Source organism: Hydrocarboniphaga sp. FW305-C-57 (assembly GCF_058783045.1).
Window position 1 is genome coordinate 227,518 of the sequence record NZ_JBYSYG010000004.1, and the last position, 222,879, is coordinate 450,396.

At 66.7% G+C, this 222,879-nt stretch carries 190 protein-coding genes, 1 pseudogene and 1 CRISPR repeat array (1 of these 192 only partly in view); of the genes and pseudogenes, 108 read left to right on the forward strand and 83 right to left on the reverse strand.

What is annotated here, in order from left to right:
• A protein-coding gene (locus tag AC3WUM_RS10465) for a CE1 family esterase (RefSeq protein WP_492410225.1) crosses the window boundary here: on the forward strand, positions 1-797 show its 3' portion. The gene continues 379 nt to the left of window position 1, outside the view; the window shows 797 of its 1,176 coding nt (coding positions 380-1,176); the start codon falls outside the window, past its left edge; the stop codon is at positions 795-797.
• 132 nt (positions 798-929) lie between these two features.
• On the opposite strand, the gene ftsX is transcribed toward AC3WUM_RS10465, so the two are convergent.
• The 6 genes from ftsX to thiE all read right to left on the reverse strand — a co-directional run bounded on the left by ftsX (position 930) and on the right by thiE (position 7,733).
• Positions 930-1,880, reverse strand: a complete 951-nt coding sequence (gene ftsX, locus AC3WUM_RS10470) for a permease-like cell division protein FtsX (protein ID WP_492410226.1) — start codon at positions 1,878-1,880, stop codon at positions 930-932.
• Positions 1,880-2,629: a cell division ATP-binding protein FtsE gene (ftsE, locus tag AC3WUM_RS10475; RefSeq protein WP_492410227.1), complete on the reverse strand. Its 750-nt coding sequence runs from the start codon at positions 2,627-2,629 to the stop codon at positions 1,880-1,882. Before ftsE ends, ftsX begins: the two co-directional genes overlap by 1 nt.
• Positions 2,630-2,640: 11 nt before the next feature.
• A complete protein-coding gene (ftsY, locus tag AC3WUM_RS10480; RefSeq protein ID WP_492410228.1) occupies positions 2,641-3,573 on the reverse strand; it encodes a signal recognition particle-docking protein FtsY in 933 nt (310 codons plus the stop codon).
• Positions 3,566-5,662, reverse strand: a complete 2,097-nt coding sequence (locus AC3WUM_RS10485) for a VTT domain-containing protein (RefSeq protein WP_492410229.1) — start codon at positions 5,660-5,662, stop codon at positions 3,566-3,568. The genes ftsY and AC3WUM_RS10485 overlap by 8 nt, the downstream gene beginning before the upstream one ends.
• A gap of 34 nt (positions 5,663-5,696) precedes the next feature.
• Positions 5,697-6,986: a glutamate-1-semialdehyde 2,1-aminomutase gene (hemL, locus tag AC3WUM_RS10490; RefSeq protein WP_492410230.1), complete on the reverse strand. Its 1,290-nt coding sequence runs from the start codon at positions 6,984-6,986 to the stop codon at positions 5,697-5,699.
• Positions 6,987-7,088: 102 nt separating this feature from the next.
• Positions 7,089-7,733, reverse strand: a complete 645-nt coding sequence (thiE, locus tag AC3WUM_RS10495) for a thiamine phosphate synthase (protein WP_492410231.1) — start codon at positions 7,731-7,733, stop codon at positions 7,089-7,091.
• A 348-nt stretch (positions 7,734-8,081) separates the two neighbouring features.
• Between thiE and AC3WUM_RS10500 the strand changes: the two genes are divergently transcribed.
• Complete coding sequence (locus AC3WUM_RS10500) at positions 8,082-9,041, forward strand: hypothetical protein (RefSeq protein ID WP_492410232.1); 960 nt, start codon at positions 8,082-8,084, stop codon at positions 9,039-9,041.
• A gap of 300 nt (positions 9,042-9,341) precedes the next feature.
• Here AC3WUM_RS10500 and mtgA read toward each other — a convergent pair.
• The 5 genes and pseudogenes from mtgA to ahcY all read right to left on the reverse strand — a co-directional run.
• Positions 9,342-9,980 (reverse strand): annotated as a pseudogene (mtgA, locus tag AC3WUM_RS10505) (monofunctional biosynthetic peptidoglycan transglycosylase); the annotation flags it as partial.
• Between the two features lie 277 nt (positions 9,981-10,257).
• Entirely contained in the window at positions 10,258-10,887 is a 630-nt protein-coding gene (locus tag AC3WUM_RS10510; protein ID WP_492410233.1) for a trimeric intracellular cation channel family protein, read from the reverse strand.
• Between the two features lie 15 nt (positions 10,888-10,902).
• Positions 10,903-11,811, reverse strand: coding sequence for a methylenetetrahydrofolate reductase [NAD(P)H] (gene metF, locus AC3WUM_RS10515; protein WP_492410234.1), 909 nt, complete (start codon positions 11,809-11,811; stop codon positions 10,903-10,905).
• Positions 11,774-12,220: a GNAT family N-acetyltransferase gene (locus tag AC3WUM_RS10520; RefSeq protein ID WP_492410235.1), complete on the reverse strand. Its 447-nt coding sequence runs from the start codon at positions 12,218-12,220 to the stop codon at positions 11,774-11,776. Before AC3WUM_RS10520 ends, metF begins: the two co-directional genes overlap by 38 nt.
• Before the next feature lie 13 nt (positions 12,221-12,233).
• Positions 12,234-13,670, reverse strand: a complete 1,437-nt coding sequence (gene ahcY, locus AC3WUM_RS10525) for an adenosylhomocysteinase (RefSeq protein WP_492410236.1) — start codon at positions 13,668-13,670, stop codon at positions 12,234-12,236.
• Positions 13,671-13,822: 152 nt separating this feature from the next.
• Here ahcY and AC3WUM_RS10530 point away from each other — a divergent pair, with 152 nt between their 5' ends.
• From AC3WUM_RS10530 to AC3WUM_RS10555, 6 genes are all read left to right on the forward strand, one after another.
• Positions 13,823-14,782: an AraC family transcriptional regulator gene (locus AC3WUM_RS10530; RefSeq protein WP_492410237.1), complete on the forward strand. Its 960-nt coding sequence runs from the start codon at positions 13,823-13,825 to the stop codon at positions 14,780-14,782.
• A 164-nt stretch (positions 14,783-14,946) separates the two neighbouring features.
• A complete protein-coding gene (locus AC3WUM_RS10535) occupies positions 14,947-15,492 on the forward strand; it encodes a hypothetical protein (RefSeq protein WP_492410238.1) in 546 nt (181 codons plus the stop codon).
• A 42-nt stretch (positions 15,493-15,534) separates the two neighbouring features.
• On the forward strand, positions 15,535-16,875 hold the full coding sequence (locus AC3WUM_RS10540) for a hypothetical protein (protein ID WP_492410239.1): 1,341 nt from the start codon (positions 15,535-15,537) through the stop codon (positions 16,873-16,875).
• An 86-nt stretch (positions 16,876-16,961) separates the two neighbouring features.
• Positions 16,962-19,694 carry a phosphoenolpyruvate carboxylase gene (ppc, locus tag AC3WUM_RS10545; RefSeq protein WP_492410240.1) on the forward strand — a complete coding sequence of 911 codons (2,733 nt, stop codon included), beginning with the start codon at positions 16,962-16,964 and terminating at the stop codon, positions 19,692-19,694.
• 88 nt (positions 19,695-19,782) lie between these two features.
• Positions 19,783-20,130, forward strand: a complete 348-nt coding sequence (locus AC3WUM_RS10550; RefSeq protein ID WP_492410242.1) for a GFA family protein — start codon at positions 19,783-19,785, stop codon at positions 20,128-20,130.
• A 33-nt stretch (positions 20,131-20,163) separates the two neighbouring features.
• A complete protein-coding gene (locus tag AC3WUM_RS10555; RefSeq protein WP_492410243.1) occupies positions 20,164-21,051 on the forward strand; it encodes a DUF808 domain-containing protein in 888 nt (295 codons plus the stop codon).
• A gap of 43 nt (positions 21,052-21,094) precedes the next feature.
• Here the strand turns inward: AC3WUM_RS10555 and clsB are convergent, their stop codons facing one another.
• The 5 genes from clsB to ampD form a co-directional block, all read right to left on the reverse strand.
• Positions 21,095-22,372 (reverse strand): cardiolipin synthase ClsB, encoded by a 1,278-nt coding sequence (gene clsB, locus AC3WUM_RS10560; protein WP_492410244.1) that lies wholly within the window; start codon positions 22,370-22,372, stop codon positions 21,095-21,097.
• The gene (locus AC3WUM_RS10565) at positions 22,369-23,133 is read right to left on the reverse strand and encodes an endonuclease/exonuclease/phosphatase family protein (protein ID WP_492410245.1); all 765 of its coding nucleotides are present in this window, start codon (positions 23,131-23,133) and stop codon (positions 22,369-22,371) included. The genes clsB and AC3WUM_RS10565 overlap by 4 nt, the downstream gene beginning before the upstream one ends.
• Before the next feature lie 80 nt (positions 23,134-23,213).
• Positions 23,214-24,005 (reverse strand): cobalamin-binding protein, encoded by a 792-nt coding sequence (locus AC3WUM_RS10570; protein ID WP_492410246.1) that lies wholly within the window; start codon positions 24,003-24,005, stop codon positions 23,214-23,216.
• Positions 24,006-24,580: 575 nt separating this feature from the next.
• Complete coding sequence (gene ampE / locus AC3WUM_RS10575) at positions 24,581-25,471, reverse strand: regulatory signaling modulator protein AmpE (RefSeq protein WP_492410247.1); 891 nt, start codon at positions 25,469-25,471, stop codon at positions 24,581-24,583.
• A 4-nt stretch (positions 25,472-25,475) separates the two neighbouring features.
• Positions 25,476-26,030 (reverse strand): 1,6-anhydro-N-acetylmuramyl-L-alanine amidase AmpD, encoded by a 555-nt coding sequence (gene ampD / locus AC3WUM_RS10580; RefSeq protein ID WP_492410432.1) that lies wholly within the window; start codon positions 26,028-26,030, stop codon positions 25,476-25,478.
• Between the two features lie 117 nt (positions 26,031-26,147).
• Here ampD and AC3WUM_RS10585 point away from each other — a divergent pair, with 117 nt between their 5' ends.
• Positions 26,148-28,991 (forward strand): M16 family metallopeptidase, encoded by a 2,844-nt coding sequence (locus AC3WUM_RS10585; RefSeq protein ID WP_492410248.1) that lies wholly within the window; start codon positions 26,148-26,150, stop codon positions 28,989-28,991.
• A gap of 134 nt (positions 28,992-29,125) precedes the next feature.
• Here the strand turns inward: AC3WUM_RS10585 and AC3WUM_RS10590 are convergent, their stop codons facing one another.
• Positions 29,126-29,443, reverse strand: coding sequence for a hypothetical protein (locus AC3WUM_RS10590; protein WP_492410249.1), 318 nt, complete (start codon positions 29,441-29,443; stop codon positions 29,126-29,128).
• A 124-nt stretch (positions 29,444-29,567) separates the two neighbouring features.
• Here AC3WUM_RS10590 and AC3WUM_RS10595 point away from each other — a divergent pair, with 124 nt between their 5' ends.
• From AC3WUM_RS10595 to AC3WUM_RS10605, 3 genes are read left to right on the forward strand one after another with little or no spacing between them, the layout of a single operon-like run.
• Positions 29,568-29,882 (forward strand): putative signal transducing protein, encoded by a 315-nt coding sequence (locus AC3WUM_RS10595; protein ID WP_492410250.1) that lies wholly within the window; start codon positions 29,568-29,570, stop codon positions 29,880-29,882.
• Between the two features lie 8 nt (positions 29,883-29,890).
• Positions 29,891-30,355, forward strand: coding sequence for a tRNA (cytidine(34)-2'-O)-methyltransferase (locus tag AC3WUM_RS10600; protein ID WP_492410251.1), 465 nt, complete (start codon positions 29,891-29,893; stop codon positions 30,353-30,355).
• Positions 30,352-30,981: a hypothetical protein gene (locus tag AC3WUM_RS10605; RefSeq protein ID WP_492410252.1), complete on the forward strand. Its 630-nt coding sequence runs from the start codon at positions 30,352-30,354 to the stop codon at positions 30,979-30,981. The genes AC3WUM_RS10600 and AC3WUM_RS10605 overlap by 4 nt, the downstream gene beginning before the upstream one ends.
• 21 nt (positions 30,982-31,002) lie before the next feature.
• Here AC3WUM_RS10605 and AC3WUM_RS10610 read toward each other — a convergent pair whose 3' ends face one another.
• Entirely contained in the window at positions 31,003-32,844 is a 1,842-nt protein-coding gene (locus tag AC3WUM_RS10610; RefSeq protein WP_492410253.1) for an ABC transporter ATP-binding protein, read from the reverse strand.
• A 121-nt stretch (positions 32,845-32,965) separates the two neighbouring features.
• On the opposite strand from AC3WUM_RS10610, the gene AC3WUM_RS10615 reads away from it, so the two are divergent.
• Positions 32,966-33,664, forward strand: coding sequence for an extensin-like domain-containing protein (locus AC3WUM_RS10615; protein WP_492410255.1), 699 nt, complete (start codon positions 32,966-32,968; stop codon positions 33,662-33,664).
• Positions 33,665-33,692: 28 nt separating this feature from the next.
• On the opposite strand, the gene AC3WUM_RS10620 is transcribed toward AC3WUM_RS10615, so the two are convergent.
• The 4 genes from AC3WUM_RS10620 to AC3WUM_RS10635 all read right to left on the reverse strand — a co-directional run bounded on the left by AC3WUM_RS10620 (position 33,693) and on the right by AC3WUM_RS10635 (position 36,071).
• The gene (locus AC3WUM_RS10620; RefSeq protein WP_492410256.1) at positions 33,693-34,691 is read right to left on the reverse strand and encodes an NAD(P)H-dependent glycerol-3-phosphate dehydrogenase; all 999 of its coding nucleotides are present in this window, start codon (positions 34,689-34,691) and stop codon (positions 33,693-33,695) included.
• 19 nt (positions 34,692-34,710) lie between these two features.
• A complete protein-coding gene (secB, locus tag AC3WUM_RS10625) occupies positions 34,711-35,241 on the reverse strand; it encodes a protein-export chaperone SecB (RefSeq protein ID WP_492410257.1) in 531 nt (176 codons plus the stop codon).
• A gap of 129 nt (positions 35,242-35,370) precedes the next feature.
• Positions 35,371-35,625 carry a glutaredoxin 3 gene (gene grxC / locus AC3WUM_RS10630; RefSeq protein WP_411887525.1) on the reverse strand — a complete coding sequence of 85 codons (255 nt, stop codon included), beginning with the start codon at positions 35,623-35,625 and terminating at the stop codon, positions 35,371-35,373.
• 20 nt (positions 35,626-35,645) lie between these two features.
• Positions 35,646-36,071, reverse strand: coding sequence for a rhodanese-like domain-containing protein (locus AC3WUM_RS10635; RefSeq protein ID WP_492410258.1), 426 nt, complete (start codon positions 36,069-36,071; stop codon positions 35,646-35,648).
• A 50-nt stretch (positions 36,072-36,121) separates the two neighbouring features.
• Here AC3WUM_RS10635 and AC3WUM_RS10640 point away from each other — a divergent pair, with 50 nt between their 5' ends.
• On the forward strand, positions 36,122-37,333 hold the full coding sequence (locus tag AC3WUM_RS10640; RefSeq protein ID WP_492410260.1) for a murein hydrolase activator EnvC family protein: 1,212 nt from the start codon (positions 36,122-36,124) through the stop codon (positions 37,331-37,333).
• A gap of 18 nt (positions 37,334-37,351) precedes the next feature.
• Here AC3WUM_RS10640 and AC3WUM_RS10645 read toward each other — a convergent pair whose 3' ends face one another.
• From AC3WUM_RS10645 to plsB, 3 genes are all read right to left on the reverse strand, one after another.
• Positions 37,352-37,573 (reverse strand): hypothetical protein, encoded by a 222-nt coding sequence (locus AC3WUM_RS10645; RefSeq protein ID WP_492410262.1) that lies wholly within the window; start codon positions 37,571-37,573, stop codon positions 37,352-37,354.
• A gap of 153 nt (positions 37,574-37,726) precedes the next feature.
• On the reverse strand, positions 37,727-38,461 hold the full coding sequence (bamJ, locus tag AC3WUM_RS10650) for a BamJ family beta-barrel-assembly machinery protein (RefSeq protein WP_492410264.1): 735 nt from the start codon (positions 38,459-38,461) through the stop codon (positions 37,727-37,729).
• A gap of 127 nt (positions 38,462-38,588) precedes the next feature.
• Positions 38,589-41,078 carry a glycerol-3-phosphate 1-O-acyltransferase PlsB gene (plsB, locus tag AC3WUM_RS10655; protein ID WP_492410265.1) on the reverse strand — a complete coding sequence of 830 codons (2,490 nt, stop codon included), beginning with the start codon at positions 41,076-41,078 and terminating at the stop codon, positions 38,589-38,591.
• Positions 41,079-41,189: 111 nt separating this feature from the next.
• Here plsB and AC3WUM_RS10660 point away from each other — a divergent pair, with 111 nt between their 5' ends.
• From AC3WUM_RS10660 to AC3WUM_RS10675, 4 genes are all read left to right on the forward strand, one after another.
• Positions 41,190-41,690, forward strand: a complete 501-nt coding sequence (locus AC3WUM_RS10660; RefSeq protein ID WP_492410266.1) for a DUF4112 domain-containing protein — start codon at positions 41,190-41,192, stop codon at positions 41,688-41,690.
• A 105-nt stretch (positions 41,691-41,795) separates the two neighbouring features.
• Complete coding sequence (locus AC3WUM_RS10665) at positions 41,796-43,286, forward strand: peptide MFS transporter (protein WP_492410267.1); 1,491 nt, start codon at positions 41,796-41,798, stop codon at positions 43,284-43,286.
• Between the two features lie 35 nt (positions 43,287-43,321).
• Complete coding sequence (locus AC3WUM_RS10670; protein ID WP_492410268.1) at positions 43,322-45,292, forward strand: M2 family metallopeptidase; 1,971 nt, start codon at positions 43,322-43,324, stop codon at positions 45,290-45,292.
• A gap of 170 nt (positions 45,293-45,462) precedes the next feature.
• Entirely contained in the window at positions 45,463-47,313 is a 1,851-nt protein-coding gene (locus AC3WUM_RS10675; RefSeq protein ID WP_492410269.1) for a DUF885 domain-containing protein, read from the forward strand.
• Here the strand turns inward: AC3WUM_RS10675 and AC3WUM_RS10680 are convergent.
• Positions 47,276-48,256, reverse strand: coding sequence for a DUF3187 family protein (locus tag AC3WUM_RS10680; RefSeq protein ID WP_492410270.1), 981 nt, complete (start codon positions 48,254-48,256; stop codon positions 47,276-47,278). The two genes, AC3WUM_RS10675 and AC3WUM_RS10680, sit on opposite strands and share 38 nt — an antisense overlap.
• A gap of 164 nt (positions 48,257-48,420) precedes the next feature.
• On the opposite strand from AC3WUM_RS10680, the gene AC3WUM_RS10685 reads away from it, so the two are divergent.
• The 3 genes from AC3WUM_RS10685 to AC3WUM_RS10695 all read left to right on the forward strand — a co-directional run bounded on the left by AC3WUM_RS10685 (position 48,421) and on the right by AC3WUM_RS10695 (position 51,531).
• Complete coding sequence (locus tag AC3WUM_RS10685) at positions 48,421-49,494, forward strand: 3-deoxy-7-phosphoheptulonate synthase (protein ID WP_492410271.1); 1,074 nt, start codon at positions 48,421-48,423, stop codon at positions 49,492-49,494.
• Positions 49,495-49,715: 221 nt separating this feature from the next.
• Positions 49,716-50,882 (forward strand): cytochrome b/b6 domain-containing protein, encoded by a 1,167-nt coding sequence (locus AC3WUM_RS10690; RefSeq protein WP_492410272.1) that lies wholly within the window; start codon positions 49,716-49,718, stop codon positions 50,880-50,882.
• Positions 50,883-50,964: 82 nt separating this feature from the next.
• On the forward strand, positions 50,965-51,531 hold the full coding sequence (locus tag AC3WUM_RS10695; RefSeq protein WP_492410273.1) for a YceI family protein: 567 nt from the start codon (positions 50,965-50,967) through the stop codon (positions 51,529-51,531).
• A 63-nt stretch (positions 51,532-51,594) separates the two neighbouring features.
• On the opposite strand, the gene AC3WUM_RS10700 is transcribed toward AC3WUM_RS10695, so the two are convergent.
• From AC3WUM_RS10700 to AC3WUM_RS10710, 3 genes are all read right to left on the reverse strand, one after another.
• Positions 51,595-52,038 (reverse strand): NfeD family protein, encoded by a 444-nt coding sequence (locus tag AC3WUM_RS10700; protein WP_492410274.1) that lies wholly within the window; start codon positions 52,036-52,038, stop codon positions 51,595-51,597.
• Positions 52,035-52,979 carry an SPFH domain-containing protein gene (locus AC3WUM_RS10705; RefSeq protein WP_007184653.1) on the reverse strand — a complete coding sequence of 315 codons (945 nt, stop codon included), beginning with the start codon at positions 52,977-52,979 and terminating at the stop codon, positions 52,035-52,037. The genes AC3WUM_RS10700 and AC3WUM_RS10705 overlap by 4 nt, the downstream gene beginning before the upstream one ends.
• A gap of 101 nt (positions 52,980-53,080) precedes the next feature.
• Entirely contained in the window at positions 53,081-53,530 is a 450-nt protein-coding gene (locus AC3WUM_RS10710; RefSeq protein ID WP_492410275.1) for a SufE family protein, read from the reverse strand.
• 86 nt (positions 53,531-53,616) lie between these two features.
• On the opposite strand from AC3WUM_RS10710, the gene msrP reads away from it, so the two are divergent.
• The 8 genes from msrP (at position 53,617) to AC3WUM_RS10750 (ending at position 59,929) form a co-directional block, all read left to right on the forward strand.
• Complete coding sequence (gene msrP, locus AC3WUM_RS10715; RefSeq protein WP_492410276.1) at positions 53,617-54,573, forward strand: protein-methionine-sulfoxide reductase catalytic subunit MsrP; 957 nt, start codon at positions 53,617-53,619, stop codon at positions 54,571-54,573.
• Positions 54,573-55,196 (forward strand): protein-methionine-sulfoxide reductase heme-binding subunit MsrQ, encoded by a 624-nt coding sequence (gene msrQ / locus AC3WUM_RS10720; protein ID WP_492410277.1) that lies wholly within the window; start codon positions 54,573-54,575, stop codon positions 55,194-55,196. Before msrP ends, msrQ begins: the two co-directional genes overlap by 1 nt.
• 56 nt (positions 55,197-55,252) lie before the next feature.
• Entirely contained in the window at positions 55,253-55,972 is a 720-nt protein-coding gene (rph, locus tag AC3WUM_RS10725; RefSeq protein ID WP_492410278.1) for a ribonuclease PH, read from the forward strand.
• A gap of 8 nt (positions 55,973-55,980) precedes the next feature.
• Positions 55,981-56,577, forward strand: coding sequence for an RdgB/HAM1 family non-canonical purine NTP pyrophosphatase (gene rdgB, locus AC3WUM_RS10730; RefSeq protein WP_492410279.1), 597 nt, complete (start codon positions 55,981-55,983; stop codon positions 56,575-56,577).
• 178 nt (positions 56,578-56,755) lie between these two features.
• On the forward strand, positions 56,756-57,871 hold the full coding sequence (gene hemW, locus AC3WUM_RS10735; protein WP_492410280.1) for a radical SAM family heme chaperone HemW: 1,116 nt from the start codon (positions 56,756-56,758) through the stop codon (positions 57,869-57,871).
• Positions 57,872-57,892: 21 nt separating this feature from the next.
• Positions 57,893-58,078 (forward strand): CPXCG motif-containing cysteine-rich protein, encoded by a 186-nt coding sequence (locus AC3WUM_RS10740; protein WP_492410282.1) that lies wholly within the window; start codon positions 57,893-57,895, stop codon positions 58,076-58,078.
• Between the two features lie 86 nt (positions 58,079-58,164).
• A complete protein-coding gene (rpmE, locus tag AC3WUM_RS10745) occupies positions 58,165-58,368 on the forward strand; it encodes a 50S ribosomal protein L31 (RefSeq protein ID WP_492410284.1) in 204 nt (67 codons plus the stop codon).
• 265 nt (positions 58,369-58,633) lie between these two features.
• Positions 58,634-59,929 carry a citrate synthase gene (locus tag AC3WUM_RS10750; RefSeq protein ID WP_492410285.1) on the forward strand — a complete coding sequence of 432 codons (1,296 nt, stop codon included), beginning with the start codon at positions 58,634-58,636 and terminating at the stop codon, positions 59,927-59,929.
• A 110-nt stretch (positions 59,930-60,039) separates the two neighbouring features.
• On the opposite strand, the gene AC3WUM_RS10755 is transcribed toward AC3WUM_RS10750, so the two are convergent.
• Both AC3WUM_RS10755 and AC3WUM_RS10760 read right to left on the reverse strand, forming a co-directional pair.
• Complete coding sequence (locus AC3WUM_RS10755; RefSeq protein ID WP_492410286.1) at positions 60,040-60,618, reverse strand: hypothetical protein; 579 nt, start codon at positions 60,616-60,618, stop codon at positions 60,040-60,042.
• A gap of 139 nt (positions 60,619-60,757) precedes the next feature.
• Complete coding sequence (locus tag AC3WUM_RS10760; protein WP_492410287.1) at positions 60,758-63,139, reverse strand: penicillin-binding protein 1A; 2,382 nt, start codon at positions 63,137-63,139, stop codon at positions 60,758-60,760.
• A gap of 195 nt (positions 63,140-63,334) precedes the next feature.
• Between AC3WUM_RS10760 and AC3WUM_RS10765 the strand changes: the two genes are divergently transcribed.
• The 12 genes from AC3WUM_RS10765 (at position 63,335) to AC3WUM_RS10820 (ending at position 76,856) form a co-directional block, all read left to right on the forward strand.
• Positions 63,335-64,420: a pilus assembly protein PilM gene (locus tag AC3WUM_RS10765; RefSeq protein WP_492410288.1), complete on the forward strand. Its 1,086-nt coding sequence runs from the start codon at positions 63,335-63,337 to the stop codon at positions 64,418-64,420.
• Positions 64,421-64,424: 4 nt separating this feature from the next.
• Positions 64,425-65,117: a PilN domain-containing protein gene (locus tag AC3WUM_RS10770; RefSeq protein WP_492410289.1), complete on the forward strand. Its 693-nt coding sequence runs from the start codon at positions 64,425-64,427 to the stop codon at positions 65,115-65,117.
• Positions 65,114-65,767: a type IV pilus inner membrane component PilO gene (locus AC3WUM_RS10775; RefSeq protein ID WP_492410290.1), complete on the forward strand. Its 654-nt coding sequence runs from the start codon at positions 65,114-65,116 to the stop codon at positions 65,765-65,767. Before AC3WUM_RS10770 ends, AC3WUM_RS10775 begins: the two co-directional genes overlap by 4 nt.
• Positions 65,764-66,279 carry a pilus assembly protein PilP gene (locus AC3WUM_RS10780; RefSeq protein ID WP_492410291.1) on the forward strand — a complete coding sequence of 172 codons (516 nt, stop codon included), beginning with the start codon at positions 65,764-65,766 and terminating at the stop codon, positions 66,277-66,279. The genes AC3WUM_RS10775 and AC3WUM_RS10780 overlap by 4 nt, the downstream gene beginning before the upstream one ends.
• Positions 66,280-66,296: 17 nt before the next feature.
• The gene (locus tag AC3WUM_RS10785; protein WP_492410292.1) at positions 66,297-68,498 is read left to right on the forward strand and encodes a type IV pilus secretin PilQ; all 2,202 of its coding nucleotides are present in this window, start codon (positions 66,297-66,299) and stop codon (positions 68,496-68,498) included.
• Between the two features lie 149 nt (positions 68,499-68,647).
• Positions 68,648-70,717 (forward strand): hypothetical protein, encoded by a 2,070-nt coding sequence (locus AC3WUM_RS10790; protein WP_492410293.1) that lies wholly within the window; start codon positions 68,648-68,650, stop codon positions 70,715-70,717.
• Between the two features lie 10 nt (positions 70,718-70,727).
• Entirely contained in the window at positions 70,728-71,258 is a 531-nt protein-coding gene (gene aroK, locus AC3WUM_RS10795; protein ID WP_492410294.1) for a shikimate kinase AroK, read from the forward strand.
• 58 nt (positions 71,259-71,316) lie between these two features.
• Positions 71,317-72,417 carry a 3-dehydroquinate synthase gene (gene aroB, locus AC3WUM_RS10800; protein ID WP_492410295.1) on the forward strand — a complete coding sequence of 367 codons (1,101 nt, stop codon included), beginning with the start codon at positions 71,317-71,319 and terminating at the stop codon, positions 72,415-72,417.
• Positions 72,418-72,498: 81 nt separating this feature from the next.
• On the forward strand, positions 72,499-73,779 hold the full coding sequence (locus tag AC3WUM_RS10805) for an MFS transporter (RefSeq protein WP_492410297.1): 1,281 nt from the start codon (positions 72,499-72,501) through the stop codon (positions 73,777-73,779).
• 8 nt (positions 73,780-73,787) lie between these two features.
• Positions 73,788-74,936 carry a deoxyguanosinetriphosphate triphosphohydrolase gene (locus tag AC3WUM_RS10810; protein ID WP_492410298.1) on the forward strand — a complete coding sequence of 383 codons (1,149 nt, stop codon included), beginning with the start codon at positions 73,788-73,790 and terminating at the stop codon, positions 74,934-74,936.
• Between the two features lie 112 nt (positions 74,937-75,048).
• Complete coding sequence (locus AC3WUM_RS10815; protein ID WP_492410299.1) at positions 75,049-76,173, forward strand: hypothetical protein; 1,125 nt, start codon at positions 75,049-75,051, stop codon at positions 76,171-76,173.
• A 101-nt stretch (positions 76,174-76,274) separates the two neighbouring features.
• Entirely contained in the window at positions 76,275-76,856 is a 582-nt protein-coding gene (locus AC3WUM_RS10820) for a DUF1003 domain-containing protein (protein WP_492410300.1), read from the forward strand.
• Positions 76,857-76,862: 6 nt separating this feature from the next.
• Here the strand turns inward: AC3WUM_RS10820 and AC3WUM_RS10825 are convergent, their stop codons facing one another.
• The 3 genes from AC3WUM_RS10825 to AC3WUM_RS10835 all read right to left on the reverse strand — a co-directional run bounded on the left by AC3WUM_RS10825 (position 76,863) and on the right by AC3WUM_RS10835 (position 78,253).
• On the reverse strand, positions 76,863-77,477 hold the full coding sequence (locus tag AC3WUM_RS10825; RefSeq protein ID WP_492410301.1) for a cation efflux transmembrane domain-containing protein: 615 nt from the start codon (positions 77,475-77,477) through the stop codon (positions 76,863-76,865).
• Between the two features lie 83 nt (positions 77,478-77,560).
• The gene (locus tag AC3WUM_RS10830; protein WP_492410302.1) at positions 77,561-77,986 is read right to left on the reverse strand and encodes a PIN domain-containing protein; all 426 of its coding nucleotides are present in this window, start codon (positions 77,984-77,986) and stop codon (positions 77,561-77,563) included.
• A 9-nt stretch (positions 77,987-77,995) separates the two neighbouring features.
• Complete coding sequence (locus AC3WUM_RS10835) at positions 77,996-78,253, reverse strand: type II toxin-antitoxin system Phd/YefM family antitoxin (RefSeq protein WP_492410303.1); 258 nt, start codon at positions 78,251-78,253, stop codon at positions 77,996-77,998.
• A gap of 242 nt (positions 78,254-78,495) precedes the next feature.
• Here AC3WUM_RS10835 and gltB point away from each other — a divergent pair, with 242 nt between their 5' ends.
• A complete protein-coding gene (gene gltB, locus AC3WUM_RS10840) occupies positions 78,496-82,986 on the forward strand; it encodes a glutamate synthase large subunit (RefSeq protein ID WP_492410304.1) in 4,491 nt (1,496 codons plus the stop codon).
• A 162-nt stretch (positions 82,987-83,148) separates the two neighbouring features.
• A complete protein-coding gene (locus tag AC3WUM_RS10845) occupies positions 83,149-84,594 on the forward strand; it encodes an FAD-dependent oxidoreductase (protein ID WP_492410305.1) in 1,446 nt (481 codons plus the stop codon).
• Between the two features lie 65 nt (positions 84,595-84,659).
• Here the strand turns inward: AC3WUM_RS10845 and AC3WUM_RS10850 are convergent, their stop codons facing one another.
• The 7 genes from AC3WUM_RS10850 to AC3WUM_RS10880 all read right to left on the reverse strand — a co-directional run bounded on the left by AC3WUM_RS10850 (position 84,660) and on the right by AC3WUM_RS10880 (position 92,642).
• Positions 84,660-85,400, reverse strand: coding sequence for a tetratricopeptide repeat protein (locus AC3WUM_RS10850; RefSeq protein WP_492410307.1), 741 nt, complete (start codon positions 85,398-85,400; stop codon positions 84,660-84,662).
• 271 nt (positions 85,401-85,671) lie between these two features.
• Positions 85,672-88,293, reverse strand: a complete 2,622-nt coding sequence (locus AC3WUM_RS10855; protein ID WP_492410308.1) for a bifunctional diguanylate cyclase/phosphodiesterase — start codon at positions 88,291-88,293, stop codon at positions 85,672-85,674.
• 148 nt (positions 88,294-88,441) lie between these two features.
• The gene (locus AC3WUM_RS10860; RefSeq protein WP_492410310.1) at positions 88,442-90,652 is read right to left on the reverse strand and encodes an autotransporter outer membrane beta-barrel domain-containing protein; all 2,211 of its coding nucleotides are present in this window, start codon (positions 90,650-90,652) and stop codon (positions 88,442-88,444) included.
• Positions 90,649-91,320, reverse strand: a complete 672-nt coding sequence (locus tag AC3WUM_RS10865; RefSeq protein ID WP_492410312.1) for a PilW family protein — start codon at positions 91,318-91,320, stop codon at positions 90,649-90,651. Before AC3WUM_RS10865 ends, AC3WUM_RS10860 begins: the two co-directional genes overlap by 4 nt.
• The gene (locus tag AC3WUM_RS10870; RefSeq protein WP_492410314.1) at positions 91,313-91,732 is read right to left on the reverse strand and encodes a type IV pilus modification PilV family protein; all 420 of its coding nucleotides are present in this window, start codon (positions 91,730-91,732) and stop codon (positions 91,313-91,315) included. The genes AC3WUM_RS10865 and AC3WUM_RS10870 overlap by 8 nt, the downstream gene beginning before the upstream one ends.
• Positions 91,710-92,201: a pilus assembly FimT family protein gene (locus AC3WUM_RS10875; RefSeq protein ID WP_492410315.1), complete on the reverse strand. Its 492-nt coding sequence runs from the start codon at positions 92,199-92,201 to the stop codon at positions 91,710-91,712. Before AC3WUM_RS10875 ends, AC3WUM_RS10870 begins: the two co-directional genes overlap by 23 nt.
• A gap of 6 nt (positions 92,202-92,207) precedes the next feature.
• Positions 92,208-92,642: a type IV pilin protein gene (locus tag AC3WUM_RS10880; protein ID WP_492410316.1), complete on the reverse strand. Its 435-nt coding sequence runs from the start codon at positions 92,640-92,642 to the stop codon at positions 92,208-92,210.
• A gap of 183 nt (positions 92,643-92,825) precedes the next feature.
• Between AC3WUM_RS10880 and AC3WUM_RS10885 the strand changes: the two genes are divergently transcribed.
• Both AC3WUM_RS10885 and AC3WUM_RS10890 read left to right on the forward strand, forming a co-directional pair.
• Complete coding sequence (locus tag AC3WUM_RS10885) at positions 92,826-93,464, forward strand: YceH family protein (RefSeq protein ID WP_492410317.1); 639 nt, start codon at positions 92,826-92,828, stop codon at positions 93,462-93,464.
• Between the two features lie 111 nt (positions 93,465-93,575).
• Complete coding sequence (locus AC3WUM_RS10890; RefSeq protein WP_492410318.1) at positions 93,576-96,584, forward strand: parallel beta-helix domain-containing protein; 3,009 nt, start codon at positions 93,576-93,578, stop codon at positions 96,582-96,584.
• Positions 96,585-96,623: 39 nt separating this feature from the next.
• Here AC3WUM_RS10890 and AC3WUM_RS10895 read toward each other — a convergent pair whose 3' ends face one another.
• The 7 genes from AC3WUM_RS10895 to AC3WUM_RS10925 all read right to left on the reverse strand — a co-directional run bounded on the left by AC3WUM_RS10895 (position 96,624) and on the right by AC3WUM_RS10925 (position 104,802).
• Entirely contained in the window at positions 96,624-97,766 is a 1,143-nt protein-coding gene (locus AC3WUM_RS10895) for a hypothetical protein (protein ID WP_492410319.1), read from the reverse strand.
• Between the two features lie 21 nt (positions 97,767-97,787).
• Positions 97,788-98,795, reverse strand: coding sequence for a hypothetical protein (locus AC3WUM_RS10900; protein WP_492410320.1), 1,008 nt, complete (start codon positions 98,793-98,795; stop codon positions 97,788-97,790).
• Between the two features lie 111 nt (positions 98,796-98,906).
• The gene (locus AC3WUM_RS10905) at positions 98,907-99,977 is read right to left on the reverse strand and encodes a DUF5924 family protein (RefSeq protein WP_492410321.1); all 1,071 of its coding nucleotides are present in this window, start codon (positions 99,975-99,977) and stop codon (positions 98,907-98,909) included.
• 20 nt (positions 99,978-99,997) lie between these two features.
• On the reverse strand, positions 99,998-101,197 hold the full coding sequence (locus AC3WUM_RS10910; RefSeq protein ID WP_492410323.1) for an energy transducer TonB family protein: 1,200 nt from the start codon (positions 101,195-101,197) through the stop codon (positions 99,998-100,000).
• 133 nt (positions 101,198-101,330) lie between these two features.
• On the reverse strand, positions 101,331-103,316 hold the full coding sequence (locus tag AC3WUM_RS10915; RefSeq protein ID WP_492410324.1) for an SDR family oxidoreductase: 1,986 nt from the start codon (positions 103,314-103,316) through the stop codon (positions 101,331-101,333).
• Between the two features lie 88 nt (positions 103,317-103,404).
• A complete protein-coding gene (locus AC3WUM_RS10920) occupies positions 103,405-104,232 on the reverse strand; it encodes an SDR family oxidoreductase (protein ID WP_492410325.1) in 828 nt (275 codons plus the stop codon).
• A 144-nt stretch (positions 104,233-104,376) separates the two neighbouring features.
• Positions 104,377-104,802 (reverse strand): HIT domain-containing protein, encoded by a 426-nt coding sequence (locus tag AC3WUM_RS10925; RefSeq protein ID WP_492410326.1) that lies wholly within the window; start codon positions 104,800-104,802, stop codon positions 104,377-104,379.
• Positions 104,803-104,892: 90 nt separating this feature from the next.
• Here AC3WUM_RS10925 and AC3WUM_RS10930 point away from each other — a divergent pair, with 90 nt between their 5' ends.
• The gene (locus tag AC3WUM_RS10930; RefSeq protein WP_492410327.1) at positions 104,893-105,534 is read left to right on the forward strand and encodes an NAD(P)H-binding protein; all 642 of its coding nucleotides are present in this window, start codon (positions 104,893-104,895) and stop codon (positions 105,532-105,534) included.
• A 6-nt stretch (positions 105,535-105,540) separates the two neighbouring features.
• On the opposite strand, the gene AC3WUM_RS10935 is transcribed toward AC3WUM_RS10930, so the two are convergent.
• On the reverse strand, positions 105,541-106,926 hold the full coding sequence (locus tag AC3WUM_RS10935) for a hypothetical protein (RefSeq protein WP_492410328.1): 1,386 nt from the start codon (positions 106,924-106,926) through the stop codon (positions 105,541-105,543).
• Between the two features lie 97 nt (positions 106,927-107,023).
• Here AC3WUM_RS10935 and metH point away from each other — a divergent pair, with 97 nt between their 5' ends.
• Together metH and AC3WUM_RS10945 are read left to right on the forward strand one after the other, a co-directional pair.
• A complete protein-coding gene (gene metH, locus AC3WUM_RS10940; protein WP_492410329.1) occupies positions 107,024-110,857 on the forward strand; it encodes a methionine synthase in 3,834 nt (1,277 codons plus the stop codon).
• Positions 110,858-111,045: 188 nt separating this feature from the next.
• The gene (locus AC3WUM_RS10945; RefSeq protein ID WP_492410330.1) at positions 111,046-111,708 is read left to right on the forward strand and encodes a hypothetical protein; all 663 of its coding nucleotides are present in this window, start codon (positions 111,046-111,048) and stop codon (positions 111,706-111,708) included.
• A 40-nt stretch (positions 111,709-111,748) separates the two neighbouring features.
• On the opposite strand, the gene AC3WUM_RS10950 is transcribed toward AC3WUM_RS10945, so the two are convergent.
• Positions 111,749-112,624 carry a class I SAM-dependent methyltransferase gene (locus AC3WUM_RS10950; RefSeq protein ID WP_492410331.1) on the reverse strand — a complete coding sequence of 292 codons (876 nt, stop codon included), beginning with the start codon at positions 112,622-112,624 and terminating at the stop codon, positions 111,749-111,751.
• Between the two features lie 33 nt (positions 112,625-112,657).
• A complete protein-coding gene (locus AC3WUM_RS10955; RefSeq protein WP_007184602.1) occupies positions 112,658-113,140 on the reverse strand; it encodes an FKBP-type peptidyl-prolyl cis-trans isomerase in 483 nt (160 codons plus the stop codon).
• 338 nt (positions 113,141-113,478) lie between these two features.
• Here AC3WUM_RS10955 and AC3WUM_RS10960 point away from each other — a divergent pair, with 338 nt between their 5' ends.
• From AC3WUM_RS10960 to AC3WUM_RS10990, 7 genes are all read left to right on the forward strand, one after another.
• Entirely contained in the window at positions 113,479-114,579 is a 1,101-nt protein-coding gene (locus tag AC3WUM_RS10960; protein WP_492410333.1) for an efflux RND transporter periplasmic adaptor subunit, read from the forward strand.
• Positions 114,580-114,586: 7 nt separating this feature from the next.
• A complete protein-coding gene (locus AC3WUM_RS10965; protein WP_492410334.1) occupies positions 114,587-117,847 on the forward strand; it encodes an efflux RND transporter permease subunit in 3,261 nt (1,086 codons plus the stop codon).
• A complete protein-coding gene (locus AC3WUM_RS10970; RefSeq protein ID WP_492410335.1) occupies positions 117,844-118,473 on the forward strand; it encodes a phosphatase PAP2 family protein in 630 nt (209 codons plus the stop codon). The genes AC3WUM_RS10965 and AC3WUM_RS10970 overlap by 4 nt, the downstream gene beginning before the upstream one ends.
• Positions 118,470-121,535, forward strand: a complete 3,066-nt coding sequence (locus AC3WUM_RS10975) for an efflux RND transporter permease subunit (protein ID WP_492410336.1) — start codon at positions 118,470-118,472, stop codon at positions 121,533-121,535. Before AC3WUM_RS10970 ends, AC3WUM_RS10975 begins: the two co-directional genes overlap by 4 nt.
• Positions 121,536-121,599: 64 nt before the next feature.
• Positions 121,600-121,938, forward strand: coding sequence for a hypothetical protein (locus tag AC3WUM_RS10980; protein WP_492410337.1), 339 nt, complete (start codon positions 121,600-121,602; stop codon positions 121,936-121,938).
• A 66-nt stretch (positions 121,939-122,004) separates the two neighbouring features.
• A complete protein-coding gene (locus AC3WUM_RS10985) occupies positions 122,005-123,471 on the forward strand; it encodes a M20 family peptidase (protein WP_492410338.1) in 1,467 nt (488 codons plus the stop codon).
• Positions 123,468-123,740, forward strand: coding sequence for a DUF167 domain-containing protein (locus tag AC3WUM_RS10990; protein ID WP_492410339.1), 273 nt, complete (start codon positions 123,468-123,470; stop codon positions 123,738-123,740). The genes AC3WUM_RS10985 and AC3WUM_RS10990 overlap by 4 nt, the downstream gene beginning before the upstream one ends.
• Here the strand turns inward: AC3WUM_RS10990 and AC3WUM_RS10995 are convergent.
• Positions 123,737-124,516, reverse strand: coding sequence for a thiol:disulfide interchange protein DsbA/DsbL (locus tag AC3WUM_RS10995; RefSeq protein ID WP_492410340.1), 780 nt, complete (start codon positions 124,514-124,516; stop codon positions 123,737-123,739). The genes AC3WUM_RS10990 and AC3WUM_RS10995 overlap by 4 nt on opposite strands.
• 173 nt (positions 124,517-124,689) lie before the next feature.
• Between AC3WUM_RS10995 and AC3WUM_RS11000 the strand changes: the two genes are divergently transcribed.
• Positions 124,690-126,507 carry a POT-type proton-dependent oligopeptide transporter gene (locus tag AC3WUM_RS11000; RefSeq protein ID WP_492410341.1) on the forward strand — a complete coding sequence of 606 codons (1,818 nt, stop codon included), beginning with the start codon at positions 124,690-124,692 and terminating at the stop codon, positions 126,505-126,507.
• A 138-nt stretch (positions 126,508-126,645) separates the two neighbouring features.
• Here the strand turns inward: AC3WUM_RS11000 and AC3WUM_RS11005 are convergent, their stop codons facing one another.
• From AC3WUM_RS11005 to AC3WUM_RS11015, 3 genes are all read right to left on the reverse strand, one after another.
• On the reverse strand, positions 126,646-128,181 hold the full coding sequence (locus tag AC3WUM_RS11005) for a SulP family inorganic anion transporter (RefSeq protein ID WP_492410433.1): 1,536 nt from the start codon (positions 128,179-128,181) through the stop codon (positions 126,646-126,648).
• A gap of 17 nt (positions 128,182-128,198) precedes the next feature.
• The gene (locus tag AC3WUM_RS11010; RefSeq protein ID WP_492410343.1) at positions 128,199-128,909 is read right to left on the reverse strand and encodes a carbonic anhydrase; all 711 of its coding nucleotides are present in this window, start codon (positions 128,907-128,909) and stop codon (positions 128,199-128,201) included.
• Between the two features lie 134 nt (positions 128,910-129,043).
• Positions 129,044-129,409, reverse strand: coding sequence for a hypothetical protein (locus AC3WUM_RS11015; RefSeq protein WP_492410345.1), 366 nt, complete (start codon positions 129,407-129,409; stop codon positions 129,044-129,046).
• Between the two features lie 238 nt (positions 129,410-129,647).
• Between AC3WUM_RS11015 and ttcA the strand changes: the two genes are divergently transcribed.
• Positions 129,648-130,514 carry a tRNA 2-thiocytidine(32) synthetase TtcA gene (gene ttcA, locus AC3WUM_RS11020; protein ID WP_492410346.1) on the forward strand — a complete coding sequence of 289 codons (867 nt, stop codon included), beginning with the start codon at positions 129,648-129,650 and terminating at the stop codon, positions 130,512-130,514.
• Positions 130,504-131,460, forward strand: coding sequence for a TraB/GumN family protein (locus AC3WUM_RS11025; protein ID WP_492410347.1), 957 nt, complete (start codon positions 130,504-130,506; stop codon positions 131,458-131,460). Before ttcA ends, AC3WUM_RS11025 begins: the two co-directional genes overlap by 11 nt.
• Positions 131,461-131,479: 19 nt before the next feature.
• Here the strand turns inward: AC3WUM_RS11025 and tatC are convergent, their stop codons facing one another.
• From tatC to dtd, 9 genes are all read right to left on the reverse strand, one after another.
• Entirely contained in the window at positions 131,480-132,244 is a 765-nt protein-coding gene (gene tatC, locus AC3WUM_RS11030; protein WP_492410348.1) for a twin-arginine translocase subunit TatC, read from the reverse strand.
• A gap of 19 nt (positions 132,245-132,263) precedes the next feature.
• A complete protein-coding gene (tatB, locus tag AC3WUM_RS11035; protein ID WP_492410349.1) occupies positions 132,264-132,617 on the reverse strand; it encodes a Sec-independent protein translocase protein TatB in 354 nt (117 codons plus the stop codon).
• Positions 132,618-132,634: 17 nt separating this feature from the next.
• The gene (gene tatA, locus AC3WUM_RS11040) at positions 132,635-132,862 is read right to left on the reverse strand and encodes a Sec-independent protein translocase subunit TatA (protein ID WP_492410350.1); all 228 of its coding nucleotides are present in this window, start codon (positions 132,860-132,862) and stop codon (positions 132,635-132,637) included.
• Positions 132,863-132,989: 127 nt separating this feature from the next.
• On the reverse strand, positions 132,990-133,328 hold the full coding sequence (locus AC3WUM_RS11045) for a phosphoribosyl-ATP diphosphatase (RefSeq protein ID WP_492410351.1): 339 nt from the start codon (positions 133,326-133,328) through the stop codon (positions 132,990-132,992).
• 28 nt (positions 133,329-133,356) lie between these two features.
• The gene (gene hisF / locus AC3WUM_RS11050) at positions 133,357-134,151 is read right to left on the reverse strand and encodes an imidazole glycerol phosphate synthase subunit HisF (RefSeq protein WP_492410352.1); all 795 of its coding nucleotides are present in this window, start codon (positions 134,149-134,151) and stop codon (positions 133,357-133,359) included.
• A gap of 132 nt (positions 134,152-134,283) precedes the next feature.
• Positions 134,284-135,009 carry a 1-(5-phosphoribosyl)-5-[(5-phosphoribosylamino)methylideneamino]imidazole-4-carboxamide isomerase gene (hisA, locus tag AC3WUM_RS11055; RefSeq protein WP_492410353.1) on the reverse strand — a complete coding sequence of 242 codons (726 nt, stop codon included), beginning with the start codon at positions 135,007-135,009 and terminating at the stop codon, positions 134,284-134,286.
• 143 nt (positions 135,010-135,152) lie between these two features.
• Complete coding sequence (gene hisH / locus AC3WUM_RS11060) at positions 135,153-135,794, reverse strand: imidazole glycerol phosphate synthase subunit HisH (RefSeq protein ID WP_492410355.1); 642 nt, start codon at positions 135,792-135,794, stop codon at positions 135,153-135,155.
• A gap of 40 nt (positions 135,795-135,834) precedes the next feature.
• Entirely contained in the window at positions 135,835-136,428 is a 594-nt protein-coding gene (gene hisB, locus AC3WUM_RS11065; RefSeq protein ID WP_492410357.1) for an imidazoleglycerol-phosphate dehydratase HisB, read from the reverse strand.
• Positions 136,429-136,544: 116 nt separating this feature from the next.
• Entirely contained in the window at positions 136,545-136,982 is a 438-nt protein-coding gene (dtd, locus tag AC3WUM_RS11070; protein ID WP_492410358.1) for a D-aminoacyl-tRNA deacylase, read from the reverse strand.
• A 122-nt stretch (positions 136,983-137,104) separates the two neighbouring features.
• Here dtd and AC3WUM_RS11075 point away from each other — a divergent pair, with 122 nt between their 5' ends.
• From AC3WUM_RS11075 to AC3WUM_RS11085, 3 genes are all read left to right on the forward strand, one after another.
• Positions 137,105-137,986: a lysophospholipid acyltransferase family protein gene (locus AC3WUM_RS11075; protein ID WP_492410359.1), complete on the forward strand. Its 882-nt coding sequence runs from the start codon at positions 137,105-137,107 to the stop codon at positions 137,984-137,986.
• A 235-nt stretch (positions 137,987-138,221) separates the two neighbouring features.
• Positions 138,222-138,560, forward strand: a complete 339-nt coding sequence (gene glnK, locus AC3WUM_RS11080; RefSeq protein ID WP_007184577.1) for a P-II family nitrogen regulator — start codon at positions 138,222-138,224, stop codon at positions 138,558-138,560.
• Between the two features lie 19 nt (positions 138,561-138,579).
• A complete protein-coding gene (locus AC3WUM_RS11085; RefSeq protein ID WP_492410361.1) occupies positions 138,580-140,115 on the forward strand; it encodes an ammonium transporter in 1,536 nt (511 codons plus the stop codon).
• A 358-nt stretch (positions 140,116-140,473) separates the two neighbouring features.
• On the opposite strand, the gene AC3WUM_RS11090 is transcribed toward AC3WUM_RS11085, so the two are convergent.
• Both AC3WUM_RS11090 and AC3WUM_RS11095 read right to left on the reverse strand, forming a co-directional pair.
• On the reverse strand, positions 140,474-142,990 hold the full coding sequence (locus AC3WUM_RS11090; RefSeq protein ID WP_492410362.1) for an ABC transporter permease: 2,517 nt from the start codon (positions 142,988-142,990) through the stop codon (positions 140,474-140,476).
• On the reverse strand, positions 142,987-143,667 hold the full coding sequence (locus AC3WUM_RS11095; RefSeq protein ID WP_492410363.1) for an ABC transporter ATP-binding protein: 681 nt from the start codon (positions 143,665-143,667) through the stop codon (positions 142,987-142,989). The genes AC3WUM_RS11090 and AC3WUM_RS11095 overlap by 4 nt, the downstream gene beginning before the upstream one ends.
• A 100-nt stretch (positions 143,668-143,767) precedes the next feature.
• On the opposite strand from AC3WUM_RS11095, the gene AC3WUM_RS11100 reads away from it, so the two are divergent.
• The 23 genes from AC3WUM_RS11100 (at position 143,768) to AC3WUM_RS11210 (ending at position 168,299) form a co-directional block, all read left to right on the forward strand.
• A complete protein-coding gene (locus tag AC3WUM_RS11100) occupies positions 143,768-144,355 on the forward strand; it encodes an arylesterase (RefSeq protein ID WP_492410364.1) in 588 nt (195 codons plus the stop codon).
• A 141-nt stretch (positions 144,356-144,496) separates the two neighbouring features.
• Positions 144,497-145,774, forward strand: a complete 1,278-nt coding sequence (locus tag AC3WUM_RS11105; protein ID WP_492410365.1) for an NAD(P)/FAD-dependent oxidoreductase — start codon at positions 144,497-144,499, stop codon at positions 145,772-145,774.
• Positions 145,771-146,562, forward strand: coding sequence for a DUF1365 domain-containing protein (locus AC3WUM_RS11110; RefSeq protein ID WP_492410366.1), 792 nt, complete (start codon positions 145,771-145,773; stop codon positions 146,560-146,562). The genes AC3WUM_RS11105 and AC3WUM_RS11110 overlap by 4 nt, the downstream gene beginning before the upstream one ends.
• Positions 146,559-147,791: a class I SAM-dependent methyltransferase gene (locus AC3WUM_RS11115; RefSeq protein WP_492410367.1), complete on the forward strand. Its 1,233-nt coding sequence runs from the start codon at positions 146,559-146,561 to the stop codon at positions 147,789-147,791. Before AC3WUM_RS11110 ends, AC3WUM_RS11115 begins: the two co-directional genes overlap by 4 nt.
• Before the next feature lies 1 nt (position 147,792).
• On the forward strand, positions 147,793-148,290 hold the full coding sequence (locus AC3WUM_RS11120) for a DUF2062 domain-containing protein (protein ID WP_492410368.1): 498 nt from the start codon (positions 147,793-147,795) through the stop codon (positions 148,288-148,290).
• Between the two features lie 60 nt (positions 148,291-148,350).
• On the forward strand, positions 148,351-148,746 hold the full coding sequence (locus AC3WUM_RS11125; protein WP_492410369.1) for a hotdog fold thioesterase: 396 nt from the start codon (positions 148,351-148,353) through the stop codon (positions 148,744-148,746).
• Between the two features lie 251 nt (positions 148,747-148,997).
• The gene (locus AC3WUM_RS11130; protein WP_492410370.1) at positions 148,998-151,931 is read left to right on the forward strand and encodes an Ig-like domain-containing protein; all 2,934 of its coding nucleotides are present in this window, start codon (positions 148,998-149,000) and stop codon (positions 151,929-151,931) included.
• Between the two features lie 291 nt (positions 151,932-152,222).
• Positions 152,223-153,200 (forward strand): malate dehydrogenase, encoded by a 978-nt coding sequence (locus AC3WUM_RS11135; protein WP_492410371.1) that lies wholly within the window; start codon positions 152,223-152,225, stop codon positions 153,198-153,200.
• A gap of 243 nt (positions 153,201-153,443) precedes the next feature.
• Positions 153,444-153,902: a hypothetical protein gene (locus tag AC3WUM_RS11140; protein ID WP_492410372.1), complete on the forward strand. Its 459-nt coding sequence runs from the start codon at positions 153,444-153,446 to the stop codon at positions 153,900-153,902.
• A 65-nt stretch (positions 153,903-153,967) separates the two neighbouring features.
• Positions 153,968-154,810, forward strand: coding sequence for a bifunctional hydroxymethylpyrimidine kinase/phosphomethylpyrimidine kinase (gene thiD, locus AC3WUM_RS11145; RefSeq protein WP_492410373.1), 843 nt, complete (start codon positions 153,968-153,970; stop codon positions 154,808-154,810).
• 101 nt (positions 154,811-154,911) lie between these two features.
• A complete protein-coding gene (locus AC3WUM_RS11150; RefSeq protein WP_492410375.1) occupies positions 154,912-155,181 on the forward strand; it encodes a YcgL domain-containing protein in 270 nt (89 codons plus the stop codon).
• Positions 155,182-156,144 carry a magnesium transporter CorA family protein gene (locus AC3WUM_RS11155; protein ID WP_492410377.1) on the forward strand — a complete coding sequence of 321 codons (963 nt, stop codon included), beginning with the start codon at positions 155,182-155,184 and terminating at the stop codon, positions 156,142-156,144.
• 7 nt (positions 156,145-156,151) lie between these two features.
• Complete coding sequence (locus AC3WUM_RS11160) at positions 156,152-157,087, forward strand: chorismate transformation FkbO/Hyg5 family protein (protein WP_492410378.1); 936 nt, start codon at positions 156,152-156,154, stop codon at positions 157,085-157,087.
• Positions 157,084-158,334 (forward strand): lipoprotein-releasing ABC transporter permease subunit, encoded by a 1,251-nt coding sequence (locus tag AC3WUM_RS11165; RefSeq protein WP_492410379.1) that lies wholly within the window; start codon positions 157,084-157,086, stop codon positions 158,332-158,334. Before AC3WUM_RS11160 ends, AC3WUM_RS11165 begins: the two co-directional genes overlap by 4 nt.
• Before the next feature lie 42 nt (positions 158,335-158,376).
• Positions 158,377-159,351: a quinone oxidoreductase family protein gene (locus tag AC3WUM_RS11170; RefSeq protein ID WP_492410380.1), complete on the forward strand. Its 975-nt coding sequence runs from the start codon at positions 158,377-158,379 to the stop codon at positions 159,349-159,351.
• Between the two features lie 138 nt (positions 159,352-159,489).
• Positions 159,490-160,410, forward strand: coding sequence for a LysR family transcriptional regulator (locus tag AC3WUM_RS11175; protein WP_492410381.1), 921 nt, complete (start codon positions 159,490-159,492; stop codon positions 160,408-160,410).
• Positions 160,411-160,597: 187 nt separating this feature from the next.
• Positions 160,598-161,398 (forward strand): ABC transporter ATP-binding protein, encoded by an 801-nt coding sequence (locus tag AC3WUM_RS11180; RefSeq protein WP_492410382.1) that lies wholly within the window; start codon positions 160,598-160,600, stop codon positions 161,396-161,398.
• Positions 161,395-162,168 (forward strand): ABC transporter permease, encoded by a 774-nt coding sequence (locus AC3WUM_RS11185; RefSeq protein WP_492410383.1) that lies wholly within the window; start codon positions 161,395-161,397, stop codon positions 162,166-162,168. The genes AC3WUM_RS11180 and AC3WUM_RS11185 overlap by 4 nt, the downstream gene beginning before the upstream one ends.
• Positions 162,169-162,243: 75 nt before the next feature.
• Positions 162,244-163,134 carry a TauD/TfdA dioxygenase family protein gene (locus tag AC3WUM_RS11190; protein WP_492410384.1) on the forward strand — a complete coding sequence of 297 codons (891 nt, stop codon included), beginning with the start codon at positions 162,244-162,246 and terminating at the stop codon, positions 163,132-163,134.
• Between the two features lie 161 nt (positions 163,135-163,295).
• Complete coding sequence (locus AC3WUM_RS11195) at positions 163,296-165,830, forward strand: TonB-dependent receptor plug domain-containing protein (RefSeq protein WP_492410385.1); 2,535 nt, start codon at positions 163,296-163,298, stop codon at positions 165,828-165,830.
• A gap of 20 nt (positions 165,831-165,850) precedes the next feature.
• Positions 165,851-166,852 (forward strand): ABC transporter substrate-binding protein, encoded by a 1,002-nt coding sequence (locus AC3WUM_RS11200; RefSeq protein ID WP_492410386.1) that lies wholly within the window; start codon positions 165,851-165,853, stop codon positions 166,850-166,852.
• Entirely contained in the window at positions 166,849-167,457 is a 609-nt protein-coding gene (locus AC3WUM_RS11205) for a glutathione S-transferase family protein (RefSeq protein ID WP_492410387.1), read from the forward strand. Before AC3WUM_RS11200 ends, AC3WUM_RS11205 begins: the two co-directional genes overlap by 4 nt.
• Positions 167,454-168,299, forward strand: a complete 846-nt coding sequence (locus AC3WUM_RS11210) for a sulfurtransferase (protein ID WP_492410388.1) — start codon at positions 167,454-167,456, stop codon at positions 168,297-168,299. The genes AC3WUM_RS11205 and AC3WUM_RS11210 overlap by 4 nt, the downstream gene beginning before the upstream one ends.
• Before the next feature lie 45 nt (positions 168,300-168,344).
• Here AC3WUM_RS11210 and AC3WUM_RS11215 read toward each other — a convergent pair whose 3' ends face one another.
• A complete protein-coding gene (locus AC3WUM_RS11215) occupies positions 168,345-169,493 on the reverse strand; it encodes a hypothetical protein (protein ID WP_492410389.1) in 1,149 nt (382 codons plus the stop codon).
• Positions 169,494-169,747: 254 nt separating this feature from the next.
• Here AC3WUM_RS11215 and AC3WUM_RS11220 point away from each other — a divergent pair, with 254 nt between their 5' ends.
• Entirely contained in the window at positions 169,748-170,536 is a 789-nt protein-coding gene (locus tag AC3WUM_RS11220; protein WP_492410390.1) for a RibD family protein, read from the forward strand.
• Positions 170,537-170,679: 143 nt separating this feature from the next.
• On the opposite strand, the gene AC3WUM_RS11225 is transcribed toward AC3WUM_RS11220, so the two are convergent.
• From AC3WUM_RS11225 to AC3WUM_RS11235, 3 genes are read right to left on the reverse strand one after another with little or no spacing between them, the layout of a single operon-like run.
• Positions 170,680-171,561 carry a lysylphosphatidylglycerol synthase transmembrane domain-containing protein gene (locus AC3WUM_RS11225; RefSeq protein ID WP_492410391.1) on the reverse strand — a complete coding sequence of 294 codons (882 nt, stop codon included), beginning with the start codon at positions 171,559-171,561 and terminating at the stop codon, positions 170,680-170,682.
• A 7-nt stretch (positions 171,562-171,568) separates the two neighbouring features.
• A complete protein-coding gene (locus AC3WUM_RS11230) occupies positions 171,569-172,612 on the reverse strand; it encodes a glycosyltransferase family 4 protein (protein ID WP_492410392.1) in 1,044 nt (347 codons plus the stop codon).
• A gap of 10 nt (positions 172,613-172,622) precedes the next feature.
• Positions 172,623-173,030: a 6-pyruvoyl trahydropterin synthase family protein gene (locus tag AC3WUM_RS11235; protein WP_492410393.1), complete on the reverse strand. Its 408-nt coding sequence runs from the start codon at positions 173,028-173,030 to the stop codon at positions 172,623-172,625.
• A gap of 169 nt (positions 173,031-173,199) precedes the next feature.
• On the opposite strand from AC3WUM_RS11235, the gene AC3WUM_RS11240 reads away from it, so the two are divergent.
• Entirely contained in the window at positions 173,200-173,466 is a 267-nt protein-coding gene (locus AC3WUM_RS11240; protein WP_492410394.1) for a helix-turn-helix domain-containing protein, read from the forward strand.
• 42 nt (positions 173,467-173,508) lie between these two features.
• Entirely contained in the window at positions 173,509-174,786 is a 1,278-nt protein-coding gene (locus AC3WUM_RS11245; RefSeq protein WP_492410434.1) for a type II toxin-antitoxin system HipA family toxin, read from the forward strand.
• 4 nt (positions 174,787-174,790) lie between these two features.
• On the opposite strand, the gene AC3WUM_RS11250 is transcribed toward AC3WUM_RS11245, so the two are convergent.
• On the reverse strand, positions 174,791-175,768 hold the full coding sequence (locus tag AC3WUM_RS11250) for a zinc-dependent alcohol dehydrogenase (RefSeq protein WP_492410396.1): 978 nt from the start codon (positions 175,766-175,768) through the stop codon (positions 174,791-174,793).
• An 83-nt stretch (positions 175,769-175,851) separates the two neighbouring features.
• On the opposite strand from AC3WUM_RS11250, the gene AC3WUM_RS11255 reads away from it, so the two are divergent.
• The gene (locus AC3WUM_RS11255) at positions 175,852-176,586 is read left to right on the forward strand and encodes a CDP-alcohol phosphatidyltransferase family protein (RefSeq protein ID WP_492410397.1); all 735 of its coding nucleotides are present in this window, start codon (positions 175,852-175,854) and stop codon (positions 176,584-176,586) included.
• On the opposite strand, the gene AC3WUM_RS11260 is transcribed toward AC3WUM_RS11255, so the two are convergent.
• Together AC3WUM_RS11260 and AC3WUM_RS11265 are read right to left on the reverse strand one after the other, a co-directional pair.
• A complete protein-coding gene (locus AC3WUM_RS11260) occupies positions 176,515-178,125 on the reverse strand; it encodes an alkaline phosphatase family protein (protein WP_492410398.1) in 1,611 nt (536 codons plus the stop codon). The two genes, AC3WUM_RS11255 and AC3WUM_RS11260, sit on opposite strands and share 72 nt — an antisense overlap.
• Before the next feature lie 25 nt (positions 178,126-178,150).
• Positions 178,151-178,474, reverse strand: a complete 324-nt coding sequence (locus AC3WUM_RS11265; RefSeq protein ID WP_492410399.1) for a hypothetical protein — start codon at positions 178,472-178,474, stop codon at positions 178,151-178,153.
• 165 nt (positions 178,475-178,639) lie between these two features.
• Here AC3WUM_RS11265 and AC3WUM_RS11270 point away from each other — a divergent pair, with 165 nt between their 5' ends.
• Positions 178,640-179,074 (forward strand): acyl-CoA thioesterase, encoded by a 435-nt coding sequence (locus tag AC3WUM_RS11270; protein WP_492410400.1) that lies wholly within the window; start codon positions 178,640-178,642, stop codon positions 179,072-179,074.
• Here the strand turns inward: AC3WUM_RS11270 and glpK are convergent.
• Positions 179,071-180,561 (reverse strand): glycerol kinase GlpK, encoded by a 1,491-nt coding sequence (glpK, locus tag AC3WUM_RS11275; protein ID WP_492410401.1) that lies wholly within the window; start codon positions 180,559-180,561, stop codon positions 179,071-179,073. The two genes, AC3WUM_RS11270 and glpK, sit on opposite strands and share 4 nt — an antisense overlap.
• Positions 180,562-180,741: 180 nt before the next feature.
• Between glpK and AC3WUM_RS11280 the strand changes: the two genes are divergently transcribed.
• The 10 genes from AC3WUM_RS11280 (at position 180,742) to AC3WUM_RS11325 (ending at position 194,012) form a co-directional block, all read left to right on the forward strand.
• Entirely contained in the window at positions 180,742-181,683 is a 942-nt protein-coding gene (locus AC3WUM_RS11280; protein ID WP_492410402.1) for an alpha/beta fold hydrolase, read from the forward strand.
• 255 nt (positions 181,684-181,938) lie between these two features.
• Positions 181,939-182,934, forward strand: coding sequence for a porphobilinogen synthase (hemB, locus tag AC3WUM_RS11285; RefSeq protein ID WP_492410403.1), 996 nt, complete (start codon positions 181,939-181,941; stop codon positions 182,932-182,934).
• 106 nt (positions 182,935-183,040) lie between these two features.
• On the forward strand, positions 183,041-183,850 hold the full coding sequence (gene aroE, locus AC3WUM_RS11290) for a shikimate dehydrogenase (protein WP_492410404.1): 810 nt from the start codon (positions 183,041-183,043) through the stop codon (positions 183,848-183,850).
• A 186-nt stretch (positions 183,851-184,036) separates the two neighbouring features.
• A complete protein-coding gene (locus tag AC3WUM_RS11295) occupies positions 184,037-184,201 on the forward strand; it encodes a DUF1328 domain-containing protein (protein ID WP_007184525.1) in 165 nt (54 codons plus the stop codon).
• A 118-nt stretch (positions 184,202-184,319) separates the two neighbouring features.
• Positions 184,320-184,976 carry a BON domain-containing protein gene (locus AC3WUM_RS11300; protein ID WP_492410406.1) on the forward strand — a complete coding sequence of 219 codons (657 nt, stop codon included), beginning with the start codon at positions 184,320-184,322 and terminating at the stop codon, positions 184,974-184,976.
• A 122-nt stretch (positions 184,977-185,098) separates the two neighbouring features.
• Positions 185,099-185,290 carry a CsbD family protein gene (locus AC3WUM_RS11305; RefSeq protein WP_492410407.1) on the forward strand — a complete coding sequence of 64 codons (192 nt, stop codon included), beginning with the start codon at positions 185,099-185,101 and terminating at the stop codon, positions 185,288-185,290.
• A gap of 159 nt (positions 185,291-185,449) precedes the next feature.
• Positions 185,450-185,821 carry a BON domain-containing protein gene (locus tag AC3WUM_RS11310; protein ID WP_492410408.1) on the forward strand — a complete coding sequence of 124 codons (372 nt, stop codon included), beginning with the start codon at positions 185,450-185,452 and terminating at the stop codon, positions 185,819-185,821.
• A 206-nt stretch (positions 185,822-186,027) separates the two neighbouring features.
• Complete coding sequence (locus AC3WUM_RS11315) at positions 186,028-187,797, forward strand: autotransporter assembly complex protein TamA (RefSeq protein ID WP_492410409.1); 1,770 nt, start codon at positions 186,028-186,030, stop codon at positions 187,795-187,797.
• Entirely contained in the window at positions 187,794-191,537 is a 3,744-nt protein-coding gene (locus AC3WUM_RS11320) for a translocation/assembly module TamB domain-containing protein (protein WP_492410410.1), read from the forward strand. Before AC3WUM_RS11315 ends, AC3WUM_RS11320 begins: the two co-directional genes overlap by 4 nt.
• Before the next feature lie 270 nt (positions 191,538-191,807).
• The gene (locus AC3WUM_RS11325) at positions 191,808-194,012 is read left to right on the forward strand and encodes a primosomal protein N' (RefSeq protein WP_492410411.1); all 2,205 of its coding nucleotides are present in this window, start codon (positions 191,808-191,810) and stop codon (positions 194,010-194,012) included.
• Positions 194,013-194,060: 48 nt separating this feature from the next.
• On the opposite strand, the gene AC3WUM_RS11330 is transcribed toward AC3WUM_RS11325, so the two are convergent.
• Both AC3WUM_RS11330 and AC3WUM_RS11335 read right to left on the reverse strand, forming a co-directional pair.
• On the reverse strand, positions 194,061-195,170 hold the full coding sequence (locus AC3WUM_RS11330) for an anhydro-N-acetylmuramic acid kinase (protein ID WP_492410412.1): 1,110 nt from the start codon (positions 195,168-195,170) through the stop codon (positions 194,061-194,063).
• A 4-nt stretch (positions 195,171-195,174) separates the two neighbouring features.
• Positions 195,175-196,431 carry an OapA family protein gene (locus AC3WUM_RS11335; RefSeq protein ID WP_492410413.1) on the reverse strand — a complete coding sequence of 419 codons (1,257 nt, stop codon included), beginning with the start codon at positions 196,429-196,431 and terminating at the stop codon, positions 195,175-195,177.
• 375 nt (positions 196,432-196,806) lie between these two features.
• Between AC3WUM_RS11335 and tyrS the strand changes: the two genes are divergently transcribed.
• Positions 196,807-198,003 (forward strand): tyrosine--tRNA ligase, encoded by a 1,197-nt coding sequence (gene tyrS, locus AC3WUM_RS11340; RefSeq protein WP_492410414.1) that lies wholly within the window; start codon positions 196,807-196,809, stop codon positions 198,001-198,003.
• 134 nt (positions 198,004-198,137) lie between these two features.
• Positions 198,138-200,168 (forward strand): sigma-54-dependent Fis family transcriptional regulator, encoded by a 2,031-nt coding sequence (locus AC3WUM_RS11345; protein ID WP_492410415.1) that lies wholly within the window; start codon positions 198,138-198,140, stop codon positions 200,166-200,168.
• Between the two features lie 152 nt (positions 200,169-200,320).
• Here the strand turns inward: AC3WUM_RS11345 and AC3WUM_RS11350 are convergent, their stop codons facing one another.
• The 5 genes from AC3WUM_RS11350 to AC3WUM_RS11370 all read right to left on the reverse strand — a co-directional run bounded on the left by AC3WUM_RS11350 (position 200,321) and on the right by AC3WUM_RS11370 (position 205,666).
• Positions 200,321-202,081: a PQQ-dependent dehydrogenase, methanol/ethanol family gene (locus tag AC3WUM_RS11350; RefSeq protein WP_492410417.1), complete on the reverse strand. Its 1,761-nt coding sequence runs from the start codon at positions 202,079-202,081 to the stop codon at positions 200,321-200,323.
• A gap of 106 nt (positions 202,082-202,187) precedes the next feature.
• Positions 202,188-202,823, reverse strand: a complete 636-nt coding sequence (locus tag AC3WUM_RS11355) for a QcrA and Rieske domain-containing protein (RefSeq protein ID WP_492410418.1) — start codon at positions 202,821-202,823, stop codon at positions 202,188-202,190.
• 31 nt (positions 202,824-202,854) lie between these two features.
• The gene (aldA, locus tag AC3WUM_RS11360; RefSeq protein WP_492410419.1) at positions 202,855-204,288 is read right to left on the reverse strand and encodes an aldehyde dehydrogenase; all 1,434 of its coding nucleotides are present in this window, start codon (positions 204,286-204,288) and stop codon (positions 202,855-202,857) included.
• A gap of 41 nt (positions 204,289-204,329) precedes the next feature.
• The gene (locus AC3WUM_RS11365) at positions 204,330-204,809 is read right to left on the reverse strand and encodes a DUF1097 domain-containing protein (protein WP_492410420.1); all 480 of its coding nucleotides are present in this window, start codon (positions 204,807-204,809) and stop codon (positions 204,330-204,332) included.
• A 20-nt stretch (positions 204,810-204,829) separates the two neighbouring features.
• On the reverse strand, positions 204,830-205,666 hold the full coding sequence (locus AC3WUM_RS11370) for a transporter (protein WP_492410421.1): 837 nt from the start codon (positions 205,664-205,666) through the stop codon (positions 204,830-204,832).
• Between the two features lie 625 nt (positions 205,667-206,291).
• On the opposite strand from AC3WUM_RS11370, the gene AC3WUM_RS11375 reads away from it, so the two are divergent.
• The 5 genes from AC3WUM_RS11375 (at position 206,292) to AC3WUM_RS11395 (ending at position 214,044) form a co-directional block, all read left to right on the forward strand.
• Positions 206,292-208,334 carry a sigma-54-dependent Fis family transcriptional regulator gene (locus AC3WUM_RS11375; protein ID WP_492410422.1) on the forward strand — a complete coding sequence of 681 codons (2,043 nt, stop codon included), beginning with the start codon at positions 206,292-206,294 and terminating at the stop codon, positions 208,332-208,334.
• Positions 208,335-208,470: 136 nt separating this feature from the next.
• Positions 208,471-209,142, forward strand: a complete 672-nt coding sequence (locus tag AC3WUM_RS11380) for a response regulator (RefSeq protein WP_492410423.1) — start codon at positions 208,471-208,473, stop codon at positions 209,140-209,142.
• A gap of 89 nt (positions 209,143-209,231) precedes the next feature.
• Positions 209,232-211,625, forward strand: a complete 2,394-nt coding sequence (locus tag AC3WUM_RS11385) for a protein kinase domain-containing protein (RefSeq protein ID WP_492410424.1) — start codon at positions 209,232-209,234, stop codon at positions 211,623-211,625.
• Between the two features lie 9 nt (positions 211,626-211,634).
• Complete coding sequence (locus AC3WUM_RS11390) at positions 211,635-212,435, forward strand: sensor histidine kinase (RefSeq protein WP_492410425.1); 801 nt, start codon at positions 211,635-211,637, stop codon at positions 212,433-212,435.
• 319 nt (positions 212,436-212,754) lie between these two features.
• Entirely contained in the window at positions 212,755-214,044 is a 1,290-nt protein-coding gene (locus tag AC3WUM_RS11395; RefSeq protein WP_492410426.1) for an NAD(P)/FAD-dependent oxidoreductase, read from the forward strand.
• Here AC3WUM_RS11395 and AC3WUM_RS11400 read toward each other — a convergent pair.
• Positions 214,041-215,384: an MFS transporter gene (locus AC3WUM_RS11400; RefSeq protein WP_492410427.1), complete on the reverse strand. Its 1,344-nt coding sequence runs from the start codon at positions 215,382-215,384 to the stop codon at positions 214,041-214,043. The genes AC3WUM_RS11395 and AC3WUM_RS11400 overlap by 4 nt on opposite strands.
• A gap of 258 nt (positions 215,385-215,642) precedes the next feature.
• On the opposite strand from AC3WUM_RS11400, the gene AC3WUM_RS11405 reads away from it, so the two are divergent.
• Both AC3WUM_RS11405 and AC3WUM_RS11410 read left to right on the forward strand, forming a co-directional pair.
• Entirely contained in the window at positions 215,643-216,497 is an 855-nt protein-coding gene (locus AC3WUM_RS11405; RefSeq protein WP_492410428.1) for an alpha/beta fold hydrolase, read from the forward strand.
• Positions 216,498-216,651: 154 nt separating this feature from the next.
• A complete protein-coding gene (locus AC3WUM_RS11410) occupies positions 216,652-218,967 on the forward strand; it encodes an NADP-dependent malic enzyme (RefSeq protein WP_492410429.1) in 2,316 nt (771 codons plus the stop codon).
• Positions 218,968-219,024: 57 nt separating this feature from the next.
• Here the strand turns inward: AC3WUM_RS11410 and AC3WUM_RS11415 are convergent, their stop codons facing one another.
• Positions 219,025-219,549 carry a DUF2721 domain-containing protein gene (locus AC3WUM_RS11415; protein WP_492410430.1) on the reverse strand — a complete coding sequence of 175 codons (525 nt, stop codon included), beginning with the start codon at positions 219,547-219,549 and terminating at the stop codon, positions 219,025-219,027.
• Positions 219,550-219,667: 118 nt separating this feature from the next.
• A CRISPR array of direct repeats spans positions 219,668-222,743; the repeat unit is 36 nt; unit sequence GCTTCAAAGGAGCTGCGGCATGAAGCCGCAGATCAC.
• Positions 222,744-222,879 lie beyond the last annotated feature (136 nt).

A 222,879-nucleotide genomic window follows, 5' to 3' on the forward strand; every position in this document is an offset into this window, starting at 1 on the left:
CGAGCTACCTGTTGCTCAAGGGCTCGGAAGCCCCCGAGGCCGTCTATCTGGCGCTGCACTACCTCGGTTCGCGCACCGGCACCTTCACCAACGTAGTGCGCCTGCAGGAGCTCGCCAAGGCGCGTCGCGTCGCCATCATCGTGCCGCAGGCCCCCAATGGCCTGCTCGGCAGCAATATCGGGTCGAGCTGGCCGTTCCGGCCCGAGTGGGAACCGGTCGCCGACTACGTGCGCTTTCTCGACGGCGTGGTGGCCGATGCGCGGGGCCGGCTGGCGGCCCCCTCGCTGCCGCTCTATGTGGCCGGGCTCTCGAACGGGGCCTCGATGGCCTACAACTACGCCTGCACCGCGAGCCAGCCGGTCGCGGCTTTCATGGCGGTGGCGGGCTCGATGAGCTCCGGAACCCGCACGCTGTGCAGCGCCGCCCAGGTGCCCGGCTCGGTGATCGTGCACGGCACCAGCGACGCGCTGAATCCGTACCAGGGCCTGCTGTCGCTGACGATGTCGGTTCCGCAGATCCACGCGCTGTTCGAGGGCCTGTCGCGCTGCAGCGGCAGCGACGGCAGCGTGCAGCTCAGGCAGGCCAGTTCAGGCTTGCCGGTCACCGTGCGGTATTCGGCGAGCTGCTCGAGCGCCCGGCGGCACTACCTGGCGACCGTCACCGACGGCGGCCACAACTGGCCCGGACAGGCGGCCAGCACCAACGAACTCACGCTCGGCCTGTTCGGCTTCAAGACCCTGAACTTCGACGCCACGATCCAGGGCTACGACCTGATGGTCGAGGCCGCGGGGAATTGAGGGCAGGGCTTCGAACCTCTCTCCCTCCGGGAGAGGCAGCGGTGGGGACGTACCGGCAGGGCCATGCCTCGCTCATCTCGGATGATTCCTCACCCTTGCATCCCTCTCCCGGAGGAGAGGGATGCAAGGCGCTTACACCGGCTCGATCGCGCTCAAATGGCGCGATACCGTCCACCAGGCGCCGATCCAGCCGAGCAGCACGCCGCCCGCGACGATCGCGGCGACCACGGCGGCCGACGGGCCATCGATGCGGAAGTCGCTGCCGTAGAGCGCGGCGAGTTCACGCGCGGGCGGATCGAGCACAGCCAGGCCCAGCGTCAGCAGCAGCAGCGCCACCCAGCCGCCGAGCAGGCCGAGCCAGCAGCCGCCGTACAGGAACGGCCGGCGAATGAAGCTGTCGGGCGCGCCGAGCAGCTTCATGCAGACGATCTCCTCGCGCCTCGCCTCGATGTCGAGCCGCAGCGTGTTGCCGACGATCACGAGCACCGCCGCGCCGAGCAGGGCGGCGACGAGCAGGCCCAGGCGTTGGAGGATTTCAAGGATCGACTCGAGCCGCTCGAGCCAGTGCTGGTCCATTTGCGCGAGCTCGACTTCGGGCAGCTGGCCGAGCGTCTCGCCGAGCGCCTTGGTGTCGTCGGCGTTGCGGCCCGGCAGCGGCACCACCACGATCACGGCCGGTAGCGGATTGTGGTCGAGCAGGTCGAGCGCCTCGCCGAAGCCCGAATACTCGCGGAACTCGCTGGCCGACTGCTCGCGCGAGATGTATTGAGCGGCCTTGACGCCGTCGCGCTTGGCGAGCTCGCGGGCCAGGCTCTGGCCGCGCGCCTCGTCGACCTCGTCCTTGAGAAACAAGGACATCTGCAGCGAGCCCTGCCAGCTGTAGGTCAGCCGCTGGAAATTGCTGACCATCAGCGACAGGCTCGCCGGCAGCGCGAGCGCGATGCCGATCACGATCGCGGTGAACAGCGTGCTGCCCGGTGCGTTGACGAGCTTGCCGAGCGAGAAGAAGAACACCCGCGCGTGTTCCTGCAAGAAGCGCGTGAACGCGCCCGGACGCGGATCGTCACCCGTGGCCTTGGCCATCAGTGGCTCTCCCGAGTATCGGCGTCGGCGACCTTGGAAGCGGCGGTCGGCCGCTTGTCGACGATGCGCCCGCCTTCGAGGTGGATCACGCGCTTGCCGAGGCGGTCGACGAGGTCGATCGCATGCGTCGCCACGAGCACGCTGACGCCGACCTGGTTGAAGCGCTCGAACAGTTTCATGACGTCCCAGGCCATGACCGGATCGAGGTTGCCGGTCGGCTCGTCGGCCAGCAGCAGGCGCGGCTTGGTGACCACCGCGCGCGCGATGCCGACGCGTTGCTGCTCGCCGCCCGAGAGCGTCAGCGGCATCGAGCGTTCGCGGTTGAGCAGGCCGACGGTATCGAGCGCGGCGCGCACCTTGCGCCCGATGTCCTCGTGCGCATGCCCGCGGATCACCAGCGGCAGCGCCACGTTGTCGAACACGCTGCGGTCGTAGAGCAGGTTGAAGTTCTGGAAAATCAGGCCCATGTGCTGGCGGTAGGCGGGCACCTGGCGGCTGCGGATGTGCGAAAGATTGTTGCCGCCGACCACGATCTGCCCGCGGCTCGGCCGCGACAGCAGGGCGATCAGGCGCAGCAGCGTCGACTTGCCGGCGCCCGAGGCCCCGGTGATGAAGGCCATCTCGCCCGGGTTGATCGACAGGTTGATGTCCGACAGCACGTCGCGCCCGCCCGGATAGCGGTGGCTGACCTGCGAGAACTGGATCAGCGCCGGGCTGCCGGCTCCGCTGCTGGGCTTGGGCGCGCTCATGGAAGGCTTGCTCAGGTGGCCGTACCGATCAGGGATTCGACGTAGACCTCGGCGTCGAAGACTTCGAGGTCGTCGACCGCCTCGCCGAGGCCCACGTAGCGGATCGGCAGCGCCATGCGGCGGGCGATCGCGAGCAGGATGCCGCCCTTGGCAGTGCCGTCGAGCTTGGTCACCGCGATGCCGGTCAGGCCGATCGCCTCGTGGAACTGGATCGCCTGGTTCAGCGCGTTCTGGCCGGTGGTGGCGTCGACCACCAGCAGCACCTCGTGCGGGGCGTAGGCGTCGTGCTTCTGGATCACGCGCTTGATCTTGCGCAGCTCATCCATCAGGTGGTGCTGCGTGTGCAGGCGCCCGGCGGTGTCGGCGATCACCATGTCCAGGCCGCGCGCCTTGGCCGACTGCACGGCGTCGAAGATCACGCTGGCCGAGTCGGCGCCCTCGCCCTGGCTCAGGATCGGCACGCCGCTGCGTTCGGACCAGGTCGTGAGCTGCTGCACGGCCGCGGCGCGGAAGGTGTCGCCGGCCGCCAGCAGCACCGACAGCCCGTCCTTCTTGAAGCGCGAGGCGAGCTTGCCGATGGTGGTGGTCTTGCCGACGCCGTTCACGCCGACCACGAACAGGATGTACGGGCGGATGAAGGCCGGAATCTTGAGCGGCTTGGCGATCGGCTGCAGCAGTTCGAGCAGGGCGCGCTTGAGCTGCTCGCGCAGCTGCTTCTCGGTCTTGATGCGGCCGGCGTTGATCTCGGACTGCAGGCGCTCGATCAGCCACTGCGTGGCTTCGAGCCCGGCGTCGGCCATCAGCAGGCGCGTTTCGAGTTCTTCGAGCGCGTCGTCGCGCAGCTTCTCGCCCGCGAACAGCGTGCCGATGTCCTTGGTGAGCCAGCTGTCGCCGCCCAGGCTCTTGTTGAGGCTCGTGCGGAACTTGGAAAGCAGGTCAGCCATGCTCGGCGGGCGTCGTGGTCGTTTTGGGCGTCGCGGAAGGGGAAGGCAGCGGCACGGGCTTGGGGTCCGCCGCGTCGGCAGCCGGATCAGTGTAGGGCGCAGTGTAAAGGTTCAGGCCCTTGCCGATCAGCCAGAGCGTGCCGCTGCGCGAGCCGTTGTTGGCCGGGACCTGGCGCTGCTCGAACGGCGGCAGCACGCTGAAATCGACCAGCGCCCCGGTGTCGCTGACCGGATAGCGCAGCAGCCGGTAAAACGTGCGCGCGCGCTGCGCGGACAGCTGGCCGAGCCAGATCGGCTCGCCGCTCGCAAGCTGCCAGCCCGACAGCCACAGCCGCAGCAGCTGCTGATGGCCGTCGTCGACCTCGCGGCGCAGGGCCAGCTGCTGATGGCTGCCCGCATGCACCTGCGGCAGCAGCGGCAGCATCCCGATCGGGCTCGAGGTGGTGAGCCAGAGCAGCAGGTTGCCGGGCGTCAGCGGGGCCAGCGGCTTCCAGCCGGCGGCTTCGAGGTTCGCGGTGATCTCGGGCAGCTGGCCGGCCCATTGCAGCTCGAACGGGTCTTCGCTGCGGCCGCGCAGGTCGATGCGCTGCAAGGGCAGCTGGCGGTAGCCGCCGCTCGACCAGGTGCTCGGTTCGATGGTCTGCACGCGGTCGATCGCGAGCGGCCGGTCCGGCAGGCCGGCACCGATGCCCCAGCGGATCGCCGCGCTGGCGATGAAGACCGCGACGATCGGCAAGGTGAAGGTGCGCAGGAACAGCCGCTCGGGCCCGTGGCGCCGGTAGCCGAGGCCCAGCGCGCCGATCCAGACCAGCGAGATCACCGCCGAGAACAGCGAGAGGCTGAACCATTCGACGCCCAGGTAGAGCCGCGACAGCACGATCAGCGTCAGCAGCACCGTGCTCGCCACGTAGACGAAGCGCCGGCTGCGCGTGCGCCGGTGCGTCGCCAGCAGCACCGCGGCGAAGCCGTAGATCACGAAGACCATGACGAGGTCGCGCGGCAGCGCCGCGGCGCCGAGCCCGTGGTAGTAGGCGGCCGGGGCGAGCCGGATCGGCACCGCGTGCAGGCTCAGCGAGATCATCGTCGAGAAGCCCACTGCGGCCGCCCAGTGCGCGGCCGCACGCAGCCGGCGCCGGCTCACGAGCACCGCGAACACCGCGAGTGCGGTCGGGCCATAGACCCAGGGGCTGCCGAGCTGTGCTAGCGCATAGGCCAGCGCATTGCCCCAGGGCGTCTGCAGGTCGTGCAGGGTCTGGTAGATCAGCGCGTCGATCGGAGACGGATACGGATGCGCCCCGGCCTCGGCGAGCGCGAACAGCCAGAGCCCGCCGAGCAGCACCAGCGTCAGCGCGACGATCGCCAGCGCCGGGGTTTCGGGCTGCTCGGGGTCGGCCAGCGCGGCGCCGAAGCGGCCGAGGTGGCGATGGCGGCGGCTCCAGTCGAGCACCGGGCCGATCGCGCGCTCGGTCTGTCGCTGCAAGGCTCCCATCAGCAGCGGCACGAACCAGACGAAGAAGATCACCAGGCCGAAGATCAGCACGAGCAGGCCCGCGAGCCGCGCCGCGACTTCGGCCGCCAGGCCCATCGAGGCGCCGAACAGCACGCCCGGCAGGATGTAGATCAGCGCCCACAGATAGGCGGCGCTGTAATCGGCGAGGATGAAGACCCAGGTCGGCATGCCGGCCGCGCCCGCGAGCGCCGGCGTGATCGCACGCACCGGGCCCAGGAAGCGGGCCAGCCAGACGCCCTTGCCGCCGTGCTTGTCGAAGAAGCGCCGGCCGCCGTTGACGAAATCCGGATAGCGCTGCAGCAGCGGAATCTGGAACAGGCGCTCGCCGTAGCGCCGGCCGAGCCAGAACGACAGGCCGTCGCCGATCATCGCCCCGGCCGCGGCGACCGCGGCGGTCGGCCACAGCTCCAGCGAGCCCATCGCCACGAGCGCCCCGACCGCGAACAGCATGATCGAAGCCGGCACGAAGGCGCCGACGAGAAAGACCGCGTCGAGCAGCGAGACCAGGAATAGCAGGCCCAGGGCGAGCCCCGGATGGGCCGCAACCCAGTTCAGGAAATCCTGAGCCTGATCGAGCACGCTGGGATTCGCGGCCGGAGACGGGTGCTGCGGCTCAGGCGGCCTGGGCCAGGATGGCGAAGCTCGCGCGGGCGGCCTCGATGGTCTGGGCGAGTTCCTCGGGCCCGTGCGCGGCCGAGACGAAGCCGGCTTCGAAGGCCGACGGCGCCAGGTAGACCCCGCGATCGAGCATCAGGTGGAAGAAGCGCTTGAAGCGCTGGGCGTCGCAGGCCGAGACGTCGGCGAAACCGTGGATCGGCCCTTGGCCGAAGTACAGCCCGAACATGCTGCCGACCTGGGTCGTGGTGAACGCGACACCGGCCTCGTCGGCGGCCTTTTGCAGGCCGGCGAGCAGTTGCGCGGTGCTGGCTTCGAGGCGCTCGTAGAGCCCCGGTTCGGCCAGCGCGGTGAGGATCGCGAGGCCCGCGGCCATCGCCAGCGGATTGCCGGACAGGGTGCCGGCCTGGTAGATCGGGCCGAGCGGGGCGAGCTGGCCCATGACCGCGCGCGAGCCGCCGAAGGCGCCCACCGGCAGTCCGCCGCCGATGATCTTGCCGAGCGTGACGAGGTCCGCGCGTACGCCGTAGAGCCCCGTGGCGCAGCTCGGGCCGACGCGAAAGCCGGTCATCACCTCGTCGAAGATCAGCAGGGCGCCGTCGGCGTCGCAGAGCGAGCGCAGGCCTTCGAGGAAGCCCGGAACCGGCGGCACGCAATTCATGTTGCCGGCCACCGGCTCGACGATGATGGCCGCAATCATCTGTGAGTATTGCTTGAATAAAGCTTCAACTGACGACAAATCATTATAGGTCGCCGTGAGCGTGTACTTGGCCAGGTCGGCCGGAACGCCCGGCGAAGTCGGCACGCCGAAAGTCAGCAGGCCCGAGCCGGCCTTCACGAGCAGGGCGTCGCCGTGGCCGTGGTAACAGCCTTCGAACTTGAGGATGTAGTCGCGGTCGGTGACGCCGCGCGCGAGGCGCAGGGCGCTCATCGTCGCCTCGGTGCCGCTGTTGCACATGCGCACCATCTCAAGGCCCGGCACGCGCGCGCAGAGCAGCTCGGCCATCTCGATCTCGGCTTCGGTCGGGGCGCCGTAGGAGGTGCCGATCGCGGCCTGCTCGATGATCGCCTGCTGCACGGCCGGGAACTGGTGGCCGAGGATCATCGGGCCCCAGGAGCCCACGTAGTCGACGTAGCGCTTGCCGTCGGCGTCGGTGAGCCAGGCGCCGCTCGCCGAGGCGATGAAGCGCGGGGTTCCGCCGACCGATTTGAACGCGCGAACCGGCGAATTGACGCCGCCCGGAATGGTTTTCTGCGCGCGTTCGAAGAGGGTCTCGGACTGGGTCATGGCGTTGCCGGCTGGTCGGTACGGATGCGTTCTGCGGATCGAATCGCAGCCGGAAGCGCAGGGCTAAAGCGGCGGCGTGAAGTTCGATTGTAGTCGCGAGCGCTACGGCGCCGCACTGAACGGCCGACCGAACCGGGCGGCGTAGCGAGCGGCTTCGGCGCGAATGTCCGCCGCGCCGAAAATGCCTTCAACGGCCGCGATCATGTCGGCTCCGGCGGCGATCAGCGGTGCGGCGTTGTCGGCCGTGATGCCGCCGATCGCGCAGATCGGCAGGCTGACGCGCTCGCGGACCTGGCGCAGGGTTTCGATCTGCGCAGGCGGCGCGTCGGGCTTGGTCGACGACGGGTAGAAGCGCCCGAAGGCGACATAGCTGGCACCTTCGGCCTGAGCCTCGACGGCGCGCTCGATCGAGCTCGAGCAGCTCACGCCGATGATCGCGCGTGCGCCGAGCCGCTCGCGGGCCCGGCGCACGCTGCCGTCGGTCTTGCCGAGGTGGACGCCATCGGCCTCGACCGCGATCGCGAGCTCGACGTCGTCGTTGACGATGAACAGGCAGCCCTGCCGGCCGCAGAGTTCGCGCAGCCGGCGGGCCAGCAGTGGCCGGCGCTCGGGCGCCGACCATTTGTCGCGGTATTGCAGCAGACGGGCGCCACCCTTGATGGCCGCGGCCGCGCCGGCGATCAGCCGCGATTCGTCGGCGCACAGAGAGGCGGAGGTGATCGCGTACAGCCCGGACAGGGTGCTCATGGGGCCGAAGTGTAACGACGCCGGCCAAGTACCGCCGGTCCCGCTCGCAGGGCTCATGGCCCGGAGAAAATGGATTGCGGTGGAACCACTATGCACAGTTGCGGCGCAAGGGCCTCAAAAAGCCCGTTGCGAGCGACATATTTCTGTAGAAATGCCGTAACAAGAGCATAAATAATTGATTGTTAAAGACAATATGGCCGTGGGCACAAACTGGTCGGCGGGCAAAATTCCAAGTGAGGGCGTCGACTTAGCGGCTTTGGCCCCCGATTTCCCACAAACTTATCCACAAAAGCTGTTAGTTGAGTGAACTTTCTCAGTGTCGTTAATTAGTTATCGGAATTACTTAAAGTGAACAGGCACAGGTGGAACCTGAACGCGGCTGTGGCTGCGCTCACTGCGTTTCTGATCGTCTCGGGCCCGGCCGACGCGGCCGGGCCCGAGTCCGGGATACCCGCCTACTTCCGGCTCACGGGCCGCATCGACGACGCCGCGCTCAACGAGCTTTCGGGGCTGGCGGTTTCGCGCCGGGCACCGGGCCGCTGGTGGGGCCTCAACGACAGCGGCAACGCCCCGCTGCTGTACGCGCTCGGCGCCGACGGGCGCCCGCAGGGACAAGTCACCGTGTCCAACCTCAATACCGATTGGGAAGACCTCGCGAGCTACGAGCAGGACGGCCAGGCTTATCTGGCGATCGCCGACACCGGCGACAACTTCAGCTTTCGCAGCCAGGTCTCGATCTGGGTGCTGGCCGAGCCGACGCTGCCGGCGGACGGCATCGCGCAGACGCGCGAGATTCGCTTCCGCTACGAGGACGGCCCGCGCGACTGCGAATCGCTGGCCGCCGATCCGCAGCGCGGGCGCTTCCTGCTGATCGACAAGGGCCGCAAGCCGGCCGGGCTCTACGAACTGCCGATGAAGTTCACGGACGGTGGCGACCTCGCCGTGGCCCGGCGCATTGCCGACCTGCCGCTGATCTGGGAAGGCCCGGTATCGCCGGCGCTGCCGGCCGGCGTCGAGCGTTATCGCGGCACCCCGGCCGCCATCGACCTGTCGGCCGACGGCCGCAAGCTGCTGATCCTGACCTACAAGCACCTGGCCGAATTCGAGCGCCGCGCCGACGAGGACTGGCCGCAGGCGATCACGCGCGGGCCGATGCGCATCGTGCGCCTGCCGAGGCAGCGCATTCTCGAGGCCGCCGGCTACGACCGCGATGCGAACAGCGCGCTGATCGGCGGCGAGGACGATCACGCCGCCCTGTGGCGCTGGAACGGGCGCTTCCCGCCCGCCAAGGCCTCGGCGGCTCCGTAGGGCGGGTCGGCTCCACGGCGGGTTATGGCCCGCTGTACGACTTCAATCGTCGGGCGGCGTTTCGGCCGGGGGATTCGCCGGGGGCTCCATAGCCGGTTGCGGCTCCGGCTCCGACGCCGGCTCGGGCGGTGCGGACGCTTCCGCGGCGGCTGCGGGCTCCGGCGCGATGGCGGGCTGTTCCTGTTCCGGGGCGGCTGGCGGGGCCTGCGGTTCCGTTGCAGCCGGCTGCGCCGGCGCCTCGTCCTCGTCGAAGTGCTCGCCGGGCGGCAGATCGGGCTCGTCGTCGGGCGTCGCCGGGGCGCGCCCCGCGTAGCCCATCTGGCGCTGGATCCAGGCCGCGCGTGAGCGCACGTAGGGTCCCGGCGCATCGACCTTCCAGCGCCGCGGGCTCGGCAGCACCGCCGCGAGGCGGGCCGCCTCGCTGCTGCTGAGTTCGGCGGCTGGCTTGCGGAAGTAGCGCTGCGAGGCGGCTTCGACACCGTAGATTCCGGGGCCGAACTCGGCCGAATTCAGGTACACCTCGAGGATGCGCTCCTTCGACCACAGCGCCTCGATCACCACCGTGAAGCCGGCCTCGAGCCCCTTGCGGAAGTAGCCGCCGCCCGGCCACAGGAACAGGTTCTTGGCGGTCTGCTGGCTGATCGTCGAGCCCCCGCGCACGCGCCCGCCGCGCTTGTTGCGCTCGTAGGCCTTCTGCATCGCCTCGACGTCGAAGCCATGATGGTTCCAGAACTTCTGGTCCTCGGCCGCCACCACCGCGCGCCGCGCCGCATCGGCGATGCGCTCGCGCGGCACCCAATCGTGCTGCACCGGGCGCGTCGGGCTCTGCAGCATGTAGCTCGTGACCCAGACCGGCATGAAGCTGCCGAGCGCGATCAGCACGAACGGCGAAGCGACCAGCGCGGCGAGGGCGATCAGGGCGATGCGGGTGCGGCTCAGGTGGAGTTTCGGCGGTCTGGACGGTTGCCGGGGTTTGCCGGGAGGCGAGACGAAGCGACGCCGGGCATCGGGCGTCGCCCGTAGATCGAGCGTATCGCGCGGCGGAGGCGATGTCGGTTCCGAAGGCATCGAGGAAACGTCCCTTGCGACGATCGTCTGCGCGATCGAATCGGCCAAGTCTGCCGCAGGCTGCATGAACGGTGGAGTGGACGCCGAACCCGGGGCGGGTGATTGCAGCGCCTGCTCGCTAACTGGTGCCGCGCGCGGCGATTGAGGTTCAGTCCTCGCCGCGCCCCGGCTCCCGAACCCTCAAGGCCGGCAGCGAAATCTGGCGCGCGATCGCGACGAGCCTGAGCGTCGCGATCAGCAGCATGCCGGCCAGCGCCGCGATGTCGCGCGAGACGCCGAGCGATTGCAGCGCTACGTAGAGCGACGCGCCGGCGATGACGACGACGCCGTAGATAGTGCCGGGTCGCAGCAGCAGTGGAATCTCGTTGCAGAGCACGTCGCGCAGCAGGCCGCCGAAGGTGCCCGTGATCGTCGCGAGCACGACGACGATGAGCCCCGGCAAACCCGCGGCTTCGGCGATGCGCGCGCCCGAGATCGAAAACATCGCGACGCCGACGGCGTCGGCGATCTCGAGCAGGCGCTCGGATGGATGGCGCCAGCGCAGCATCAGTGCGGTGGTGCAGGCGACGATCAGGATCGTGACGAGATAGCCGGTGTCGGTGAACCAGAACGGCGTGCGGTTGAGCAGCAGGTCGCGCAGGGTTCCGCCGCCCGTCGACGTCACGAGCGCGATGATCACCGCGCCGAGCAGGTCGAGTTCCTTGCGCCCGGCGGCGAGCACGGCCGAGACCGCGAAGACCGCCGTGCCGGCGTAGTCGAAGGCGTGCGGAAGGATCACGGCTCGTTACCTGACCTAGGTGGACAAGCCCAGGTTGCGGCACAGGCGCAGCGTCGGCTCGGCCTGGTTGATGGTGTAAAAGTGCAGGCCCGGCGCGCCGCCCTTGAGCAGGGTTTCGCATAGGCGCGTGACCACTTCGGTGCCGAAGTCCTGCAGCGCGGCCTTGTCGTCCTGCAACTGCTCCAGCTGCAGCGTGATCCAGCGTGGCAGGTCGGCCCCGCAGTTGTTGCAGAAGCGCACGATGTTCGCGAAGCCGGTGATCGGCATGATGCCCGGCACCACCGGAATGCTGACGCCGGCCCTGGCGCAGCGATCCATGAAATAGAAATAGGCGTCGGCGTTGTAGAACAGCTGCGTCATCGCGCTATTGGCGCCGGCTTTCACCTTATCGACGAAGTAGCCGAAATCGTCGTCGAAGCGCTTGGCCTGCGGATGCATTTCCGGATAAGCCGCCACTTCGATCTCGAAGTGCTCGCCATGCGTCTGGCGGATGAACGACACCAGCTCGTTGGCATAATGAAACTCGCCTGGTGCGGAGGAGCTGTAGGCGGTCGCGGGCAGATCGCCGCGCAGAGCCACGATGCGTCGCACGCCGGCATCGCGATACTGCGCCAGCAGTTCCGCAACGCGAGCGCGCGTGCTGCCGATGCAGGTCAGGTGCGGTGCCACCGCGATGCCGGTTTCGCGCACCACGGTCATCAGCGTGTCGTAGGTGCCGTTCTGCTCCGAGCCTAGCGCGCCGTAGGTCACCGAAAAGAAGCCGGGTTTGGCCTCGGTGAGTTTCTTCAGCGTGGCCGGCAGCTTGGCGACGCCTTCGGGCGTGCGCGGCGGAAACAGTTCGAAGGAATGGCGGGCGGTGCTCACGGACTGGGAACCCTGCAGGAAATCAAAACCGCTTGAGATAGAAATATCGTGCCTGGCCATCGTGAAAATTCTCGATCGTGCCGAAGCGCGTGAAGCCCAGATGCTCGTAGAAATGGGGAGCCTGGAACGCGAAGGTATCGAGCCAGATGCCGTGGCAAGCGCGCTCGCGCGCGGCCGCTTCGGCCTGCTCGATCAAGGTTCGACCGACACCGCTGCCGCGCAGGTTCTTGTCGAGCACGAGAATGTCGACGTGCAGCCAGTGTGCGCGGAATTCGCCGAGCAGTCCGCCGACGATGCGGCGGTCTGCATCGAATACCGCGCGGCGAAAGCGCTGCACTCCGGGCCGCCCGATAAACGGGGCGTTGTGATCGATCAGCAGATCGACCACGGCTTGCGCCGCCTCGCGATCATCGTCCACGAGGGCTTCGATGATCCAGGTCGGCGAATTCGGAGTGAGCGCTTCGTCCATCGGTCGCGCCAAATCAGTAGCGGTAGTGATCGGGCTTGTACGGGCCGTCGATCGGCACGCCGAGGTATTCGGCCTGCGCGGGCGTGAGCTTGGTGAGCTTCACGCCGATCTGCTCCAGGTGCAGCGCGGCGACTTCCTCGTCGAGCTTCTTCGGCAGGCGGTAGACGGTCTTCTCGTACTGGTCCTTGTTCTTCCAGAGGTCGATCTGCGCGAGCGTCTGGTTCGAGAACGAGTTGCTCATGACGAAGGCCGGGTGGCCGTTCGCGCAGCCGAGGTTCACGAGACGGCCTTCGGCGAGGATGTAGAGGCTCTTGCCGTTGCTGAAGGTGTAGTGATCGACCTGCGGCTTGATGTTGAGCTTGGTTACACCTTCGGCCGCGTTGAGGCGATCCATCTGGATCTCGTTGTCGAAGTGACCGATGTTGCAGACGAGCGCGTTGTGCTTCATCGCCTGCATGTGCTCGAGGGTGATGATGTCCTTGTTGCCGGTGGTGGTGACGTAGATGTCGCCGAGGCCCAGCGTGTCTTCCACCGTGGTGACCTGGAAGCCCTCCATCGCCGCCTGCAGCGCATTGATGGGGTCGATCTCGGTGACGATCACACGCGCGCCGAGGCCGCGCAGGCTGTGCGCACTGCCCTTGCCGACGTCGCCGTAGCCGCAGACCACCGCCACCTTGCCCGCGATCATGAGGTCGGTGGCGCGCTTGATGCCGTCGGCGAGCGACTCGCGGCAGCCGTAGAGGTTGTCGAACTTGGACTTGGTGACCGAGTCGTTGACGTTGATGGCCGGCACCAGCAGCTTGCCGGCTTCCATCATCTGGTACAGGCGGTGCACGCCCGTGGTGGTTTCTTCCGACACGCCGCGCCAGTCCTTGACCACGCGGGTCCAGAAGCCCGGACGCTCGACCGCGACCTTCTTGAGCAGGTCCTTGATGACCTTCACTTCGTGGTTGTCGGAAGGCGTGTTGACCCAATCCGAACCGTTTTCGAGCTCGTAGCCCTTGTGGATCAGCAGCGTCACGTCGCCGCCGTCGTCGACCACGAGTTCCGGGCCGGTCAGGGTGCCGTCGGGCAGCGTGAAGGTGATCGCGTCGAGCGCGAGGTCCCAGTACTCCTCGAGCGTTTCGCCTTTCCAGGCGAACACCGGCGTGCCAGCCGCGGCGACCGCGGCGGCGGCGTCGTCGGAGGTCGAGAAGATGTTGCAGCTGGCCCAACGCACCGAGGCGCCAAGATGGCCGAGCGTCTCGAGCAGGACCGCGGTCTCCTTGGTCATGTGCAGCGAGCCGGTCAGGCGCACGCCGGCCAGCGGCTTCAGCGGCGCGTACTTGGCGCGGATGCTCATCAGGCCCGGCATTTCCTCTTCGGCCATGGTGATGCGCTTGCGGCCGAGTTCGGCGAGGGAAAGATCACGGACCTTGAAGTCCTGGGCGAGCATGGTGGGGGCGTTCATCGAAGAAGTCCGGGCGAGGTTTCGTAGGGGAGCCGAAAGGCGACGGGTGCGATTATATCCGCCTATGCGGATAAAGAGATATGAAGTAGGTATTCAGCGCTGGTCAGGTCCAGCTGGTCTCGCAGCAGGATTCAAGAGGTAGACTATTTCGCATGCAAAGGATCTCGACCGCCACGGTTCCCGAAGCCAAGCGCCTGGCGTTCGTCCACGACTTCGTCGCGCGCCATTGGGCGGGCATGCGCTTCCGGCCACTGTCCGAGGACGACCTGCGCATCGACATTGCGATTTTCGGCTTGCCGGACGCCGTCGGCATCGCCAAGGCCCGTTATCCGGCGATGGTCGGCAGCCGCCCGCGCGATCTGCTCAGTGACGGGCGCGACAACTACACGCTGGCGATGGTCTCGGACGATCACGAGGTCTGTGTCGAAGGCGGACGGGCTTTCACCGTCAATGCCGGTGACCTGATGCTCGTCAACGAAGGCACCTGCTTCGAAGTCCGGCATGGCCGCGCCTCGACGGTGGAACTGGTTTCCCTCGGACGCTCGGAAATTGCGGCACGCGTGCCTGGCCTGGATCTGGCCCCGTGCTATCACGTGTCGCGCAAGGCGCCTGGCGCGGCCTTGTTCGCCGGCTATGTGGATCTGTTGCGGCAGTCGCCTCCGCAAGGTGACAAGGCGCGCCAGACCGCGGCCAACCACGTTCACGACCTGGTCGCGCTCGTGCTCGACGGCGTCGTGCAGGGAGGCGCAGAGCGCGACGAGCAGGGCATTCGCGCGGCCAGGCTCGAGCTGATCAAGCAGGACGTGCTCAACCGGCTTCGCGATCCCGCGCTTGGCATCGGCGAGGTCGCCAAACGCCAGGGCGTGACGCCGCGCTACATCCAGCAGCTGTTCGAGCGCGAAGGCACGACGTTCACCGAATTCCTGCGTCGCAGCCGGCTCGCGCTCGCGTTTGCGCGACTCGACGAAGGCGCGGTCGAAACGGGCATTTCGGAGATCGCCTACGACTCCGGGTTCACGGACCTGTCGAACTTCAACCGGGCCTTTCGCCGCCGCTACGGCCTCACGCCATCGGACGTGCGCGCCCGCGGCATTTGCAAGCGCTTGCGCTGAATCAACGCACCGCCACACCGTTTTTTCCCGACTGACCAGGCTCGCCTTCGTTTCCGGCAGCATCCGTTCGCCTGAGGCCAAGACGCACAGGCCTCGCGCCCGCGATCCTGTTTCGAGTACGCGGCGACTGTAGCGCCGCGCTTGGACGAGCTGCGGGAGTCGGCGTGAAACGATTGCGTGTTTTCGGAGCGGTTGGTCGGTGGTGTTGCGATATCGCATGGCTAAAAGTGCTCGCCATCGCGCTGGGTCTCGGCGTCTTCGTGTCGCCGGGTGCCTTGGCGCTGTCGGAGAGCGAAGCATCCAGGGTCGTTGGCTTGCTCGAGGCTTTGCAGCCCGAGCTCGGCGACTTCGCTTATGACGCCGGGATCGCCGCCGACTGGTTCGAACAGGACGCGGAAAATCAGGGCCTGATAGAGGCGGCCGGATTCACCGAAAACAGCTGGAAAACAGCAGTGGACGAGACTTTTTGCGGCTTCCTCGCCACGGTTCCGGAGGCCGAAATCCTGCAGCCCTTCGCCGATGCGCGCCGCCGCGCGCAAGAAACGAAATCGCTGACGCCGAGCCAGAAGCAGGCGGCGCTGCAGATGGCCGATGAGCAGCAGACACGAGTCTTGAAGTGGCGTGCCGAGGGCAAGGCGTTCGCGCAGGCCGTGCGGCCCGTGGCGAGCCGCATGCGGACGATCAGCGGCGTTTTTCCGATCCGGGAATAGCGCGCTCGTCGGCGCCACCGATTCATCCCCAGAGCAAGCGCAATGCAGATGGCAGACAGCAGATCAGGTCGTCCCGAGAGGACGGCGCAAACGGATTCTTTTCCCGACGAAAACACGGCCCCCAAGCGTCGCCCGATCTGGGCTGCGGCGATTCTCGCGCTGCTCGCAGCCTGCGGATCCGGCTCCGACGGTGGCTCACCACAGGAGCCGCCGCCGGAAGAACCCGTAGAAGCGGTCGCCACCGCGGTGGGCACGGCGCTAGCCGAGCCGGTGACGCAGGCGATCGGGCCTGCGGGCGGCGCGATCGAATCGGCCGACGGTGCTTTGCGCATCGAAGTGCCGGCCGGTGCGCTTGCTGCGGAAGCCGTCGTGAGCATCCAGCCGATTTCCAATCACGCGCACGGGAAAGTCGGCGGCGCTTACCGGCTCGGACACGAAGGCATTTCGTTCTCGGTGCCGGTCAGGCTCAGGTTCAAGTTCATGCCCGAGCAGATTCTCGGCACCGCGCCGAAGTTGCTGCGCGTGGCGAGCCAGACCCGCGAAGGCTTCTGGGAACTGCACGAAGACCTGCAGCTCGATGCGGACGCGGAAACCGTGTCGGTCGAAACGAATCACTTCAGTGACTGGTCGCTGGTGACCGGCGCGCAGCTGTCGCCGCAATCCGCGACGGTCAAGCCGGGCGAGACGGTTTCGCTGTCGGTGGTGGTATGCGAGCGCGTGCAGTCGGACGATCTGCTCACGACGCTGCTTGCGCAGTGCCAGCCGAGCACGGTGATACGCAATCTCGTCAGGAACTGGTCGGTCAACGGAACGCCGGGCGGCGACGGCAACGTCGGCACCGTCTTGGTCCAGGAAGACCGCGCGGCGCTCTACACGGCGCCCGCCGTCGCGCCGCAGTCCAATCCGGTGGCGGTCTCCGCGGAATACACCGCGCTTGAAGGCGAACTCGTGACGCTCGTCGCCGACATCCGGGTGCAGTCCGGCCTGTGCACGCCCACGACGCCGGGTTCCCCCTGCTTCTTCGATCTCGCCGAGGTCAATGGCAAGCCGCTGCCTTATGAAGATCTTCCGCGCGAGAGCTGGGAGAACCCCGAAACCATCACTTCCGGTCGGCTATCGCTATCGGATTCGAATGGAGACGGAGCGGGAACCTGGTCGCTGCGGCATGTGTGGGTCGAGGCCAGGCAATCGGGCAATCTCGAACAGTTCGTGCAATCCGCAGGCGATTTCACGAGCGATTCGACCGGCAAGCTGAACTTCACCGCGCTGGGTGGCGGCGCCTTCACGGGCACCATCCAGCAAGGCACGGTCACGGTCGAGAGCTACCCGCTGACGACCCAGAACGCGAGCGTTTCGGCCCGGCTCGAGTTCCGGCAAGACTGAGACCGGCCGGCCGCAGGAGCAGGACGAGCGTTTTTTTGAGCGAGTAAGCATTGGCGAGGTACGGCGTTTGCGTGCACCGTACCGGTATGAACACCTCCGCCAACGCCAAACCCGCTCTCCCGCCCCGTGACGCCATCGACGCCCCGCTGCGCGAGGATGTCCGCCACCTCGGCGCCACCGTCGGCGAACTGCTCGTCGAGCAGGTCGGCCAGGCGCTGTTCGATCGCGTCGAGGCCACGCGCACGGCCTCGATCGAGCGGCGCGAGAACGCCAGGCCGCTCGCCGCGCTGTCGTCGACGCTGGCCGAGCTGCCGGTCGATGCAGCCGAGACGCTGATCCGGGCGTTCTCGACCTATTTCCAGATGGTCAACATCGCCGAGCGCGTGCACCGCATCCGGCGGCGCCGGCAATACCAGCGCGGCGTCGATGGCGCCCCGCCGAAGCCGCAGCCCGACGGCCTCGTCGATGCGCTGGCCAAGCTCAAGGACGCCGGCGTCTCGGCCGACGAGCTGCTCGCGGTGCTGAACCGGCTCGACGTCGAGCCGGTCTTCACCGCGCACCCGACCGAAGCGATGCGCAGCTCGCTGCTCAAGAAGGAGCAGGAGATCGTGCGCTGCCTCGTCAATGGCTTCGACGATGCGCGCACCCCGATCGAGCTGCGTGCCGATTGGGAGCGCCTGCGCATGGCGATGACGGCCGGCTGGCAGACCGCCGACACCTCGTCGGTGCGGCTCACGGTCGCCGACGAACTCGAACACGTCGGCTTCTATCTCGGCGGCCCGATCTATCTCGTGGTGCCGGTGTTCTACGAGCTGCTCGAGGACGCCCTGCGTGAGGTCTACGGCATCGAAGGCGAACTGCCGCGCCTGCTGCGCTTCGCGACCTGGGTCGGCGGCGACATGGACGGCAATCCGAACGTCGGCGCGCAGACCATCGCGGCCACGCTCGCGACGCAGCGCGCGCAGGTGCTCGATCGCTACGTGGCCGAACTCGGCGAACTCGCGAGCCTGCTGTCGCAGACCACCGGCCGCGCGCAGGTCGCGCAGGCCGTGCTCGACCGCGCCGAGCATTACCGCGAGCGCTTTCCGGCCGCGAGCAAGGCGATTCGCGCGCGCCATGCCGACATGCCGTACCGCGTGCTGCTCACGCTCATGCGCGCGCGCCTGCGCGCGACCCAGCGCGATCAGCCCGACGCCTACGCGAGCGCCGAGGAGTTCATCGCCGACATCGATCTGGTCGCCGACAGCCTCGCCGTGCATCGCGGCCTGCATGCGGGCTGGTTCCAGATCCGGCGCCTGCGCTGGCGCGTGCGCAGCTTCGGTTTTCATCTGGCCCGGCTCGATCTGCGCCAGGATTCGCGCCAGCACGCCCAGGCCGTCGGCGCCCTGCTCAACGACCCGGACTGGGCCGAGCGCTCCGCCATCGAGCAGGCCGAGACGCTCACGCCCTACGCGGCCGGCGAGGCGCGTTTCCCGCGTCCAGGCATCGCCGCCGCCGCGAGCACGCTGGCGGTGTTCGACGAGCTGCGGACTTCACGTGAACGTTATGGAAGCGAAGCCACCGGCCTCTACATCATCAGCATGGCGCAGCGGCCCGCCGACGTGCTCGCGGTGCTCGCGCTCGCGCGCCAGGGCGGCCTGTGCGAGCCCGGCGAAGACGTGCCGCTCGACATCGCGCCGCTGTTCGAAACCGTCGATGACCTCAAGGGCGGGCCCGACACGCTGCGCGCGCTGCTCGCGAATCCGGCCTATCGCCAGCACCTGAGCGCGCGCGGCGATCGCCAGTACGTGATGCTCGGCTATTCCGACAGCGGCAAGGATGGCGGCACGCTGGCTTCGCGCTGGGGCTTGCAACGCGCGCAGGTCGAGCTGCTCGAAGTCGCGGCCGAAGCGCACATCAAACTCTCGTTCTTCCACGGCCGCGGCGGCAGCGCGAGCCGCGGTGGTGGCCGCGTGATGCCGGCGCTCATGGCGAGCCCCCGCGGCTCGGTCGGCGGTGTGTTCCGCGTCACCGAGCAGGGCGAAGTCATCCACCGCAAATACGGCATTCGTGCGCTCGCGCTGCGCGAGCTCGAACAGTCCGTCGCCGCGACCTTGCGCGCGAGCCTGCGCCCGCGCCTGCACGAGCCGCGCGAAGACGCCTGGAAGCAGGCGATGGCCGCGATGGCGGCCGCGAGCCGCGAGGCCTATCGCGCCTTCGTGACCAAGGACGGCTTCGTCGACTACTTCCGCGCGGCGACGCCGATCGACGTGATCGAGCGCATGACGCTCGGTTCGCGGCCCTCGCGTCGCGGCAGCATGAAGGGCGTCGAATCGCTGCGCGCGATTCCGTGGGTGTTCGCCTGGACGCAGTGCCGCGCGGTGCTGACGGCCTGGTACGGCCTGGGCTCGGCGCTCGAACGCGGCGCGGCCGACTTCGGCGAAGAGCGCCTGCTCGAAATGGCGAAGGACTGGGCCTTCATGCGCACGATGCTCGCCGACGTCGACATGGTGCTTGCCAAGTGCGATCTCGACATCGCCGAAGCGTTTTCGAAGCTCGCGGGTCCGCTGCACGATCAGTTCTATCCGCTGATCCGCGCCGAGTTCGATCGCACCGTGCACTGGGTGCTCAAGCTGCGCGGCTCCGATCGCCTGCTCGCCTCGGACCCGCGACTCGCGCAATCGATCCGCCTGCGCAACCCATACGTCGATCCGATCAGCCTCATGCAGGTCGATCTGCTCGCGCGCTGGCGCGCGGGCGGCAGCGAGGACGAGCATCTGCTGCGCGCGCTCGTGGCGACCGTCAACGGCGTTTCGCAGGGTTTGCAGAACACCGGTTGACGCGGCTCAATGGAGGGTGGCGGCGGCGCGGCCGCAGCCACCCGACAAACCGATCCAGGAAGGATTCAAGGCAGAGGAGATCGTTCCCATGCTGTACCAAGGCAGCTGTCACTGCGGCAAGATCGCGTTCGAAGTCAGCGGCGAGATCGATCAGGCCATCGACTGCAATTGCTCGCATTGCAGCCGCAAGGGCTATCGGCTGTGGTTCGTGCCGCGTCAGCAGCTCACGCTCAAGACCATCGAAGGCGACTACGCGACCTATCAGTTCAACAAGCACGTCATCGAGCATCACTTCTGCAGCCGCTGCGGTTGCGCGCCGTTCGCCTCGGGACGTGATCGCGAAGGCAACAGCATGGCCGGCATTAATCTGCGCTGCATCGAGAATCTGGACCTGTCGACCGTCAAGACCATCCAGGTCGACGGCCGATCGTTTTAATCTCCTTCGACAAGACCCCACAAAGACGAATCCATGGCCAGCAGCCTGCTAGTTCTGCTCGACGACATCGCCGCCGTACTCGACGACGTCGCCGTGATGACCAAGACCGCGGCGAAGAAGACCGCCGGCGTGCTCGGCGACGATCTCGCGCTCAACGCCCAGCAGGTCACCGGCGTGAAGGCCGATCGCGAACTGCCGGTGGTCTGGGCGGTGGCCAAGGGCTCGTTCGTCAACAAGGCGATCCTGGTTCCGGCGGCGCTCGCGATCAGCTACTTCATTCCGTGGCTCATCACGCCGCTGCTGATGATCGGCGGCGCGTTCCTGTGCTTCGAAGGTTTCGAGAAGATCGTGCACAAGTTCATCGATCACGGTGACGGCGAGGCCGAACACAAGCAGGCGGTGGCCGATCCGGCGATCGATCTCGTCGACTTCGAAAAGGACAAGATCAAGGGCGCGATCCGCACCGACTTCATCCTGTCGGCCGAAATCATCGCGATCACGCTCGGTGCGGTCGCTGGCGCGAGTTTTGGCCAGCAGGTCGTGGTGGTCGCGGGCATCGCGCTGATCATGACGGCCGGTGTCTATGGATTCGTCGCCGGCATCGTCAAGATCGACGACGCGGGGCTCGCGCTGACGCAACGCGAGAGCTCGGCTGCGAAGGCGTTCGGCCGCAGTCTGCTCGCGTTCGCGCCCTGGCTCATGAAGGCGCTGTCGATCGCGGGCACCGCCGCGATGTTCCTCGTCGGCGGCGGCATCCTCGTGCACGGCGTGCCGGCGCTGCATCACGGCGTCGAGGCATTGGCGCATGGCGCGGGCGCGCTCGCGGCCGTGGTGTCGACCTTGCTCAACGCGCTGATCGGCGTCGTCGCAGGCGCGATCATCGTCGGCGTGGTGCAGCTGATCGCGCGGTTCCGACGCTGACGCTTGTTCGTCATCCCTCTCCCTCCGGGAGAGGGACTCACAATCAGTGCTTGGCGCTCTGCGCCTGCAAAGAGCCGGGTGTTTCGCGCTGATCGTCCGGCGGGCGCGAATCGGGCGCTGCGATGCCCTGCTTCTGCGCATGCGCCGGACGCCATCCGGCCCAGGACGGGAAGCGACGGCCCAGGTGGTAGGTGATGAACACGAACAGCTGCCGCCGGATGTCGCGATGCGGAATCGAATCCCACTGCACTTCGCGACAGCACTGCTGCATCAGATGACGCAGCCGTGAGGCGAGATGCGCGTTGAACGCCGCATCGCGGAACACGAGGTTCGATTCGAGGTTCAGGTAGAGGCTCAGCGGATCGAGGTTGCTCGATCCGACCGTCGCCCATTGATCGTCGATCACCGCGACCTTGGCGTGCAGCGGGCGCTCGCAGTATTCGTAGATGCGCACGCCGGCTTTCATGAGGTAGTGGTAGAGATTCTCGGCGACCCACTTCACGTACCACATGTCCGGCTTGCCCTGCAGGATCAGGGTGACGTCGACGCCGCGCCGCGCCGCATCGCGCAGGTTGCGCAGCAGTCGCCAGCCCGGGAAGAAATAGGCGTTCGCGATGACGATGCGGCTGCGCGCCGACTTGATCGCGAGTCGGTACTGGCGTTCGATGTCGTCGTGATGGCGCTCGTTGTCGCGCGTGACGAACATCGCCTGCACGCTGCCGACCGGTTCGTGCTCGGGCTCCGGAATCGCCTGCTTGCGCCGTTGCCACCAGCGCCTGAGCCGGTTCTGCTTGGCTTCGCTCTTGGCGACCGAGAGCTCCACGAAGCGATGGATGTCGCGCACGATCGGGCCTTCGACTTCGACCGCGTAGTCCTGCTTCGAGGTCGGGCCGAAATCGGCGACGTGATCGAACGCGATGTTGATGCCGCCGCAGAAGGCGATGCGCCCGTCGACGACGATGAGTTTGCGATGCAGGCGCCGGAACAGGTTCGTGCGCACGCCCATGATCTTCGGCTGTGGCCGGTAGACATGGAATTGAATGCCCACGCTGGTCATTTCGCCGATGAACTCCGGCGTCAGGTCGGCGGAGCCGTAGCCGTCGACCGTCAGCTCGACGCGGCAGCCGCGCTTGGCCGCCGCGATCAGCGCCTGCTGGAACGGCTTGCCGACCGGATCGTCGAACAGGATGAAGGTCTCGACGAAGATTTCGCTCGAAGCCGCGTTGATTACCTCGAGCACGCGCGGGTAGTAGGCCTCGCCGTTCTCGAGCAATTGCACGCGGTTGCCCGCGCGCCAGGGATGTCGACGATCGTGACTCATAAGGTGATCTCCAACGCGAGCGCCGCGTGATCCGACAGATGCGACCAGGGTTTCGATGCGAGCACCGCGGGCTGCGCCGTGCGCACGTTGCGCGTGTAGATGCGATCGAGCCGCAGGATCGGAAAGCGGGACGGAAAGCTGCGCGCAGCCGCGCCGTGGTGCGCGGCGAAGGCCTCGGTCAGCCCGCAGCCTTTCTCGAGCTGTTTGTGCGCACGCACGCGCCAGTCGTTGAAATCGCCCGCCACGATCAGTGGCGCATCGGGTGGAACGGCCTCGTGCACCAGCTTGCAGAGCAGTTCGAGCTGCTGGCGGCGATGATCTTCCATCAGGCCCAGGTGTGCGCAGATCGCATGCACCTCGATATCGCGATGCGGGATCCGCAGCGTGCAATGCAGCAGGCCGCGACGCTCGGGGCCGGCGATCGAGACGTCGTGGTTCTGCCAGGCCGAGATCGGGAATTTCGACAGCACCGCGTTGCCGTGATGGCCTTCGGGATAGATCGCGTTGCGGCCGTAGGAGTAATGGCCCCAGATGGTGTCGGCAAGGAATTCGTACTGCGGAGCCGTCGGCCATTCCTTTTGCCGGGTCGCATGCAGTTCATGGCTGCCGAGCACTTCCTGCAGGAACACCACGTCGGCGCCGACGCCGCGCACCGCATCGCGCAGGTCGTGCAGCATGAAACGCCGGTTGAAGGCGGTGAAGCCCTTGTGGGTGTTGAGCGTCAACACCTTGAAAGTCGTGAGCGGCAGCGTGCCTTCCATGCGCGGAATGAGGTCGGCTAGATGAACGTCGATGTTGCGCGAAGAGGCTGAACTAAGCCGGAACGTAGCTCTGCCCGCGATCAGCGCGGCGGCGTTTTCTGCCGTGCGCGGTCGAGCACCGCGCAGAGTTCGGCCGCGCCCTCGGCCATGCGCGGGGTGGCGCGCGCGAGCTTGTCGGAGCTCACGGCGTAGAGATTGCCGGCGCGCGTGGCCCTGGCCGCGGGCCAGCGCTTCCAGAAGCCCTCGATGCCGGCGACATCGTCCTTGTCGCCCCAGATCACCACGTCCGGGTCGCGCTGCAGCACGGCCTCGCGGCCGAGCGCACCGGCGAGCTGCGGCAGGTCGGCGAACACGTTGTCGCCGCCGCACAGCGCGAGCGCCTGGCTGATCGGGCTGTCGTGGTTGATCGTGAAGATCGGGTCGGCTTCGATCTGGTAGAAGACGCGCAGCCGGCGAGCGTGGGCGTAGCGGTTGCGCAGGGCTTCGATGCGGGCGTGGTAGTCGGCCGCGGCCTTGCGCGCCTGATCGCGCGTGCCGAGCTGCTCGCCGAGCGTGATCAGGGCGGCTTCGATGTCGTCGAGCCGGTTCACGCGCAGGCTCAGGGTCTTGAGGTTCAGGCGCTGGAGCTGGTCGAGCGTGGCGGCGGGCGTGCCGCCGTCCCAGGTGATGACGAGGTCGGGCTTCAGTGCGAGCAGGGCTTCGGCGTTGAGGGCGAAGGCGTCGCCGATGCTCGGCAGTTTCGTCACTTCGGCCGGGTAGTCGCTGTAGGCGACCCGGCCGACGAGCTGGTCGCAGGCGCCGGCGGCGCAGGTGAGTTCGGCGAGATGGGGTGCGATGGCGACGATGCGGGCTGCTTGAGCGGGTGCTGCCATTGTCAGCATTGCAGTTGCGATGGCGAGCGCTGCTCGGCGCTGAGAGCTTTGACCTTGCCGGTCGGGCCTTACTTCTTTTGCTCGTGCAAAAGAAGTAAGCAGGAAAAGCACGCCCCGAAGTCCGCGCCCGTTCGACGGCTGCGCCGACGAACGGGTCCCCGGCTGGAGCGACGTGCTCGGGGTCGCTTCGACGCGACGTCCGTGTCGCGACGAAGCTCTGGCGGCCGTCGTGGCCGCCAGCCCCACTGCGCGCGCCGCCCCAGCCGGCGCTGCCAGGGGTTGAACGTCAAACGCGACTGGCTCGCTACGCTTCGCCGCTGGTATTCGCGGCCGATATATCGGAGCGCGTGCTGCTCGTTGTTCCTCTCTCCCGCTTGCGGGAGAGAGTCCCGCCGGAGGCGGGGAGAGAGGGCTCGTCTGAAAAATGCGCGCCTTTTCCGGGCCGCCCCTCTCCCGGTCCTGCGGACCACCCTCTCCCACGAGTGGGAGAGGGGACGCCATACCCGCTGTCCGCCCTCTGATCCACCAGGTGAAAAGAGGAGCAGCCCAACATAAACACCCGCGACCCGCACCCATCAAAACCCGCTCACCCAGGCCCCCGTCGCGAAGAACGCGAAGAAGGCGAGCAGGATCAGCAGCGCGCGCGTCTGCAGGCTCTGCACTTCTGACAAGGTCGCCTCGAAGGTCGGCGGCAAGGCCGGGCCGCCGCCGTCTTCGCCGTCGGTCTCGAGCCCGCCGATGGCGGTCTCGGCGAGGATCGCCCAGGTCTGGCGGCTCCAGCCGGCCTGCCGGTTGAAGACCGGGTCGCTGCGCAGCCGCGCCCAGGCCTTGAGCGCGTCGTCGAGGCTGCCGGCGAGGCCGAACAGCAGGGCGGTGATGCGCGCCGGGATCCAGGCGAGCAGGCCGTGCAGGGTGTCGGCGAACTGCGCGCCGAGCGTTTCGCCCTCCTGATGCAGCAGCCGAGGCAGCCGGCTCGCGACGCGATACAGCACGGCGCCGACGGGCCCGAGCACGAAGAACCACAGCAGCACGCCGAACAGGCGCTCGTGCGACTGGATGAACAGGGCGCCGATCAGCGAGCGATGGCTCGCGTCGGGCTCGGGGCCGCGTTGCAGGGCGCGGGCGAGGCGGGTGGCGGTGGCGGTGTCGCCGGCCGCGCGCGCCGCGAGCAGGCTGTTGATGTCGTCGGCCAGATCGCGCGGGCCCAGGCACAGCAGCAGCACGAGCGCGGACCAGGCCAGCGAGACGAAGGGGTTTTCGATCTGGCTTTCGAGCGCGCTGACGAGCGCCATCGGCGGCAGCAGCAGCAGCGGCACGATGACCGGGCTGCGCCAGAGCAGCTGCCACGGCGTGAGCCTGCGGGCGCCGCGCAGCGTGGTCTGCTGCAGGAACGGCTGGCCCCACCAGGACAGCTGCCCGAGCAGGCGTTCGAGGCCCAGCGCCAACAGGATCGCGATCAGCTGCATGGGCTCATGATGCCAGCAGCGTGGCGAGCCGCGCGCGGTAGTGCGCCCAATCGAAGTGCGGCCCCGGGTCGGTCTTGCGGCCCGGGGCGATGTCCGAATGCCCCGCGATCGCCTCCGGCGACAGCGTCGGATACGTGGCCAGCAACGCGGCCGTCACGCGGGCGAGCGTCTCGTACTGTGCGGGCTCGAAGGCCTGGGTGTCGCTGCCTTCGAGCTCGATGCCGATCGAGAAATCGTTCGCGCGCGTGCGCCCTCGCCATTCGGAGGCGCCCGCATGCCACGCGCGGCGATCGAAATCGACGTACTGGGTGATCGAGCCGTCGCGGAAGATGCAGCAATGCGCCGACACGCGCAGGCCCTGGATGCTTGCGAAGTACGGATGCGCGGCCGCATCGAGCGTGCCGGCGAACAGCGCGTCGATCCACGGGCCGCCGAACTGCTCGGGCGGCAGCGAAATGGCGTGGATCACGAGCAGCTCGATCGCGCCGGTCGCTTCGGGACGCTCGTCGAAATGCGGCGATGGCCGCTGGCGCGCGCCGACCAGCCGATGCCGCGCGATGCGCCAGCACTTTGGATCGTCCGCGGAACTCGCGAAGCGCGTCACGATCTGAGCCCTGCCGCTGCGAGCGCGGCACAATGCGTCCTCAACCCGGAAAATTTTCCAACGGAATCGTCCATGCCTTCTCTGGATCGTCTCGCCGCGCGAGTCCTGCGCTCGCCGCTCTCGTGCATGTTGCTGTCGGGCGCGCTGGCCGCCTGCGCGGGCACCGCCGCCACCTCGCCGCAGACGCCGGCCGCCGCGCCGCTGGCCGATGCGGCCAAGCCGCCGAAGGCCTCGTCCGCGCGCTCGCAGGCCTTCGATATCCCTTACACCAAGCATATCCTCCCCAACGGGCTCACGCTGATCGTGCACGAGGACCACAAGGCGCCGATCGTCGCGGTCAACGTCTGGTATCACGTCGGCAGCAAGGACGAGCGTCCGGGCCGCACGGGCTTCGCGCATCTGTTCGAGCACCTGATGTTCAACGGCTCCGAGCATCTCGACGACGAATTCTTCCGTCCGCTCGAGGCCGTCGGCGCGAGCAAGATGAATGGCACCACCTGGTACGACCGCACCAATTATTTCGAGAACGTGCCGACCTCGGCGCTCGACATGACGCTGTGGATGGAATCGGATCGCATGGGCCATCTGGTCGGCGCCATCGACCAGAAGAAGCTCGACGAGCAGCGCGAGGTGGTGCTCAACGAAAAGCGCCAGGGCGAGAACGAGCCCTACGGCAAGGTCGATGACCTGATAGCGCGCGAAACCTATCCGGCGGGCCATCCGTATTCGTGGACCACGATCGGATCGGAAGCCGATCTCAACGCGGCCACGCTGAGCGACGTCAAGCAGTGGTTCGCCGACAACTACGGTGCGGCCAACGCGGTGCTCGTGCTCGCGGGCGACGTCGACACCGACGAGGTGATCAAGAAGGTCGAGCATTACTTCGGCGACATTCCGTCCGGTCCGGTGCGCGAGCGCCATGGCGACTGGGTCGCCAAGATGAGCGGCAACAAGCGCTCGGTCATCCAGGATCGCGTGCCGCAGGCGCGGCTTTATCAGACCTGGAACGTGCCGGGCTTCTGCGCCTACGACACCAACCTGCTGCAGGCCGCGAGCGAGATTCTCGCCAACGGCAAGAACAGCCGGCTCTATCAGCGCCTGGTCTATCGCGACCGCATCGCCACCGACGTCGGCGCGGGCATCGGCCCGTTCGAAATCGGCTCGCAGCTGCAGCTCATGACCACCGTCGCACCGGGCGTGGAGACCGCGAAAGTCGAGCAGGCGATTGAGGAAGAACTCACGCGCTTCTTGAAGGAAGGCCCGACCGAGCAGGAACTCGAGCGCGTGAAGATCGGCCTCGAATCGAGCTTCGTGCGCGGCCTCGAGCGCGTCGACGGCTTCACCGGCAAATCGTCGCAGCTCGCGCAGTACCAGGTCTATTGCGGCTCGCCGGACTACTACAAGAAGGAGCTGGACTGGGTGTTCGCGGCGACGCCCGAGAAAGTGAGGCAAACCGCGCGCGACTGGCTCTCGGACGGCCGCTTCACGCTGACCGTCGAACCGTTCCCCGAATACACGACGGCCAAGACCGGCGCCGATCGTTCGCGCCTGCCGACGCCCGGCGAAGCGCCCGCGCTGAAATTGCCGCCGCTGCAGCGCACGACTTTGAGCAACGGCCTGCGCGTGCTGCTCGCCGAGCGTCACGAAGTGCCGGTGGTGCAGGCCTCGCTGATCGTCGATGCGGGCTATTCGTCGGATCTGGGCATCGGCGCGGGCACCGCCAAGATGATGCTCGAGATGATCGACGAGGGCACCGACAGCAAGACCTCGCAGCAGATCGCGGCCGAATCCGAAGACCTCGGCGCGCACATCGCGGCCACCGCGAACCAGGATTCGCTGCTGATCGGCCTCAACGCGCTCAAGCGCCAGCTCAAGCCTTCGCTCGATCTGTTCACCGACGTGCTGCTGCATCCGAACTTCCCGGCCGACGAGCTCGAGCGCATGAAGCAGCAGCGCCTCGCCGCCATCGCGCAGGAGAAATCGCAGCCGGTGGGCCTGCTCACGCGCGTTTATCCGAGCCTGATCTACGGCCCCGACCACGCCTACTCGAACCCGCGTTCGGGCAACGGCAACGAGGCGACGGTCGCCGCGCTCACGCGCGACGATCTCGAAGCCTTCTACGCGCGCTGGGTGCGTCCGGACAATGCGCAGCTGCTGATCGTCGGCGACACCACGCTGGCCGAGATCAAGCCGCTGCTCGAATCGCGCCTCGGCAATTGGAAAGCACCGGCAGCGCCATTGCCGACGAAGAACCTCACGAGCGTCGCCGCGCCGGCGGCGCCGCGCGTGTTCCTGATCAACAAGACCGGCGCGGCGCAGACGCTGGTCGCCGCGGTGTCGGTGGCGCCGCCGAAGAACGATCCGGACGATCTGGCGATGACGCTCGCCAACAACGTGCTCGGTGGCATGTTCATGTCGCGCCTGAACCTCAACCTGCGCGAGGACAAGCACTGGAGCTACGGCGCGAGCTCCGTGCTCGGCGCGACCAAGGGCCCGCGTCCGTTCCTGGCCTATGCGCCCGTGCAGGCCGATAAGACGGTCGAATCGATCAGGGAAATGGATCGCGAACTGCGCGGCTTCGTCGGCAAGAAGGGCATCAGCAAGACCGAGCTGCAGCTGTCGTCCGACAACCTCGTGGTCGGCCTGCCGGGCGACAACGAAACCGCCGGCGAAGTGGCCGGCTCGTACTTGAACATCCTGCAGTTCGGCCTGCCCGACAGCTACTACAACGACCTCGTGCCGAAGGTCGAGGCGATGACGGCGCAGCAGGCCGATGCGGCGGCGAAGAAGTTTTTGAAGCCCGACCAGCTGACCTGGGTCATCGTCGGCGATCTGTCGAAGATCGAGGCGCCGGTGCGCGCGCTCAAGCTCGGCGAGGTGAAGGTGCTCGACGCCGACGGCAAGGTGCTGCGCTGAACGCTTGCGCTGCTAAGCCTTCTCCCTACGGTAGAAGCTGCCCGAAGGGCGGATGAGGGATTCTCAGCGGATAGCCGAACTAGGCTGTGCCGGGGAATCCCTCACCCCCGGCCCTGCCCGGGCTTGAAGCTTTCCTACTGTTCCATCACTCCGAGCGGACGATCGAAGGTGTAGCGCGCCGGTTCGACGACGAGCTTGTTCGCCGCCGCGACCGGGGCGTCGCGCTGCACGAGCACGAGCGGCAGGCTCAGGATGAACAGGCCCGAACCGAGCACCGTCGCGACGAGGCTGATCGGGCGCACGACGATCAGATCGAAAGCCATCGCGCCGGCCGACGGCGAGTTGTCGAGGCTGTCGTTGTACGGGCTGCTGGAATCGGACTGCGCGCTGGCGCTGCCGACGACGAGCGCCGCGGCGACCAGCGCGGAGGTGATCAGCGAGAAGGATTTCATGTCGGAAAGCCTGGGCGAAAAGTGGTCGAGCCTAGGCGCCGCCGTTTTACAGTGTCAATTGCAGTGTCAATCGCAAGCACGACCGCGGCTTGACGCTCCGTCGCGCCGTGTCGATGCTCCGCGCATGCCCGCGCTCTATCTCGCCGCCGATCCCGTCGAAGCCCAGCTCGTGGCCGACTACCTCGCCCAGCACGAGATCGCAGTGCGCATCGACGGTGCGTTCCTGTGGGCCGCGCGCGGCGAACTGCCACTCGAATATCCGCGCCTGTACCTGCTCGACCCGGCCGACGAAACGCGGGCGCGCGCCCTGCTGCGCGAATACGAACGCCGTGCGCTGATCCACTCGATCTGGCGCTGTGGCTGCGGCCAGGACGTACCGCAGCATTTCGAGCTGTGCTGGAACTGCGGTCTCGACCGCCCCGCTTCAACTTCTTCCTGAATCGCCGAATGATCGACGTCGCGCTGTACCAGCCCGAAATTCCGCCGAACACCGGCAACGTCATGCGCCTGTGCGCGAACTCGGGCGCGCGCCTGCACCTGATCCAGCCGCTCGGCTTCGCGCTCGACGATGCGCGCATGCGCCGCGCCGGGCTCGACTACCGCGACCAGGCGACCATCGTGCTGCATGCCGATTTCGCCGCGTTCCGCGCTGCCATCGGCGATGCGCGCCTGCTCGCGCTGTCGACGCGCGGCAGCCGCCGTCACGACCAGATGCCGTACCGCGACGGCGACGTGCTGCTGTTCGGCCCCGAAACGCGCGGCCTGCCGCAGGCGCTGCTCGACGAACTCGGCCCGGACCGCTGCATCCGCCTGCCGATGCGGCCCGGTTCGCGCAGCCTGAACCTGTCGAACAGCGTCGCGATCACGGTGTACGAAGCCTGGCGCCAGCGCGGTTTCGACGGCGGGGAATGAGCGATGAGCTTGCTGCGATGAGTTTTCTGCTCAAGGGCGCGGGCGGCTTCGTCTTCGGCTTTGCCGTCATCTACGCGCTGTGGCGCCTGCTGCTCGCTCGGCGGCCGCTCGCGCTCGATGCACAGACCATCTGGCTCTACATGGGCCTGGCGTTTCCGATCTGCATCGTCAGCGAAGTGCTGATCGGCCGGCTGCACTTCGAGCTGTTCGGCGCGCAGCTCTGGCAGTACCGCGTCGCGCCGACGCACGGCGGCTACACCTCGCTCTACAACTTCGCGATCTGGCCCTTGTACGGCTGGCACGTGTATCTCGGCGAGCAGGCGCTGGCGCGCTGGAACCCGAGCGCCGGCCTGCGCCGCGCCGTGCTGCTGCTCAAGCACGCGAGCGCCGGGCCGCTGCTCGAAATCATCGCCAATCTCGGCATGCTCGCGATCCTGGGCCGCTATTACTTCTATTACCTGCCCGGCGACCTCTGGCACCTGACCTCGATCCAGGTGGTGCCGTACTACTTCGTGCTGTCGCTGCTGTTCTCGGCCTTCATCGCGCGCGTGCGGGATACGCAGCACAAAGTCGCGATCGGCTGCGCGGGCTACCTGGCCGGGCTCGCTTATCTGTTCCTGGCCTGAGCGTGGCGCCTGCTGGAAACGCTACTCCGTCGCGGTCGGCATGAAGCCGCCGACCTGGCGCTTCCACAGCCGCGCGTAGAGCCCGCCCGCTTCGAGCAGTTCGGCGTGCGTGCCGGTTTCGACGATGCGTCCCTGTTCGAGAATCACGAGCCGGTCGAGCCGCGCGATGGTCGACAACCGATGCGCGATCGCGATCACCGTCTTGCCCTGCATGAGCTCGTCGAGGCTGGCCTGGATCGCGGCTTCGACTTCGGAGTCGAGTGCCGAGGTGGCTTCGTCGAGCAGCAGGATCGGCGCGTTCTTGAGCAGCACGCGGGCGAGGGCGATGCGCTGGCGCTGGCCGCCCGAGAGCTTCACGCCGCGTTCGCCGACGTGTGCATCGAGTCCGCGCCGCCCTTCGCCGTCGACGAGCGTGTGCACGAAGCCATCGGCCTGCGCGCGGCGCAGCGCCTCGGCGATCGCCGCCTCGCTGGCGTCGGGCCGGCCGTAGAGCAGGTTGTCGCGAATCGAGCGATGCAGCAGCGAAGAATCCTGCGTGACCACGCCGATCTGCCGGCGCAGGCTCTGCTGGGTGACCGCGGCGATGTCCTGGCCGTCGATCAGGATGCGGCCGCCTTCGAGGTCGTGCAGGCGCAGCAGCAGGTTGCCGAGCGTGGTCTTGCCGGCGCCCGAAGGCCCGACCAGGCCGATGCGCTCGCCCGCGCGCACGCTCAGCGACAGGTCTTCGATCACGCCGCCGCGGCGACCGTAGTGGAAGCGGATGTCGTCGAAGCGGATTTCGCCGTGCTCGGCGCGCAGCGGCACCGCGTCGACGCGGTCGGCCACCTGCCGTGGCTGCGAGATCGCGCGCATGCCGTCGTGCACGGTGCCGATATTTTCGAAGATGCCGGTCACCGTCCACAGGATCCAGTCCGACATGTTGACGATGCGGATCACCAGGCCGGTGGCGAGCGCGATGTCGCCGGTGCTGACCAGGCCGCGGCTCCAGAGCCACAGCGCGAGCGCCGGCGTGCCGACGATCAGCAGGCCGCTGTGCACGGTCATCGCGACGTCCATCGTCGTCACCGTGCGCGTCATGCGCCGGGTGTCGTCGCGGAACTCGGCGATCGCCTCGCGCGCGTAGGCCTGCTCGCGCTCGGTGTGCGCGAACAGCTTGAGCGTGAGCGCGTTGGAATAGCCGTCGACCACGCGGCCGCCGAGCTTCGATCGCGATTCCGACGCCGCCGCCGAGCGCGCTTCGAGCCGTGGCACGAACACGCGCAGCAACAGCAGATAGCCCGCGACCCACAGCAGCAGCGGCATCAGCAGCCAGCCGTTGGCCTGCACGAACAACAGGCCCGCGAGGCTCACGTAGACCAGGATGTACCAGATCGCATCGACGATCTGCACCGTCGATTCGCGCAGCGCCGGAGCCGTCTGCAGGATGCGCGTGGCGATGCGTCCGGCGAAATCGTTCTGGAAGAACGACAGGCTCTGCTGCAGCACGTAGCGGTGCTGCTGCCAGAGCATGCGCGCGGTCAAGCCGGGCTCGATGGCCTGATGCACGAGCAGGTCGTGCAGGGCGTTGAACAGCGGGCGCAGCAGCAGCGCGGTCACCGCCATCGCCGCGAGCGCGCCGGCGTGCTCGTCGAAGAAGGCCTGCGGCGAGGCCGCTGCCTGGGTCCAGTCGATCAGCGTCGACAGGAAATCGAACAGCAGCACTTCGATCAGCGCGACCAGCAGGCCGAGCACGAGCAGGGCCGCGAGGATCGGCGCGATCGGGCGCAGGTAGTGCGCGTAGAAGGCGGCCAGCGTCTGCGGCGGCATCTCGTCGGAGCCGTCCGCGAACGGATCGACGAGGCGTTCGAACCAGCGAAAGATCATGTACGCATGATCGCCCGGACGGCCCGGTGCTGTCGCGATGACTCAGCTCGATGACTCAGTTCGATGAACGCGGCGGCGCTGGCGGCGGTCGCAGCGATGATCCTTTTCGTGCGGACATGCGATGCGTAAGCGCCGATGGTTCGGGCTGGCGATGGCGGTCACCGCCGCGGGCGCGCTCGCCTGGGCCTCGGCGGCGGGCGGGCTGCGCATTCCCGATCGCCACAATCCGTTCGCTCCGCTGCGCGTGGACGAGGCGCCGAACTGGCTCACCGCGTTCAAGCTGCGCCGGCTCGACCGCGACGACGCGCAATGCCGCGCGGTGCTCGCGCAGACCGCGCTGCGCTACACGCCGGTCGAGGATCGCGACACCGGCGCAGGCTGCGGCTTTCGCAACGCGGTGCGCATCGGCGCCACAAGTGCGCGCGTCGAGGCGTTCACGCTGTCTTGCCGCAGCGCGGTGGCCTTGTCGCTGTGGGAGCGGCACCGCCTGCAGCCGGCGGCGCAGCGTTACTACGGCTCGGCGGTCGCGCGCATCGAGCACTTCGGCAGCTACGCCTGTCGCGATATCGCCGGCCGCCAGGGAAGGCGCAGCCGGCACGCCACCGCCGATGCCTTCGATTTCGCCGGCGTGGTGCTCGCCAACGGACATCGCGTCCGCATCGCGGCGGACTGGAACGGCGAGGCCGCGGACGCGGCTTTCCTGCACGAGATTCGCGACGGCGCCTGCGAGGGTTTCAGCACGGTGCTGAGCCCGGACTACAACGCCGCGCATCGCGATCACCTGCATCTGGATCGTGGCGGCTTCGGCCTGTGCCGCTGAGGCGGCGGCGCCCGACGACTGCGCGCGACTACTGGTTCTCGGCCTTCGACGGTCGCGTCGCCAGGCTGCGCACCGCTTCGACCGGCGAAATCTCGCCGAGCAGCACGCGGCAGATCACGTCGGTGATCGGCATGCTGACGCCGTGGCGCTCGGCCAGGCGGCGCACTTCGGGAGCCACGCGCACGCCTTCGACGACTTGCTGGATCTCGGCCGTCGCTTCCGCCACGGTTTTGCCCTGGGCCAGCAGCAAACCCATGCGGCGGTTGCGCGACTGGTTGTCGGTGCAGGTCAGTACCAGATCGCCGAGGCCCGACAGGCCCATCAGCGTCTCGGGACGGCCGCCCGCGGCCTGGCCCAGGCGCATGATCTCGGCGAGCCCGCGCGTGATCAGCGCCGCGCGCGTGTTCGCGCCGAGGCCGAGGCCGTCGGCGATGCCGACCGCGATCGCGAGCACGTTCTTGACCGAGCCGCCGATCTCGACGCCGACGACATCGCTGGCCGTGTAGGCGCGAAAGCCGTCGCCGTGCAGGGCGTTGGCGATGCGCTCGGCGTAGGCGGTGTCGGTCGAGGCCACGGTGACCGCGGTCGGCAGGCCCAGGCCGAGTTCCTTGGCGAAGGTCGGGCCCGAGATGATCGCGAGCGGACGGGTGTCGCCGAGCTCCTCGGCGACCACTTCGTGCACGAGCTTGCCGCTGCCGGCCTCGATGCCCTTCATCGCGCAGGCGATGCCCTGGCCGGATTTGAGCATCGGCTCGATCTTGCGCAGGGTCTCGCGCAGCGCCTGGCTCGGCACGACGATGAGCACTTCCTCGGCCGAGGCCAGCACCGCGCCGAGGTCGGAACTCGCGCTCAGGCCGACCGGGAAATGCGCCTCGGGCAGGTAGCGCTCGTTGAGGCGGCGGCTTTCCATCTCGGCCAGCGCCTTGGCATCGCGTCCCCACAGGCAGACCGGGGTGCCCCGGCGCGCCAGCTGGATCGCCAGCGCGGTGCCGTAGGAACCGGCGCCGAGGACGGCGATGCTTTTCATCTGGCGGCCCGTCGGCGGCCTAGTGGCTGACCTGGACGTTGACGTTGGCGTCCGCCCCGGCCTGGCCGGCGGCCGCGGCGGCGCGCTGGCGGTTCACGTGCTCGAGGAACAGCGCCTCGAAGTTGATCGGCTGCAGCAGCAGCTGCGGGAATCCCGCCTTCTGCACGAAATCGGAGACCGCTTCGCGCGCGAACGGGAACAGCAGGCTCGGGCAGTAGCCGGCGAGAATCGCGGCGCGCTCGTTCTCGTTGGTGAAGCCGCGGACCACGAAGATGCCGGCCTGCTGCACCTCGACCAGGAAGGCGACGTCTTCGCCGAGCTTGGCGGTCACGGTGACCGTCAGCGTGAGGTTGAACTGGTCGTCGCCGAGCGGCTGCACCGCGGTGCCGACGTTGACGTCGACCTGCGGCTGCCAGGGGCGCGTGAAGACCTGCGGAGCCAGCGGCACTTCGACGGACGCATCCTTGACGTAGAACTTCTGCAGCGCGACCTGGCGGGCATCGGCCTGCGGCGCGTTGGTGGGGATGGCGTTGGGGGCGTCTGCGGCCATGAGGCAAAACTCCGGATTTCTGAAAGGCGAAGCGGGAAGGAAGAAAGCTTTTTTGTTCGGTCGCGGCTTCGGGCGCGGGCCGCAGTTTAAAGCGGAATCGTGACCGGCCTCGGACGGGCCGGGTCCGGGCTAGGCCGCCAGCAGCGGGTCGAGGCCGCCGGCGCGATCGAGCGCGGACAGGTCGTCGAAGCCGCCGACGTGGGTTTCGCCGATGAAGATCTGCGGCACGGTGCGGCGGCCCGAGAGGCGCATCATCTCCTGGCGCAGGGCGTCGTCGTGGTCCACGCGAATCTCCTCGTAGACCGCGCCCTTGCGTTCGAGCAGGCGCTTGGCCATCACGCAGTACGGGCAGTAGTCGGTGGAGTAGACGCGAATGCGGGCCATGATGATCTTCCTGCGCGCGCCTACTTGGCGGTCACCGGCATGCTCGCGCCGAGCCAGCCGTTGAAGCCGCCACGCAGCGGATATGCCTCGGCGTGGCCGAGCTTCTTGAGCTTTTCGGCCGCCTCGCCGCCGCCGCCGCCCATCATGTCGTAGAGCAGCACCGGACGGCTCTTGTCCTTGCCGATCTCGCTGGCGCGCGAGTCGAACTTGGCGAGCGGGATGTTGATGGCGTTGAGCAGGTGCGAGCGCTTGAAATCCGGCGCCGGACGCACGTCGACGATGATCGGCTCGCGGTCGTTGATGAGCCGGATCGCGTCCGGGATCGACAGGCGCTTGCCGCCCTTGAGGCTGCCGTGCACTTCGTTGGCGATGAACAGCACGAACACCAGGCCGAGCGCGGAAAACAGCAGCGGGTGATGGGAGGCGAATTCGAGGTACTGCTGCATGATCGGAGCGCGAAAGTGGACGCAGGGCGTCTATGATGCGGGCCAGAATTATGTCATCCAAGTCCCTCGATCAAAAGGCAAGCCTCGCCGAGCCGCCCAGCCGCCGCGTGTGCGCGGCGCTGCTGCTGGCCGGAATCTGGCTCGCCGCACCGGTCTCGATGGCCGCCCCGCAGGGCGACAAATCGATCAAGCAGAGCGAGGAGGACCTGCAGCGCGTCAAGGGCCGCATCGAGGCGATCAACCGCAAGATCCAGCGCGATCGTGGCGAAAAGGACGAGCTGGCCAAGGATCTCGAGGCGTCCGAGCGCAAGCTGTCGGACAGCCAGGCCCAGCTGCGCCGGGTGAGGCAGGAGATCGACGCGCAGAACGCGCGCATCCTCGATACGCAGACGCGCCAGTCCGAGGCCCGTTATCGGCTCGGCGAGCAGAAGGAGAGCCTGTCGCGCCAGCTGCGCGCCGCCTTCGTCATGGGCAGCCGCAGCCGCACCCAGCTCTGGCTCAGCCAGGAAGAGGTCTCGCGCACGGGCCGGGTGCTGACCGATTACGACTACCTGAGCAAGGCGCGCGCGCAGCAGATCGACGCGGTGCGCAGCGAGGTCGAGCAGATCGCGGCCTTGCAAGCGCAATTGATCGACGAGCGCTCGCGGCTCGAGGCGCTCGAGCTCGAGCAGGCGCAGGCGCTCGAATCGCTGCAGTCGAGCCGCAAGCAGCGTCAGGCCTCGATCGCCGCGATCGAACAGCGCATCACGAGCTCGCAGGGCGAGCTCAAGCAGGCGCAGGCCGACGAGGCCGCGCTCGATAAGCTGCTCAAGTCGCTGCGCGATGCGCTGTCGGACATTCCGATCGACCTCGAAGCCAGCGGCAAGCCGTTCGCCCAGCAGAAGGGCAGGCTGCCGCCGCCGGTCAAGGGACCGATCCTGGCCGACTACGGTTCGGCCAAGGCCGATGCGCGGCTGACCTGGAGCGGCCGCTGGATCGGGGCGCGCGAGGGCACGCCGGTGCGCGCGATCGCGCGCGGGCGCGTGGCCTACACGGGCTGGCTGCAGCGCTACGGGCAGATCCTGATCCTTGAGCACGACGGCGGCTTCTTCACGCTCTACGGCCACTGCGCGTCGGTGAGCCCGGGTGCCGGCGAATGGGTCGAGGTCGGACAGGTCATCGGCACCGCCGGCAACAGTGGCGGGCACGACAAGTCCGGCGTCTATCTCGAAATCCGCAAGGGCGCGACGGCGCTCAATCCGCGCGACTGGCTCGCCAAGTAAAGGCCCGGGGCTTCCGACTTACCCCGGTCGCAGCGCCTCGGGCCGCTTGCGTTCGAGCAGGCGCTCGCCCTCGGGCGTCAGCTCGGCGTGCAGGCCCGGCGCCACCATGCCCTTGTGGATCAGCGATTGCAGGGCCTCGCGGTTGTGGCGCGTGCGCTTGTTTTCGACCCGGGACTTGCGGATGCGCACGAGTTCGGCAATCTCGGCGTAGCTCAGCTCGGGCAATGGAGGCTCTTCCATGAGAACTCCGGAGCAAGGGTGGTGGTGAACGCAATCCAGCTTCGGACGCCACTGTGGGCGCCGAGTTCCCGGCGCGCAACCAGGCGCCTGCGGGCGCCGCAGACGAAAACGGCGACGGGGTCGCCGTCGCCGTTGGTGGAGCGTGCCGCCGACTTACTTCGACGGCGCGTCGTCCTTGGCCACTTCGATCAGCTCGACTTCGAAGATCAGCGTCTGGTTCGGGCCGATCTTCACGCCGGCACCGCGCTCGCCGTAGGCGAGGTCGGACGGAATGTAGAACTTGTACTTGGCGCCCGGTTTCATGAGCTGCACGCCTTCGGTCCAGCCCGGGATCACGTTGGCGAGCGGGAAGGTCACCGGCTGGCCGCGCGAGTAGGAGCTGTCGAACTCTTCGCCGTTCAGCAGCGTGCCCTTGTAGTGCACGGTGACCTTGTCGGCGGCGGTCGGCGGGGTGCCGGAGCCTTCGGTGATCACTTCGTACTGCAGGCCCGAGGCGGTGGTCTTCACGCCTTCCTTCTTGCCGTTCTCGGCGAGGAACTTGGCGCCTTCTTCCTTGGCCTTGGTGGCGGCTTCCTCGCGCTGCTTGACCTGCTCTTCCTGCATCACCTTGGAGACCTTGTTCTTGATCTCCTCGCGGGCGGCGTCGTCGAGCTTGGGCGTGGCGCCGCTGGTGACGTCGTTGAGGCCGGCTTCGAGCGCCTTGATGTCGACGTGCGACTGCACGGGCTTGAGCGAGTTGCCGAGGTCCACGCCGATGGCGTAGCCGAACTTCTGGGCGTCGGTGGTCAGTTCGCCCGAAGAGGCGGCGGCGCCGTCTTCCTTCTTGGCGCAGGCGAAGAGCAGGCTGGCGCAGGCGGCGACGGCGAGCAGGCGAAATGAGGAGTGCATGGGTTCTCTTGTTGGAAGTTGACGAGGCAAGGGATGGCAGACGGGCTAAGCCCAAAAATCGGCCGCAGATTACACACAAAGCCGGCGAGCGGGCCACCGCCCGTCCGCAGGCGGTGGCTGGAGAGGCTCAGACCGGGGCGACGGCCGGCGGTTCCGCGGGAGCCGCCTGCGGCCGTCCCGACAGCAGCTGCAGCAAGGTCTGCCGGGTCTCGTCGGACAGCAGTTCGAGCGAGCGTTCGGCGATCTTGTCGATGCGCGCGTCGACCGCGAGCTTGCGATCGCCGGTCTCGCTGACGATGCCGACGTCGATCAGGGTGTCGAGGTAGCCGCGGAACAGGGCCTTGTCGAAGAACTCGGGCGAATCGCGGCCGGTCAGCACGGCCATGCGTTCGGCCAGGCGGCGGCAATCTTCCTCGAAGCGTTCGCGCTGCAGCGGCAGCCGGCTCTTGCTCTCGTCGGCGAGCAGCAGCGTGGTCATGCAGTAGCGCTCTAGCGTTTCGCCCATCACGCGGCCGAGCATCGACAGCGTCGAGTAGGAAGACGTGTTGACGTCCGGACGCGCGAGCCGGCCGTCCTCGTTGCGCAGCAGCAGGCCCTGGCCGAGCATCACGTCGATGGTGTCGCGCGCGACCTGCTCGGCTTCGGCCGGCTCCCAGCGCAGGTAGAACTCGGTGCGCAGGAACGGATACAGCGCGCGGCAGCCGGTGATGACCGCGTCTTCGCTGAGCACGCCGCGCGTGCGGAACAGGTTGGCGACCAGGCTCGGCAGCGCGAACAGGTGCTGGACATTGTTGCGCGCGTAGGTCAGCAGTACCGCGTCGCGGTCGGCGACGTCGAGCAGATCGCCCCAGGGATGCGGCACTTCGGCGATGCGCGCGATCGGCGCCGCCCATTCGACGATGGCCTCGGGCGAGCGCTCGGGCACCACCAGGTTCTCGCTGTACGGCCGCGCTTCGAGCAGCTGCACGAGGTGCTGCAGCTGCGACAGCATGTCGGCCTTGCCGACCGCGCCCTTCGGGCTCGCGAGGATGGTGACGGCGGCCAGGCTCACGGGACTCGCGATCGCGGCCGCGTTGACGCGCCGGTGGTTGGCCAGCGCCAGCCGCGAGACGAAGTCGCGCCAGCCGGGCGGCAGCTCGTCGCCGGGCTTGCGCAGCGAGTCGCGCCAGTTCGGCAGGTGCTTGTCGGCGTATTCGCCGAGCGGAATCGGCTCGCCGAAGTTCAGGTACACGCGGCCGTAGGACTTGGTCAGCAGCTTGGCGCTCTTGACGAGCTCGCCGGCCGATTCCTTCTGCTTCTGCGCCCCACGCAGTTCCTTGAAGTAGCTGTTGAGCTCCCAGACCTTGTCGTAGCCGACGTAGACCGGAACGATGGCCACCTTGCGCGCCGACTGGCGCAGCGCCGATTCGATCACCATCCCGAGCAGACCGGCCTTCGGCGACAGTAGGCGACCGGTGCGGCTGCGACCGCCTTCGGGATAGAAGCTGATCGAATAGCCGCGCCCGATCAGCGAGTCGACATAGGCGCGGAACACCGCCGCGTAGAGCCGGTCGCTGCCGAAGCTGCGGCGCATGTAGAACGCGCCGCCACGACGCAGGATCGGGCCGGCCGGCCAGAAATTGAGATTGATGCCGGCCGCGATGTGCGGCGGCACGATGCCCGCGCGATACAGCACGTAGCTCAGCAGCAGGTAGTCCGCGTGGCTGCGGTGCGAGGGCAGGTAGATGATTTCGTGGCCCTGCGCCCACTGGCGCAGACGCTCGAGCCCGAACACCTGCACGCCGCGGAAGATGCGGTTCCAGATCAGCTCGAGCAGGCGCTCGAGGAAGCGTACCGTGGTCGCCGAATAGTTGGCCGCGATCTCCTCGGCGTACTTGCGCGCCTTTTCGTTGGCCTGGGCCTCGGTGAGCTTGCCGCGCCGCGATTCGGCCAGGATCTCGCTGCGCACGCGCGGCGAATTGAGCAGCTGGTGCAGCACCACCTCGCGGTTCTGCAGCGTGGGCCCGAGCGCCGCGGTGCGCGCGTGCAGGAAGTAGATGTGGAACAGGCGGCCGAGCTTGCGGATCGCGAACTCGGGCGACTTCTCCTTGGACACGAACTCGCGAAAGCCCAGCGGCAGGCCGAAGTTCGCGTACACGTTGCGGCCGTTGACCATCATGATGATGAGCTTGCGGACCATGCCGGCCTGCACGCTGTCGGCGAAGATCAGCTTCCAGAGCGAGGTCTCCGAGCCCGGGTCGCGGCCCCAGAACACCGACACCGGGACCACCTGGCAGTCGAAGGCGGCATCGGCCGCGGCACGCTGCACGACATCGGTCAGCGCGGTATCGCGGATGCGCGTTTCGAGCAGCGCGGGCAGGTACAGCACGCCGGCCTGGTCGAGCGTCGGCAGCGCGGTGCCCGAGCGGCCCGGGCGCGGCAGGCCGTTGTCGCGGCAGATGCGTTCGAGCAGGAACAGGTCACCCCATGAGCGTGTCGGCAGCAGGTAGACCACCGGCCGGGTCCGGTCCAGCTTGAGCTGCTGGGCCAGTTCGGTAGGCGTGGTGCGATAGCGGATCAGCCGGTTCAAGGGCTGAAACAGCCACCAGGCGATCCAGTAGAAGACCAGTGTGAACACGTTCGGGAGGGGCGCGAGCCGGGCAGCGGAACGGCCAGTTTAAGGGCAATCGATGACAAAGGGCCCGCCGGACAGCCTCGGCTCATCGGCCGCGCGTGGATAATGCGGCGCATGAGCCCCGCCACCGACACCCGCTTCGACCACGATCACCAACGGCGCATCGCCAGCGCCCGGACGCGCGTCGGCCGCATCGCCAGGCTGCTCGATGGCCTGGTGAGCATCCCGGGCACGCGCATCCGCTTCGGTCTCGACGCGCTGCTCGGGCTGATCCCGGGCATCGGCGACATCGCGGGCCTGCTGCTCGGCAGCAGCATCCTGTTCGAAAGCGTACGCGTCGGCGCTCCGCGCGGGCTGATCGCCCGCATGCTCGGCAACATGGTCGTCGATACCGTGGGCGGCTCGGTGCCGCTGGTCGGTGATCTGTTCGACGTGGCGTTCCGCTCGCATGCGCGAAACGCCCGGCTGCTGCTCGACCACCTCGACGCGCAGTCCGGCGCGGCTGCGCCGAAGCGTCACGGCAAGCTCATGCTGGCCGGCCTGATGCTGGCCCTGCTGCTGATGCTGGGCCTCGTCTGCGTGGGCCTCTACGCCGTCATCACCCGCCTGTTCTGAGTCGCGGGAACGGATAGGCGCAAGCTTCGCCTGAGAAAGCCCCCGGATTGACGGGCTTCGCGCTTTGCGGGCAAGGTCGGGGCGCTCCCCCACCGTCCTTCTTCGATGACCCTAGCGCCTGCGGCCCGCCATCCTCGCGGCCTGACGACCCTGTTTCTGACCGAAATGTGGGAGCGCTTTTCGTACTACGGCATGCGCGCGATCCTCGTGCTCGCGATGGTCGCGGCGGTGGAAGGGCGCAATCCGGGGCTCGGGCTCAGCAAGGACGTCGCCGCCGCGGTCTACGGGCTCTACACGACGGGCGTCTACCTAGCCTCGCTGCCGGGCGGCTGGATCGCCGATCGCCTGCTCGGCCTGCGCGACGCGGTGTTCTACGGCGGCTGCCTGATCGCCTTCGGCCACTTCACGATGGCGCTGCCGGGCAACGCGAGCTTCTTCATCGGCCTGATCTTCATCGCGCTAGGCACCGGCCTGCTCAAACCGAACATCTCGGCGATGGTCGGCGAGCTCTACCCCGAAGGCGGCGCGCGGCGCGATGCGGGCTTCTCGATCTTCTACATGAGCATCAACATCGGCTCGTTCTTCGGCCAGATCCTCTGCGGCTATCTCGGCGAGAACGTGGGCTGGCATTACGGCTTCGGCGCGGCGGGCGTGTTCATGAGCTTGGGTCTGGTGCTCTACAAGCTCACCGGCGAGCGGCTCGGCGACATCGGCCTGCAGCCGTCGACGAGCGGTGATGCGGCGCTCGATGCGCGCCGCCGGCGCCAGGGCTGGGGCTTCGTCGCGGCCGGCCTCGGCGTGATCGCGGCGGTGGCGCTGGCCGCCATCGCCGGTGTGCTGCTGATCGACCCGATCGCCATCTCGACCGCCACCGGCGTGCTGATCGTGATCGTCGCCGCGATCTACTTCGGCTCGGTGCTGCTGTTCGGCGGGCTCGACGCCACCGAGCGCAAGCGTGTGCTCGCGATCATCGTGCTGTTCGCGGGCAACGCGGTGTTCTTCAGCGGCTTCGAGCAGGCGGGCTCGTCGTTCAACCTGTTCGCCAAGGACTACACCGATCGCGTGGTGCTGGGCTGGGAAGTGCCGGCCTCGTGGCTGCAGTCGATCAACCCGATGTTCGTGATCCTGCTCGCCCCGTTCTTCGCCGCGCTGTGGGTCAACCTCGGCCGGCGCAACCTGAACCCGTCGGTGCCGGTGAAGTTCGGCCTCGGCCTGGTGCAGGTGTCGCTCGGTTTCCTGGTGCTGTTCTTCGCCTCGCAGTACGTGGTCGCCGGCGAGAAAGTCGCGCCGACCTGGCTGCTGCTGACCTATCTGTTCCACACCACCGGCGAGCTCTGCCTGTCGCCGGTGGGCCTGTCCGCCGTGACCAAGCTCGCCCCGCGCCGCTACGTCGGCCAGATGATGGGCACCTGGTTCATGGCGACTTCGCTCGGTCACCTGATCGCAGGCCTGCTGGCCGGGCATCTCGCCGACGACAGCAATGTCGCCGCGGTGCCCGACCGCTTCCTGTTCGTCTTCATGACCACCGTCGGCGCCGGCCTGCTGATGCTGCTGGTGTCCAAGCCGGTCAGCCGCCTGATGGGTGACGTGCGCTGACGCCTCGACGACGCCCGACTCAAGGATTCCCCAACATGCCCGCAATCACGCCATCGAAGCTTTCCGCCCTGGCCCTGGCGACGTTCGCGCTGTCCGCCTGCAAGCCGAATCCGCAACCGGCCTCGCCGCCGGCGCCCGAAGTGCAGAAGGCGATCGGCGCGGCCGACGCCGACAAGTTCATCCTCGACATCAACGAGTGGCGCACCAAGAACAATCCGCGCCTGGGCGCCGCCTACTGGGTCGCCGCCACCTACATCACCGACGACTCGCAGATGCTGGCCGCGCAGGCCACCGAGGAGAATCTCGAGTACGTGACGCGCAAGGTTGACGAGGCCAAGCGCTACAACGGCCTGACCGGGCTTTCGCCGGCGACCGATCGCGCGCTCATGCTCGTCAAGCTCGGCTCGACCATGCCGGCGCCCAACGACGCGACCAAGCGCGAGGAACTCGCCAAGATCGCCGCCTCGATGGAAGCCAACTACGGCTCGGGGAAGTGGTGCCATCCGGGCGCCTCGGGCCAGCAGGAATGCCTGCGCCTGCAGGAGATCGAGAAGATCATCGACAACGTCGAGCTCAAGAACAGCCCGCAGCAGATGGCCGAGGCCTGGGCCGGCTGGCATGCGACCGCCAAGCCGATCCGCAAGGATTACCAGCGCTTCGTCGAGCTCATGAACGAAGGCTCCAAGGAAATCGGCTACGCCAACACCGGCGAGCTCTGGCGCGGCGGCTACGACATGAGCCCGGCCGATTTCGACCAGGACGTCGAGCGCCTGTGGGGCCAGGTCAAGCCGCTCTACGAGCAGCTGCACTGCGCGGTGCGCGGCAGGCTCAACGCGAAGTACGGCGATGCCGTGGTGCCCAAGGACGGCCTGATCCCGGCGCAGCTGCTCGGCAACATGTGGGCCCAGCAGTGGGCCAACCTCTATCCGCTCATGGAGCCGTACAAGGGCGTCAGCAGCCTCGACGTATCGGCCAGCCTGCGCAAGCTGCGCGACGCCGAGTTCGACAAGCTCAAGGCCGCGAACAAAGGCAAGCTCGACGAAAAGCAGGTCGCCGAGCTGCAGCACCAGGCCGACACCGCGATGGCGGTGAAGATGACCAAGATCGCCGAGGACTTCTACACCTCGCTCGGCATGCCCAAGCTGCCCGAGACCTTCTGGACCAAGTCGCTGCTCGTGCAGCCGCGTGACCGCGACGTGGTCTGCCACGCGAGCGCCTGGGATCTCGACCTGTCGCACGACGACGTGCGCATCAAGATGTGCATCGAGCCGACCGAGGAGATGCTCACGACGATCCATCACGAGCTCGGCCACATCTACTACTACCTCGCGTACAAGGACCAGCCTTCGCTGTTCCAGTCCGGCGCGCACGACGGCTTCCACGAGGCCATCGGCGACACCATCACGCTGTCGCTGACGCCCAAGCATTTGCAGACCATCGGCCTGATCACCGACGCCAAGACCGACGAGCGCGCGGTCATCAACAACCAGATGAAGCTCGCGCTCGACAAGATCACCTTCCTGCCCTGGGGCAAGCTGGTCGACCAGTGGCGCTGGAAGGTGTTCTCGGGCGAGATCGCGCCCGAGCAGTACAACGCCGGCTGGTGGAAGCTGCGCGCGGCCTACCAGGGCGTGGCGCCGCCGTTGGCCCGCACCGAGGAGGACTTCGACCCGGGCGCCAAGTATCACGTCGCCGGCAACACGCCGTACACGCGCTACTTCCTGGCCTTCGTTTTGCAGTTCCAGTTCCAGAAGGCCTTGTGCGATGCTTCGGGTTTCAAGGGACCGCTGTACGAGTGCGACATCTACGGCAATGCCGAGGCCGGCGCCCGCTTCACCGCGATGCTGAGCCAGGGCCAGAGTCATCCGTGGCAGGACACGCTCGAAAAGCTGACCGGCACGCGGCAGATGGATGCCTCGGCGCTCATCGAGTACTTCTCGCCGCTCATGAAGTACCTCGAAGAACAGAATCAGGGTAAGAGCTGCGGCTGGGCCGGCGAGGCCTGAGGCGCCGCCGCGGATCAGCCGGGATGTGCAGGAATTATTGGGGCAAGGGAGCCAACGGCTAGGGATGGCCATCAACGAGTGCCGCAGGGACGCGGCACAATCAGGGAGCTCGGGGCGGCGTCAGCCGCCCTCCTTTTTTGAGCTGCCCGATTCGGGAATCGCGGATAACGATGAAGAATTTGTTGAAGTGGACGGCGCTGGGCCTGCTGGCCCTGGTGGTCGTCGTCGGCGTGCTCGCGGCCCATAGCTGGTGGTTCAAGCCGCTGCGCTTCGGCTGGTTTCTCGATCGCACGCTGCTGCAGCACACGCTCGACGATCCCGAGCTGCTGACCCAGCTGCGCCTGTTCGAGCCGCTCGGCATCGACGGCCACAATGCCCGGCTCACCGACGTGTCGGTCAAGCATCTCGAAGCCGTCGCCCAGCAATGGCAGGCCGACCTCGACACCCTGCATCGCTACGACCGCAGCAAGCTGTCGCCGGCCGACCAGCTCGCCTACGACGTGATCGGCTGGTACATCGGCGATCAAGTCGAGCGCAGCCGCTGGCAGTACCACGATTTTCCGGTGAACCCGCTGTTCGGCGTGCAATCCGAGCTGCCGACGATGATGGCGACGCAGCAGTCGGTCGCCAGCGAGCACGAGGCCGTGCAGTATCTCGCGCGCCTTTCCCTGTTCGGCGAAAAGTTCGGCCAGGTGCTCGAAGGCCTGCGCCTGCGCGAGGAGCGCGGCATCCTGCCGCCGAGTTTCGTGGTCGAGAAATCGCTCGCGCAGATGCGCGGCTTCGTCGCCGTGCCGCCCGAGCAGAACCTGCTCTACACCGCGTTCGCGGACAAGCTCGGCAAGATCGAAAAGCTGTCGCAGCCGCAGCGTGACGAGCTGCTGGGCCAGGCGCGCGAGCGCATCGACAGCATCGTCTACCCGGCCTACGACCGGCTGATCGCCTATTTCGAACGCCTGCAGCCCAAGGCCACGCGCAACGATGGCGCCTGGTCGCTGCCCGACGGCGACGCCTATTACGCCTGGGCGGTGCGCTCGAACACCACCACCGACCTGTCGCCCGAAGACCTGCACAAGCTCGGCCTGGCCGAAGTGGCCCGCATCGAGGCCGAGATGGACGCGCTGCTGCGCAGCGAGGGCTACGTCGACGGCAGCGTCGGCGCACGCATGATCGCGCTAGGCAAGGAGCCGGGCTTCCTGTACGCCAACAGCGATCTGGGCCGCGAAGACTGCATCAAGGACTTCACGCGCATCATCGAGGAGATGCAGCAGGGCCTGCCGCAGATGTTCAACCGCGTGCCGAAGGCGCGCGTCGTCGTCCAGCGCGTGCCCGAGTTCAAGCAGGCCAGCAGCCCGCAGGCCTATTACGATCCGCCGCCGCTCGATGGCTCGCGCCCGGGCACCTTCTGGATCAACCTGCGCGATATCGCCGAGATCAAGAAGTTCTCGATGCGCACGCTCGCGTATCACGAGGCGGTGCCCGGGCATCACTACCAGCTCGCGGTCGCACGCGAACTCAAGGACGTGTCGCTGGTGCAGCGCGTGCTGCCGTTCACCGCGTATTCCGAAGGCTGGGCGCTCTACGCCGAGCGGCTCGCCAGGGAGATGGGCTACGAGAAGAATCCGTTCGACGATCTCGGCCGCCTGCGCGACGAGCAGTTCCGCGCCGTGCGCCTGGTCGTCGACACCGGCCTGCACTACAAGCACTGGTCCCGCGAGCAGGCGATCGCCTACATGATCGACAAGACCGGCATGCCCGAGAACGACGTGACCGCCGAGGTGGAGCGCTACCTCGTGATGCCGGGCCAGGCGCTGGCCTACAAGACCGGCATGCTCAAGATCCTGGAGCTGCGCTCACGTGCGGAAGCGGCGCTCGGCGAGCGCTTCGACCTCAAGGCCTTCCACGATCAGGTGCTGCTCGCCGGCGCGCTGCCGCTGCAGGTGCTCGATGCGCGCGTGCAGGCTTGGATCGATGCGCAGAAGGGGATCAGAACGAGCGCCAGTTCAGTGCCAGGTGGAAGCTGAAATCCGGCGATGAGCTCGTGATGAGGTCCTCCTGGAAACCGACGTCGATGCCGAAGTCGCGCGCGACGTCGTAGCGCAGGCCCAGGGTCAGCTGCAGGGCCTCGCGGAACGGGTCGAGGGCCGAATCGCCGTAGAGCTTGCCGTGGGCATAGAGCTGGCCGAGCAGCGACCAGTGCTCGGCGAAGCGCGCGGCGAGACCGGCGCCGCCGAAAGGCACGACGCTGTTCTGCTGATCGGCGATCACCTCGGACTCGTCGTTGATCGACACGCCGGCCGAAACCCAGCCGCTCAGGAAGAAACCCGGATCGAACGGCAGCGCCCAGTCGGCCCACAGCGCGCCGCCGGTATTGCCTCCGGCCAGGTGCGCATCGTCGCCGCTCGGCAGCTTGAACTCGGTGCGTACCGCGAGCGAGTCGAGCGCCTGCCAGCCGAAGCCCAGGCGCACATCGCCGAGGTCGGCTCCGCTGCGCGTGTTGCGGAACACGGGTTGGCCGTCGCGCGTGTACTCGTAGAGATAGCGATCCTTCGGCGCGAGTTCGCGGCCGCCGTTGGGCAGGCCGAAGAAGTCGTGCCAGTTCTCGATCGGGTCGTCCATGAAGCCGCCGCTCTGATAGAGCACCGGCACTTCGAGCGTGAGTTCGAGATTCCAGCCCAGGCCCTTGCGGAACGCGAAGGTCAGCAGATTGCTCTCGCCGTCGAGCACCACCGTCTCGTTGCCGTTGCCGCTCGCGTGGTACTCGGTGGTGAGGTCGTAGCGCAGCGAACCGCGGGTGTCGCCCAGCGGCAGCACGCCGGTCTCGCCGATCACGGGCAGTTCGAAGGCGCGGGCCAGCGCGCCCTGGTTGTAGACCGCGAGCGGACGTTCCGCAGCCCGGACCTGGCCGGCCGCAGCAGCCGAGGCGAGCAGGACCAGCAGGCCGATCTGTGATGAAAGATTATTCAATGGAATCCCTGTTAATCATTTATCAAAACACCGCATGGCGCCCTTGCTGTGGCATGCCGCATCGACATACGCCATTCCGCATCGGTGCTAGGGGCCATCGCCGGCCTCTGCTAGCATCCGTGCCCCCGATTCTCACGTCGCTCAAGCCCGATAGGCGTCAAGCCATGAAGTTCGTTACCGACAACACCCGCATCAGCTCGATCAGCGCGGTGTCCACGCCGGCCCAGGTCCAGGCCGAACTGCCGCTGTCCGAGCGCGCCGCGCAGACCACGTTCGAGACGCGCCGCGAGATCCAGGACATTCTCGCCGGCCAGGATGACCGCCTGCTCGTCGTCGTCGGCCCCTGCTCCATCCACGATACCGCAGCCGCGCTCGACTACGCACAGCGTCTGGCGCCGCTCAAGGAGCAGCTCAAGAAGAACCTGCTGATCGTCATGCGCGTGTACTTCGAAAAGCCGCGCACCACGGTCGGCTGGAAAGGCCTGATCAACGATCCGGATCTCAACGACACCTACGACATCGATCGCGGCCTGCGCATCGGCCGCAAGCTGCTGCTCGACCTCAACGGCCAGGGCATGCCGGCCGGCGTCGAATACCTCGACCTGCTGACACCGCAGTACCTGTCGGATCTCGTCAGCTGGGGCGCCATCGGTGCGCGCACCACCGAGTCGCAGCTGCATCGCGAAATGGCCTCGGGCCTGTCGTGCCCGGTCGGCTTCAAGAACGGCACCGACGGCAGCGTGAAGGTGGCGGTCGACGCCTGCCAGGCGACCAGCGCGCCGCATCGCTTCCTGTCGCTCACGCAGCAGGGGCAGATCTCGATCTTCGAGACCGCCGGCAACAAGGACTGCCACATCATCCTGCGCGGCGGCACGCTCGGTACCAACTACGATGCGCAGGCCGTCGACGCGGCCAGCGCGGCGATGAGCAAGGCCGGCCTCAAGCCGCAGATCATGATCGACTTCTCCCACGCCAATTCGTCGAAGCAGCACAAGCGCCAGATCAACGTGGCGCAGGACGTGGGCGGGCAGATCGCCGCGGGCGACTCGCGCATCATCGGCGTGATGATCGAGTCGCACATCGTCGAAGGCCGCCAGGAAATCGGCCCGCGCGAGACGATGTGCTACGGCCAGAGCGTCACCGATGCCTGCATCGGCTGGGAAGATACCGCCGAACTGCTGCGCGGCCTCGCCGCCAACGTCGCCCAGCGTCGCGAACGCCTGGCCCGCAGCGCGTAAGTTTTTCCCTGCTCTCCGGGAGCAGGGCGCGTAGCGCCGGATGAGGGATTCGCTGTGAAGGCAGCTTCGTTTGCCAGGCGAGTCCCTCTCCCAGACGGAGCGGGACGCGACGCCATCCGCGAAACATCAGTTTTTCTGAAGAAGAAACTCAAAAGCTTCCGCTTGGATGCAGCGCCTTCGCCTCCTATAGTCCATCGATCCTGGGGGATTCCATCCGCAACATGATCGACGCAAGCCCAAGCAAGCCAGCGCCCACGCGCTACCCGCCGCCCGCCATCACCCTGCACTGGCTCATCGCCGTGCTGATCTTCTCGGGTTACGCGCTGGGCCTGTTCATGGTGGCGCTGCCGGTTTCGGCCGAGAAGCTGCGCTATTTCAGCTTCCACAAGTGGATCGGCGTCTCCGTGTTCCTGCTCGCGCTGCTGCGCGTGCTCTGGCGCGCGACGCATCGGCCGCCGGCCCTGCCCGAAGGCGCGCGCTGGGAGCACGCGGCAGCGCACTTCACGCATTGGGCGCTCTACGCGCTGATGTTCGCGATTCCGCTGTCGGGCTGGCTGCACAGCTCGGCCGCGGGCTACACCACGGTGTACTTCGGCGTGCTGCCGCTGCCCGATCTGCTCGACAAGAACCTGCCGCTGTCCGAGCAGCTCGGCGCCGTGCACGGCTGGCTCAACTACGCGCTGATCGCCCTGCTGCTCGGCCATGCGGGCGCCGCGATCCTGCATCACGTGGTGCGCCGCGACGGCGTGCTCGCGCGCATGCTGCCGCGGTCAGGCGCGAAGACCTGGGCCATGCTGACGATGCTGCTGGCGATCGCCGCGTTCTCGCTGATCGCGGCGCTGTTCATCAGCGCCGAATCCGGCGAGGCGGCGTCCAAGCCCGCGCAGGACGCCGCCCAGACGCAGGCGCTTGCGTCGGCTTCGGGCGAGATCACCGCCGAATTCCGCCAGATGAACGTGCCCGTCACCGGCAGCTTCACGCGCTTCAAACCTGAGACCTTGAGTTTCGACGCCGATACCCCGGAAACCGCCAAGGCGATCATCGTCGTCGACACCGCGAGTTTCGATATCGGCGATGCCGACTACAACGCCGAAGTGCGCAAGGCCGAGTGGTTCGATACCGCGAAATTCCCCGAAGCGCGCTTCGAATCGAGCGCGGTGCGCAAGCTCGACGACACGCATTTCGAAGCCAGCGGCGAACTCACCGTCAAAGGCAAGCCGCTGCCCGTGACGGTGCCCTTCACGGTCGCGCAGGAAGGCGGTGCCACGGTCTACACGGGCGAGGCCACCGTTTCGCGCGCCGCCTACGGTATCGGCGACGACAGCTGGAACGATGTGCTCGACGACGCGGTCGTTGTGCGGTTCCGCATTTCCGTCGCGCAGCCTTGAAGCCACGCAGATCAACGGGTACGCGGCTCAAGGCCGCGTACCGCCTCTTCATCAACTCAAGCCTCACTGCCAAGGATTTCCAATGAAACTCAAAGCCGCTGTTTTCGCCGCCGCCGCCCTGGTCACCGGCATCGCATCCGCCGCTCCGGCCACCTACACGATCGAATCGAGCCACACCTATCCGAGCTTCGAAGCCCCGCACATGGGCATCTCGTGGTGGCGTGGCAAGTTCAACAAGAGCAGCGGCACCGTGGTGCTCGACGAAGCCGCCAAGACCGGCAGCGTCGACATCACCATCGACATCAACAGCATCGACTTCGGCCACGACAAGATGAACGAGCACGCCAAGGGCGAAGAGTTCTTCGATGCGGCCAAGTTCCCGACCGCGACCTACAAGGGCAAGATCGTCTACAAGGGCAGCACGCCTTCGGCGGTCGACGGCGAACTCACGCTGCACGGCGTGACCAAGCCGGTGAAGCTCACGATCGACAGCTTCAAGTGCATCATGCACCCGATGTTCAAGAAGGAAGATTGCGGTGCCGATGCTTTCGCCGAATTCAACCGCGGCGATTTCGGCATCAGCAAGTACGCCGATGGCGACGCCGGCAAGGTCAAGCTGCGCATCCAGGTCGAAGCGATCAAGAACTGAGATTGCCAGCCCGTAGTAAAAAAGCCCCGCAAATGCGGGGCTTTTTCGTTGCGCGCTGGCGCATCAATCGACGCGCTCGACGTGCAGCGTCGCCCCATCAGCATGCACCACGCGCACGGTCACGCCGGCCGGGGCGTCAATGCCGCTGATGCGCCATTGCGAGTCGTCGACGCGCAGCCGGCCGACGCCGTTGACGATCGGCTCGGCGAGCGTGAACTGGCGGCCGACGTACGAAGCGCCGCGACGATTCAGCGTCGGCGCATCCGATTGCAGGTCGCGCTCGGGGCGCAGCCGCCGGTACGCGAAGAAGCTCGCGAGCGACAGCAGGCCGAACAGCACGAGCTGCGTCGGCCAGCCGAGCGTGACGACGGCGGTGATGAGCCCGACGACGAGCGCCGAAATGCCCATCCACAAAAACACCGCGCCCGGCACGAAGGTTTCGAGCGCGATCAGCACGAGGCCGATGACCCACCAGTGCCAGTAGACCAGCACCAGGTTCTCGCTCATGACGATTTGACGCCGGCTTTCTTCGCGAGCTCGGCGATGCCGCCGATCGCGCCGATCACGCTGCTGGCCTCGAGCGGCATCAGCACGAGTTTTTCGTTCGGGCTCGTGGCGATGCGGGCCAGCGCTTCGACGTACTTCTGTGCGACGAAGTAGTTGATCGCCTGCACGTCGCCCTTCGCGATCGCCTCGCTGACCATCGCGGTGGCGCGCGCTTCGGCCTCGGCTTCGCGCTCGCGCGCTTCGGCGTCGCGGAAGGCCGCTTCGCGGCGGCCTTCGGCTTCGAGCACGGCGGCCGCCTTCTGCGCTTCGGCGCCGAGAATCTCGGCCTGGCGCTGGCCTTCGGCCTTGAGGATCGCGGCGGCGCGGGCGCCTTCGGCTTCGAGGATCTGCGCGCGCTTGAGGCGCTCGGCCTTCATCTGCTGGGCCATCGAATCGACGAGGTCGGTCGGCGGGCGGATGTCCTTGACCTCGATGCGCGTGACCTTGAGGCCCCAGGGCGTGGTCGCCTCGTCGATCACCGCGAGCAGGCGCGCGTTGATGTGGTCGCGCTGCGACAGCAGCTCGTCGAGATCCATCGAGCCCATCACCGTGCGCAGGTTGGTCATCGTCAGCTGCATGACCGCGAATTCGAGGTTCTGCACTTCGTACGCGGCCTTCGGCGCGTCGAGCACCTGGAAGAACACCACGCCGTCGACGCCGACCATCGCGTTGTCCTTGGTGATGACTTCCTGCGAGGGCACGTCGAGCACCTGCTCCATCATCGACAGCTTTTTGCCGATGCTGTCGACGTACGGAATCATCCAGTGCAGGCCCGGGTCGAAGGTCGCGCGGTACTTGCCGAAGCGCTCGATCGTGTATTCCTTGCCCTGCGGCACCGTGACGATGCCCTTCCAGAGCGTCACCAGTGCGAACGCGGCGACGGCGATGGCGAACCAGCTCATGTCTTGCTCCCGGAGCGAACCCGGTGTGGGTCGAGCCGAGTGTAAAGCAAGCTACCGCGCCTCAAGCCGGCATAGGCCGCACGGCCGGGGTGACGCTGGCCTCAGACCTGCGCGGCCGCGAGCTGCTTGATGCGCTCGACCATCGAGACGAAGCCGTTCCGCCGGTTGGGCGAAATCTGGTTCTCGATGCCGAGCTTCGCAAACGTGGCGCGCAGATCGACGGAGAGGATTTCCTGCGGGGTCCGGTTCGAGACGATCTTGAGCAGCAGCCCGATGAGGCCCTTGACGAGCGTCGAATCCGAGGTGCCGTTGAACTGCAATCGCGGGGGAGTATCCGGACTGAGCTGGTGGGTGAGCCAGACCTGCGAAATGCAGCCGCGGACCTTGTTCGCCTCGGTGATCTCGGCCTCGGGCATCGGCGGCAGCTTCTTGCCGAGGTCGATGATGTACTCGTACTTCGCGTCTTCGCCCATCTCGGCGAGCATGCCGAAGGTTTCGGCCAGTTCCTTGATTTCGTCCTCGATCTGCATTGCCGCGCGTCCGTCTCTCATGTTCAGTCGTACAGGATTATGGTATCCGCAGAACGCCAGGCAACCCCGCAAGGTCCAACTCGCATCACAGTGTCAGGAACGCCGCCATGCTGATCCGGATTCGCCCGTCGTCCGCTGTTCAATCCAGCGAAATCACGCCCGAAAGCACCTATCGCAACCGCCGTCGCTTCCTGGCCGAGATGGGCATCGGCGCGGTCGGGGCGCTCGCGCTGTCGTCCGCGCGGGCGGCCGAAGCGCCGAAGACCGGCGGCGAGCCGCTCAAGATCGGCAAGCAAAGCAAGCTGGCCGGCGACGAAACGGTCACGCCGTTCGAGACCGTGAGCAGCTACAACAACTACTACGAATTCGGCACCGACAAGGAGGATCCGTCGCGCAACGCGCACACGCTCAAGACGCGGCCGTGGACGCTCAGCGTCGAAGGCGAATGCGAGGCGCCCGCGCAGATCGCGCTCGACGATCTGCTCAAGCCGGCCGCGCTCGAGGAGCGCATCTACCGTCATCGCTGCGTCGAGGCCTGGAGCATCGTCGTGCCCTGGGTCGGCATTCCGCTCGGCGAAACGCTCAAGCGCTTCAAGCCGACGTCGAAGGCCAAGTACGTCGCCTTCGAGACGATCTACGACAAGCAGCAGATGCCCGAGGCGCGCTGGAGCGGCCTGCAGCTGCCGTACGTGGAAGGCCTGCGCATCGACGAGGCCATGCATCCGCTCGCCTTCCTGTCGGTGGGCATGTACGGCAAGACGCTGCCGAACCAGAACGGCGCGCCGCTGCGGCTGACCGTGCCGTGGAAATACGGCTTCAAGAGCATCAAGTCGATCGTGCGGATCCGCTTCGTCGAAACCATGCCGCCGACCACGTGGAACCGCCTGCAGGCCAGTGAGTATGGTTTTTACTCGAACGTGAATCCGCAGGTGCAGCATCCGCGCTGGTCGCAGAAATCCGAGCGCCGGCTCGGCGAGCTGTTCAAGCGCGACACGCTGATGTTCAACGGCTATCCCGAAGTGGCCTCGCTGTACGCGGGCATGGACCTCAAGAAGTTCTACTGATGGCCGAGGCCACATCCGCCTGGCGCAGGCCCTTGCTGTACTGGCGGCTCGCGGCCTGGGCGATCGCCCTGCTGCCGGCCGTGCATCTGGCCAAGTGGATCGCGCAGGCCAGGCTCGGGGCCAACCCGGTCGAAACCCTCGAGCACTACACCGGGCTCTGGGGGCTGCGCCTGCTGCTGCTGTGCCTGGCGATGACGCCGCTGCGCAAGCTGATCCAGCGTCCCGAGCCGATCCAGATTCGCCGGCTGCTGGGCCTGTGGGCCTTCGCCTGGCTCTGCGCGCACTTCGCCATCTACCTGACCTTCGATCTCGAATGGTCGCCCGTTCAACTCGCCGAAGACCTCGTCAAGCGCACCTACATCACGCTCGGCTTCGTCGGCTGGCTGCTGCTGCTGCCGCTGGCGATCACCTCGACGCGCGGCTGGCAGCGCCGGCTCAAGCGCGCCTGGAGCCGGCTGCATACGCTCGTCTACGCCGCCGCGCTGCTCGGCGGCCTGCACTTCTTCTGGCTCGTGAAATCGGATGTCCGCGAGCCGCTGCTGTACTTGACGCTGTACGGGCTGCTCATGGCGGCGCGAATCCCGGGCGCTATACTCCGCGCCCCCAAAAAGCCGGCGCAATGAGACAGCCCACGAAGGATGCTCATGCGATCGGCAGCGATATCGTCGAGGTTTGCAGCATGAGCATCTCCCGTCCCTCCGGCCGTGCGGCCGACCAGTTGCGCGCCGTCAGCATCGAGCGCGGATTCACCAAGCACGCCGAAGGCTCGGTGCTCGTCTCGTTCGGCGACACCCGCGTGCTCTGCACGGCCAGCCTCGAAGAGCGCGGCCCGGCCTGGAAGAAGGACGGCGGCTGGGTGACGGCCGAATACGGCATGCTGCCGCGCGCCACCCATACGCGCGGTCGCCGCGAGGCCGCGCAGGGCAAGCAGAGCGGCCGCACGCAGGAAATCCAGCGCCTGATCGGCCGTAGCCTGCGCGCCGCGGTGGATCTGTCGGCGCTCGGCAATTTCACCGTCACCATCGACTGCGACGTGCTGCAGGCCGACGGCGGCACGCGCACCGCCGCGATCACCGGCGGCTACGTCGCCATGGTCGACGCGATCAACGCGGCGCGCGCCAGAAAGCTCATCAAGGGCAACCCGATCCACGGCCAGATCGCCGCCGTGTCGGTCGGCATTCACGCGGGGCGCCCGGTGCTCGACCTCGACTACATCGAAGACTCCAACTGCGAGTGCGACATGAATCTGGTCATGAACGAGGCCGGCCATTTCATCGAAGTGCAGGGCACCGCCGAGGGCCATGCCTTCCGCCGCGAGGAGCTCAACGAGCTGCTCGACATCGGTGCCAAGGGCATCGCCGAGCTGCTCGAAGCGCAGCGCAAGGCGCTCGCGGGCTAGGGGCTCCGATGGACGTCGTCCTCGCGAGCCGCAACGCCAAGAAACTGCGCGAGATGCAGGCGCTGCTGGCCCCGCTGGGCTGGAACCTGCGCTTGGTCTCCGAATTCACCGACGAGGCCGCCGAGGAAACCGCGCCGACTTTCGTCGAGAACGCCTTGCTCAAGGCCCGCCACGCTTCGCTGGTCTCGGGTATGCCCGCGATCGCCGACGACTCGGGGCTCGAAGTCTCCGCCCTGCGCGGGGCGCCCGGCGTGTTGTCGGCCCGCTACGCCGGCGAGCCGAGCAGTGACGCCGCCAACAATGCCAAGCTGCTCGACGCGTTGCTCGGCCTGCCCGAGGACCAGCGCGCCGCGCGCTTCGTCTGCGTGCTGGCCTTCCTGCGCCATGCTTCGGACCCGATTCCGGTGCTCGCCGAAGGGCTCTGGAACGGCCGCGTGCTCGAAGCCCCGCGCGGCGCCAACGGCTTCGGCTACGACCCGCTGTTCTTCGTGCCCGGCCAGGGCTGCAGCTCGGCCGAGCTCGCGCCCGAACTCAAGAACCGCATTTCGCATCGCGCGCTGGCGGTGACGGCCTTGCTGGAACGGCTGCGGGAGCAGGCCCAGTGAGCGTTTCCCCTCTCCCGCAGGCGGGAGAGGGTGCCCCGCAGGGGCGGGTGAGGGAACTTCGCCGTCGAAGGGCGCAGCGGTGACGAACCGCGTTCCCTCACCCGGCGCAGACGCGCCACCCTCTCCCGCCTGCGGGAGAGGGGAAACAGGCCTCGTCGCCGACGCCATCCCGCTCGCTTTGTACCTGCACTTCCCGTGGTGCGTGCGCAAGTGCCCGTACTGCGATTTCAATTCGCACGCGCTGCGCGGCGAGGTTCCGGAAGATGACTACATCGCCGCGCTGCTGCGCGACCTCGATTTCGAATTGCGCGAGCCCGAATCGCGCGCGATCGGCAGCATCTTCATGGGCGGCGGAACTCCGAGCCTGTTCTCGGGACGCGCGCTCGGCCGTCTGCTCGAGCAGATCGCCCGGCGGCTGAATTTCGCGCCCGACATCGAGATCACACTCGAAGCCAATCCGGGCACGATCGACGAGGCGCATTTCTCCGATTACCGCTCGGCCGGCATCAACCGGCTCTCGATCGGCGTGCAGTCGATGGACGCGGCGCAGCTCAAGCGGCTCGGGCGCATCCACGATCCGCAGGCCGTGCGTTCGGCCGTCGAGACCGCGCGGCGCGCCGGCTTCGACAACCTCAATCTCGACCTCATGTTCGCGCTGCCGCAGCAGACGCCCGAGGAGGCCGATCGCGATCTGGTCGCCGCGCTCGCGCTCGCGCCCGAGCACTTTTCGTACTACCAGCTCACGCTCGAGCCGAACACCGAGTTCGCCGCGCGCCCGCCGCCACTGCCGGCCGACGACGAGGCCTGGGCGATCCAGGTCAAGGGCGTCGAGCGGCTCGCTGCCGCCGGCTATGCACGCTACGAAGTCTCGGCCTACGCGCAGCCCGGACGGCAGGCTCGCCACAACCTCAACTACTGGCGCTTCGGCGACTACCTCGGCCTCGGCGCGGGCGCCCACGGCAAGCGCAGCGGGGCCGATGGCATCGTGCGCCGCGCGCGCCACAAGCATCCCAGGCGCTATCTCGACAGCGCGGGTTCCGCCGAGGCCTTGCAGGAGCAGCGCGGCGTCGGACGCGACGAGCTGCCGTTCGAGTTCTGCATGAACGCGCTGCGCCTCGACGGCGGCTTCGGCTGGCCAGAGTTCGAGGCGCGCACCGGCCTGCAGCGCGATGCGCTGGAGCCGGCGCTGGGCCGGGCCCTGCGGCGCGGCCTGTTGCAGGTCGACGCCTCCGGCGTGCGCCCGACCGCGCTGGGCCTGCAGCATCTCAACGAGCTGCTGACCGGCTTTCTGTGAGCGCCGGCGTAGACTGGGGCCATGCTCGAAGACACCCGCGTCACCTGCCCGTACTGCTGGGAAACGATCCCGCTGGAACTCGACCTGTCCGCAGGCTCGCAGCGTTACATCGAGGACTGCTCGGTCTGCTGCCGGCCGATCGTCGTGCGGCTGACGGTCGACGACGAGGGCGGCTTCGAAGTCGACGTGCAGGGCGAGGACGATTGAGCCCAGCGGCCGGGCTTGCATCCGCACGGCGCGGCAACTAAACTTCGCGCCCCTTTTTGTCTGTGCGCCTTGCGCGAGCGTTTCCAATGAAAGCCGACATCCACCCGAACTATCACACCGTGAAGGTCGTTTGCAGCTGCGGCAACACCTTCGACACGCGCTCGACCGTCGCCAAGGACACGCTGGCCGTCGAAATCTGCTCCGCCTGCCACCCGTTCTACACGGGCAAGCAGAAGGTCATCGACACCGGCGGCCGCGTCGACAAGTTCAAGAAGCGCTACGCCGCTTAATCCGCTGGTTCCAGGCGAGTCTCTCGCCTTCAGACGGCCGCCCTCGAGGCGGCCGTTTTCGTTCCGATCGAAAACTCTGAACGCAATTGCGACTTTGGATGCGTTGTAAGCACTGGACGACAGAGCGATAATCGCGCTGCAGCATTTTCCGATTCGATTTCCGACCGACTGTATTGCCACTCGCGTTGTCCGGCGCCCGTTGCGGCTTGCGCGAGAGGACCAGCGTAAGGGCTTCGATCCATTCTTACGCGATTGGAGTATCAGGATGAGCAACGCGACGTACAGCCTCGTCAACAACGAAACCGGCGAGAAAACAGAGCTTCCCTTGATCACCGGCACCATCGGCACTCCTGGCGCCGACGTCGGCAAGGTGTACGACAAGCTTGGCATCTTCACGTACGACCCCGGCTTCACCTCGACCTGCTCGACCAAGAGCGCCATCACCTACATCGATGGTGACGAAGGCGTGCTGCTGTACCGTGGCTATCCGGTCGACCAGCTCGCCGAGAAGTCCAGCTTCATCGAAGTCTGCTATCTGATCCTGCACGGCGAACTGCCGACGGCGACCCAGCTCGCCCAGTTCGACCAGAGCATCCGCCGCCACACGATGCTCAACGAGTCGCTGCGCAACTTCTTCGCCGGCTTCAACTACGACGCGCATCCGATGGCGATGATGACCGGCGTCGTCGGCTCGCTGTCGGCGTTCTACCACGACACCACCAACAACAAGGATCCGAAGCATCGCGAGATCTTCGCGCATCGCATGATCGCGAAGATTCCGACGATCGCCGCCGCGGCCTACAAGAAGCTCGTCGGCCAGCCGTTCGTCTATCCGAAGAACGATCTGGACTACTGCAGCAACCTGCTGCGCATGATGTTCGCGGTGCCGGCCGAGGAGTACGAGATCAACCCGGTCGCCGCCAAGGCGCTCGACGTGCTGTTCATCCTGCACGCCGACCACGAGCAGAACGCCTCGACCTCGACGGTGCGCATGGCCGGCTCCACCGGCACCAATCCGTACGCCGCGATCTCTTCGGGTATCGCCGCGCTCTGGGGCCCCTCGCATGGCGGCGCCAACGAAGCGGTGCTGAACATGCTCGATGAGATCGGCGACGTGAAGCACGTCCCCGAGTTCATGAACAAGGTCAAGAACAAGGTCGAGGGCGTGCGCCTGATGGGCTTCGGCCATCGCGTGTACAAGAACTTCGATCCGCGCGCGAAGATCATCCGCGAGCAGTGCCACAAGGTGCTCAAGGCGCTCGGCAAGGAAAACGATCCGAAGATGGAGCTGGCCCTCAAGCTCGAGGAGATCGCGCTGTCCGACGATTACTTCAAGCAGCGCAAGCTCTACCCGAACGTCGACTTCTACTCCGGCATCATCTACGAAGCGCTCGGCATTCCGGTCAACATGTTCACGCCGATGTTCGCGGTCGGCCGCACCGTGGGCTGGTGCGCGCACTGGAACGAAATGACCGCCGACTCGACCACGCGCATCGCGCGTCCGCGTCAGGTCTACACCGGCGCCGCCGTGCGCGACTACAAGCCGGTCGCCCAGCGCTGAGCTGAACGCTTCTGGCGGTCACGAAAAAGCCGGCGAAAGCCGGCTTTTTCGTGGGTGCTTCGAAGGCCCGGTCGGTGCCCGGCTGAGTGATGCGCTTCGCGCCTACCGCCCTACACCGCGAGGTCGATCGGCTGTTCGGCGAGCGCTTCGGCCGCGGCGAGGTCGAGCCGCTTCATCGGCTGGCCGTCGTGCGGGGACAGTGGCGGCCGGCGCAATTCCTCGGGCGGGAACATCGCCATCTCGATGCCGACGTCGCCGGCCATGAATTCGCAGGTCGGAATCTCTTCGATGCGCCCGTCCGGGTAGCGATAACGCCGCTCGCCGGTTTCGTACGGAATCTTGCGGCCCTCGAGAAAGATGTCGAGCATCTCGGGCTTGTCGGCGAAGCCGTGCAGGCGCACGAGATGCGCTTCGGTGGTCGCGCCGCTGGCGACCGCGCCGACCAGGCGAGGCTCGAAAGTCGCGAGCAGTTTCATCGCGCGGACCGCGGTGCGGCGCAGCAGCTGCAGGCGCTCGGCATATTCGCTGCCGCCGAACAGCCGCTGGTATTCGATGACGGCTTCGTGGATGCGCGCGTTCTCGGGCATCTGCGTGCGGCCCGGCAGGCCGAGGCGTTCGGCCGCTTTCTGCTTGGCCAGGCGGTAATCGGTCAGCCTTTCCTCGCAGATGAGGCGTGCTGCCTCGGCCACGATTTCGCGTTGGAATCCTATCGCGCGCTTGCCCATGGTGTGATCCGACGAGCGGGAGCAACCGGTTCGCTCCCATGGCCCATGGATAACACGATTTCATGTCAGCGGGAAATGTCGCTGACGCTCGCGTGCAGCCCCGCTAGAACAGCTCGTCCTCGCCGACGCTCTTCTCTGCCGGAGCCTGCTGGGCCTCGGAGCGCGCGCGCTCGAGACGGTCGGACGGCAGCACCTCGACCATGCCGCCGCCCGATTCCTCGGACAGCAGGCGGCCGCTGCGCGGGTCGACGTGGACTTCGACGATGCTCGCCGGGCGCGGCAGGGTCTGCTCGGGCAGGCCCTTGAGCGCGGCGCGCATGAAGTCGATCCACATCGGCAGCGCGGCCTTGCCGCCGTACTCGCCGCGGCCGAGCGGCTTGGGCTGGTCGAAGCCGACCCAGCTGACGGCGACGAGCTGGGTGTTGAAGCCGTAGAACCAGGCATCGGTCTCGTCGTTGGTGGTGCCGGTCTTGCCGCGGATGTCCGAGCGGCGCAGCTCGCGGGCCTGGGCGCCGGTGCCGCGCGTGACCACTTCGCGCAGGATGTCGTCGACCATCCAGACCATGCCCGGATCGACCACCTGCGGCGCGAGCGTGTCGGCCGGCGGCGGGGTCTGCGGCCGGCCGTCGGTGCCGGCCGCGGTATCGACGATCAGCGCCGCGCATTCGGGGCAGGCGACCTTGGGCTTGGCCTTGAACACGAGGCCGCCGCGCGGATCGACGATCTGGTCGATGAAGAACGGGTCGATCAGGAAGCCGTCGTTGGCGAGCACCGCATACGCGCGCGCCATTTCCATCGGCGTGTAGCTGCCGCTGCCGAGCGCCATCGACAGATCGCGCGGCATGCGCTCCTTGGCGAGCCCGAAGCGGCTCACGTAATCGCGCACGTAGTCGATGCCGACGGCCTGCAGCAGGCGGATCGAGACGAGGTTGCGCGATTGCACGAGCGCCTCGCGCAGGCGCATCGGGCCCTTGAAGTCGCCGCTCGAATTTTCCGGGCGCCAGGCGCTCTCGAGATTGGCGTCTTCGAACACCACCGGCGCATCGAGCACGATCGAGGCCGGCGAGAAGCCGAACTGGAACGCCGCCGTGTACAGGAAGGGCTTGAAGCCCGAGCCCGGCTGGCGGCGGGCCTGCATCACGCGGTTGTACTTGTTGAGCAGGAAATCGTAGCCGCCGACGAGGGCGACCACCGAGCCGTCACGCGGGTCGAGCGCAATGAACGCGCCCTGCGCATTCGGCAGCTGGGCGAGCTTCCAGCGCTCGCCGTCGCGGCGGATGCGCACGACGTCGCCGCGCCTGACCGGCTTCTTCGCCGAAATGCCGGCCCATTTGAAATCGCCGGCCTCGAGCTCGACGAGGCCCTGGCTGCGCGTCAGCACCCGCAGCTTGGCGCCGTCGAAATCGACCACCGCCGCAGGCAGCAGGCCGGCCGCGGTCGGCAGCGCGTCGAGGAAATTGCCGATGCCCTTGCTGTCGGTGTTCTCGGCGAGCAGGGAGGCCGGCAGCTGCGTCTCGGGCCCGGCCCAGCCGTGACGCTCTTCGTAGGCGATCAAGGCGTCGCGCAGCGCGGCATTGGCGGCGGCCTGCTTGTTCGACTCGATCGTCGCGGTCACGCGGTAGCCGCCGGTGTAGGCGGCCTCGCCGAAGCGCGCGACCATTTCGGCACGGATCATCTCGGCGACGTAGTACGCATCGACCTCGACCGCCGGCAGCGAGAACTTGACTGTCACCGGCTCGGCCAGCGCGGCTTCGTAATCGAGCGCGGAAATCTTGTTGAGATCGCGCAGCCGGCGCAGCACGTAATCGCGTCGCTCCCTGGCGCGTTCGGGGCTCGCCACCGGGTTGTCGCGCGAGGGCGCCTTCGGCAGGCCGGCGAGCAGCGCCGTCTGCGACCAGCTCAAGTCCGACAGATCCTTGCCGAAATAGACCAGGGCGGCGGCGCCGACGCCGTAGGCGCGCTGACCGAGGAAGATCTTGTTGAGATAGGTTTCGAGGATCTCCTGCTTGCTGAGCTCGTCCTCGATGCGCATGGCGAGCAGGATCTCCTTGAACTTGCGCACGTAGCTGCGTTCCGGCGACAGGAACACGTTGCGCGCGAGCTGCATGGTGATGGTGCTGCCGCCCTGGCTCTTCTGGCCGGTGGTGGCGAGCACCACGCTCGCGCGGGCAAGACCGCGCCAGTCGACGCCGGGGTGCTCGAAGAAGCGATCGTCCTCGGCGGCCAGGAAGGCATCGACGACGCGTTGCGGGATTTGCTCGTAGCGCAACGGGGCGCGGCGTTCGGCGCCGTATTCGCCGATCAGCTTGCCGTCGCGCGTGTAGATCCGCAGCGGTACCTGCAGTTGCAGCTCGCGCAGCGAGGCCACCGAGGGCAGCTGGGCGCCGTAATGCCACTTGGCGGCGAAGAACACACCGAACAGCAGGCCAATACCCACAACCACCAGGCAGGCGAGTATCAACAGTATGCGGTTAGCCCATCTCACAACCGACTCCTAGTCCAACCGCTCACTCTAAAAAAGCCGCCCAATGCGAAGTGCAGCACAGCTCGACAACGCCTGCCCTGCTCATGCAAGCCTTTGTCGCTTCATGAAAATCAGGCGCTATATTACGATCGGGGAAGGGTGGCGTCATGTCGTTCAACGAGGGGCGTGCCGCGGTTCGCGGACGAGCTAGGGAGCATGTCGATCATGCAATCGCTGTTCGGTAGCAAGAGCCGCGAGCTGATCGGCCTCGATATCAGTTGCAGCGCCATCAAGCTCGTCGAACTCGCCAAGCGTGGCGATCGCTACGCGGTCGAGAGCTACGCCATCGAGCCGCTGCCCGCGAACGCGGTCGCCGACAAGCAGATCCTCGATCCGCAGGCCGTGGGCGAATGCATCGCGCGTGCCGTCAATCGCTCGGGCACGCGCACGCGGCAGGCCGCGCTCGCGGTGTCGGGCGCATCGGTCATCACCAAGATCATCCAGATGCCCGAGTCGCTCTCCGAGCTCGACCTCGAAGAGCAGATCAAGGTCGAGGCCGACCAATACATTCCGTACTCGATCGACGAAGTGGCGCTCGATTTCCAGGTGCTCGGTGCAAGCGCCGCAGGTTCCGGGCAGGTCGACGTGTTGCTCGCGGCTTGCCGAAAGGACCAGGTCGAGACGAGCTGTGCGGCGCTCGAGATCGCCGGACTGACGCCGAAGATCGTCGACATCGAAGCCAACGCGCTGCAGAACTCGGCGCTGCTGCTGCGCCACCAGATGCCCGATCGCGGGCGCAACCGCACGATCGCGCTGATCGACATGGGCGCGACCACGACCTCGGTGCTGGTGCTGCAGAACCTGCAGGCCGTGTACACGCGCGATCAGTCCTTCGGCGGCCGCCAGCTGCTCGAGGACATGATGCGCTACTACGGCATGACGCTCGAAGAGGCGAGCCAGGCACGGCGCTTCAACAACCTGCCCGACGGCTTCGAGCCCGAAGTGCTCGCGCCCTTCGTCGCCGACATGGGCCAGCAGATCGACCGCTCGCTGCAGTTCTTCTTCGCCTCGACTTCGCAGCACGGGCAGATCGATCAGGTCATCCTGGCCGGAGGCTGCGCGGGCATCGATCATGTCGATCGCCAGCTCGCCGATCAGCTGCAGCTTCCGGTGGTCATCGCGCAGCCGTTCGCGAATCTCAGCGTGGCGGCCCGCGCCAAGCCGACGCAGCTCGCGCGTGATGCGGCCTCGCTGCTGATCGCGGCGGGGCTCGCGATGCGCGCCTTCGATCCGGAGGGCTGAGACGATGCCCCTGCCGAAGCTCAACGAGCCGCTCAAGAATCCGTTCGCGGGCAGGTTCTCGCGCAAGCCCGTGCTCGGGACCGAGTCCGGCGTGCCGGCCGCGCCCGAGCCGATGGTCATGCGCATCAACCTGCTCGACTGGCGCCAGCAGCGCCGCGAGCTGCGCCAGCGCCAGTTCAAGAACATCATGGGCCTGGCTTTCGTGCTCGCGATCGGCCTGGTGCTGATCGGGCGTCTGTTCGTCAGCGGCAAGCTCGATCACCAGCAGAGCCGCAACGATTATCTGCGTCAGCAGATCGCCGAGGTCGATCAGAAGATCAGGGAGATCCAGGAACTCGAGAAGGTGAAGCGCAACCTGCTCGCGCGCATGCGCGTGATCGAGGAGTTGCAGGCTTCGCGCAGTGCCACCGTGCATCTGTTCGACGAGCTCGTGAACACCTTGCCCGAAGGCGTGAACCTGAGCTCGGTCAAGCAGACCGGCGGCAGCGTGATGGTCGAGGGCGCGGCCGAATCCAACGCGCGCGTGTCCACCTACATGAAGAATCTCGATGCCTCGCAGTGGTTCGACGACCCGCGCCTGATCGTCATCAAGACCAGCGAGAAGGGCAGCACGCGCACGAGCGAGTTCACGCTGCAGGTGAAGAACCTGACCAAGGCCAGCGCCGGCGATGACGAGGGTTCGGAGGTGATCGAATGAACCTCGCCAAAGCCTGGTCCGAGCTGCGGTCCATCGACGTGCAGAACCCGACGGGCTGGCCCGATTGGGTGCGCGTGGCCGCGGCGATTCTGCTCGGCATCGTCATTTCGGCCGCGGGCTACTGGTATTTCATCGTGCCGCTCAACGAGGACCTCGCGGCGCGCGAGCAGGAGGAGATCAGCCTGCGCAGCGAGTTCGAGCAGAAGCAGAAGAAGGTCGCGGCGCTCGACGCGTACAAGGAGCAGCTCAGGGAAATGGAGACCTCGTTCGGCGCGATGCTCAAGCAGCTGCCGAGCAAGACCGAGGTGGCCAATCTGCTCGCCGACATTTCGCAGGCGCGTGTCGAAAGCAACCTCGAAGAGGAGCTGTTCCAGCCGCAGCCCGAAGTGCCGAAGGATTTCTACGCCGAGATGCCCAACCGCATCGTCGTCACCGGCGATTACCACGACATGGGCCGCTTCGTCGGCGCGGTCGCCGCGTTGCCGCGCATCGTCACCATCGACGAAGTCGAGCTCAAGCCGGTCGGTGCGACCGCGCCGGGCGCCAGCGCTCCGCGCGGCGGCCTGCGCATGACCGCGCTCGCCAAGACCTATCGCTATCTCGACGCCGACGAGATCGCCGAGAACGAGAAGAAGGCAGGTCAGAAATGAGCGCCTCCATGCTTCGACTGCTCTGCGCTTTCGGCCTGCTGGCGACGCTCGCGGCCTGCGGTGGCGGCATGGGCGATCTCGAGCAATGGGTTTCCGAGGTCAAGGCTCGCAAGTCGACCCGCATCGAGCCGATTCCGCAGATCAAGCCTTACGAGGCCTACGCCTACGACGCCGGAACGCGGCGCGATCCATTCGTCGCCGAGCAGCCCAAACCCGCGGCCGGCAGCGGTCCGGGACCGCGTCCCGATCCGAAGCGGCCCAGGGAAGCGCTCGAGGAATACCCGCTCGATGCGCTGCGCATGCAGGGCATCATCCGCACGCCGCGTGCGACGTTCGGGCTCATCAAGTCGCCCGACAACATCATCCATCGCGTCAGCGTGGGCAATTACATGGGCCAGAACTTCGGCCAGGTGAAGAGCGTCACCGAAACCGAGATCACGCTCATGGAACTGGTGGCCGACGGCTTCGGCGGCTACGTCCAGCGCCCGGCCACGTTGGCGCTGTCGCAATGATTGGGAGTCACGCGCAGATGAAGCCTCGTACAAGAATCGCGTCCACCGAACGCGCATCGCGGACCCGCAATCCGACGATGATGATGAGCCTGCTGCTCGTCGTGCTCGCGCTGCTGCCGGGCATGGCGAACGCGCAGATGTCGCGCGGCCTGCAGTCGGCCGACGCGGCGGCCCTCGACGGTGGGCGCGTACTGGTGACCCTGACGCTGTCGAGCGCTGCGCCCGAGCCCATCGTGTTTCCGAACGAGTCGCCGGCCCGTGTCTCGATCGATCTGCCGCAGACGCGGCTGGCGATGGCCGAGCGCTATCGCAAGGTCAACCTCGCCAAGGTGCAGGCGCTGTCGGCCGCCGAGAACAAGGATCGCACGCGCCTGGTCATCGAGCTCACGCAGATGGTCGGCTACAAGGTCCGCGTCGACGGCAACCGCATCTTCGTGACGATCGATGCGCTGCCCTCCGCGACCGCGCCGCTGAGCTCGGGTGTTCCGCCGCAGAACTATTCGACGCTGTCGGGGCCGGTGTCCGCGCTGAGCGCCGCGCCGGTCATGCCGGCCGTGGCGTCGATCACGCACATCGATTTTCGCCGCGGCGAAAACGGCGAAGGCCGCATCATCGTGTCGCTCGACAACCCGCAGGCGGTCGTCAACGTCAGCGACGAGGGCAATCGCGTGGTCGCGCGCTTTCGCAACGTGAATCTGGCCGATGCGCAGGTGCGCCGACTCGACGTGCTCGACTTCGCCACGCCCGTGAAGTTCGTCGATGCGCTCAAGGCCGGAGCGGATGCGCAGATCGTCATCGTGCCGGTGACCGGCGGCGACTTCGAGCAGAAGACCACGCAGCTCGGCAACCAGACCATCATCGAGCTGCAGCCGCTGTCGCAGACGCAGCGCGACGAACGCAAGAAGACCGATCCGCAGTACACCGGCGAGAAGGTCTCGCTGTCGTTCCAGAGCATCGACATCCGCTCGCTGCTGCAGATCATCGCCGACGTCGCGGGCACCAACATGGTGGTATCGGATTCGGTGACCGGCGAGATCGCGATGCGCCTGCAGAACGTGCCCTGGGATCAGGCGCTCGACATCATCCTGCGCACCAAGGGCCTCGGCATGCGCCAGCAGGGCAATGTGATGATCGTCGCGCCCTTGGCCGAGCTCGCCGAGCGCGACAAGATCGAGGCCGAGGCCGAGAAGCAGAAAGTGGAACTCGCGCCGCTGCGCTCGGAGCTGATCCAGGTCAACTACGCGAAGGTGGCCGACGTCGCCGCGCTGCTGAAATCGGGCGAGAACTCGATCCTGTCCGAGCGCGGTCGCGTGTCGATCGACGATCGCACCAACACGCTGCTCGTGCTCGAGACGCGCGAGAAGATCAACGAGATTCGCACGCTGGTCGCCAGGCTCGACATTCCGGTGCGCCAGGTGCTCATCGAATCGCGCATCGTCATCGCCAACAACGACTACTCGAAGGAGCTCGGCACGCGCTTCGGCGTCAGCGCGGTTCGCCGCAACGGCAACAACGGCATCATCTCGACCTCGGGCAGCGCCGAGGCGAACGAGACCTCGGTTCGCGACTTTCTGAACAACGGCAACAGTTTTCCGGTCACGCCGGGCTCGCTCAACGATCGCTTCAACGTCAACCTGCCGGCCTCGAGCGACAACGCGGGCAAGATCGCGCTCGCCCTGCTCGGCAAGAACTATCTCGTCGACCTCGAGCTTTCGGCGCTGCAGGCCGAAGGCCGCGGCGAAATCATCTCGACGCCGCGCGTGATCACGAGCAACGCCAAGCAGGCCTCGATCGAGCAGGGCGTGGAGATTCCGTATCAGGAAGCGGCGAGCAGCGGCGCGACCTCGGTTTCGTTCAAGAAGGCGGTGCTCTCGCTCAACGTGACGCCGCAGATCACGCCGGACGATCGCATCATCATGGACCTGGCAGTCAACAACGACAGCGTCGGTGCGACCTTCACGGGCGCGGGCGGCTCGCAGATTCCGAGCATCGATACGCGCAAGGTCACCACGCAGGTGCTCGTCGAGAACGGCCAGACCGTGGTGCTCGGCGGCATCTACCAGCAGGAGAACCGCAACAGCGTGTCGAAGATTCCGCTGCTCGGCGACATCCCGATCCTCGGCGTCGCATTCCGCAACCGGCTCACGGTCAACAACCGCGACGAGCTGCTGGTTTTCGTGACGCCGCGCATCCTGCGCGAAGGCCTGCAGATCAATTGAAAGCCGGCGAGACCGCACGCCAGCCGAGCCCGGGCCACGTAGACAAAAGCTACCGAAGCCCCCTGTTTCCAGCGTTTTCAGGGGCTTCCGATGACTGAACGACCCGGCAGCTTGGCTATACTGGCGGCCAACTTTCCGCCCGGTCGGCTATGAAACTCGGTCACTTTCTCAGCGGCGCCTCCCTGGCTCTCGCGTCGCTGTTGGTCGGCTGTGGCAGCAGTTCGGACAGTGGCGGCGACCTGAGCGGCGGCGGCTCGGGCGGCGGCGGCACGGGCGGCCAGTACACCGTGGTACTCGACGGTCCGGACTGCACCGAGCCGGGTATCTCCACGAGCGGTTACACCGCCACCATCACGACGCGCAGCGGCGCGGCTGCGAGCGGCATTTACGTGGCGCTGAGTGCGCGCACCAATCCGACCGATGCGACGACGAGCGTCGGCATCATCCGCGCGGCCAAGCCTGACGGCAGCGGCACCACGCTCAATGGCGGCACCACCAACACGGCTGGCGTCTTGGCGTTTTCGTTCACGCCGCCGTCGAGCGCGATTCGCGAATCGGTGGCGATCTCGCTGATCGCCAAGACCAGCACCACCGATACCGCCACCAGCTGTTCCGCCACCGGCACCGCCTGCTATGGCGTGGAACTGCAGCCCACGGTGAAGCCTTCGGTCTCGGTCCAGGGTCCGCTCGTGGGCGGGGCTCGTGTGGCATCCAGGAGCCTCACGGTCGAATCCGGCGAGCTGGCCCCCGATTTCCTGGTGACCGTGACGCGCTCCTCGAGCTGCAGCTCCGGCGGCCGCACCAGCGGCGCGACGATCGCCGTCACCCCGACCCTGACCGGAGCTTCGGCACGCATCGTCCAGGGCACCACGGCGCTCGACGGCACCGCCTCGTTCGACTACCAGGCGCCGACGGTTTCGGCCAGCAGCGCCGAAAAGCTCAGCGTCGTGGCGACCTACAACGGCGTCGCCAGCGATGCCACGGTCTACGAACTCACGGTCGCCCCGCCGCCGCCGCCCGGCAGCACGGTGGTGACGATCACCGGCCCGACCACGGCGTCGGCCGGGGCTGCGCAGAGCGGCTATACGGCGCTGGTCGAGACGGTGGAGCGCACCACCAATTCCAGCGGCGCGGTGGTGGAAACCCGCTCCGCTCGCCCGAACACCCAGCTCAACCTCAGCGTGACCAACGGCACGGTGACCACGCAGGCCAACGCCAACGGCATCGGCGGCGTGACCGACGAATTCGGCAAGGTGGCGTTTTCGATCACCCCTTCGACCTCGAGCACGAGCAATCAGACGCTCACCGTCACGGGCGCCACCGTCAACACCAACGACACCGTGCTGACGAGCTCCTGTGCGCTCAGCGCGAGCCGTTGCTCGACGACGTTCCAGGTGCGCGTGCAGCCCGACAGCTTCCAGTTCACCGCGCCGGTGTTCGGTGCCAGCGGAACGGTCGGTGAGCTCAACGCGGTGCCGCTGAGCTTCCAGTGGGCGACCGCCGGCACGAGCTCGGCCACCGCGACCCCGGCCAAGGCCGGCGTGGCCGGTTGCGTGAACCTCAGCGCGACCTTCACGGGCAACGGCACCAGCCCCTACCTGCTCAAGATCAACGGCGACAACGTGCCGGCTTCGCAGACGCGCGTGGTCAAGCTCGATGCCAACGGCAACTTCCAGGTGCCGGTCGCGGTGCTGTCGGATCGCTCGGGCTTCGTGCAGGTGACGGCCGCCGAGAATCGCGGCTGCGTGACTTCGACGACGACCGCCAGCGGCACGCTCTCGGCCACCACCGGCGTGCAGTTCGTCGACGAGATCTGCGAAACCACCGCCGACGGCCGCAATTGCGTCGACCTGACCGCGCCGCTGCGCGTGCTGACCTCTCCCGATACGGCCGGCGCCCAGCGCACGGCCGACCTGTCGTTCCAGGTGCTCAACAGCGCCTACGCGCCGGTCGATGGTGCGCAGGTGCTGTTCCGCATCGTCACCAAGGGCAATGCGGGCGATCCGAACGAGCGCGTGTTCCCGGGCGGCGGCACCACCAACGCCAGCGGCGTCGCGACCTCGAAGTACTACATTCCGACCTTCAACCCGGCGCTCAGCACCACCGATACCTCGAAGTTCGTCGACGTGCAGGCCTGCGTGCGCCGCCAGACCGGCAGCAGCGAGAGCGCGGAGGTCTGCAGCACCCGTCGCATCCAGATCGTCGCTCCGAGCAGCTGATGGAACCGGCGTGAACAAGAGCAACATCTTCCTGATCGGTCCGATGGGCGCCGGCAAGACCACGGTCGGCAAGCGGCTGGCCGAGACGCGCGGGCTCGAATTCATCGACAGCGATACCGAGATCGAGGAGCGCACCGGCGTCGACATTCCGCTGATCTTCGAGAAGGAAGGCGAGTCCGGTTTCCGCAAGCGTGAGCGCCTGGTGATCGGCGACCTGACCCAGCGCAGCGGCATCGTGCTGGCTACCGGTGGTGGCGCGGTGCTCGATGCCGACAACCGCCAGTGGCTGTCGGCGCGCGGATTCGTGGTCTACCTGCACGCGAGCGTAGACCAGCAGCAGCACCGGACCTCGCGCAACGACAACCGGCCGTTGCTGCAGAACGTGCCCGACCGGCGCGAGGTGCTGCAGCGCCTGTTCGAGACCCGCGACCCGCTGTATCGCGAGATTGCCGACCTCGTCATCAGCACCGACGGTCGCAATGCCCGCCAGCTGGCCCGCGAAATAGAGGATCATATCGACCGTCCGGCGACCGCCGTCTGATCCCTGTGATCGGCGTCGGCTCGCCGCCCGATCCGTCCTTTCCAGCTTTCCGTCGCGCTTGAACAACACCCGCATCCTCAAAGTCGAGCTCGGTGCTCGCAGCTACCCCATCCGCATCGGGCGCGGCATCGCCGGCCTCGATACCGCGTTTCCCGAGAGCGCCGGCCGCAGCCTGCGCATCGTCACCGACAGCAACGTCGAGCCGCTCTACCTCGACGCCCTGCTCGGTGCGCTCGCGCTGAGCCGCGATCAGGTCTACGTGGTGCCGGCCGGCGAGGCCAGCAAGACCTGGGATACCGCCGGCAAGCTGCTCGACTGGCTGCTCGCGAGCCGCTTGTCGCGCGACGGCTGCCTGGTCGCGCTCGGCGGCGGCGTCATCGGCGACCTGACCGGCTTCGTCGCCTCGATCTACCAGCGCGGCATCGACTTCATCCAGATTCCGACCACGCTGCTGGCTCAGGTCGATTCCTCGGTCGGTGGCAAGACCGGCGTCAATCACGCGCGCGGCAAGAACCTGATCGGCGCCTTCCACCAGCCGATCTCGGTGGTCGCCGACACCGACACGCTGGCGACGCTGCCCAAGCGCGAGCTGCTCGCCGGGCTCGCCGAAGTCATCAAGTACGGCATGCTCGCCGACGGCCTGCTGTTCGAATGGCTCGAGAACAACCTCGACCGCATCCTGAGCCTCAATCCGAACTCGCTCGCCGAGATCATCGAGCGCTGCTGCGCGATCAAGGCGCGCATCGTCGGCCTCGACGAGCGTGAAACCGGCAGCGGCCCGCGCGCGCTGCTGAACCTCGGCCACACCTTCGGCCATGCGATCGAGACCTACACCGGCTACACCGAGTGGCTGCACGGCGAGGCGGTGGCGACCGGCCTGGTGCTCGCGGCCGACCTGTCGGCGCGCCACGGCTGGATCACCGAGGCCGTCGCCGCCCGCTGCACCGCGCTGATCGCCCGCGCCGGCCTGCCGGTGGCGCCGCCCAAGGGCATGACGGCCGAGCATTTCCGCGATCTCATGGGGCTCGACAAGAAGGTCAAGGCCGGCAAGCTGCGCCTGATCCTGCTGCGCGGCCTCGGCGACGCGGTGCTGTCGTCGGATTTCGAGCCCTCGCTGCTTGACGAGACGCTCGCCGAAGCCTGCGGGGCGACGAGCTGAGCGGCTGATTCAGGCTGCGCCGGCGGGTGCCGGTGCGGCGGCTTCAGCTGGGCGGCTGCGCCGCTCGCGCAGACTTGGGACATGCCCGGTTCTTCCGCCCTCAATCGCCGATCGCGCGCGCTCGCGATGCTCGCCTTGATCGTCGCGGGCGAAACCATGTTCGTGCTGCCGTTCGTGATCGCGCGCGTGTTCCGCACGACGTTTCTCGATGTCTTCGGGCTCAGCAACCTGCAGCTCGGCAGCGCGTTCTCGGTCTATGGCGCGGTCGCGATGGTCTCGTATTTCTTCGGCGGACCGCTGGCCGACCGCATCGCCCCGCGCCGGCTCATCGCCGTCGCACTCGCGATCACCGCGCTCGGCGGCGGGGTGTTCGCCAGCGTTCCCTCGATCGGCGTGCTCCGGCTGCTGTATGCGTTCTGGGGAATCAGTTCGATCCTGCTGTTCTGGGCGGCGCTGATCCGGGCCACGCGCGAATGGGGCGGCGACGAATCGCAGGGGCGCGCTTACGGCTTGCTCGATGGCGGACGCGGATTGCTCGCGGCCGTGCTCGCCTCGCTCGCGGTGAGCCTGTTCGCCTCGCTGTTGCCGGCTGATGTGCAGGCGGCGACGCACGAACAGCGCCGCGCCACGCTCGCGCAGCTGATCTCGGCCGGTGCCATCCTCACGCTGCTCGCGGCCGCGCTCGCCTGGTTCGTGCTGCCGCGCAGTTCGATCGAGGCGAATCGAGCGCCGCGAGCGACTTTCGACGGCGTGCGCGCCGCGGCCAAACTGCCGGGCGTCTGGCTGCAGGCCGTCGTCATCGTCTGCGCCTACTTCGCCTACAAGGCCACCGACAATTTCGGGCTCTACGCGCACGACGTGCTCGGTTACGACGACGTCGACGCCGCGCGCCTCGGCAGCCTGAGCTTCTGGATGCGGCCACTCGCCGCGCTCGGGGCGGGCCTGCTCGCCGATCGCACGCAGGGTTCGCGCATGCTGGCCGCAGGCTTCGCGCTGCTGATGGCGGGTGCGCTCGTGCTGGCAGGCGCCGGGCCATCGTTGATGCTGCTGCCGGCCGTGTTCATCACCACTGTCGTCGTCACGAGCCTCGCCATCTATTCGCTGCGCGGCCTCTACCACGCGGTCATGAACGAGGCGCGCGTGCCGCTGGCGGTCACCGGCAGCGCCGTCGGCCTGGTTTCGGTGATCGGTTATCTGCCCGATGTCTTCGCCGGGCCGCTGATCGGCTGGCTGCTCGATCGCCATCCGGGGGCGATCGGCCATCGCCAGGTGTTCCTGGTCGTCGCCGGCTTCGCGCTCGCGGGGCTGCTGGCGACGCTCGCGTTCCGCGCCGTCACGCGAACGCGTCGCGATCCGCCTTAGAATCGGGCATGGAACTCGCACCTTACGCAGCGCTCGAAATCCACACGCGCGGCCGGCGCCATGCCGAGCCCGGACCGAACAATCGCAGCGCCTACATGCGCGATCGCGATCGCATCATCCATTCGGCCGCGTTCCGCCGGCTCGAATACAAGACGCAGGTCTTCGTGAACCACGAGGGCGATCTGTTCCGCACGCGGCTCACGCATTCGCTCGAAGTGGCCCAGCTCGCGCGCACGATGTCGCGCAGCTTGCGGCTCAACGAAGATCTCTGCGAGGCGATCTCGCTCGCGCACGATCTCGGCCACACGCCGTTCGGCCACGCGGGCCAGGACGCCCTCAACGAGGTCACCAAGCCCTACGGCGGCTTCGAGCACAACGCGCAGTCGCTGCGCGTGGTCGACGAGCTCGAGGACAAGTACGCGAGCTTTCGCGGGCTCAACCTGAGCTTCGAAACGCGCGAAGGCATCCTCAAGCACTGCTCGCTCGCACGCGCCCGCAAGCTCGGCGACGTCGGGCAGCGTTTCATCGAACGCGGCCAGCCCAGCCTCGAAGCGCAGCTCGCGAATCTCGCCGACGAAATCGCCTACAACAATCACGACATCGACGATGGCCTGCGTGCGGGCCTGCTGACGGTTCCGCAACTGCGCGAAGTGCCGCTGTTCCGGCGGCATCACGACCTGGTGCTCGAGGCCTACGGCCCGCTGCCGCCCAAGCAGGAGCGCCACGAAACCATCCGCCGCGTCATGAGCACCTTCGTCGAAGACCTGACCTCGACGAGCGCCCGGCGTATTGCCGAATCGGGCGTTCGGCATATCGACGAAGTGCGCGCGCAGCCGGCGCCGCTGATGAGCTACAGCGAGGCGATGCGTGCCGAGATCATCGAGCTCAAGCGCTTCCTGCATGCGCAGCTGTATCGGCATCACCAGGTGTATCGCGTCATGAACAAGGCGCAGCGCGTGGTGCGCGACCTGTTCGCGGCCTTGTTCGAAGACCTGCGGCTGATGCCGCCCGAGTTTGCCGTCGCCGCCGCCAGGCTCGAAGCCGATGAAGGCGCCGAAGGCCGTGCGCGCGTGGTGGCGGATTACATCGCCGGCATGACCGACCGCTACGCCCTCGACGAGCACGAGCGTCTGTTCGATCCGCGGCGGCTGCGCTAGCAGGATCGCCGCGAGGCAGTGCGCACCCCCCATCCTGGGGGTCGTTTCATCACCGCTCCGACTCTAGCCTGCCGCGACTCGAAGTCGAGTTCACGCTCCAGGGGAGACCACGATGAAACGCAAACAATGGAACGCGCTGGCCGCTCGCTCGCTGCTGCTGTCTTCGGCCGCTGCGCTCACGCTGCTGCTCGGCGCCTGCGGTAACGACGACGGTGATGATGAAGGTAGCGGCGATGGCGGCGGCAGCGTGTCGCTCGGCAATGCCGATCTGAGTTCGCCGCAGGTGGTGCAGGCGCAGGTCGGCACGCTCGGCCAGTTGCTCAGCACGATCAGCACGCTCGATGCGGTCGCCACGCCGGTGCCGACGGCTAGCGCTCGCAGCATCGCCAAGGCCGGCGAAGCCTGTCCCGATGGCGGTGAATTCCAGGACGTCGCCGAAGCCAGCAAGAACGTCGGCTCGCCGTTCACCACGCAGGCGATGCCGGTGTCCGGCACGCGCGCGGTGAACTGCAGGTATGCGGACCGCCAGAGCCAGGGCGGACAGAACGTCGAATACACCGTGAAGCTCAACGGTCTGTCGGAAGGCGGCAGCATCGACGATGCGGGCTCGGTGCTCTACGCGAAGGTCGGCGAAAGCCCGAGCGAGCCATTCGAGTACGAATTCGACGTGAAGACCAGCGGCAGCGCGGGCAGCCAGAACTTCAGCAGCGAAACTGAACTCGATTTCGGCATCGGTTATCGGCTCGATTCCAGGTCGACCAATTCGGGCAGCGACAGCCGCTTCTCGCTGCTGCTCGATGGTGATTACGAAACCTCGGCCACGTCGGGCGGCCAGGGCGGCTCGGCCAGTGGTGATTTCACGAGCTTCATCGGCACCAGCGAAGCGCCGTTCAAGATCGTCAGCGCGAGCGACGGCGTGCGTATCGAAGGCAAGTACGGCTTCGGCATCTCGCCGGTTCCGGCTGGTGCCAACTGCACGAGTGCGAGCCTCGACGTGGAAACTACGCAGCCGCTGGTGCCCGATACGAGCGGCAACGGCAGCCCTTACGGCGCCGGCATCATCAAGCTCAGCAGCGGCTCGAGCTCGGCGACCGTGCAGTTCAACAACGACGGCACCGTGACGCTGACGCCGCAGGGCGGCTCGGCGACGACGATCTCGTATGCCGAAGCGGTGGCCGCGGCCGCGCCTTGCGCGGGCTTCGCGTTCGCCGGCGTCGCCTTCCTCGGCGCGCTGTAGGCGGCGCCATCGAACGGGCTCCGCACCGAGCCCGTTCGATGTTCCGTGCAGGGAGTGCGGTGGTCTAAGCTCGCGGCCGTACTTCGCAACGGACGCCCTCAATGCCGCGCATCAAGCCGCTCAACTATCTCGATTTTGCGGTTCGCTGGTTCGGCCGCAAGGCCGACGAACTCGGCAGCGCCGAGCGCCGCGCGCTCGCGCGGGCGTCGAAGGGCCAGGCGCTGACCGAAGATCCCAATCGCAAGCTCGACGAGCAGACCAGCTTCGGCGGCAGGCTGGCCGATCGCGTCGCCGAGATCGGCGGCTCATGGACCTTCGTGAGTTGCTTCGGCGCCTTCCTGCTGGCCTGGGCGGTGCTCAATACCGAGGTTCTCGGCAAGACCGCGTTCGATCCGTATCCCTACGTGTTCCTGAACCTGGTGCTGTCGATGCTCGCCGCGATCCAGGCGCCGATCATCATGATGAGCCAGAACCGGCAGTCGGCGAAGGACCGGCAGATGGCCTCGTACGACTACGAGGTCAACCTCAAGTCCGAGATCGAGATCATGGCCCTGCATGAAAAGATCGACGCGCTGCGCGCCGAGCAGCTCATGACCGTGATCGCGCAACAGCAATCGCAGATCGAAATGCTCTCGCGCCTGCTCGAACGCGCGGAGGCGCGCAACGACTCCAGTTCGCTTTAGTTTCGGCTACCGAGCGAGTTCGGCCCGCGCCTGGCGGATCACACTGGCCGACGCGCTGAGCCCGAGCACGGCCATGATCGTCGCGACGACCAGATCGGGCCAGCCCTGGCCGGTGCCGAACACGCCGAGCGCCGCGAGCATCACCGCGAGATTGCCGATCGCATCGTTGCGCGAGCACAGCCAGACCGAGCGCATGTTGGCGTCGCCGCTGCGCCAGCGATACAGCATCGCGGCGACGCCGAAGTTGGCGATCAGCGCAAGTACGCTGATCGCCCCCATCGTCGCCGCGTCCGGCACCACGCCGGCGCGCAGATTCCAGACCGCGTGCCCGAGTACGAACAAGCCGTAGCTGCCCATGCAGAGGCCTTTGACGAGCGCGGTGCGCGCGCGCCAGACCACGCCCAGCGAGAGCACCGCGAGCGACAGGCCGTAGTTCGCCGCGTCTCCGGCGAAATCGATCGCATCGGCGAGCAGCGCCACCGAGCCGGCGCCCCAGCCGGCACCGAGCTCGACGCAGAACATCAGCGCATTGACCCACAGCGCGATCCACAAGGCGCGCCGATACTGAGGAGGCGTTTGGTTGGTCGGCGGTGGGCAGGCAGCGCAGCAGTCGTTGGCCATGGATTCGCCGGGTCAGGCGCCGAGGTGGTGCCGCGGCCGATGGTAGCGCGACGAGGTATCGGCCCGAATGCCGAAGGTGATCATCAAGGCCGGAACCAGTCTTCGATCCGCAGGCCATCGGTGTTGGCGAGCGGATGCGGCAGCCGGCTCACGAACGCCATGTCCTGGGACGCGGCGATGGCGGCCTGTTCGCCGTCGAGGCGGCTCCAACGCCGTCCCGCGCGGTCCCAGCGACCGGCCTGGCGGGCGAGCCACAGCGCGGCCTCGCGATCGATCGGCAATACCGGCGGACCGCAGGCGAGCAGTTCGGCCGTGAAGGCGCTCAATTGCTGGCGGCGATGGCCTTCGGGCAGGCCGTCGAGCCCGCGCAGCCAGGTGATCAGCGCGGGCGCCGCGATCGCGCAGAGCGACTGGCGCTGCTGGAACAGGGTGAAGATGCGCCGGTTGCCGTCGGGCCTCGTGAGCTCGGCGAGCACCGGCAGGTCCAGCAGATAGAGCGGCTTGGCCATCGGCGCCCGCTAGAGCTCGGCCCAGCGATCGAGCTCGGAGGCGGTCACGCCCTCGAAGCCGGCCGGCAGGCGGCCGCGCCAGGCCTGCGCCCAGCCCGCGAAGTCGGCCGCCGAGGCCGATGACTTGAGCCGCTCGTACTCGGCCTCGGACAGCAGCACGGCCACCGCCTTGCCGCGCCGGGTGACCTGGACGGGATTGCCGTCTTCGGCTTCGTAGAGCAGCTCAGTGAGGCTGTCCTTGGCCTGGGCGATGGAGACGGATTTCATGGCGAGCGAGGGGTGTGCGGAAGATGGCCATCTGGATGGCCATCTTAGATCGGGCTAAGGCGCTGATTCAACGGGGAACTGTCGGGGGAACTACGCATTTCCGAGCGCGAAATTTGCTTGCGCCTTAACGGGCCATTAGCGTTGCGCTCCCCTCATGCCGGTACGGCATAGGGTATTCGTGGAATTTCACGGGAGCGACCGCCGAAAAGACAGCGTCGGCCGCGCCCAGCCAGGAGTCTTCAATGTCCCAGCGCCCTGAATCGCCTCTCGAAGGCCATGCCGCCCACGGCCTCTATCGCCCCGAGTTCGAGAAGGACTCCTGCGGTTTCGGCCTGATCGCGCACATGGACGATCAGCCGAGCCACAAGCTGATCCAGACGGCGGTCACGGCGCTCGATCGCATGACCCATCGTGGTGCGGTGGCCGCCGACGGCAAGACCGGCGACGGCTGCGGCCTGCTCATGAAGAAGCCCGACGCCTTCCTGCGCCGCGAAGCCGAGAAGCTCGGCTTCGCGCTCGGCGACAACTATGCGGTCGGCAACATCTTCTTCTCCAACGACGAGAAGCGCCGCGCTCGCGCCAAGCAGGTCATCAAGGAGAGCGTCGAGCACCACGGCCTCAAGCTGCTGGGCTTTCGCGTGGTGCCGACCGACGCCGCCGCGCTCGGCGAGGAAGCGCTCAAGACCGTGCCGCACATCGAGCAGGCCTACATCGCGCCGCCCAAGGACTGCCACAAGTTCAGCTTCGAGTTAAAACTCTTTAAGGCCCGCCGCCGCGCCGAGAAGCTGCTCGAGGCCGAGGGCGACGACGATTTCTACGTCACCGCGCTGTCCTGCCGCGTGCTCGTCTACAAGGGCCTGGTGATGCCGGAGCTGCTGCCGCAGTTCTACCCGGACCTCGCCGATCCGACGCTCGAATCGTCGATGTGCGTGTTCCACCAGCGCTTCTCGACCAACACGCTGCCCAAGTGGCGCCTGTGCCATCCGTTCCGCTACCTCGCGCACAACGGCGAGATCAACACGATCTCGGGCAACCGCATGTGGGCCAAGGCGCGCGCCAAGAAGTTCCAGTGCGCCGATCTTCCCGACATCGAGGAGATCTCCCCGCTCGTGACGATGAAGGGCAGCGACTCGCAGAGCATGGACAACATGCTCGAAGTGCTGCTCGCCGGCGGCATGGACGTGTTCCAGGCCATGCGCGCGCTGATTCCGCCGGCCTGGCAGAACATCGACGACCTCGACCCGGACGTGCGTGCGTTCTACGAGTACAACTCGGTGAACATGGAATCCTGGGACGGCCCGGCCGGCGTCGTCATCATGGACGGCCGCTACGCCGCCTGCGCGCTCGATCGCAACGGCCTGCGTCCGGCCCGCTACGTGATCACCAGCGACCGCCACATCGTGCTCGCTTCGGAGATCGGCGTGAACGATTTCCGCGCGCAGGACGTGGTCGAAAAGGGCCGCCTGCGGCCGGGCGAAATCCTGGCCGTCGATACCGAGACCGGCTCGCTGCTGCGCCCCGAGGACATCGACAGGATGCTGGCCTCGCGCAAGCCGTACAAGCAGTGGCTCAAGTCGAACATGAAGCGGCTCGAAGCCAGCCTCACGGATGACCCGAACTCGCTCGACGTGATGCCGCCGGACACCGTCGCGATCTACCACAAGATGTTCCAGCTCACGTTCGAAGAGCGTGACCAGGTGCTGCGCGTGCTCGCCGAAGCCGGCCAGGAAGCGGTCGGCTCGATGGGCGACGACACCCCGTTCGCGGTGCTCAGCCAGCAGGCGCGCAGCGTCTACGACTACTTCCGCCAGATGTTCGCGCAGGTCACCAACCCGCCGATCGATCCGCTGCGCGAGCAGATCGTGATGTCGCTCGAGTGCCATCTCGGTGCCGAGATCAGCATGTTCGACGAGACGCCCGAGCGCGCCGCGCGCCTGCTGATCGATTCGCCGGTGCTGTCCGAAGCCAAGTTCAAGGCGCTGCTCGCGATCGGCAACGACGATCCCAAGTACAAGCACCAGATCATCGACCTCAACTACGAGCCGAGCGTCGGCCTCAAGGCGGCGATCGAGCACGTCTGCGAAGAGGCGATCTCGGCCGTGCGCAACGGCAAGGTCGTGATCGTGCTGTCCGATCGCGCGATCGAGCGCGGCAAGCTGCCGATCCACGCGCTGCTCGCGGTCGGAGCGGTCAACAGCGCGCTGGTCGATTCGGGCATGCGCCTGGACTGCAACATCGTCGTCGAGACCGCCACCGCGCGCGATCCGCATCACTTCGCCTGCCTGGTCGGCTACGGCGCGAGCGTGATCTATCCGTATCTCGCCTACGCCTCGCTGTACGAAATGGCGCGCAGCGGCCAGGTCAAGAACAAGGCGCCCGAGACGATGGCGCAGAGCTATCGCAAGGGCATCAACAAGGGCCTCTACAAGATCATCTCGAAGATGGGCATCAGCACCATCTCCTCGTATCGCGGCGCGCAGCTGTTCGAAGCCGTCGGCCTGCACGACGAAGTGACCGAGATGTGCTTCAACGCCACGGTCTCGCGCATCCAGGGCGCCAAGTTCGTCGATCTGCAGGACGAGCAGGAAGCGGTCGCCGAGACCGCCTGGAGCGCGCGCAAGCCGATCGAGCAGGGCGGCCTCTACAAGTACGTGCACGGCGGCGAATACCACGCCTACAACCCCGACGTCGTCACCATGCTCCAGCGCGCGGTGAAGTCGGGCAAGTACGAGGACTATCAGCTCTATTCGGAGGTCGTGAACACGCGTCCGGCGTCGATGATCCGCGACCTGTTCGTGTTCAAGGATGCGCAGCCGATTCCGATCGACGAAGTCGAGCCGCTCGAGGCCATTCTCAAGCGCTTCGACTCGGCCGGCATGTCGCTCGGCGCGCTGTCGCCCGAGGCGCACGAATCGCTCGCGATCGCCATGAACCGCCTCGGCGGCCGCAGCAATTCCGGCGAAGGCGGCGAAGACCCGGCGCGCTACGGCACCGAGAAGATGTCGAAGATCAAGCAGGTCGCGTCGGGACGCTTCGGCGTCACGCCGGCCTACCTGGTCAACGCCGAGGTGCTGCAGATCAAGGTCGCCCAGGGCGCCAAGCCCGGCGAAGGCGGCCAGCTGCCTGGCGACAAGGTCAACGATCAGATCGCCTCGCTGCGCTACTCGCGCCCGGGCGTCGCGCTGATCAGCCCGCCGCCGCATCACGACATCTACTCGATCGAAGACTTGGCGCAGCTGATCTTCGATCTCAAGCAGGTGAACCCGCAGGCGCTCGTTTCGGTGAAGCTCGTCAGCGGACCCGGCGTCGGCACGATCGCGGCCGGCGTCGCCAAGGCGTATGCCGACCTCATCACGATCTCGGGCTACGACGGCGGAACCGGTGCTTCGCCGCTGACGTCCGTGAAGTACGCGGGTACGCCGTGGGAGCTGGGTCTTTCGGAAACGCATCAGACGCTGCGCATGAACAACCTGCGCGACAAGGTGCGTGTGCAGACCGACGGTGGCCTCAAGACCGGCCTCGACGTCATCAAGGCCGCGATTCTTGGTGCCGAGAGCTTCGGCTTCGGCACTGCGCCGATGGTCGCGCTGGGCTGCAAGTTCCTGCGCATCTGCCACTTGAACAACTGCGCCACCGGCGTCGCCACGCAGAACGCGGTGCTGCGCCAGAACTACTTCATCGGCCTGCCCGAAATGGTCATGAACTACTTCCGGTTCGTGGCCCAGGAGACGCGCGAGCTGATGGCCTCGCTCGGCATTCGCACGATCAAGGAGCTGATCGGCCGCACCGACCTGCTGCAGATCGCCGAAGGCACCACCGGCAAGGCCAAGAACCTCGATCTGTCGCCGATTCTCGACTCGGCCGGCATGACCTTGCCGAGCGCGCAGTACTGCATGTTCAACAACGAGCCGTTCGACAAGGGCGAACTCGCCGAAGCGATGCTGGCCGATTGCCTGCCCGCGATCGAGCACAAGACCGGCGGCATCTTCCACTACACGGTCAACAACCGGCATCGCAGCATCGGTGCGCGCCTGTCGGGCGAGATCGCGCGTCGCTGGGGCAACCTCGGCATGAGCGATCGTCCGATCACGATCAAGCTCAAGGGCGCCGCGGGCCAGTCGCTCGGCGTCTGGAACGCGGGCGGCCTGCACCTGGAGATCGAAGGCGACGCCAACGACTACGTCGGCAAGGGCATGGCCGGCGGCCGCATCGTGGTGAAGCCGCCCAAGAGCGCGCGCTACGAATCGCGCGATGCCGCGATCATCGGCAACACCTGCCTGTACGGCGCGACCGGCGGCACGCTGTACGCGGCCGGCATGGCGGGCGAGCGCTTCGCGGTGCGCAACTCGGGCGCGCACGCGGTCGTCGAAGGCGTGGGCGACCACGGCTGCGAATACATGACCGGCGGCGTCGTCGTGGTGCTCGGCCACACTGGCGTGAACTTCGGTGCGGGCATGACCGGCGGCTTTGCGTACGTGCTCGACGAGAAGCGCAACTTCGTCGATCGCTACAACCACGAGCTGATCGACATTCATCGCGTCGTTTCCGAATCGATGGAGGCGCACGAGAACTACCTGCGCAAGATCATCGCCGACTACGCCAAGGTCACCGGCTCGGTATGGGCTCAGCAGATCATCAGCGACTGGGCCGACTACGTCGGCAAGTTCTGGCTCGTGAAGCCCAAGGCCGCCGAGATCGGCACGCTGATCGACTCGGTCCGCGCTGCGGCTTAAACGTTGGAACCCCTCTCCCGCGGGAGAGGGGCAGGGGTGAGGGACTCTTCGTCGTAGCGAAGGGTAGCCAAAGCGGATAGTCCCTCACCCGGCGCTTCGCGCCGACCTCTCCCGGTGGAGAGGCAAGCGGTTCCACCAGCAAGTTCGTTGTGAGATAGCCAGATGGGCCACAAAAACGCCAACCAGTTCCTCGACGTTCCGCGCCAAGATCCCAAGAAGGCGCCGGTCGAAGTGCGCGTGCACGACTTCCGCGAGATCTACGGCCAGTTCCCCGAGAACCAGGCCAAGTCGCAGGCCGGCCGCTGCCTGTCCTGCGGCAACCCGTACTGCGAGTGGAAGTGCCCGGTGCACAACTACATTCCGAACTGGCTCAAGCTGGTCGAGGAAGGCAACCTGTTCGCCGCCGCCGAACTCTCCCATCGCACCAATTCGCTGCCCGAAGTCTGCGGTCGCGTCTGCCCGCAGGATCGCCTCTGCGAAGGTGCCTGCACGCTCGCCGACGGCTTCGGCGCCGTGACCATCGGCAACATCGAGAAGTACATCTCCGACGAGGCCTTCAAGAAGGGCTGGCGTCCGGACATGAGCAAGGTCAAGTGGACCAAGAAGCGCGTCGCCATCATCGGCTCGGGCCCGGCGGGCCTGGGCTGCGCCGACGTGCTCGTGCGCAACGGCGTCAAGCCGGTGGTGTTCGACAAGTACGCGCAGATCGGCGGCCTGCTGACCTACGGCATTCCGGCGTTCAAGCTTGAGAAGGAAGTGATCGCGCAGCGTCGCGAGATTCTCGAAGGCATGGGCGTGGAATTCCGCCTCAACACCGAGATCGGCGTCGACATCGAGTTCGAAACCCTGCTCTCCGAATACGACGCCGTGTTCCTCGGCATGGGCACCTACAACTACATGAAGGGCGGCTTCCCGGGCGAGGACCTGCCCGGTGTGTTCGAAGCGCTGCCGTTTTTGATCGCCAACATCAACCGCGTGATCCACACGCCGACCGAAGCCGACCTGGCCTTCGACGTGAAGGATCAGCGCGTCGTCGTGCTCGGCGGTGGTGACACCGCGATGGACTGCAACCGCACGAGCATCCGCCAGGGCGCCGAGAGCGTGGTCTGCGCGTATCGCCGCGACGAAGCCAACATGCCGGGCTCGCGCCGCGAAGTCGCCAACGCTAAGGAAGAGGGCGTGGAGTTCCTGTGGAATCGCCAGCCGGTCGAGATCGTCGGCAACGGCAAGGTGGAGGGCATCAAGCTCGTCACCACCAAGCTCGGCGCGCCGGACGCCAAGGGTCGCCGCAGGCCCGAAGTGATCGAAGGCTCCGAAGAGATCGTGCCCTGCGATCGCGTCGTCATCGCCTTCGGCTTCCGTCCGAGTCCGTCGTCGTGGTTCGAGCAGCACACGATCGCCACGCACGAAGACGGCCGCGTGAAAGTTCACGGCGCCGGTCTCGCCAAGTTCCAGCCGGGCCTGCCGAAGGGGCAGTACAAGTTCCAGACCGAGAACGCGAAGGTCTTCGCGGGCGGCGACATGGTGCGCGGCTCCGACCTGGTGGTGACCGCGGTGTATGAAGGACGCGAAGCGGCCGAGGGGATTCTCGACTATCTCGGTGTTTGATAGCGGCGTCTGATTTTTCGTCGTATGCGAAAAGGCCGGCGTGAAGCCGGTCTTTTCGTTTCAGCTCAGCTTGCCGAAGTCTCGCGCTTCGCCAACGCCACCCACTCGCGATGCACGGTGTTGTAGTGCTTTCCCGCGACCTGGCTCTCGTCGACGATGCGCTGGAACAGCTCTCGCGCCTGCGTTTGTTCGCCTCGCTTCTGCAGCAGCAGCGCAAGCCGACACGTCGGTTCCGGGCCTGGGAAATAGCGGCGCAGCGCGTCGTATTCGTGGATCGCCGCGTCGATGCGGCCGAGCTCTTCCTGCGTGCGCGCGTAGAGCAGGTGGCCTTCGGGCGAGCGGAAGTCCGGGTTCTTCTGCTTGAAGGTATCGAGCGATTGCTCGGCCGCTTCGAACTTGCCGAGCGCGAACTGGGCTTTGGCGATGCCGAGCAGCAGCAAGGGATCGCTTGCGTTGATGCCCTTGAGATAGCGTGCGTAGAGCGCTTCGGCTTCCTCATAGCGCTGCTTTTCCATGTACTGCGCGGCGAGCGTCATCGCGTTCTGCACGGTGTCGGCGACCGCGAGCTGCTGCGTGGCCCGGCGCAGATCGCCATCCGGATTCACCGATTTCGAAATGCCGCGCTTGAGCTTGTGGGCGCCGCGGCTGTTGGTCCATTCGGGCAGCAGCTCGACGATCAGGTACGCGAGCGTGCCGACGAGCGGGAAGAACAGCAGGATGAAGATCCAGGTCATGTTGCGGCCGGTCTTGAGCACGTGCACGACGAGTCCGACCTGGATGATCAGGGAGAGGATGAAAAGAGGCATGCGATTCAGGGCTGGCAAGCGAGGCCGCTATGCAAGCAAACACGCCTGTTTGACGCAAGCCTGTTCGACGCCTTGTTCGAAGCGCCAGCTCAGTCCTGCGCGCAGGCCGCTGAGCGTGGCGTCGAGCGAGTCAGGTTCGGTATTGGAGGCATCGCTCGCCGCAGGCCCCCGGGCAAAATAGAGGGTCTCGCAGGCCCGGTCGTTACCGAGGCCGCATCCGGCCCCAGACTGCGGCCGGGGCGCACCATCAAGCCCGTGCCGCGAGCTTCGATCAACTCGCTGCACGCTCGGCGAAAGGATCGCGCGTTTCACACTGCACGCGGTTGCGGCCGAGGCTCTTGGCCTTGTACAGCGCGGTGTCGGCCTCGTGGACGAGCTGCGAGGGCGTGCGATCGCCGGCGCGCGCATACGCCACGCCGAGCGACGCCGTGGTGCCGACGCGCGGGCCACCGGGCGGCGATTCGATCGACAGCTCCGAGAAGCGCGCGCGCAAGGTATTGGCGCGCTCGCAGGCGAGTTCGGGCGGACAGCGCGGCATGATGATCGCGAATTCCTCGCCGCCGTAGCGGCACAGGATGTCGGTACCGCGCATGCACTCCCGCATGAGATCGGCCCAGGCGCGCAGTACCGCGTCTCCGGTCTGATGTCCGTAGCGGTCGTTGAGCACCTTGAAGTGATCGAGATCGGCGAGGATCAGCGCGACCTCGTAGCCGCCGAGTTGCGATTGATCGAGTTCCGCCCGCAGGCATTCGTCGAAGTGGCGGCGGTTGTAGAGGCCCGTGAGCTCGTCGCGGATCGCCCGCGCCTGCAGCATTTCCTGCAGCTCGAGCACTTCGGCGATGCGCCGCTCGAGTCGCTGATTGGCCTCGCTGAGTTGGGCCTGCGTTTGCGTCAATGCGGTGACGTCGCTGAACACGGCCAATGCGCTGCCTGCTTGCGGACCTTCGGTGATCGGCATGTAGACGCCTTGCAGATGCATCACGCGACCGTCTTCGACATGGCGGTAGCTTGCCGCGACGGTCTCCCCGCGCAAGGCCCGCTCCCATGAAGAGGCGATCTCCCGATGCCACTCGGGCGAGAGTACCTCGGCGTAGTCGTGGCCCTCGATCTGCTCGACCGGCAAGCCGATGGTCTTCGCGTTGAGCCGGTTGGTGATCACGTAGCGCCCCTGCGCGTCGATCATCGAAACCCATACCGGCAACTTGTCGATCAGGCTGCGCAGCAGTGCGCGGCTTTCATCCATGCGCTTGGCCGAAAGATGGCGCTCGGTGACGTCGAGCGTCGCCCCGGCGACGCGCACGACATTCTGATGCGCGTCGAGCACGGGCGCGAAGCTCGCCTCGACGTAGCGCGTGCCGAACTGTGGATGGCGCGTGCGAAAGCTCATCGACTGCGTGCTTTTTTCCTCGATCGCTTGCCGCAGCCTGGCCTCGGCCTCGGGCAGGTCGTCCGGATGCACGCCGCTGCGCCAGATGTCGTAAGTCCACTCGCCCGGCGTGATGCCGAAAATGCGCGCGGTGCCTTGGTCGAGATCGATGACGCCGCTGTCGACATGCCAGTCCCAGACGCCGATGCCCGACACCTGCAGCGCGAGCGCGAGCCGCTGCGTGAGCTGCTGCTGCTGCGCTTCGAGGCGGCGCCGTTCGGTGATGTCCTGGATCTGCGAAACGAAGTAGAGCGGAGCTCCTGAGGCATCGCGAATCAGCGTGACGTCGAGCTGCGCGTCGACGATGTGGCCGTCGGCGTGGAAGTAGCGCTTGTACATGCTGTAGCGATCGCGCTCGCCGGACAGCAGGCCGTGCATGTGCTCCAGATCGGTATCGAGATCGTCCGGATGCGTGAGCTCTCCGAAACCCTTGCTGCGCAACTCGGCGTCGGCATACCCGAGCATCTCGCAGAATGCGTCGTTGACTTCGAGCAGCCTGCCGTCGAGGCCGACGATCGCTTTGCCGATCGGCGCGTTCTTCATTGCCGCGCGTACCAGGGCTTCGCTCTGTGCGAGCGCGGCGCGGTTGCGCCGGTCCTCGGTCACGTCGCGGCCTTCGGGAATCAACAGCACGATCTTGCCGCTGGCGTCGAATACCGGCTTGAGCGAGAAGTCGATCGTCATCGTCCGGCCGTCGGCGCCGATCTGCTCGAAGTCGTAGCGCACGAATTCGCCGCGCTTGGCGCGCTCGACCGCCTCGCGGAACATCGTCTGCTGCTCGGGCGTGCTGCCCCACCACGGTAGATCCCACACCGGCTTGCCGATCACGTCCTCGAGCTTGGCGCCGGTGAAATCGAGCGCGGTCTGGTTGACCGCGACGAGGCGTCCGTCGGGCTCGAACAGGCCGATGAACTGGAACGTGGAATTGAAGATGGCCTTGAAGCGCTGCTCGCTTTCCCGCAAGTCCTGCTCGGCGCGGCGTCGACCGGTGATGTCGTGGACGATGCCATGCAGCGCGATGACCTTGCCGTGGGCATCGCGCACCGGTTCGCCGCGCGCCATCATCCAGCGCGGTTCCCCCGAGGTGTGCGTGAGCTCGATTTCGACTTCGTAGGCGGTGCCGTGCTCGATCGCGTCGTGGATGACCTGATCGAGCCGCGCCTGACTTTCGGCGCTGTAGAACGCCTTCTGCTCGGCGTAGCTCGGAGCCGGGTCGCGCGGATCGAGCCCATAGAGATCGTAGAGCGTCTCGGACCAGTCGACGCTGTCCGAGCCGATTTGCCAGCGCCAGCTGCCGAAGCGGGCCAGCCGCTGGGCTTGCGTGTGCGCGAATTCGTTGTCGCGTGGCTGCGGCGCCGACGCTTGCGCATCGGAGCCGAGCAGCACACGCACCGCCAGCACGCAGCGCCGCCAAAAACCGGGCCGCTTCGTCGCCGGCGCCTCTGGATCGATACCGCTCTGTGGCATCCGCTTCCTCCTCCGGCCGCCAGCTGGCTGACGGCAGGCCGCTAGTATGCGGGGGCTCGCGGCGGGTGGCGGACGAGTGGCGACGGACGGTTGCCACGGATTCTTCGAGTAAATCCGAATACCGACGCTGGGGTCGCGGGATCGTGTTTCAGAGATAGCGCGTCCACATCACCGCCGCATCGCCGGTGACCGATGGCGTCGGCGCGCACTGGCCCGTACAGGGCAGGACATCGGGAGTGTAGGTGCTCGGCAGCGCGGTCAGGTCGAGCGTGGTGCTGCCGCCGACCGCGTTGCCGTTGCCGCTCAGCGTGGCTTGTCCGGCCGCGGCGATGTAGCCGTAGACCGTGGTGCTGCCGCCGCTGTTGAACAGGTTGCCCGCGACGACGGTGCCGTAGGTCTTGGTGCTCGCCCCGAGCGTGATGTTGCCGCCCGAGAACACACCGTCGCGAAACGCGCCCGACAGGAACGCGATGTTGCCGAGGCTGTCCTGCGTCAGTGCGCTGGTGGCGCCGTTGCAGAAGTTGGTCGGAACCAGGCCGGCGAAGAACGCGGTCTGCGCCACGCCATCGCTCGGCGAATTCGCGCACACCGGCCCGTAACCCGCGTTGTTCGGCGACTTGGTGACGTGCTGGCCGCTCGTGGCGATATGGCCGGTGGCGATGAAGGTGTTGAAGTAGATGCCGGTCGAGACTTCGAGATCGCCGTCGAACCAGTACGCGCCGGGCGCGAGGCTGATGCCCGCGATCGTCCATTTGCCGGCCCCCGCGCTCGCGTATGTGAAGCAGGCGTTCTGCGTCGAATAGCCCTCGCAGATCGTTTTCTGCGTACTGCCGCTCAGCGAGCAGGTCTTGCTGCCCGAATTGAACGACGCGATCGGGCACAGGAAATCCTTGCGCGCGCCGTCGCTGACGAGCGCGTAGCTGCCGGTGACGATGCCCGCGACGTTGCGCACGCTCACGCGCGTGTAGCCGGCCGCCTGATACTCGAACACGTAATTCGCCGCGCCCTTGAGCGCGAAGGCGTCGACCACCGGGCGCGACAGCTCGTAAGGCTGCAGGGCCGCGATCGGCGTCAGCGCGACGGTGGTGACGTTCGGCGGCAGAAAGCCCGCGAGCAGGGTCACGAGCACGTTGCCGTTCCACTGCTGCAGCTTGGTCAGCGTGCCGCCGATGGTGCCGGCGACGGCCGCGTACTGATCGACCTGCAGATTGCCCTTGCCCTGCAGCAGGCCGATGCCGCCGTAGCCGCGCACGTAGGTGTTGCCCATCGTGCGCACGCTCGTCGCGCCGCCGCCGGTCAGGCTGACGTCGCCGAGCGCCGATATCGCGCCGCCCGCCGCCGCATAGCTCACCGAGCCGTTCGCGTTGATCGCGATCGCGCCGGTTCCGGTGCTCGACCAGTTCACCGATCCCATCGTGTTGGTGGTCTTGATCGTGCCGCCGCTCAGCGTGACGTTGCCGATGGCGTTCGCGGTGTTGACCACGCCGTTGCTCACGTTGAGCGTCGAGTTGGTGTTGAGCGTGCCGTGGCTGCCGCCGCTGCTCGCCGTGATCGCGCCCATCGCATTGACGCTGTTCGCCACGCCGTTGCTGATCGTCACGCTGCCGTTGCTGTTGATGACACCTTGCGTGCCGCTGCTGCCGGCGATGACACTGCCGAGCGCGGACACCGACAGGATCGCCGACGAGCCCGTCAGCGTGACGTTGCCGTTGACGTAGATCTGGTTGACCTTGATGCCGCTGCCGATCACCGCGTTGCCGGTCGCGTGAATCGCGTTGACGCCGGTGATCGAGGCATTGTCGAGCTTCACGTTGCCCATCACGTTGAAGTTGGCGTTGTTGTCGCCCTTGATCGTGATGCCGCCGCTCATGTCGAGGTCGTAATAGAAATCGGCGACGTCGATGGCCGGGCCCTGGTTGCCGCCGCCGCTGCTCACCGCGGCCCGTGTGACGTTGTAGATGGCGCGCAGCGTGGTGGTCGCGCCGGCGCCGGCGCCGGTGATGTCGGCGGTGACGACATAGCGGCCCGCGCTGTCGGGCCCGGTCACCGACACCAGCTGCGCGGACAGCGTCGACGCATCGACGCCGGTCATCGGCACGGCCCAGGGCAGCGAACTCCACGGCGGACTCGCCATGTTCTCGGAGCGCAGGTACTGGCGCAGCAGCTCGACGCCCGACCAGCTGCGCATCTGCGCGAGCGTGGCCGCGTGCATCGTCAGCGTCTTGTCCTGCGCGCCGCGCACGCCGTGCGCGACCCCGAGCGCGGTCGCGGTCAGCGCGAGCCCGACGAGCAGCACGAGGAGGATCGTCGCGAGCCCGCGCTGCCTGTCCGCGCTGCGATGAGGGATCGGGCGCCTCATGTCGAAGGCGCCTGCACGTTCGGCAGGCAGACGCTGCTCTTCCAGGCCGAGACGTCGTCCCAGAGTGTCAGCTTGATCGCTTGCGAACTCGCGCCGGCCTGGCCGAAAGGCCAGCAGCTCGATCGCTCGGCGCGCAGCACGGCACCGCTCGCGCTGACACCGCCGGGTGGAATCAGCTCGCTCGCGGTCTGCCAGCCCAGCGTGCTCCACTGCGTCGCCGCGGCGCAGGCCGAACGCAGCAGCTTCAGGCCGCCGTTGCTCGCGAGCAGCGCGCCGCATTCGATGCTCGCGAGCGTCGGATTCGCAGCCCAGACGATCGCATTGCCGCTCGCCTGTGCGCTGGCGGTGAGGGTCTGCACGCTGCCGCTCAGATGGCCGCTCGCATCGAGCGTCGCATCGGCGAGCACGATCAGATCGGTATTCGCGGTTGCCGGATTCGCGAGCGTGCCGATGCCGAATCCGGCGCCCTGCAATTCCATCTGCGCGACCAGCGTGCCTGCGGCCAGATGACCATCCTGGTTCGCACGCTGCCCGCTTTCGACCGAACGCACGACCAGCGTGCGATACAGCGACAGCGCGGACAGCGCGGCGAGCATCGAGATCAGCAGGCCGGTCATGATGCCGATCAGGCCGAAGCCGCGTTGGCGCTGCGCTCTGGCCTCACACATCGCCGACCACCAGCGTGCCCGCGCCGCCGAACAGGGCGCGCGAGCTCACCGACAGCTTCACGCGCGCGGGCGGCGTGATCGACACGCTGCCGAGCGTGACGCCGGTCGGCGTGGTGCAGCTCGCGGTCACCGCGAGATCGATCGGCGCGAGGTTCGCGTCGGCCGGACGAATGCGGATCGCCGGTGGCGAGGCGCCCTGGCACCAGGCGCTCGTATCGGCGGTTTCCTGCAGCAGGTTGCGCAGCTGCGTGATCGCCATCGCCTGCGTGCGCGACTGGCTCTGGCTCACGGCGATGCGCGTTGCGGTGAATACGGCGCCGAGCACGAGCACCGCCGACAGCAGCACGCCGACGAGCGCCTCGAGCAGCGCATCGCCGCGCTGGGCGCGATCAGTAGAGCGTGACCGGGGCATGCTGGTTCGCCGAGCTGATGAGCAGGCTCGTCGAGCTCGCGCAGGAGGTTCCGCCGCTGCTCGCGGTGACGCTCGCTGCGCGGTTGCTGAAGGCCAGGCAGCGCAGCTGCGCATCGCCGCTGAACACCCTCGTGCTCGCCGGCAGTCTCGCACTCCAGAGCGCGCCGCTGTTCGCGCAGGCGGCCGCGCTCTGCGGGCTGCGCGTGGCCGTGAACAGTCGCAGCTGGCTGTCGTCCAGGCAGAGCATCGCCGCGGCCGCGTTGCCCGAAGCACCGCCCGGATTGCGCAAGGCCACCGCCTTGGCGCGCGACACGCCCTGTGCGAGCAGACCCTGGGCGTCGCGCACGCGCGTGCTCGCGACCCAGCCCTGCGTGAGCGGAAAGCCCGACACCAGCAGCCAGCCCGAGATCGTGATCGCGAGCATCGATTCGATCAGCGAGACCCCACGCTGCTGCCGCGGAGCGTTCATGGCGGGCTACCAGGTGCTGACCGCGCCGGACGGCGTCGTCAGCTGGCGCGTGTTGCCGCTGTCGAGCGTGATCGCGTAGCCGCTGACGCCATTGCCGGTGCCGGTGGCCTTGAGCGAGTAGGCCGACGCGCTCGCGGACTGGATCTGGAACGAGAAATTGGCGGCCTGCGCCGGAGCCCAGCCCGGCAGCGTGGTCTGCGTCTGCGCGGTGCTCGCGGTGGCCGCGGGATACGTCAGCTGTTGCTGGTAGTAGTTTTCGAGATTGAGGCTCAGCGCGACCAGGTCGTTCTGCGCGGCCCGCAGCTTGCTGCGCGCGACGTAGCCGCTGTACGCCGGCAGCGCGATCACCGTCAGGATCGCGACGATCAGCAGCGAGGCGATCAGCTCGATCAGCGTGAAGCCGCGCAAGGCGGTGTGGCGGGCAAGGCGAGACGGTTCCATGACCACTCCGGCGCGCGCCGGTGGAGGGAGTGAGTAAAACCGGTATCGGCCGGCCGCGGACGAACTTGAGAGGATTTTTTCTACTGGTCGAAATCAGGCGCTGCGCCGACGGCGCCCGCGCGGCTGCGCCGGCAAACCGGCGTACGCTACGATTCGCGCCCGCTTCGATTAGGAGATCGCCTCATGTCCGCTCTGCTGCTGTCCCTGAACGAGGCCCGCGTGCTCGCGTCCCTGGTCGAAAAGTCGCTGACCACGCCGCAGTACTACCCGATGACGGTCAACGGCGTGATGCTCGCCAGCAACCAGAAGAATTCGCGCGCCCCGGTGATGTCGCTCAGCGAAGGCGACGTCGGCGCCGCGCTCAACCAGCTCGAAGCCCAGCGCCTGGTCAAGCGCGATGAAACCAGCGGTCGCGCGGTGAAGTGGCGGCACCAGTTCCAGCATCAGCTGCTGCTCAAGCCCGAAGGCGTCGCCGTGCTCGCCGCGCTGATGCTGCGCGGCCCGCAGACGCTCGCCGAAATCCGCAGCAACGCGAGCGGGCTCAACGGCCCGTCCGACATCGAGGGCGTGCAGACCGTGCTCGACGATCTGGCCGATCGCGCGAACCCGCTCGTCAAGCAGCTGGCGCGCGGCGCAGGCCAGTCGACCGTGCGCTACGCGCATCTGCTGTGCGGCGAGGACGCGATTCCGGCCGTTGCCGAATCGTCCGGCTTGCCGGCTTCGTCGGGCGGCGGTGGCAATGCCGCGCTGATCGCCCAGCTGCTCGAGCGCGTCGACGCGCTCGAAGCCCGCGTCGCCGAGCTCGAACGCGCGCTGAGCTGAACCATAGGTCAGTTTTCCCGTCGGCTTATGCGCCGACGCGCACTATCCTGCTGCCATCGATAGAGGGCGGCGCACGGAGCCGTCCCGCGACGAAACGCTTGGGGAGGCTTCATGTTCGGTGGGATGCAGCGGGTGTTGGCGGTGGGGGTGGTATTGGGGGCTCTGGTGTTGTCCGGCTGCGGCAAATCGCCGTCCTCGCCGGGCAGCGGCGGCGATGGCGACGGCGATCCGCCCGCGTCGACCGGCCGCGTGTTCGTCATCAAGCCGAACGCCGAAGCCACCACCGACATGATCGCGGCGATGGTGCAGGCGCTGCCGGGCGACGTCATCGAGTTCGAATGCGGCTACTTCGAGCTGAGTTCCGCGCTGCAGCTCACCAACACCGAAGACGTGCTCGTGCGCGGCTGTGGTCGCGACAAGACCGTGCTGTCGTTCAAGACCAGCGCGACGCCCGAAGGCATCCTCGCGGTCAACGTGCATGGGCTCACCGTGCAGGATCTCACCGTGCTCGATACCGGCGGCAACGGCATCGAGCTACGCAGCGTCGACCACGGCACCGTGCAGCGCGTGCGGGCGATCTGGTCGTCCGGCGGCGGACGCGAGAGCGCCACGCCGATCAACGCGAGCAACTACACCGAGAAGCTGCACGTGGCCTGCACCGATCCGGCCACGCAGGACCCGAGCGCGCCCGAGAATTTCCTCGGCGATACGACCTCGCCCGACTACACCGTGAGCAAGCTCTCGGGCCGCTACGGCGTGTATCCGGTGGCTTCGGAAAACATTTTGATCGACGATGCCGAATCGATCGGCGCGTCCGACGCCGGCATCTACGTGGGCCAGACCAATACCGCGATCATCCGCAACAGCCGCGCGGCCTACAACGTGTTCGGCTTCGAGATCGAGAACGTGCGCGGCGGCGAGTACGCGCGCAACGTCGCCGAGTGCAACACCGGCGGCTTCCTGATCTACGACCTCGACAACCTGCGCCAGTACGGCGAGCGCTCGCGCATGTACGGCAACGTGGCGCGCCTGAACAACACCTACAACTTCACCTCGGGCGGCATCGTCGGCAACGTGCCGTCGGGCAGCGGCATGATCACGCTGGCCTACGACGAAATCGAAATCTTCGACAACGAATTCCGCGACAACAATACCGCCGGCATCATCCACACGAGCTACGAGATCTTCCCGGTCGGCGCGGGCCGGCCGGCCGAGCATCGCATCGACTGGTACACCGAAGGCCTGCACATCCATGGCAACAAGTTCGTCAACAACGGCAACCGCCTGCCGCTGCCGACGACGAAGAACCTCGCTTCGGGCGACGTCGCCAAGTTCCTGCCCGCGATCGTCGGGCTCAAGAACCAGACCGCCTGCCTGCTGCCGCAGAATCTCGCGAGCTGCCTGTCGACCGGCCTGCTCAACATTCGCGGCGCGCACATCATCTGGGACGGCCTGCAGGACAGCTATCACGCCGACTGCGCGTATCCGAAGGAAGCCAACGGCGAAGACGTGCCGAAGGATGCGCGCGGCAAGCCGCTCTACGACAACGAAGTGCCCGATCCGAGCTGCCAGTACAACGCCTACAAGTTCGACACCGCCGCCGAGGGCAAGCCACGCATCAAGCCCGACTGGTGGTTCTCGTGCATCGATGCGGACAACGAGTTCTCCAGCGACAGCCTCAAGTTCTCGAACTTCCACGGCACCAAGGGGCTCGAGCTCATCGTCAGCAGCAATCTCGATCCGGCCGCGCTGCTGCAGTTTCCGTCCGACTTCGACATGAGCCCGCACGATTGCACCGCGGCCTACGGCAAGACGCTCGCGCCCTTGCCGCCGGTGGTGATTCCGCCGTTCGTGCGCAGCGGCGACTACGATCCGGCGCCGGCTGCCGAGCTCGTCGAAAAGCTCTGCAAGGCGAACGTCGGCAACGGCGAGGTCAACTTTGACGCCGCGCGCGTGAACTGCCCGACGCTCGATCAGTACCACCTGTTCGACGATGCGCAGGATCCGACCAGCACGCCGCGCGGCGGCGGCGTTCCGTACTCGCTCAACAGCAAGCTGTTCTCCGATTACGCGGTGAAATATCGCGTGGCCTACCTGCCACCCGGCACCAAGGCGGTTTATCGCGACGCCGGCACCGATGGCGTCAACGCCACGCTGGTGTTCCCGACCGGCACCATCATCGCCAAGACCTTCTCGTTCGCGGACGAGGCGAGCGGCAAGGAAACGCCGATCGAAACGCGCCTGCTGATCAAGCGCGTGAACTCGAAGAACGTCGCGCGCTGGGACGGCCTGCCGTACATCTGGGAAACCGATGCCGCGACCGGCAAGCGCGTCGCCAGACTGTCGATGGGTGGCGGACATGCGAGCGTGTCCTGGGATCACACCGATGTCGATTCGGGCGTGCGCCACCAGGGCTCGACCGCGAGCTATCTGATTCCGCACGCGAACCAGTGCCTGAGCTGCCATTCGAACGAGGAAGGCGAGGCCGGCGCCGCGCCGATCGGCCCGAAGGTGCGCTTCATGAATCGCCCCTACGCGCCCGAAAGCAAGCTCGTCACGGGACAGAGCCGTCACGCCGTCGCCGGACAGAACCAGATCGCCTACTGGTGCAGCCACGGCCTCGTCGCCGGCTGCCCGAGCGATCTGGGCGTCGACATGCGCCAGATCGCGGCCAAGCTCGAGCGCATTCCGACGTTCAACAAACCCGGTGATGCCGGCTTCGCGCCGAACTCGGCCGAGGACATCGAAGCGCGTGCGCGTGCCTGGCTCGAAGTGAACTGCCAGCACTGCCACAACGTGCGCGGCTTCGCGGCGAGCACGGGCTTCTATCTCGATTCGTTCCGCCCGGTCGACATCAGCTACGGCATCTGCAAGCGTCCGACCGCGACGGGTCAGGAAGGCAACGGCGGACGCACCTACGACATCCATCCGGGCAACGTCGCCGACTCGATCCTCGCCTTTCGCATCGGCTCCGGCGCGACCGTTCCGGCCGCGCGCATGCCGCCGATCGCGCGCAGCGTCGTCGACACCGAAGGCAGCGCCCTGATCGAGCAGTGGATCGCGAACGTCGTCAAGGCCGACGAGGCGAAATATCCAGGTTCGACGAGCTGCGCGGAGTAGGCCTGCGCGACAGCCCTCCTGCGGCAGGGGGTGGTCGCGCTATTTCAATAGGCCGCGAACCTTGTCGTAGCGACTAGACAGATCGTCGTACGACTCGCTCACTTTTTCCGACAGGGGAATGTTGACGAATAAACCCCAATCGTCGTTGCCATGAAGAGAGATGCCGAAGCTGTACTTGCTGTTGATATGAGCGGTGAGGGCTGCGCCGGCATCTGTGACCTTGGCTCGGTCGGTATAGACCAAGCCTACGGACAGGCCCAAGGCCCGTTGGACTTTTCCGGTTTCATCGTCCCATCTGAGCAACCAGTTGCGGCCGACGGCTTCGAGCAAAATTGCAGGTTTAAAGTGGTCGCCATTGGGCGCGCCTCCCGCATATTCCATCGCGACATCGAAGTGCGCCAAGATCCATTGCGACGTGGGCGGCGAACGCAGTGCTGGAGCCAGTCCCTGCTCGACCTCGTATTCCTTGGATGTCGCCCAGGCTTCCCAGGGATACTGGGGCAGGGTATCGGCGAAGAACGACTGCCATTTCTTGTTTGTCAGCGCGACATCCTTCGTCCACTTGTCTGTTTCGTACGCCGTGAGCTTCAACAGGACATCGCGCGTCGCGTAGATCGCCCTGATCGACTCGGCCGTGCGTTGCAGCGCATTCTCGCAGGCTTTTGATTCGTAACTGTCCTTGCAGAGTGAATCGTACGCATCGCTCAAGGCCACCACTTTGAGCTGAGGAAATGTGGCTATCGCATCGAGCCGGCCCCATTTGCCTTGCGAGTGGCTACGAACACTCCATTGGTTGTATTGGGCCAGAATCCCGGGATTGATACGCCCCGCTTCGGTTAGGAGCCTAAGCCGAGCGTCGATTTCATCGGCGATCGGTTTCTCTGCGCCGGTGGAAGTGCTTGCTATACGAGCCTCGTACTGCTTGCGAATAGCAATTACGTATGAGGTCGCCTGCTCGTTGGTAAACGATTCGTCTTCCTTGAGCTTGGACTTGCTGTCTTGAATCTGCTTGACGAGCGGGTCGAGGTCTCGAGCTTGCCCATAACACGTCAAGGCATCGTTGAGCTTGCCGTGCAACGCTACAGTGGAGTGCACGGGACTCAAAGGGCTGCATTGGGCCCACGCGGGCGAAATCGTGCAGGGAGCCGAGAGCAGCGCCAGAATCCGAATGGCTTTCTTCAATGAGAGGTCCATGGAGCACACTCACTTGCCAGTCAGAAAATCGACTTTCGCCATCAGCTCGAACAGTGAGCCCAAGGTGTCGTCATCTTTGAGTTCGCCATAGTCCGAGGCCAGCATCATCAGCTCATCGGATATTTTTCCGGCGAAGTCTCTCTTGCGGGCCTCGAAGACCGTGTCGCTGATCGCGTCGGGGCTCGTCAGGCTACGGAAAAACGGGACATGGACCGCCGGATGCGCCAGATAATCCATCAGCTCGTGTGGATTGCGGCTGGCCAGATGCTTAAATTCGCATTCGATATAGCGATCTGACTCGCTCAGGCCATACTTCCAGACATCCAAAGGAGCGAATTCCTTGGGCTTCCAGATTGGGTCAAGCTTGTTACGGGCATTGAGATAGTACTGACAGGCGCCCTGGCTTCTTTGATCGGCGGGCCGCACGATCGATTCATAGGCATCGTGATGTCCACCGATCTCGAGCAGACGGCTGACATTTGAAACCTGCAACAAGGAGAAGACCTGAAACTTCACGGGCCAGGGATTCTTCTGCTGGTTGTCCGCCCAAGCCTGCAGCGCCTGTTGAATGACGGCGGTTCCTAGCGAATGCGCGATGACGGAGAACTCGCGCGCCTCTCCGGCGTCAAAGTGCTGATTGATCGCATTCACTACATGGGTTGCGACTGATTCCTTAAATGTCGCCAAGTGATAGAACAGCAGAACATCCAGCACGTGGGTCGCCAGAAATGCATTGCCCGTGAGCTTCGAGGTCAGCTTCGCAAGCGCGGCCGACGGGAATCCGCCGAAGCCGTCCATCCTCTCGATGACCTTGTCGTTATGCGTCCCTAGCTTCTTCCTTTGCAGCTCGAAAATGCTGTCGTATCGGATCGGGATGAACAGAAAGCCGGTTAAAGGAAAATGGGTCGCGAGATCGCTGTAGCTGGACCAGAGCGTTTCAAGCTTCTCGACGTAAGCCTTGGCCCAATCGTCATCGTGCTTGCCCATTCCATGCAGCAGAAAAATCTTGTGCGCCATTTGATCCCCCCGGTTGATTGGTCCCCCAGGGGCAGATTAGTTGGTCAAGGCATCGAAACTTGAGACGTAGTGCGCAGTTGCACACCGATGCGCGGCCGATCGGACGAGCGGCTATTGCACCTTGAACCGCAGCCGCTCGATCAGCTGTCCGTCGGGCGTCAGCAGGTCGACGCGCCAGGCGCCGCGCGGGTCGGCCGGGAAGTTGCGCTTGCGGCTGTAGGTGCGCCAGCCGGCCTTGCCGCCGCCCTGGATTTCGGCGGCGATGCGATCGAGCTTCTTGCCGTTCTGCGACCACTGGAAGTAGACGGTCTGCTCGAGGCCCATCGGCGCCCGGATCGCGACGAAGGCGATCGCCCCGCGCGCTTTGAGCGCGGCGGCGCTGATGGTCCGCAGCCGCGCGCCGGGTGTGCGGTCTTCGACGCTCTGGGTCACCAAGCCTTCGGTCACCGACAGGCCGGCGGGCGGCACGTGAGAGCGCAGCAGCCACAGGCCGAGCGGGGCGAGCACGAAGGCGGTGAAGCCGAAGCGCCGCGCCTGCGGCGTGATCAGATCGCGCCAGGCCCCGCGCAGGCCGAGCACAATCCAGACGCCGGTGATGGCCAGTGCGAGCGGCAGCGCGTTCTCGAGCTGCACCTTGAGCGCGATCGGCAGCACCACGAGCGAGCAGACGAAGCTGCAATAGGCATGGAACAGCAGCGCGCGCGCCGGGCGATTGGCGATGTGCTTTTCGTAGATCGGGTCGATCACGCTGACGAACGCGGCGAGGCCCGCGAGCCCCGTGAACAGCCACTGGCCGATGTCGGGCTGGGTGGCGCCGGCCAGGAACGGCAGCGAGAAGAACAGCACCTCCTGCTGCAGCGACTGCGTGATCATCTGCAGTCCGTAGGGTGTCCACTTGGATGGAAAGCGGCGCAGCAGCCAGCCGCGCAGCCAGCCCTGGGCGAGCATCCACGGCCAGCCGAGCAGGGCGGTGAAGGCGATGTAGCGGGCCATGCCCTCGCCGCGGCGCACGAGCACGAAGCTCAGCACGCCGGCCAGGAACGAGGCCAGCGGCAACAGCCAGGGATGGCGTTCGAGCAGCACGAGCACGCGCGTGACGAGGCGCCGTATCCACGACCAGCGCGGGCGTCCTGCGACGGCCTTGCTTTCGAGTGGCGGGTTTTGCGGAAGAGGTTCGGACATTGCCGTGCGACCGCGATGAATCAGCGGTAGATCTGCACCGGGAAGCTCAGTTCGAGTTTTTGCTGCGGCATGTCCGACGATAGGCGCGGAACCGGCGACGCTCGCTGAATCACGGCGACCGCCTTGTCGTCGAGCCGGGGGTCGCCGGTGCTCTGGCTGACCGCGGCCTCGATCACGCGGCCGTTGCGGTCGACCGTGAAATGCACTTCCACGGTCATCCTCGGCGTCGCCCGGATCGCCTCGGCGAGCATCACCTGGTTGATCTGGAACAGGTGGTTCGTGAGCCGCTGGAAGAACGCGCTGCGATTGGCCACCGCCTCGCCCGGACCACGCTCGGGAGCCGCCCCTTCGCCGAGCACCGGGCCGCCGGCCGTCACCGGCGCCTGGTCGGGCAGCATGGGTGCTTCGGCGATCACGTCGGGCACGGCTCCGCGATAGGGCTCGGCCGGATTGAAGACCTTCGGCTGCGGGTCGTCGGCGCGCGGTCTCGGACGCGGTGCGGGGGCGACCTCCGGACGGCGCGTGAGCGGCTGGCGCGAGGCCTGCTCGATCGCCCGCTGCAGGGCGCGCTGCTCGCGCGCACGTTCTTCGGCCCTTGTGCGGTCCTGATCCCGGCGCGCCTGCTCGTCGGCCATGCGCTGCGCCTGGGCGAGCATGTCGCGGGCTTCCTGGGCCTGGTGCTCGGCATCGTCGTCCGGCTTCGGCGCGGCGGCAGGCCTGGTCGCCGGTTCCGGGGTTTGCGCAGCGACCGCATCAGCAGGCTTGCGGGCCTGACTCGCAAGCGCCGGTGTCGGTCCGTCCGCGAGGCGCAGTTCGGCGACGAAGCGCAGCTTTTCGGGCTGCGGATGCAGGCGCTCGTAGGCGGCCTGGGCTTCGTGGGCGGCGTCGGCGAGGCTCTGGCTCAGGCTCATCGCGGTGCTGCGCGCGGCCTGCGCCGGCGGCAGGCTGTCGGCTTTCCGACCCGAAGTGGACCGGGCGATGGAGCCGAGCTCGGTCACGAGCTCGAACTTGTTCACCGCCGGCAGCCTGATCGGAATGACCTCGCCGTGCGCGTCGGCGGGCGGCGGGGCCTCGCGGCCCTGGATGCGCTCGGCCAGCGTGTTGCCGAGTTGCCGGAGCGAGGGCAGCGCGATGAGGGCGATCACATGCAAGCCCATCGCCAGTACCAGCGAGGCTGGCAGGCGCATCGATGGCGGGGCTTGCAGGCGGAGCGCGGTCATTTGCACCCCACAGATTAAGGATTCTTCTGCGGAGTGTCGCGCAAGCGGCCGATATCGAAGCCTGCAAAGCCGGGTTACACCGCGATGCGGCTAACCCACCTCACAAAGCTCACAGGCGCAAGGCAGCGGCTGCTTACCAGTGCTCGCCCTTGAAGACGTTCGCGAACACGACTTGCTCGAGCGTCGGCTTCTGTCCTTCGCGACGGCCCTTGCGCGCGGCCGACGAGGACGGGAACAGCCGGAAGCCCCAGCTCAACACGTAGTCGTTGAGCTTGGGCCACAGCGCATAGCTGACCGAGGCGGCGGTGCCGAGCGTGGTGGCGATCGACTTCGGGCGTTCGAGCACCGCGCGCATCACGGTGTCGCCGGCGTCGTCGGGGCTCCAGGTCGGCACGTAGTCATAGATCTTGGTCGGCGCGATCATCGGCGTGCGCACGAGCGGCATGTAGATGGCCGTGGTGTGGATGTTGTGGCTGCGCACTTCGGCCGACAGGCAGCGCGTGAAGGCGTCGAGCGCCGCCTTGCTCGCCACGTAGGCCGAAAAGCGCGCCGCGTTGGCGAGCACGCCGATCGAGCTGATGTTGACGATGTGCCCGCTCTTGCGCTTGGCCATGCTCGGTAGCAGCTTCATGATCAGCCGCACGGCGCCGTAGTAGTTGAGCTCCATCGTGCGTTCGAAGTCGTGGAAGCGCGTGGTCGATTCCATCACCGCGCGGCGGATCGAACGGCCCGCGTTGTTGATCAGCACGTCCACGTGATCGAAGTCGGCGAGCACCTCATCGGCCATGCGATCGATGTCTTCCATGCTCGTGAGGTCGCAGCTGTAGACGTGCGCCTCGCCGCCGGCTTTTTCGATGACGGACTTGGCTTCCTCGAGTTTCTCGAGCGTGCGCGCGACGAGGATCACCTTGGCGCCCGCGGCCGCGAACTTCTTCGCCGCGTTGAAGCCGATGCCCGAGCTCGCGCCGGTCACGAGCACGACCTTGCCGGCGAGGCGCTGCATGGCCTGCGGCGGAATCTTCACGCGCAGGTCGAGGAACAGCTCCCAGTAGGCCCAGAGCTTGTCGGCGTAGTCGCGGATGTCCGGGCACTCGACGCCCGTGCCCTTGAGCGCGGCGCGCGCCTTCTTGTTGTCGAAGGCGGTGCGGTTGAACGCATAGCCGATCACCGACATCGGCACGCCGATGGTGTCGGCGATGCGCTTCTGCACGGCCTTCGGCACCACCTTGGCGACCTGCGAGCCGAGCGCGCGCACCGAGCTCGGAATCGCCGGCAGCTGGATCTTGGCCGCGAATTCGGGGCCATGCGCCACTTCCATGCAGATCGCGAGCAGCTCGCCGACGGTCGGCGACTTGTTCTGCATGAGATGGAAGCACTGGCCGTCGAGGCCTTTCTGATGCGCGATCGCATCGATGGCCTTGGCGACGAAATCGACCGGGGCGATCGGCATGCGGCCGCCTTCGATGCCGAGCAGCGGAATCCACTTCGGCACCTTGTGGCTGACCGTCTGCAGCGCCTTGAAGAAGTAGTAGGGGCCGTCGATCTTGTCCATTTCGCCGGTCACGCTGTGGCCGACGACGATGCCCGGACGATAGATGCGGAACGGCACCTTGCTCTCGTTGCGCACGATCGCTTCGGACTGAAACTTGGTGCGGTAGTACGGGTGATCGGTGCTCTGACCGACGTCGAACATGTCCTCGGTGAACTTGCCGACGTGCTCGCCGCCGGCCACCGCGATGCTCGAGACGTGGTGCAGCTTCACGTTGCCGCCGAGGTCGTTGACGAAGGCGACGACGTTGCGCGTGCCTTCGTTGTTGATGCGATCGGCGAGCTCGTCGCTCATCGTCATGTCGTAGAGCGCAGCCAGATGGAACACGTGGTCGATCTTGCCGGCGAGCTTCTTGAAATCGGACGCGCTGACGAGCCCCGGCTCGGTGACGTCGCCGATCACGGGCACGATGCGCGAGGCGTCGTCGCCATAGCGCAGCAGCTGGTTTTCGAGCTTGTCGCGCGAGGCTTCGCGCACGAGCACGTGAACGATGGCCCCCTCGCGAGCGAGCAGCGACTCGAGCAGGAACTTGCCGATGAAGCCGGTCGCGCCGGTGACGAAGTAGTTCATGGTTCTCCTTAGGTGTTTCTGCGGGCCGGCGGCGGGCCGTCGGGCACTGTTGTTATGAGTTTGTCGAGGCCGATCTTATCGTCAGGTCTCAGCTTTTGGGACGGCCTTCGAAGTCATCCATGCTGTGGTAGATGCCGAAGATCCGGTCGGCAATGAAATCCCACAGCGCCAGCGGCAGCAGGCCGCGCGCGAGCATCGCCAGGCGCACCGTCCAGGGCATCGTCAGCAGCGGCTTGCCGACCTTCATCGCCTGCCAGACGCGATTCGTCACCACGTCGGGCGTCAGGATCGGGGTGAACAGCGGCGCCTTGGCGCCACTGAACATGCCGGTGGAAATGTAGCTCGGGCACACGGTCGTCACCTTCACGTGCGCGTGGCCGGCCTGCTTGAGCTCGAGCCGCAGCGAATCGCTCCAGCCGATCGCAGCCCACTTGCTCGCGCAATAAACGCTCATGCGCGGATTGGCGACGGTGCCCGCGGCCGAAGCGATGTTGACGATGCGGCTCTCGCGCTTGTTGGCGATCATCGCCGGCAGGAAGGCGCGCGCGATGTACATGATGGCCAGCGTGTTGATCGCCATCGTCGGCCAGATGTCACGCCGGTTGTCGTGTTCCCAGAAGAATTTGCCGCGAATGATGCCGGCGTTGTTGAACAGCAGGTCGATGTCGCCGATTTCGCGCTGCACCTGCGCGGCGGCCTGCTCGATGCTCTCCAGGTTCGAGACATCGACGGTATACGCGAACACCGCGCCACCGGCCGCCTTGAGCTCGGCCACCGCGGTATCGAGCGCGGCCTGGTTGATGTCCCAGAGCACCACCGCGGCGGCTTTCTCGCGCACCGCGAGGTCGGCATAGAGCCGGCCCATGCCCATCGCGGCGCCGGTGATCAGGACCTTCTTGCCTGCAACGCTATCCATCCGATTCGCTCCATCGTGGTGAGAGCCGCGGTCGTGCGGGGTGCAGCAAATTCGAGCTCGAACTGCCGCAGTGTGGCCGGCTGCGCGCAGTGTAGGCACGGCCGAAGACGCTGCAATGTCGGTGCCGCCAGGACCTGGGCGGTCCTATAGCCAGTGCCAGTCTGCGGTAAGCCGGGTTTTCAACGACTGAATGCGCCGCTCGCGTGCAGCCTCATCGTAGGCGACCGCCGGATGCCGGCCCCACACCGGGCCCGGCCAGGCCGCATCGCTCGAAAAGCGCACGATGTGATGCACGTGCAGTTGCGGAACCAGGTTGCCGAGCGCGGCGACGTTGAGCTTGTCGCCGCCGAAGGCCTGCATCGCCGCCCGGCCGAGCGTGCTCGATTCGAGCAGCAGCTGGGCCTGGTCGGCGGCGTCGAGTTGGTAGATTTCGCGAATGTCGCTGCGCCGCGGAACCAGGATGAACCATGGGTAGCGCGCGTCCTTGCTCAGCAGCAGCCGGCTCAGCGGCGCGTCGGCGAGGGCGAAGCTGTCGGCAGCGAGCTGCGGATGCAGCGCGAAATCGGTCATGAGTCGGAGCGCTCGGTGTCGGTCGGTGGCGGCCATGATGGCCCGAGCCGGTGGCATCATGCAGGCCTTGCGACCCGATCCGGAATTTCGATGACCCGACACGCGCTCCTTGCCGGCTCCACCGGCCTGATCGGTTCGCAGCTGCTGCGCCGCCTGCTCGCCGATGCGCGCTTCGATCGCGTGACCGTGCTCGTGCGCCGGCCGCTCGCGCAGGCGCATCCCAAGCTCACGACCATCGTCACCGATTTTGGCGATCTCGAAGGCCTCGGCTCCGCGCTGCAGGCCGACGACGTGTTCTGCTGCCTCGGCACCACGCGCGCCAAGGCCGGATCGAAGCAGGCTTTCGAGGCGGTCGATTACGAACTCGTGATGCGCCTGGCGCGCGCGACGAAGGCCGCCGGCAGCCGGCAGTTCCTCGTCGTGTCGGCAATGGGTGCGAGCGTCGATTCGATGGCCTTCTACAGCCAGGTCAAGGGCCGCGTCGAACGCGATCTGCGCACCATCGGCTTTGCCTCGCTGCACATTTTCCGGCCCTCGCTGCTGCTCGGCGAGCGTGCCGAAAGCCGCATGCTCGAAGGCCTCGGCCAGCGCCTCGCGCCGGTGATCGGCGGGCTGATTCCGCAGCGCTACAAGCCCGTCGAGGCCGACACGGTCGCCGCCGCGCTGCTGCAGGCCGCGGTCAGCGAACAGCCCGGCGCGCACGTGCACGAGGCGCCGTTCGCGACGGGCTGAACCGGCTCAAACCTCCGGCAGCTCGATGCGGCTCACGCCCGGAAACTCGGGCTTGCCAGGCATGTTCGCGGCGGGCTGGGCGGCGGCGCTCGTCGCGCCCGGCAGGCTGCGCAGCTCGTCGAAGGCCTCGCGCAAAAACTGCAGCGCCTCGTCGATGCGGGCCCGCTGCAGGCCTGCGCGAAACAGCACTTCGGCCATGCGATTGAGCTGGGCTTCGAGATCGCGCACGCGGGCGTTCTGGCGATCGGTCAGCGTCGCGAGCACGGGTTCGAGCGTGGCGATCGCCTCGTTCCATTCCTCGCCGGCACCGCTTTGCTGCAACCAGGCGCGCGTCAGCAGGGGCGCCCACACGTCCTGCAGGAAGCGCTGGCCGGCGGCCGGAAGTGCGTGGATCACGCCGATGCGCGTGATTTCGTCGGCGACGCGCCGGCGCGCCTCGCCGAGCCGGGCGTCCTGCTGTTCGCGGCGCAGGGTCTGCAGCTGATCGAGCGCGCCGGCGATGCGTTCGCTTGAGAGCATGGGCAATTGCGCCAGGCCCAGCGCGACGAAGCCGGCGCCGAGGCTCAGCCGGCCGAGCAGCTGTTCGAGTTCGCGCGGGCGGTGCAGGCTCAGGCGCACCGGGTGCGCGGTGTTGACGAGGAAATCCGGGTCGGCGAGCGCGAGCTTGGCGAGTGCGAACAGTGCCTCGTCGGACAGCTCGGCGAGGCCTTCGACGATGCGTCCGAGCAGGCCCAGGCGCTGGCCGATCACGGGCGATTCGGGCGCCTCTGCGAGCAGTCGGGCTGCCAGATCGGCGTCGGCTCCGCTGCGGGCCGCGATGCGATCGAGCAGCGCCGAGAGACGCGGATCGATAGCCATATCGGCACCGACCGGCGCTTCGGCGAGCGGCACCAGGCTCAGCGCGGTGGTCAGCAGCGCGGGCAGGCGCTCGGCCAGCGTCGCCGCATGCGTTTCGAGCCGGGCCAGGCGCGCGTCAAGCGTGAGCGGCAACTCCTGCAGGGCCTCGACGAAGCAGCGCAGCAGCGCGTCGGGCGACAGCGCCGAAGCGGCCAGCGCCGCGCCGTGCGCATTGCCGGCCTGGACGCGACGCCGCCAGGCCAGCAGCGGGGCCGTGACCGCTGGCTGCAGCGACTGGTCGAGCGCGTTGCGCCGCAGGTCGAGTTCGAGCGCTTCGGAAGGCGTCAGTGCGAGTCGCTGCAGGGCGCGCTGCTCGCTGCCGCCCTGCAGTGGGACCGGCGCGGCTTCGAGATGGGCGAGCAGCAGCCGGCGATAGCGACGACTCAGCGCCTCCTGCGCCGGTTTCGACAGCCCGCCGAGCGCGGGTGCGAGCAGGGTTTCGTGTTCGGTCTGCAGCCAGTTGCGCAGCGTGTCCAGCGAGGTGGAAGCGGTCATGGGCGACAGGGCAGGTACGGACGTTCAGTATGCGCGCCGGCGGTCGCATCCGAGCAAGCGTATCCGTCTATCCGCATAAAGAGATAAAATTCGCCGCATGTACGACGCCACGCCTTCCAGCCCAGCCCGGTCCGATCCGGACCTTCGCCCCGATGCCACCGAGGCGCTCACGCGCCTGCTCGCCGAGCGCGTGCTCGTGCTCGATGGGGCCATGGGCACGATGATCCAGCGCTACAAGCTCGAGGAAGCCGACTACCGTGGCGAACGCTTCGCCGACTGGCATCGCGACCTCAAGGGCAACAATGATCTTCTGGTGCTCACGCAGCCGCAGATCATTCGCGAGATCCATCGCCAGTATCTCGAAGCGGGCGCCGACCTGATCGAGACCAACACCTTCAACGCGCAGGTGATCTCGCTCGCCGACTACGGCATGGAAGCGCTGGCTTACGAGATGAACTTCGCCGCCGCGAGGCTCGCGCGCGAAGCGGCCGACGAGGTGGCCGCCGCGAGCGGCAGGCCGCGCTTCGTCGCCGGCGCGCTCGGGCCGACCAACCGCACCGCAAGCATCTCGCCGGACGTCAACGATCCGGGCTTTCGCAACGTCAGCTACGACGAACTCGTCGATGCGTATCTCGAACAGGCCAACGGCCTCGTCGACGGCGGCAGCGACATCCTGCTGATCGAAACCATCTTCGACACGCTCAACGCCAAGGCCGCGATCTTCGCGTGTGAGCGCCTGTTCGAGCAGCGCGGCCGCCGCTGGCCGGTGATGATCTCGGGCACCATCACCGACGCCTCGGGCCGCACCTTGTCGGGCCAGGTCACCGAAGCGTTCTGGGCTTCGGTGCGCCACGCACGCCCCTTGTCGATCGGCCTGAACTGCGCGCTCGGCGGCAAGGACATGCGCCCGTACATCGCCGAACTCTCGCGGCTCGCCGATTGCCACGTGTCCTGCTATCCGAACGCCGGTCTGCCGAATGCCTTCGGCGAATACGACGAAACGCCCGAAGACACCGCGGGCATCATTCGCGAATTCACCGAAGCGGGCCTCGTCAACATCGTCGGCGGTTGCTGCGGCACCTCGCCGGGTCACATCGGCGCGATGGCGAAGGCCGTCGCGGGCCTGGCTCCGCGCAAGCCCGTGCCGCACGACGGCATCACCAAGCTGTCGGGTCTCGAGCCGCTGAACCTTACGTCGGCGATCCGCTTCGTCAACGTCGGCGAGCGCACCAACGTCACCGGTTCGGCGAAGTTTCGCGATCTGATCAAGGCCGGCGATTACGCGACCGCGCTGAACATCGCGCGCCAGCAGGTCGAGAGTGGCGCGCAGGTCGTCGACGTCAACATGGACGAAGGCATGCTCGACGGCGTCGCGGCGATGGAGCGCTTCCTGAAGCTCATCGCGGCCGAGCCCGACATTTCGCGCGTGCCGGTGATGATCGATTCCTCGAAGTGGGAGGTCATCGAAGCCGGCCTCAAGTGCGTGCAGGGCAAGCCCATCGTCAACTCGATCTCGATGAAAGAGGGCGAGGAAAAATTTGTGCGCGAGGCCAGGCTCTGCCGCCAGTACGGCGCGGCCGTTGTCGTCATGGCCTTCGACGAGCAAGGCCAGGCCGATACGCTCGAACGCCGCAAGGACATCTGCGGCCGCGCGTACCGGATTCTCGTCGAGCAAGTGGGCTTCCCGCCCGAAGACATCATCTTCGATCCGAACGTGTTCGCAGTCGCGACGGGCATCGAAGCGCACAACAACTACGGCGTCGATTTCATCGAAGCCGCGCGCTGGATCAAGCAGAACCTGCCCGGCGCGCACATCAGCGGCGGCGTGTCGAACGTGTCGTTCTCGTTCCGCGGCAACAACCCCGTGCGAGAGGCGATCCACAGCGTGTTCCTGTTCCACGCGATCAACGCGGGCATGGACATGGGTATCGTCAACGCGGGTGCGCTCGTCGTTTACGACACGCTCGATCCGGAGCTGCGCGAACGCATCGAGGACGTGATCCTCAATCGCCGTGCCGACGGCACCGAGCGCCTGCTCGAAATCGCCGGTAAGTTCAAAGGCGATGGAGCGAAGCAGGAAGCGGCCGACGAAGCCTGGCGTTCGCTGCCGCTCGGCGAGCGCATCACGCATGCGCTCGTGAAGGGCATCGACCAGTACGTCGAAGCCGACACCGAATTGCTGCGCGCCGAGATCGCCGCGCGTGGCGGCCGGCCGATCGAAGTCATCGAGGGCCCGCTCATGAACGGCATGAACGTGGTCGGCGATCTGTTCGGCGCAGGCAAGATGTTCCTGCCGCAGGTGGTCAAGTCCGCGCGCGTGATGAAGAAGGCCGTGGCCTATCTGATCCCGTTCATCGAGGCCGAGAAGAAGCCCGGAGACGTTGCGCGTTCCAAGGGCAAGATCCTGATGGCGACGGTCAAGGGCGACGTGCACGACATCGGCAAGAACATCGTCGGCGTGGTGCTTCAGTGCAACAACTACGAGGTCATCGATCTCGGCGTGATGGTGCCGGGCCAGAAGATTCTCGATGCGGCGCGCGAACACGAGGTCGACATCATCGGCCTGTCGGGCCTGATCACGCCGAGCCTCGACGAAATGGTCTCGCTTGCCAAGGAAATGCAGCGCCAGGGCTTTTCGATTCCGCTGCTGATCGGCGGTGCGACGACCTCGCGCGCGCATACGGCCGTGAAGGTGTCGCCGCAGTACCAAGGGCCGATCGTCTGGGTCAAGGACGCCTCGCGCTCGGTGCCGATCGCATCGGCCCTGCTGTCGGACGAGCAGCGGCCCAAGCTCATGGCCGAGGTGAACAAGGAATACGCGGCGATCCGCGAGCGCCACGCGAACAAGGACCGCGCCGAGAAATTCCTGAGCCTCGATGCGGCGCGCGCGAATCGCACGCCGGTCGACTGGAACACGTACAGGCCGTTCCGTCCGCGCATGTTGCTGCAGCAGGCGATGGACGTTTGCGATGGTCCGCATTGCGATCACCACCATCACGCGCCGACGCAGTTCGTCAAAGTGCTGCACGACTATCCGCTCGCCGAGCTGCGTGATTACATCGACTGGCAGCCGTTCTTCATCGCCTGGGAATTGAAGGGCCGTTTCCCCGATCTGCTCAACAACCCCGCCACCGGCGAAGCCGCGCGCAAGCTCTGGGACGATGCGCAGGCGATGCTCGACCGCATCATCGACGAGAAGTGGCTGCGCGCGAACGCGGTGTTCGGCCTGTTCCCGGCCAATGCGGTCGACGGCGACGACATCGCGGTCTACGCGGACGAGTCGCGCACGACCGAGATCGCGCGCCTGCACAACCTGCGCCAGCAGAGCGAGCATCGCGCGGGCGTTCCGCATCGCTGCCTCGGCGATTACGTCGCGCCGCGTGACACCGGCCTGCACGACTACGTCGGCGCGTTCGCGGTGACCACGGGCCTGGGTTCGGCCGAGAAAGTCGAAGCCTTCAAGAAGGCCAACGACGATTACAGCGCGATCCTGCTCGAGTCGCTCGCCGATCGCCTGGCCGAAGCCTTCGCCGAGCGCCTGCATCAGCGCGTGCGCAAGGAATGGTGGGGCTACGCGCCCGACGAGCATCTCGACAACCAGGCGCTGATCGCCGAGCAGTACATCGACAACGGCGGCGGCATCCGACCGGCACCGGGTTATCCGGCTTGCCCCGAGCACACCGAGAAGGCGACGCTCTGGAAGCTGCTCGAGGTCGAGAAGAACGCGAACATCGAACTCACCGAAAGCTACGCGATGTGGCCGGGCGCCGCGGTGTCGGGCTGGTATTTCTCGCATCCGCAATCGCAGTACTTCGTCGTCGGCCGCATCAACAAGGACCAGGTCGCCGATTACGCGCGTCGCAAGGGCTGGACGCTCGCCGAAGCCGAGAAGTGGCTCGCGCCGAATCTCGGCTACGAGCCCGAGGACTAGCCGGGCGCGGTCGTCGCAGTCGTGTCGAAGTAATCCGCAGCCGGGCGTGCGAGGGCTTTCCGGCAACGCAGGGATGGTCGCTGCCCGGGCGACGTTCGTCGCCGCCAGGCGACCTGTGGGCGGGCCTGCCATGCTGCAAGGCAGCACGGCGGACTTACCATCGGATCATCCGCCGATCCCGTTTCTGCATGAGCCTTCTGAGCGAACAAGCCGATCCCCCCGAATCCACCGCCGCTGCGCCGATGCGCAAGCGCGTGGCCTGGATGGTGATGGTGCTCGGCCTGTGCTCGGTGACCGCTGGCGCCCTGGCCCTGATCGGCCAGCCCGAGCCGCCGCATCCCGAGACCGCAGCCTATACCGACCGGCAGCTCGGAATCGCGCTCACGGCCGGCTTCGCGAGTTATCAGAGCGTCGATGCGGTGACCGCCAAGCTCGCCGAACAGGGCGTGGACGCCACGCACCGGCGCATTGCGCGTCCTGCCAGCCCGCGCTACCCGATGCATGTGCTCGACACGCTGAGCCTCGATTACGCCCTGCTCGGCACCAGGGGCCGGCTGACGATCGAGTTCTTCAACGACCGGCTCTACGAAATCGGTTTCACGCCCGAAGACGCCAGCGTCTGTGCGGCCGAGCTCAGGCAGGAAGAGCCGCAGCTGCGCCGCGACCGCAACGGCCGCGCCGAACGCAGCGAGGGCAACCTGCGCATCGCGAGCAACGTCGACCTGGCGATCAGCAGCGTCGGCCGCAGCCTGCGTACCGAGCCCTACGTGCTCTGGCAGGACCAGCGGCTGATCCGCGAGCGCGACGACTGGGATGCGAAATTCGGGGCGATCCCCTTCCCGGCTCCTTGAGCCGGGAAGCGATTGACGCAGCGGCTCTCCTTGAGCCGCCCTACTGATCGCTCGGCATCGGCGCCGGCGCGTTCGGATCGGGTTTCACGAACTTGAGCGTCATGCGATCCGACTCGCCGATCGCGAGGTAGTGGTCGCGATTGGTTTCGCCGAGGCGCAGGGTCGGCGGCAGCGTCCAGACGCCGGCCGGATGGTTCTTGGTGTCCTTCGGGTTCGCGTTGATCTCTTCCCAGCCCACGTAGGCGAAGCCGGCCGCGGTGGCGAGCTCGATCACGTAGTCCTGCGGCACATAGCCGGTGCGGATGATCTGCGAGCGCGGAATTTCGTCGGCGACGGCCCGGTGCTCGACCACGCCGAGCACCCCGCCCGGCTTCAGCGTGCGGTAGAACGCGGCGAACATCTCGCGCTCGGTGTCGTTCTGCAGCCAGTTGTGCACGTTGCGGAACGTCAGTACGAGGTCGGCCGAATTCGGCGGCGCCGGCTGCCAGAAGTTCGGCGCGCCGATCGCGCTGACCGTCACGCGCGAATAGAGCTCCGGATGTGCGGCGATCGCCTTGCGGTAGGCGGCGAGCGTCTGCTTCTGGTAGTCCGGAGCCGACGGCGTGTCCGGATACTGGGCGGCGATGTAGCGTCCGCGCGCGGCCAGGAACGGAGCGAGGATCTCGGAATACCAGCCGCCGCCCGGCCAGACCTCGACCACCGTCATGTCGTTCTCGATGCCGAAGAACTGCAGCGTCTCGAGCGGATGACGGTAGCGGTCGCGCAGCCGGTTCTGCTCGCGGTACGGCGCGGCGATCGCCTGTTCGAGCGTGATGACCGGCGGCTGGAACTGCTTGGGAGCCGGCTCCTGCGCGCAGGAGCCCAGCAACAAGGCCGTCGCGGCGACCGCGACGGAAACAACGCTGCGCATCGACATGCCTTTGCTTGGCCTTTGCTTGAAGCCGGACGCTTAGTGGTGGTGGCCGCCTTCGCCGTGGACGTGGCCGTGCGCGAGTTCTTCCTCGCTGGCCTCGCGAACCTGGGTGATCTCGACGTCGAAGTTGAGCGTCTCGCCGGCCAGCGGGTGATTGCCGTCGACGGTGACCATGTCGCCGGCCACGCGGGTGACGGTAACGCGCGTCGGGCCCTGCGGACCCTGGGCGGTGAAGCTCATGCCCGGCTTGATGTCCTTGATGCCCTGGAAGGCGCGGCGCGGCACTTCCTGGACCAGGCGCGCGTCGCGCTCGCCATAGCCTTCGGCCGGGGCGACGGTGACCTTGAGCTTGTCACCGGCCACCTTGCCGAGCAGTTCTTTTTCGAGACCCGGGATGATGTTGCCCGAGCCGTGGAGGTAGGCCAGCGGGGAGCCGCCGCTGGAGGAATCGAGAACTTCGCCCCGATCGTTCGTGAGGGTGTAATGGAACGAAACGACGCTACGGTCGGCGATCTGCATGTCTGAGCTCGGCTATGAAAGATGAACCTGCCTGCGGAAGGCAGGACGAAATCGGGCCGCTATGGTAGCCCAAGCCACCCGCGGAGCCCGAACGGCCGACCGCGATCTGGACTTGCAACCCTGGGCCGGCGATCCGCATCCAATGCTTCGATTTCTGACGCTTCGGCCGGCGGCGAGTTCCGCCACTGGATCGTCGAATTGACCTATAAAGCGGCCAATTCGACGGCCGGCAATGGCCTTCCAAGCAGCAATCCATAACGAATCAACAACTTGAACAGGGAGCTGGCGCTGGCATGGAGCATGAAACACCGTCGTTCGAACCGAGCCTTTCCATCCGAATGAACACCATCCGCACTGTCGTCGTCCCCGCCTTGTTGCTGAGCCTCGCCCTGCTGTCCGGCTGCAAGACCGGTGACAAGGCCGAAGACAAGAAGGAGGAGGCGGCGATTCCGGTCGAAGTCGCCGCCGTCGCGGTCGGGGCCATCGACGCGGCCTACCGCGGCACCGCGACGCTCGAGGCCGAGAACGAGGCCACCGTGCTGGCCAAGCAGAGCGGAACGGTCGAACAGGTGTTCGTCGAAGAGGGCGACCGCGTGCGCGCCGGCCAGGTGCTCGCCCGGCTCGAGTCCGACAAGCTGCGCTTCGAGCGCGCGCGCGCGCAGGCCGACGTCGACCGGCTCGAGCAGGACTTCACGCGCCTGAAGTCGGTCTACCAGCGCAACCTGGTTTCGCGCGAGGCCTACGACAAGACCCAGTACGAGCTTTCGGGCGCGCGCGCCGCCGCCGACCTCGCCTCGCTGGCGCTGCGCGAGTCCGAACTGCGCGCCCCGTTCGACGGCATCGTCACCGCGCGCTACGTCAAGCGCGGCAACCTGATCCAGCCGAACACGCAGGCCTTCCGGATCACCCAGATGGACCGGCTGCGCGCCGCCGTCTACGTGCCCGAGCGCGACATCCACAAGCTCAAGACCGAGCATCCGGTGAAGCTCACGGTCGACGCCTGGCCCGGCAAGGTCTTCACGGGCACCGTGCTGCTGATCAACCCGGTCATCGACGCGAGCACCGGCACGGTCAAAGTCACCGTGAACATCGATGCGAAGCAGTCCGAGCTGCGTCCGGGCATGTTCGCGCGCACCGAGATTCTCTACGACCACCGCGAGCAGGCGCTGCTGATTCCGCGCGATGCGGTGCTGACCGAAGACGCCGCCGAATCGGTCTACGTGGTCGCGGGCGGTCATGCGCGCCGGCGCCTGATCCGCATCGGCTACGGCGACGCGGGCAACTTCGAAGTGCTCGAAGGCCTGAAAGCCGGCGAACAGGTGGTCACCACCGGCCAGACCAGCCTCAAGGACGGCGCCAAGGTGCAGGTGGTGACGCCGCTGAAGGAAGCGCCGGCCGCCGCGCCCGCGGCGCCTGCCGCAGCCCCGCAAGAAGGCTGAGACGCCCATGCTCGGCTTCGTTACGCGGCGCCCGGTCGCCGTGGTCATGTTCACGCTCGCGGTGCTGCTGTTCGGCCTGGTCTCGCTGAGCCGGCTGCCGGTCACGCTGCTGCCCGATCTGTCGTATCCGACCTTGACCGTGCGCACCGAACTCGAGGGCGCCGCGCCGACCGAGATCGAGACGCTGCTGTCCAAGCCGATCGAGGAAGCCGTCGGCGTGATCAAGAACGTGCGCCGCGTGACCTCGGTATCGCGCGCGGGCACCTCCGACGTGACGCTCGAATTCAACTGGGGCACCGAGATGGATTACGCGGTGCTCGACGTGCGCGAGAAGCTCGACACGCTCGAACTGCCGAAGGAGTCCAAGCGCCCGATCGTGCTGCGCTTCGATCCGTCGTCCGATCCGGTGCTCAAGCTCGGGCTCGCGCTCAAGGGCGATGCGGCCGCCAAGCCCGACGAGGCCAGCCTCAAGCGCCTGCGCCGCGTCGCCGAGGACCTCGTGCAGAAGCCGCTCGAAGCGGTCACCGGCGTCGCCGCCGTGAAGATCTCGGGCGGCCTCGAGGACGAGGTGCAGGTGCTCGTCGACCTGAACAAGCTCGCGCAGCAGAACCTCACGCTCGAGTCGGTCGGCGCGCGCCTGACCGCCGAGAACGTGAACCTCTCGGGTGGCCGCGTCGAGCAGGGCGCGAGCCGCTATCTCGTGCGCACGCTCAACCAGTTCCGCGACCTGCAGCAGATACGCGACGTGATCCTGCAGACGCGCTCGGGCGCAAATGGCTCGGGGGCCGGCGGCGATAACCGCCCGGTCTATCTGAAGGACGTCGCCGAAGTGCGCAGCGGCTACAAGGAGCGCGAGGCGGTGATCCGAATCGGCGGCAACGAGGCCGTCGAAATCGCGATCTACAAGGAAGGCGACGGCAATACCGTCGAAACCGCCAAGACCGTGCACAAGCGCCTCGAGACGCTCGCCAAGTCGCTGCCCGGCGACATGGAGCTCAAGCCGCTCTACGACCAGAGCGTGTTCATCGAAAGCGCGATCGACGAGGTGATGGAAGCCGCGATCATCGGCGGCATCCTCGCCGTGCTGATCGTCTATCTGTTCCTCGGCAGCGCCTGGATCACGGCGGTCATTTCGATCTCGATTCCGGTTTCGGTGATCGCCACCTTCAACGTCATGTACGGCGCCGGGCTCACGCTCAACATCATGTCGCTCGGCGGCATCGCGCTCGCGATCGGGCTCGTCGTCGACGATGCGATCGTGGTGCTCGAGAACATCATGCGCAAGCGCGAGGATGGCCTTGCGCCGGCCGAAGCCGCGGTCGCGGGTGCATCGGAAGTGGCCGCCGCGGTCGTCGCCTCCACGCTGACGACGGTCGCGGTGTTCTTTCCGATGGTGTTCGTGCAGGGCATCGCCGGCCAGCTGTTCTCCGACCAGGCGCTGGTCGTCACCGGCGCGCTGATCTTCTCGCTGATCGTCTCGTTCACGCTGATCCCGATGCTCGCCGCGCGCGGCAGGCACAAGACGCCGCCGCCGGAGGCCGCGCCGGTCCGTCGCGAAGGCAATGCGATCCAGCGCGGCCTGTCGGCGACGCGCCATGGCGTGTTCGAGCAGGCGCCGGTCGGCATGCTGTGGCTGTTCGTGCAGCTGTTCCGCGGCATCGGCCACGCGCTTGGCTTCGTGTTCCGGCCGTTGTCGAAGCTCTTCCAGGCCTTCTTCGATCGCTGCGAATCCGGCTACGAACGCCTGCTGGTCTGGGCGCTGTCGCATCGCGCGCTCGTGCTCGGCGTCGCGTTCGCGATGTTCGCGGCGAGCCTGTGGCTGCTCACGCGCATCGGTGTCGAACTGATTCCGCCGTTCAACCAGGGCGAGCTGCATGCCGAGATCGAGCTGCCGCCCGGCACGCCGCTCGCTCGCACCGACAGCGTGCTGCGCGATCTGTCGCGCGGCATCGATGGCGACGACGCGCTCGCGGCTGTGTTCTCGGTCGCCGGACAAGGCAACCGGCTCGATGTCTCGGCCGACGAAGGCGGCGAGAACAACGGCGTGCTCAACCTGGGCCTGAAGGCCGGCCGCTACGGCGACGAGGCGCGCATCATCGAAGCGCTCAAGGCGCCGCTCGAAAGCGTGCCGGGCCTCACGTATCGCTACACGCGTCCGACGCTGTTCACGCTCAAGGCCCCGCTCGAAGTCGAGATCTCGGGCTACGATCTCGACACGCTCGCGCGCACTTCCGAATCGATCCGCCAGCAGATGCGTGCAAGCGGACGCTTCACCGAAATCGAAACCACGCAGGCGCCCGGCCATCCGGAGATCCAGATCCTGTTCGACCAGGAGCGCGCGGCCGCGCTCGGGCTCGATACGGCCGATCTCGCGAATCGCGTCGTCAACTCGGTGCAGGGCGAGGTGGCGACGCGCTACCGGCTCAACGATCGCGAGATCGACGTGCTCGTGCGTGGCTCGGAGCGCGACCGCGCGAGCGTCGAGGACGTGCGCCGTCTCATCATCAACCCGGATTCGGCACGCCCGGTCACGCTCGAAGCGGTCGCCACCGTGCAGCTGCGCAGCGGGCCTTCGGAGATCCGGCGCATCAGCCAGTCGCGCGTCGTCGTGATCTCGGCGCAGCTCGCGCACGGCGACCTGGCCGACGCGGTCGCCGAACTCGATCGCATCGTCGCGCAGACGCCGATGTCGCAGAGCACGAGCGCGAACGTCACCGGCCAGAGCGAGGAAATGGAAGTCTCGTTCCGTTCGCTGCAGTTCGCGCTCGCGCTTGCGGTGTTCCTGGTCTATCTCGTGATGGCCTCGCAGTTCGAATCGCTCGTGCATCCGTTCGTCATCCTGTTCACGATTCCGCTCGCCGCGATCGGGGCCATCGTCGCGCTCTACGTGACGGGTTCGATCATCAACGTGGTCGCGCTGATCGGCATGATCATCCTGGCCGGCATCGTGGTGAAGAACGGCATCGTGCTGATCGACCTCGTCAACCGAAAACGCGACGAAGGCCATGCGCGCGCCGAAGCGATCCTGATCGGTGGACGCACGCGCCTGCGCCCGATCATGATGACCACGGCCACGGCTGTGCTCGGCCTGCTGCCGATCGCGATCGGCATGGGCGCGGGCGGCGAAATGCAGAAGCCGATGGCGATCACCGTGATCGGCGGGCTCACGGTCTCGACCTTGCTGACGCTCGTGGTGATTCCGGTGCTCTACACGCTGCTCGATCGCAGGCCCGATGTGAATGCGAAGCCTGAAGGTGAGCGCGCATGAGCTTGCGCAATAGCTTCATTGCCCTGAGCGCCGTTTTCAGCGCGGTGCTCGTCTGCACACTCTGGCTCGATCGTCCGTTCGCCTTGTTCCTGTCGGAACATGCGTCGGTGCTGGTTCCGATCGCTCGCGCATTCACCGATGCGATCACCTGGCTCGTGATGCCCTGGTTGCCGAAATGGGTGCATCCGCTCGCGCTGATCGTCGCCGGTGGCGTGCTGACCGCGTTCACGGGCCGCGCCTGGTTGCGACCGTTCGCGATCACCGCCGTGGTGCTGTTCGCAACGCGCATCAGCGTGACCTGGCTCAAGGGCGTGTTCGAGCGCGTGCGGCCGTTCGAGTACCTGGCCGACCCACGGCTCGTTGATTTCTTCGTCGCCGGTCACGACTCGTTTCCGTCGGGACACACGGCGGTGTACATGGGCCTGCTGATTCCGCCGGCCCTGATGTTCGCGCGCTGGCGCTGGCCTTTGATCGCGCTCGCGAGCCTGCTCGCGTTCGCGCGCGTGATCGAAGGCGATCACTACCTCGGTGACGTGACCGGCTCTGCATTCATCGCGCTGGCCTTCGCTGTGGCCGTGACGTCTCTCGTCTCCCGTTTTCCGTCTCCCGGCATTTCGAAGTCATGAACCTCACCGCGCTCTCGCTCAAGCGCCCGGTCACGGTGGCGATGTTCTTCGTCTGCGTGACCCTGATCGGGCTCATCGCGGGGCAACGGCTGCCGCTCGAATCGTTGCCCGACATCGAGTTCCCGTTCATGGTCGTCAACGTGCCGTACCGCAACTCGACGCCCGAGGAAGTCGAGCGCCGCATCACGCGGCCGGTCGAGGAAGCGATCGCGACCTTGCCAGGGCTCAAGCGCATCGAATCGAAATCGCGCGACGACGGCGTCGAGATCGAACTGCAGCTCGACTGGGGGAGCGATCTGGCCGTCAAGGGCGTCGAGGCGCGCGACAAGATCGACGCGATCCGCGACAAGCTGCCCGACGACGTGCAGCGCGTGCAGGTCTTCAAGTTCTCGGGTTCGGACCAGCCGATGCTGCAGCTGCGCATCTCGGCCGACCGCGATCTGTCGGGCGCCTACGAAATGCTCGATCGCAATCTCAAGCGCCGGCTCGAACGCATCGCCGGTGTCTCGAAGGTCGAGCTCTACGGCGTCGAGGAGAAGCAGGTCCGTATCATGCTCGCGGCCGATCGCATCGCGAGCCACGGCATCGACATCGGCAAACTCGGTGCGCAGCTGCAGAAAGCCAACTTCGCGCTCTCGGCCGGCCAGCTTACCGATGGCAAGCTGCGCTACACCGTGCGCCCCGAGGGCGAGCTCACCACGCTCGACGCGGTGCGCAATGTCGTCATCGATGCGAGCGGCCTGCGGCTCGGCGACGTCGCCGACGTGCAGTACACCGATCCGGAGCTGACCTACGGGCGCCATCTGAACCGCAAGTTCGCGATCGGCGTCAACGTGTTCAAGGAAACCGGGGCGAACCTCGTCGACGTCGGAGAGCGGGCGAAGGCCGAGGTCGAGCTCGTCAAGGAACTGCCCGAGATGAAGGGCATTCGCCTGTTCCTGATGCAGGACCAGGCGCAGGAAGTGAAGCAGTCGCTCGCCGATCTGCTCGAAGCCGGCGCGATCGGTGCGGTGCTGTCGGTGCTCGTGCTCTGGCTGTTCCTGCGCGACATCCGCATGACGCTGATCGTCACGCTGTCGGTGCCGCTGTCGCTGTGCATGACGCTCGCGGCGATGTATTTCCTCGGCCTCACGCTCAACATCCTCACGCTCATGGGTCTCATGCTCGCAGTCGGCATGCTCGTCGACAACGCGGTGGTGGTGACCGAAAGCATCTTTACCGAGCGTCTGAAAACCAGTGATCCGGTCGAAGCCACGCTGTCCGGCGTACGCAAGGTCGGCATGGCGGTGGTCGCCGGCACGCTGACGACCGCGATCGTGTTCCTGCCGAACGTGTTCGGCGCGCAGAACGAACTGACCGTGTTCATGAGCCAGGTCGCGTTCACGATCACGATCGCGCTGGCCGCCTCGCTGCTCGTGGCGGTGACGCTGATTCCGCAGCTGACCACGCGCATGGTCTCGGGCGACGCGAGCGGCGGTGCGCGCTTCCTGGTTCGGTTGTCGGCGTTCTACGCGAGGACGCTGGCCTGGACCCTGCGCCACCGCGGCTGGACCTCGCTGATGATCATCGTGCTGCTCGCATCGGTGATCGTGCCGCTCAAGTTCGTCAAGACCGACATGTTCCCGGCCGAGGACGGCACGCGCCTGCTCATGCAGTACAACCTCAACGGCGTCTATCGCGTCGACAAGGTCGAGGAGGCGGTCAGCACGATCGAGAACTACCTGTTCGCGAACCAGGCCTCGCTCGGCTTCGAATCGGTCTACAGCTACTTCGATGTCAGCAGCGCGCAAACCGTGCTGATCATGCCCGAGAAGAAGCTGCGCAAGCGCAGCAACGCCTCGGTGATGGAGGAGATCCGCGCGCAGATGCCGAAGCTCGCGATCGGCAGCGTGAGCTTCGAGCAGAATCGTTCCGGTACCGCCGACAAGCTCGGCGTGCGCGTGTTTGGCGAATCGGCCGAGCATCTGCGCGAGGTGGCCGACGAGGTCGTGCGCACGCTGCGCCTCGTCAAGGGGCTCACCGACGTGCGCGTGATCGCCGAGGCCGAAGACCAGGAAGTGCGCATCCGCATCGATCGCGAACGCGCGCGCCAGAACGGCCTGTCGAGCCAGCAGGTCGCCGATGCGGTGGCCGCGGCGATGCGCGGAACCGAGCTGCGGCCGTTCCGCACGCCGACCGGCGAGGTCGACATGATCGTCGAGTTCCGCAAGCAGGATCGCGCGGATTTCGAGGCGATATTGTCGATGCCGATCCTGCGGCCGGACGGGCAGCGCATCACGCTCGGCTCGGTGGCCCAGGTCGATGTCGGCAACACGCCCGGCAACATCACGCGCGAGAATCGAATGGCCTCGCTGAAGGTGCAGTTCGGCACCGCCGAAGGCGTGACCTCCGAAGACGCCAAGAAGTCGGTCGAGAATGTGCTCAACGACCTGCAGTTCCCACCGGGCTACAGCTGGGGCTACAGCCAGGCCTTCGACGACGAGGCGCAGAACATGCAGGGCATGCTCGTGAACATGCTGCTCGCGATGGCGCTGATCTACCTCGTCATGGCGGCGCTGTTCGAATCGACGCTAGAGCCGAGCGCGATCATCACCGGCATCTTCTTCTCGTTCGTCGGCGTGTTCTGGTTCTTCATGCTCACCGCGACGACGATGTCGTTCATGGGCATGATCGGCCTGCTGATCCTGATGGGCGTGGTCGTCAACAACGGCATCGTGCTGATCGACCACGTGCACCAGCTACGCGCATCGGGAATGTCGCGCGAGGAGGCGGTGATCCAGGGGTCGCGCGATCGTCTGCGGCCGATCCTCATGACCGTGGCCACGGCCACGCTCGGCATGGTGCCGCTCGCGCTCGGCGAAACCTCGGTCGGCGGCAACGGGCCGCCGTACTATCCGATGGCGCGCGCGATCATCGGCGGGCTCACGTTCTCAACCGTCGTGAGCCTCGGCGTGCTGCCGAGCATCTACTGCATGCTCGACGACCTGCGCATCTGGGGTTCGCGCATCGTCGCAAGGGCGCGGGGGCAGGCGCTGTCGCCACGCGGCGTTCAGTTACCCTGAGCCAGGCTCGTGGGCATTCCGGCCGCAACCGACAACGAAAAATCATCGACAGGAGAAAGGCATCATGGCAAACGATCTGCAGGTGCGTGACGAAGGCAGCATCTTCTGGGGCTCATTCTGGATGCTCGTGCTGTCGGTGCTGCTGTTCTGGTTGCCGGGTCTCGGCAGCCTGATCGCCGGCGTGGTCGGCGGCAAGATCGCGGGCGGCGTCGGCCGGGCGTTCATCGCGTCGATCATTCCGAGCATCGCGCTCGGCGCGATACTCGGTTTTCTGATCAAGGCGCTCACGGGTGTCGCCTGGGTGGCCTGGATCGCGGGCTTCGGCATTTTCGCGGTCGCGGTCGGTGGCGCGGCGGCGATGGTGCTCGGCGCGCTGATCGGAGGCCTGCTCGCCGTCAAGTGAGGTGCTGCCGCGGTCGTTCGCGAGCGATTCGAGTTAGTGTTGCGCACCTTCCAAACGCCTTCCTTCATGCTCAAGAAGCTTCTGCTCGCGCTGGTGCTGATCACGCTGGTCGGCGTGGTCGGCTACGCCGCGTATCGCGCGCTGCTGCTGCAGTCGCAATCGCATGAGGTTCCCACGGTCGCGCTCGTGCGCGTCGATGCGGCTGCCGCGGCCGACGGATTGTCGCAGGCGATCGGCGTGCCGACGGTCTCGAATGCCGACACGGCCAAGATCGATGCCGGCGCTTTCCGCTACTTCCATCGCTTCCTGCAGGCTCGCTTCGCGCGCACGCATCAGGCGCTGAGCGTCGAGACCGTCAACGACTTCGGCCTGCTCTACACCTGGAAGGGTTCGCAGCCCGAACTGCCGCCGGTGTTGCTGGCGGCGCACTTCGATGTGGTTCCCGCGCCGCCCGAGGGCTGGACGCACCCGCCGTTCGACGGCGTGATCGCCGACGGTTTCGTCTGGGGGCGCGGCGCGCTCGACGACAAGAACAGCGTGATGGCGATCATGGAAGCCGTGGAAGCGCTGATCCAGCTCGGCTACCAGCCCAGGCGCAGCCTGCTGCTCGCATTCGGGCACGACGAGGAAGTCGGTGGCGAGCGCGGCGCCAAGGCGATCGCGGCCAGGCTCGCGGAGCGCGGCATCAAGGCCTCGTACACGCTCGACGAGGGCGGTGCGGTGACGCGCGGCGTGGTCGCCGGCGTGCGGCGTCCGGTGGCGTCGCTGATGGCCGGCGAGAAAGGCTACCTGTCGGTGAAGCTCAAGCTGACGGGCGATGGCGGCCATTCGTCGACGCCGCCGCGGCACACGGTGATCGGCCGGCTCGCGGCGGCGATTGCGAAGCTCGAGGATGAGCCGATGCCGGCGCGGCTGATCGAGCCCGTCGACGCCCTGCTCGGCGAGATCGCGCCCGAAATGGATTGGCCCACGCGCATCGTCGTCGCCAATCGCGACTGGCTGTCGCCGGTGCTGTTCGCCGCGCTCGCGCGTTCGCGCACGACCAATGCACTGATCCGCACGACCACGGCGCCGACCGTGTTCAAGGCCGGCGAAGCGGACAACGTGCTGCCGACCGAAGGCGAGGCGGTCGTCAATTTCCGTCTGCTGCCGGGCGACGGCATCGACACCGTGCTCGCGCACGTGCGCGAGCTCATCGACGACGAAGACATCGTCGTCGAAGCGATGGACGGTTTCGGCAGCGAGGCGCCCCCCGCATCGGACGTGCATGCGCCACAGTACAAGCTCATCGCGCGGTCGATACGCGAGGTGTTTCCGGAAGCCATCGTCGCGAGCGGCATCGTGCTTGGCGCGACCGACAACCGCCACTACGCGAGCGTGCGCGAGCAGGGCTACAACTTCTCGCCGATGCCGTACACCAACGAGGATGCGGGCCGCATCCATGGCGTCGACGAGCGCATCGCGGTGGCCGATTACGAGCGCATGATCCAGTTCTATGCGCAGCTGCTGCGCAACAGCCTCGGCGACGAATGAGCGCGGCGCGCCTGCGTCTGCGCGTGAGCCCCAAGGCCTCTTCGAATCGCCTCGTCGGCTGGCATGGCGAGGCGCTCAAGCTGCGTGTGACGGCCGCGCCCGAACGCGGCAAGGCCAACGATGCGGTGATCGCCCTGCTCGCCGAGGCGCTTGAACTCCCGCGTCAGGCGATCACGCTCGTGCACGGCGAGACCGCGCAGGACAAGATCGTCGAGATCGCGGCGCTCGACGAAGACGAAATCAGGCGCCGCATCGACTCGCGGATCTAGTTCGAGCGTTCTTTCTGGATCAGCTGGTCGCTGATGCGCAGCATGTCGTCCCAGCTGTCGCCCTTCACGAGATAGCGTCCGTTGACGACGAGCGAGGGCGTCGAGCGCACCTGGCTCTTCATCGCAAACGCCCGTGCGCGGCCGATCTTGGCATTGACCGCGAAGCCGTCCATGAGCTGCAGGAATTCGTCCTGCTTGACGCCATAGAACTTCGAGTAGAACTCGGCGATCCGCGCCTGATCGGGCGGCTGGCCTTCGCCGGGCAGCGTGTGCAGCTGGTGGATCGCGTCGTAGACCGCTTCGTGCGCCTGGTCGGCGACGCCGAGCGCTTCGGCCGCGTAATAGGCGCGCGCGTACTGCACGAAGTCCGGGCGGAAATCGAGCGGCGCATAGACCACGTGCACGTCCGCGCCGAGCTTTTTCTTCCATTCCGAGAACCGCGGGTTGAACGCGTTGCAGGCCGGGCAGGCGTAGTTGAAGAACTCCACGAGTTCGACCTTGCCGGCGGGCGTGTCGAACGGGCTGCCGTCGCCGATGAGCAGGTAGTCGCGGCCGGCGACGAGCCCCGCGGTCAGCAGTGGAGCGGCGTCGTTGCCGCTGCCGGCTCCGGCCTGCGCCGCTGCGGGCGATGACTCGGTGGCGGCCTCTGCCGGCTTTTCGGCGGCCTTGTCGGCGGGGGATTCCGCCGCGGGTGCCGAAGCCGTGGGCGGCTCGGGCGATTTGGAACAGGCTGCGAGCGCGAACAAGGCCAGGGCGACGAGATGACGCGGTTTCATCGAAGACTCCAGTGGTGCGGGCGAGCGTAGGACCCGTGATCGGGGTGAAGGTTACGACAAGCCGCGCTGGGGGATTCCCCCACGCGACCGCGCAGGGCATTGGCTAGACTTCGGCCGGGCCGCAGTCGATGCGGCCTTCTCGTTTGCATCACGTTCGATCCTCAGGACTCTCGATGACCAGCCCCGCCGCAGCGGCGCCCGTGCGCACCGACAAGATGCCCGCCGGCATTCCCTTCATCATCGCCAACGAATTCGCCGAGCGCTTCTGCTTCTACGGCGTCAACGCGATTCTCGTGCAGTACATGATCCAGTTCCTGCACTTCGGCGACGCCAAGGCGCAGACCTGGCAGGCGCTGTTCAAGGCCGGCGCCTACTTCTTCCCGCTGCTCGGCGCCGTCGTCTCGGACGTCTTTCTCGCCAAGTTCCGCACCATCATCAGCTTCTCGATCGTCTACGTGATCGGCTGCTTCATGATCGCGTTCTCGACCGGCGAAGCCAGCATGGTGCTCGGCATGCTGCTGATGGCCTTCGGCACCGGCGGCATCAAGCCCTGCGTGTCGACCAACGTGGGCGACCAGTTCACGAGCGCCAACGCGCATTTGATCGAGCGCGCGTTCTCGTACTTCTATCTCGCGATCAACATCGGCTCGGCGTTCTCGATCTACTTCTGCCCGGTGCTGCTGGCCGATCCCGAATACGGTCCGCGCTACGCCTTCGGCATGCCCGGCGTGATGATGGCCTTCGCCACCCTGGTGTTCTGGCTCGGGCGCTCGAAGTTCGCGGTGGTGCCCGCGGCGATGAGCAGGCCGGGTCTGGCGCTGCCGGGCTTCCTGCTGGTGTTCTTCGCGGTGCTCGCGTTCACGGTGTTCGTTTTCACGGCGAGCGGCAACAACATCCTGCTCGCCACTTTCACGCTGCTCGGCACGCTCGCCGTGGTGGCGGCGCTGTTCCTCAAGACCGGGCTGCGCCATGTGCTGCCGCCCGAGCTGCGCGCCTGGCTCGAGCGCTCGCTGACCGGCGAGGGCCTGCGCATCGTCGGCAAGCTGGCGCTGCTGTACCTGTTCGTCGCCTTCTTCTGGTCGCTGTGGGACCAGAGCAACGGCAACAGCTGGACCGTGCAGGCGCAGTCCGCGCTCATGGACAAGCATCTGTTCGGCTTTCTCGGCGGCGTCGCGGGCTTCGAGAAGCTCGCCGCCTACGAGATGCTGCCGAGCCAGGTGCAGGTGGTGAACGGCATCTTCATCGTCCTGCTGGTTCCGGTCTTCACGTTCGGCATCTATCCGCTGATCGGCCGGTTCTGGGCGGTGACGCCGCTGCGCAAGATCGGCATCGGCCTGTTCGTGACCGCGAGTTCGTTCCTGATCGTGGCGTCGATCGAGCAGCGCATCCAGGGCGGCGAGATGGTGAGCATGTGGTGGCAGATCGCCGCCTACTCGGTGCTCACCGCGGGCGAGGTGCTGGTCTCGATCACCGCGCTCGAATACAGCTACAAGCAGGCCCCGCTGTACATGAAGAGCTTCATCATGAGCCTGTTCCTGCTGTCGACGAGCGTGGGCAACGCGTTCACGGCCGCGGTGAACTCGCTGATGATCGAGCCGCTGCAGGCCAGCGAGATCAGCACCGGCGAGCAGACCTGGGTCAGCCTCGCGAACGCTTCCGAGTTCGTCACCGGACAGAAGATCGATTTCGCGGGAGACAACGGCATCACGGTCGGCCAAGGCGAGGGCAACAGCGGGCCGCTCGCCGGCACCTTCCTGGTCGCCGAAGTCGATGCGGGCGGCGGCCGCGTGCGGCTCATGGACAAGGTCAGCCGCCAGAGCGTCGCCAGCAGCGGCCGCTACGTTGCGAGCGCTTCGGAGGTGTCGACGTATTCGCTCGTCGGTCCGGTGTACTTCCTGTTCTTCGCCGCGCTGATGGGCGCGGTGGCCGTGCTGTTCGTCTTCTTCGCAATGTGGTTCAAGGAGCAGACCTACGTGCGCGAAGACGCCTGAGCCCTCCGCAGCAGGCCGGGTCGGCGGCGTGACCGTGCAGCTTCCGCCACCATTCGGTCGGCCTCCAAAGAAAAGCCCGGCCTTCTTTCGAAGGCCGGGCTTTTTACTGCGTGAGCGCTACGAAGCCGCTGGCGATCTTCAGGTCGTGGTCAGTCCTTGAACCCGCCCCCGCTTACTGCCCGCTTCGCTGAGGGCCTCGAGGGCCTGCCAGTCGACCACCAGCTTGCAGCCGCGCGCATGCGCGGTACGGCTCCAGTCCTGCAGCAGCACCAGGCAGGCATGATCGATCATGCGCAGCTTCTCCATGTCGACCGTCACCGTGGTGCCGTCCGGAACGCTGTCGAGCACTTCGGACAGGCGCGGCACGTTCAGGAAGGTGGCCGAGCCGGTCAGGCGCAGCGTCGCGGTCTTGGTGGCTTCGTCCTTCTTGAGACCCACGTGCAGGTAGGCCGCACGCAGGGCCATGAACAGCAGCGACAGCGCGATACCGGCGGCCACGCCCATGAGCAGGTCGGTGGCGACGATCATCAGCGCGGTGGCGAGGAAAACCGCCAGCGTGCCCTTGCCGAAGTGCGCGAGTTCCCTGAGCTGCTTCGGGTTGATCATCTTGAAGCCCGTGAACACCAGGATGCCCGCGAGCGCCGCGATCGGCGCCATGCGCAGCAGCCAGGGCAGCAGCACGACGAAGCCGAGCAGCCAGGTGCCGTGCAGGATCGTCGACAGCCGCGAAGTGGCACCGGCCTGTACGTTGGCCGCGCTGCGCACGATCACGCCGGTCATCGGCAGTGCGCCCGCGAAGCCGCAGAGCATGTTGCCGATGCCCTGGGCGCAGAGCTCGCGGTCGTACTTGGTGCGCGGACCCGTGTGCATGCTGTCCACCGCCGCCGCCGACAGCAGCGTTTCGGCGCTCGCGATGAAGGCGAAGGCGAGCGCGATGCCGAGCAGCGTCGGGTCGAGCAGCATCGCCAAGCCCGAGGAGCCGACGAACTCGATCGAGCCGAACAGGTTTTCGGGCAGGTTCACGCGCGCCACGTCGAGCTGAGCGACCTGGGCGATGACGGTCGCCAGGATGATCGCGAGCAGCGCGCCCGGAACGAGCTTGAGCTTGGCCGGCTTGAACTTCTCCCAGCCGATCATCACCGCGATCACGCCGAGGCCCAGCAGCCCGGCCTCGAGGCCTTCCTTGCTCGTGACGACATCCCAGATGCGTCCCGGCAGGGCACCGAAGTTCTGCAGGCCGCCCGCGAGCGGCTTGGCGTCGACCATCACGTGCAGCTGCGAGGCGATGATCAGGATGCCGATTCCCGCGAGCATGCCGTGAATGACCGCCGGAGCGACCATGCGGAACCACAGGCCCACCTTGAACAGGCCCGCGGCGAGCTGCATGGCACCGGCCAGCAGCACCACCGGCCCGAGCGCGACCAGACCGTGGTCACGCACGAGCTCGAACACCAGCACCGCCAGACCCGCCGCCGGGCCGCTGACGAGCAGCGGCGAACCGGCGAATGCTCCGACGACGATGCCTCCGATGACGCCGGTGATGAGGCCGGCCGCAGGTGGAACGCCGGATGCGATGGCGATGCCCATGCACAGCGGCAGCGCCACCAGGAACACGACGATCGAGGAGAGGATATTGGGCGCGATCTGCCCAGGGGCGAGCATGCTCGCCTTCATCGTGGTCGGAGCCTGGCTCACAGGTGGTCTCCGGCGGCGGCGCCGTTGGCGCCCAGACGGGACGGCGGCGTGGCGTGCGGCATCGACGCGAGGTCATCGATGTCGCGCAGCGAATCCTCCAGCGGCACGAAGCGGCCGAGCTTGGAGCTGTAGGCCTTGATCGAGCCGGCTTCGATGTCGAAGATCCAGCCGTGGATCTGCAGCTGGCCGGCCATCAGCTTGGCGGCGACCGACGGATGCGTACGCAGGTGGTCGAGCTGGGCGACCACGTTTTCCTCGGTGATCTTGGCCAGGTGCTCGGCCGGATCGTGGAAGGTGTAGTTGGCGTCGACGACCACCTTGGCGATGTGCGAATGGCGCAGCCAGGCGCTGACGGCCTGCAGTGAGGCGACCATCGACGGGTTTTGCGTGGCCTTCATCGCGCCGCAGTCGGAGTGACCGCAGACGACGATGTTCTGAACCTTTAGCGCGGCGACCGCGTACTCGATGGCGGCCGACACGCCGCCCGTGAACTGGGCGTATGGCGGCACGATGTTGCCGACGTTGCGGCAGACGAAGATGTCGCCCGGCTCGGACGAGGTGAACAGCTCCGGCGCGACGCGGGAGTCGGCGCAGGTAATGAACATCGTGTGCGGGGTCTGTCCGCTGGCGAGCTTTTCGAAAAGCTCGCGCTTCTCGGGGAAGGCAATGCGGCGGAATTGTTCGAAACCTTTGATGAGGCGTTCCATGGAGTTCTCTCTGAAGTCTGATTCTGGAAGGAGTCGCGCGCGGGGACAGCGGTGCTGCCGCCAGAAAACGCGGGACTCGAAAACAGGGGATGCAAGCGACGCCGGTGGCCGTTGAACGGGCCGGCGCGGCAGACTCAGCAGAGAATCGGAGGCCGGTGCAGGAAGTTGTCGACCCGTATCGGCGAGCCCGATAGCGAGGCGAACGATGAAACGGGATGCGGCAGCCAAGGCAGCATCAGATCGTGACCGACGTGCTCGCCGTGATCGTCGAACGTCAGGTCATCGGAAAGCGGATCGGTTTCGGGGTCGGGCAGGTCACCGTCGACCTCGTCGTCGACCATGCTGGCCACAGCGAGCAGATAGGCCGGGCTGCTGGTGTCGCTCGAAGGGTCGACGCTGGTGATCGTGAGGTTCGTCATCGAGGCGAGCCAGAGCGACGCCAGCAGCACGAGGCCGCAGCAGCGAAACACCAGTCGGAGATCGAAAATCGACGAACGCATCGGATGACTTAAGCGTGACTCTCTTGGTGAATTTTTTCGAAACTGAGTGGCATGGACCAGCGACTGACCGAAAAATTCCCGGACCGTCGCTTGACGACGCTACTTATGAGAACAGCTTTGGGGCCCGTTTGTCACGGCTCTAACCCAAAATAATCAAGCAAGAAGCGTTCTTGCGGACCTGGGCGATGGACTTACACTAGGCACTCACCAGCCGCTTTCAAGTCTTCAATACCTCGCCGTGATCGAAACCCCCGTCGTTTTCACCCCGAGCGCAGCGCGTGTCGAACGCGCGCGGCTGGAGTCCAACAAGCTCGCCAAGCGGCTGCGTCGCAACGTCGGCCAGGCGATCCAGGACTACAACATGATCGTCGACGGCGATCGTGTGATGGTCTGCCTGTCGGGCGGCAAGGACAGCTACACCATGCTCGACATGCTGCTGCAACTGCAGCAGAAAGCGCCGGTGCGTTTCGAGATCACGGCGGTCAATCTCGACCAGAAGCAACCCGATTTTCCCGAACATGTATTACCGGAATATCTCGCCTCGCGCGGCGTGGCCTTCCACATCCTCGAGCAGGACACCTATTCGGTGGTCAAGCGCGTGGTGCCCGAGGGCAAGACCCTGTGCTCGCTGTGCTCGCGCCTGCGCCGCGGGGCGCTCTACACCTATGCGCAGGAGCAGGGCTACACCAAGATCGCGCTCGGCCATCATCGCGACGACATCCTCGCCACCTTCTTCCTGAACCTGTTCTTCGGCGGCAGCCTCAAGGCGATGCCGCCGAAGCTGCTGTCCGACGACGGCCGCAACGTGGTGATTCGCCCGCTCGCCTATTGCCGCGAGTCCGATATCGCCGCGTACGCGACCGAGCGCCAGTTCCCGATCATCCCGTGCAATCTCTGCGGCTCGCAGGAGCACCTGCAGCGCAAGCAGGTGCGCCGCATGATGGACGCCTGGGAGGCCGAGCATCCGGGGCGCTCGGAGACCATCTTCAAGGCCTTGTCGAACGTCGCGCCGTCCCAACTCGCGGATCGCACGCTGTTCGATTTCGCCACCCTCGGCGGCGACCGGGCGATGCCGGCCCGCTGGCTCATGCCCGATGCCGAATAGAGCCGCGTCGCGGTTCGCGTCGCACGGGGTCATCGCTCTGTTCTGGAGCGCCATCGCTTTATTTTGTGGCGCCGCGGGGGCGCTGACGTCTCCGCTGCCGCCGCCGGCCGAGCCGGCCCCGTTCTCGTGGATCGTCGAGTCCGCCCCGGACGGCAAGCCGGTGCGGCACTACCTGATCGGCTCGGTGCACGTGCTGCCCGAATCGGCGTATCCGCTGCCGAAAGGGCTCGAACAGGCCTACGCGAACGCAGAGGGCCTGGTGCTCGAAACTGACCCGGCGGTGCTCCAGGAGGCGGATTTCCAGAGGCGCATGCTCGATGCGGCGCGCGCTCCGGGCGGGCTCAAGTCGACCATCCCGCCCGAGCTCTACGCCCAGCTGCGCCAGCGCGCGCGGGCCGCCGGGCTGCCGATGACGCTGTGCGACCCGTTCAAGGCCTGGTTCTGCGCGTTGTCGCTCGAGCTGTTCTCGCTGCAGAGCCAGGGCGTCAGCGGCGACTTCGGCCTCGACCGGCATTTCTACGAGCGCTCGGTCAGCGACGATCGCCCGGTGCGCTGGCTCGAATCGCCCGAATCGCAGCTGAGCCTGTTCACGCAGATGAGCGGTCCGCTGAGCACCCAGTTCCTGGCCTCGACCGTCGACGAGCTCGGCGCGGCTGATCGCAGTACCACCTACCTGATCAGCCAGTGGCAGAACGACAATCGGGCCGGCATGGAGCAGGTCGTGATCGAGATGAAGCGCGACTATCCGATGACCTACGAGCACCTGCTCGGCGAACGCAACCGCGCCTGGCTCGCGCCGCTCGAAGTCCTGCTGCGCGAGCCGCAGACCCAGCTCATCGTGGTCGGCTCGGCGCATCTGGTCGGTCCCGAGGGAGTGCCGAGCTTGCTGCAGGCGCGGGGCTGGAAGATCAAGGCGCTCGCGGCCGAAGCCGCGGCGGGACGCTGAACCGCCGAAAAGGCCGCTGCTAGACCAGGTCGGTCGATTCGCTGGCGTCGTCGTCACGCTTCGGGGCGAGCCACGAGGCCGCAACGATGCCGACTTCGTAGAGCAGGTACGCCGGAATCGCGAGCAGCAGCTGCGAGAGCACGTCGGGCGGCGTCAGCACGGCGGCGACCACGAAGGCGCCGACGAGCACGTACTGGCGCTGGGCGCGCAGCTGCTTGGGCGTGACGAAGCCGGTCAGCACGAGCAGCACGATCGCCACCGGCGTTTCGAACGCGATGCCGAAGGCCAGGAACAGCGACAGCACGAAATCGAGGTACTTGTTGATGTCGGTCATCACCGACACGCCCTCGGGCGCGACGCCGACCATGAAGTGGAACACCGCCGGCAGCACCAGGAAGTACGCGAAGCCGATGCCCGCGTAGAACAGCAGGGTGCTCGAGGCCAGCAGCGGAACCACCAGCCGCTGCTCGTTCTTGTAGAGGCCCGGCGCGACGAAGGCCCAGACCTGGTACAGCGTCCACGGCATCGACACCGCCGCCGCCAGAATGCCGGCGAGCTTCATCGGCGCGAAGAAGGGCGAGGCGACTTCGGTGGCGATCATCGTCGCCCCGGCCGGCAGCAGCGAGAGCAGCGGCTGCGCGAGCAGCGCGTAGATTTCCTTGCCGAAATAGGCCAGCGGCGCGAACACCACGATGATGCCGAGAATGATGCGGATGAAGCGTGCGCGCAGCTCGAGCAGATGGCCGATCAGCGGCAGCTCGTTTTCGGTGGAGGCGTCGGCCATCGTCGTCGGTCAGCGGGCTTTAGCTTTTGGGCTTGTCGTCGCTGGCGGGCGCAGCGGGTTCGGAGGAGAGCTCGGGCTTGTGCTCGGGCTCCGGCGAGAGGTTCTTGCGCACGTCGTCGGTGGTCGCGCGGATCGAGCGCTCCACCTCGTCGCGGTTTTCGCGGATCGTGCGCTGGGCGTCCTCGAACTGTTTCTTGATCTCGGCGACGTTGGTTTCGCGCTCGAGCTCGGCGGTCAGGTTGCGCATGTACGACTTGGCCTGGCCGCTCCAGCGGCCGAGCGTGCGCGCAACCTTGGGCAGGCGCTCGGGGCCGAGCACCACCAGCGCGACGACGAAGCAGAGCGCGAGCTCCGAGAAGCTGATATCGAACAAGGCGGCGGCCCGTCAGCTCAGACCTTGGACTTTTCCTGCTCCGGGCTCTTGCTGCTCTCTCGATGCTGGTCGATCAGCTCGGCGGAGTGCTTGTCGGCCTCGGCCTCGCCATCCTTCATCGCGCCCTTGAAGTTCTTGATCGCGCCGCCGAGGTCGCCGCCGAGATTGCGCAGCTTCTTGGTGCCGAACACGAGCACCACGATGGCCAGCACGATGAGCCAGTGCCAGATGCTGAATGAACCCATGATGCGTCTCCTGATCCTGATGGTATGAGGCCGCTTACGGCCTCCTGACTCCGCAATTCTGCCTGCAATCGTCGCCGGCAGCTTGTTTGGCAGTGCAGCGCTAAAGTGAGTCCAAACTTTAGTCCGTCTAGCTCTTGGGCCGCGAGGCTTTCTCGTCGAGCCCGGAACGGCCGGCGCGCCGGGCGAGTTCGTCGGCGATCTGCTGCGGGGCCACGCCACGCTCGGCCATCAGCACGAAGCAGTGAAACCACAGGTCGGCGAGCTCATAGACCAGCTTGGACGGGTCTTCGTTCTTCGCCGCGATGATGGTTTCGGCAGCTTCTTCGCCGACTTTCTTGAGAATGACGTCGAGCCCCTTGGCGTACAGCGAGGCCGCGTACGAGGAGCCCGGGTCGGCCGATCTGCGCGACAGCAGCGTGGCGTAGAGCTCGTCGAGCACCGCGCCGAGGTCGGCCTGGGTCGTCATCGCGAAGTCTAGTGATCTTCTGCGACGGTCAGATGACCGCGCTGCGGATTTCGCCCTGGCGTACACGCACGCCGCGGCTCGCGAGATAGGTCTTGGCGTCGTTCACCGAGTAGGTGCCCGAGTGGAAGATGCTCGCGGCGAGCACCGCGTCGGCGCCGCCCTGCGAGAAGCCTTCGTAGAGGTGCTCGAGGTTGCCGACGCCGCCCGAGGCGATCACCGGCACGGTCACGATCTTGCTGATCTCGTGCAGCACTTCGAGGTCGTAACCTTCCTTGGTGCCGTCGCGGTCCATGCTCGTCACGAGCAGTTCGCCGGCGCCCTTGTCGACCATCTTCGCGGCCCATTCGATCGCGTCGAGTCCGGTGGCCTTGCGGCCGCCGTGGGTGAAGATTTCCCAGCGCGGCGGTTCCTTCTTCTTGCTTACGCGCTTGCAGTCGATGGCGACGACGATGCACTGCACGCCGTAGCGCTCGGCCGCTTCGGTGACGAAGTCGGGCTTCTGCACGGCCGCGGTGTTGATCGAGACCTTGTCCGCGCCGGCCTTGAGCAGGGCGCGAACGTCGGCGCTCGTGCGCACGCCGCCGCCGACGGTCAGCGGAATGTAGATCTCGCGCGCGACCGCCTCGACGGTTGCGAACAGCGTGGGCCGGTCTTCGGCGCTCGCGGTGATGTCGAGGAAGACGAGTTCATCGGCACCCTGGACGTCGTAGCGGCGGGCGACCTCGACCGGATCGCCGGCATCGCGGATCTCGGCGAACTTGACGCCCTTGACCACGCGGCCGCGGTCGATGTCCAGACAGGGAATGATGCGTTTGGCGAGCATGTCTTACAGCGGGGAGACGGGGAACGGGAGACGAGAGACGTAAAAGCAGGTTCGGTTATGCAAACGCTGCTCGAAGTTTCCGAGCGTGCCGCGTTCGTCTGCCGTCTCCCGTTCCCCGTCTCCCGGCATTTTTCAGGATTTGGCGATCTTCACGGCATCCGCGAGCGAGAAGCCGCCTTCGTAGAGCGCCCGGCCGATCACCGCGCCGACCACGCCATCGCCCTCGATTTCCTTGAGCTTGCGGATGTCGTCGAGCGTGGACACGCCACCGCTCGCGAACACCGGCGTCTTCACGGCCTGCGCGAGCGTGCGCGTGGATTCGACGTTGAAGCCGGCCATCATGCCGTCGCGGCTGATGTCGGTGTAGACGATCGCTTCGACGCCGTCGCGCTCGCAGTGCTGCGCGGCTTCGATGGCGTCGAAATGCGTGACCTTGGCCCAGCCGTTGAGGGCGAGGCGGCCGTCCTTGGCGTCGAGGCTCACGATGATGTGGCGCGGATATTCCAGGCAGACGTCGCGCAGGAAGTGCGGCGTGTTGATGGCCTTGGTGCCGATGATCACGTAGGCCGCACCGGCGTTGAGATAACGCTGGATCGTGTCTTCGTCGCGAATGCCGCCGCCGATCTGCACCGGCACGTCGACCGCGCTGGCGATCGCCTCGACCACCTTGAGGTTGACCGGCTGGCCCTTGACGGCGCCATCGAGGTCCACCACGTGGATGCGCTCGGCACCTTCGTCGGCCCAGCGTTGGGCGACGCTCACGGGGTCTTCGGAAAAGATGGTGACGTCATCCATGCGGCCCTGGCGAAGTCGCACGCAATGGCCGTTCTTGAGATCGATGGCGGGTATCAACAGCATGGGAGGAGGGCAGCGGCCGGAAGGCGAGGAAGCGGATCAGCGCGACGGATCGCGACAGATGGCGGAGTTGGAAGTTCCAAGGGTGATGGCTCGACTCTGCCGTATCCGTGCGGCGCTTGGCAAGCCATCTACGGAGCGGCGGTTTAGACCTCTCCGTTCCATTCGGTGAAATTTGCCAGCAGCCGGAGTCCGGCGTTCTGGCTCTTCTCCGGGTGGAATTGGAAAGCGGCCAGATTGTCGCGCGCGATGGCGGCCGCGAACGGCCTCACGTAGTCGGAAACGCCGAGCGTGTGCTCGGGGTTGGTCGGCTCAGCGTGATAGCTGTGCACGAAGTAGAACCAGCTGTCGTCGGCGATGCCTCTCCACAGCGGATGCGGCCTGGACTGGCGCACGCGGTTCCAGCCCATGTGCGGCACCTTGAGGCGCTCGGCCGCATCGGCCGGCGGATCGGGGAAGCGCACGACCTTGCCCGGGAACAGGCCCAGTGCGTCGACGCCGCCGTTCTCGTTCGAATGCTCGAGCATCACCTGCATGCCGAGGCAGATGCCGAGCATCGGCACCTTCTTGCTCGCCTCGATCACCAGATCGTTGAGCTCCAGGCGGCGCAGCTCGTTCATGCAGCAGAGCACGCCGCCGACGCCCGGCAGCACCAGCCGGTCGCACTTGAGCAGTTTCTCGGGATCGTAGGAAATCTCGATGCGCTGGTTGTCGGCGACGCGTTCGAGCGACTTGCCCAGCGAATGCAGATTGCCCATCCCGTAATCGATGACGCCAATACTGGCCATGCGCGGCTCGAAGAAACGAAGGGAGAATTTAGGGGAAGTTTTAGAGGCTGCCTTTGGTCGATGGCATGGCGTCCGCGGCGCGCGGGTCCATTTCCACCGCCGCGCGCAGGGCGCGGCCAAAGGCCTTGAAGCAGGTCTCGGCGACATGGTGCGCGTTGACGCCGCGCAGCGAGTCGATGTGCAGCGTGATCCTGGCGTGGTTGACCAGGCCGTGGAAGAACTCGCTGAGCAGATCGACATCGAAGCTGCCGATCATCGAGCGCGGAAACTCCACGTTGTAGCTCAGGCCCGGACGGCCCGACAGGTCGACGACCACGCGCGCGAGCGCCTCGTCGAGCGGAACGTAGGCGTGGCCGTAGCGGCGCACGCCGCGCTTGTCGCCGAGTGCCTTGTCGAGCGCCTGGCCGAGCGTGATGCCGACGTCTTCGACCGTGTGGTGCGCATCGATGTGCAGATCGCCGACCGCCTTGATGCTCAGGTCGATGAGCCCGTGGCGGGCGACCTGGTCGAGCATGTGGTCGAAGAACGGAACGCCGGTGTCGAGTTCCGAGCGGCCGGTGCCGTCGAGATTGATCGACACCTGGATCTGCGTCTCGCGGGTGTCGCGGCTGATGCTGGCGGTGCGGGCTGGCATTCCCAACGGCTGTCCGATGACGAGCGGGTACGAAAAGGGCGCACAGGATACTCCGCGCCGGGCTTAACTCAAACGTCGGCCGTTTTCATGCCCGGGTTCTCACTTTCGGGTGCCGCTCAGGTTTCGAGCCAGAACGTCACCGGCCCATCGTTGGTCAGGCTCACCTGCATGTTGGCCCCGAAGCGGCCGGTGGCGACCACCGGATGCGCCCGCCGCGCGAGATCGACGAGATGCTCGAACAGCTCGCGTGCGCGGCCCGGTTCGGCGGCGGTGCTGAAGCCCGGGCGCGTACCCTTGCCGGTATCGGCCGCGAGCGTGAACTGCGAAACCAGCAGCAGCCCGCCGCCGATGTCCTTGAGCGAGCGGTTCATGCGGCCTTGGTCGTCGGTGAAGACGCGATAGCCGAGCAGGCGCTCCAGCAGCCGGGCGGCGCGTGCTTCGTCGTCATGACGCTGCACGCCGACGAGCACCAGCAGGCCGGCGCCGATCTCGCCGGTGGTCTCGCCATCGACGACGACGCGCGCCGAACTCACGCGCTGCAACAGGCCGATCATGTTCCGAAGGATTCCTTAGTTAGTGGAGGGGCGGCAGCGGCGAGCGGGTGCGCGAACTTTGCGAACAGCGGCATGGCGAAGCTGTCAGCGACAACTCGAGAACTGGCACTAGAATGGCGGCAATGTCCTCTATTCTGCGCGCCCTTTTCATCCTCCTGGGCCATCTGCCCTTGCCTCTGCTGCACGGGCTCGGCGTGCTGCTCGGACGGCTGGCCTGGTTCGTCCCGAACGATCTCAAGCGCGTGACGCTGCTGCACCTGGATCTGTGCCTGGCCGAACTGCCCGCGGGCGACCGGGAGACCATCGCCAAGACCAGCCTGATCCACATGGCCAAGGCCGTGGTCGAAGCGCCGGCGATCTGGTTCGGCCCGAAGGCGCGGCTGCTGTCCTGGCTCGACGATGCCGATGCGCGCCGGCAGCTGCTGGCGATCCTGGCCGACAACAAGGGCGCGATCATCCTGTGCCCGCACATCGGCAGCTGGGAGCTCGCGGGCATGTTCTGCGCTTCGGTCGGGCGCATCACCTCGCTGTACAAGCCGCAGGGTGGCTCGGTCGACCCGGTGATCTTCGAAGGCCGCTCGCGCCTCGGGGCCCAGCTCGTGCCGACCACCGGCAGCGGCGTGAAGTCGCTGCTGCAGGCGCTGCGCGCCGGGCAGATGGTGGGCATCCTGCCGGACCAGGATCCGCCCTGGGGCGCCGGCGCGTTCGCCCCGCTGTTCGGCCTGCCCGCACATACGCCCGAGCTGGTGACGCGGCTGGCCTCGCGCACCGGCGCGCCGGTGTGGTTCTGCTATGCCGAGCGGCTCGGCCGCGGCAGCGGCTACCGTTTTCACATGACGCCGGCCCCGAGCCAGGTCGACGACCCGGTGCGCGGCGTCGCGGCGCTCAATCAGGGCATCGAATCGGTGCTGACCCACCTGCCCGAACAATATTGGTGGAGCTACAAGCGCTACCGCCGCCAGCCGGCCGGATCCAAGAATCCGTACGAGCGTCTCAAGCGCTGATTTCTCCTGCATTGCGCATTGGGGCGCCCGCTTCTGGGTGCCAAACGCCCCGCTTCGGGGCTTGATGTGTGAATCTGGTGCGCAATGCACCAACTGTTTGCAATCGGTCCGCAATGACGGTTTCATTCCATTGGCATATTCCATGCTTTAGAGCATTGCCGCAGGCTTGGGAGCTAGGGGCCTCCGGTGTGTGCCTTCACACCAAAAATCGCAGCTTGTTCAAGGAGTTCAGTCAATGAAATTAATTGCTGCCATCATCAAGCCTTTCAAGCTGGATGAGGTGCGGGAAGCGCTGTCGGAAATCGGCGTCGCCGGCATCACCGTGACCGAAGTCAAAGGTTTCGGCCGCCAGAAGGGTCATACCGAGCTCTATCGCGGAGCAGAGTACGTGGTCGATTTCCTGCCCAAGGTCAAGATCGAAGTCGCGGTTGACGACGACAAGACCGACGCGGCGATCGACGCCATCAGCAAGGCCGCCCACACCGGAAAGATCGGTGACGGCAAGGTCTTCGTCTTTGGTCTCGAGCAGGCGGTGCGCATCCGCACCGGCGAGACCGGAAAAGACGCGCTCTAAACTTCATCATCCAGGGGAGATGTCCAACATGATTCGTAAATTTGTACTGGCCTTGATGCTGGCCGCGTCCTGCGGTTCGGCCACGGTCTGGGCCCAGGACGAAGCACCCGCCGCCGCTGCCGAGGCGCCCGCCGCCGAAGCCGCGCCGGCCACCGAAGCTGCTCCCGCCGAAGCTGCCGCGCCGGTCGAAGCCGCCGCCGAAGCTCCGGCCGAAGAAACCAAGCCCACCGCCCCCACCTTCAACGAAGGCAATGTGGCCTGGATGTTGACCTCCACCGCGTTCGTGCTGCTGATGTCGCTGCCGGGCCTGGCCCTGTTCTACGGCGGCATGGTGCGCAGCAAGAACATGCTGTCGACCATGACGCAGACCTTCGCGATCTTCTGCCTGATCGGCGTGCTCTGGGTGGTCTACGGCTACTCGGTCGCCTTCTCGGGCAGCGCCCCGTTCTTCGGCACGCTCGACAAGATGTTCCTCAAGGGCGTGGTTTACGACGCCAACGGCTTCTTCACGACGACCGCCACCTTCTCCAAGGGCGTGGTGCTGCCGGAGCTGCTGTTCGCGGTGTTCCAGATGACCTTCGCCTGCATCACCGTGGCCCTCATCGCCGGCGCCTACGCCGAGCGCATGAAGTTCAAGGCCGTGCTGATCTTCTCGGTGGTCTGGTTCACGCTGTCCTACCTGCCGATGGCCCACATGGTCTGGTGGTGGGCGGGCCCGGATTCCTATACGGATCTGGCCAAGGTCGATGAACTCAACGCCACCGCCGGTTACCTCTGGCAGCTCGGCGCGCTCGACTTCGCGGGCGGCACCGTGGTGCACATCAATGCCGGCGTGGCCGGTCTGGTCGCCGCGATCATCCTCGGCAAGCGTTCGGGCTACGGCAAGGTGCCGATGGCGCCGCACAGCCTGGTCATGAGCATGATCGGTGCCTCGTTGCTGTGGTTCGGCTGGTTCGGCTTTAACGCCGGCTCCAACCTCGAAGCCAACGGTTACGCGGTTCTGGCCTTCGCCAACACGGCCTTCGCGACCGCCGCTGCCGGTATCGCCTGGTTCTTCGCCGAGTGGATCTTCAAGGGCAAGCCCTCGCTGCTGGGCATCATCTCGGGCGCCATCGCCGGCCTCGTCGGCATCACCCCGGCCTGCGGTTTCGTCGGCGTGAACGGCGCGCTGGTCATCGGCCTGCTCTGCGGCGTGGTCTGCTTCTTCGCGGTGGCCTACCTCAAGAAGTGGCTCGGCTATGACGACGCGCTCGACGCCTTCGGCGTTCACGCGGTCGGCGGCATCATCGGCGCCGTGCTCACGGGCGTGTACGTCGACCCGGCCAAGGGCGGCGTCGGCGTGTACAACAACTGGGTCGAACTGGTCGCCGGCTACTCCTCCAGCCAGATCCTGATCCAGATCAAGGCCGTGCTGGTCGCCATCGTGCTCTCCGCGGTGGTCTCGGCCGTCACCCTGCTGCTGCTCAAGTTCACCATCGGCATCCGCGCCAGCGAAGAAGCCGAGAGCGAGGGTCTGGACGTCGCCGAACACGGCGAGAAGGCCTACAACCCGTAAGGGCGGATCGCGGTCCGCGGTTGTCGCGGACCGTACCGAGCTTATTGTCGTAGCCGGGGCGGATCGCAAGATCCGCCCTTTTTGCTGGGCGCAGGCCCCGCACCGACCCGCGTTTCGTTCATCGCCATCGCCATCGCGGTCGGCCGAGGTGGCGATGGCGGCGCGCGCACATTGCGCAGGCGTCGTCCGTATTTCACGGCCGGCCGCCCGCGCTCGCCGATGTTGGTAAGCCTTTTGCAGAACCTGTTACGGATCGTGGTCCGCGCCCCCTTCGGTTGCGGGCCGCTCATCTCCTAGGGGTGTTGTATTCAGGGCGGGTCCGAAAGACCCGCCCTTCTTTTATGGTGTGATCGCGTGCTCAGCCGCCGGCCGACAGCACCACGCGTGGCGGCGTGTCGAGCACCTTGCGCAGCGACCACCAGCCCAGCGCGACCACCAGCAGCGCGCCGCCGACGGCCCCGACGATCCACAGCAGCGGGCTCCAGGTGTACGGCAGCTCGAATATCTCGCGCGCGAGCACCCAGGCGATGATCTGCGCGGCGGCCGCCGCGACGAGTCCGGCGAGCAGGCCGAGCACGAGGTATTCGGTGACCAGGCCGATCGCGATCGTGCGCCGCGTTGCACCGAGCGTGCGCAGCAGCGCGGTTTCGCGCACCCGTTCGGCGCGCGTGTTCTCGATCGCGGCGAGCAGCACGCAGGCGCCGGCCGCGAGCGCGAACGCGAACAGGAACTGCACCGCCTGCACGACGCGATCGACGATGCCGCGCACCTGGTTCATCGTCGCCTCGATGTCGAAGGCGGTGACGTTCGGGAAGGTCTTGATCAGATCGCGCAGCAGACCGCGCTGGTCCGCGCCGACGTGCACCGCGGTCAGGTACTGCGCCATACCGGCGGCCGAATCGAGCGTGCCGGGCGGCGTCACGAGGAAGAAGTTCGGCTTGAAGCTCTCCCACTTCACCTCGCGCACGTTGAAGACTTCGAGCTCGATCTCGCGGTCCGCGATCGCGAGCGTGAGTTTGTCGCCGATCTTGGCGTGCAGGCGCTCGACCACGTAGTCGTCGACCGACAGCCAGGGCTTGCCGGCCGCGGAGGCATCCCACCACTGGCCTTCGACGAGGCGATTGTCGTCACCGAAGCGCTCGGTCCACGACAGGTTGAACTCGCGGTTGATCCAGCGCCGCGTTTCGGGATCGTCGAACGAGTCGGCCGTCACCGGCTTGCCGTTGAACGCGATCAGGCGCCCGCGCGCCATCGGCCAGAGGTCGATGTCCGGATAGCCGCGATCGGCGAAGAATCGCCTGAGCGGCTCGACCTGCTCGGGCTGGATGTTGATCAGGAACTGGTTCGGCGCATCGGCCGGCACGCGATTGCGCCAGGCGTCGAGCAGATCGCGCTGGACCACCGCGAGCAGTAGCAGCGACAGCAGCGCGGCCCCGAGCGCGACCACCTGGCCGACGCTCGCGCCGCGACGGCGCGCGACGTTGCCGAGGCCGAAGCGCAGCGCCGTGCGGCCGGCGCGCCGCAGGGGCGTGAGCGCCCAGACCAGGCCCCAGGCCAGAGCCCCGAGCACGAGCGCGGTGCCGACCGCTCCACCGAGCACCGAAACCGCCAGCCGGGTATCGCCGGCCTGCCACCAGAGCAGGCCGATCGCGCTCGCGAGTGCGAGCAGTCCGACGACGAGACTGCGGTCCTCGCCGAGATTGCGCTGGAACACGCGCACCGGCGGAACGCTGCGCGCGCGCAGCACGGGCGGCAGCGCGAAGCCCAGCAGCAGCACGAGTTCGAGCGCCCAGGCCGTCAGTAGCGGCGTGATCGCGGGCGCCGGCAGTGGCGCGTCGACGAAGGCCGCGAGCAGGCCGGCGAGCACGGCCTGGCCCGCGAAGCCGATCAGCGCGCCGGTCAGGCCCGCGATCGCCCCGAGCAGGAACAGCTGCGAGACCAGCACCGCGCCGACGTAGCGCGAACTCGCGCCGAGGCATTTGAGCAGCGCGACTTCATCGCGCTGGCGCTGGCCGTGCTGGCGCGCCGACAGCGCGACTGCCGCCGCCGACAGCAGGATCGCGGCGAGCACCGCGATGTCGAGGAACTGACCCGCCGCCCCGAGCGCGCGTCCGACTTCGGGCCGCGCCTGGTCCGGGCGCATGAAGCGTGCGCCCTGCGGCAGCTCGAGCTTCTCGGCCGCGTCGAGCTGCGCGGGTTCGCCCGCGAGCAGCACCGCGTTCTGCGTGCGGCTGCCGACGCCGACGAGCTGGGTCGCAGGCAGGGCCTGCGCGTTGATCAGCGCGCGCGGCGCCAGGTCGGTGAAGCCGGCCCCGCGATCGGGTTCGTACTCGATCACGCCGGTGACGCGGAAGGTCGATTCGCCGAGCTGCAGGCTCGCGCCGGGCTGCAATTGCAGCGTCTGCCAGGCGCGCGCATCGATCCAGACTTCATCGATGCCTGGCACCTCGCGCGTCTCGTGCGCGGGCGCGAACGGCTGCTCGGCGATGCGCAGGGCGCCGCGCAGCGGATAGCCCGGCTCGGCGGCTTTCACCGCGACCAGCAGCGTGTCCTCGCCGGACAGGATCACCGACTGCAGTTCGGTGACGCGCGCGGTGCGCAGGCCCAGTGTGCGCAACTCGTCGAGCCTGGCTTCGGGCAGGGCCGTGCGGCTGCTGATGATCGCATCGGCGCCGATCGCGTCACCGCTCTGCTGCGTGACCGCGCGGCGCACGCGATCGCTGAACAGTCCGACCGCCGAGGCCGAGGCCACCGAGACCACGAGCGCGAGCGTGAGGATCAGCAGCTCGCCGCTGCGCCAGCCGCGTCGCAGCCGTCGCGCCGAGAAGCGCAGCGCCTCGGCCCAGCCGGCGTTCGCGGAAGTCGAAGCGCTCATTCGACGAGTCGCCCGTGGCTCAAGGTGAGCTGGCGATCGCAGCGCGCCGCGAGCGCGCGGTCGTGCGTGACGAGCACGAGCGTGGTGCCCGACACGCGGTTGAGCTCGAACAGCTGCTGGACGATGCGCTCGCCGGTGTCGTGGTCGAGATTGCCGGTTGGTTCGTCCGCGAACAGGATGCGCGGCTCGCTGCAGTAGGCGCGCGCGATGGCGACGCGCTGCTGCTCGCCGCCCGACAGCTGATACGGATAGTGATTCAGGCGCGCCGACAAGCCGACGCGATCGAGCGCCGCCTTCGCGCGCTCGCCCGCATCGGCCAGGCCCGCGAGTTCGGCCGGCAGCATCACGTTCTCGATCGCGGTGAAGCCGCCGAGCAGCTGGAACGACTGGAACACGAAGCCGACGCGCCCGGCGCGCAGTGCGGCGCGCGCGTCTTCGTCGAGGCCCGACAGCGACTCGCCATCGAGCCGGATTTCGCCGTGCGTGGGCAGGTCGAGTCCGGCGAGCAGTGACAGCAAGGTGGTCTTGCCCGAGCCGCTGCTGCCGACGATGGCGACGCTCTGGCCTTCAGCGATGCGCAAGTCCACCGCCTCCAGTATCGTCAACTCGCTCTGCCCGCTGCGCACGCGCTTGCTCACCGCGACCGCTTCCACCACCGCCCGCCCGGACTCGTTCATGCCCGCCTGGTCTCGCGCCGTTTCCGCTCTAGGTTCCAGCTCCCGTTCGCTCATCCTGATCCTTGCCGTTGCTTGTGGTGCCGCGTTCGCTTCGCTGCCGATGCGGGCCGTCGCCGCCGAAAAGACGCCGACGGCTCAGCCGACCATCCTCGTGCTCGGCGACAGCCTGTCCGCCGGTTACGGGCTCGATGCTCAAGTGGGTTGGGTCAGCCTGCTGCAAAGCAAGCTCAAAGCCGAAGGGTTTCCGCACAAGGTCGCCAACGCGAGCGTTTCCGGAGACACCACTTCGGGCGGTCTGGCCCGACTGCCTGCGGCCTTGGACCGGAACCGGCCGCAGATCGTTCTGATCGAACTCGGCGGCAACGACGGCCTGCGCGGCCTGCCGCTCAAGGCCATGCGCGAGAACCTGACGGCGCTGGTCGACAAGGCGCGCGCGAGCGGGGCGCAGGTGCTGCTGTTCGAAATCATGATCCCGCCGAACTACGGCGCGGCCTACACCAAGGGCTTTGCGGACAGCTTCAAGCAGGTGGCCGAGGCCAAGCAGGTGCCGCTCGTGCCGTTCTTCCTGCTCTCGCTGGTCGGCAAGGACGGGGCCTTCCAGGACGACGGCATCCATCCGTCGGCCGCCTCGCAGCCGCTGATGCTCGAAGCGGTCTGGCCTCGCCTCGAGCCGCTGCTGAGGCCTTGAATCCCTGAAGTTTCATCGGCTTCCGGCGCGGCCTTGCATCCTGCTGCGGCTGCGCCGCGTAGACAGCAAGGCAGGCCGCGTCGCGGTCGGCCGTTGTGATTTGTGATTTCACAATGAAAATAATATCAAACACAAAGTCACATGAAGATTGCAGTCATCGGCAGCGGAATCTCCGGTCTCGGCGCGGCGCACTATCTGTCCCGGCGGCATCAAGTCTCGCTGTTCGAAGCCAGCACCCGCATCGGCGGGCACACCAACACCGTCGAGGTCGATGACGGCCGCGGCGGCAAGCTGGCCATCGACACCGGCTTCATCGTCTGCAACCCGGTCAACTATCCGAACTTCTATCCGTTTCTCGACGAGCTCGGAGTCGCCCGGCAGAACACCGACATGTCGCTCGGCGTCAGCGTCGACAACGGCCGCATCGAATGGGCTGGCGACGAAAACCTCGCGAAGATCTTCGCCCAGCCCTCGCTGATGTTCTCGCCCGAGCACATCCGCATGCTGCTCGCGGTGCTGCGCTTCAACAAAGAGGTCAAGCAGCTGATCACCGAAGATCGGCTGCCCGACATCACGCTCGGCGAGTTCCTCGATCGCGGCCATTACCCGATGAGCCTGCGCGTGCGCTACGTCGCCGCGATGGCCGGGCCGATCTGGAGCACCTCGACGCGCGGCGTGATGGCGTTCCCGTTTCCGTTCTTCGCGCGCTTTTTCGATAGCCATGGCCTGCTCAACGTCTACGAACGCCCGCAATGGCAGACCATTACGGGCGGCTCGCGTGTCTACGTCGACAAACTGCTCGCGGGTTTTCGCGGGCAGCTGCGGGCGAACACGCCGGTGCGGGCACTGCAGCGCGACTTGAACGGCGTGAGCGTCTTCACCGACGAAGGCGAGACACGCTTCGATGCGGTGGTCTGCGCGACGCACGGCGACCAGGCGCTGCGCATGCTGCGCGATGCCGACGACGACGAATGCGATGTCCTGCGCTGCATCCGCTACGCCGGCAACCGCGCCTGGCTGCACACCGATGCCTCGCTGATGCCGCGCCGTCGCCGGGCCTGGTCGGCCTGGAACGCCTTGCTCGCGCGCGATACGCTCAGCGACGAGCCCATCGGCGTGAGCTACTGGATGAACCGGTTGCAGAACCTGCCGGGCCGCACGCCCTACATCGTCTCGCTGAATCCGCCGCATGAGCCGCGCGCGGCCACCGTGCTGTACCACACGCGCTACGAACATCCGCTCTACGACACGCAGACCGTCGCCGCGCAGCGGCGTCTGCCGGCGATCCAGGGCCGCCGCCGCATCTGGTGGGCGGGCGCCTGGACGCGCTACGGCTTCCACGAAGATGGGTTCACGTCGGGCTTGCGCGCCGTGGCCGGCATCGATCGCGACTGCCTGCCGGGCTGGGCCCGTCTGTGAGTTCACCGGCGCGAGGCGAAGCGGCGGGCTGGCTGTACGCCGCGCAGGTCATGCACCGGCGCCGCATCGCTCCGTTCTATCGCTTCACCTATCGGCTCTTTTATCTGCTCGTCGACGTCGATCGCATCGACGAGCTCGCCGCGGGACTGCGCGGCTTTTCGCGCAACCGATTCAACCTGCTCGCGCTGCACGACGCTGACTACGGTGATCGCAAGCGCGAGGTGTCTTTGCGCGGCTGGGCCGAGTGCCATCTCGCGCAGGCCGGGATCGAGCTGCAAGGCGGACGCATTCGCCTGCTGACCTTGCCGCGCCTGCTCGGCTTCGCGTTCAATCCGATCAATCTCTGGTATTGCGAGCACGCGAACGGCGAGCTGCGCGCGGTGATCGCCGAGGTCAACAACACCTTCGGCGAGACGCATGCCTACCTGCTGCCGGTTGCATCCGCGGCCGACGCGGCCGCGTATTCGTTGCGGCAGGGCAAGGACAAGTGCTTCCACGTGTCGCCGTTCTTCGATCTGGTCGGGCGCTATCAGTTCGAGCTCGACGAACCGGCCGAGCGCTTGCGCGTGGTGATCCACGAATCGCGCGAGGGCCAGCCGATTCTCGATGCGACGTTGTCGGGTTCGTGCATCGCGCTGAGCGATCGCAATTTGCTGCTGCAAGTGCTGCGCATGCCGTGGATGACGCTCAAGGTCGTTGTGGGCATCCACTGGCAGGCGCTCAAGATCTGGCTACGCGGCGGCCGCTATCACCGCAAGCCGCCGCCCCCTTCCGCGGAGATGACGTGAACGAAAACGAAGCGACCGACGAGCTGAGCCTCGACCTGCCCAAGAAAGCACGTCCGCTCGCGCCGAGCCTGCGCGTGCTGCTGTACATGCTGCGCGGCCTGCGCATCGGCAGCCTCGACGTGCGCCTGCCGAACGGCGAGCAGCGTTCGTTTCGCGGCAGTGAACCGGGCCCGCACGGGCAGCTCGTCATTCACGATGCGGCGCTCGTCAGGTACGTGCTGCAAGGCGGCGAAGTCGGCTTCGGCGATGCGTACTTGGCCGGTTGCTGGGATTCGCCCGATCTGACGCGCCTGCTGATGGTGCTGTATCGCAACGAGCCGTATTACAAGGGCCCTTTCGAGTTCAACGCGCTCGGCCGCCTGTATGGCTGGCTTCAGCACCAGCGGCGCGCGAACACCAAGCGCGGCTCCAAGGCCAACATCGAATATCACTACGATCTCGGCAACGCCTTCTACGAGCTCTGGCTCGACGAGACGATGGCGTATTCGAGCGCGGTGTTCGAGTCGCCCGCGCAAAGCCTGCGCGATGCGTCGCTCAACAAGTTCCGCCTGATGGCCGAGCGACTGCAGCTGGCGCGCGGGCATCGTGTGCTCGAAATCGGGTCGGGCTGGGGCGGCTTCGCGATCTACGCGGCGCAGCATTACGGTTGCACGGTGCATTCGATCACGCTGTCGAACGGGCAGCTCGCCGAGGCGCAGCGACGCGCGCGGGCGGCCGGCATGGCCGATCGCGTGCGCTTCGAGATTCGCGACTATCGCGATGTGCGCGAGCAATACGACCGCGTGGTCTCGATCGAAATGTACGAGGCGGTCGGCGAGCGCTACTGGCCGGGCTATTTCAAGGCGATCGAGCAGGCGCTCGAGCCGGGCGGTCGCGCGGCGATCCAGGGCATCACGATCGATGAATCCATCTTCGATCGGTACCGCAGCAAGCGCGACTTCATCCAGAAGTACATCTTCCCGGGCGGCATGCTGTGCACGCCGACGCTGTTCCAGCAGCTCGCGAGCCAGGCCGGCCTGGTGCCCGGAAACGCGAGCTTCCACGCGCTCGATTACGCCGAGACGCTCGCTCACTGGCATCGCAACGTGCTCGCGGTGCGCGATTCCGTGGTGCAGCAGTTCGACGAGCGCTTCCTGCGCATGTGGCGCTATTACCTCGCGTACTGCGAATGCGGCTTCCGCACCGGCAGCTGCGACCTCATGCAGATCGATCTCGTGAAGCCGAACTGACGTGCAGGCCGGGGCCGAGCCCGAAGTTCCGCGCACGAGCCTGTGGCGACGCGCCCAGGCGCTCGTGAGCGCGCAGCTGCGGCAGGGCGCGACGCCGCACAAGCTCGCGCTGTCGGTGGCGATCGCCTCGGCGCTGGCCCTGTTTCCGGTGCTCGGCACGACGACCGTTCTGTGCCTCGCCACCGGAACCGCGTTCCGGCTCAATCACCCGCTCATGCAGTTCGTGAACTACCTGCTCTCGGGCCTGCAGCTGCTCGTGCTGGTTCCGCTGCTCAAGGCCGGCGAGTGGCTCGGCGCTCCACATCTGAGCCTGTCGCTACCCGAACTGCAGGCGCGCTTCAGCGAGGCGCCGTGGGCGAGCCTGCGCGAATTCGGCGTGATCGCGCTCGGCGGCATCGGCGCCTGGGCGGTGGCGGCCCCGGCCTGGGCGCTGATCGTCTACGCACTGCTGCGGCCGCTATTCGAGCGCGTGGCGAATCGGCGCGCCGAGGACGGCTGAGGCTACGCGCATCGGCGAAGGCTTAAGCTTGGGCGATTCCTTCCTCTCCACGGAGTGCCCATGCCCACCTATCCCGTCGCCGCCCAGGACACCTTGCTCGCCGCCCTCGGCATCGAGCTGACCGAAACGACCCAGCAGCGCGTCGTCGGCCGCATGCCGGTCGACCGGCGCACGCACCAGCCGTTCGGACTGCTGCACGGCGGCGCCTCGGTGGCCCTGGCCGAGACGCTGGCCTCGCTCGCCGGCCAGCTCAACGTCGGCGAGGGCGAGATGGTGGTCGGGCTCGAAATCAACGCCAACCACCTGCGCGGCGTGCGCTCGGGGCACGTAATCGGAGTCGCCACGCCGGTGCACGTCGGCCGCCGCACCCAGGTCTGGGCCATCGACATCCGCGACGAGGCCGGCAAGCCGGTCTGCATCTCGCGCTGCACTTTGGCGGTGGTTCCGGTCGGTTGAGGGCAAATAAACCGCAGGCTACCCCTCCGTGACAGCAATTTCCTACAGAGAAGGATGATGACTGGAGGATAAGATGCTGGCAGGCAATGACTAAGTAGTTTCTATCTATTGCTTTCGAGCATCAGGGATCGATCGCACGGTCGATCACGGTTGTTTTTTTGGGGACGGACTCGCTGTGTCGGCCCGAAATCGGGTCGTGCGGGGGTAGGCCGAGAAACTTGGGGAATTCGATGAAGGGAATAAAAGGGTGGATGGGCGCTTGTCTGGCGTTCGTATTGACGGCTTGCGGTGACGGCAGCATCCAAAGCCCGGCTTTCACGCCCGCGCTGCAGTCGCTGCAGGTCACGCCGGCGAGCTTCTCGATCGGCACCGGCGAGCAGCAGCAGATGACGGCGATAGGTACCTTCACCACACCGCCCGGCAGCAGCAGCCCGACGTCCGTCGAGGACGTGACCAAGAGGGTCACCTGGGCCAGCAGCGCACCCAACGTCGCGACCGTCGACGGCGAAGGTCTGGTCATGGGTGCCGGCACCGGCACCACCACGATCAGCGCCAGCTTCGAAGGCAAGACCGCCACTTCCACGGTGACCGGCCTCGGCGTCGTGCTGCGCCAGGTCGTCATCACGCCGCAGACCGGCGTGACGGTACCGAACGGCAGCGTGAGCTACGAAGCGCGAGGCGTCTTCAGCGACAGCCCGACGCCGCGCGACCTGCCCTCCGACCGTCCGGTGAGCTGGACCATCGACGGGCTCGGCACGCTCAACAATTCGACCGGCACGCCGGTCACGGTCAAGGCCGGCACGGAAGAAGGCATCGCCACGCTCACCGCGACGGTCAACATCGGAACCGACGCGAGCCCGCAGAACGTCAGCGGCACCGCCAAGTTCATCGTCGGCCAGGTTTCCGCGCTGAAGGTCGATCCGGCCACCCTCAGCCGCCCGGTCGGCGTCGGCGCCTCGTTCACCGCCATCGCCTCGTTCAGGACGCCCAGCGGCGGCACCGCGATCCCGGACCAGGAAGTTCCCGCCGTCTGGACCGCGACGCTGGTCGAGGGCACCACCGCTCCGACCGTCGACAGCAGCTGCGGCACCGGCATCGCCAGCTGCACCGTTACCGGCAAGTCGGTCGGCAAGGTCAAGGTCACCGCCTCGTATCTGACGTTCAGCGCCGAAGCCAACCTCGACGTCACCGAGGCGATCCTCAGCAGCGTCGCGGTCAAGTCGCTCGATCCGGGTGTGCCGATCAGCGCCGCGCGCCTCGCCAGGATTCCGCTGGGCGCCAGTCCGAGCTTCGCCGTCGACTACACCTACACCGACGGCATCACCGGCGGCGCGCGCAGCGACGCCGACAAGGTCAGCTGGTCGATCCCGTCGTCCAGCACCATCATCTCGCTGACGGTGGACGCCGACACCAACCAGGCCCGGCTGGTTTCCAGCGCCAAGGGCACTTCGTCGCTGACCGCCACCACCGGCAATGTCTGCGCCGATCCGGAAGATCCGGCCGTGCGCAGGCCTTGCACCGACACCGTCAGCATCGAGGTGACGGATGCCGCCGTGCAGTCGCTGCTGGGGCTGCGCCCGAGCAAGGCCTATGTGGCCCTGCATCGCCAGAAGCAGTTCATCCCGGTCGGCAAGTTCAGCGACGGCAGCGAAGCGGATCTGCCGGTCACCAGCGTGACCTGGAGTTCCGATGACGAGACCATTGCCTCGGTGGTGAAGACCGGGGCCAATGCCGGCACCGCCACCGCGGTGCAGGAGCCGGTCGCGGGCTCGCCGCTGCCGACCACCAAGATCAAGGCCAGTCTCAACGGCTCGACCGCCGAAGCCGATTTCGTCGTCACCAACGCCGGCTGCTCGATCCCGGTCCGCGAGGCCGATGGAGCGAGCATCGCGGAGACCGAGCCGCTCGGCGTCTGCCTGCTTTGCGGCGTCAACAACGGCCCCAACGTCATCAACGACAGCGATGCGGATTTCGGCCAGATCAACGTCGGCGTCGGCCTGCTGAACACCTACCGCGGCTTCGACGTCAAGCTGGGTAGCCAAGGTGGTGTCGCCGGTTCCAAGCCGGGCTTCATCATCAGCGCTCCGGAAGGACCTCTGGTGCTCGCCAACGTCCTTGCGCAGCTCGAAGTCAGCACGCTGGGCGACGGCAACGTGAAGGAGAGCAGCGCCGAAGGCATCGGCCTGCGCGTCGACCTGCTCGGCTTCACGCTGATCGGCGGCAAGCGGTACGACCAGGCCCTGGTGGCGATGAATACTTCCGAGGATTTCGACGGTGTTCGCCTCCGCCTGCGTTCCGGCACCGCGACCGCGCTGCAGACCATCAACGTGTTCGACGCCTGCGCGGACAGCGAACCGTCCGGTTCGGATCTCGTCGGCATCGACCGCATCGTCACCGAGCCGGAGTTGCCGGGTAACAAGCTGCAGGTCGGCAGCCCGGTCACCTTCATCGCCCAGGATCTCACCAACCAGGCGATCTACGCCGACGCGGTCACCTGGACCAGCAGCAATCACGGCGTGATGGCCGATCCGGTCGTCGGTGGCAGCGGCGGCGCCTCCGCCACGGCCCTGGCCGCCGGCACCACCGTCATCACCGCCACGCTGAAGGACCAGTCGAAGTGCCTGAGCAACTGCTCGGCCAGCTACACGCTGACCGTCGTGCAGAACTACTGCTCGGTGCCGTTGACGCCGGAGAATGCGAAGGTCGATACGGCCACGTTCGGACTGTGCCTGCTCTGCAGCGTCACCGACAAGAACAACGTCATCGACAGCTCGCCGGGTGCTTCGCCGGCCAAGATGAACGTCTATCTGGGCTTGCTGGGGGGCACTTCGCTCAGCGTCGGTTCGAAGGACGGTTCGGCGTACACGCCGGGTCAGCCCGTCGGTTTCCTGATCGGTGATCCGACCACGGCGCTGAGTGTCGATCTGCTGTCGCTGTACGAGCTCCGCACGCTGCGCAACGGCGCGGTCCAGGAAAGCTGGACTCAGGCCGGCCTGCTCGATCTCGAACTGCTGGGCCTGGACGTCGACCTGACGCCGGATACCAAGCTGTTCCGCAGCGCGCAGCCGACCACCAAGCCGTTCGATACGGTGGAACTGCGCGTGAGTTCGCTGGCCGGCGTCACCTACTCGGTGCCGGTCTACTCGGCCTGCCCGGCGACGAACCCGGAAGCCACGCTGCCGTAAGCGGGTGTTGCGGTAACGAGAAGGGCGGCCTCCGGGCCGCCTTTTTCGTATGCGCCGGGCCGCGTGCGCCGCTGGAGGTGAAAGTCCTCTGCTCGCGGCGAGGGGGAAGAGCGACCCGATGTTCGGTTCCGCGGGCCAAAGCAGGTAGAATTCCGCGCCCGAGGACGACGGCTGGACGAGATTGCAGCCCCTTGGGCCACCTGATCCCAGGTTGACGGCTCCGAGCAGTGGAGCCTGTAGCTGCTTGTTCTCCCGCCCGCTCTTTTGATTACGAAGGAAGGTTTTTCTCTCATGAAGAAGCCCGTCAAGGTCGCCATCACCGGCGCCGCCGGCCAGATCGCCTACTCCCTCATCTTTCGCGTCGCGTCCGGCTCCATGCTCGGTCCCGACCAGCCGGTGATCCTGCAGCTGCTCGACATTCCGGATTCGCTCGAGAAGCTCAAGGGCACCGTCATGGAGATCGACGACTGCGCCTTCCCGCTCGTCTCTGGCGTGGTCGCCACCGCCGATCCGAACGAAGCCTTCGACGGCACCGATTACGCCCTGCTCGTCGGCGCGCGTCCGCGCGGCCCCGGCATGGAGCGCAAGGATCTGCTCTCGGCCAACGGCGCGATCTTCGTCCCGCAGGGCAAGGCGCTGTCGGACAACGCCAGCCGCGACGTCAAGGTCCTCGTGGTCGGCAACCCGGCCAACACCAACGCGCTTATCGCCGCGAGCGCCGCCAAGAAGCTCGACCCGAAGCAGTTCACCGCCATGGTCCGCCTCGACCACAACCGCGCCATCAGCCAGCTGGCCACCAAGACCGGCACGAGCGGCAACGACATCGACAAGGTCATCATCTGGGGCAACCACTCGGCCACCCAGTATCCGGACATCAGCCACACCACCATCGGCGGCAAGCCGGCCAAGAGCCTGGTGTCGCAGGAATGGGTCGAGAAGGAATTCATTCCGGTCGTGCAGCAGCGCGGCGCCGCCATCATCAAGGCGCGCGGCCTGTCGTCGGCTGCCTCGGCTGCCTCGGCCGCTGTCGACCACATGCGCGACTGGGCGCTCGGCACCGACGGCAAGTGGGTGTCGATGGGCATTCCGTCCGACGGCAGCTACGGCATCGCCCCGGGCGTGGTCTACGGCTATCCGGTCACCTGCAAGAACGGCCAGTACGAAATCGTGCAGGGCCTGTCGATCGACGAGTTCAGCCGTGCCCGCATGACCGTCACCGAAACCGAGCTGCGTGAAGAGCGCGCCGCGATCGAAGACCTGCTCAAGTAAGCCATCCCGCTGGCTGCCGCGACCTCGCCGGTCGCGGGCTGCAAACGAAAAAGCCCCGCCGGATCGTTCCGGCGGGGCTTTTTCGTTTGCAGCGCCCGGCCGGGCGCGGGGCGGCCATCGGCGCTTAGACAAACCATACCGATGCCCGGGATTCGCCTGCTTCATGAAGTTTTGTCTACAGGCGGCCACGCGCCGATCCGAGCACCATGGGCACACCCCGAACCTGACCCGCGAATCACGCCGATGCAAGTCCAGACTCTTCGCCGCGCCGCCCTGATCGTCCTGAGCCTGGCCGGCTATACCGTCGGCTCCGAGGCCTGGGCCTACGAGTACCACGCGGACGAGAAGGGCAAGGTGGCCAGCGGTACCCGCCAGTTCCAGCCCTGGGACAATGAAGGCCACTTGCCGGAAGGCGATTCCAGACTCGCCGAGCTGCGCGGCATCAACGCCCAGATCGCCGAGCGCGGCGCCCGCCTCGAAGCGACCGCGTTCAACCTCAAGATGATGGACGCGCAGACGCACGACAAAGCCCGCCTTGCGAGCCTGCAGGCCGACTACCAGTCGCAGCTCGAGAGCTACCAGCGCTGGCGCGAATCGGCCGAACGCCGCCGCCAGGCCATCCTCGGCCAGGCCGATCCGCAGGGCACGCTGGTGCCAGCCTCGCTGAAGACGACCAACGCGAACTACGCCAGCGCTCAATGAAGCACGAGTAAAGAGCGGCGCATGGATAATGGCCGACCTTTCCTCGCCGCGAGCGCCCGAGCGCCATGTCCCAGCCGTCCGCCGAATCGCGCTACGCGCGCCTGCTCACGATCGCCGGCTCCGACAGTGGCGGTGGCGCGGGCATCCAGGCCGACCTGAAGACTTTCGCCGCGCTCGGCTGCTTCGGCATGAGCGCGATCACCGCGCTGACCGCGCAGAACACCACCGGCGTGCGCGCGATCCACGCGGCGCCACCGGAATTCCTGGATCAGCAGATCGACGCGGTGGTCGAGGACATCGGCGTCGACGCGGTGAAGATCGGCATGCTGCATTCGCCCGAGATCGTGCGCACGGTCGCCGGGGCGATCGAGCGTCACCGGCTCGCGAACGTGGTGTTCGATCCGGTGATGGTCGCCACGAGCGGAGCGCGGCTCATCGACGAACCGGCGGTCGAGGTGCTCGTGAAGGAGCTGTTTCCGCGCACGAGCCTGGTCACGCCGAATCTCGACGAGGCCGCGCTGCTCGTCGGCTTCGCGATCCACGACGATGGCACGCTGCTGCGCGCGGCCGAGCGCCTGATCGAGTGCGGCGCGCGCGCGGTGCTGCTCAAGGGCGGTCACCTGCCGGGTGAGGAAGTGGTCGACCTGCTGCTGACCGCCGATGGCCGCCGCGAGATCTGGCGGGCCCCGCGCATCGCCAGCCGCAACCTGCACGGCACCGGCTGCACGCTGTCGTCGGCGATCGCGGCACGGCTGGCACTTGGTGACGATCTGGTGGCCGCGGTCGGCGCGGCGCGCGACTACGTGCGCAAGGCCATCGAATCGGGCGCCGCGGTGCGCACGGGTCGCGGTCACGGACCGCTCGACCACGGTTTCGCGCCCAAGCCCACGCGCAAGCTTTCCGCGTAGGGAAACTCTGCGCAGAACTTCCTTAGGGCTGAAACGACGAAATCCGCGCGTTCACCACGGCTGCGTAAAATGCGCGCTGGTCTTCGAATCGAGCGCGTCACATGCCCGCCTGCGTGGTCTATCGCTGCAGCAAGCAGCAGGAGATGTATCTGTACCTGCGCGCCGGGCTCGTGCCCGAGACGCTGCCCGAGCCCTTGCTCGCGCGCACCGGCCGGCTCACCGAGGTCATGCAGATCGAGCTGAGCCCGCAGCGCAGGCTCGCGCGCGTCGACGTCAACCGCGTCATCGAGCAGCTCGCCGGGCCGGGCTTTTATCTGCAGATGCCGCCGAACGGGCAGATCCAGGTCCAGCTCAACGAAGGCGAGTACTGAGTGGACATCTTCCACCTGATCCCCGGGCAGTCGCCGCGCAGGCTCGAGCGGGTCGACGAGCTTCCTGAAGAAGGCCTGCTGTGGCTCGATTTCATCCGCAGCGATCATCAGGACTGGCCGAGCATCGTGCAGCCGCTCGTCAACGCCGAGATCGATATCGAGCACATCTCCGACAGCCTCAACGGCCGCCATCCGCCGTTCTTCGACGGCACCGGCGATTACGACATGCTGATCTTCGAAGGCCTGGGCCCGAGCGACGATCCGTTTCCGCTCGACACGCGCGTCGGCGTGATGTTCTTGTTCGACCGCCTGCTCGTGAGCGTGCGCGAGGCCGATGCGCCGAGCTATACGCAGGTGCAGCAGCGGCTCGCCAACGGTCGCCTCAAGTGCCCGCCGACGCCGGTGCTGCTGGCCCAGTTCATTCTCGACGCGATGGTCGACCGCTACCTCAAGGTGCGCGAGGTGCTCGATACGCGGCTCACCGCGCTGCAGGACGATCTGCTCGACCCGGCTTCTCCGACCAAGCAGTGGCGCCCGCTGCTCGCCGCGCGCCGCGTCGTGCGCCGGCTCGAGTCGCTCGGCGATGCGCAGCACGAGGCGCTCGACGCCTGGCGCCGCGGCAGCCGCTTCGACTGGACGCAGAGCGAGGAAGTGCGCTTTCGCGACATCGTCGAGCACGTGGTGCGCGTGACGCAGCATGCGGGCAACCTCGAGCGTGACGTCGAATCCGCGATCGACCTGCACTTCGCGGCCGTGGGCTATCGCACCAACCGCATCATGAAGCTGCTGACGGTGATCTCGGCGATCTTCTTTCCGCTTAACTTCATCACCAGTCTGTACGGCATGAACTTCGAGTACATGCCCGAGCTGCACTGGCGTCATGGTTATTTCCTCGTGCTCGGCCTGCTCGCGAGCATCGCCGCTGTGCTGTTGCTGTGGTTCCGGCAGCGGCGTTTTTTCTAGGGTCTTCGTGTCGTCCGAACTGAAAGTTTCGTTGTCGCCGATCGATGCGACGCCTCCGGCGCCGCTGCTCGCGCGTGTCTGTTTCGGCGATGCGCCAAGCCGCGGCGCGGCCGATGTGTTCGTGCCGTTGCCGCCGTTGTCGGAGCCGCGCTGCGAGCTCTGGTTCGCGCAGAGCCACGAAGTGCGGCGCTTCGAACGCCACGGCTATGCCTGCGCGGACGATGGCGTGCATCTGTTCTTCCGCCGCATCGACACTGCCGCGAGCGACATCGAAGCCGCCGCCGAGCGCGCCTACCGCGATCTGCTCGCGCTGCTCGAAGACAGCGGTTACCGCGAGCTGCTGCGCATCTGGAACTATTTCGACGAGCTGACCGTCGGCGACGGCGACGCCGAGCGCTATCGGCGCTTCTGCGTAGGCCGCCATCGCGCGATCGCCGCGCCCGATTTCGAGCGCCGGCTGCCCGCGGCCACCGTGATCGGAACCGCGCGCGCCGGCCTGCAGCTGTTCGGCTTCGCCTCGAAGCGGGCCGGCGAGCAGATCGAGAATCCGCGCCAGACCAGCGCGTTTCGCTACCCACGCGAATTCGGTCCGCGCTCGCCGAGCTTTTCGCGCGCCACGCGCTACGGCGCGCAGCTGCTCGTCTCGGGCACCGCCGCGATCGTCGGCCATGAAACCCGGCACGCCTACGACGCGGTCGCGCAGGCGCAGGAGATGCTCGCCAACGTCGACGCGCTGCTCGCCGAGGCCGGCGGCGCATGGACGCCGAGCGTGCTGAAGCTCTACGTGTTCGATCCGGCCGATGCGCCCGCGGCCAGGGCCGCCGTGCTCGCGCGCTTCGGCGCCGATGCGCCGCTGCTCGTGCTCAACGGCGAAGTCTGCAGGCGCGGCCTGATGGTCGAGATCGAAGGGGTGTTCGAGCAGCGCAGCGGAGCGCGCGCATGAGCCCGCAGCGCTACGAGCTCTGGATCGGCCTGCGCTACACCGCGGGCCGGCGGCGCAATCGCCTGGTCTCGTTCATTTCGCTGGCTTCGATGCTCGGCATCGCCATCGGCGTCGCCACGCTGATCGCCGTGCTGTCGGTCGTCAACGGCTTCGAGCGCGAGCTGAAATCGCGCGTGCTCGCGATGTCCGCGCATGCCTCGATCTACGCGTTCGAAGGCCATCTCCAGCACTGGCGCGAGCTTGCGGATCAGGCGCGACGCAGCCCGGACGTCGTCGCGATCGCGCCGTTCGTGAGCGGCGAAGTGCTGGTGCGCTCGGGCAACGAGAACATCGGCGTTCCGGCCTTCCAGGGCGTGCTGCCCGAACAGGAAACGCAGGTCACCGACATCGCGAAATACATCGTCGAAGGTCGCTTCGACGGACTCGTCGCGGGTGGCTACGGCATCGTGATCGGGCATGAGCTCGCCAAGAAGCTCAAGGTCGGCATCGGCGACAAGATCGGCTTGCTGAGTTTGCAGACCAAGCCCAACGGCGACTTCCAGCCGAGGCTGCGCCAGTTCGCGGTGGTCGCGATCTTCAATGCCGGGCTTTACGAAGTCGACATGAAGGCGGCCTACATTCATCTGGCCGACGCGCAGGCGCTGTTCGGCGCGGGCGAGGGCGTCACCGGCCTGCATCTCAAGCTCAGCGATCCCCTGCGTGCGCCGAGCATCGCGATGGAAGTGGCCTCGTCGCTGCAGGGCCTGTTCTACGTCGACGACTGGACGCGCTCGCACGACAACTTCTTCCGTGCGATCGCGAGCACCAAGAGCGTGATGTTCATCATCTTCTCGCTGATCGTCGCGGTGGCCGCGTTCAACATCGTGTCGACGCTCGTGATGGTGGTGCACGACAAGCAGGCCGCGATCGCGATCCTGCGCACGCTCGGCTCGACACCGCGCTCGATCATGCTGATCTTCATGGTGCAGGGCACGCTGATCGGCGCGATCGGCACGCTCGCGGGCGCGGCCGGCGGTATCGCGCTGTCGCTGAGCCTCGAGTCGCTCGCGAGCGCCTTCCAGGCGATCAGCGGGCATCAGCTGATGTCGGCCGAGGTCTACGACCTCGGCGAGCTGCCTTCGGATCTCGCGGCCTGGGACGTGATCCGCATCAGCCTGATGTCGCTGCTGCTCGGGCTGTGCTCGACGCTGTATCCAGCCTGGCGCGCGTCCAAGATGCAGCCCGCCGAAGCGCTGCGCTACGAATAATCCATCGCGATCGCCAGATCGCACAGGTCAAGAAGACTCGCTATGCCCAAAGCCATCCGCATCAACCAAGCCGGCGGTCCCGAAGTCATGCAGTACGTCGATGTCGAGGTCGGCGAGCCCGCAGCGGCCGAGGTGCGCGTCCGGCATCACGCCGTCGGTCTCAACTACATCGACGTTTATTTTCGCGACGGAACCTACCCGCAGCCGATGCCCGGCAGCATCGGGCTCGAAGCTTCGGGCGTGATCGAAGCGGTCGGCGAAGGCGTCAGCGATTTCAAGGCCGGAGATCGCGTCGCCTACACGGGGCGTCCGCTCGGAGCGTATGCGACCGAGCGCGTGATGCCCGCTTCGCTGCTCGTGAAGCTGCCCGATTCGATCGACCACGACACCGCGGCCGCGATGATGCTGCAAGGCCTCACGGTGGACTATCTGTTCCACCGCAGCTTTCCGCTCAAGGGCGGCGAGACGATTCTGTTTCACGCGGCCGCGGGCGGCGTGGGCCTGATCGCCTGCCAATGGGCGCGCGCGCTCGGCGTCACCGTGATCGGTACCGCGAGCACGCAGGACAAGCTCGATCTCGCCAAGGCGCATGGCGCCACGCATCTGATCAACTACCGCAGCGAGAACGTCGTCGAGCGTGTGAAGGAAATCACTGGCGGACGCGGTGTTCCGGTGGTCTACGACGGCGTCGGCGCGGACACCTTCAAGCTCTCGCTCGATTGCCTCGCGAAGTTCGGCACGTTGGTGTCGTTCGGCAATGCGTCCGGCGTGGTACCTCCGTTCACGCTCAACGAACTATCCTCGCGCGGCTCGCTCTACGTGCAGCGACCAACGTTGTTCCACTACACGGCCGAGCGCGCCTCGCTCGAAGACATGGCCGCGCGCCTGTTCGACGTCGTCGGCAGCGGCAAGGTCAAGCCCAGCATCGGACAGCGCTATGCGCTCGCCGACGCCGCGCAGGCGCATCGCGATCTCGAAGCGCGCAAGACCACGGGTTCGACGATTCTGGTGCCCTGATTCACGCCCGCGATGCTGATAGCGCTCGTCGGCGTCGTCTTCGTGCCACTGCCGCCATGATTCGCTCGGCCCGATAAGCCGCGACAATTACGGCATGAGCTTAGACCGGCGTTTCCGGCGCGCTAAACTCGCCGGCCCATGAAAATTGACGACATCGAAGCCTTCGTGACGGTGGTGCGCTGCCAGTCGATCAGCGCGGCGGCGCAGGTGTTGGAGCTCACGCAGCCGGCGGTCACGCGGCGCATCCAGAACTTCGAGGAAGCGCTCGGCGTGGTGCTGCTCGATCGCAACACCAAGCCGCCGCGCCCGACCGCGATGGGCAAGCTCGTCTACGACCGCTGCTTGCAGGTGATGCGCGAAGTCGAAGGTCTGCGTCACCTCGTCGCCAGCGACGCGCAGCCGAGCGGCAGCCTGCGGCTCGGCGTGGTGCAGATGGTCGGCGACATCGCCTTGCTCGACGCGCTGCGTGAATTGCAGCTCGAATTTCCCGATCTGTCGGTACAGGTGTCGACGGGCTGGAGCAGCGCGCTGCTCGACAAGCTCAAGGATGGCGAACTCGATGCGGCAATCGCGCTGTTTCCGCCCGGCCGCAGCTATCCCGAAGAATGGGTAGTGCGCCCGCTCGGTCAGGTGCCGCTGCGCGTGGTCGCGCGCAAGGACGACTTTCCGAAGCGTGCGTACCGGCTCGCCGATTGTGCCGATCGTGGCTGGATCCTGAATCCGGACGGCTGCGGCTTTCGCGCCACGCTGCATCGCATGCTGACGTCCCAGGGCATGGCGATGCGCACCAATCTCGAAATCTTCGGCGCCGAACTGCAGCTCGGGCTCGTCGCCGGCGGCATGGGACTGGGGCTCATGGCCGAGCCGCTGCTCGAACGCAGCGCCTGGCGCGACCAGCTGCGCGCCCTGCCGATCGGTGATTTCAAGCCCACGCTCGAGCTCGTGATGCTGCATCCCAAACTGATCGGCAAGCTGCAGCGGCCGCTCGAGCGGCTGGCCGACGCGGTCGAGCCCGCCTTTCATCCACAGCGGCATCTACCGCCCAAATCCGGCGGCTGATGACCCGCCGGTCTTACGTCGTCTTTCTTAAATGTTTATTTACGAAGGACAAAGTGAAGCTGCGGAGGCAGATGGCACTTCCGAAACAACATATGGATGGCTAATAAAGGTCTTTCACCTTTATGCGCGGAATGACTAATTTGAGCTCCACGCCATTCGGCGCTTGCATGATGCATCGGAGCTCGACGTGCCCACACCCATCGACCGCAACCGGCAGACGATCGTCGCCGACGAGGCCCAGCGAGCCGTTCGCGCGCGCGGGCTGACGCGTCGTTTCGGTACGCACGCGGTTCTCGACGGCCTCGATCTCGACGTCGCCCCGGGCGAGTTCGTCGCCCTGCTCGGACGCAGCGGCTCGGGCAAGACCACCCTGCTGCGCGCGCTCGGCCGCCTCGATCGCATCAGCGGAGGCCATCTCGAAACCCCGGCCGCCGTCGCGACCGTGTTCCAGGAGCCGCGCCTGCTGCCGTGGAAGCGCGCCTGGCAAAACATCGCGCTCGGCCTGCGCGCTGCAGACGCGCGCCAGCGCGCGCTCGATGCCTTGAACGAAGTCGGTCTTGCCGAACACGCCGACGCCTGGCCCGCGACGCTCTCGGGCGGACAGGCGCAGCGGGTTTCGCTCGCACGGGCGCTCGTGCGCGATCCGAAGCTGCTGCTGCTCGACGAGCCCTTCGGCGCGCTCGATGCGCTCACACGCATGAGCATGCACAAGCTCGTGCAGAAGCTCTGGCGCGCGCATCGCCCGGCGGTGCTGCTGGTGACGCATGACGTCGACGAGGCGGCGCTGCTCGCCGATCGCGTGCTGGTGCTGTCGCAGGGTCGCATCGCGCACGAAGAACGCATCGTGCTGCCGGCGGTTCGCTCGGTCGATCAACCGGAGTTTCGTGCGCTGCGTCGTCGCCTGCTGACGAGCCTTGGCGTCGAAGTCGCCGACGACGCCATCATCGCCGCCGCGCCTGCGCGTCTGGCACCCGGAGTGGTGCGATGAGCGCGCGTCTGCTCAATTCGCGTCTGCTGAGCCCGATCGTCGTGCTCGTGCTGTGGGAACTCGGCTCGCGCCTCGGTTTGATTTCGGCGCTGATCATGCCGGCGCCGTCCGCGCTCGTCGGCACGTTTGGCGATCTGCTGTTCTCGGGCCGCCTGATCGAGCATTTGCTCGTCTCGCTGCATCGCGCGGGGCTCGGATTGCTGATCGGCGTGTCGCTCGGCACCGTGCTCGCGCTGATCGCGGGGCTTTCGCGCCGCGGCGAGGCGGCCACCGATCCGCTCATGCAGGTGCTGCGCGCGCTGCCGTTTCTCGGCGTGATTCCATTGTTCATCCTGTGGTTCGGCATCGGCGAGCTGACCAAGGTCGCGCTGATCGCACTCGCGACGAAGACGCCGATCTACCTGACGCTCTACGGCGGCATCCGCGGCGTCGACGCCAAGCTCGTCGAAGCCTCGGAAACGCTCGGCCTCAATCGGCTCGAACTGATCTGGCACGTGATCCTGCCCGGCGCGCTGCCGTCGTTCTTCGTCGGCCTGCGCTATGCGCTCGGCATTTCGCTGCTCGCACTCGTCGCCGTCGAGCAGATCAACGCCAATTCGGGCATCGGCTATCTGATCAACGAAGCGCGCGACTTCATGAAGACCGACGTGATCATGGTCTGCCTGCTGATCTACAGCGTGCTCGGCCTGCTCACCGACGCCTTCGTGCGCCTGCTCGAACGCCATGCCCTGGCCTGGCGCCCGCTGATGCCGTCGCTGCGCGCCGCCTAGCTCGACGCGTCGACCGATTCTCCGCTGCAAGCCCATTCGCCGCATCGAAAAACCCTGCATTCATAGGAGCCTTCCATGTCGTATGCCTTTTCCCTGCAAGCCCATGTTCCCCACGAAGGCCAGCTCAAGGTCACCCGCCTGCAGCCGACTTTCGGCGCCGAAGTCGAAGGCCTCGACCTGCGCGAGCCGCTGACGCCCGAACTGCGCGACGAAGTGCGTGCGCTGATCATCCAGCACAAGGTCATCTTCCTGCGCGATCAGCACATCACGCGTGAACAGCAGCTCGCGTTCGCGACGCAGTTCGGTCCGCCGGTGATCCATCCGCTGCAGAAGCTCAAGGAAACGCAGCGCAAGGAAGACCTGCCGCAGGGCATGCACACCATCGTGCCGCCGACCGCCGAATACGGTCACATTCCGAAGCGCCGCACCTGGCATTCGGACGGCAGCTGGACATATCCGGTGGCCTTCGCCTCGTTCCTGCGCGGCGTCGAAGTGCCGGAAATCGGCGGCGACACCATCTGGGCCGACGCCGGCGCGATCTATCGCGGCCTGCCGGATCGCCTGAAGGCCAAGCTCGAAGGCCTCTACGTGACGCACGAATACAAGGAGCTCGCGCTGTCGGGCATCTCGCATCCGATCGTCGCGCATCCGGCCGTAATCAATCACTCCGAAACCGGCGAAGACCTGCTCTACATCGATTTCATCATGCACCCGTGGATCGTCGGCTGGGATCGTGCGGACAGCGAAGCCCTGCTCAGCGAAATCTACGAAGAAGTGCTGCGTCCCGAATACCACCTGCGCCTGAAGTGGAAGAAGGGCACGCTCGCGATCTGGGACAACCGCTCCACCTTGCACACCGCGATTCACGACTATGGCGACTTCCCGCGCCGCGTCGAGCGCGTCGTCGTCGGCAGCAACGACGTGCCGTCGCGCGATCCGAGCAAGCGCTTCGTGCTGCCGGCGTAAGCCGCAGCTCGTTTGTCTTTAGTTGTCATTCCCGCCTTCGCGGGAATGACAAAAATCGGTCTCATCCACTTCGTAAAAGCCGCAAACCCGCGGCCCGACCCCGCTTTGCCTGCGTTCGCCACCCGACATCGAGACGCGACGCTTCAAACCCAAGGATTCACATGTCGCGCTCACACTTCACGCTCACGCCTTCCACGCCCTGGCGCCCGTCGGCGATCTCGCTCGCCATCGCCACCACGTTCGGCGCCTGGATGCCCGGCGCATACGCACAGCAGGACGCCGCTCCGTTGCAGGTCGCCGCGGCCGATGACGTCGCCAACATCGAAACCATCGTCGTCACCGGCACCCGCGGCAATGCGCGCACGGTTGCCGACAGCCCGGTGCCGATCGACGTGATCGGCGGCGAGCAGCTCGAAAAGCTCGGCGGCAGCAGCGGCGCGCTCAAGGACGCGCTCGAGCAGCTCGCGCCGTCCTTCGTCGCCAACACGCGCGGCAACGCGACCTGGGGCACGGTGTCCAAGCCCGCGGGGCTGCGCGGGCTCTCGGGTGCGCATGTGCTCGTGCTCGTCAACGGCAAGCGCCGTCACAACAGTGCGCTGCCGACGATGGCGGCCGACAGCCAGGCGATCAACGCCAACCCGGTCGATCTCGATTTCATTCCGGTATCGGCGATCGATCACATCGAAATCCTGCGCGACGGCGCGGCCGCGCAGTACGGCTCGGATGCGATCGCGGGCGTCATCAACGTGATCCTCAGGAACGACAGCAGCGGCGGCTCGGTGAGCACCACGCTCGGTCAGCGCTACAAGTTCCAGGACCGCCAGGACGGCGAAACCGTGCTCGCCACCGGCAACTACGGTTTCAGGTTCGGCGAAACCGGCTACTTCAATCTGGCGGCCGATGCGCGCAGGCAGAACTGGACGCTGCGCGTGAATCCGGCGACCGAGGCCTTCTACTATCCGCTCGAAGACGGCTCGCCCGATCCGCGCGAAGCCGAAGTGGACAAGCGCAAGTTCCGCGGCGGCACGCCGAAGATCAAGTCCTTCAACCTGATGTTCAACGCCGCGCTGCCGCTCGACAACGGCATCACCCCGTATGCCTTCGGCTCGTTCGGGCGCCGTGACGGCGAACTCGGCCAGAGCTATCGCCGCGCGACCACGACCAACGTGATTCCGGAGTTGCTGACCGACGTCGTGCTGACGCCGACCACCTATCTCAACGAACTCGACTACCAGCTCGCGACCGGCGTCAAAGGCCAGGCGCGCGAGTGGAACTGGGATCTGAGCACCACCTACGGCCGCAACCGCGTCGATCTCTACGAGAAGAACTCGGTGAACGCCTCGCTGGGGCCGGATTCGCCGAGCAACTTTGCCACTTTCACGCCGATCTTCGATCAGCTGACGACGAATCTCGATTTCACGCGCGGCTTCGACATCGGCTGGTCTTCGCCGCTGCAGGTTTCGTTCGGCTTCGAGCATCGCTACGAGAGTTTCCAGACCATCGTGCGTGATCCGCTGGCCTACGCGAACGGCGGCTACGTGTTCCCCGATGGTCCGCTCGAAGGCCAGCCCGCGGCGATCGGTGCGCAGGCCGCGGTGCTCGTGCTGCCCGAAGACGCGGCTGATCTCGATCGTCAGAACGTCGCCGGCTACGTCGATCTCGGCTTGAACCTGACGTCGAAGTGGTACGCCGCCCTCGCGGGCCGTTACGAGAACTACAACGACAGCGCCGGCGACACCTGGAGCGGCAAGCTCACCTCGCGCTACGACTTCGCCCCGGGCATCGCGCTGCGCGGCACCGTGAGCAATGGCTTTCGTGCGCCGTCGCTGTCGCAGACGGGGTTCGCGAGCGGCTCGCAGGGCCCGTTCATCGTCAACGGCCAGATCGCCGGCGTGACGACTTCGCGCAACGCGCGCCCGGATTCGGCGCTCGGCCAGGCGCTCGGTGCGACGGACCTCAAGCCCGAGAAATCGCTTAACACGAGCATCGGCCTGAGCCTGCAGCCGCTCAAGGATTTGAGCATCGACATCGACGCGTACCAGATCCTGCTCGACGACCGCATCGCGCGCACGACCACGCTGCGCGGAGCCGGCATCTCGCAGATCCTGAGCGACAACGGGCTCGATCCGAACCAGGCGGTGTCGTACAACACCAATGCGATCGACACCAAGACGCGTGGCGTCGACGTGGTGGCGAGCTACGTGCAGCGTTTCGCAGAGTCGGGCTGGGGCACGCTGCGCTACAACCTCGGCTTCAACTACAACAAGACCACGATCGAAAGCATCAAGGACACGCCGGAGCAGCTCGCCGATCTCGGCCTGACCTTGTTCGATCGCGTCGCGCAGAGCTATCTGACCGTGGCGCTGCCGAGAACCAAGACCCTGGTCGGGCTCGACTGGCAGATCGCCGATTTCGACGTGAACCTGCGTGGCACGCGCTACGGTGCGGTGTCGCAGCTCACCGACAACCCGGCGAGCGATCAGCACTACAGTGCCAAGTGGCTCGCCGATCTCGACGTCGCCTACGCCGTCACGTCCTCGTTCACGGTCGCGGTCGGCGCGAACAATCTGTTCGACACCTATCCGGACCGCAGCACGATCTCCGACGTGATCGGCTCGCAGCGCTACGCCACCAACAGCCCGTTCGGTGCGACGGGCGGCTTCTATTACGCTCGCGCCGTCTGGTATCTGGAGTGAATCCGTCTGGAGGATCGCGCATGAACGCTATACGCACTCTCGCGCTGCTGTTGCCTGCGCTGCTGCTCTCGGCCTGCGGAAAATCCGGCGATGCCGGACCGTCGGCGGGCAGGACCTCGATCGTGTTCGGCGAGCAGAGAAACACGCGGCCGATCGCCGAAGCGGCGGGCACTCTCAAGGACGCGCCCTACGACTTCAAGTTCGCCACCTTCGCGACGCCGTCGACCGAATTCGAGGCGTTTCGTTCTGGCGCGCTCGATCTCGCTTCATCGAACGACATCACCGTGCTCAACGCCGCGCAGAGCGGGCTCAAGCTCAGGATCGTCGCTGAAATCTCGGGCTCGTTCCTGCAGAAGAGCGTGGGCGTGGTCGTGCAGGGGAACTCGCCGGTCAAGAGCATCGGCGAACTCAAGGGCAGGAAGATCGTCGTCTCGACGGCGCGCGGCGGTAGCGGCGACAACCTGCTGTACGGCGCGCTCAAGGAAGCGGGGCTGACGCAGAACGACGTCAGCATCAGCTACGCGCCGTTCAACGATGCGCTGACCGCGTTCCGCTCGGGCGATATCGAAGTGCTCGTCAGCAACGATCCGTTCCTGATCCTCGCCGAGCAGGCCGGCGGCCGCGTGCTGCGCAACGGCCAGGGCATCAACTCGGGCCTCGGCCTGATCGCGGCGAACGAAGCCTCGCTCGCCGATCCGGCCAAGCGCGCGGCGATCCAGGACGTGCTCAAGCGGCTCACGCAGGCCGGTGAATGGGTACAGCAGCATCCGGACGAATATGCGGCGTTTCTCGTCAAGGACACCGGCATCGAACTGCCGCTCGCCAAGCTGCTCGTCGCGCGCGGTTCGGCCACGGTCGGGCCGATCTCCGAAACCACCATCACCACCGAGCAGCGCGTGGCGGACCAGCTCGTCGAGCGCTCGCTGTGGAGCCAGCCGACCGATGTGCGCGCCTATTTCGACGCATCGGTCTATCCCGCCGCAACTGCAAACGACACCACCACCGAGGGACACTCGCCATGAGCTTGACGCTTTACTACAGCCCGACTTCGCCGTTCGCACGCAAGGTTCGCATCGCCGCCTTCGAGCTCGGATTGCAGGACGAGCTGCAGCTGATCGCGCTCAATCCGTTCGAAGCGGGCGAGGAATACTGGGCGGTGAATCCGCTGTCGAAGATTCCGTCGTTGGTCACGCGCGATGGTTTCGTGTTGCCCGACAGCCGCCTGATCCTCGATTACCTGCGCACGCTCGGCGACGCGCTCGAAGCCGACGGGGCGAACGACTGGGCCAATCGCAAGCGCCAGCAGCTCGCCGACGGCGTGATCGATGCGGCGGTCAGCGCCAATCTCGAACAGCGTCGCGAACCGCAATTGATCTCGAAGCACTGGTTCGAGCGCCAGCTCGGCGCCGTGCGTCGCACGCTCGCGTTCCTCGAAGCCGAAGCCGCACAGCTGCGCACGAGCGGCCGGATCACGGTGGCCGAAATCAGCGTCGCGAGCGCGCTCGGGTATCTCGACCTGCGGCTGTCGAACAGCCTCGACTGGCGCAGCGAATTCGCGCAGCTCGCGGCCTGGTTCGCGACGATCTCGCAGCGCCCGTCGGTGCGTGATACGGTGCCGCCCGTATGAGCCCATTGATCACTGCGACCGAGCTTTCCGCGCAGCTCGACGATCCGAAGCTGCTCCTCGTCGATTGCCGTTTCGATCTCGCCAAACCCGATTGGGGTTCGAGCGAGTACGCGCAGGGCCATATCGACGGCGCGATCTACGCGCATCTGAACGACGAGCTGTCGTCGCCGGTCACTTCGCAGACGGGCCGTCATCCGCTGCCGGGCGCCGCTGCGTTCGCCGCGACGCTGCAGCGCTGGGGGCTCGACGAGAACACCCGGGTCGTCGCCTACGACCAGGGCAATGGCGCGTTCGCGGCGCGGCTCTGGTGGTTGCTGCGCGCGATTGGCGTGACGGCCGTGCAAGTGCTCGATGGCGGTCTCGCAGCCTGGAAATCCGCGGGTCTGCCGCTGACCACGGCCGTGCGCGAGCGCAGCATCAGCGTGCTGCCGGCGCGTGATTTTCGTGACTGGCTCAGCACCGAACAGCTCGAACAGGCGCTCGTGACGCGCACGATCACGCTCGTCGATGCGCGCAGCCCCGAACGTTTTCTCGGCCAGCAGGAGCCGATCGATCCGGTCGCCGGCCACGTGCCCGGTGCGCTCAATCATCCGCTGACCGACAACCTGCAAGCCGATGGCCGCTTTCTGCCGCCCGAAGCGCTGCGCGAGCGCTGGCTGCGCACGCTGGCCGGGCAGGCGCCGCAGACGCTCGTCTCGATGTGCGGTTCGGGCATCACGGCCTGCCACAACCTGCTGGCGCTGGAAGTCGCAGGCTTGCCGGGCGGGCGCTTGTACGCGGGCTCGTGGAGCGAGTGGATACGCGATCCGAAGCGTCCGATCGCGACGGAAAACTCTGATTGAGCTGCTGCTCAATCACAATGCTTGATCAAAGTTTTCCAGCCTTGCTCAATGCCGCACCAGCGCCAGCACCACCTCGATGACGATCAGCATCACGATCGCGGATTCCATCAGCGCTCCGCGCGCACCCGATGATTCGTCGTAGAGCGCGGTGTAGGTGTCGCGGATGATCGAGAGCTTGCGATCGACTGCGGCGCTCACGCTCGGTACGCGGAACAGTTCGAGCGCCGCGCTGTAGATGCGGGCGAGGTAAACGTCCTCGGTGACCTGCAGCGCGTTGTCGACTTTCTCGGTCAGCTCGGTGACTTCGGCGACGAGCGTGTACAGCCTGCGCGCGAGCCTGGCGAAGCGTCGCGGCGCGACGATGCCGAGACTGTTGCGCGTCTGGTCGACCAGATCGTTCATGCGCGGCAATTCGGCGTCCAACAGTTCGTCGTAGTAGCGCAGCTCGAGTAGCTGCGCGTTCGCCACTTCGATGACATCGGCGACGTCGGAATCGCCGCTCGGTTCGTAGATGAAGGCGCGGTCCCAGGTCAGCACCACGAGATCGTCTTCGTAATACGAGAAGCGCTTACGCAGCAGATCGCGGCGCGCGCCTTCGGATAGCGCGCGGCGCTCGCCCGACAGCAGCGGCACCAGATCGACGCGCTCCTGCAGGGCTTCGGCGCTCAGCGGCTCGGCGAGGCGATGCACGATGCCGAGCAGGTAGTCTTCCTGTATCGAATCCTGCAGCGTCGCCTCGCTCGGCTTGATCAGCGCAGGCGCGAGCGTGCGGCGAACGCGGTCGAGCAGATCGCTCCAGATCAGCGTCGTCGATGCGGGCCCGACCGCCGCCTGCACGGCTTCGAGCCGATCGGCGAACGTGCTCCAGCGCAGCTCGTCGGCTTCGATGCGCAACGCGAACGCCACGACACCGAAATCGTAGACGCGCGCCGATACCTGCGCGGTGACGCTGCCGCCCGCGAGTTGCAGCGGCAGCGGATCGAGCGCCAGCATCACCGGTGGTACGTCGAAGGCGATGGCCTTGGCCGGCGAGGCGTTGAGACGCGAACGCCGCGTGCCGCTCTGCGTGCGCGCGGCCCAGGCCGCCTCGGCCGCCGCGAGATCGATGGCGTAGGCGATGTCGAACAGGCGCAAGGCTACGATGGCGCCGGCTTCCACGATCACTTCGGCAGTCATATCGGTCGGGTCGCTCATGCAGCGCTCCGCGTCGGGTTCGGCGCCGATGCTAACGACTCGGCGATGTCATTGCGTAGACATGCAGACCGGTCTGTGCGGATCGGAGCGGCGGCGCTGGTGAAAAACCAGCACCGCGGGAGGTGCGATCCCGTTCAGCCGGCTCGCTCGCTCACGGCGTTATCATCGCGCCCGGTCGATCGCTGCCCGGCACGCCCCGTGCGGGATGGTCCACCTTCCGCTCACTGTTCCCATCCGCAAGGATTGCGTTTTCGATGCCGGATTCTTTCGCCGCCACGCCGCTGACCGCCGAGCCGATGTGGGATCTGCTGTGCCGGCGCTTCGCGGTGCCTGAGCCCGAACTCGACGCGGTGTGGCCGGAGCCGGCCGACGCGCAGGCCGCGCAGCTGCTCGAGCTGTATCGGCCGATGCTGCGCAGGCCGTACACGGTCGCCCAGCTCGGCCAGAGCCTCGACGGCTACATCGCCACCGACAGCGGCGATTCCAACTACGTCACCGGTCAATACGACCGCACGCACCTGCATCGCGTGCGCGCGCTCTGCGATGCGGTGATCGTCGGTGCCGAAACGGTGATCGCGGACGATCCGCAGCTGACCGTTCGCCATGTCTGCGGCCGCCATCCGCTGCGCGTGATCCTCGATCCGCGCGGCCGCGTGCCGGCCGAGCGCAAAGTCTTTCGCGACGCCGCCGCGCCGACGCTGCTGCTGACCGGCTGGCAGGTTGCGAACCGCAGCGCGCCGGGCGTCGATCACGAGCGGCTCGACGAAAGCGATTTCGCTCCGCAGGCCTTGCTGCGGCGCCTGCATGCGCGTGGCGCGCGCCGTGTGCTCGTCGAGGGCGGAGGCGTGACGGTCTCGCGATTCCTCGCGGCCGAGGCGCTCGACCGGCTGTTCGTGACGGTCGCTCCGCTGATCCTCGGCGAAGGCCGCCGCGGCTTGCAGCTGCCGCCCGTGCAGCGCATGGCGCAGGCCCTGCGCCCGAGCGTGCGGCGCTTCGATTTCGAAGAGGATGTGCTGTTCGACATCCAGCTGCGCAAGGCTTGAGCGGCGGCCTCTTCGGCTACCGAGTTTCTGTCCCGTTGCCTTAGTCGATTTCGATGGAAGCTGCGACACCGCGCCGACGCTCACGACGCTGCAATTGCAGAGCGACGCGTGCAGGCGCCGAAGCGGAATCGCGATCGACGGTCTCAGCGAATCGCCGCACGCAGGCGCAGCGCCAGTAGACCCGGCAGGCTGCCGATCAGCGTGAGCACGCCGTAACCGATCGAAGCAGCGACGCCTTGTGCGGCGTCGAGCCCCACGATCGACCACGACAAGGCCGCCGCGCCTTCGCGCAGCCCCCAGCCGGCGAAGCCGAACGGCAAGGCCATCGCGAGCAGGGCGTTGAGCAGCAGCGGAACGAGCACGATCGCGGGCGCCTGTGCGCCCGCCGCACGCGCCGCGAGCAGGAACAGCAGCACGATGCTCGCGAGCAGCAGCCAGGAGATCGCCAGCTGCAGCGTGAGCACGCGCGCAGGCCACCAGGCGCGGCGCAGATCGTGCGCGGTCTCTCGCAGCCACGGCCAGCGCTGTGCGTAGCGACGCAGTGCCACGGCGAGCACCGCGACGCAAACGGCAAGCGCGCCTGCTCCGAGCGCAAGCCGCGACGAGACCCCGTGCGGCTGCAGCATCCAGGCGAAGGCGGTGGCGAGCAGCAGTGCGAACTGGCCCATGCTGCGCTCGAACAGCACGGCGCGAATCGCGGCACCCCGCGTGTCGACCCGATTCGCGTGGCGCCAGGCGCGCGCGACGTCGCCGAGCACGCCGCCTGGCAGCAGCTGGTTGATCGCGCTCGCCGCATAGCATTCGGTGAAGGCCAGCGCGTACGGCAGCCGCAGGCCGAGCTTCGACGCGGTGATGCGCCAGCGCCAGGCCGCGAGCGCGATCTGCACCGCGGTGAGCGGCACCGCGAGTGCGATCAGCGAGACCGGCAGCGTGCGCAATGCGGCGAGCACCTGGCCGATGTCGACGAAGGCGAAGACGAGCGCGAGCGCGGCGAGGCTCGCGAGCAGGCGCAGCACCGCTTTCATCGCCGGCTCACGCGGCGAAGCGGGCGAGCGCGGTCGCGAGCTGCCGGCCGGTTTCGGTCCAATCGCCCAGCGGCGCTCGTGCGGCGGCTTCGGCGAGCGCTGCACGCGTCGTGGCGTCGCTGAGCAGCCGTCGCAACGCGCTCGCGAGCGGTTCGATCTGGCCGGGCTCGACGAGCAGCGCCGCGCCCGGCGGCAAGGTGTATTCGATGCCGCCGCTGCGCGCGCTGACGATCGCCAGGCCACGCACCGCCGCTTCGGTCAGCACCATGCCGTAGGTTTCGAGCCGCGAAGCCAGCACGAAGACGTCGGCGCCCGCGTATTCGGCATCGACGGACTGCGTATCGAGCGCGCCCGTGAAGCTGATGCGCTCTTTCAGGCCGAGTCTGGCGATGCGCGTCCACAAGCGCATCGTGAACGGCACGTCGGCATCGACGGGGCCGACGCAGCGCAGGCGCCACGGCAGATCGCGCAGGCGAGCTAGCGCTTCGATCAGCAGGTCGTGGCCTTTTTGCGCGCTCACCGCGGCGACGCAAAGCAGCGTCGGCGTCGCGCCTCCACTGCCGTGCGCGCGCGGCGCAGCGTCGACGCCCGGCGTGACGATGGCGATGTGGGCCGCATCGACGCCGTAGTCCGAAAGGCGTGTCGCGCTGTAGCGACTCGTGACGACGACACCACGAACCGCGGACAGCGCGCGCCGTTCGCGCTCGAAGTACAGCTCGCGCTGGGCCGCGCTCAGATCGACCGCATCGGCCAGCGGTAGATGCACGAGCATGACGAGCCGCAGTCGCTGCGCCTGCGCGGCGACGATCTCGGGCAGCGCGCAACCCGCCAGCCCGTCGATCAGCACGAGCGCCGCATCGGCGCAGGCCGCGAGCGCATGGGTCAGGCTCGTGCGTGCGAGCGCGTCGGCTTGCGGGAACGTGCCGTCGAGCTCGGTGACCGCGACGTCCCAGCCGAGCGCGCGCAGCTCGCGGGCGATACGCCGGTCGTAACGCGAGCCTCCGCTGGGCCGATCGATCGGCCCCGGCACGAGCAGCTGCAGCTTGCGCATCGGCGCGTCTCTACAGGTCGCGCAAGGCGGCCTCGTAGCCTGCGGCAGCGACGTGTGATTCGTTGAGCGTCACGCCGAGCTGCGCGAGCCCGCGTGCGGTCTCGCCGATCTCGCCGGCGCGAATCGCATCGACCACGCGATCGAACACGTACCTGGCGAGATATTCGGTGGTGGTGTTGATGCCCTTGAACTGCGGCTCGTCGTCGAGATTGCGATAGTCGATCGCGCGCAGCACGGCCGACACCGCGCGGCTCGCGAGCCCGATGTCGACCACCAGGCCGTCGGCGTCGAGCTCGGGCCGCTTGAAGACCACGTCGATCACGTAGGTGGCCCCATGCAGCTTTTGCGCGGGACCAAACACTTCGCCGCGAAAACTGTGGGCGATCATCACGTGGTCGCGAACGGTGACGCTGTACATCGCGGAACTCCTGGAGTTGGGCCGGCGGACGCCGACCATGATCCCCCGAAGAGGAAGAGCTTATCAGTATCCCCTATAGGGTATATGAACGAAATATCCTCTATAGGGCATTAATTGACATTATCCCCTTTGAGGGATATATCGTGTTCATTCCCTCGCGGAGATCGGCATGGACTACGTTGCGAGAACACCCGAGCAACTCGGGCAGATTCTGAAGAGTTGTCGTGCCGAGCAAAAGCTCAGCCAGCAGGCGGCCGGGGCCAAGGTCGGGCTCAAGCAGGGCACGATTTCGGTCATCGAATCCGACGCCTCGCGAACCAGCGTCGAAACGCTCTACAAGTTGCTGTCGGCGTTGCAGCTCGAACTCGTGCTGCGGGATCGCAAGGGCGGCGCGACGCCGACTGCGAAGCCGCCTGCGAAGCCGCTGGAGTGGTAGCCGATGGCGCGGCCTTCGGCGCAGCGCTCGCTCGCGATCTGGATGAATGGCGAACTCGTCGGACGCTGGAGCGTCCGCCCCGGCAAGCCGGATGAATTCGCGTATGCGAGCGAGTGGCTGACTTCCGAAGCCGCCCGCCCCATATCGTTATCGATGCCGCTGCGGCCCACGCCGCATCGAGGGATGAACGTTGCGGCTTACTTCGACAATCTGCTGCCGGACAACCGGCGTGTACGCGAGCGCCTGCAGCAGCGTTTCGGCGCACGGTCTTCGGCGAGCTTCGATCTGTTGGCCGAGATCGGCCGCGACTGCGTCGGCGCGATCCAGATCCTGCCGATAGACGCGCCGCCGCCGAAGGTACGGGCCATCGAGAGCGAGCCGATCAGTGAGCTGCAGATCGAGGCGCTGCTCAAAGGCATGCTGACGACGCCGATCGGACGTGCCGACCAGGGCGACGACTTTCGCATCTCGCTCGCCGGCGCGCAGGAGAAGACGGCGCTGCTCGATCTCGGCGGAAGCTGGCGACGGCCGCACGGCGCGACGCCGAGCACGCACATCCTGAAGCTGCCGATCGGTACGGGCGGCGGCGGAATCGATCTGACGACGTCGGTCGAGAACGAGTGGCTCTGTGCCCAGCTGCTGAAGCTTTACGACTTGCCGGTGGCCGAATGCCGGATGGCGCGCTTCGGAGACCAGAGAGCGCTCGTCGTGACGCGTTTCGATCGCAAGCTCGCAGCGGACGGAAGCTGGATCCTGCGTTTGCCGCAGGAGGACTGCTGCCAGGCGTTCGGGGTTCCGAGCGACCGCAAGTACGAGTCCGACGGCGGCCCCGGGATCGAACGCATCATGGACCTGTTGCTCGGTTCATCGCAGCCGGAGCGGGATCGCCACGATTTCCTGAAGGCGCAAATGCTGTTCTGGATGCTGTGTGCGACCGATGGTCACGCGAAGAATTTCAGCGTCCGGATCGAGGCGGGTGGACGCTATCGATTGACGCCGCTGTACGACGTGCTGTCAGTGTTTCCGGTGCTCGGCAACGGCAGCGGTCAGCTCTCGCCGAACCGCGCCAGGATGGCGATGGCTGTGCTCGGCAAGAGCCGTCACTACGCGTGGCAGTCGATACAACCCGGGCATTGGCAAGAAACCGCGCGGCGTTGCGGAATGGCGGCTGCCTATCCCGCGCTGCGCGATGAATTGATCGAGGAGACAGACGCCGTGCTCGCCATGGCGTCCAGCCTCGTTCCGCACGACTTTCCCGCTGCCGTAGCCGATCCAATCCTGACGGGGCTCCGGCATTCGCGCGACAAGCTCGCCGCCTGAGCGATCAGTCGTAACGCACGCGCCGGCACAGCGCTCCATCGGGCTGGTCCGCGAGCTGCGCGAGCGTCTGCGGCAGCTCGTCGAAGCGGCATTCGCCGTCGATCAGCGCATCGAAGCGATCGTCGCGCAGCAGATCGAGCGCGAGCGCGAGCCGGCGCCGGTGCGGCCAGCGCGCACGGCGGGCCGGCGCCACCTGGCCGACCTGGCTCGCGCGGATCGACAGCCGCCGCGAGTGGAAGGCTTCGCCGAGCGGCAGTGCGATACGCCGGTCGCCGAACCAGGACATTTCGATGATCTCGGCCTCGAGCCCGGCGAGTCGCAAGGCGAGCTCGAGCCCGGCTTCCGATGCGCTCGCGTGAAAGACCAGATCGGCTTCGGCGCTGGCCTCGCCGGGCAGCCGGAAATGCAGGCCCAGCCTTGCCGCTAGCGCGGCGCGGCGCGCATCGATGTCGATCAGCTCGACGCGCGTTCCGGGCAGCTGCGAGGCGAGCAGGGCGACGGCGGTTCCGGTCACGCCGGCGCCGATCACGGCGATGCGATCGCCGACGCGCGGGCCCGCGTCCCACAGCGTGTTGACGGCGGTTTCGACGTTGGCCGCGAGCACCGCGCGAGACTCCGGAACGCCATCGGGCAGCGGCACCACCGCGCTCGCGGGCACCACGTAAGCGGTCTGATGCGGATACAGGCAGAACACGCTGCGGCCGAGCAGATCACTCGGCCCCTGCTCGACGATGCCGACGTTCATGTAGCCGTATTTGACGGGCCCCGGAAACTCGCCGGACTGATGCGGCGCGCGCATCAGGGCATACTGGCTCGGCGGCACCTGGCCCTTGAACACCAGGCTTTCGCTGCCGCGGCTGATGCCGCTGTAGCGCGTGCGCACGCGCACTTCGTCGCGGCTCGCGGGCAGCAGGCTTTCCTCGCGGATTTCGCCGCGGCCCGGTGCGGCCAGCCAGAATGCGCGTTCGCTGCGAGTCGACATGAAGCAAAACATCCGGTCGGATCGATGAGAAACCTTAGCCTACGCAATCCCGCAGCGCGTTGCCGCGCATGCAGGCAGGCAGCATGAACACACCGGATACGCAGCGCTTGCGCGTCGCCATGGAGCTGTTCGCCGGTCTGCTGCTGCTCGCGGCGATGGCTTTGGCCCTCCAGCACTGGACGGATTGGCCGCTGCGTTCGGTGCTCGCGGCGTTCGCGGTGCTCGCGCTGGTGTCGCTGTTGCTGTGGCTGCACTGGAATCCGCCGCAGACGATACGCGGGCTCGGACACGCCAATCGAGTGACCTTGCTGCGCGCCACGCTCGTTTCGCTGGTGGCCGGCAGCGTCGCCGCGCCGCAGTGGCTGCCCGTGCATGCGCTGCTCTGCTGCCTGCTCGCGCTCGCGGCACTCGCGCTCGATGGACTCGATGGCGCGGTCGCCCGGCGCACGCGCAGCGATACCGCGTTCGGCGCGAGCTTCGACATGGAGCTCGACGCCTTCTTCATCCTCGTGCTGAGCTTCGCGTGCTGGATCGGCGCGCGCGCCGGCGTGTGGGTGCTCGCGATCGGCTTCATGCGCTACGCCATGCTCGTGGCCGCGCACCTGTCGCCGAGGCTGCGCGGCAAGGTGCCGCCGAGCTTCTTCGCCAAGTTCGTCTGCGTGCTGCAGATCGCCGCGCTGGTGATTGCGCTGCTGCCGTGGACGCCGCTCGCGCTGGCTTCCGCGCTGCTGGCGATCGCCCTCGCGCTACTGACGATCTCGTTCGGCCGCGACGTGGTCTGGCTGCTCGGCCGGCAGCAGGCGCCGACGCTCTCGTGAGCGGCTGAAGCTGTCGGCGAACCAGCTCCGGAAGTCCGACAGCTGCGGCGCCTGCTCGAGCTCGGGCGGCAGATTGCCGGCGCTGAAACCGCCATCGACGAAGCGCTGCACGAGCGCCGCGTTGCCGCTGATCACGTGCATCGGCACCGCGTGCCGCTGGCCGCCGGTGACGAGCGGCGCGGCCGGGTGATCGCCGAGCACGATCAGCAGCGTGCGTTCGTCGACGTATCGTTGCGCGTAGGCGCCGATCACCGCGAGCGAGTAGCGCAGCGCGCGTGCGTAGTGCTCGCGCACGCGATCGGTGTCGCGCCAGAGCAGCTCGGGCGGCTCGTCCGCATCGGCCCATTCGGCGAACAGGCTGCCGTCGCCGATGCGATCCCAGTCGGTGATCACCGGCAGCACCGGCGTCCATGGCGCATGGCTGCTGATCAGCGCGACGTCGATGTAGTGCGGGGCCTGCGCGGTGCCGCGCTGCGTGCGCCGCAGGTGATCCCAGGTGTACTGGTCGGGCATCGTGATCCAGTTCAGCGCCGGGCCGCGGTAACCGCTCGCGGCCGCATCGACGATGCGGCTATAGCCGAAGGCGCCGGACTCGGGCCAGTCGATCGTGTTCGCGGGCCGCACGGCGATGCTCGTGTGCCCCGCGCGTGCGAAGTCGCGCGGCAGCATGCCGGGCGCATCGCGACTGGTGATGAGGCTGTAGCGCAGCGGGCTGTCGATCCACTGGCCACTCAGCAGCGTGGTTTGCGCGAGCCAGGACTGGCCGCCCTGCACGGGCGAGACGAAGCGTGCGCTCGCGCTGGACAAGCCGGCTTCGGCGAAGCGCGCGGACCAGTCGCCGAGTTCGCCGCGGATCAGCGCGGCGTAGCGCGGATCGTCGAGCGCATCGGCGCCGTAGGATTCGACGAAGGCGACGATCACGTCGACGCCGGCCAGATCGGAAAACAGATCGGCGTCGGCGATGTCGGCGAGCGGATCGATGTCGAGCGTACGGGCGAAAGTCCGCAGTTCGTGCAGCGTGGCGAGCGCGCGCTGGGTTTGCGTCACGGCCGCGGCGGCGAGCGGAGCCGTGCGCGGATAGCCGAGCGCGGCGATCAGCAGCAAGGCGGCCGAGCCTGCGGCCGCGAGGCGCCTGTGCTGCGGCGCTAGCGAAGCCGGGTTTCGCAGCAGCATGGCGATCGCGACGACGAAACCGATCAGCGCGAGCGCGATTCCGAGCTCGATCGCCAGCGCCCAGGTGCCGAGGTTGCGCGTGAGCAGCCCATGCGCGGGCGCGAGCAGACGCCAGTCCATCACGAGATTGAACGGCCTCGACAGCGCGGCGCGCACGCCCGCATCGGCCAGCGCGCAGATCAGCAGCAGCGTACCGAGCGCGGCGAGCGGCCAGGCCAGCAGGCGGGCGAGGCGCGTCGGCAGGCTCGCCAGCATGCCGCCGAGCAACAGCGGTTCGAGCGCGATCCACGGACGATCGGTCAGGCCGGGCAGCCACCAGAAAGCGGCGCTCGGCAGCAGCAACAGCAGCAGGCCGCGGAGCGGCATCGCTTCGAGTCGCGTCGCCGGAAAATCAGGCTTCGGGCTTGTGCTCGCGCGCCTCGCGATGCAGGTCGAGCAGATGATGGCCGAGCACCGCCTTCGCCTGGATGTCGAGCACCAGCGCCATGAACACGCTCGGATCGTCGGTGTTGACGAGCACGTGCTGGTACAGCCCGTCCGGATGCTCCCAGACGTAGGTGATCGTCACCTCGTCGCCGCAATCGCGGCCCTCGAAATCCTCGGGCGCGATGCTCTCGAAATACGGCCAGAAATCGATCGGCGGCTCCGCGTCCATGTCGAGACGGCGCATCGGCGGGCGGGAGGTGGCTTTGAATTCGGCTTTCGAGAGCTTCATGACAAACGCGGGCTTGAGAGGGTGAACGGCGGCGCTATGGTGCAGCAAGCCCGCGCCGGGCGCAGCTTTACGGAATGCTGTCGCGCCGGCATGCGCCTCGCGGCGATCGCCGGGCCGGTATAGTGCGGCGCCCCAGGCGCACCCTCGTCGGATCAGGAGATTGCAGTGCCCCGCCTCATGCTGGAGTTGCCCGAGCGTTTCGCCTTCGCAACCGATGTCACCGTCTACGTCGGGCATATCAACATCGCACGCCATGTCGACAATGCGCTGATGCTGAGCCTCGTCGCCGAGGCACGCAGCCGCTACTTCGCGGCGCTCGGCTACGACGAGGACGCGGTCGAAGGCCTGGCGACGACGATCGCCGACGTGCTCTGGCTCTATCGCTCGGAAGCGTTTCAGGGCGACGTGCTGAGCGTCGAGATGATCGCGGACGACTACAACAAGTACGGCTTCGATCTGCTCTATCGCATGACGCGCAAATCCGACGGCCGCGAAATCGGACGCGGCAAGCACGGCATCGTCTTCATCGACCTGCAGCAGCGCAAGGTCGCACGGGTGCCGCCGGAGTTTCGCAGCAGGGCGGACGCGCTGGGCGCTTAAGCGCTGCGCACGCGCTGCACCGCATCGAGCCAGCCCGCGTAGAGCTTCTCGATCGAATCGGCCGAGCGCTTGGGTTTGAAGTGCGCTTCGGATGTCCACAGCGCGGCGATTTCGTCGAGCGAGCGATAGACGCCCGCCCCGAGTCCGGCGAGAAACGCCGCGCCGAGCGCGGTGGTTTCGACGGTCTGCGGACGCACCACGTCGATCTGCAGGATGTCGGCGAGGAACTGCGTGAGCCAGTCGTTGACGACCATGCCGCCGTCGACGCGCAGCTCCTTCGGCGCGCAGGCGTCGCCGGCCATCGCGAGCATGAGGTCGCGCGTCTGGTAGCAGGTCGATTCGAGCGCGGCGCGCACGATGTGGGCGATGCCTGAATCGCGCGTGAGCCCGAAGATCGCGCCGCGCGCTTCGGGATCCCAGTACGGCGCGCCGAGCCCCGTGAACGCGGGCACCAGGTAGACGCCGTCGGTGTCTTCGATCGAACGCGCGAGCGCTTCAGTCTCGCCGGCCACCTTGACCAGGCGCATCGCATCGCGCAGCCACTGCACGGCCGCGCCGGCGACGAAGATCGCGCCTTCGAGCGCGTAGGTGGTTTCGCCGTTCAGGCGATACGCGACGGTCGACAGCAGGCGGTTCGACGAGCGCGTGAATTCGCGTCCGGTGTTGAGCACCATGAAGCAGCCGGTGCCGTAGGTGCTCTTGATCATGCCGGGTTCGAAGCAGGCCTGGCCGACCGTGGCGGCCTGCTGATCGCCCGCGATGCCGCGAATCGGAATCGCCGCGCCGAACAGTTCGGGCACCGTGCTGCCGTAGTCGTCGGCGCTGTCGAGCACCTCGGGCAGCAGGCTTTTCGGCACGCGGAAGAACTCGAGCAGTTCGTCGTCCCACTGCTGCTTGCGGATGTCGAACAGCGCCGTGCGCGAGGCGTTGGTCGCGTCGGTGACGTGGCGCTTGCCGCCGAGCAGGTTCCACAGCAGCCAGCAGTCGATCGTGCCGAAGGCGAGCTCGCCGCGCTGCGCGGCCTCGCGCGCCCCGCTCACGTTGTCGAGCAGCCAGGCGATCTTGGTCGCCGAGAAATATGGGTCGACGATGAGCCCGGTCTTCTCGTTGAGCCAGTCGCTGCGGTCCGCGTGCTTGCGGCAGAACTCGGCGGTGCGACGGTCCTGCCAGACGATCGCCGGTGCGATCGGCTTGCCGCTGCTGCGGTCCCAGATCAGCGTGGTCTCGCGCTGGTTGGTGATGCCGAGTGCGGCGATTTTCCCGGCCGCTATGCCGCTCTGCTCGATGGCTTCGCGCACGCAGGCGACGGTGTCGTCCCAGATGCGCAGCGCATCGTGCTCGACCCAGCCGGGCTTCGGGAACGATTGCGGCAATTCGCGGCTCGCGCTCGACACCTTGGCGCCCGAGCGATCGAACACGATCGCGCGCGAACTCGTGGTGCCCTGGTCGATGGCGAGCAAATGGGCGTGCTGGCTGCTCTGCGGCATGAATCCTCCGGCCTGCGGCGTCTTGTTCGTTATGGGCTCTGCCCGCGCCGGCTCGCCGCGCTGCCTCGACGCGGGCCGGCGGGCATGGAACACTCGGCCCTGCGAGGAGCAGTGTCTACCCTACAGAATCCTGCGGCCAGCGGACTGAACGCTGGATAAGCCGGATCGGATCAGGCTCGAATGAGATCGATCGAACTTCAATTGCCCGTGAGCAAGAGCGCGGTGGCCTTCACGCGCGGCTGGATTCCAGACGAGCCCGTGCGCGGCGCCGTGCAGATCGTGCATGGCATGGCCGAGCACGGCGGCCGCTACGAGGCGCTCGCGCGTGCGCTCGTCGAAGCGGGCTACGCGGTCTACGCGCAGGACCTGCCGGCGCACGGCCGCACGGCGCGTGCGCGCGACGAGCTCGGCCAGTTCCCGGGTGGTTACGGCTGGAGGCTCGCGCTGCAATCGATCCGCTGCCTGCAGCGCGAACTCGGCGACTGGCATCCGGGCGTGCCGCTGTTTCTCTACGGACACAGCATGGGCTCGTTCCTGCTGCAGGATTACCTGAGCCGGCACGCGCACGACCTGGCCGGCGCGGTGATCTCCGCGAGCACCGCCGACACCGGGCCGATGCGCGCGATCGGCGTGCTGATTCTCAAGCTCGAGGCGATGCGCGCCGGGCCCGACGAGCCGAGCGCGATCGCCGAGCTGCTGACTTTCCGGAGCTACAACCGGCGCTTCAGGCCGACGCGCACGGCTTTCGACTGGCTGTCGACCGACGCGGCCGAAGTCGATCGCTACATCGCCGATCCGCATTGCGGTTTCCGCTGCTCGACGGGCACCTGGATCGAGCTGCTCGAAGCCATCGGCCGGCTCGATGATCGCCGCGCCGCGCGCGTGCCTTCGCGCCTGCCGCTGCTGCTGACGGCGGGCGAGGACGACCCGGTCAGCAACGGCGCCAAGGGCCCGAAGCTGCTCGCCGAGCGCTATCGCAAGGCCGGCCTCTCCGATGTCAGCGTGAAGACTTATCCGGGCGCGCGGCACGAGCCGCTCAACGACCACTGTCGCGAAGCGGCGATTCGCGACGTGGTCGATTGGGTGAAAGCGAAAACGCCGGCGCCAACGCCTGCGACCTAGGCGCTCGCGAGCGCCCAGGTCGATCTGGTCGGCGGCGTAGCAGCTCCGCGCCGCAGCCGTCGCGGCCGCGATCGACGATCTCGCGTTGCCGGCGGGCCTGCACCGTCGGCGGGCAATTCCGCCGCGACATTCCACGCCATCGACCTCGGCCAGCCGCGGCCCGCAAGCCCGGTTCGGACACGGCTGCTGGCCGAGGCTCTTATAATCACGGCCCTTTCGCGTCCCCTTCGCTGTCCTCCCAACAGGAAGTCCGTCTTGAGCCAGTCCGCTTTTCCCCGCATCCGTCCGCGCCGCCTGCGCCGCGCCGAGTTCATCCGCTCGATGGTCCGCGAGACCTCGCTGCATGCCTCGCAGCTGATCCAGCCGCTGTTCGTCGCCGAAGGCGCGCAAAAGGGCGCGGTGACGTCGATGCCCGGCGTGGTTCGTCGCGACATTCCGGAGATCGTCGAAGAGTGCAGGGAACTGGTTGCGCTCGGCATCGGCTGCGTGGCCCTGTTCCCGGTGCTGGCGCCGGAACTCAAGACCGAGGACGGCGAGCAGGCGCTCAACCCGGACGGCCTGGTCGTGCGCACGATCAAGGCGGTCAAGGCCGCGTGTCCCGAGCTCGGCGTGATGGTCGACATCGCGCTTGATCCGTACACGAGCCACGGCCACGATGGGCTGATCGATGCGAGCGGCTACGTCACCAACGACCTAACGCTCGAAGTGCTGCGCAAGCAGGCGCTGCTGTATGCGCGCGCCGGTGCCGACATCGTTTCGCCATCCGACATGATGGACGGCCGCGTCGGCCAGATTCGCGAAGTGCTCGAGCGCGACAGCCAGCACAACACGGTGATTCTCTCGTACGCGGCCAAGTACGCCTCGAGCTTCTACGGCCCGTTCCGCGATGCGGTCGGTAGCGCGGCGAATCTCGGTCGCGGCGACAAGAAGACCTACCAGATGGACCCGGCCAACACCGACGAGGCGCTGCGTGAAGTCGAGCTCGACATCGGCGAGGGCGCGGACATCGTCATGGTCAAGCCGGGCCTGCCGTATCTCGACATCATCCGCCGCGTGAAGGATCGCTTCGAAGTGCCGGTGGCCGCGTACCAGGTCAGCGGCGAATACGCGATGCTGCGCGCCGCGATCGACAAGGGCTGGCTCGACGAGAAGAAGGCGCTGCTCGAAGCGCTGCTGTGCTTCCGTCGCGCGGGTGCGGACATCGTGCTGACGTATTACGCGAAACAGGCCGCGCAGTGGTTGTCCGAGTGAGTGATCTGCTGCGCTCCGTCCTCGTGCGACCTGCCGTCGCTCACAACGCTCACTCGACGTTTCTTCTGATTGTTCATTCCAGTTTCCAATCGCAGATCGCAAGCCCATGAGCGTCGCCCGCTTCGCAGTAATCGGCCAGCCCGTCTCGCATTCCAAGTCGCCGCGCATCCATGCGCAGTTCGCCAGGGATTGCGGTGTCGAGCTGCAATACGAAGCCATCGAAGTCGAGCCCAAGGCGCTCGCCGATCGCCTGCGTGAGTTGCATGCGCAAGGCTACGCCGGGCTCAACGTGACCTTGCCGCACAAGGCCGCGGTCGTGGCGCTCTGCGAAAGCGTGAGCGAGCGTGCGCAGCTCGCGGGCGCGGTGAATTGCCTGATTCGAACTGAAACCGGCTGGCGTGGAGACAATACCGACGGCGAAGGCCTGCTGCGCGATCTCGCGCGCCTGGGCATCGAGATCGCGAACCAGCGCGTGCTGATTCTCGGCGCCGGCGGCGCGGCGCGCGGCATCATCGGTCCGCTGCTCGAAGCCAAACCCAAGGTTCTCGTGGTGTCGAACCGCAATCCGTGGAAGCCCGAAGATCTGGCCGAGCAGTTCAAGACCGTCGGCACACTGGTTCCGCGAACGCATCTGGCGCTCAAGGGTGATGCCTACGACGTCGTCATCAACGCCACGTCGGCCGGTCACGCGGGCGACATGCCGCGGCTGCCGCCGGGTCTGCTCGCACCAGGCGCCAAGTGCTACGACCTCAGCTACGGCATCGCCAGCGAGCCGTTCGCGAACTGGGCGCGCAAGCAATCGGCGGCGGTCGTCGAAGACGGTCTCGGCATGCTGGTCGAGCAGGCCGCAAGCTCGTTCGAACTCTGGCTCGGCCAGCGACCGCGAACTGCTCCGGTGCTCGCCGGACTGCGCTGACCCGGATCTCCGACAGGGCCGCGAAAGCTCGCCTAAAAGCGGCCTAAGGCATTCATTTAGCGGAAAGTTTTTTACTGAAAAAGTTCAGCAGCGAGTCATTGCCTCAGTTCAATCTAGCCTCCAGTTGAGCGGGCCGAGTGGATGTCCTCTCCCCCGAGCCAACGAGCCAACTTCAAGGAGGATGTCATGCTGAGCTATGCCGTTGTCTTTCTGATCATCGCCCTCATCGCGGGCGGCCTGGGTTTCTTCGGTATCGCCGGCACCGCTGCCTGGATCGCCAAGGTTCTGTTCCTGGTCTTCCTGGTGCTGTTCGTGGTGTCGCTGGTCACCGGCCGTCGCTCCGCAACATAGCCCGCGAGCCGACGCTCCGGATCGATCCGGAGCGTCGGCTTCCAGCGGTCCAGATTGCTGGCGGAATGGGCATGAGGCCCTGCCGCTGAAAAAATCCCAATAGCGCAAGGAGTGCGTAATGAAACTTCAAACCCTCGACCTCAAACGTAAGAGCCTGATCGCGCTCGGCGTCGCCGCCACGCTCGGCATGACGGCCGGCATGACCGGCTGCAATCGTCCGGACGGCCAGATGTCGGATTCGGCCGCCGCAAACGCGCCCAAGGAAAGCGCCTCGCTGGGTGCCGCGATCGACGACACCGGCATCACCGCCAAGGTCAAGGAAAGCCTGTCGAACGATGCGCGCACCGAGAGCGCGAAGATCGATGTCGAAACCAATAACGGCGTCGTCACGCTGAGCGGCACGGCCGACACGGCCAAGGCCAAGGATGCGGCCGAGGAGCTCGCGCGCAACGTTGCCGAGGTGAAGGGCATCGACAACCGGATTTCGGCTCCGTCCGCCATGGATGACATGAGCGCCAAGGCCGACAGCGCGGCGAGCAACGCCGGCGAAGCGGTTTCGGACGCGATGATCACGACCAAGGTCAAGGCCAGCTTCGCGGCCGACGATCAGGTCAAGGCCACGGCGATCAACGTCGATACCGACGACGGCGTCGTCAAGCTCAAGGGCCAGGTGGCCTCCGATTCCGCGCGCGAGCGTGCGATCACGATCGCCAAGGGCATCAACGGTGTGAAGAGCGTCGACGACGACAACCTGAAGGTCGCCTCGAGCTCCTGAGTCGGCTCGATTTCGAAATGAGCCGGCCGGCCAACGACGGTCGACCGGGTCAGCCGCAAGGTGCGGCAGCGGTTTAAACCCCAAAACCGCCTTCCTGCTGTAGAGAAAAAAGGAGTGTTCTCATGGACAAGAATGTCATCCAGGGCAAGGCCAAGCAGGCCATGGGCGCCGCCAAGCAGAAGGTCGGCGAAGTCACCGGCAATCGGGAAATGGAAGCCAAGGGCGCGGCCAAGCGCGCCGAGGGCAAGGTGCAGGAAGGGGTCGGCAAGACCAAGGACGCCGTTCGTGACGGCATCCGCAACCTCAAGCACTGAGTTTGCTGGCTGACAAAAAGGCCGCGCCCGCGCAGGGTGCGGCCTTTTTTTGCGCTTCATCAGGGGCGTTTCGCCGAAACACTTTCGTGGTCGACGCGCGCGCATGCCGCGTGCAAACTTTGGTTCCTCTCGCGTCCCGACGCGACCCGGAGTCCAAACATGAAAGCCAGGATGATTCGCTCCACCTTCGCCGCGCCGATGCTGGCGCTGGCCGTCGTCGCGGCGCCTGCGTCGGCGCAGGACGATGCCCCGATCCAGGGCTTCGAGGCCAGATCGCCTCGCATCGAGGTAGTGCAGGACTTCACCCCATTCAAGATGAGCGAGGCCGACCTGGCGATCACGCGCGAGGTGATCGCCGTGCTCGAAGCCGATCCGCTGCTCAAGGGCAACATCCGAGTGTCCACGCTCAACGGCGTGGTGATGCTGGCGGGGAACGTCAGCAGCGTGCCGATGATCTACCGGGCGGTCGAACTCTCGCGCAAGGTGGCGAACGTCAACCAGGTCGAGACGAACGAACTCTGGCGTGGATGATCCGCCAATCCACCTCCCATCGATGAGACTGCCGGCTCGTCCGGGCAATTCGTTTCGGGGCGCGTGACGAGGCTGCACCCCGCGCGCAAACGAAGTGGAATGGTGCCGATCGGCGCTCGATCCACACTGGATAACCAGACAATGACGGTACCATTGGCCGAATGAGAGGCCGCTTTTCCGCCCTGTGCTGCATCCCCCTCCTGCTCATGGCCGCCGCCGCCGAGGCCGAGGTGCGCGTGGTGGTCGAAGGCATCGGCGGCGACGAACTCGCCAACGTCGAAACCCGGCTGACGATCCGCCAGCAGCGCGAGCGCAAGGATCTCGACGACACCCTGGTCGAACGTCTCAACGCACAGGCCAAGCGCGACATCGAAACCGCGCTGCAGCCCTACGGCTACTACAGCCCGACGATCGAATCCGAACTCACCGGCAAGGCGCCGAACTGGACCGCGCGCTACAAGATCGACGCGGGCGAGGCCACGCGCATCGGTGAGGTCGATGTCCAGCTGCTCGGCGAGGGCAAGGACAACGAAGGCTTCAAGGCCGCGCTGCGCCGCATCGAACGACGGCTGCAGCCCGAACAGCGGCTCAAGCACGCCGACTACGAGGACGCCAAGAAGCAGCTCGCCGACGCAGCCTACGCGGCCGGCTTTCTCGATGCGCATTGGGAGAAGAGCGAGCTGCGCGTGAACCCCGAGGCGCGCCAGGCCAACGTGGTGCTGCACATGCAGACCGGGCCGCGCTATCTGCTCGGCAAGATCACGCTCGAACAGCAGGGGCTCGATCCCGAATTCATCGAGCGCTACATCGTGCTCAAGGAAGGCGATGTCTTCGATCCGCAGGAGCTGCTCGACCAGCAGTTCGCGCTCGGCGATCTGGGCTACTTCCAGTCGGTCGAAATCGAACCCAAGCGCGCCGAGGCCGACGCCGAGCATCACGTGCCGGTGGTCATCCACACCACGCCGCGCAACCGGCATCGCTACGAGGCCGGCGTCGGCTACGGCACCGACACCGGCGCGCGGCTTTCGCTTGGCACCGAATGGCGGCGCATCAACAAGTACGGCCACAACCTCGACGCCGACATGCGGCTGTCGCAGATCAAGAACGCCATCGGCGCGAACTACCGCATTCCGCTCGGCAACGAACCCGGCGAGAACGTGACGCTCAGCGCGACCACCGAAGCGCAGAAGCTCGAAAGCGGCGACAGCTCCAAATACACGCTCGGTGCGAGCCTCAACCGCAGCCCGGGTGACTGGCATCGGCGGCTCTACGTCGAGTTCATCCACGAAGAATCGGAGATCGGAACGACGACCACCGTGACTTCCGATCCGAACGATCCGAATGCCGAGCCCATCGAAGAGACCACCAAGGACAAGGTCACGGCCGACCTGCTCACGCCGGGCGTCTCGTTCACGCGTACCGAGCTCGACGATCCGATCAACGCGCGCCGGGGCTGGTATCTGTTCACCGACGTCCACGGGGCCAAGGAAAACCTGCTGTCGAACGCCACCTTCATCCGCACCTACGGACTGCTGCGCGGCGTCTATTCGTTCGACTGGCGCACGCGCGTGCTCGGCCGCATCGAGCTCGGCGCGAACTTCCACGACGATTTCTCGGCGCTGCCGGCTTCGCAGCGCTTCTTCGCGGGCGGCGACCAGAGCGTGCGCGGCTACGACTATCAGGCCATCGGTACCCGGAACGACAACGGCGACGTCATCGGCGGCCAGTACCTGACCACGACGAGCGTCGAAATTGAACGGCGCGTCAAGGGCAACTGGGGCGCCGCGGTGTTCGTCGACGCCGGCGGGGCCGACGAGAAATTTCCCGTGAAGCTTTATTACGGCACCGGCCTGGGCCTGCGCTACCGCGCCCCGGTCGGCACCTTCAGCGTCGACCTCGCGCATCCGCTGACCGGCGAGGGCGATGCGCAGTTTCTCGGCCTGCGCCTGCATATCGGCGTGAGGGTGGGCTTGTGAGCCGACCCTTGCGCGCACTGGCCTGGACCTCGTTCGGGCTGCTGATCCTGCTGGTGTCGATCCCGGCGATCGTCGCCTGGCTGATCGGCAGCGAATCGGGCAACGGCTTCCTACTCGCCCGCCTGCCGGGTTTACTCGGGGCACAGATCAGCGTCGGCGAGCGCCACGGCTCGGTGGCCGGGGCGCTCGAATGGAAGGACATCGTCTACGAGGACGACGGTATCCGCGTCGGCGTGCGCCGCGTGGTGCTCGACTGGAAGCCCGAATGGCTGCTCGACCGGCGCGTCGGCATCGAATCGCTCGAGGTCGACGGCGTCGACGTGCGGCTCAAGGACAAGCCCGACGAGCCGCCGAAGCCCGAATCGAACCAGCCGCCGCTGTCGCGCCTGCCGGTGGCCATCGAGATCAAATCGCTGGCGCTGAGCGACTTCCAGCTGTGGACGGTCGGTGCCACGCAGCCGACCGTGATCGTGCCGAACGCGGCGCTCAAAGGCAGCTGGATCGGCCGCGACGTGAAGATCGAAAACCTGTCGGCCGACTACGCGCCGATCGGCAGGGCCCAGCTCAGCGGCAGGGCCAAACTCAGCGACGAAGGCGTGGACATCGCGGCGTTCGACGTGACCGCTCCGGCCATGCTGAGCGCCAAGGGTTTCGTCGGCTACGACAAGGCCAGCGATCTCGCGCTGTCCTGGCGCGACCTGCGCTGGCCGCTGGCAACGGTCGATCCGCAGGCGCCGCCGATCGTCACGAGCAGCCAGGGCGAGGCCACGCTCAAGGGCAGCTGGGACGATCTGCGGTTCACGCTCGCGACCGCGCTCGGCTCGACCGCGAAAGTGCAGGGCGAGGGCCGCTGGAACGGCGAACTCGACGCCAGGCTGTCCTGGACCGGCCTCGGCTGGCCGCTCGTGCAAGCGCAGCCGACCGAGGCCAAAGTCGTCGAGAGCGCGCGCGGACAGCTCGCGGTCAAGGGCCTGCCCGAGCATTACGAGTTCGATCTCGATGCCGACCTGCTCGCGCAAAAGCAGAGCGGCGTCGTGCAGGCGCGAGGCTCGGGCAGCACCGAATCGGTGGACCTGGGCCTGCTGCGGCTGACCGTCGGCAAGGCGGTGGTCGAGGCCGCGGGCCCGCTGACCTGGGCGCCGAAGCCGGCCGGCTCGCTCAAGGGCCGCATCGCGCATTTCGACCCGGGCCTGTTCGCGGCCGAGTGGCCCGGCGACATCAACGGCGAGTTCGAAGTGACCGGCGACCCGGCGCCCGGCGAGCTGCCGGCGCTGCGCTTCAGGATCGGCCTGCACGATTCCAAGCTGCGCAATTACCCGCTCAGGCTCGACGGCGAAGGCCAGTACGTCGACGAGGTGCTGCAGATCGCCAAACTCGAGGTGCAGAGCGGCGGCAGCCAGCTGTCCGCGAGTGGCCGCGCGAGCGCGCCCTACGATCTCCAGGCGCAGCTCGTGAGCCTCAAGCTGCAGGAGCTCGCTCCGCGACTGGCCGGCTCGGCCCAGGTCACCGCGAGCTTCAAGGGCACCGTCGACAAGCCGCATCTGATCGCCGATGCGGATATCGCGCGCGCCGCCTTCGGCGACTACGCGGTGAAGTCGGCCGAGCTGACCGCCGATCTCGACTGGAACGGTCCGCTCACGCTCGACCTCAAGACCACCGGCCTGGCGGTCGGCGTCGCCATCGACGAGCTCACGCTGACGGGCCGCGGTACGCGCGGGCAGCACACGCTCAAGCTCGAGGCGAACAGCCGCGAAGGCCAGGTCGGCATCGAGCTCGCCGGCGGCTACGACGAGAAAAAGCAGCGCTGGCAGGGCCAGCTCGCGAAGGGACGCATCGCCCCGGCCGCGCTCGCCCCGTGGACCTTGCAGGCGCCGGCCGCGCTGAGCCTGTCGGCCCAGCAGAACGAAATCGGCCAGGCTTGCTGGACCAGCGATCCGGGCCGCGTCTGCCTGCAGGCCAGGCAGGCGCCCGAAGCGACCAGCGCCGAGGTGCAGATCGAGCAGCTCGCCTTCGCCTACTTCAAGGCCGTGCTGCCGCAGGATCTGCACCTCGAGGGTTCGTTGAGCGGCAACGCGGCGGTGGAACTCGCGGGCGGGCAGATTCGGCAGGCGCGCGCCGAGATCAACACCACCGAAGGCTCGGCCGGCTACGGTGACCAGCGCATGGGCTTCAAGCCGGCTCGTCTGCTCATCACCGACGGCACCGAAGGCCGCGTCGAGCTGCGCCTGCCGCTCGACGTCGGCGGCATCGAGGCCGATGCCCGGCTCGCGCCGAACGCGGTCATGAGCGATCGCGCCCTGAGCGGCGAACTGCGGCTCGATTTTCCCGACCTGGTGTTCCTGTCGGTGCTGAGTCCCGAGATCGGCGGGGCCTCGGGCCGGCTCGACGGGCGCTACCAGCTCGCCGGCCGCGTCGGCGCCCCCGAGCTGCATGGCGAAGCCCAGCTCAGCGACGGCCGCATCAAGCTCACGCGGCCCGGCATCGAGCTGACCGAAGTCAGCGCGCGCGTCGCCGGCAGCCCGGGCGGACGACTCAGCGTGGAGGCCAGCGCCAAGTCCGGAGAGGGCACGCTGACGATCGTCGGCCAGGTCGAGAACGCGCACGAAAACACCGTGCTGGTCGAGCAGCCCAAGCCGGAGAACGCGGCCACCGAACTCGAAAACGTCGCCACCGCGACCCCGCCCGACGCGCCCGCCGAACCACCGCCGGCCGAGCCCGGCTCGGTCGACGCCGAGTTGCCCAAGAAGGCCGAGCCCGGCGGCATTCGCCTGAGGCTCGCGATCAAGGGCGACAACTTCCTGGCCGCGAACCTGCCGACCGCGCGCGCCTGGATCGCGCCCGATCTGACGTTCGAGATGGGCAACCAGCAGGCCAGCCTCAAGGGCACGCTCGGCGTGCCGCGTGCCGAGATTAAGCTCGCCAACGTCGAGGACAGCGGCACCGCGCCGAGCGGCGACCAGATCATCGTCAACGCCGCCGGCGAAGCGCCCGATCCGGTCCAGGGCCTCAAGCTGTTCGCCGAGGTGAAGCTGGTGCTCGGCAACAAGGTGTCGCTCGAGGGCTTCGGCCTGAAGACGCGCATCGAGGGCGACGTGACGGCGGTCGAGGAGCCCGGCCGCGACACGCTCGGCTATGGCGAGCTGCGGCTCGTCGACGGTCGCTACAAGGCCTACGGGCAGGACCTCACGATCGAGACCGGCAAGCTGCTCTTCAACGGCGGGCCGATCGCCAAGCCGGGGCTGGAGATTCGCGCCTTCCGCGAGATCCAGCAGGCCGCGCAGGACCAGATCAAGGTCGGCATCTACGTGCGCGGCACGCTCGAAAAGCCGCAGCTTTCGCTGTATTCCGAGCCTACGATGACCCAGCAGCAACAGCTGTCCTGGCTGCTGTTCGGCCGTCCGCTCGAGCAGAGCAGCTCGTCGGAGGATCGCAGCATGCTGTCGGGCGCCGCGGTCGCGCTCGGGCTCGGCGGCGGCAGCGCGCTCGCCCAGAACCTGCGCGGCGGCCTGGGCCTGGACGAGATTTCGCTGGGATCGTCGCCGGGCGAAACGCAGGAGCAGGCCCGGCTCACGGTCGGCAAGTACCTTTCGCCGAAATTGTTTGTCTCCTACGGCATTGGGCTGTTCCAGCCCGGCAATGTTTTCAAGCTGCTTTACGATCTCGGGAAAGGATTCAAAGTCTCCACCGAATCGGGCACTTTCACCGGAGGAGATTTGCTTTATACGATCGAGCGACGCTGAACGGCCCAAAAGCTTGCTGCTATCTGAATCAAGCTGAACATCTCAATTGCTGAACCGTTGCCTATTCACAAGGATCGCGGAGCAATCTGCGATCTGAACGTCAAGTCTTGCAATCGTCACAAGCTTGTAAAAGATTGGCAAGATCATGATTTTTAAAAGGTTAAATAGAATGTTTGACAGTGGGTCCGGCATTGGGGTCTGGAAGACGAATCGGGCCGGTCGTGCACTGCGGCATTTATTCCCCAAAGTTATCCACAATACCCGCCGCTGATGGAAGTGCTGCTTTCCGTCGCGGTTCCGGTGCCTATATACGGTAGTTTCGACTACCGAATCGGGACTTCTGCAGTACCTGCCCCCGGATGTCGGGTGGAAATCCTGTTTAACCGCCGGACGCTGATCGGAATCGTGGTGTCCGAGGCGCGCGAGCCCGGCGAGACCGAGCCGCTGTCGCGCTTCCGTCCGATCGAGCGGGTGATCGACACCGAGCCGCTGCTGTCCCCGGCGATGATGGCCCTGGGCCAGTGGATCGCGGACTACTACCACCACCCGATCGGCGAGGTGCTCGCGGCCTTGCTGCCGGTCAGCCTGCGCCGCGGCGAGCCCGCGCAGCTGCGCGCGACCCCGGCGTACCGGCTCACCGAAGGCGGGCTCGCGGCGCTGGCTCGCCTGCCGGTGCGTTCCCAGCGTTTGCGCGCCTTGCTCGAGGCGCTGCGCGAGCAGGGCGCGGTGAGCCGCGCCGGGCTCAACGGCATCCAGGGCATCGCCGCGAGCCTGCGCCGCTGCCTCGACGAAGGCTGGGTCGAGCTTGCGGCCGAGGCGCTGCCCTCGCCGGTCAAGCTCGCCGATTCCGAACTGCCGCAGCTGACGCCCGACCAGGCGCGCGCGGTCGAGGCGCTCGAGGCGGCCGGCAGCGGCTTTTCGACGCACCTGCTGCAAGGCGTGACCGGCAGCGGCAAGACCGAGGTCTATCTGCGCGCGATCGCCAAGGCCATCGCACACGGTGGCCAGGTGCTGCTGCTGGTGCCCGAGATCGGGCTCACGCCGCAGCTGCTCGACCGCGTGCGCGAGCGCTTCGGCGGATCGCCCACCGACAGCTCGGTCGTCGACGGTTATCACTCCGGCCTCAACGATGCGGCACGCGGGCAGGTCTGGCTGCGCGCGGCTTCGGGCCGGCTGCCGATCGTGGTCGGCACGCGTTCGGCCGCGCTGCTGCCGATGCCGAGGCTCGCGTTGATCATCGTCGACGAGGAGCACGACACTTCGTTCAAGCAGCAGGACGGCCTGCGCTATTCGGCGCGCGACGTCGCCGTGCTGCGCGGAAGCCGCGAAAACGCGCCGGTGATCCTCGGCTCGGCGACGCCCTCGCTCGAAACCCTGCAGCGCGTGCAGGCCCAGCGTTATTCGCTGCTGCGCCTGCCCCGGCGCATCAGAAGTGTCGATCCGCCGCGCCTGCAGCTGCTCGACGTGCGCGGCCAGCCGTTCCAGCAGGGCCTCGCACCGGCGCTCGTGAGCGCGATCGAGCGTCATCTGCAGGCCGGCGGGCAGGTGCTGCTGTTCATCAACCGGCGCGGCTATGCGCCCGCACTGATCTGCCACGACTGCGGCTGGACCGCCACCTGTACGCATTGCGACGCCCGGCTGACCTGGCATCGCGGCCGCGGCCGACTGATCTGCCATCACTGCGGAGCGCGCCAGGCGCCGCCGGCCGCCTGCCCGCAATGCCAGTCGACGCAGATGCTCGCGGTCGGCCACGGCACCGAGCGCATCGAGGAAACACTCCGTGCACGCTTCCCGGAGGCGCGCGTCGAGCGCTTCGATTCCGACCGCCTGCGCAGCGTGCGCGCCTTGCAAGCCCTGCTGAAAGACACGCGCGAGGGCCACGTGAACATCCTCGTCGGCACCCAGATGCTCGCCAAGGGCCACGACTTCGCCGGGCTTTCGCTGGTCGGCGTCGTCGATGCGGACCAGGCGCTGTTCTCGGTGGATTTTCGCGCCGTCGAGCGCATGGGCCAGTTGCTCACGCAGGTCGCAGGCCGTGCCGGCCGCGCCGGACAGCGCGGCGAGGTCATCGTCCAGACCCACCAGCCCGATCATCCGGCGTTGCGCCGGCTCATCGAGGCGAGCTACGACGGCCTCGCCGCGCTGTTGCTGCACGAGCGCGCCGAAGCCCAGCTGCCGCCGTTCTCGCACTTGGCCCTGCTGCGCGCCGAGGCGAGCACCGAACAGAACGCGATGGATTTCCTCGAAGCCGCCGGTGCCTGCCTGCCGTCCTTGCCGGGCGTGCAGAAGCTCGGTCCGGTTCCCGCACCGATGGAACGCCGCGCCGGCCGCTTCCGCGCCCAACTGCTGATCCAGGCGCTCGACCGCGTCGCCCTGCACCGCGCGCTGACCCCATGGCTGCCGCTGCTCGACACGCTGCCCGGCGCGCGCGGGCTGCGCTGGTCGATCGATGTGGATCCGGTGGATCTGTATTGAGGCGGAGTTGAAAGAGGCTGCGGGCTTAGCCGCAGGTAAAACCATCTTTCAGGGCAAGAACAAACCGCCGAGCACCGTCGCGCGAGATGCTCCCGTCACGCTCGGCAGATTGCCGGTCGCCGCGTCGAGCCGGCGCAGGGCGAGCCAGGCGAAGGCCGAAGCCTCCACCCAATCCGCGTGCAGGCCATGCGCCTGCGTCGGCTCGACGGCGCGCGAAGCGCTGAGCTCGCGCAGCCGCTGCATCAGAAAGCCGTTGTGCGCTCCGCCGCCGCAGACCAGCAACCGTCGCGCACTCGGCAGCGTGGCGTCGAGCGCCTCGAGGGCCGATCGGGCGGTGAGCTCGCAGAGCGTGCGCTGCACGTCGGCGGCAGGTAGCGAGTCGAGCGCGGGAAAGCGCCGGCGCACCCAGTCGATCAGAAAGTAGCCGCGGCCGGTGCTCTTGGGTGGCGGCAGGGCGAAGTAGGGATCGGCCAGCAGCGCGTCGAGCAAGTCCGGAACCAGCTGGCCGCTTGCCGCGAACACGCCATATGCGTCGTAGCGCCGGCCCTGATGCCGCTCGATCCATTCGTCCATGAGCCCGTTCGCGGGGCCGCAATCGAAGCCACGGACCTGGGCGGCGTGCGCATTCGGCAGCAGGGTCAGATTGGCGATGCCGCCGAGATTGAGCACGGCGCGCGGCTCGTCGGCGCGGGCGAACAGGGCGTGATGGAACACCGGCAGCAGCGGGGCGCCTTGGCCGCCGAGCGCGATGTCCTTGCGGCGCAGGTCGCCGACCGTGGCGATGCCCGTGCGCGCGGCGATGCGCGACGGGTCGCCGATCTGCAGGCTGTTGCCGAGCGCGGCGTCATGGAACACGGTCTGGCCGTGGCTGCCGAGCGCGCTGACTTGCCCGGCCGCAATCCCGGCCTGGCTCAGCAGGGCGAGGGCGGTGTCGGCGAAGGCGTCGGCGACCGCGCGATCGAGCTCGGCGAATTCGGCGAGCGAAACCGGCTGGTTTTCGTAGCCCAGCGCCAGCAGCCGGGCCCGGACCGATTGCGGGTACTGGCCCGAATGCGTGGCGACGATGCCGTGCCAGGCATCGCCTTCGAATGCGGCGAGAACCGCGTCGATGCCGTCCTGGCTGGTGCCGGAGATCAGCCCCAGCGCAAGACGCCGCATTTTTTTAGCGAGCGGTCGGGGCGGTGGTGGCAGGGCCGTCGACCGTCTTCTGGGTCTGGGCCTGGGCGGTCTGCTTGGTGCCGTCGCTGTCGAGCGCGGCGAGATAAACCGCCGCCTCGGACTTGAACTGCGCGAGTTCCTTGCGATCGATCGGGTTCGCGCGCGGCATCGCCACGGTGACCGGATTCACGACCTTGCCGCCGATGTGGAATTCGTAATGCAGGTGCGGAGCGGTCGCCAGGCCCGACATGCCGACGTAGCCGATGACGCGGCCCTGGCTCACGCGCTGGCCGGCCCTGATGCCTGGAGCGAAGCGCGACATGTGGGCGTAAAGGGTTTCGTACTGGTTGCCGTGCTGGAGCACGACCACGCGGCCGAAGCCATTCTTGTTGCCGACGAAGGTCACCTTGGCGTCGCCCACGGCCTTGATCGGCGTGCCGGCGGCGGCGGCGTAGTCGACGCCCTTGTGGGCGCGGATCGTGTTGAGGATCGGGTGACGGCGCGCCAGGTTGAACGGCGAGCTGATGCGGATGACGTCGAGCGGGGTGCGGATGAAGGCCTTGCGCAGCGATTCGCCGGCCGGCGTGTAGTAGGCGACGCGACCGTCGGCGCCGACGTGGCGAACCGCACGGTAGGCCTTGCCCTGGTTGACGAATTCGGCGGCCAGGATGTCGCCGTAGCGCAGCGACTTGCCGTCCTTGTAGAGCTTCTCGTAGACCACCGAGAAGCGGTCGCCCTGGCGCAGGTCGAGCGCGAAGTCGACGTCGTAGCCGAAGATTTCGGCCATTTCCATGACCATGCGGTCGGACAGGCCGGCCTTGTTGCCGTCGGCGAACAGCGAGCTCGTGATGCTGCCGCTGGCCTTTTCCTGGCGACGCTCGAGTTCGGCGGTGATCGTGACGGCTTCGAACTGATCGTCGACGCGGCGCACGTTGAGGGTGCGCATCTCGTCGAGGGCGTAGCGCAGCTCCTGGAGCTGGTCGCCGTCCTTGCGGATCTGCAGCTCTTCGCCGGCCTTGAGGCGCTTGAGCTCCATCACGTCGCCGCCGAGTTTCAGCAGCGCGATCCATTCATCGCTCGGCAATCCTTGAGCGCCGAAGATGGTCGAAAGGGTGTCGCCTTTCTTGACCTGCCAGTTGACCCATTCGCTGGCCTGCGGAACCACCAGGCTGCTGTCGGCCAGGGCGGCCTGGATCGAGGCGTCGTATTGAGCCGAGTCACCCTCGGACAACACGAGCGGCATCGACGCCGTATCGGGCATGTGACGGTTCGCGGAAGTTTCCCGCGTCACCAGAATGCCCAGACCCAGTGCGCAAATTGCGCCGATAAAAACCGCTCTATGAGCCGAACGCCGGGGCGCCGGCTCGGCTGAGCTATAATCAAATTTCATTTACAGACCCGTCGATTTGCACGAACCGGCCCGCATGGTTCCACCATGCCGCCGCTGTTCAGTGGCTCGGTCCCTCTCGTTTTTAAGAATGAAGCATTTGTGACCGAACACACAGGTCACGTAAGAAACCACACAAACCCGTCGATCTGCAAGAGATTTCCCCCTTCGATTCGTAACGGCGCGCCTCTTTTCAATACTTTTGCACAAGCGCTGTCGAAGCTCTCAACACCGTCGAAACCTGGACCCATGGCACTCGAAGAACTGGAACGCGCGACCAATGAAATCATTCCTCTGGAAGAGTTCCGCAGTCGTCTGACCCAGGCCGAAGCCAAGGGCGAGCGTCTTCGCATCAAAGCGGGTTTCGACCCCACGGCCAAGGATCTTCATCTCGGCCATACCCTTTTGCTTAACAAATTGCGTGCCTTCCAGGAACGCGGGCATGAGGCAATCTTCCTAATCGGCGACTTCACCGGAATGATCGGCGACCCGACCGGGAAGAATGAAACGCGCAAGCCGCTGACGCGCGAACAGGTCGAGGAAAACGCGCAGACCTACAAAGAGCAGGTCTTCAAGATTCTCGACCCGGCCAAGACCACCATCGCGTTCAATTCGAGCTGGCTCGACCAGCTCGGCACCGAGGGCATGCTCAAGCTTGCGGCCCAGCACACCGTGGCCCGCATGCTCGAGCGCGACGACTTCTCCAGGCGCTACAGGGACGGCCAGCCGATCGCGATCCACGAGTTCATGTACCCGCTGCTGCAGGGCTACGACTCGGTGGCGCTGAAATCGGACCTCGAACTCGGCGGCAACGACCAGAAGTTCAACCTGCTGGTCGGCCGCCACCTGCAGGGCGCCTATGGCCAGAAGCCGCAGGCGATCATGACGGTGCCGATCCTCGAGGGCCTGGACGGCGTCAACAAGATGAGCAAGTCGCTCGGCAACTACATCGGCCTGACCGATGAGCCCAAGGACATGTTCGGCAAGGTCATGAGCATCTCGGACACGCTCATGTGGCGTTACTACGAGCTGCTGTCGTTCAGGCCGCTCGCCGAGATCGAGGGTCTGCGCAAGGCGATGGCCGAAGGCGCCAACCCGCGCGACATCAAGATGGCGCTCGGCATCGAGATCGTCGATCGCTTCCACGGCGCGGGCGCCGGCGAAGCGGCCAAGGCGGCGTTCATCGCCCAGTTCTCGCAGGGCGCGCTGCCCGAGAACATTCCGGAAGTGACCATTGCCGCGCCGGCCGAAGGCCTGTCGCTGGCCCGCGTGCTCAAGGAGGCCGGCCTCGTCGCGAGCAATGCCGAAGGCAATCGCATGATCGACCAGAAGGCCGTGCGCGTGAACAACCAGCGCGTCGAAGACCGCGCGCTCGTGCTCGCGGCGGGCGAATACCTGCTGCAGGTCGGCTCACGCCGCTACGCCAAGGCGACGCTCGCCAGCTGAACGCGGCGGCCCCCAAAAACCGGGGAGCGCATGGGTTTCGTGCTAAAACGGGCCACTCTCGCGAGCCGGTAAGGCGTCGCGCCCTATATCGAGTTGGTTGCCACGACGGCCGGCCGGTTGGAGGAAACGCCCTCATGCAGCACCACGTCGACCGCATTCTGGAGGTCGCATCCGGCGCGATACCGTCGCGCGGAACCCATCAAACCGACAGCGGCTTGCTGATCGAGCGGTCCTGGTATCGCTGCGTCAACGAATACGGACTCGATCCGTCCAAGCCCCGGCGCGGACGCATCGAAACGCGCCAGCGCCTGCGCGAGAGCCGAGAGCAGATCGAGGAATACATGTTGGTCGCGCGGGCCGGCATGGAACAGCTGTTCAAGCGAGTGCGCGCGCTCGGCTACGTGCTGCTGCTGACCGACGCGCAGGGCATCACCGTCGACTACATCGGCAACGATTCCTGGGATCGCGAGCTGCGCACCGCCGGGCTCGCGCTCGGCGCCAACTGGCAGGAATCGCATGCGGGCACCAACGGCATCGGCACTTGCATCGCCGAGCAGGCAGCGCTGACCTGCCATCGCGACGACCATTTCTTCTCGTCGCACCTGGGCCTGTCCTGCACGACCACGCCGCTGTTCGGGCCCGAAGGTGATTTCATCGGCGCGCTCGACGTCTCGGCGCTGTCTTCGCCGGAGGCCAAGGAGAGCCAGCATCTGGCGCTGCATCTGACCCTGCTGTACGGGCAGATGATCGAAGACGCCAACTTCCTGCGGCACTTCCGCGATCGCTGGATTCTACGTCTCGGTACCGCGGGCCCGCTCGTCGATGTCTGCGGCGAACTCATGCTCGCCTTCGACAAGGACGGCGTCGTCGTCGGCGCCAATCCTGCAGCACGGCGCGAACTGCGCGGGCAAGCCATCGCGACACCCGGCAAGTCGCCGCGGCGCGATGCCATCGTCGGCCGTGCGCTCGACGACTTGTTGCGCTGCCGCCTCGAAGACATCTGGAAGCTCACGCGCTCCGCGCACCTCGACGAGCAGACGCTCATCACCGCGACCAACCATCAGGTCTATCAGGCGTCGCTGATCGTCCCGCGCGTACCGAGCGGCGCGACGGCTGCGACGCAGATCGAACAGGGCCACGACGCGGTGTCGGCGAAGCAGGATTTCGGCGCGCTCGACCAGCTCGCCGGCGAGGACCGCCACATGGGCCGCGTGCTCGATCACGCGCGCCGGCTCGTCGACAAGCAGGTCAGCATCCTCGTGCAGGGCGAAACCGGAACCGGCAAGGAAGTGTTCGCACGCGCGTTGCACGAGTGCAGCCAGCGCAAGGCCCAGCCTTTCGTCGCGGTCAATTGTGCCTCGATTCCCGAGACGCTGATCGAGAGCGAACTGTTCGGCTACACGCCCGGCACCTTCACGGGTGCGCGCAGCCGCGGCATGAAGGGCCTGATCCAGCAATCCGACGGCGGCACGCTGTTCCTCGACGAGATCGGCGACATGCCGCTGCAGCTGCAGACGCGCCTGCTGCGCGTGCTGTCGGAGCGCGAAGTGCTGCCGCTCGGTGCGGAGCGTCCGGTCAAGGTCGCGCTGACCGTGATCGCGGCCTCGCATCGCGACCTGCGCAAGCAGATCGCGGCCGGTACGTTCCGCGAGGACTTGTACTACCGGCTGTGCGGCGCGACCTTGTCGCTGCCTCCGCTGCGCGAGCGCGGAGACAAGCTCTACATCATCGATCGCATCCTGCGCGAAGAGGCCGAGCAGCTGTCGGCGATGACCGCGATCAGCCCGGCGGCGATCGATCGGCTGCTCGAATACGACTGGCCCGGCAACGTACGCCAGCTGCGCAACGTCATCCGCTTCGCGCTCGCGATTTCCGATGGCCTCGGCATCGGCGAGGAACATCTGCCGCCCGAACTCAGCGAGCCGGCTTCGTCGTCGACCACGAGCATCGGGATCAAGGCGCAGCCCGGCGCGACGGGTGCGGTGAACGGCAGTGCCGGTGGCGCCGCATCGGACACCGAGCGTGAGTTGCTCGCCACGCTGCAGCGCCTGCGCTGGAACATCTCCGCAGTCGCCAGCGAAATGGGTCTGTCGCGCACGACGATCTATCACCTCATGCGTCGCCACAACATCGTCTCGCCGAAGGATCGCGATCTGCAGGCTTGAAAAGCCGCTCTGCGGATCACGCATAAGCGACAAGCAAAAAAGAAGGCCGGCATCGGAGCGATGCCGGCCTCAAGGCCCTCACGAGAGCGATTGGAGTGGTGCGCGATCCGGCTGCGGTGCAGCCGGATCGTTGAAGCCTTGCTGCGTGAAACTTATTCGCCGAGCGCGAAGACCCAGACGCTGCCGCCTTCCGGAACCTTTTCGTCCCAGCCGGCCAGGCCATGCATCTTTCCTTGGATCCACTGGGCGTCGACGCCGTAGCCGGAAACGACCGCGATGTACTGCTTGCCGTCGATCGAGAACGAGCTCGGGGGCGAGATGATTCCGGACGGGGTCGGGAACGACCACAGCAGCTTGCCGCTCTTGGCGTCGTAGGCGCGGAACATCTTGTCGTTGGTGCCGCCGGCGAACAGCACGCCGCCTGCCGTCGTCAGGATCGAACCGAAGTTCCACGAGGTCGGATACTTCTCGGTCCATTCGACCTTGCCTGAATCGACGCCCCAGGCCTGGATGCCACCGATGTGATCGAAGCCGGGCTTGACCGACAGGTCGAGCTTGTTGATGTCCGCACCGGCGGACCACTGGCCAGGAATGATCGGCTGGATGATGCCGGTCAGCGTGAGGCAGTGGTTGTCGTTGTACGGCACGTACAGCATGCCCGTCTGCGGGTTGTAGGCTTCATACGGCCAGTCCTTGCCGCCCCAGAGGCTCGGGCAGTAGGTGTGCGTTTCGCCCGTGGTCGGCTTGGCGTCCATGTTGTACGTCGGACGGCCGGTCTTCTTGTCGACGCTCTTGAACACCGTGTTGGTGACGTAGGGCTCGGACTTGTTGTACGAAATCTTGCCCTTGGCATCGCGGTCCAGCCAGTAGATGCGGCCGTTGCGCTGGGCGCTGACCAAGCCGCTCACCTTCTTGCCGTTCTTGGTGTACTCGACGAGCGTCGGCGCGTTCATGCCGGCCCAATCCCACGAGTCGTTCCAGTGATATTGGAAGTGGCTCTTGATGTCGCCGGTGGCCGGATCGAGCGCGAGCACCGAAGCCAGGTACAGGTTGTCGCCCGGGCGCTGGTCGCCCATCCACGGACCGCCGTTGCCGACGCCCCAGTAGATGACGTCGTTCTTGGCGTCGTAGTTGCCCGGCATCCACATGGTGCCGCCGCCGTGCTTCCACGCATCCTTCCACTTGCCGTCCTGCGGCCAGGTTTCGAAGCCCTTCTCACCGGGAGCCGGAACGCTGTAGCGCGTCCACACGAGCTTGCCGGTTTCGGCATCGAAGGCCTTCAGGAAGCCGCGCACGCCGAACTCACCGCCCGACGGTCCGATCAGCACCTTGCCCTTGACGACGAGCGGAGCCGAAGTGATGTAGGCGCTTTCCTGTTCCCAGTTGCAGACTTCGGCTTCCCAGATCAGCTTGCCGGTCTTGGCGTCCAGCGCGCTGAGCACGCAATCGACGCTGCCGACGTAGACCTTGTCGCCATAGAGCGACACGCCACGGTTGGTGCGGTGCAGGGCGCCGATGCCTTCCGGAACTTCGCGCTGGAAGTGCCAGAGCGGCTTGCCGGTCTTGGCGTTGTACGCGAACACATGGTTGTGCGGCGTGGCGACGAACATGTATTCGCCGTTGACGATCGCCGGCGCTTCATGGCCCGACAGCACGCCGGTCGACGACGACCACACCGGCTTGAGCTTGGACACGTTTGCGGTGGTGACTTGGTTCAGCGGGCTGTAGCTCCAGCCTTCGTAGTTGCCCTTGGTCAGCAGCCAGTTTTCCGGTTCCGGATTGGCCAGGCGTGCGTCGGTGACCGGCTTGTACGCCGGCTGCGGGGCGGCCGACGGAGCGGCTGCAAGCGATGCCGATGAAACGGTCGCGGCGAGCGCGGCCATCATCAGCGATTGTTTCAGCGAGACTTTCATGATTATCCCTCTCTCCTGGATGAACTTGATTGACTGCTCGGGGGTTGAACGCCTGGGTTTTTCTGACGCGTTCTTGAGATTTGCTGGGGTGCGACGAAGGGACAGATCAAGTCGGCGGTCCCAGCGGACCATCGAACTTGCCCTTCACGACGATGGCGCCGTCTTTGAGCTCGAGCGGCAGCATCGCCAGGCGGCGAGTTGCCGGGCCATTGGTGACGACGCCGCGATCCGCAGCGTTGAACACCGATCCGTGGCAGTTGCAGACGACCTGCGATCCGCTCGGATGCAGGGTCGTGATCGGACAGCCGTAGTGCGTGCACATCGATGAGAAAGCCACCACGCCGCCATCGGCCGCGTTCTTCGCGCTGCCGGGCTTGAGGTCTTCCGGCTTCAGGCGCACGACGACCAGCAGGCTGGCCTTGGCGACCTGCGCCTTGCCGGTTGCCGGATCGAGCGGATAAGCGAGCGTGGGTTCGGCGCCGATCTTCAGATCGGACGGCAGAATCTCCTTGCCTTCCTTCTCTCCGAGCATGAAGGCGAGCTTGTCGCCCTCCTGCGGCTTGGTGCTGCGCTTGGGCGCGCCTTCTGCGCCTTCACCGTCGGCCATCGCAGCCATCGGCGCCATCGCGGCGAGCGCGAGTGCGCTGGTCAGCATCTGGCGACGACCACTGTCGACGGCCTGGTCGGTCGGCATGTTCGGGCAGCTGCAGGCGCAGCCGTGGTTCTCGTTTGGCTTGCTCATCTTGACTGGCTCTTTGGCTTTTACTGGGGCCTTACTGCGTTTGCAGATAGACGACGTGGGTTTCGGTGAACTCGAGCAGGCCGTGCTTGCCATCGGCGCCACCGATGCCGGACTTGCGACGACCCGCGTGGAAGCCCTGCATGGCTTCGAAGTGCTCGCGGTTGATGTAGGTCTCGCCGAACTTCAGATCGCGCACGGCACGCATCGCCGAGTTGATGTCGCGCGTGAAGATCGAGGAGGTCAGGCCGTACTCGGAATCGTTGGCGAGCGCGATGGCTTCTTCGACGTCGTCGACGATCTGCACCGGCAGCACCGGTCCGAAGATCTCCTTACGCATGATCTCCATGTCGGCGGTGCAGTTGGTGATCAACGTGGGCTCGTAGTGCCAGCCCGTGCTGTCGACGATGCGGCCGCCGGTGACGATCTGCGCGCCGTCGCTGCGTGCACGCTCGACCATCGCCGCGACCTTGTCGCGACCGACGCGATTGACCAGCGGGCCCATGTCGACGTCGGGCTGCGCGATCGGATCGCCGTAGCGCGTCGCGGCGAGCTTGGCGGCGAGCTTCTCGGCGAGCGCATCGGCGACGCCGCGCTGCACGTAGACGCGCTCGGCGCAGTTGCAGACCTGGCCGGTGTTGATGATGCGCGAGTCGACCAGCGCCTTGGCGGTGAGGTCGAGATCGGCATCGTTGAGCACGATCGCAGGCGCCTTGCCGCCGAGCTCGAGGTTCACGCGAGTGAGGTTCTGCGCCGCCGCCTGCATGATGCGGATGCCGGTCGGCACGCTGCCCGTGAAGGTGATGAGATCAACACCCGTGTGCGACGACAGCTGGCTGCCGACGGAAACGCCGCGGCCGCAGACGAGGTTGAAGACCCCGGCCGGCAGATCGGTTTCGGCGACGAGCTTGGCGAATTCATACGCGTTGATCGGCGTTTCTTCGCTGGGCTTGATGACGATGGTGTTGCCGGTGATCAGCGCCGGCGCCATCTTGCGTGCGATCAGGAAGAACGGGAAGTTCCAGGGCAGGATGCCCGCGACGACGCCGATCGGCTTGCGCATCAACCAGATGTGCTCACCGGCGCGATCGCTCGTGAGCACTTCGCCTTCGAGACGGCGCGCCCACTCGGCCATGTAGTCGATGTAGTCGGCGGTGAAGTCGACTTCGACGGTCGCCAGGCCGAGCACCTTGCCCTGCTCGCGCGTGATGATCTGCGCGAGACGGTCGCGATGCTGACGCAGCTTGGCCGAGATCTGGCGCAGGTAGGTTGCGCGCTGGATCGCCGGCGTCTTCTCCCACGAAGGCTGTGCCTTGCGGGCCGCGGCGATCGCTTCTTCCACGGTGTCGGCCGACGATTCCGGCACGCGCGCGAGCAGCTCCTGCGTCGCCGGGTTGTAGACATCGAGCATCGATGCGGCGGCTTCCACGAAGCGCCCATCGACGTAGTCCTTGTAATGTTCAGTCACAACGAATCTCCTCTAAGAAGCAGATGTGTTCTGGGATGTGTTCAGGCGGCGACGGCGTCGGCACGCGTGAGCTTTGCGCCGAGCCACGCCGAGGCGTAGCCGAGCGAAACGCCGCAGAGCCAGCTCAGCGCGACGAAGGCGACGCTGATGTCGACCTTGCCGCCGGAGCCGAAGAACGACGCGGCGCCGAGAAACGCGGCTGGCGTGTAAGCGAGAGACGGAACCGCCGCCATCGCCACCAGCACGAAGGCGAGCACCGCGACCAGTGCGATCAGCCACACCAGCGAGCCGCCGAGCGCACCGACGCCGAACAGCGTCAGCGCGGTGAGGCCGACACCGGCGAGTCCGGCGATCGAAGCGTTGACGAATCCGCCGTTGCCGCCGCCGGCTGCGAAGAACGCAGCCCAGGCGACGAAGCCGATCCAGGGGTTCAAGTTGAGCTGCGGCTGTCCGACGCTGAGCCAGACCCAGAAGGCGACGAGTAACGCGATGCTCAGCGCAAGCGCATTCAAGCTTTTCATGGGGCAGATATCCCTGGCGCTTACCAGGAGTAGATGTAGCGGACGTTGAGGCTGTTGTTCTCGACGCGGCTCACGGCATCGAGCGTGGTCGAGTAGCGCAGCGTGATCGACTGGTTCTTGAAGGTGTGGAACATCACGCCCACGCCGCCATCGATCGTCCACGAGTGCGGCGCGCCGTCGTTGCCGTCCTGGTATTCGGCGTCGAAGCCGATGAAGGGCTCGACGTGCTCGCTCACGCGCAGGCCGAAGCGATCGTTGGTGAACCACGACAGGCCAGGCTTGAAGCCGCTGACGCGCTCGGTCTGGTAGAGGTAGCCGGCATCACCGGTGAAACCGAACTTGGCCGGCAGGCGGAAATCCCAGAAGAAGCTCGTGTTGTTCTTCCAGTTGGTGTCGGACACTTCGCCGCCGACCGGAATATGCACGAACGACTGGAAGCCGAGCGTGGCGTTGTCGTTGGGCTTGTACCAGACCGCGAAGCCGGTCAGCGGATCGCCGATGCCGCTGGTTTGCGTACCGGCGGCCTTGTCGCGCACGCCGATGGTCGGCACCAGGATTTCATAGGCCAGACCGATCTTCGGCGCCCAGCCCGGCGTCCAGAAGCGGACGTACTTGCTGATGCCGACGAGCGTGGTGGTGCCCGGGCCGTCGATCTTGTCGCCATCGGCGTCATAGGCCTTGTCGTCGTCCGAGACCGAGGCGTACTGCACGAAGACGTTGAACGGTTCGAAACCGCCGGCCGGCAGGTTGTACTCGTGCGGGCCGATGGCGTCGAAGTTCACGCCGGCGCTGGCGCTGGCCGACATCAATGCCAATGCGGCGGCGACGAGCGATTTCTGAGTGTGCTTGTGCATCATGCTGCTCTCCTCATGGTTGTGTTTGAGCCGTGCCCGGCCGGGGGTCTGCCAAAGGCACAGCCGTCCCCGAAACCCCGTTTTCGCGGGGCTTTTTTTGCTGCTACTGATTGAGGGCCTTGCTGTCGTCGCTGCGTTGCGGACGGTGATCGTCAGCGGCGCGCATTCGCATCAAGGTTTTTGTTTTTCGCGCGGACTTTGCGGTTGCCTGTCGTTTTGTCCGGCAGCTGAAGCGTTCTTCACCTGCACATTGCCCTCGGTGCGGCCGATAGGGGCAAGGCACATGCCATGCGCTGTACAGACTCGTTGTTCACATCGTGAAAACCGCCGTCATCGAACCGCAACCAACTGATCGAGCTTGAAATTCCAGCGGCCGGAATTTGCCGCTCCGATCGCGGCGCAGCAGGCTGGAGCGCAGCTGTGAGCCGCCACGCGCAACACTTGTTGCAGTTGTTTTGGACAGTTGTGCGGAGCACTTGAACAGCTGATGCGACGTGCAGCAAAACCCTTCGCCGCCCATTGGTCCGACCAATTCCCGGACGCTCGAAAAGCGCGCTAGAAGTGCGCGTGAGCGATCTGCCGATAGCACAGACGAGCAGAAGCCCTGGCGATAAATGGAGAGAGCAGCATGAGTACGCAAACGCATGTCGAGCGCGTGATGGCGGGCGCCGGTGGGCTGATGCCGCTGGGCGGCGTCGATGGCCTGGCCGAGCCGATCCAGCGCTCGTGGAATCGCTGCATCAACCAGCACAAGCTGCACCCGGGCAGCGCGGTCGTCGCGCACGTGGAATCGCAATCGCGTCTGCGTGAATGCCGCGGACAGATCGAGGAATACCTGCACGTCGCGCGTGCGGGCATGGAGCAGCTGTACAAGTGCGTCGCAGGCCTGGGTTACGTCTTGCTGCTCGCCGATTCCGAGGGCGTGACGATCGACTACATCGGTGACGACAGCGCCGATCACGCGCTGCGTCGCGGCGGCCTGCATCTGGGCGCCAACTGGCGCGAGGAATACGGCGGCACCAACGGCATCGGCACCTGCCTGATCGAACAGCAGCCCTTCGTCTGCCATCGCGACGATCACTTCTTCTGGTCGAACACTTCGCTGAGCTGCGTGACCACGCCGCTGTTCGATCCCGAAGGCCAGTTCCTCGGCGTGCTCGACGTGTCGGCGCTGTCGGCTCCGGTTTCGCGCGAGACCTCGCAGCTCGCGCTGGGCTTGACCACGATGCACGGGCGCATGATCGAAGACGCCAACTTCATGCGCCACTTCGCCGATCGCTGGGTGCTGCGCCTGGCCACCGCGGGCGCGCTGGCCGATGTCGCCTCCGATCTCATGCTCGCGCTCGACAACGACGGCATCGTCGTCGGCGCCAACAGCGGCGCGCGTCGACGTCTGCGCACGGCGGCCGAATGGCGATCGAACAGCGCCGACATCATCGGCCGCCCGATCGCCGATCTGTTCCGCGATCCGATGGATGCCTTGTCGCGCCTGCGCAAGCCGCATGCGTCGCACGATCGCGCGGTGCTCGTCACGGTGGATTTCGTTTCGTACTTCGGCTCGCTGGTTCCGCCGCGCACGCAGCGCACGGCTACGGTGGCGACGGCGGTCGCGTCGCCGGCGGTGACGCCGACGCGCGATCACGTGCTCGACGCACTCGCCGGCGACGATCGCCACATGCAGCGCGTGCTCGACCAGGCCAAGCGCCTCGTCAACAAGCGCATCAACGTGCTGATCCAGGGTGAAACCGGAACCGGCAAGGAAGTGTTCGCGCGTGCGATGCACGAGGCCAGCGTGCGCGCCGACAAGCCCTTCGTCGCGATCAACTGCGCGGCGATTCCCGAATCGCTGATCGAAAGCGAATTGTTCGGCTACACCGCAGGCACTTTCACGGGCGCGCGCGCCAAGGGCATGAAGGGCCTGATCCAGCAATCCGACGGTGGTACCCTGTTTCTCGACGAAATCGGCGACATGCCGCTGAGCCTGCAGACGCGCCTGCTGCGCGTGCTGTCGGAGCGCGAAGTGCTGCCGCTGGGTTCCGAAAAGCCGATCGCGATCGACCTGACCGTGATCGCCGCCTCGCATCGCGATCTGCGTCGGCAGATCGCAGCCGGAACCTTTCGCGAAGATCTCTACTATCGTCTGTGTGGTGCGACGATGGCGCTGCCCGCCTTGCGCGAGCGACAGGACCGCGAGTACATCATCGACCACCTGCTGCGCGAGGAATCGGCTAAGCTCAATGCGCGGCCGTGGCTGCAGGATCGGGCGCTCGCGCAGCTGGTCTCGTACAACTGGCCCGGCAACGTGCGCGAGTTGCGCAACGTGCTGCGCTACGCGGTCGCGATGTCGGACGGCGAAGGTGTGTTCATCGAGCACCTGCCGGCCGACCTGCTCGCCGCCAATGCCGTTCCGCGTGCGCTTGCGAGCGTGCCGGCATCCGCGTTGGCTGACGAAGCGGTCGAGGCGATGGGCATCGCCAGCGCCGCGCCGATACATGCGGAGCCCGAGTTGCCCGCCGCGCCACCGCTGCCGATGAAGACGCAGCCGCTCGTCACCGCACTGCGCCGCAACAAGTGGAACATCTCGGCCGCTGCGGCCGAGCTCGGCATGTGCCGCACCACGCTGTATCGGCAGATGAAGCGCTACGGCATCACGCCGCCGACGCACTGGTAGAGCTCCGGCGCCGCGGCGCCGACTCGCGTCGTCCACACCCCCTGTTCTGGGGGCGCTTCTTGACGCTCGGATGAGCCGAGCATCAGGCTTGCGTCACGGCCACGCTGGCCGCAGCGCTTGGGGGAGCGGCGACACGATGACGAGCATTCGGCAGGCCATGGTGGTGGAGGATCAGCCTGCGCTCGCGCAATGGCTCGTGCAGACGCTCGAAGAGGCGTTCCCGGGCGTGCACGTGGTCTATGCCGGAACCCTGCAGGCCGCGCGGCTCGTGCTCAAGGAGCTCGCGACACCCGAGATCGCGCTGATCGATCTCGGCCTGCCCGATGGCTCGGGCGTCGACCTGATTCGCGAGATCGCGACGGCGCACCCGAACTGCCAGTGCGTCGTCAGCACCATCTACGCGGACGACCAGCATCTGTTTCCGGCGCTGCGCGCGGGCGCCGGCGGCTATCTGCTCAAGGATCAGCCACGCGAGCGCATCGTGCAGTCGCTGCGTGGCATTGCGGCCGGCGAGCCGCCGCTGTCGGCCTCGATCGCGCGTCGCCTGCTGCGTGTGTTCGGCGATGCGGCGCCGACGGCCGCCGGCGCATCGACAGGTTCGGGAGAGACACTCACGCCGCGCGAGCGCGAGACGCTCGCGCTGATCGCCAAGGGCTTCAAGATCGCCGAAGTGGCGACCAGCCTCGGCGTCACGCGCAACACCGCGCACGGCTTCATCAAGAACGTCTACCGCAAGCTCAAGATCGGCAGCCGCGCCGAGGCCGCCACCGAGGCCGCGCGCATGGGTCTCATCAACCCGCATCTGTAGTGAAGTGATCTGCGTATTGCTGGCACACTCAGCCAGACAACGATGAGAGCGCGCCGAACGAGACCGGCGCGCCTGCTTGGGGGAGCCTCGTGAATCCTATCGATGACAGCGGTCTGCCGAAGCAGATCGGGCCCTATCGCATCCTCGGCCTGCTAGGCGAGGGCAGCAACGGCCGTGTCTACAAGGCGCAGCAGAGCGATCCGCAGCGCGAGGTGGCGCTCAAGGTACTGCGCAGCGCGGGGCTGTCCAGCGAAGCGCAGCAGCGCTTTCGCCGCGAGGCCGAGCTGCTCGCGCAGCTCGAGCATCCGGGCATCGCGAGGCTCTACGCGGCCGGTGTCGCCGACGGCGAGGCCGGGCCGGTGCCGTACCTGGCGATGGAGCTCGTGCGCGGCACCGACCTGCTGCGCTACGCGCAGCAACATCAGCTCAGCCTTCGCGACAAGCTCGCGCTGCTCGCGCAGGTCTGCCAGGCCGTGCACTACGCGCACAGCCGCGGCATCGTGCATCGCGACCTCAAGCCTGCGAACATCCTCGTCGGCGAGGACGGCCACCCGCGCATCCTCGACTTCGGCGTCGCGAGCGTGGCCGAGGACGCGGTCAACATGACCGTGGCCGGCGAAGTACTCGGCACGGTGCCGTACATGAGCCCGGAGCAACTCGCGGGCGGCACGCGCGGCAGCGATCCGCGCAGCGACGTCTACTCGCTCGGCGTCATCGCCTACGAGTTGCTGACCGGCGAGCTGCCGTATCCGGGCCTGTCGAAATCCACCGTCATCGAAGCGATCACGCTGATCCGCGAAGGCCGCATCGAGCCCTTGTCGAAGCGCGAGCCGCGTGCGCGCGGCGACGCCGAGACCGTGATCATGAAAGCGATGGCGCAGGAGGCTCCGCGCCGTTACGGTTCGGCCGCCGAACTCGCGAGCGACCTCGAACGCTTTCTGCGTCACCAGCCGATCGAGGCGCATGCACCGAGCGCGATGTACGTGATGCGCCTGTTCGTGCGACGGCATCGCGCGGTGTCGGCTGCGATCGCCGCCGCGCTCGCGATGCTCGTCGCCGGCGCGCTGGTGTCGCTGCGCTATGGCTTGGCCGAAGCCGAAGCGCGCAAGCAGGCCGATGCGACCAATGCATTTCTCGAGAAGATGCTCACGGCGGCCGATCCCGAGCAGGACATGGGCCGCGATCTGCGTGTGCGTGAGCTGCTCGACGAGGCACGTCGGCAATTGCCAAACGAACGCGACCCGGCCGTCGTCGCGAGCCTCGACCGCACGCTCGGCGCCACCTATCTGAGCCTCGGCGAAGCCGAAATCGCGCTCGAAATGCTCGAACGCGCGCTCGAGCTGTCAGCCACGACCGAAGGCGAGCAGGCGCAGCGCACGCGCGAGCTGCACCTGCTGCATGCGCGTGCGCTCGTGCAGCAGCGTCGCTACGACGATGCGCAGCACGAGCTCGAAGCGCTCGTCGCCGCGCCCGCGAACGACGAAGCGCAGTGGCGCTTGCGCTTCGATGCGCGGCGGCAGCTCGGCATTTCGATCATGGAGCAGGGCCGCGAAGACGAAGCGGAAGTGTTCATGCGGGCCTTGCATGCGGACATGGCGAAGCGGTTCGGCGCCGAGGACGGCCCGACGCTGGTGGTCGAAGCCGATCTCGCAGCGATGCTGCAAATGGGCGGCAAGCCTAAGGAGGCGCTCGCCTTGCAGGAAAAGCTGTTGGCGATCCAGACCCGAAAGATCGGTGCGGATGCGGCCGAAACCCTGGACGTGCAGAGCAGCCTTGCGGTCACGCTGGCCGATCTCGATCAGAGCGAGCGCGCGCTCGCGATCATGCGCGAGGTGGTCGAGCGCGAGCGCCGCATCTATGGGCCGACGCATCCCAAGACCATCATCAGTCTGCAGAATCTCGCGGGGCAGACCGCCGTCGCCGGTCTCGCGGAAGAAAGCTACGCCCAGCGCCGCGAGCTGCTCGATGTCGCGCTGACACGCTACGGCCGCTCGCATGCGCGCAGCATCGACGCGCTGGCGATGATGGCGACGCAAAGCTCGGTGCTCGGCCGCGAGGACGAGGCCGCGGATTACTATCGCCAGTCTATCGAGGCCGCGCACAGCGATCCGCTGCTGGTCGTCAACGGCATCATCCCGCAGCACAACTTCGCCAACTGGCTGCTCAAGCGCGGTCGCCCGGCCGAGGCGCGTCCCGAGTTCGAGACCGCGGTGGCCGACGCGATCAAGCATTTCGGCGCGGAGGACTGGCGAACCGCGGCTTTCATGGCCAACTACGGCAACTGCCTGTCCAAGCTCGGTGAGTATCCGCTCGCGCGCGAGCAGCTCGAACACAGCCTCGCGGTGCTCGAAAAGGAGCTCGGCCCGCAGCACGACCGCACGCGCGATACGCGCGAGAAACTGCGCGTGCTGTACCAGACCATGGGCCTGAAGGCCGAAGCCGAGGCCTTGCCGGCGAGCGTCGAGCCGCAGAAGGCGCAATAGCGAAAGACCATGGCGCGCCGCGTGCCGGCGCCGCCGTCGATGGCCGGAGCGATCGACTACCATGGCGGGCTCCCTTCGCCGGTACGTCCTGCCGTCGCCATGCCCTCGATGATCGCCGCCGCCGTCCTGCTCGCCGCGCTGGTCGCCTTCGCGGTCTTCATGCTGCGTCGCCAGCGGCGCCTGCAGGACCAGCTTGCGCAGCTGCAGGCCCAGCTCGCGGATGCCTTGCGCGCCGAGCGACTCAAGGCCGCGACCGAGGAGCGCCAGCGCCTGCTCGCCGACCTGCACGACGACATCGGCGCCAAGCTGCTCACGCTCGTGCACGCGGTGCGCGAGCCCGAGCTCGCCGATCTGGCGCGCGCGGTGGTGCAGGATTTTCGCGACGTGGTCAGCCGCACCAACCAGGACGCCTGCAGCCTGCTGCAGGCCCTCGGCCAGATTCGCGAGGAAACCGAGCACCGGCTCGAATCGGCCGGCGGCCTGCTCGACTGGCAGCAGGACGCGGCGCTGCCCGATCCGTCGCTCGACGAGGCGCAGGTGCTGCACCTGTTCCGCATCTCGCGTGAGGCCGTCACCAATGCGCTGCGCCATGGCCACGCCACGCACATCCGCGTGCGCGCCAAGGCGGTCGGCCAGAGCCTGCTGCTCGACGTGACCGACAACGGCCCGGGTCTGGCGGCCGAGCATCACGCGGGCCGTGGCACCGACAGCATGCGCAACCGCGCGCAGCAGCTCGCCGGCACGATCGACTGGACCACCGGAACGCGCGGCGGCACCAAGGTGGTTCTGGAATTTCCGCTGCCGCGATAGCCGCTGGCAAAGCGCCGCGCCGTGCCGGCGAGCAGGGTCGTGGGATGCGTCAGGCGTAATCGGGCGAAGCGGAAGGGGGACATCGGCGCGCAGTGTCGCCGCGCCCCAGCGGATTTGCCGCGCCGATCGGTCACATTGCGGCGGCCAATGGCAAAGGGCTTCGCTATCCTCCGCGCCGATCGCGCTGCCGGCGCCTGCTGGCAGAGGCTTTGCTAAAGCCGCGGTCCTTCGACTGCGGACAGGCCTCGTTACGGTCGAGTGTGGCCTCATCGCCTGTCATTGCTGTTGCACAACCGGATCAGATGTCATGAGCAGTGTCATGAGCAGTGTTGCGGAAAAGAAGCAGTCGCGGCGCCGCGTGGTGGTGGTCGGCGGCGGGTTTGGCGGCCTCAAGGCCGTGGCCGCGCTGCGCAAGACCGAGGTCGACGTGACGCTGGTCGATCGCCGCAACCATCACCTGTTCCAGCCGCTGCTATACCAGGTCGCCACCGCTGCGCTGTCGCCCGCGCAGATCGCCCAGCCGATCCGCGCGATCCTCAAGCGCCAGCGGAACGTCGACGTGGTGCTCGACGAAGTCACCGGCATCGACACGGCGGCGCGCCAGGTGCTTACGCGCAGCGGCCCGATCGCCTACGACGACCTGATCCTCGCCACCGGCGCCTCGCACGCCTATTTCGGCCACGATCACTGGCAGGAGGCCGCGCCGGGGCTCAAGTCGCTCGACGATGCCACCGCGCTGCGCCGTCGCATCCTCAACGCTTTCGAGCAGGCCGAACTCAGCGACGACGTGGCCGAGCGCCAGGCCCTGCTGACCTTCTGTGTGGTCGGCGGCGGTCCGACCGGCGTCGAGATGGCCGGGGCGATCGCCGAGCTTGCGCACCGCACGCTGGTGCACGAATTCCGCCGCATCGACACGCGCATTTCGCGCGTGATCCTGATCGAAGCCGGGCCGCGCATTCTTGCGGCGATGCCGGCCTCGCTGTCGGCCAAGGCCCAGCAGGGCCTCGAACGGCTCGGGGTGACGGTGCGCGTCAACACCGCGGTGACCGATTGCACCCAGACTTCGGTGCAGGTCGGGGCCGAGCGCATCGATTGCCGGACCATCGTCTGGGCCGCGGGCGTGCGCGCCTCGCCGGTCGGCAGCTGGCTCGGCCCGAACGTGGCGCTCGACCGCGCCGGCCGCGTCAAGGTGAACCCGGATCTGTCGGTGCCGGGCCTGCCGGGCGTCTACGTGATCGGCGACGCGGCCGCCGTCAGCATGGCCGGCGGCAAGCCGGTGCCGGGCGTCGCCCCGGCCGCCAAGCAGCAGGGCCGCTACGTGGCCGGGCTGATCGCGCGCCAGGTTCGCGGCCAGCCCGCGCCGCCGCCGTTCGCGTATGTCGACCAGGGCAACCTCGCCACCGTCGGCCGTGGCGAAGCCGTGGTCGACCTCGGCTGGCTCAAGCTCAGCGGCCTGCCGGCCTGGCTGTTCTGGGGCCTCATCCACGTGTTCTTCCTGATCGACTTCCGCAACCGCATCACGGTGTCGCTGGACTGGATCTGGTCGTTCGTGACCGATGGGCGCAGTGCGCGGCTGATCACCGAAGGCGAACGCAAGTCTTCGAGCTAATCGATACTCGATTTCCAGCGCGTGTCCGCCATCGTCGCGTAGACCATCAGCGAGATGGCGATGCAGCCCGTCACGTACCAGTAAAAGCCGCTCTCGTGGCCGATGCTCTTGAACCAGAGTGCGATGTATTCGGCGGTGCCGCCGAACAGCGATACCGTCAGCGCATACGGCAGGCCGACGCCGAGCGCGCGGATTTCGGTGGGAAACAGCTCGGCTTTCACGACCGCGTTGATGGAGGTGTAGCCGCTTACGATCACGAGCGCGGCCATGATCAGCCAGAAGGCTTCGCTGGCCGATTGCGCTTCGCGCAGGGCACTCAGGATCGGCACCGTCAGCAGCGTGCCGAGCACGCCGAAGCTCAGCAGCACCGGACGCCGGCCGATGCGATCCGACAGCGAGCCCACGAGCGGTTGCAATAGCGCGAACAGGAACAGCGTCGCGCCCGAGATCAGCGTCGCATCGTTCTTGCTCATGCCGACGCTGTTGACGAGGTATTTCTGCATGTACGTGGTGTAGGTGTAGAACGCGAGCGTTCCGCCCATGGTGAGCCCGACCACCGTGAGCAGCTGGCGCGGATGCTGCAGCAGGCGGCGCATCAGACTCACGTCGGTGGCGCGCTTGTGCGCGAAGGATTCGGTCTCCTCCATGCCACGGCGCAGCCATAGCGCGGTCACGGCCGCGAACGCGCCGATCAGAAACGGAATGCGCCAGCCCCAGGCTTCGAGTTGCTCGGTGCTCAGAAACACCTGCTGCAACAGGATCAGGACCCCGAGCGCAAGCAGCTGTCCGCCGATCAGGGTCACGTACTGGAAGCTCGACCAGAAGCCGCGATGCTCACGCGTCGCCACCTCGCTCAGGTAGGTGGCCGAGGTGCCGTATTCGCCCCCGACCGAGAGTCCCTGCAGCAGCCGCGCGAGCACGAGCAGGATCGGCGCGGCGATGCCGATGCTCGCGTAGCCCGGCGTCAGCGCGATCACCAGCGAGCCCGCGCACATGAGCACGACCGACAGCAGCAGCGCGGCCCGGCGGCCGCGCTTGTCCGCGTAAATGCCCATGAGCCAGCCGCCGATCGGGCGCATCAGAAAGCCCACCGCGAAGATCGCGGCGGTGTTGAGCAGCTGCGCGGTGGAATCGCCGCTCGGGAAGAACACCTTGGCGAAGTACAGCGAGAACGCGGAATAGACGTACCAGTCGTACCACTCGACGAGGTTGCCGACCGAGCCGCTGAAGATCGAGCGCAGTCTCCAGGCCGTGCCGTGTTCCGCGGTTGCGTTGCTGCGCGCCTCGCCTTCCATGGGCTCTCCTGATTCTGATGCCGCTCTTGTATTGGAGCTGAGCATCGGTGTGATCGAGGCTCATCGCAAGCTGATTCACTCAATTCGAAAAAACGAAGAAGCGTGCGGTTATCGAGTCTGCCCCCGATGCGAGTGTCGGCTGGCGTCTATCTTGCTGCGCTCTCGGTGCTCGTACTTCCAGGCCGGGCGAGCGCCGCAGGTCGCCTGACAGCTCAACGACAGGCGAGTGCGCACAAGCTGCACTAGAATCGCGCCGCATCGCAGCCAGCCCCTTCTGGGCGCGCAACGCATGAGAGAGTTCAGATGAGCACGCAGCCGCAGACCTCGCAGCCGCACAAGGCCAAGGTCAAGTTGCTGGAACCCCTGCAGGGTATTGCTTATGTCGACGCCGGAGACGGCGATGCCGTGGTATTCGTGCACGGCTCGATGTGCGATTGGCGCTATTGGCTGCCACAGCTGTCGGGCATGGCCGAGTCCTACTGGGTCGTCGCGCCGAGCCTGCGACACTTCTTTCCGCGCCTGCCGTCGTCGATCGGGCGGCCGTTCAGCTGGGCCGATCATCGCGATCAGCTCGCCCAGTTCCTCGCCAAGCTGCAGAGCCCGCGGCTGCACCTGGTCGGCCATTCACGCGGTGCCTGCGTGGCGTATCAGCTCACGCTCCAGCATCCGGAGCTCATCGACAGCCTCACGCTGGTCGATCCGGGCGGGCCGGCCAAGGATGCCGATTCCGACGGCGCGATGCCGCTCGAAACCATCCAGCTGCGCGAAAAGGCGGTGTCGCTGATCGAGGAAGGCCATGTCGACGAAGGGCTCAGGATCTTCGTCGATTCGGTGAGCCGGCCGGGTTTCTGGGACCGCAGCAATGCCTTCTTCCAGGACATGGCGCGCGACAACGCGCAGACGCTCGCGCCGCAGATGAACGATCCGCTGCCGTTCTACATCGACAGCGAGGCTGCGCGCATCGCCTGCCCGGCGCTGATCGTCGATGGCGAGCGCAGCCCGACGCCGTACCGGCACAACGCCGAGCTGCTCGGCGAGTGGATGCCGAATGCGCGCCGGCTCACGATGACCGGCGCCTCGCACGGCATGACCATCACCCATGCGCAGCGCTTCAATCGCGAATTGACGGCGTTCCTGCGGGACGCATCGAAAACCTGATCGGCCCTCATCGATAAAGACGCTTGGCCCCGGGCCGAGGCTTCGTGGTATCCCTCTGGGCCCGCTTGCCCTCGTGAGGATGGGTGGCAGACGGCGTCCCTATAATGATTTGTGGTTATTGATCCGCCCGCCCGGGCGCAAAGACAATTCGAACATGAGCCAGGAAGCCCCCGTCCCCAGCAAGGTGCGCGAAAGCCTGCGAGAGGCCGCGCTGTACTACCACGAGTTCCCGACGCCCGGAAAACTCTCGGTCACCGCCACCAAGCAGCTCACCAACCAGCGCGATCTCGCGCTCGCGTACTCGCCCGGCGTGGCCGCGGCTTGCGAAGAGATCGTCACCGATCCGGTCAACGCCTTCCGCTACACCGCGCGCGGCAACCTGGTGGCCGTGATCACCAACGGCACCGCGGTGCTGGGCCTCGGCAACATCGGCCCGCTCGCGGCCAAGCCGGTGATGGAAGGCAAGGCGGTGCTGTTCAAGAAGTTCGCGGGCATCGATGTGTTCGACATCGAAGTCAACGAGCTCGATCCGGACAAGCTAGTCGAGGTGATCGCCGCGCTCGAGCCCACGTTCGGCGGCATCAACCTCGAAGACATCAAGGCGCCGGAGTGCTTCGACATCGAGCGCAAGCTGCGTTCGCGCATGAAGATTCCGGTGTTTCACGACGATCAGCACGGCACCGCGATCATCGTCGGCGCGGCCACGCTCAATGGTCTCAAGGTCGTCGGCAAGGACATCAAGCAGATCAAGCTCGTCGTCAGCGGTGCGGGCGCCGCGGCGCTGGCCTGCGTCGATCTGCTCGTCGACCTCGGCCTGCCGATCGAAAACATCTGGCTCACCGATCTGGCCGGCGTGGTCTATCAGGGCCGCACCGAGCTGATGGACCCGGACAAGGCGCGCTTCGCGCAGCCCACCGACAAGCGCACGCTCGCCGAGGTGATCGAAGGCGCCGATATGTTCCTCGGTCTGTCGGCCGGTGGCGTGCTCAAGCCGCCGATGGTCGCGAAGATGGCGGATCGTCCGCTGATCTTCGCGCTCGCCAATCCGAATCCCGAAATCCTGCCCGAAGACGTCAAGTCCGTGCGCAGCGACGCGATCATCGCGACTGGCCGCACCGATTATCCGAACCAGGTCAACAACGTCCTGTGCTTCCCGTTCATCTTCCGCGGTGCGCTCGATGCGGGTGCAACGACGATCACGCGTGAGATGGAGATCGCGGTCGTGCATGCGATCGCCGAACTCGCGCGCCAGGAGCAGAGCGATGTCGTCGCCGCGGCTTACGGCATCGAGAACCTGTCGTTCGGCCCCGAATACATCATTCCGAAGCCGTTCGATCCTCGCCTGATCGTGCAGATCGCGCCGGCCGTTGCGAAGGCGGCGATGGATTCCGGCGTCGCGGCGCGCCCGATCGCCGATTTCGACGCGTATCGCCAGCAGCTGCAGCAGTTCGTGTATCAGTCCGGCACGATCATGAAGCCGGTGTTCCAAGCCGCGCGCCAGGCGCCGGCGGAACGCAGCCGCGTCGTCTATGCCGAAGGCGAAGAAGAGCGCGTGCTGCGCGCCGTGCAGATTCTGGTGGACGAAAAGATCGTCAAGCCGATCCTGGTCGGTCGTCCGGCCGTGATCGAGGAGCGCGTGCAGCGTTACGGCTTGCGCATCAAGCCCGGCGTGCACTTCGACATCGTCAACCCCGAGCACGACGAGCGCTATCGCGAATACTGGTCCGAGTATCACCGCATCATGGCGCGCCGCGGCATCACCGCGCAGTACGCCAAGCTCGAGATGCGCCGTCGCAGCACGCTGATCGCCTCGATGCTGCTCAAGAAGGGCGAAGCCGACGGCATGATCTGCGGCACCATCAGCACCACCGCGCGCCATCTGCAGTACGTCGATCGCGTGATCGGCAAGGCCGAAGGCCGCAGCATCTTCGCCGCGATGAATGCATTGATCCTGCCGGATCGCCAGGTGTTCATCGTCGACACGCACGTCAACATCGAGCCGACCGCCGAGCAGCTGTCCGAGATTACGCAGATGGCGGCCGAAGCGGTCGCGCGCTTCGGCATCGAGCCCAAGATCGCGCTGCTTTCGCACAGCAATTTCGGCAGCTATGACTCGCCGTCGGCGCAGAAGATGCGCAAGACGCTTGCGCTGCTGCGCGAACAGGCGCCCGATCTCGAAGTCGACGGCGAAATGCATGGCGACTGCGCGCTCGACGAGGCGCTGCGTCGCCGCATCCTGCCCGAGACGACCTTGTCGGGTCCGGCGAACCTGCTCGTGATGCCGAACATCGACGCCGCCAACATCGCCTACAACCTGCTCAAGACCGCGGCCGGCAACAACGTCGCGATCGGCCCGATCCTGCTCGGCTGCGCCGCGCCCGTGCACATCCTCACGCCGAGCACGACGGTGCGCCGCATTGTCAACATGACGGCGCTGACGGTGGCCGAGGCCAACGCGAAGGCGAAATGACTTGAGGTAAAGCGGTGCGCACATCGGCCGCTCAATGCGGCCGATGTGTTTTGCGGATCAGCTTTGGGCTGTCTTGTCCGACGAAAGCAGCACCGGCTTGTTCTTCGGTGAACCTTCCGGCTGGCCGATGCGCAGCTGGCTCGTCGCCAGATACATTTCACGCAGCGCGATCAACAGGCTGCTGATCAACGCGAGCATCGCCGTGATGAACAGCGTGGCCACGATAGCGCTCAGATTGATGCCGACGAGGCTGCTGACGAACAGCGTCACCACCACGCTCGCCACCAGAATCGCAGTCGCGATGCACAAGCCGATCGCCCAATTGATCAGCCGGGCGCGTCCCGCCTGCTGCCTGAGCATGCGATGCAACTGCTCCGCATGCACCGGATCATCCGTTCCGAGCTGAGCCTCCAGGCGACGAGCCCGATCGACGATGCGCGCGAGCCGGTTCGACAGCACGCCGAGCAAGCTCGCGACACCCGTGAGCAGGAACACCGGCGCCACCGCGAGCTGAATGACATGCGCGATCGCGACCGAAGTTGCGCCGGTGGTTTCGAGGTCTAGCGCCATGTCGGTGTGCATTGAAGGGGCCGGAAAGCGAGTATACGGCGCGGCGCTGGGGGAATATTGATAGAGGGGCTGCGGCATGAGGCCGCAGATCACAGTCATCGACGTAGGGCAGGGCCACGCGATCGTTCTTGCTTCAAAGGAGCTGCGGCATGAAGCCGCAGATCACATCAGCACGCGGCGCTGATCGAACGTGCTGTGATCGGGCTTCAAAGGAGCTGCGGCATGAAGCCGCAGATCACCGCCCAGGCCGCCGGCTACAAGCCAGGGTGGGCTGAGCTTCAAAGGAGCTGCGGCATGAAGCCGCAGATCACTGTCGCAACGCTGGGCATCGACGATGCTTTCGTCATCGCTTCAAAGGAGCTGCGGCATGAAGCCGCAGATCACGTGCCGGGGCTCGCATGAACCCGTCCCTGTTCCGCGCTTCAAAGGAGCTGCGGCATGAAGCCGCAGATCACAACATGATCATCAAGCTCAAGGAGGTGCGCGACACCTAGCTTCAAAGGAGCTGCGGCATGAAGCCGCAGATCACTTCCGCGCGTCTGACGGAGCCTTCTTCATTCCAGGCATGCTTCAAAGGAGCTGCGGCATGAAGCCGCAGATCACGTCATATGGTCGACCTTCGGGCGCGTCGAGCTGGCGCTTCAAAGGAGCTGCGGCATGAAGCCGCAGATCACCGTGGTCGAAGCGGTTTTCTGAGCTTCGATTTAATCGGCTTCAAAGGAGCTGCGGCATGAAGCCGCAGATCACCCAGACCAATAACCGCTTTGCCTGCATTTTCACCAGGCTTCAAAGGAGCTGCGGCATGAAGCCGCAGATCACCGGCTTCGGCTTGATCGAGCGCGCCGCCTTGGCCCTTGGGCTTCAAAGGAGCTGCGGCATGAAGCCGCAGATCACATCAAAGATGCGACCGGCGCACCGTGCTACGTTATGCTTCAAAGGAGCTGCGGCATGAAGCCGCAGATCACGAGAGCCACGATAATTTTTGCGACGGATTCTTGACAGCTTCAAAGGAGCTGCGGCATGAAGCCGCAGATCACAAATCCATTCCGGCAACACCATTCTTGAAGCTGTCGGCTTCAAAGGAGCTGCGGCATGAAGCCGCAGATCACTTGCCGCGCTGACCTGAGCGCTCGCGGCCATGTCGCGCTTCAAAGGAGCTGCGGCATGAAGCCGCAGATCACACCATCAGCTCTCCCGCAGCGGTCCGCGGATAGCCACGCTTCAAAGGAGCTGCGGCATGAAGCCGCAGATCACCGCTGCATTGAATCGGTCGCCGCTTGCCTGGAGCAGCTTCAAAGGAGCTGCGGCATGAAGCCGCAGATCACGAACCGGTCCCCACAAGCAGCGCGAGATTCGGGAGATCGCTTCAAAGGAGCTGCGGCATGAAGCCGCAGATCACATCTGGCTCTGCTTGTAACCGACACCGGCACGCTCGCTTCAAAGGAGCTGCGGCATGAAGCCGCAGATCACCGCGGTCCGGGTCTTTCGTCACGCCGACGTCCTTGTCGCTTCAAAGGAGCTGCGGCATGAAGCCGCAGATCACGAACTGACCGGCAAGATGGTCGTTTCGGTTGAAGAGCTTCAAAGGAGCTGCGGCATGAAGCCGCAGATCACAATCGGACGGCGTAGCTCAGCCACCTCATATCGGAGGCTTCAAAGGAGCTGCGGCATGAAGCCGCAGATCACCTGTCGAAGGCGCACGATAATGTCCCCATCTATCCAGCTTCAAAGGAGCTGCGGCATGAAGCCGCAGATCACGGGATGATCGATGCTGCGACTATCACGCAGTATGAGGCTTCAAAGGAGCTGCGGCATGAAGCCGCAGATCACGCCTGCTTGATGCTCAAGCTTCTAAACCTCAGGTGCGGCTTCAAAGGAGCTGCGGCATGAAGCCGCAGATCACCGGCACCATCAAGCTGATCGAAACAAAGCTTAAACAGCTTCAAAGGAGCTGCGGCATGAAGCCGCAGATCACGAACGGCGGTGCCGATTCTCAGGACTGGATTCTGGCGCTTCAAAGGAGCTGCGGCATGAAGCCGCAGATCACCCGTAGTCGCTCGCATCGGCCGTGACGCGCGCCCACTCGGCTTCAAAGGAGCTGCGGCATGAAGCCGCAGATCACTGGCCTGGTGAAAGACATCGAGCGCGCGGAGCAGCTGGCTTCAAAGGAGCTGCGGCATGAAGCCGCAGATCACACGGATTCTCGACACCGTTATGCGTCGAGATAACGCGCTTCAAAGGAGCTGCGGCATGAAGCCGCAGATCACGTAGAGATACAGCTGCCCCTTGCGCCGGCCCTTGCCGCTTCAAAGGAGCTGCGGCATGAAGCCGCAGATCACGTCAATCGCGTCTTGCAGCTCGTCGACACCCCCCGCGCTTCAAAGGAGCTGCGGCATGAAGCCGCAGATCACTCATAGAGTGCTTCATGGAGTGCCGACCATGATCGCCGCTTCAAAGGAGCTGCGGCATGAAGCCGCAGATCACCAGCGATGGTAAGAGCGACATTGCCAGCTGGGTAGCGCTTCAAAGGAGCTGCGGCATGAAGCCGCAGATCACCCAGTGGACAGCGCTGGACAATGGAGAAATTCATGCCTGCTTCAAAGGAGCTGCGGCATGAAGCCGCAGATCACCTGCACGACGACACGGGCAACCGCCGCTATTGGACGATGCTTCAAAGGAGCTGCGGCATGAAGCCGCAGATCACGATCGTGTGCGCGTGGCTGCCGGCGCCGCCGGTCGTGCTTCAAAGGAGCTGCGGCATGAAGCCGCAGATCACAAAGGAAATGCCCATATCGGCAACAGAGATTTGGGAGGCTTCAAAGGAGCTGCGGCATGAAGCCGCAGATCACTACGCTCTGCTTTCACATTGTCCGGTAGAGCTTCTGGCTTCAAAGGAGCTGCGGCATGAAGCCGCAGATCACGCCGGCGGCGGGGCGGCCTCGACGATGGGCAGCGGGCTTCAAAGGAGCTGCGGCATGAAGCCGCAGATCACCTCTGATAGCCTGGAAGAAAGAAGCAGCGCAAACCAGCTTCAAAGGAGCTGCGGCATGAAGCCGCAGATCACCGGAGAGTTTTGAAATGAACATCTGGGAAAAGATTGCTTCAAAGGAGCTGCGGCATGAAGCCGCAGATCACGGATCTTTGACGACGGAAATGACCGTCGAAAACATGCTTCAAAGGAGCTGCGGCATGAAGCCGCAGATCACGCCGCAAAGAATCCTGGTTCTATATGATTCCTTTGACGGGCTTCAAAGGAGCTGCGGCACGGCGCGCGTCAAGATAGTTGTCGCCTCAGTCATGCAGCCAATCGCTGTTTGGTTGTAGCGCCTGATGAGTTCGGCG

Excerpts from the sequence above, each read along its gene's own strand:
- ftsX (WP_492410226.1), bottom strand. The coding sequence starts at position 1,880 with ATGGCCAAGGCCACGGGTGACGATCCGCGTCCGGGCGCGTTCACGCGC.
- ftsE (WP_492410227.1), bottom strand. The coding sequence starts at position 2,629 with ATGAGCGCGCCCAAGCCCAGCAGCGGAGCCGGCAGCCCGGCGCTGATC.
- ftsY (WP_492410228.1), bottom strand. The coding sequence starts at position 3,573 with ATGGCTGACCTGCTTTCCAAGTTCCGCACGAGCCTCAACAAGAGCCTG.
- hemL (WP_492410230.1), bottom strand. The coding sequence starts at position 6,986 with ATGACCCAGTCCGAGACCCTCTTCGAACGCGCGCAGAAAACCATTCCG.
- thiE (WP_492410231.1), bottom strand. The coding sequence starts at position 7,733 with ATGAGCACCCTGTCCGGGCTGTACGCGATCACCTCCGCCTCTCTGTGC.
- metF (WP_492410234.1), bottom strand. The coding sequence starts at position 11,811 with ATGGCCAGGCACGATATTTCTATCTCAAGCGGTTTTGATTTCCTGCAG.
- AC3WUM_RS10520 (WP_492410235.1), bottom strand. The coding sequence starts at position 12,220 with ATGGACGAAGCGCTCACTCCGAATTCGCCGACCTGGATCATCGAAGCC.
- ahcY (WP_492410236.1), bottom strand. The coding sequence starts at position 13,670 with ATGAACGCCCCCACCATGCTCGCCCAGGACTTCAAGGTCCGTGATCTT.
- AC3WUM_RS10530 (WP_492410237.1), top strand. The coding sequence starts at position 13,823 with ATGCAAAGGATCTCGACCGCCACGGTTCCCGAAGCCAAGCGCCTGGCG.
- AC3WUM_RS10540 (WP_492410239.1), top strand. The coding sequence starts at position 15,535 with ATGCAGATGGCAGACAGCAGATCAGGTCGTCCCGAGAGGACGGCGCAA.
- ppc (WP_492410240.1), top strand. The coding sequence starts at position 16,962 with ATGAACACCTCCGCCAACGCCAAACCCGCTCTCCCGCCCCGTGACGCC.
- AC3WUM_RS10550 (WP_492410242.1), top strand. The coding sequence starts at position 19,783 with ATGCTGTACCAAGGCAGCTGTCACTGCGGCAAGATCGCGTTCGAAGTC.
- AC3WUM_RS10555 (WP_492410243.1), top strand. The coding sequence starts at position 20,164 with ATGGCCAGCAGCCTGCTAGTTCTGCTCGACGACATCGCCGCCGTACTC.
- clsB (WP_492410244.1), bottom strand. The coding sequence starts at position 22,372 with ATGAGTCACGATCGTCGACATCCCTGGCGCGCGGGCAACCGCGTGCAA.
- AC3WUM_RS10565 (WP_492410245.1), bottom strand. The coding sequence starts at position 23,133 with ATGGAAGGCACGCTGCCGCTCACGACTTTCAAGGTGTTGACGCTCAAC.
- AC3WUM_RS10570 (WP_492410246.1), bottom strand. The coding sequence starts at position 24,005 with ATGGCAGCACCCGCTCAAGCAGCCCGCATCGTCGCCATCGCACCCCAT.
- ampE (WP_492410247.1), bottom strand. The coding sequence starts at position 25,471 with ATGCAGCTGATCGCGATCCTGTTGGCGCTGGGCCTCGAACGCCTGCTC.
- AC3WUM_RS10585 (WP_492410248.1), top strand. The coding sequence starts at position 26,148 with ATGCCTTCTCTGGATCGTCTCGCCGCGCGAGTCCTGCGCTCGCCGCTC.
- AC3WUM_RS10590 (WP_492410249.1), bottom strand. The coding sequence starts at position 29,443 with ATGAAATCCTTCTCGCTGATCACCTCCGCGCTGGTCGCCGCGGCGCTC.
- AC3WUM_RS10595 (WP_492410250.1), top strand. The coding sequence starts at position 29,568 with ATGCCCGCGCTCTATCTCGCCGCCGATCCCGTCGAAGCCCAGCTCGTG.
- AC3WUM_RS10600 (WP_492410251.1), top strand. The coding sequence starts at position 29,891 with ATGATCGACGTCGCGCTGTACCAGCCCGAAATTCCGCCGAACACCGGC.
- AC3WUM_RS10605 (WP_492410252.1), top strand. The coding sequence starts at position 30,352 with ATGAGCGATGAGCTTGCTGCGATGAGTTTTCTGCTCAAGGGCGCGGGC.
- AC3WUM_RS10610 (WP_492410253.1), bottom strand. The coding sequence starts at position 32,844 with ATGATCTTTCGCTGGTTCGAACGCCTCGTCGATCCGTTCGCGGACGGC.
- AC3WUM_RS10615 (WP_492410255.1), top strand. The coding sequence starts at position 32,966 with ATGCGTAAGCGCCGATGGTTCGGGCTGGCGATGGCGGTCACCGCCGCG.
- AC3WUM_RS10620 (WP_492410256.1), bottom strand. The coding sequence starts at position 34,691 with ATGAAAAGCATCGCCGTCCTCGGCGCCGGTTCCTACGGCACCGCGCTG.
- secB (WP_492410257.1), bottom strand. The coding sequence starts at position 35,241 with ATGGCCGCAGACGCCCCCAACGCCATCCCCACCAACGCGCCGCAGGCC.
- grxC (WP_411887525.1), bottom strand. The coding sequence starts at position 35,625 with ATGGCCCGCATTCGCGTCTACTCCACCGACTACTGCCCGTACTGCGTG.
- AC3WUM_RS10635 (WP_492410258.1), bottom strand. The coding sequence starts at position 36,071 with ATGCAGCAGTACCTCGAATTCGCCTCCCATCACCCGCTGCTGTTTTCC.
- AC3WUM_RS10640 (WP_492410260.1), top strand. The coding sequence starts at position 36,122 with ATGTCATCCAAGTCCCTCGATCAAAAGGCAAGCCTCGCCGAGCCGCCC.
- AC3WUM_RS10645 (WP_492410262.1), bottom strand. The coding sequence starts at position 37,573 with ATGGAAGAGCCTCCATTGCCCGAGCTGAGCTACGCCGAGATTGCCGAA.
- bamJ (WP_492410264.1), bottom strand. The coding sequence starts at position 38,461 with ATGCACTCCTCATTTCGCCTGCTCGCCGTCGCCGCCTGCGCCAGCCTG.
- AC3WUM_RS10660 (WP_492410266.1), top strand. The coding sequence starts at position 41,190 with ATGAGCCCCGCCACCGACACCCGCTTCGACCACGATCACCAACGGCGC.
- AC3WUM_RS10665 (WP_492410267.1), top strand. The coding sequence starts at position 41,796 with ATGACCCTAGCGCCTGCGGCCCGCCATCCTCGCGGCCTGACGACCCTG.
- AC3WUM_RS10670 (WP_492410268.1), top strand. The coding sequence starts at position 43,322 with ATGCCCGCAATCACGCCATCGAAGCTTTCCGCCCTGGCCCTGGCGACG.
- AC3WUM_RS10675 (WP_492410269.1), top strand. The coding sequence starts at position 45,463 with ATGAAGAATTTGTTGAAGTGGACGGCGCTGGGCCTGCTGGCCCTGGTG.
- AC3WUM_RS10685 (WP_492410271.1), top strand. The coding sequence starts at position 48,421 with ATGAAGTTCGTTACCGACAACACCCGCATCAGCTCGATCAGCGCGGTG.
- AC3WUM_RS10690 (WP_492410272.1), top strand. The coding sequence starts at position 49,716 with ATGATCGACGCAAGCCCAAGCAAGCCAGCGCCCACGCGCTACCCGCCG.
- AC3WUM_RS10695 (WP_492410273.1), top strand. The coding sequence starts at position 50,965 with ATGAAACTCAAAGCCGCTGTTTTCGCCGCCGCCGCCCTGGTCACCGGC.
- AC3WUM_RS10700 (WP_492410274.1), bottom strand. The coding sequence starts at position 52,038 with ATGAGCGAGAACCTGGTGCTGGTCTACTGGCACTGGTGGGTCATCGGC.
- AC3WUM_RS10705 (WP_007184653.1), bottom strand. The coding sequence starts at position 52,979 with ATGAGCTGGTTCGCCATCGCCGTCGCCGCGTTCGCACTGGTGACGCTC.
- AC3WUM_RS10710 (WP_492410275.1), bottom strand. The coding sequence starts at position 53,530 with ATGAGAGACGGACGCGCGGCAATGCAGATCGAGGACGAAATCAAGGAA.
- msrP (WP_492410276.1), top strand. The coding sequence starts at position 53,617 with ATGCTGATCCGGATTCGCCCGTCGTCCGCTGTTCAATCCAGCGAAATC.
- msrQ (WP_492410277.1), top strand. The coding sequence starts at position 54,573 with ATGGCCGAGGCCACATCCGCCTGGCGCAGGCCCTTGCTGTACTGGCGG.
- rph (WP_492410278.1), top strand. The coding sequence starts at position 55,253 with ATGAGCATCTCCCGTCCCTCCGGCCGTGCGGCCGACCAGTTGCGCGCC.
- rdgB (WP_492410279.1), top strand. The coding sequence starts at position 55,981 with ATGGACGTCGTCCTCGCGAGCCGCAACGCCAAGAAACTGCGCGAGATG.
- AC3WUM_RS10740 (WP_492410282.1), top strand. The coding sequence starts at position 57,893 with ATGCTCGAAGACACCCGCGTCACCTGCCCGTACTGCTGGGAAACGATC.
- rpmE (WP_492410284.1), top strand. The coding sequence starts at position 58,165 with ATGAAAGCCGACATCCACCCGAACTATCACACCGTGAAGGTCGTTTGC.
- AC3WUM_RS10750 (WP_492410285.1), top strand. The coding sequence starts at position 58,634 with ATGAGCAACGCGACGTACAGCCTCGTCAACAACGAAACCGGCGAGAAA.
- AC3WUM_RS10765 (WP_492410288.1), top strand. The coding sequence starts at position 63,335 with ATGTCGATCATGCAATCGCTGTTCGGTAGCAAGAGCCGCGAGCTGATC.
- AC3WUM_RS10770 (WP_492410289.1), top strand. The coding sequence starts at position 64,425 with ATGCCCCTGCCGAAGCTCAACGAGCCGCTCAAGAATCCGTTCGCGGGC.
- AC3WUM_RS10775 (WP_492410290.1), top strand. The coding sequence starts at position 65,114 with ATGAACCTCGCCAAAGCCTGGTCCGAGCTGCGGTCCATCGACGTGCAG.
- AC3WUM_RS10780 (WP_492410291.1), top strand. The coding sequence starts at position 65,764 with ATGAGCGCCTCCATGCTTCGACTGCTCTGCGCTTTCGGCCTGCTGGCG.
- AC3WUM_RS10785 (WP_492410292.1), top strand. The coding sequence starts at position 66,297 with ATGAAGCCTCGTACAAGAATCGCGTCCACCGAACGCGCATCGCGGACC.
- AC3WUM_RS10790 (WP_492410293.1), top strand. The coding sequence starts at position 68,648 with ATGAAACTCGGTCACTTTCTCAGCGGCGCCTCCCTGGCTCTCGCGTCG.
- AC3WUM_RS10805 (WP_492410297.1), top strand. The coding sequence starts at position 72,499 with ATGCCCGGTTCTTCCGCCCTCAATCGCCGATCGCGCGCGCTCGCGATG.
- AC3WUM_RS10810 (WP_492410298.1), top strand. The coding sequence starts at position 73,788 with ATGGAACTCGCACCTTACGCAGCGCTCGAAATCCACACGCGCGGCCGG.
- AC3WUM_RS10815 (WP_492410299.1), top strand. The coding sequence starts at position 75,049 with ATGAAACGCAAACAATGGAACGCGCTGGCCGCTCGCTCGCTGCTGCTG.
- AC3WUM_RS10820 (WP_492410300.1), top strand. The coding sequence starts at position 76,275 with ATGCCGCGCATCAAGCCGCTCAACTATCTCGATTTTGCGGTTCGCTGG.
- AC3WUM_RS10825 (WP_492410301.1), bottom strand. The coding sequence starts at position 77,477 with ATGGCCAACGACTGCTGCGCTGCCTGCCCACCGCCGACCAACCAAACG.
- AC3WUM_RS10830 (WP_492410302.1), bottom strand. The coding sequence starts at position 77,986 with ATGGCCAAGCCGCTCTATCTGCTGGACCTGCCGGTGCTCGCCGAGCTC.
- AC3WUM_RS10835 (WP_492410303.1), bottom strand. The coding sequence starts at position 78,253 with ATGAAATCCGTCTCCATCGCCCAGGCCAAGGACAGCCTCACTGAGCTG.
- gltB (WP_492410304.1), top strand. The coding sequence starts at position 78,496 with ATGTCCCAGCGCCCTGAATCGCCTCTCGAAGGCCATGCCGCCCACGGC.
- AC3WUM_RS10845 (WP_492410305.1), top strand. The coding sequence starts at position 83,149 with ATGGGCCACAAAAACGCCAACCAGTTCCTCGACGTTCCGCGCCAAGAT.
- AC3WUM_RS10850 (WP_492410307.1), bottom strand. The coding sequence starts at position 85,400 with ATGCCTCTTTTCATCCTCTCCCTGATCATCCAGGTCGGACTCGTCGTG.
- AC3WUM_RS10855 (WP_492410308.1), bottom strand. The coding sequence starts at position 88,293 with ATGCCACAGAGCGGTATCGATCCAGAGGCGCCGGCGACGAAGCGGCCC.
- AC3WUM_RS10860 (WP_492410310.1), bottom strand. The coding sequence starts at position 90,652 with ATGAGGCGCCCGATCCCTCATCGCAGCGCGGACAGGCAGCGCGGGCTC.
- AC3WUM_RS10865 (WP_492410312.1), bottom strand. The coding sequence starts at position 91,320 with ATGTGTGAGGCCAGAGCGCAGCGCCAACGCGGCTTCGGCCTGATCGGC.
- AC3WUM_RS10870 (WP_492410314.1), bottom strand. The coding sequence starts at position 91,732 with ATGCCCCGGTCACGCTCTACTGATCGCGCCCAGCGCGGCGATGCGCTG.
- AC3WUM_RS10875 (WP_492410315.1), bottom strand. The coding sequence starts at position 92,201 with ATGAACGCTCCGCGGCAGCAGCGTGGGGTCTCGCTGATCGAATCGATG.
- AC3WUM_RS10880 (WP_492410316.1), bottom strand. The coding sequence starts at position 92,642 with ATGGAACCGTCTCGCCTTGCCCGCCACACCGCCTTGCGCGGCTTCACG.
- AC3WUM_RS10885 (WP_492410317.1), top strand. The coding sequence starts at position 92,826 with ATGTCCGCTCTGCTGCTGTCCCTGAACGAGGCCCGCGTGCTCGCGTCC.
- AC3WUM_RS10890 (WP_492410318.1), top strand. The coding sequence starts at position 93,576 with ATGTTCGGTGGGATGCAGCGGGTGTTGGCGGTGGGGGTGGTATTGGGG.
- AC3WUM_RS10900 (WP_492410320.1), bottom strand. The coding sequence starts at position 98,795 with ATGGCGCACAAGATTTTTCTGCTGCATGGAATGGGCAAGCACGATGAC.
- AC3WUM_RS10905 (WP_492410321.1), bottom strand. The coding sequence starts at position 99,977 with ATGTCCGAACCTCTTCCGCAAAACCCGCCACTCGAAAGCAAGGCCGTC.
- AC3WUM_RS10910 (WP_492410323.1), bottom strand. The coding sequence starts at position 101,197 with ATGACCGCGCTCCGCCTGCAAGCCCCGCCATCGATGCGCCTGCCAGCC.
- AC3WUM_RS10915 (WP_492410324.1), bottom strand. The coding sequence starts at position 103,316 with ATGAACTACTTCGTCACCGGCGCGACCGGCTTCATCGGCAAGTTCCTG.
- AC3WUM_RS10920 (WP_492410325.1), bottom strand. The coding sequence starts at position 104,232 with ATGGATAGCGTTGCAGGCAAGAAGGTCCTGATCACCGGCGCCGCGATG.
- AC3WUM_RS10925 (WP_492410326.1), bottom strand. The coding sequence starts at position 104,802 with ATGACCGATTTCGCGCTGCATCCGCAGCTCGCTGCCGACAGCTTCGCC.
- AC3WUM_RS10930 (WP_492410327.1), top strand. The coding sequence starts at position 104,893 with ATGACCCGACACGCGCTCCTTGCCGGCTCCACCGGCCTGATCGGTTCG.
- AC3WUM_RS10935 (WP_492410328.1), bottom strand. The coding sequence starts at position 106,926 with ATGACCGCTTCCACCTCGCTGGACACGCTGCGCAACTGGCTGCAGACC.
- metH (WP_492410329.1), top strand. The coding sequence starts at position 107,024 with ATGTACGACGCCACGCCTTCCAGCCCAGCCCGGTCCGATCCGGACCTT.
- AC3WUM_RS10945 (WP_492410330.1), top strand. The coding sequence starts at position 111,046 with ATGAGCCTTCTGAGCGAACAAGCCGATCCCCCCGAATCCACCGCCGCT.
- AC3WUM_RS10950 (WP_492410331.1), bottom strand. The coding sequence starts at position 112,624 with ATGTCGATGCGCAGCGTTGTTTCCGTCGCGGTCGCCGCGACGGCCTTG.
- AC3WUM_RS10955 (WP_007184602.1), bottom strand. The coding sequence starts at position 113,140 with ATGCAGATCGCCGACCGTAGCGTCGTTTCGTTCCATTACACCCTCACG.
- AC3WUM_RS10960 (WP_492410333.1), top strand. The coding sequence starts at position 113,479 with ATGAACACCATCCGCACTGTCGTCGTCCCCGCCTTGTTGCTGAGCCTC.
- AC3WUM_RS10965 (WP_492410334.1), top strand. The coding sequence starts at position 114,587 with ATGCTCGGCTTCGTTACGCGGCGCCCGGTCGCCGTGGTCATGTTCACG.
- AC3WUM_RS10970 (WP_492410335.1), top strand. The coding sequence starts at position 117,844 with ATGAGCTTGCGCAATAGCTTCATTGCCCTGAGCGCCGTTTTCAGCGCG.
- AC3WUM_RS10975 (WP_492410336.1), top strand. The coding sequence starts at position 118,470 with ATGAACCTCACCGCGCTCTCGCTCAAGCGCCCGGTCACGGTGGCGATG.
- AC3WUM_RS10980 (WP_492410337.1), top strand. The coding sequence starts at position 121,600 with ATGGCAAACGATCTGCAGGTGCGTGACGAAGGCAGCATCTTCTGGGGC.
- AC3WUM_RS10985 (WP_492410338.1), top strand. The coding sequence starts at position 122,005 with ATGCTCAAGAAGCTTCTGCTCGCGCTGGTGCTGATCACGCTGGTCGGC.
- AC3WUM_RS10990 (WP_492410339.1), top strand. The coding sequence starts at position 123,468 with ATGAGCGCGGCGCGCCTGCGTCTGCGCGTGAGCCCCAAGGCCTCTTCG.
- AC3WUM_RS10995 (WP_492410340.1), bottom strand. The coding sequence starts at position 124,516 with ATGAAACCGCGTCATCTCGTCGCCCTGGCCTTGTTCGCGCTCGCAGCC.
- AC3WUM_RS11000 (WP_492410341.1), top strand. The coding sequence starts at position 124,690 with ATGACCAGCCCCGCCGCAGCGGCGCCCGTGCGCACCGACAAGATGCCC.
- AC3WUM_RS11005 (WP_492410433.1), bottom strand. The coding sequence starts at position 128,181 with ATGAAGGCGAGCATGCTCGCCCCTGGGCAGATCGCGCCCAATATCCTC.
- AC3WUM_RS11010 (WP_492410343.1), bottom strand. The coding sequence starts at position 128,909 with ATGGAACGCCTCATCAAAGGTTTCGAACAATTCCGCCGCATTGCCTTC.
- AC3WUM_RS11015 (WP_492410345.1), bottom strand. The coding sequence starts at position 129,409 with ATGCGTTCGTCGATTTTCGATCTCCGACTGGTGTTTCGCTGCTGCGGC.
- AC3WUM_RS11025 (WP_492410347.1), top strand. The coding sequence starts at position 130,504 with ATGCCGAATAGAGCCGCGTCGCGGTTCGCGTCGCACGGGGTCATCGCT.
- tatC (WP_492410348.1), bottom strand. The coding sequence starts at position 132,244 with ATGGCCGACGCCTCCACCGAAAACGAGCTGCCGCTGATCGGCCATCTG.
- tatA (WP_492410350.1), bottom strand. The coding sequence starts at position 132,862 with ATGGGTTCATTCAGCATCTGGCACTGGCTCATCGTGCTGGCCATCGTG.
- AC3WUM_RS11045 (WP_492410351.1), bottom strand. The coding sequence starts at position 133,328 with ATGACGACCCAGGCCGACCTCGGCGCGGTGCTCGACGAGCTCTACGCC.
- hisF (WP_492410352.1), bottom strand. The coding sequence starts at position 134,151 with ATGCTCGCCAAACGCATCATTCCCTGTCTGGACATCGACCGCGGCCGC.
- hisA (WP_492410353.1), bottom strand. The coding sequence starts at position 135,009 with ATGCTGTTGATACCCGCCATCGATCTCAAGAACGGCCATTGCGTGCGA.
- hisH (WP_492410355.1), bottom strand. The coding sequence starts at position 135,794 with ATGGCCAGTATTGGCGTCATCGATTACGGGATGGGCAATCTGCATTCG.
- hisB (WP_492410357.1), bottom strand. The coding sequence starts at position 136,428 with ATGCCAGCCCGCACCGCCAGCATCAGCCGCGACACCCGCGAGACGCAG.
- dtd (WP_492410358.1), bottom strand. The coding sequence starts at position 136,982 with ATGATCGGCCTGTTGCAGCGCGTGAGTTCGGCGCGCGTCGTCGTCGAT.
- AC3WUM_RS11075 (WP_492410359.1), top strand. The coding sequence starts at position 137,105 with ATGTCCTCTATTCTGCGCGCCCTTTTCATCCTCCTGGGCCATCTGCCC.
- glnK (WP_007184577.1), top strand. The coding sequence starts at position 138,222 with ATGAAATTAATTGCTGCCATCATCAAGCCTTTCAAGCTGGATGAGGTG.
- AC3WUM_RS11085 (WP_492410361.1), top strand. The coding sequence starts at position 138,580 with ATGTCCAACATGATTCGTAAATTTGTACTGGCCTTGATGCTGGCCGCG.
- AC3WUM_RS11090 (WP_492410362.1), bottom strand. The coding sequence starts at position 142,990 with ATGAGCGCTTCGACTTCCGCGAACGCCGGCTGGGCCGAGGCGCTGCGC.
- AC3WUM_RS11095 (WP_492410363.1), bottom strand. The coding sequence starts at position 143,667 with ATGAACGAGTCCGGGCGGGCGGTGGTGGAAGCGGTCGCGGTGAGCAAG.
- AC3WUM_RS11100 (WP_492410364.1), top strand. The coding sequence starts at position 143,768 with ATGCGGGCCGTCGCCGCCGAAAAGACGCCGACGGCTCAGCCGACCATC.
- AC3WUM_RS11105 (WP_492410365.1), top strand. The coding sequence starts at position 144,497 with ATGAAGATTGCAGTCATCGGCAGCGGAATCTCCGGTCTCGGCGCGGCG.
- AC3WUM_RS11125 (WP_492410369.1), top strand. The coding sequence starts at position 148,351 with ATGCCCACCTATCCCGTCGCCGCCCAGGACACCTTGCTCGCCGCCCTC.
- AC3WUM_RS11130 (WP_492410370.1), top strand. The coding sequence starts at position 148,998 with ATGGGCGCTTGTCTGGCGTTCGTATTGACGGCTTGCGGTGACGGCAGC.
- AC3WUM_RS11135 (WP_492410371.1), top strand. The coding sequence starts at position 152,223 with ATGAAGAAGCCCGTCAAGGTCGCCATCACCGGCGCCGCCGGCCAGATC.
- AC3WUM_RS11140 (WP_492410372.1), top strand. The coding sequence starts at position 153,444 with ATGCAAGTCCAGACTCTTCGCCGCGCCGCCCTGATCGTCCTGAGCCTG.
- thiD (WP_492410373.1), top strand. The coding sequence starts at position 153,968 with ATGTCCCAGCCGTCCGCCGAATCGCGCTACGCGCGCCTGCTCACGATC.
- AC3WUM_RS11150 (WP_492410375.1), top strand. The coding sequence starts at position 154,912 with ATGCCCGCCTGCGTGGTCTATCGCTGCAGCAAGCAGCAGGAGATGTAT.
- AC3WUM_RS11165 (WP_492410379.1), top strand. The coding sequence starts at position 157,084 with ATGAGCCCGCAGCGCTACGAGCTCTGGATCGGCCTGCGCTACACCGCG.
- AC3WUM_RS11170 (WP_492410380.1), top strand. The coding sequence starts at position 158,377 with ATGCCCAAAGCCATCCGCATCAACCAAGCCGGCGGTCCCGAAGTCATG.
- AC3WUM_RS11175 (WP_492410381.1), top strand. The coding sequence starts at position 159,490 with ATGAAAATTGACGACATCGAAGCCTTCGTGACGGTGGTGCGCTGCCAG.
- AC3WUM_RS11185 (WP_492410383.1), top strand. The coding sequence starts at position 161,395 with ATGAGCGCGCGTCTGCTCAATTCGCGTCTGCTGAGCCCGATCGTCGTG.
- AC3WUM_RS11190 (WP_492410384.1), top strand. The coding sequence starts at position 162,244 with ATGTCGTATGCCTTTTCCCTGCAAGCCCATGTTCCCCACGAAGGCCAG.
- AC3WUM_RS11195 (WP_492410385.1), top strand. The coding sequence starts at position 163,296 with ATGTCGCGCTCACACTTCACGCTCACGCCTTCCACGCCCTGGCGCCCG.
- AC3WUM_RS11200 (WP_492410386.1), top strand. The coding sequence starts at position 165,851 with ATGAACGCTATACGCACTCTCGCGCTGCTGTTGCCTGCGCTGCTGCTC.
- AC3WUM_RS11205 (WP_492410387.1), top strand. The coding sequence starts at position 166,849 with ATGAGCTTGACGCTTTACTACAGCCCGACTTCGCCGTTCGCACGCAAG.
- AC3WUM_RS11210 (WP_492410388.1), top strand. The coding sequence starts at position 167,454 with ATGAGCCCATTGATCACTGCGACCGAGCTTTCCGCGCAGCTCGACGAT.
- AC3WUM_RS11215 (WP_492410389.1), bottom strand. The coding sequence starts at position 169,493 with ATGAGCGACCCGACCGATATGACTGCCGAAGTGATCGTGGAAGCCGGC.
- AC3WUM_RS11220 (WP_492410390.1), top strand. The coding sequence starts at position 169,748 with ATGCCGGATTCTTTCGCCGCCACGCCGCTGACCGCCGAGCCGATGTGG.
- AC3WUM_RS11225 (WP_492410391.1), bottom strand. The coding sequence starts at position 171,561 with ATGAAAGCGGTGCTGCGCCTGCTCGCGAGCCTCGCCGCGCTCGCGCTC.
- AC3WUM_RS11230 (WP_492410392.1), bottom strand. The coding sequence starts at position 172,612 with ATGCGCAAGCTGCAGCTGCTCGTGCCGGGGCCGATCGATCGGCCCAGC.
- AC3WUM_RS11235 (WP_492410393.1), bottom strand. The coding sequence starts at position 173,030 with ATGTACAGCGTCACCGTTCGCGACCACGTGATGATCGCCCACAGTTTT.
- AC3WUM_RS11240 (WP_492410394.1), top strand. The coding sequence starts at position 173,200 with ATGGACTACGTTGCGAGAACACCCGAGCAACTCGGGCAGATTCTGAAG.
- AC3WUM_RS11245 (WP_492410434.1), top strand. The coding sequence starts at position 173,509 with ATGAATGGCGAACTCGTCGGACGCTGGAGCGTCCGCCCCGGCAAGCCG.
- AC3WUM_RS11250 (WP_492410396.1), bottom strand. The coding sequence starts at position 175,768 with ATGTCGACTCGCAGCGAACGCGCATTCTGGCTGGCCGCACCGGGCCGC.
- AC3WUM_RS11255 (WP_492410397.1), top strand. The coding sequence starts at position 175,852 with ATGAACACACCGGATACGCAGCGCTTGCGCGTCGCCATGGAGCTGTTC.
- AC3WUM_RS11260 (WP_492410398.1), bottom strand. The coding sequence starts at position 178,125 with ATGCCGCTCCGCGGCCTGCTGCTGTTGCTGCTGCCGAGCGCCGCTTTC.
- AC3WUM_RS11265 (WP_492410399.1), bottom strand. The coding sequence starts at position 178,474 with ATGAAGCTCTCGAAAGCCGAATTCAAAGCCACCTCCCGCCCGCCGATG.
- glpK (WP_492410401.1), bottom strand. The coding sequence starts at position 180,561 with ATGCCGCAGAGCAGCCAGCACGCCCATTTGCTCGCCATCGACCAGGGC.
- AC3WUM_RS11280 (WP_492410402.1), top strand. The coding sequence starts at position 180,742 with ATGAGATCGATCGAACTTCAATTGCCCGTGAGCAAGAGCGCGGTGGCC.
- aroE (WP_492410404.1), top strand. The coding sequence starts at position 183,041 with ATGAGCGTCGCCCGCTTCGCAGTAATCGGCCAGCCCGTCTCGCATTCC.
- AC3WUM_RS11295 (WP_007184525.1), top strand. The coding sequence starts at position 184,037 with ATGCTGAGCTATGCCGTTGTCTTTCTGATCATCGCCCTCATCGCGGGC.
- AC3WUM_RS11300 (WP_492410406.1), top strand. The coding sequence starts at position 184,320 with ATGAAACTTCAAACCCTCGACCTCAAACGTAAGAGCCTGATCGCGCTC.
- AC3WUM_RS11305 (WP_492410407.1), top strand. The coding sequence starts at position 185,099 with ATGGACAAGAATGTCATCCAGGGCAAGGCCAAGCAGGCCATGGGCGCC.
- AC3WUM_RS11310 (WP_492410408.1), top strand. The coding sequence starts at position 185,450 with ATGAAAGCCAGGATGATTCGCTCCACCTTCGCCGCGCCGATGCTGGCG.
- AC3WUM_RS11315 (WP_492410409.1), top strand. The coding sequence starts at position 186,028 with ATGGCCGCCGCCGCCGAGGCCGAGGTGCGCGTGGTGGTCGAAGGCATC.
- AC3WUM_RS11325 (WP_492410411.1), top strand. The coding sequence starts at position 191,808 with ATGGAAGTGCTGCTTTCCGTCGCGGTTCCGGTGCCTATATACGGTAGT.
- AC3WUM_RS11330 (WP_492410412.1), bottom strand. The coding sequence starts at position 195,170 with ATGCGGCGTCTTGCGCTGGGGCTGATCTCCGGCACCAGCCAGGACGGC.
- AC3WUM_RS11335 (WP_492410413.1), bottom strand. The coding sequence starts at position 196,431 with ATGCCCGATACGGCGTCGATGCCGCTCGTGTTGTCCGAGGGTGACTCG.
- tyrS (WP_492410414.1), top strand. The coding sequence starts at position 196,807 with ATGGCACTCGAAGAACTGGAACGCGCGACCAATGAAATCATTCCTCTG.
- AC3WUM_RS11345 (WP_492410415.1), top strand. The coding sequence starts at position 198,138 with ATGCAGCACCACGTCGACCGCATTCTGGAGGTCGCATCCGGCGCGATA.
- AC3WUM_RS11350 (WP_492410417.1), bottom strand. The coding sequence starts at position 202,081 with ATGAAAGTCTCGCTGAAACAATCGCTGATGATGGCCGCGCTCGCCGCG.
- AC3WUM_RS11355 (WP_492410418.1), bottom strand. The coding sequence starts at position 202,823 with ATGAGCAAGCCAAACGAGAACCACGGCTGCGCCTGCAGCTGCCCGAAC.
- AC3WUM_RS11365 (WP_492410420.1), bottom strand. The coding sequence starts at position 204,809 with ATGAAAAGCTTGAATGCGCTTGCGCTGAGCATCGCGTTACTCGTCGCC.
- AC3WUM_RS11370 (WP_492410421.1), bottom strand. The coding sequence starts at position 205,666 with ATGATGCACAAGCACACTCAGAAATCGCTCGTCGCCGCCGCATTGGCA.
- AC3WUM_RS11375 (WP_492410422.1), top strand. The coding sequence starts at position 206,292 with ATGAGTACGCAAACGCATGTCGAGCGCGTGATGGCGGGCGCCGGTGGG.
- AC3WUM_RS11380 (WP_492410423.1), top strand. The coding sequence starts at position 208,471 with ATGACGAGCATTCGGCAGGCCATGGTGGTGGAGGATCAGCCTGCGCTC.
- AC3WUM_RS11390 (WP_492410425.1), top strand. The coding sequence starts at position 211,635 with ATGGCGCGCCGCGTGCCGGCGCCGCCGTCGATGGCCGGAGCGATCGAC.
- AC3WUM_RS11395 (WP_492410426.1), top strand. The coding sequence starts at position 212,755 with ATGAGCAGTGTTGCGGAAAAGAAGCAGTCGCGGCGCCGCGTGGTGGTG.
- AC3WUM_RS11400 (WP_492410427.1), bottom strand. The coding sequence starts at position 215,384 with ATGCTCAGCTCCAATACAAGAGCGGCATCAGAATCAGGAGAGCCCATG.
- AC3WUM_RS11405 (WP_492410428.1), top strand. The coding sequence starts at position 215,643 with ATGAGCACGCAGCCGCAGACCTCGCAGCCGCACAAGGCCAAGGTCAAG.
- AC3WUM_RS11410 (WP_492410429.1), top strand. The coding sequence starts at position 216,652 with ATGAGCCAGGAAGCCCCCGTCCCCAGCAAGGTGCGCGAAAGCCTGCGA.
- AC3WUM_RS11415 (WP_492410430.1), bottom strand. The coding sequence starts at position 219,549 with ATGCACACCGACATGGCGCTAGACCTCGAAACCACCGGCGCAACTTCG.